At 72.9% G+C, this 230,107-nt stretch carries 197 protein-coding genes, 3 pseudogenes and 1 riboswitch (2 of these 201 cut by a window edge); of the genes and pseudogenes, 87 read left to right on the plus strand and 113 right to left on the minus strand.

What is annotated here, in order from left to right; all coding sequences use genetic code 11:
- A protein-coding gene (locus GBN72_RS10995) for an ArsR/SmtB family transcription factor (protein WP_151771519.1) crosses the window boundary here: on the minus strand, positions 1–432 show its start. 558 nt of this gene lie to the left of the window's left edge; only the first 432 of its 990 coding nucleotides appear in the window; it begins with the start codon at positions 430–432; its stop codon lies off the left edge, out of view.
- Between the two features lie 436 nt (positions 433–868).
- Here GBN72_RS10995 and GBN72_RS11000 point away from each other — a divergent pair, with 436 nt between their 5' ends.
- Together GBN72_RS11000 and GBN72_RS11005 are read left to right on the plus strand one after the other, a co-directional pair.
- The gene (locus tag GBN72_RS11000; RefSeq protein ID WP_151771520.1) at positions 869–1,135 is read left to right on the plus strand and encodes a hypothetical protein; all 267 of its coding nucleotides are present in this window, start codon (positions 869–871) and stop codon (positions 1,133–1,135) included.
- Complete coding sequence (locus tag GBN72_RS11005) at positions 1,132–1,524, plus strand: PIN domain-containing protein (RefSeq protein ID WP_151771521.1); 393 nt, start codon at positions 1,132–1,134, stop codon at positions 1,522–1,524. The genes GBN72_RS11000 and GBN72_RS11005 overlap by 4 nt, the downstream gene beginning before the upstream one ends.
- A 327-nt stretch (positions 1,525–1,851) precedes the next feature.
- Here GBN72_RS11005 and GBN72_RS11010 read toward each other — a convergent pair whose 3' ends face one another.
- On the minus strand, positions 1,852–3,270 hold the full coding sequence (locus GBN72_RS11010) for an ATP-binding protein (protein WP_151771522.1): 1,419 nt from the start codon (positions 3,268–3,270) through the stop codon (positions 1,852–1,854).
- Positions 3,271–3,868: 598 nt separating this feature from the next.
- On the opposite strand from GBN72_RS11010, the gene GBN72_RS11015 reads away from it, so the two are divergent.
- Complete coding sequence (locus GBN72_RS11015) at positions 3,869–4,261, plus strand: hypothetical protein (RefSeq protein WP_151771523.1); 393 nt, start codon at positions 3,869–3,871, stop codon at positions 4,259–4,261.
- 844 nt (positions 4,262–5,105) lie between these two features.
- On the opposite strand, the gene GBN72_RS11020 is transcribed toward GBN72_RS11015, so the two are convergent.
- Positions 5,106–5,905 (minus strand): IS5 family transposase gene (locus tag GBN72_RS11020; protein ID WP_439959764.1). Its coding sequence is split into 2 segments (ribosomal slippage): positions 5,106–5,557 and positions 5,557–5,905, totalling 801 coding nucleotides; the frame shifts between segments, so codons are not numbered across the junction.
- Positions 5,906–6,186: 281 nt separating this feature from the next.
- Between GBN72_RS11020 and GBN72_RS11025 the strand changes: the two are divergent.
- Positions 6,187–7,055, plus strand: a pseudogene (locus GBN72_RS11025) (IS5 family transposase).
- Between the two features lie 201 nt (positions 7,056–7,256).
- Here the strand turns inward: GBN72_RS11025 and GBN72_RS35185 are convergent.
- The 7 genes from GBN72_RS35185 to GBN72_RS11060 all read right to left on the minus strand — a co-directional run bounded on the left by GBN72_RS35185 (position 7,257) and on the right by GBN72_RS11060 (position 18,531).
- Entirely contained in the window at positions 7,257–8,435 is a 1,179-nt protein-coding gene (locus GBN72_RS35185; protein ID WP_246212416.1) for a restriction endonuclease subunit S domain-containing protein, read from the minus strand.
- A complete protein-coding gene (locus GBN72_RS11035) occupies positions 8,416–9,837 on the minus strand; it encodes an N-6 DNA methylase (protein WP_246212417.1) in 1,422 nt (473 codons plus the stop codon). The genes GBN72_RS35185 and GBN72_RS11035 overlap by 20 nt, the downstream gene beginning before the upstream one ends.
- Positions 9,819–10,004, minus strand: a complete 186-nt coding sequence (locus GBN72_RS11040; protein WP_151771524.1) for a hypothetical protein — start codon at positions 10,002–10,004, stop codon at positions 9,819–9,821. The genes GBN72_RS11035 and GBN72_RS11040 overlap by 19 nt, the downstream gene beginning before the upstream one ends.
- 186 nt (positions 10,005–10,190) lie before the next feature.
- Entirely contained in the window at positions 10,191–13,529 is a 3,339-nt protein-coding gene (locus GBN72_RS11045; protein ID WP_151771525.1) for a type I restriction endonuclease subunit R, read from the minus strand.
- The gene (locus GBN72_RS11050) at positions 13,526–14,719 is read right to left on the minus strand and encodes a restriction endonuclease subunit S (protein ID WP_151771526.1); all 1,194 of its coding nucleotides are present in this window, start codon (positions 14,717–14,719) and stop codon (positions 13,526–13,528) included. The genes GBN72_RS11045 and GBN72_RS11050 overlap by 4 nt, the downstream gene beginning before the upstream one ends.
- Positions 14,716–16,347, minus strand: coding sequence for a class I SAM-dependent DNA methyltransferase (locus GBN72_RS11055; RefSeq protein ID WP_151771527.1), 1,632 nt, complete (start codon positions 16,345–16,347; stop codon positions 14,716–14,718). The genes GBN72_RS11050 and GBN72_RS11055 overlap by 4 nt, the downstream gene beginning before the upstream one ends.
- Positions 16,348–16,383: 36 nt before the next feature.
- Positions 16,384–18,531: a DNA methyltransferase family protein gene (locus GBN72_RS11060; RefSeq protein WP_151771528.1), complete on the minus strand. Its 2,148-nt coding sequence runs from the start codon at positions 18,529–18,531 to the stop codon at positions 16,384–16,386.
- Between the two features lie 349 nt (positions 18,532–18,880).
- Here GBN72_RS11060 and GBN72_RS11065 point away from each other — a divergent pair, with 349 nt between their 5' ends.
- Complete coding sequence (locus GBN72_RS11065) at positions 18,881–20,629, plus strand: DUF6119 family protein (protein ID WP_151771529.1); 1,749 nt, start codon at positions 18,881–18,883, stop codon at positions 20,627–20,629.
- Positions 20,630–20,768: 139 nt separating this feature from the next.
- The gene (locus GBN72_RS34600; protein ID WP_174887107.1) at positions 20,769–22,160 is read left to right on the plus strand and encodes a hypothetical protein; all 1,392 of its coding nucleotides are present in this window, start codon (positions 20,769–20,771) and stop codon (positions 22,158–22,160) included.
- Between the two features lie 16 nt (positions 22,161–22,176).
- On the opposite strand, the gene GBN72_RS11085 is transcribed toward GBN72_RS34600, so the two are convergent.
- The 3 genes from GBN72_RS11085 to ychF form a co-directional block, all read right to left on the minus strand.
- Positions 22,177–22,590, minus strand: coding sequence for a DNA-binding protein (locus GBN72_RS11085; RefSeq protein WP_151771532.1), 414 nt, complete (start codon positions 22,588–22,590; stop codon positions 22,177–22,179).
- Complete coding sequence (locus GBN72_RS11090; RefSeq protein WP_151771533.1) at positions 22,572–22,856, minus strand: hypothetical protein; 285 nt, start codon at positions 22,854–22,856, stop codon at positions 22,572–22,574. Before GBN72_RS11090 ends, GBN72_RS11085 begins: the two co-directional genes overlap by 19 nt.
- 278 nt (positions 22,857–23,134) lie before the next feature.
- Complete coding sequence (ychF, locus tag GBN72_RS11095; RefSeq protein WP_151771534.1) at positions 23,135–24,223, minus strand: redox-regulated ATPase YchF; 1,089 nt, start codon at positions 24,221–24,223, stop codon at positions 23,135–23,137.
- Between the two features lie 445 nt (positions 24,224–24,668).
- Between ychF and GBN72_RS11100 the strand changes: the two genes are divergently transcribed.
- A complete protein-coding gene (locus GBN72_RS11100) occupies positions 24,669–25,163 on the plus strand; it encodes a DUF6542 domain-containing protein (protein ID WP_246212418.1) in 495 nt (164 codons plus the stop codon).
- Between the two features lie 78 nt (positions 25,164–25,241).
- Here GBN72_RS11100 and ppgK read toward each other — a convergent pair whose 3' ends face one another.
- Together ppgK and GBN72_RS11110 are read right to left on the minus strand one after the other, a co-directional pair.
- Entirely contained in the window at positions 25,242–25,991 is a 750-nt protein-coding gene (ppgK, locus tag GBN72_RS11105) for a polyphosphate--glucose phosphotransferase (protein WP_151771535.1), read from the minus strand.
- A gap of 151 nt (positions 25,992–26,142) precedes the next feature.
- The gene (locus GBN72_RS11110; protein ID WP_151771536.1) at positions 26,143–27,159 is read right to left on the minus strand and encodes a 4-hydroxy-3-methylbut-2-enyl diphosphate reductase; all 1,017 of its coding nucleotides are present in this window, start codon (positions 27,157–27,159) and stop codon (positions 26,143–26,145) included.
- A gap of 215 nt (positions 27,160–27,374) precedes the next feature.
- Between GBN72_RS11110 and xseA the strand changes: the two genes are divergently transcribed.
- From xseA to GBN72_RS11125, 3 genes are all read left to right on the plus strand, one after another.
- Positions 27,375–28,634: an exodeoxyribonuclease VII large subunit gene (gene xseA / locus GBN72_RS11115; RefSeq protein WP_151771537.1), complete on the plus strand. Its 1,260-nt coding sequence runs from the start codon at positions 27,375–27,377 to the stop codon at positions 28,632–28,634.
- Positions 28,631–28,891, plus strand: coding sequence for an exodeoxyribonuclease VII small subunit (locus GBN72_RS11120; RefSeq protein WP_151771538.1), 261 nt, complete (start codon positions 28,631–28,633; stop codon positions 28,889–28,891). Before xseA ends, GBN72_RS11120 begins: the two co-directional genes overlap by 4 nt.
- A gap of 118 nt (positions 28,892–29,009) precedes the next feature.
- The gene (locus tag GBN72_RS11125; protein ID WP_151771539.1) at positions 29,010–29,606 is read left to right on the plus strand and encodes a malonic semialdehyde reductase; all 597 of its coding nucleotides are present in this window, start codon (positions 29,010–29,012) and stop codon (positions 29,604–29,606) included.
- A gap of 143 nt (positions 29,607–29,749) precedes the next feature.
- Here the strand turns inward: GBN72_RS11125 and GBN72_RS11130 are convergent, their stop codons facing one another.
- Positions 29,750–30,277 carry a DUF4245 domain-containing protein gene (locus tag GBN72_RS11130; protein WP_174887108.1) on the minus strand — a complete coding sequence of 176 codons (528 nt, stop codon included), beginning with the start codon at positions 30,275–30,277 and terminating at the stop codon, positions 29,750–29,752.
- A gap of 128 nt (positions 30,278–30,405) precedes the next feature.
- Here GBN72_RS11130 and glpX point away from each other — a divergent pair, with 128 nt between their 5' ends.
- Positions 30,406–31,440, plus strand: coding sequence for a class II fructose-bisphosphatase (gene glpX / locus GBN72_RS11135; protein ID WP_151771540.1), 1,035 nt, complete (start codon positions 30,406–30,408; stop codon positions 31,438–31,440).
- Between the two features lie 196 nt (positions 31,441–31,636).
- Here the strand turns inward: glpX and GBN72_RS11140 are convergent, their stop codons facing one another.
- Both GBN72_RS11140 and GBN72_RS11145 read right to left on the minus strand, forming a co-directional pair.
- On the minus strand, positions 31,637–32,038 hold the full coding sequence (locus GBN72_RS11140) for a WhiB family transcriptional regulator (RefSeq protein WP_439959746.1): 402 nt from the start codon (positions 32,036–32,038) through the stop codon (positions 31,637–31,639).
- A 108-nt stretch (positions 32,039–32,146) separates the two neighbouring features.
- Positions 32,147–32,917 carry a DUF1707 SHOCT-like domain-containing protein gene (locus GBN72_RS11145; RefSeq protein ID WP_151771541.1) on the minus strand — a complete coding sequence of 257 codons (771 nt, stop codon included), beginning with the start codon at positions 32,915–32,917 and terminating at the stop codon, positions 32,147–32,149.
- 181 nt (positions 32,918–33,098) lie between these two features.
- Between GBN72_RS11145 and GBN72_RS11150 the strand changes: the two genes are divergently transcribed.
- Positions 33,099–34,763 carry a fumarate hydratase gene (locus tag GBN72_RS11150; RefSeq protein ID WP_151771542.1) on the plus strand — a complete coding sequence of 555 codons (1,665 nt, stop codon included), beginning with the start codon at positions 33,099–33,101 and terminating at the stop codon, positions 34,761–34,763.
- A 98-nt stretch (positions 34,764–34,861) separates the two neighbouring features.
- On the opposite strand, the gene GBN72_RS11155 is transcribed toward GBN72_RS11150, so the two are convergent.
- A complete protein-coding gene (locus GBN72_RS11155) occupies positions 34,862–36,385 on the minus strand; it encodes a ricin-type beta-trefoil lectin domain protein (RefSeq protein WP_151771993.1) in 1,524 nt (507 codons plus the stop codon).
- Between the two features lie 234 nt (positions 36,386–36,619).
- Here GBN72_RS11155 and GBN72_RS11160 point away from each other — a divergent pair, with 234 nt between their 5' ends.
- The 3 genes from GBN72_RS11160 (at position 36,620) to GBN72_RS11170 (ending at position 41,169) form a co-directional block, all read left to right on the plus strand.
- The gene (locus tag GBN72_RS11160; protein WP_151771543.1) at positions 36,620–38,053 is read left to right on the plus strand and encodes a class II fumarate hydratase; all 1,434 of its coding nucleotides are present in this window, start codon (positions 36,620–36,622) and stop codon (positions 38,051–38,053) included.
- A gap of 82 nt (positions 38,054–38,135) precedes the next feature.
- A complete protein-coding gene (gene fomD, locus GBN72_RS11165; RefSeq protein WP_151771544.1) occupies positions 38,136–38,828 on the plus strand; it encodes a cytidylyl-2-hydroxypropylphosphonate hydrolase in 693 nt (230 codons plus the stop codon).
- 190 nt (positions 38,829–39,018) lie between these two features.
- Positions 39,019–41,169, plus strand: a complete 2,151-nt coding sequence (locus GBN72_RS11170; protein WP_164540555.1) for an ATP-binding SpoIIE family protein phosphatase — start codon at positions 39,019–39,021, stop codon at positions 41,167–41,169.
- A 133-nt stretch (positions 41,170–41,302) separates the two neighbouring features.
- On the opposite strand, the gene GBN72_RS11175 is transcribed toward GBN72_RS11170, so the two are convergent.
- On the minus strand, positions 41,303–43,549 hold the full coding sequence (locus GBN72_RS11175; RefSeq protein ID WP_151771546.1) for a transglycosylase domain-containing protein: 2,247 nt from the start codon (positions 43,547–43,549) through the stop codon (positions 41,303–41,305).
- A gap of 297 nt (positions 43,550–43,846) precedes the next feature.
- Between GBN72_RS11175 and GBN72_RS11180 the strand changes: the two genes are divergently transcribed.
- Together GBN72_RS11180 and GBN72_RS11185 are read left to right on the plus strand one after the other, a co-directional pair.
- Positions 43,847–44,803: an SPFH domain-containing protein gene (locus GBN72_RS11180; RefSeq protein WP_151771547.1), complete on the plus strand. Its 957-nt coding sequence runs from the start codon at positions 43,847–43,849 to the stop codon at positions 44,801–44,803.
- Complete coding sequence (locus GBN72_RS11185) at positions 44,800–45,084, plus strand: type II toxin-antitoxin system antitoxin (protein WP_246212419.1); 285 nt, start codon at positions 44,800–44,802, stop codon at positions 45,082–45,084. Before GBN72_RS11180 ends, GBN72_RS11185 begins: the two co-directional genes overlap by 4 nt.
- 17 nt (positions 45,085–45,101) lie before the next feature.
- Here the strand turns inward: GBN72_RS11185 and GBN72_RS11190 are convergent, their stop codons facing one another.
- From GBN72_RS11190 to GBN72_RS34605, 3 genes are read right to left on the minus strand one after another with little or no spacing between them, the layout of a single operon-like run.
- Positions 45,102–45,527, minus strand: coding sequence for a hypothetical protein (locus tag GBN72_RS11190; RefSeq protein WP_151771549.1), 426 nt, complete (start codon positions 45,525–45,527; stop codon positions 45,102–45,104).
- A 9-nt stretch (positions 45,528–45,536) separates the two neighbouring features.
- Positions 45,537–45,941, minus strand: a complete 405-nt coding sequence (locus GBN72_RS11195) for a roadblock/LC7 domain-containing protein (protein WP_174887109.1) — start codon at positions 45,939–45,941, stop codon at positions 45,537–45,539.
- 56 nt (positions 45,942–45,997) lie between these two features.
- Entirely contained in the window at positions 45,998–48,115 is a 2,118-nt protein-coding gene (locus GBN72_RS34605) for a hypothetical protein (RefSeq protein WP_174887110.1), read from the minus strand.
- 341 nt (positions 48,116–48,456) lie between these two features.
- Here GBN72_RS34605 and GBN72_RS11205 point away from each other — a divergent pair, with 341 nt between their 5' ends.
- Both GBN72_RS11205 and ahpD read left to right on the plus strand, forming a co-directional pair.
- The gene (locus GBN72_RS11205) at positions 48,457–49,011 is read left to right on the plus strand and encodes a peroxiredoxin (RefSeq protein WP_151771550.1); all 555 of its coding nucleotides are present in this window, start codon (positions 48,457–48,459) and stop codon (positions 49,009–49,011) included.
- A 3-nt stretch (positions 49,012–49,014) separates the two neighbouring features.
- The gene (gene ahpD / locus GBN72_RS11210) at positions 49,015–49,548 is read left to right on the plus strand and encodes an alkylhydroperoxidase, AhpD family (protein WP_151771551.1); all 534 of its coding nucleotides are present in this window, start codon (positions 49,015–49,017) and stop codon (positions 49,546–49,548) included.
- Positions 49,549–49,685: 137 nt separating this feature from the next.
- Here ahpD and GBN72_RS11215 read toward each other — a convergent pair whose 3' ends face one another.
- The 10 genes from GBN72_RS11215 to mscL all read right to left on the minus strand — a co-directional run bounded on the left by GBN72_RS11215 (position 49,686) and on the right by mscL (position 63,398).
- A complete protein-coding gene (locus tag GBN72_RS11215) occupies positions 49,686–50,921 on the minus strand; it encodes an AI-2E family transporter (protein WP_151771552.1) in 1,236 nt (411 codons plus the stop codon).
- Between the two features lie 163 nt (positions 50,922–51,084).
- Positions 51,085–51,774, minus strand: a complete 690-nt coding sequence (locus tag GBN72_RS11220; RefSeq protein WP_439959747.1) for an aggregation-promoting factor C-terminal-like domain-containing protein — start codon at positions 51,772–51,774, stop codon at positions 51,085–51,087.
- Between the two features lie 482 nt (positions 51,775–52,256).
- Positions 52,257–53,582 carry an RNA 5'-3' helicase PhoH2 gene (gene phoH2, locus GBN72_RS11225; protein WP_151771554.1) on the minus strand — a complete coding sequence of 442 codons (1,326 nt, stop codon included), beginning with the start codon at positions 53,580–53,582 and terminating at the stop codon, positions 52,257–52,259.
- Positions 53,583–54,278: 696 nt separating this feature from the next.
- Positions 54,279–55,052 (minus strand): isoprenyl transferase, encoded by a 774-nt coding sequence (locus GBN72_RS11230; protein ID WP_151771555.1) that lies wholly within the window; start codon positions 55,050–55,052, stop codon positions 54,279–54,281.
- 485 nt (positions 55,053–55,537) lie between these two features.
- The gene (locus GBN72_RS11235; RefSeq protein WP_151771556.1) at positions 55,538–56,473 is read right to left on the minus strand and encodes an endonuclease/exonuclease/phosphatase family protein; all 936 of its coding nucleotides are present in this window, start codon (positions 56,471–56,473) and stop codon (positions 55,538–55,540) included.
- 44 nt (positions 56,474–56,517) lie between these two features.
- Positions 56,518–57,078 (minus strand): dihydrofolate reductase family protein, encoded by a 561-nt coding sequence (locus GBN72_RS11240; protein WP_151771557.1) that lies wholly within the window; start codon positions 57,076–57,078, stop codon positions 56,518–56,520.
- A gap of 4 nt (positions 57,079–57,082) precedes the next feature.
- On the minus strand, positions 57,083–58,711 hold the full coding sequence (locus GBN72_RS11245; protein ID WP_151771558.1) for a hypothetical protein: 1,629 nt from the start codon (positions 58,709–58,711) through the stop codon (positions 57,083–57,085).
- A complete protein-coding gene (locus tag GBN72_RS11250) occupies positions 58,708–61,773 on the minus strand; it encodes a DEAD/DEAH box helicase (RefSeq protein ID WP_151771559.1) in 3,066 nt (1,021 codons plus the stop codon). The genes GBN72_RS11245 and GBN72_RS11250 overlap by 4 nt, the downstream gene beginning before the upstream one ends.
- 55 nt (positions 61,774–61,828) lie before the next feature.
- Positions 61,829–62,845: a hypothetical protein gene (locus tag GBN72_RS11255; protein ID WP_151771560.1), complete on the minus strand. Its 1,017-nt coding sequence runs from the start codon at positions 62,843–62,845 to the stop codon at positions 61,829–61,831.
- A 61-nt stretch (positions 62,846–62,906) separates the two neighbouring features.
- Positions 62,907–63,398, minus strand: a complete 492-nt coding sequence (gene mscL / locus GBN72_RS11260; protein ID WP_151771561.1) for a large conductance mechanosensitive channel protein MscL — start codon at positions 63,396–63,398, stop codon at positions 62,907–62,909.
- A gap of 144 nt (positions 63,399–63,542) precedes the next feature.
- Between mscL and GBN72_RS35190 the strand changes: the two genes are divergently transcribed.
- From GBN72_RS35190 to GBN72_RS34070, 6 genes are all read left to right on the plus strand, one after another.
- Positions 63,543–63,788: a GNAT family N-acetyltransferase gene (locus tag GBN72_RS35190; RefSeq protein ID WP_246212420.1), complete on the plus strand. Its 246-nt coding sequence runs from the start codon at positions 63,543–63,545 to the stop codon at positions 63,786–63,788.
- A 3-nt stretch (positions 63,789–63,791) separates the two neighbouring features.
- Entirely contained in the window at positions 63,792–64,115 is a 324-nt protein-coding gene (locus GBN72_RS35195) for a GNAT family N-acetyltransferase (RefSeq protein WP_246212421.1), read from the plus strand.
- Positions 64,116–64,646: 531 nt separating this feature from the next.
- Entirely contained in the window at positions 64,647–66,386 is a 1,740-nt protein-coding gene (locus tag GBN72_RS11270) for an amino acid adenylation domain-containing protein (protein WP_151771562.1), read from the plus strand.
- A gap of 169 nt (positions 66,387–66,555) precedes the next feature.
- Complete coding sequence (locus tag GBN72_RS34065; protein WP_164540557.1) at positions 66,556–66,720, plus strand: hypothetical protein; 165 nt, start codon at positions 66,556–66,558, stop codon at positions 66,718–66,720.
- A gap of 435 nt (positions 66,721–67,155) precedes the next feature.
- The gene (locus GBN72_RS11275; protein WP_151771563.1) at positions 67,156–68,709 is read left to right on the plus strand and encodes an MDR family MFS transporter; all 1,554 of its coding nucleotides are present in this window, start codon (positions 67,156–67,158) and stop codon (positions 68,707–68,709) included.
- A 161-nt stretch (positions 68,710–68,870) separates the two neighbouring features.
- Positions 68,871–69,008 carry a hypothetical protein gene (locus GBN72_RS34070; RefSeq protein ID WP_164540559.1) on the plus strand — a complete coding sequence of 46 codons (138 nt, stop codon included), beginning with the start codon at positions 68,871–68,873 and terminating at the stop codon, positions 69,006–69,008.
- On the opposite strand, the gene GBN72_RS11280 is transcribed toward GBN72_RS34070, so the two are convergent.
- The 12 genes from GBN72_RS11280 to GBN72_RS36025 all read right to left on the minus strand — a co-directional run bounded on the left by GBN72_RS11280 (position 68,988) and on the right by GBN72_RS36025 (position 80,830).
- Positions 68,988–70,631, minus strand: a complete 1,644-nt coding sequence (locus GBN72_RS11280) for a transposase (protein ID WP_246212422.1) — start codon at positions 70,629–70,631, stop codon at positions 68,988–68,990. The genes GBN72_RS34070 and GBN72_RS11280 overlap by 21 nt on opposite strands.
- Before the next feature lie 294 nt (positions 70,632–70,925).
- Complete coding sequence (locus tag GBN72_RS11285) at positions 70,926–71,582, minus strand: OmpA family protein (protein ID WP_151771564.1); 657 nt, start codon at positions 71,580–71,582, stop codon at positions 70,926–70,928.
- Positions 71,583–71,584: 2 nt separating this feature from the next.
- Positions 71,585–72,172, minus strand: a complete 588-nt coding sequence (locus GBN72_RS11290; RefSeq protein ID WP_151771565.1) for a hypothetical protein — start codon at positions 72,170–72,172, stop codon at positions 71,585–71,587.
- Positions 72,173–72,189: 17 nt separating this feature from the next.
- A complete protein-coding gene (locus tag GBN72_RS11295; protein ID WP_281371704.1) occupies positions 72,190–72,744 on the minus strand; it encodes a pilus assembly protein TadG-related protein in 555 nt (184 codons plus the stop codon).
- Between the two features lie 44 nt (positions 72,745–72,788).
- Positions 72,789–72,989, minus strand: coding sequence for a hypothetical protein (locus tag GBN72_RS11300; RefSeq protein ID WP_151771566.1), 201 nt, complete (start codon positions 72,987–72,989; stop codon positions 72,789–72,791).
- 54 nt (positions 72,990–73,043) lie between these two features.
- Positions 73,044–73,952, minus strand: a complete 909-nt coding sequence (locus GBN72_RS11305) for a DUF5936 domain-containing protein (RefSeq protein ID WP_151771567.1) — start codon at positions 73,950–73,952, stop codon at positions 73,044–73,046.
- Positions 73,953–73,955: 3 nt separating this feature from the next.
- Positions 73,956–74,897: a type II secretion system F family protein gene (locus tag GBN72_RS11310; protein WP_151771568.1), complete on the minus strand. Its 942-nt coding sequence runs from the start codon at positions 74,895–74,897 to the stop codon at positions 73,956–73,958.
- Positions 74,894–76,273: a TadA family conjugal transfer-associated ATPase gene (locus GBN72_RS11315; RefSeq protein ID WP_151771569.1), complete on the minus strand. Its 1,380-nt coding sequence runs from the start codon at positions 76,271–76,273 to the stop codon at positions 74,894–74,896. Before GBN72_RS11315 ends, GBN72_RS11310 begins: the two co-directional genes overlap by 4 nt.
- A 15-nt stretch (positions 76,274–76,288) precedes the next feature.
- Positions 76,289–76,624 (minus strand): TadE/TadG family type IV pilus assembly protein, encoded by a 336-nt coding sequence (locus GBN72_RS11320; protein ID WP_439959748.1) that lies wholly within the window; start codon positions 76,622–76,624, stop codon positions 76,289–76,291.
- Between the two features lie 47 nt (positions 76,625–76,671).
- Complete coding sequence (locus GBN72_RS11325) at positions 76,672–78,297, minus strand: CpaE/TadZ family protein (protein WP_151771571.1); 1,626 nt, start codon at positions 78,295–78,297, stop codon at positions 76,672–76,674.
- Positions 78,298–78,307: 10 nt separating this feature from the next.
- Positions 78,308–79,018 (minus strand): Flp pilus assembly protein CpaB, encoded by a 711-nt coding sequence (gene cpaB / locus GBN72_RS11330; protein ID WP_151771996.1) that lies wholly within the window; start codon positions 79,016–79,018, stop codon positions 78,308–78,310.
- Positions 79,019–79,132: 114 nt separating this feature from the next.
- Positions 79,133–80,830, minus strand: a complete 1,698-nt coding sequence (locus GBN72_RS36025) for a collagen-like domain-containing protein (RefSeq protein WP_369695881.1) — start codon at positions 80,828–80,830, stop codon at positions 79,133–79,135.
- 320 nt (positions 80,831–81,150) lie between these two features.
- Here GBN72_RS36025 and GBN72_RS11340 point away from each other — a divergent pair, with 320 nt between their 5' ends.
- The 3 genes from GBN72_RS11340 to GBN72_RS11350 all read left to right on the plus strand — a co-directional run bounded on the left by GBN72_RS11340 (position 81,151) and on the right by GBN72_RS11350 (position 84,117).
- Positions 81,151–82,878, plus strand: a complete 1,728-nt coding sequence (locus tag GBN72_RS11340; RefSeq protein WP_151771572.1) for a chitinase — start codon at positions 81,151–81,153, stop codon at positions 82,876–82,878.
- Positions 82,879–83,132: 254 nt separating this feature from the next.
- Positions 83,133–83,471 carry an SCO4225 family membrane protein gene (locus GBN72_RS11345; protein WP_151771573.1) on the plus strand — a complete coding sequence of 113 codons (339 nt, stop codon included), beginning with the start codon at positions 83,133–83,135 and terminating at the stop codon, positions 83,469–83,471.
- Positions 83,472–83,481: 10 nt separating this feature from the next.
- Complete coding sequence (locus tag GBN72_RS11350) at positions 83,482–84,117, plus strand: class I SAM-dependent methyltransferase (protein ID WP_151771574.1); 636 nt, start codon at positions 83,482–83,484, stop codon at positions 84,115–84,117.
- A gap of 54 nt (positions 84,118–84,171) precedes the next feature.
- Here GBN72_RS11350 and GBN72_RS11355 read toward each other — a convergent pair whose 3' ends face one another.
- The 4 genes from GBN72_RS11355 to GBN72_RS11375 form a co-directional block, all read right to left on the minus strand.
- Positions 84,172–85,461 (minus strand): Nramp family divalent metal transporter, encoded by a 1,290-nt coding sequence (locus tag GBN72_RS11355; protein ID WP_151771575.1) that lies wholly within the window; start codon positions 85,459–85,461, stop codon positions 84,172–84,174.
- A 99-nt stretch (positions 85,462–85,560) separates the two neighbouring features.
- Positions 85,561–86,250: a hypothetical protein gene (locus GBN72_RS11365; RefSeq protein ID WP_164540561.1), complete on the minus strand. Its 690-nt coding sequence runs from the start codon at positions 86,248–86,250 to the stop codon at positions 85,561–85,563.
- Between the two features lie 82 nt (positions 86,251–86,332).
- Positions 86,333–88,543 (minus strand): ATP-binding protein, encoded by a 2,211-nt coding sequence (locus GBN72_RS11370; protein ID WP_151771577.1) that lies wholly within the window; start codon positions 88,541–88,543, stop codon positions 86,333–86,335.
- Between the two features lie 1,220 nt (positions 88,544–89,763).
- Entirely contained in the window at positions 89,764–90,171 is a 408-nt protein-coding gene (locus GBN72_RS11375) for a RidA family protein (RefSeq protein ID WP_151771578.1), read from the minus strand.
- A 100-nt stretch (positions 90,172–90,271) separates the two neighbouring features.
- Between GBN72_RS11375 and GBN72_RS11380 the strand changes: the two genes are divergently transcribed.
- Both GBN72_RS11380 and GBN72_RS11385 read left to right on the plus strand, forming a co-directional pair.
- On the plus strand, positions 90,272–91,546 hold the full coding sequence (locus GBN72_RS11380) for an amino acid deaminase (protein WP_151771579.1): 1,275 nt from the start codon (positions 90,272–90,274) through the stop codon (positions 91,544–91,546).
- Positions 91,547–91,678: 132 nt separating this feature from the next.
- Positions 91,679–93,307: an N-acyl-D-amino-acid deacylase family protein gene (locus GBN72_RS11385; protein WP_151771580.1), complete on the plus strand. Its 1,629-nt coding sequence runs from the start codon at positions 91,679–91,681 to the stop codon at positions 93,305–93,307.
- Positions 93,308–93,326: 19 nt separating this feature from the next.
- Here GBN72_RS11385 and GBN72_RS11390 read toward each other — a convergent pair whose 3' ends face one another.
- Positions 93,327–94,334 carry a hypothetical protein gene (locus tag GBN72_RS11390; protein ID WP_151771581.1) on the minus strand — a complete coding sequence of 336 codons (1,008 nt, stop codon included), beginning with the start codon at positions 94,332–94,334 and terminating at the stop codon, positions 93,327–93,329.
- A gap of 116 nt (positions 94,335–94,450) precedes the next feature.
- Between GBN72_RS11390 and GBN72_RS11395 the strand changes: the two genes are divergently transcribed.
- Positions 94,451–95,662: a pyridoxal phosphate-dependent aminotransferase gene (locus GBN72_RS11395; RefSeq protein ID WP_151771582.1), complete on the plus strand. Its 1,212-nt coding sequence runs from the start codon at positions 94,451–94,453 to the stop codon at positions 95,660–95,662.
- 84 nt (positions 95,663–95,746) lie between these two features.
- A complete protein-coding gene (locus GBN72_RS11400; RefSeq protein ID WP_151771583.1) occupies positions 95,747–96,175 on the plus strand; it encodes an SCO4983 family protein in 429 nt (142 codons plus the stop codon).
- Between the two features lie 123 nt (positions 96,176–96,298).
- Here GBN72_RS11400 and GBN72_RS11405 read toward each other — a convergent pair whose 3' ends face one another.
- Positions 96,299–98,017, minus strand: a complete 1,719-nt coding sequence (locus tag GBN72_RS11405) for a beta-propeller fold lactonase family protein (RefSeq protein WP_174887112.1) — start codon at positions 98,015–98,017, stop codon at positions 96,299–96,301.
- A gap of 217 nt (positions 98,018–98,234) precedes the next feature.
- Here GBN72_RS11405 and GBN72_RS11410 point away from each other — a divergent pair, with 217 nt between their 5' ends.
- Entirely contained in the window at positions 98,235–100,292 is a 2,058-nt protein-coding gene (locus GBN72_RS11410; RefSeq protein ID WP_151771584.1) for a thioredoxin domain-containing protein, read from the plus strand.
- A gap of 365 nt (positions 100,293–100,657) precedes the next feature.
- Here GBN72_RS11410 and GBN72_RS11415 read toward each other — a convergent pair whose 3' ends face one another.
- Both GBN72_RS11415 and trhA read right to left on the minus strand, forming a co-directional pair.
- Positions 100,658–101,416, minus strand: a complete 759-nt coding sequence (locus GBN72_RS11415; protein ID WP_151771585.1) for a Mut7-C RNAse domain-containing protein — start codon at positions 101,414–101,416, stop codon at positions 100,658–100,660.
- A gap of 81 nt (positions 101,417–101,497) precedes the next feature.
- Positions 101,498–102,166, minus strand: a complete 669-nt coding sequence (gene trhA, locus GBN72_RS11420; protein ID WP_174887113.1) for a PAQR family membrane homeostasis protein TrhA — start codon at positions 102,164–102,166, stop codon at positions 101,498–101,500.
- 288 nt (positions 102,167–102,454) lie between these two features.
- Between trhA and GBN72_RS11425 the strand changes: the two genes are divergently transcribed.
- Positions 102,455–104,320, plus strand: a complete 1,866-nt coding sequence (locus GBN72_RS11425; protein WP_174887114.1) for a phosphoenolpyruvate carboxykinase (GTP) — start codon at positions 102,455–102,457, stop codon at positions 104,318–104,320.
- Between the two features lie 180 nt (positions 104,321–104,500).
- Here the strand turns inward: GBN72_RS11425 and GBN72_RS11430 are convergent, their stop codons facing one another.
- From GBN72_RS11430 to mca, 3 genes are all read right to left on the minus strand, one after another.
- Positions 104,501–107,674, minus strand: a complete 3,174-nt coding sequence (locus GBN72_RS11430; RefSeq protein WP_151771587.1) for an AAA family ATPase — start codon at positions 107,672–107,674, stop codon at positions 104,501–104,503.
- A gap of 253 nt (positions 107,675–107,927) precedes the next feature.
- The gene (locus GBN72_RS11435; RefSeq protein ID WP_174887115.1) at positions 107,928–108,161 is read right to left on the minus strand and encodes a hypothetical protein; all 234 of its coding nucleotides are present in this window, start codon (positions 108,159–108,161) and stop codon (positions 107,928–107,930) included.
- Complete coding sequence (gene mca, locus GBN72_RS11440; protein WP_151771589.1) at positions 108,154–109,035, minus strand: mycothiol conjugate amidase Mca; 882 nt, start codon at positions 109,033–109,035, stop codon at positions 108,154–108,156. The genes GBN72_RS11435 and mca overlap by 8 nt, the downstream gene beginning before the upstream one ends.
- 165 nt (positions 109,036–109,200) lie before the next feature.
- Between mca and GBN72_RS11445 the strand changes: the two genes are divergently transcribed.
- Complete coding sequence (locus tag GBN72_RS11445) at positions 109,201–109,626, plus strand: DUF4307 domain-containing protein (protein WP_151771590.1); 426 nt, start codon at positions 109,201–109,203, stop codon at positions 109,624–109,626.
- Between the two features lie 158 nt (positions 109,627–109,784).
- Positions 109,785–110,282 (plus strand): transcription elongation factor GreA, encoded by a 498-nt coding sequence (greA, locus tag GBN72_RS11450; RefSeq protein WP_151771591.1) that lies wholly within the window; start codon positions 109,785–109,787, stop codon positions 110,280–110,282.
- 134 nt (positions 110,283–110,416) lie between these two features.
- Here greA and GBN72_RS11455 read toward each other — a convergent pair whose 3' ends face one another.
- Both GBN72_RS11455 and GBN72_RS11460 read right to left on the minus strand, forming a co-directional pair.
- Positions 110,417–111,298, minus strand: a complete 882-nt coding sequence (locus GBN72_RS11455) for an ABC transporter permease (RefSeq protein ID WP_151771592.1) — start codon at positions 111,296–111,298, stop codon at positions 110,417–110,419.
- On the minus strand, positions 111,295–112,266 hold the full coding sequence (locus tag GBN72_RS11460) for an ATP-binding cassette domain-containing protein (RefSeq protein WP_151771593.1): 972 nt from the start codon (positions 112,264–112,266) through the stop codon (positions 111,295–111,297). Before GBN72_RS11460 ends, GBN72_RS11455 begins: the two co-directional genes overlap by 4 nt.
- A gap of 140 nt (positions 112,267–112,406) precedes the next feature.
- Between GBN72_RS11460 and GBN72_RS11465 the strand changes: the two genes are divergently transcribed.
- The gene (locus tag GBN72_RS11465; protein WP_151771594.1) at positions 112,407–113,561 is read left to right on the plus strand and encodes a cystathionine gamma-synthase; all 1,155 of its coding nucleotides are present in this window, start codon (positions 112,407–112,409) and stop codon (positions 113,559–113,561) included.
- 128 nt (positions 113,562–113,689) lie between these two features.
- On the opposite strand, the gene GBN72_RS11470 is transcribed toward GBN72_RS11465, so the two are convergent.
- Positions 113,690–114,235 (minus strand): MarR family winged helix-turn-helix transcriptional regulator, encoded by a 546-nt coding sequence (locus GBN72_RS11470; protein WP_246212423.1) that lies wholly within the window; start codon positions 114,233–114,235, stop codon positions 113,690–113,692.
- A 209-nt stretch (positions 114,236–114,444) separates the two neighbouring features.
- On the opposite strand from GBN72_RS11470, the gene ilvA reads away from it, so the two are divergent.
- The 5 genes from ilvA to msrA all read left to right on the plus strand — a co-directional run bounded on the left by ilvA (position 114,445) and on the right by msrA (position 120,849).
- On the plus strand, positions 114,445–115,674 hold the full coding sequence (gene ilvA, locus GBN72_RS11475; RefSeq protein WP_151771595.1) for a threonine ammonia-lyase: 1,230 nt from the start codon (positions 114,445–114,447) through the stop codon (positions 115,672–115,674).
- A 141-nt stretch (positions 115,675–115,815) separates the two neighbouring features.
- The gene (locus GBN72_RS11480; RefSeq protein ID WP_151771596.1) at positions 115,816–116,943 is read left to right on the plus strand and encodes a hypothetical protein; all 1,128 of its coding nucleotides are present in this window, start codon (positions 115,816–115,818) and stop codon (positions 116,941–116,943) included.
- Positions 116,944–117,173: 230 nt separating this feature from the next.
- Positions 117,174–118,820, plus strand: coding sequence for a M48 family metallopeptidase (locus GBN72_RS11485; RefSeq protein WP_151771597.1), 1,647 nt, complete (start codon positions 117,174–117,176; stop codon positions 118,818–118,820).
- Complete coding sequence (locus GBN72_RS34075) at positions 118,820–119,977, plus strand: hypothetical protein (RefSeq protein WP_164540564.1); 1,158 nt, start codon at positions 118,820–118,822, stop codon at positions 119,975–119,977. The genes GBN72_RS11485 and GBN72_RS34075 overlap by 1 nt, the downstream gene beginning before the upstream one ends.
- Positions 119,978–120,165: 188 nt before the next feature.
- On the plus strand, positions 120,166–120,849 hold the full coding sequence (msrA, locus tag GBN72_RS11495; RefSeq protein WP_151771598.1) for a peptide-methionine (S)-S-oxide reductase MsrA: 684 nt from the start codon (positions 120,166–120,168) through the stop codon (positions 120,847–120,849).
- A 150-nt stretch (positions 120,850–120,999) separates the two neighbouring features.
- Here msrA and GBN72_RS11500 read toward each other — a convergent pair whose 3' ends face one another.
- Positions 121,000–121,923 carry an NAD(P)-dependent oxidoreductase gene (locus GBN72_RS11500; protein ID WP_151771599.1) on the minus strand — a complete coding sequence of 308 codons (924 nt, stop codon included), beginning with the start codon at positions 121,921–121,923 and terminating at the stop codon, positions 121,000–121,002.
- Positions 121,924–122,203: 280 nt separating this feature from the next.
- Between GBN72_RS11500 and GBN72_RS11505 the strand changes: the two genes are divergently transcribed.
- On the plus strand, positions 122,204–123,613 hold the full coding sequence (locus GBN72_RS11505) for a glycerophosphodiester phosphodiesterase family protein (RefSeq protein WP_246212424.1): 1,410 nt from the start codon (positions 122,204–122,206) through the stop codon (positions 123,611–123,613).
- 83 nt (positions 123,614–123,696) lie between these two features.
- Here GBN72_RS11505 and GBN72_RS11510 read toward each other — a convergent pair whose 3' ends face one another.
- A complete protein-coding gene (locus GBN72_RS11510; RefSeq protein WP_151771601.1) occupies positions 123,697–124,737 on the minus strand; it encodes an NAD(P)-dependent alcohol dehydrogenase in 1,041 nt (346 codons plus the stop codon).
- Positions 124,738–125,043: 306 nt separating this feature from the next.
- Between GBN72_RS11510 and GBN72_RS11515 the strand changes: the two genes are divergently transcribed.
- The 5 genes from GBN72_RS11515 (at position 125,044) to chcC2 (ending at position 130,543) form a co-directional block, all read left to right on the plus strand.
- Positions 125,044–126,426 (plus strand): MFS transporter, encoded by a 1,383-nt coding sequence (locus GBN72_RS11515; protein WP_151771602.1) that lies wholly within the window; start codon positions 125,044–125,046, stop codon positions 126,424–126,426.
- Between the two features lie 50 nt (positions 126,427–126,476).
- The gene (locus GBN72_RS11520; RefSeq protein WP_151771603.1) at positions 126,477–126,770 is read left to right on the plus strand and encodes a YciI family protein; all 294 of its coding nucleotides are present in this window, start codon (positions 126,477–126,479) and stop codon (positions 126,768–126,770) included.
- 150 nt (positions 126,771–126,920) lie between these two features.
- Positions 126,921–127,724: an IclR family transcriptional regulator gene (locus GBN72_RS11525; RefSeq protein ID WP_151771604.1), complete on the plus strand. Its 804-nt coding sequence runs from the start codon at positions 126,921–126,923 to the stop codon at positions 127,722–127,724.
- Positions 127,725–127,973: 249 nt separating this feature from the next.
- Entirely contained in the window at positions 127,974–128,744 is a 771-nt protein-coding gene (locus GBN72_RS11530) for an SDR family NAD(P)-dependent oxidoreductase (RefSeq protein WP_151771605.1), read from the plus strand.
- Between the two features lie 50 nt (positions 128,745–128,794).
- Entirely contained in the window at positions 128,795–130,543 is a 1,749-nt protein-coding gene (chcC2, locus tag GBN72_RS11535) for a 4-oxocyclohex-2-ene-1-carboxylate 5-dehydrogenase (RefSeq protein ID WP_151771606.1), read from the plus strand.
- Between the two features lie 130 nt (positions 130,544–130,673).
- Here the strand turns inward: chcC2 and GBN72_RS11540 are convergent, their stop codons facing one another.
- The 4 genes from GBN72_RS11540 to GBN72_RS11555 form a co-directional block, all read right to left on the minus strand.
- Positions 130,674–131,342: an ABC transporter ATP-binding protein gene (locus GBN72_RS11540; RefSeq protein WP_151771607.1), complete on the minus strand. Its 669-nt coding sequence runs from the start codon at positions 131,340–131,342 to the stop codon at positions 130,674–130,676.
- 41 nt (positions 131,343–131,383) lie between these two features.
- Positions 131,384–132,889 carry an ABC transporter permease gene (locus tag GBN72_RS11545; protein WP_151771608.1) on the minus strand — a complete coding sequence of 502 codons (1,506 nt, stop codon included), beginning with the start codon at positions 132,887–132,889 and terminating at the stop codon, positions 131,384–131,386.
- Positions 132,890–133,030: 141 nt separating this feature from the next.
- Complete coding sequence (locus GBN72_RS11550; RefSeq protein WP_151771609.1) at positions 133,031–134,284, minus strand: L,D-transpeptidase; 1,254 nt, start codon at positions 134,282–134,284, stop codon at positions 133,031–133,033.
- Between the two features lie 237 nt (positions 134,285–134,521).
- Entirely contained in the window at positions 134,522–135,004 is a 483-nt protein-coding gene (locus GBN72_RS11555) for a hypothetical protein (protein WP_151771610.1), read from the minus strand.
- Positions 135,005–135,113: 109 nt separating this feature from the next.
- Between GBN72_RS11555 and GBN72_RS34610 the strand changes: the two genes are divergently transcribed.
- Both GBN72_RS34610 and GBN72_RS11575 read left to right on the plus strand, forming a co-directional pair.
- Positions 135,114–135,551 (plus strand): cell wall protein, encoded by a 438-nt coding sequence (locus GBN72_RS34610; protein ID WP_174887116.1) that lies wholly within the window; start codon positions 135,114–135,116, stop codon positions 135,549–135,551.
- A gap of 121 nt (positions 135,552–135,672) precedes the next feature.
- The gene (locus tag GBN72_RS11575; RefSeq protein ID WP_151771611.1) at positions 135,673–136,485 is read left to right on the plus strand and encodes a hypothetical protein; all 813 of its coding nucleotides are present in this window, start codon (positions 135,673–135,675) and stop codon (positions 136,483–136,485) included.
- Positions 136,486–136,667: 182 nt separating this feature from the next.
- Here GBN72_RS11575 and hutH read toward each other — a convergent pair whose 3' ends face one another.
- The 6 genes from hutH to GBN72_RS11600 form a co-directional block, all read right to left on the minus strand.
- Complete coding sequence (hutH, locus tag GBN72_RS11580) at positions 136,668–138,254, minus strand: histidine ammonia-lyase (protein ID WP_439959749.1); 1,587 nt, start codon at positions 138,252–138,254, stop codon at positions 136,668–136,670.
- Between the two features lie 10 nt (positions 138,255–138,264).
- Entirely contained in the window at positions 138,265–139,506 is a 1,242-nt protein-coding gene (locus GBN72_RS11585) for a GGDEF domain-containing protein (protein ID WP_151771612.1), read from the minus strand.
- Between the two features lie 90 nt (positions 139,507–139,596).
- A complete protein-coding gene (locus tag GBN72_RS11590) occupies positions 139,597–140,238 on the minus strand; it encodes a nucleoside triphosphate pyrophosphatase (RefSeq protein ID WP_151771613.1) in 642 nt (213 codons plus the stop codon).
- Positions 140,235–140,381, minus strand: a complete 147-nt coding sequence (mmpB, locus tag GBN72_RS34080; RefSeq protein ID WP_164540566.1) for a morphogenic membrane protein MmpB — start codon at positions 140,379–140,381, stop codon at positions 140,235–140,237. Before mmpB ends, GBN72_RS11590 begins: the two co-directional genes overlap by 4 nt.
- 274 nt (positions 140,382–140,655) lie before the next feature.
- Positions 140,656–140,865 carry an acyl-CoA carboxylase epsilon subunit gene (locus GBN72_RS11595; protein WP_151771614.1) on the minus strand — a complete coding sequence of 70 codons (210 nt, stop codon included), beginning with the start codon at positions 140,863–140,865 and terminating at the stop codon, positions 140,656–140,658.
- A 14-nt stretch (positions 140,866–140,879) separates the two neighbouring features.
- Positions 140,880–142,484, minus strand: coding sequence for an acyl-CoA carboxylase subunit beta (locus GBN72_RS11600; RefSeq protein ID WP_151771615.1), 1,605 nt, complete (start codon positions 142,482–142,484; stop codon positions 140,880–140,882).
- Between the two features lie 148 nt (positions 142,485–142,632).
- Here GBN72_RS11600 and GBN72_RS11605 point away from each other — a divergent pair, with 148 nt between their 5' ends.
- The 3 genes from GBN72_RS11605 to GBN72_RS11615 all read left to right on the plus strand — a co-directional run bounded on the left by GBN72_RS11605 (position 142,633) and on the right by GBN72_RS11615 (position 145,885).
- Positions 142,633–143,517: a biotin--[acetyl-CoA-carboxylase] ligase gene (locus GBN72_RS11605; RefSeq protein ID WP_151771616.1), complete on the plus strand. Its 885-nt coding sequence runs from the start codon at positions 142,633–142,635 to the stop codon at positions 143,515–143,517.
- 223 nt (positions 143,518–143,740) lie between these two features.
- Complete coding sequence (locus GBN72_RS11610; RefSeq protein WP_151771617.1) at positions 143,741–144,991, plus strand: adenylate/guanylate cyclase domain-containing protein; 1,251 nt, start codon at positions 143,741–143,743, stop codon at positions 144,989–144,991.
- Positions 144,992–145,051: 60 nt separating this feature from the next.
- Positions 145,052–145,885 (plus strand): enoyl-CoA hydratase/isomerase family protein, encoded by an 834-nt coding sequence (locus GBN72_RS11615; protein ID WP_151771618.1) that lies wholly within the window; start codon positions 145,052–145,054, stop codon positions 145,883–145,885.
- Positions 145,886–146,125: 240 nt separating this feature from the next.
- On the opposite strand, the gene GBN72_RS11620 is transcribed toward GBN72_RS11615, so the two are convergent.
- Complete coding sequence (locus GBN72_RS11620; RefSeq protein ID WP_246212425.1) at positions 146,126–146,599, minus strand: hypothetical protein; 474 nt, start codon at positions 146,597–146,599, stop codon at positions 146,126–146,128.
- Between the two features lie 445 nt (positions 146,600–147,044).
- Here GBN72_RS11620 and GBN72_RS11625 point away from each other — a divergent pair, with 445 nt between their 5' ends.
- Positions 147,045–148,817: an acetyl/propionyl/methylcrotonyl-CoA carboxylase subunit alpha gene (locus GBN72_RS11625; RefSeq protein WP_151771619.1), complete on the plus strand. Its 1,773-nt coding sequence runs from the start codon at positions 147,045–147,047 to the stop codon at positions 148,815–148,817.
- 151 nt (positions 148,818–148,968) lie between these two features.
- On the opposite strand, the gene GBN72_RS11630 is transcribed toward GBN72_RS11625, so the two are convergent.
- Positions 148,969–149,931 carry a DeoR/GlpR family DNA-binding transcription regulator gene (locus GBN72_RS11630; protein ID WP_151771620.1) on the minus strand — a complete coding sequence of 321 codons (963 nt, stop codon included), beginning with the start codon at positions 149,929–149,931 and terminating at the stop codon, positions 148,969–148,971.
- A 218-nt stretch (positions 149,932–150,149) separates the two neighbouring features.
- Positions 150,150–151,586 (minus strand): NAD(P)H-quinone dehydrogenase, encoded by a 1,437-nt coding sequence (locus GBN72_RS11635; RefSeq protein ID WP_151771621.1) that lies wholly within the window; start codon positions 151,584–151,586, stop codon positions 150,150–150,152.
- A 160-nt stretch (positions 151,587–151,746) separates the two neighbouring features.
- Between GBN72_RS11635 and GBN72_RS11640 the strand changes: the two genes are divergently transcribed.
- On the plus strand, positions 151,747–152,559 hold the full coding sequence (locus GBN72_RS11640) for a purine-nucleoside phosphorylase (RefSeq protein WP_151771622.1): 813 nt from the start codon (positions 151,747–151,749) through the stop codon (positions 152,557–152,559).
- Positions 152,560–152,751: 192 nt separating this feature from the next.
- The gene (locus tag GBN72_RS11645) at positions 152,752–154,440 is read left to right on the plus strand and encodes a phospho-sugar mutase (protein ID WP_151771623.1); all 1,689 of its coding nucleotides are present in this window, start codon (positions 152,752–152,754) and stop codon (positions 154,438–154,440) included.
- A gap of 382 nt (positions 154,441–154,822) precedes the next feature.
- Here GBN72_RS11645 and GBN72_RS11650 read toward each other — a convergent pair whose 3' ends face one another.
- A complete protein-coding gene (locus GBN72_RS11650) occupies positions 154,823–155,485 on the minus strand; it encodes a PH domain-containing protein (RefSeq protein WP_151771624.1) in 663 nt (220 codons plus the stop codon).
- Positions 155,486–155,615: 130 nt separating this feature from the next.
- Between GBN72_RS11650 and deoC the strand changes: the two genes are divergently transcribed.
- From deoC to GBN72_RS11665, 3 genes are read left to right on the plus strand one after another with little or no spacing between them, the layout of a single operon-like run.
- Entirely contained in the window at positions 155,616–156,581 is a 966-nt protein-coding gene (gene deoC, locus GBN72_RS11655) for a deoxyribose-phosphate aldolase (RefSeq protein ID WP_174887117.1), read from the plus strand.
- Complete coding sequence (locus tag GBN72_RS11660) at positions 156,581–158,017, plus strand: aldehyde dehydrogenase family protein (protein ID WP_151771626.1); 1,437 nt, start codon at positions 156,581–156,583, stop codon at positions 158,015–158,017. The genes deoC and GBN72_RS11660 overlap by 1 nt, the downstream gene beginning before the upstream one ends.
- Positions 158,010–158,906 (plus strand): aldehyde dehydrogenase family protein, encoded by an 897-nt coding sequence (locus GBN72_RS11665; RefSeq protein ID WP_151771627.1) that lies wholly within the window; start codon positions 158,010–158,012, stop codon positions 158,904–158,906. The genes GBN72_RS11660 and GBN72_RS11665 overlap by 8 nt, the downstream gene beginning before the upstream one ends.
- 144 nt (positions 158,907–159,050) lie before the next feature.
- Here the strand turns inward: GBN72_RS11665 and GBN72_RS11670 are convergent, their stop codons facing one another.
- The gene (locus GBN72_RS11670; protein ID WP_151771628.1) at positions 159,051–159,491 is read right to left on the minus strand and encodes a hypothetical protein; all 441 of its coding nucleotides are present in this window, start codon (positions 159,489–159,491) and stop codon (positions 159,051–159,053) included.
- Positions 159,492–159,835: 344 nt separating this feature from the next.
- Here GBN72_RS11670 and GBN72_RS11675 point away from each other — a divergent pair, with 344 nt between their 5' ends.
- The gene (locus tag GBN72_RS11675) at positions 159,836–161,641 is read left to right on the plus strand and encodes a stealth family protein (protein WP_151771629.1); all 1,806 of its coding nucleotides are present in this window, start codon (positions 159,836–159,838) and stop codon (positions 161,639–161,641) included.
- A 66-nt stretch (positions 161,642–161,707) separates the two neighbouring features.
- Here GBN72_RS11675 and GBN72_RS11680 read toward each other — a convergent pair whose 3' ends face one another.
- Positions 161,708–162,676 (minus strand): DUF8832 domain-containing protein, encoded by a 969-nt coding sequence (locus GBN72_RS11680; protein WP_151771630.1) that lies wholly within the window; start codon positions 162,674–162,676, stop codon positions 161,708–161,710.
- Between the two features lie 190 nt (positions 162,677–162,866).
- On the opposite strand from GBN72_RS11680, the gene GBN72_RS11685 reads away from it, so the two are divergent.
- The 3 genes from GBN72_RS11685 (at position 162,867) to GBN72_RS11695 (ending at position 166,319) form a co-directional block, all read left to right on the plus strand.
- Positions 162,867–163,154 (plus strand): heavy-metal-associated domain-containing protein, encoded by a 288-nt coding sequence (locus tag GBN72_RS11685; protein WP_151771631.1) that lies wholly within the window; start codon positions 162,867–162,869, stop codon positions 163,152–163,154.
- A 93-nt stretch (positions 163,155–163,247) separates the two neighbouring features.
- Positions 163,248–165,521 carry a heavy metal translocating P-type ATPase gene (locus GBN72_RS11690; RefSeq protein ID WP_151771632.1) on the plus strand — a complete coding sequence of 758 codons (2,274 nt, stop codon included), beginning with the start codon at positions 163,248–163,250 and terminating at the stop codon, positions 165,519–165,521.
- Positions 165,522–165,674: 153 nt separating this feature from the next.
- Positions 165,675–166,319 carry a uridine kinase family protein gene (locus GBN72_RS11695; protein WP_151771633.1) on the plus strand — a complete coding sequence of 215 codons (645 nt, stop codon included), beginning with the start codon at positions 165,675–165,677 and terminating at the stop codon, positions 166,317–166,319.
- A gap of 187 nt (positions 166,320–166,506) precedes the next feature.
- Here the strand turns inward: GBN72_RS11695 and GBN72_RS11700 are convergent, their stop codons facing one another.
- Positions 166,507–167,283, minus strand: coding sequence for a SigE family RNA polymerase sigma factor (locus GBN72_RS11700; RefSeq protein WP_151771634.1), 777 nt, complete (start codon positions 167,281–167,283; stop codon positions 166,507–166,509).
- Positions 167,284–167,498: 215 nt separating this feature from the next.
- Here GBN72_RS11700 and afsQ1 point away from each other — a divergent pair, with 215 nt between their 5' ends.
- The 5 genes from afsQ1 to GBN72_RS11725 all read left to right on the plus strand — a co-directional run bounded on the left by afsQ1 (position 167,499) and on the right by GBN72_RS11725 (position 171,512).
- On the plus strand, positions 167,499–168,176 hold the full coding sequence (gene afsQ1 / locus GBN72_RS11705) for a two-component system response regulator AfsQ1 (protein WP_151771635.1): 678 nt from the start codon (positions 167,499–167,501) through the stop codon (positions 168,174–168,176).
- Positions 168,173–169,915, plus strand: coding sequence for a sensor histidine kinase (locus GBN72_RS11710; protein WP_439959750.1), 1,743 nt, complete (start codon positions 168,173–168,175; stop codon positions 169,913–169,915). Before afsQ1 ends, GBN72_RS11710 begins: the two co-directional genes overlap by 4 nt.
- Positions 169,912–170,523 carry a hypothetical protein gene (locus tag GBN72_RS11715; RefSeq protein WP_151771636.1) on the plus strand — a complete coding sequence of 204 codons (612 nt, stop codon included), beginning with the start codon at positions 169,912–169,914 and terminating at the stop codon, positions 170,521–170,523. Before GBN72_RS11710 ends, GBN72_RS11715 begins: the two co-directional genes overlap by 4 nt.
- 98 nt (positions 170,524–170,621) lie before the next feature.
- Entirely contained in the window at positions 170,622–171,179 is a 558-nt protein-coding gene (locus tag GBN72_RS11720) for a VanZ family protein (RefSeq protein ID WP_151771637.1), read from the plus strand.
- A gap of 123 nt (positions 171,180–171,302) precedes the next feature.
- Entirely contained in the window at positions 171,303–171,512 is a 210-nt protein-coding gene (locus tag GBN72_RS11725; protein ID WP_151771638.1) for a PspC domain-containing protein, read from the plus strand.
- Between the two features lie 87 nt (positions 171,513–171,599).
- Here the strand turns inward: GBN72_RS11725 and GBN72_RS11730 are convergent, their stop codons facing one another.
- Both GBN72_RS11730 and GBN72_RS11735 read right to left on the minus strand, forming a co-directional pair.
- Entirely contained in the window at positions 171,600–172,028 is a 429-nt protein-coding gene (locus tag GBN72_RS11730) for an ATP-binding protein (RefSeq protein ID WP_151771639.1), read from the minus strand.
- 169 nt (positions 172,029–172,197) lie between these two features.
- Positions 172,198–173,313, minus strand: coding sequence for an adenosine deaminase (locus GBN72_RS11735; RefSeq protein WP_151771640.1), 1,116 nt, complete (start codon positions 173,311–173,313; stop codon positions 172,198–172,200).
- An 86-nt stretch (positions 173,314–173,399) separates the two neighbouring features.
- Between GBN72_RS11735 and GBN72_RS11740 the strand changes: the two genes are divergently transcribed.
- On the plus strand, positions 173,400–174,203 hold the full coding sequence (locus GBN72_RS11740) for an alpha/beta hydrolase family protein (protein ID WP_151771641.1): 804 nt from the start codon (positions 173,400–173,402) through the stop codon (positions 174,201–174,203).
- A 123-nt stretch (positions 174,204–174,326) separates the two neighbouring features.
- Here GBN72_RS11740 and GBN72_RS11745 read toward each other — a convergent pair whose 3' ends face one another.
- Entirely contained in the window at positions 174,327–175,064 is a 738-nt protein-coding gene (locus GBN72_RS11745) for an SAM-dependent methyltransferase (protein ID WP_151771642.1), read from the minus strand.
- Between the two features lie 114 nt (positions 175,065–175,178).
- Complete coding sequence (locus tag GBN72_RS11750) at positions 175,179–176,132, minus strand: LysR family transcriptional regulator (RefSeq protein WP_151771643.1); 954 nt, start codon at positions 176,130–176,132, stop codon at positions 175,179–175,181.
- 63 nt (positions 176,133–176,195) lie between these two features.
- On the opposite strand from GBN72_RS11750, the gene GBN72_RS11755 reads away from it, so the two are divergent.
- Positions 176,196–177,518 carry an MFS transporter gene (locus GBN72_RS11755; RefSeq protein WP_151771644.1) on the plus strand — a complete coding sequence of 441 codons (1,323 nt, stop codon included), beginning with the start codon at positions 176,196–176,198 and terminating at the stop codon, positions 177,516–177,518.
- A gap of 122 nt (positions 177,519–177,640) precedes the next feature.
- The gene (locus tag GBN72_RS11760) at positions 177,641–178,666 is read left to right on the plus strand and encodes a sigma-70 family RNA polymerase sigma factor (protein ID WP_151771645.1); all 1,026 of its coding nucleotides are present in this window, start codon (positions 177,641–177,643) and stop codon (positions 178,664–178,666) included.
- Positions 178,667–178,693: 27 nt separating this feature from the next.
- Here the strand turns inward: GBN72_RS11760 and GBN72_RS35200 are convergent.
- The 8 genes and pseudogenes from GBN72_RS35200 to GBN72_RS11800 all read right to left on the minus strand — a co-directional run.
- Positions 178,694–178,900: pseudogene (locus GBN72_RS35200) on the minus strand (STAS domain-containing protein); the annotation flags it as partial.
- 187 nt (positions 178,901–179,087) lie between these two features.
- Entirely contained in the window at positions 179,088–180,365 is a 1,278-nt protein-coding gene (locus GBN72_RS11770; protein ID WP_151771646.1) for a thymidine phosphorylase, read from the minus strand.
- 88 nt (positions 180,366–180,453) lie between these two features.
- Positions 180,454–180,885 carry a cytidine deaminase gene (locus GBN72_RS11775; RefSeq protein ID WP_151771647.1) on the minus strand — a complete coding sequence of 144 codons (432 nt, stop codon included), beginning with the start codon at positions 180,883–180,885 and terminating at the stop codon, positions 180,454–180,456.
- On the minus strand, positions 180,882–182,162 hold the full coding sequence (locus tag GBN72_RS11780; RefSeq protein WP_151771648.1) for an ABC transporter permease: 1,281 nt from the start codon (positions 182,160–182,162) through the stop codon (positions 180,882–180,884). The genes GBN72_RS11775 and GBN72_RS11780 overlap by 4 nt, the downstream gene beginning before the upstream one ends.
- Positions 182,159–183,310, minus strand: a complete 1,152-nt coding sequence (locus GBN72_RS11785) for an ABC transporter permease (RefSeq protein ID WP_151771649.1) — start codon at positions 183,308–183,310, stop codon at positions 182,159–182,161. The genes GBN72_RS11780 and GBN72_RS11785 overlap by 4 nt, the downstream gene beginning before the upstream one ends.
- Positions 183,307–184,920 carry an ABC transporter ATP-binding protein gene (locus tag GBN72_RS11790; protein ID WP_174887118.1) on the minus strand — a complete coding sequence of 538 codons (1,614 nt, stop codon included), beginning with the start codon at positions 184,918–184,920 and terminating at the stop codon, positions 183,307–183,309. The genes GBN72_RS11785 and GBN72_RS11790 overlap by 4 nt, the downstream gene beginning before the upstream one ends.
- A gap of 353 nt (positions 184,921–185,273) precedes the next feature.
- Positions 185,274–186,338 (minus strand): BMP family lipoprotein, encoded by a 1,065-nt coding sequence (locus GBN72_RS11795; RefSeq protein ID WP_151772004.1) that lies wholly within the window; start codon positions 186,336–186,338, stop codon positions 185,274–185,276.
- Between the two features lie 266 nt (positions 186,339–186,604).
- Positions 186,605–187,861 carry an amidohydrolase gene (locus GBN72_RS11800; protein WP_151772005.1) on the minus strand — a complete coding sequence of 419 codons (1,257 nt, stop codon included), beginning with the start codon at positions 187,859–187,861 and terminating at the stop codon, positions 186,605–186,607.
- A 426-nt stretch (positions 187,862–188,287) separates the two neighbouring features.
- Between GBN72_RS11800 and GBN72_RS11805 the strand changes: the two genes are divergently transcribed.
- A complete protein-coding gene (locus GBN72_RS11805; RefSeq protein ID WP_151771650.1) occupies positions 188,288–189,631 on the plus strand; it encodes an APC family permease in 1,344 nt (447 codons plus the stop codon).
- A gap of 304 nt (positions 189,632–189,935) precedes the next feature.
- Here GBN72_RS11805 and GBN72_RS11810 read toward each other — a convergent pair whose 3' ends face one another.
- From GBN72_RS11810 to GBN72_RS11820, 4 genes and pseudogenes are all read right to left on the minus strand, one after another.
- Positions 189,936–190,958, minus strand: coding sequence for a hypothetical protein (locus GBN72_RS11810; protein WP_164540568.1), 1,023 nt, complete (start codon positions 190,956–190,958; stop codon positions 189,936–189,938).
- Between the two features lie 91 nt (positions 190,959–191,049).
- The gene (locus GBN72_RS35205; protein ID WP_246212461.1) at positions 191,050–191,988 is read right to left on the minus strand and encodes an N-acetylneuraminate synthase family protein; all 939 of its coding nucleotides are present in this window, start codon (positions 191,986–191,988) and stop codon (positions 191,050–191,052) included.
- A gap of 381 nt (positions 191,989–192,369) precedes the next feature.
- Positions 192,370–192,810: pseudogene (locus GBN72_RS35210) on the minus strand (acylneuraminate cytidylyltransferase family protein); the annotation flags it as partial.
- Complete coding sequence (locus GBN72_RS11820; RefSeq protein ID WP_151771652.1) at positions 192,807–194,156, minus strand: DUF6716 putative glycosyltransferase; 1,350 nt, start codon at positions 194,154–194,156, stop codon at positions 192,807–192,809. The gene GBN72_RS11820 and the pseudogene GBN72_RS35210, both read right to left, overlap by 4 nt.
- Positions 194,157–194,354: 198 nt before the next feature.
- Between GBN72_RS11820 and GBN72_RS11825 the strand changes: the two genes are divergently transcribed.
- Together GBN72_RS11825 and GBN72_RS11830 are read left to right on the plus strand one after the other, a co-directional pair.
- A complete protein-coding gene (locus GBN72_RS11825; RefSeq protein ID WP_151771653.1) occupies positions 194,355–195,338 on the plus strand; it encodes a glycosyltransferase family 2 protein in 984 nt (327 codons plus the stop codon).
- The gene (locus tag GBN72_RS11830; protein ID WP_151771654.1) at positions 195,335–196,669 is read left to right on the plus strand and encodes a polysialyltransferase family glycosyltransferase; all 1,335 of its coding nucleotides are present in this window, start codon (positions 195,335–195,337) and stop codon (positions 196,667–196,669) included. Before GBN72_RS11825 ends, GBN72_RS11830 begins: the two co-directional genes overlap by 4 nt.
- Before the next feature lie 390 nt (positions 196,670–197,059).
- On the opposite strand, the gene GBN72_RS11835 is transcribed toward GBN72_RS11830, so the two are convergent.
- A complete protein-coding gene (locus GBN72_RS11835; RefSeq protein ID WP_151771655.1) occupies positions 197,060–198,640 on the minus strand; it encodes an acyl-CoA mutase large subunit family protein in 1,581 nt (526 codons plus the stop codon).
- 248 nt (positions 198,641–198,888) lie between these two features.
- Between GBN72_RS11835 and GBN72_RS11840 the strand changes: the two genes are divergently transcribed.
- Positions 198,889–199,791: a L,D-transpeptidase family protein gene (locus tag GBN72_RS11840; RefSeq protein ID WP_151771656.1), complete on the plus strand. Its 903-nt coding sequence runs from the start codon at positions 198,889–198,891 to the stop codon at positions 199,789–199,791.
- 243 nt (positions 199,792–200,034) lie between these two features.
- Here the strand turns inward: GBN72_RS11840 and GBN72_RS11845 are convergent, their stop codons facing one another.
- From GBN72_RS11845 to GBN72_RS11865, 5 genes are all read right to left on the minus strand, one after another.
- Positions 200,035–200,808, minus strand: coding sequence for a succinate dehydrogenase iron-sulfur subunit (locus GBN72_RS11845; protein ID WP_151771657.1), 774 nt, complete (start codon positions 200,806–200,808; stop codon positions 200,035–200,037).
- The gene (sdhA, locus tag GBN72_RS11850; protein WP_151771658.1) at positions 200,808–202,562 is read right to left on the minus strand and encodes a succinate dehydrogenase flavoprotein subunit; all 1,755 of its coding nucleotides are present in this window, start codon (positions 202,560–202,562) and stop codon (positions 200,808–200,810) included. Before sdhA ends, GBN72_RS11845 begins: the two co-directional genes overlap by 1 nt.
- Positions 202,563–202,580: 18 nt before the next feature.
- Positions 202,581–203,075: a succinate dehydrogenase, hydrophobic membrane anchor protein gene (gene sdhD, locus GBN72_RS11855; RefSeq protein ID WP_151771659.1), complete on the minus strand. Its 495-nt coding sequence runs from the start codon at positions 203,073–203,075 to the stop codon at positions 202,581–202,583.
- An 8-nt stretch (positions 203,076–203,083) separates the two neighbouring features.
- Positions 203,084–203,464, minus strand: coding sequence for a succinate dehydrogenase, cytochrome b556 subunit (gene sdhC / locus GBN72_RS11860; protein WP_151771660.1), 381 nt, complete (start codon positions 203,462–203,464; stop codon positions 203,084–203,086).
- Between the two features lie 137 nt (positions 203,465–203,601).
- Positions 203,602–204,339: a 2-oxo-4-hydroxy-4-carboxy-5-ureidoimidazoline decarboxylase gene (locus tag GBN72_RS11865; protein ID WP_151771661.1), complete on the minus strand. Its 738-nt coding sequence runs from the start codon at positions 204,337–204,339 to the stop codon at positions 203,602–203,604.
- 236 nt (positions 204,340–204,575) lie between these two features.
- Here GBN72_RS11865 and GBN72_RS11870 point away from each other — a divergent pair, with 236 nt between their 5' ends.
- From GBN72_RS11870 to GBN72_RS34085, 4 genes are all read left to right on the plus strand, one after another.
- Positions 204,576–206,153, plus strand: a complete 1,578-nt coding sequence (locus GBN72_RS11870) for a beta-N-acetylhexosaminidase (protein ID WP_151772006.1) — start codon at positions 204,576–204,578, stop codon at positions 206,151–206,153.
- 79 nt (positions 206,154–206,232) lie between these two features.
- Positions 206,233–207,135, plus strand: coding sequence for a DUF4328 domain-containing protein (locus GBN72_RS11875; protein WP_246212426.1), 903 nt, complete (start codon positions 206,233–206,235; stop codon positions 207,133–207,135).
- A 286-nt stretch (positions 207,136–207,421) separates the two neighbouring features.
- Positions 207,422–208,168 carry an RNA polymerase sigma factor gene (locus GBN72_RS11880; RefSeq protein WP_151771662.1) on the plus strand — a complete coding sequence of 249 codons (747 nt, stop codon included), beginning with the start codon at positions 207,422–207,424 and terminating at the stop codon, positions 208,166–208,168.
- On the plus strand, positions 208,168–209,565 hold the full coding sequence (locus GBN72_RS34085; RefSeq protein WP_164540570.1) for a hypothetical protein: 1,398 nt from the start codon (positions 208,168–208,170) through the stop codon (positions 209,563–209,565). Before GBN72_RS11880 ends, GBN72_RS34085 begins: the two co-directional genes overlap by 1 nt.
- Positions 209,566–209,598: 33 nt before the next feature.
- Here GBN72_RS34085 and GBN72_RS34615 read toward each other — a convergent pair whose 3' ends face one another.
- A complete protein-coding gene (locus GBN72_RS34615) occupies positions 209,599–209,970 on the minus strand; it encodes an NUDIX domain-containing protein (RefSeq protein ID WP_151772007.1) in 372 nt (123 codons plus the stop codon).
- Positions 209,971–210,208: 238 nt separating this feature from the next.
- Here GBN72_RS34615 and GBN72_RS35215 point away from each other — a divergent pair, with 238 nt between their 5' ends.
- The 3 genes from GBN72_RS35215 to GBN72_RS11900 all read left to right on the plus strand — a co-directional run bounded on the left by GBN72_RS35215 (position 210,209) and on the right by GBN72_RS11900 (position 211,985).
- Entirely contained in the window at positions 210,209–210,622 is a 414-nt protein-coding gene (locus GBN72_RS35215; protein WP_246212428.1) for a hypothetical protein, read from the plus strand.
- Positions 210,619–211,122, plus strand: a complete 504-nt coding sequence (locus GBN72_RS35220) for a thiol-disulfide oxidoreductase DCC family protein (protein ID WP_246212429.1) — start codon at positions 210,619–210,621, stop codon at positions 211,120–211,122. Before GBN72_RS35215 ends, GBN72_RS35220 begins: the two co-directional genes overlap by 4 nt.
- A gap of 98 nt (positions 211,123–211,220) precedes the next feature.
- Positions 211,221–211,985, plus strand: coding sequence for a TetR family transcriptional regulator (locus GBN72_RS11900; protein WP_439959765.1), 765 nt, complete (start codon positions 211,221–211,223; stop codon positions 211,983–211,985).
- Positions 211,986–212,179: 194 nt separating this feature from the next.
- On the opposite strand, the gene GBN72_RS11910 is transcribed toward GBN72_RS11900, so the two are convergent.
- From GBN72_RS11910 to GBN72_RS11920, 3 genes are all read right to left on the minus strand, one after another.
- A complete protein-coding gene (locus tag GBN72_RS11910; protein WP_246212430.1) occupies positions 212,180–213,733 on the minus strand; it encodes an ABC transporter substrate-binding protein in 1,554 nt (517 codons plus the stop codon).
- A 131-nt stretch (positions 213,734–213,864) separates the two neighbouring features.
- On the minus strand, positions 213,865–215,214 hold the full coding sequence (locus GBN72_RS11915; RefSeq protein ID WP_151772009.1) for a metallophosphoesterase: 1,350 nt from the start codon (positions 215,212–215,214) through the stop codon (positions 213,865–213,867).
- A gap of 122 nt (positions 215,215–215,336) precedes the next feature.
- Entirely contained in the window at positions 215,337–215,579 is a 243-nt protein-coding gene (locus GBN72_RS11920; RefSeq protein ID WP_151771665.1) for an SCO4848 family membrane protein, read from the minus strand.
- A gap of 139 nt (positions 215,580–215,718) precedes the next feature.
- On the opposite strand from GBN72_RS11920, the gene GBN72_RS11925 reads away from it, so the two are divergent.
- The gene (locus tag GBN72_RS11925; RefSeq protein ID WP_246212465.1) at positions 215,719–217,434 is read left to right on the plus strand and encodes a D-alanyl-D-alanine carboxypeptidase family protein; all 1,716 of its coding nucleotides are present in this window, start codon (positions 215,719–215,721) and stop codon (positions 217,432–217,434) included.
- A 107-nt stretch (positions 217,435–217,541) separates the two neighbouring features.
- Here GBN72_RS11925 and GBN72_RS11930 read toward each other — a convergent pair whose 3' ends face one another.
- Genes GBN72_RS11930 through GBN72_RS11945 form a run of 4 tightly spaced genes read right to left on the minus strand, consistent with a single transcriptional unit; the run spans position 217,542 to position 220,534 of the window.
- Positions 217,542–218,441 (minus strand): YihY/virulence factor BrkB family protein, encoded by a 900-nt coding sequence (locus tag GBN72_RS11930; RefSeq protein ID WP_151771667.1) that lies wholly within the window; start codon positions 218,439–218,441, stop codon positions 217,542–217,544.
- Positions 218,429–218,896 carry a GtrA family protein gene (locus GBN72_RS11935; protein ID WP_246212432.1) on the minus strand — a complete coding sequence of 156 codons (468 nt, stop codon included), beginning with the start codon at positions 218,894–218,896 and terminating at the stop codon, positions 218,429–218,431. The genes GBN72_RS11930 and GBN72_RS11935 overlap by 13 nt, the downstream gene beginning before the upstream one ends.
- The gene (locus GBN72_RS11940; protein WP_218042044.1) at positions 218,893–219,966 is read right to left on the minus strand and encodes a decaprenyl-phosphate phosphoribosyltransferase; all 1,074 of its coding nucleotides are present in this window, start codon (positions 219,964–219,966) and stop codon (positions 218,893–218,895) included. The genes GBN72_RS11935 and GBN72_RS11940 overlap by 4 nt, the downstream gene beginning before the upstream one ends.
- Positions 219,959–220,534, minus strand: a complete 576-nt coding sequence (locus tag GBN72_RS11945; RefSeq protein ID WP_151771669.1) for a phosphatase PAP2 family protein — start codon at positions 220,532–220,534, stop codon at positions 219,959–219,961. The genes GBN72_RS11940 and GBN72_RS11945 overlap by 8 nt, the downstream gene beginning before the upstream one ends.
- A gap of 140 nt (positions 220,535–220,674) precedes the next feature.
- Between GBN72_RS11945 and dprE1 the strand changes: the two genes are divergently transcribed.
- Positions 220,675–222,087, plus strand: a complete 1,413-nt coding sequence (gene dprE1 / locus GBN72_RS11950) for a decaprenylphosphoryl-beta-D-ribose oxidase (RefSeq protein WP_151771670.1) — start codon at positions 220,675–220,677, stop codon at positions 222,085–222,087.
- Positions 222,088–222,127: 40 nt separating this feature from the next.
- Positions 222,128–222,889 (plus strand): decaprenylphospho-beta-D-erythro-pentofuranosid-2-ulose 2-reductase, encoded by a 762-nt coding sequence (gene dprE2 / locus GBN72_RS11955; RefSeq protein WP_151771671.1) that lies wholly within the window; start codon positions 222,128–222,130, stop codon positions 222,887–222,889.
- Between the two features lie 165 nt (positions 222,890–223,054).
- On the opposite strand, the gene GBN72_RS11960 is transcribed toward dprE2, so the two are convergent.
- Positions 223,055–223,627, minus strand: coding sequence for a 2'-5' RNA ligase family protein (locus tag GBN72_RS11960; RefSeq protein WP_151771672.1), 573 nt, complete (start codon positions 223,625–223,627; stop codon positions 223,055–223,057).
- A gap of 189 nt (positions 223,628–223,816) precedes the next feature.
- Positions 223,817–224,830, minus strand: a complete 1,014-nt coding sequence (gene trpS / locus GBN72_RS11965) for a tryptophan--tRNA ligase (protein ID WP_151771673.1) — start codon at positions 224,828–224,830, stop codon at positions 223,817–223,819.
- A 180-nt stretch (positions 224,831–225,010) separates the two neighbouring features.
- On the opposite strand from trpS, the gene GBN72_RS11970 reads away from it, so the two are divergent.
- Together GBN72_RS11970 and GBN72_RS11975 are read left to right on the plus strand one after the other, a co-directional pair.
- Positions 225,011–226,306 carry an SDR family oxidoreductase gene (locus GBN72_RS11970; RefSeq protein ID WP_164540572.1) on the plus strand — a complete coding sequence of 432 codons (1,296 nt, stop codon included), beginning with the start codon at positions 225,011–225,013 and terminating at the stop codon, positions 226,304–226,306.
- 69 nt (positions 226,307–226,375) lie between these two features.
- Positions 226,376–226,464, plus strand: a riboswitch (ZMP/ZTP riboswitch).
- A 25-nt stretch (positions 226,465–226,489) separates the two neighbouring features.
- Positions 226,490–227,932, plus strand: coding sequence for a glycine hydroxymethyltransferase (locus tag GBN72_RS11975; RefSeq protein WP_151771675.1), 1,443 nt, complete (start codon positions 226,490–226,492; stop codon positions 227,930–227,932).
- Between the two features lie 143 nt (positions 227,933–228,075).
- Here the strand turns inward: GBN72_RS11975 and GBN72_RS11980 are convergent, their stop codons facing one another.
- The 3 genes from GBN72_RS11980 to GBN72_RS11990 form a co-directional block, all read right to left on the minus strand.
- On the minus strand, positions 228,076–229,260 hold the full coding sequence (locus GBN72_RS11980; RefSeq protein ID WP_151771676.1) for a glutathionylspermidine synthase family protein: 1,185 nt from the start codon (positions 229,258–229,260) through the stop codon (positions 228,076–228,078).
- Positions 229,261–229,268: 8 nt separating this feature from the next.
- Entirely contained in the window at positions 229,269–229,580 is a 312-nt protein-coding gene (locus GBN72_RS11985) for a hypothetical protein (RefSeq protein ID WP_151771677.1), read from the minus strand.
- Between the two features lie 483 nt (positions 229,581–230,063).
- Positions 230,064–230,107 carry the end of a Cys-Gln thioester bond-forming surface protein gene (locus GBN72_RS11990; RefSeq protein WP_151771678.1) on the minus strand. It continues 1,333 nt past the right edge of the window, so 44 of the gene's 1,377 nt are visible here — the last part of the coding sequence; the start codon falls outside the window, past its right edge; it ends in the stop codon at positions 230,064–230,066.

The raw sequence follows: 230,107 nt of genomic DNA on the forward strand, positions 1-230,107 counted from the left end.
CTCCCAGAGCGCCTCGACGTGGCGCACTATCGTGGCGCGGATGCTCGCGGGATCGTCCGCCATCCTCTCGAGCACGGCCCGCGCGACGCCTGCGCTGCGGACCGCGCGCTTGCGCAGGTCGACCGAGATCGGCTCGAGCGGCGCCTGTCGCAGCCGCTCGATCTCATCCGCGGGCGTGAGATCCCACGACGCGGCCGACGTGAACAGGTCGGGCGCGTACCCGGTTTCGCCCACGACGAGGCGCAGCAACTCGAGGGACTCCCGCGGGACATCGCCGCGAACGGCCCGCAGCCATCCCCACTGGAGCGGCTGCTCCTGCGGCCGACTGAGGGTCCGCACCGCGTGGACGATCTCGTGCCCCGGCGACACGCCGAATCGGACGGTGGAGATGTCCTCCGAAGCAAGGCGGAACTCGACATACTTCTGCGGCACGCCGAGCAGGCTACCGCCGGCACGGCCCGACCGGTCGGGCACAGCCCGGCTCCGCACAACGGTTCGCGGCTCGAATCACTGGACTCCCCCGGACACCACGGACGGACCTGGACGTGGCGGCGGTACACCGCGGTGCGGAACACGCCCAGGACCGGCCGACCTCCCACGCCCCGCCCGAAGAGCACCACCGCACACCGACCAGCGGCAGACCGTCACCGGGAACGCCGACGGGGCCGACACACCACCGGACCGACCCCGCCGAGCCGCACATGTGCCAGCTCGGCCGAAGCCGCACCACGACACCCGCCGAACGTTGAAGCGGAACGCCGCACAGAGGGCGGCCACCTGCGGAGACGGCCGGCAAGGGCGCATGAACCAGCAACCGACCAGCAGGCGTCCGACCCCACACGGCGCCACACCGGAGTATGGTGTTCGTATGGCTACCAAGAAGGTGACGATCACCCTCGATGAGTCCTTGGTCGCGGCCTTGGCAAGCGCCGCCGAGGAAGAAGGCATCCCGCTGTCCCGGCTCGTCGCCGGAGCAGCCGAGCGCGAGCTGCGGCTACGCGCCGGACGGGCCGTGGTGCAGGAGTGGCAGGCGCAGAACAGCGCCTTCACCCTCGAAGAGCTCGCCGCCGCCCGCGCCGAAATGGCCGACGCCGACGCCGAGTATCTCAGCACCTCGGGGGCCTCTGCCGCGTGAACATCCCCTACCTGTACGACGCCGGTGCGCTCATCGCCATCGACAACGGTGACCGGCGCATGTGGGCCCGCCATCACCTGGCCTTGGAGGACGGGCGCGACATCCATGTCCCCTCCGTCGTCGTGAGCCAGGCGTGGCGGGACTCCCGGCGCCAGGTCCGGCTCGGCCGATTCCTCGCCGGATGCAACGTCGTGTCCGTGGGACTGGAGACCGCCAAGGCGGCGGGCATTCTCTGCGGCAAGGCGGGCACTGCCGATGTCGTCGACGCCACCGTCGTCGTCATGGCGGCCACCCTCGGCGCCATTGTCTGGACTTCCGACCCGGACGACATCCGCACCCTCATCGACGCCCAGGGCATCAAGCCCGCTCCCGTCATCCGCACCGTCTGACCACCCGTGACACTCCGGCCGACACCCTGCCGGAGGGTCAGCGCCACGTCAACGAACGACCCGGGCACGCCCTGAACCGCCCCACGCCAACCAGCAAAGCACCAGCAACGCCGACGGGGTCGGCCCGAAGTCGGACCGACCCCGCTGACCTGCGAACTTGTTGGCTCGACCGAAGCCGAGCCATCGCCGCCGCTAAACGTTGAAACGGAACGGCGGGCGCCGGGCCGCCGCCTGCGGAGACTTCCCACGGGTCGACAGGGAACCAGCAGCCAACCAGCACGCGGGCCGGACCACGGGGGTTATTCGACATCCTGCACCTGGCCCTCGTCACAACGGCCAGGCCCTCAGAAGATCCTCAGGACCGTAGGCGGCATCGAGTCCCACGCAGTCGATTCCGCTCCGGGACACCGCCACGACCGGGATCGGTACATCGGTGAGCGCGGTCCGGTGACGGTGTAGCGCCGCAAGGTCGTGCTTGTCGAAAGGTGACTGCTCGAGCCACTTGACGGAACCGACGAACCGCAACTCCTTGGCGATGGGGGCCCGGTCCGCACCGACGATGTCGATCTCGACGTCGTTGGTCCGCGTCCAGTAACCCCCGATGGCGGGGGCCGCGGGCAGCCGGTCGTCGGGCAGGATCCTGGCGAGAGCCTCACGCACCAGCGGCTCGATGGCCCGTCCGCGCCAGCTCGTCCAGTTCTCACGGATCCGCGCCATGGTCAGATCACCCCGCCCCCGCTCGATCTCCTCCATGGACGGACCGAGCAGGTGCAGCCAGAAACGCAGGTAGGGATCGGTCACCCGGTAACGGCGGTCCTTGGACGGACGCGTGGACACCGGCAGTTCTCCAGCGACGATCCGCTTCTGGGCGAGCAGCTCCAACGACCGCTGCAGCGGGGTGGCGCCGATCCCGCCGGCCGCGCGGGCGATGTTGGTGAAGGTGCGCTCGCCGCTGCCGACGGCTGCCAGCACCGCACGGGCCTGCGCCTGGGGCGGGAACTCCGCGGCAAGCGAACGCTCGGCGGACACCAGCAGGGGCGAGACCGGATCGGACAGCGCCTCGCCGAGGAAGTCCCACAGCCCCGCGCCGTGCGGCCATTCCGCGCAGATCAGCGGCAGCCCGCCGGTGACCAGCGCCGCGTCGAAGGCCTCGGCGGGTCCCAGCCCCAGCATCCGCCCGACCTCGGCGGGGTTCAGCGGTCCCAGCACCATCTCCCGTCCACGCTGGTGGAAGGGGCGTCCGTAGCTGTTCAGCGCCTCCATCATGGACAGGTCCGAGCCGATCAGGATCAGAAGCACCGGCTTGGCCTCCAGCACACGGTCCCAGGCTCTTTGCAGCATCCCCTCGAACGCTCCGTCGGCATCCATCAAGTACGGCACCTCGTCGATGACCAGCACACTCGTCCGGTCGGCAGGAAGAGCTGCGGCCAGGACGTCGAACGCTGTGTCCCAGCTCTCCGGCCGCGCTGCGGCCACCAGGCCGGCGAGAGGCAGTGTCGACGCCTGCGCATCCCTGGCCAGTCGAGCCAGATCGCTCTCCGTCGAGGCGCCGGTGGCCGCGTAGAACAGGAACGGCGCACCGCTCCGCTCCACGAACCGCTCGACCAGTCGCGACTTGCCCACCCGACGTCGCCCACGCAGCATCACGCACCGCCCGGGACGCTCACCCCCGGCCGCGGCGGCCACCTTTCCCAACTCCCGGTCCAGCGTCGCCAGCTCCTGCAGGCGCCCCACGAAGTCCGCCATGGCATTGACCTCCGACGTTACTGACCTTGATGTTAGTAACGTTGATGTTAGCAATATGAAAGCGGAGTGGCGCGACATCCACTGCCGACACGTTGATCGGCACCACTGGCACTGCTGGCACCGACGATCGTCTTGGTGGGCCGGGCCCCGTCACCCCAACGACACTCGGTTGGGACGTAGGACCGGGCTCGGTCCGCGTGGGGTGCCCGGCACCGCGTCGCGCTGCATCAGCCGGAGCCACTCCACATCCCTTGGCGGCGCTTCGACGGTACGGCCCAGCACCGGCGCCCGGCCTCCCTCGTCGGACGCACGACCTCGACACAGCCTGCACCACCTGGCACCAGGTCCTCGACGACTACCGATGATCGAGCCCGACCGCGCCAACGAACGCGTCAGCGCAGGGCCATGATCGGCCGCATTCGGGCCCCATCGCAGGAAACACCACCACGCACGCTCCACGAGCGCACCCACGCCAGAACGCCGACGAACACCTGCATCTTCGCGAGCGCGCGAAGACGTACGAGCGCCACGGACCCTGATCGGGCGATGTCAGGTGATTACCTGACAGGCGAGGGATGAGTCCGGTAGATCTGTGTTTGTGACTGACTCCACTCCCGAGGACGGCGAACCCACCACCTTCCGCGAGAAGGCGAAGGACTGGGTCGACAAGCACCCCAGGACAATCCACTTCGCCAAAGCCGCAGTGGCGACTGTAGGCATGGCTGTCGTGGTCGGAGTCCTTGCCCCGCGCGGCACGGCAGAAAACGAAGCCGAGTTCTCCGGACACGCCGAGGGCACCACAGGCCCGAAGAGTGTCGACTCGGCGGCCGACTCCGCGGAGGGGACCGAGCAGCGGAAATCGCCCGACAGGCACAATGTCGTCCCGCACAGGAGGCGCCTCAAGGACGGCCGCGAGATCGTCGTGTCGGGTTACGAGCGGGGTGGTTCATCGGAGGACGAGGATGAAGTCCCTGGTAAAGCTGCGGCCTGACGCACCGCATTGCGCGTCGTGGCGGCGGAGGCCCTGCAGTACGCTCGCGCCGACGTTGACCCGCGGATATGCGTGGCTTGACTGGGTGCGAGGGAAGACCTCGCCGACCCTGCAACCGTGGCAGACCCCGAGCTGCTAAGACGCGGCGGCCAACGACGTGCCCCTTCAAGGGTCATACCCCACCCCTGCTCTCGCCGCCCGTACTCCCCGCCACCCGCCTCCGTACGCACGTTCCACGCATGATCAAACTGACGTGGGCCCTGGTGACCGAGCAAATTCGCTGTCCGACCGCCCCCCACGCCAACCAGCGGAAAGCCAGCACCGGGAACGCCGACGGGGCCGGACCGAAACCGGACCGACCCCTCCGACCTGCGTGTCTGCCAACGCGGCCGAGGCAGAGCCACGGCACCCGCTACACGTTGAAGCGGAACTCCATCACAAGGCTTTGACCTGCGGAAATGAGAGCGCATCCCAGCACCATCCCAGCACGGGATGCGCGACAAAGCACAAGAAGACCGAAGATCGCCAACGCTAACCGGAAGCGCCCGCACACGCCTGAAGTCTGCGGAACTTCTACGAGCGCCCGCATCAGGCTCGTGCCACCGCACCGAAACTCGCAGAGCAGCACAGCGCTCGCGCTCACTCGCGGTCTCCATGGACGCCAGCGACCAGTTCCGACGCCTGGCCACCGCTCAGAATGCACGTCCAGATCTCGGGACCGGCGCGAGCATCCACAAGTCCCGTATACCCTCGGTTTGGCGGGGCATAGTCAGAAGCTTCCGCGCTGTCGCAGGTCAGCCTGCACAGCTCAGCGGGTGGAGCAGGCGCCTTCTAACAGGTCATCTCATTTGGCGAGTCTGCGGTAGCAGATGAGGGTGCAGGCGAGGCTGGTGAAGGCGAGAAAGTGCTCGGCCTTGCGTTCGTAGCGGCGGTGGAGTCGGCGGCAGCCGGCGAGCCAGGCCATGGTGCGTTCAATGGTCCAGCGGTGTCGGCCGAGTCGCTGTGAGGTCTCGACGCCCTTGCGGGCGATGCGGTGCTGGATGCCACGCTGTGACAGCCATTGCCGCAGGTGGCGGTAGTCATAACCCTTGTCGGCGTGGAGCTTGCCGGGCCTTCGCCGGCGGGGTCCTCGGCGGGACCGGATCGGCGGTATGCCCTTGACGAGCGGGATCAGGGCCTGGCTGTCGTGGACGTTGGCGCCCGAGATGCCGACGGACAGGGGCAGACCGGTGCGCTCGGTGATCAGATGGATCTTCGAGCCGTACTTGCCCCGGTCGACAGGATTCGGACCTGTCAGGTCCCCCTTTTTAGGGCCCGCATGTTGACCGAGTCGATCGCGCACCGCGACCAGTCCAGCTCGCCGCGGGCACCGAGCTCATCGAGGACCAGGCGGTGCAGCTTGGCCCACACCCGGGCCTTCGTCCACTCGGTGAACCGGCGGTGCGCCGTCGCCCCGGACGGCCCGAACGAAGCCGCCGGCAGCTGCTGCCACGTGCAGCCCGAGGTCGCCACGAACACGATCGCGACCAAGACCTCACGGTCGCCGTGACGACGCCGGCCGCCGCCCTGCGGTCGCGACGGCGCCTCCGGCACCACCCGCTGGAACAACTCCCACAGCTCATCCGGCACCAGCCGCTCAACAATCCCCACCACGGCAGCAGCCTACCCCGCCAAATGAGATGACTTGTAAGAGGTCGTTTTCGCCTGGCCTGCCCGCGTATCCAGCGGTTTTCAGTCCGCCGGGTTGTGGTGCTCGCGGTGCTGGAAATGCGGGTTGTGTCTTGCTGGTCAGGTGGGGTGGCGGATGAGGCGGGCAGTGTCTTGCGCCTGTCTCATCCCAGGATGCCCGGCTTTGGCGGCCGCGTGCTTCCGTTGTCGTCGCTGTGCGCCTGGGCGCACTCGGTCCGCGGCGGTACGTGTGAAAAATGCCGACGCGACGCCCGTATCCGAGTGACCTGTCCGATGCCCGCTGGGAGTTGATCGAGCCAGTGCTTTCGGCCTGGCGCTTCGAGCGCCGCGGCAGGGCCCTGGACTTCGGCCGACCGCCGGAACATGACCTGCGCGACATCATGGATGCGATTTTGTACGTGGACCGCACCGGTGTTCAGTGGCGCTACCTCCCGCACGACTTCCCGCACTGGAACACGGTCTACGGCTACTTTGCCAAGTGGCAGCGGGACGGCGTATTCGCCCAGCTCAACGGTCTGCTCAGGCAACTCCTGCGGGAGAAGGAAGGGCGAAGCAGCGAGCCATCGGCCTGCGTGCTCGACGCCCAGAGCATCAAGACGTCTACCAGCGTCCCCGCCTCGAGTCAGGGCACCGACGCCGGAAAGAAGATCGTGGGACGCAAGCGGAGCATCGTCACCGACACGCTCGGACTCCTGCTCGCGGTGCTGGTCACCGCGGCGAGTGTGCAGGATTCCGTGGCCGGCACCCGTCTCCTGGACCAGGTGGCCGCCGAGCACCCCGGCATCCGCAAGGTCTGGGTCGACGGCGGCTACCGCCAGCACCTCGTCGAACATGCTGCCACTCTCGGCGTCGACATGGAGATCAGCGCACGCGCACCCGGACCAAGGGCTTCACCCCGATCCCGAAGCGGTGGGTGGTCGAGCGCACCTACGGCTGGCTCATGCTTCACCGCCGCCTCGCCCGCGACTACGAAACCCTGCCTGTCCGCTCCGAAGCCATGGTCCACCTCGCCATGACAGACCTCATGGCCCGCCGCCTCACCGGCGAGAACACCATCTCCTGGCGCGACCCGACACCACAGACCAAGCAGCTGATACCGGGATGAAACATCGGGCGAAAACGACCTCTAAGCGCTTGGCCGCAGGTTCGAGTCCTGCCGGGGCGCCCCAAGCATGTCTGGTCAGGGCGCTCTCGGACCACTAGCGGAGAAACGGTGCGCGCGGTACTGCGCCGTTCGTTCAGCGCGTTGGATTCCGTGCTCCAGAGAGGGGCAACGTGGATCATCTCGGCATTCAGCTGGCCGAAGTTAGACGCGCCAGGCCCCCTTCTCCAGCTCGCGCACCACCAGCTCCTCCATCACGTGTCGCTCCCTGGCGGAGGCGTAGGCGAGGTCGTGCAGGGCAGCGGCACGCGTAGCGAAACCCTGCCTGACCACATCTGCCGGCCAGGGGATCTTGTAACGCGAGAAGTCCTTGCGCCTCATCGCACGAGCCTGCTCGCCTTGCGTTACGGACGTCAACTCCCGCCGCTGGTGACGCAATGTGTGCAGCAACCACATTCGGTCGGCCTCGGACTCCGTGTGAAGTGCAAGCGTCCGCCGCCCCGGAACTAGCGGAGTCGTGGTGAGCACGGTCCGCACCTCACCGGGACGGGGCGCGATCAACAGACTGCCAGCCGGACACACAGTCTCCCCTCGCGCCACGGTCCGTGACGTCACTGCCCCCAGGTGCACTTCCCTGCAGTTCAGTACTTGCCGGGGAGACACCCACGGCATGGTCGGCTGCTCACGGTCCGGCGGGAGCTGCGCCACACCCGCCGTGATCTGAGCCACCTCGCCCATCGCGCGCTCGGCAGTGGGACCTTGTCCGCATGCCCTCAGCGTCTCGATATAGTGCGCGTCCGCCAGTTCCGTCGCACGCGTCGCGATCCGGTTGTTCAACACATTCTTGCGCTCGGCAAGGGAGATCAGCGCAAGCAGCCTCTCCCGCACCCGATCCGGAGGCTTCGGCACCGGAAGTCGGTTGAGCGCTTGCAAAGGCAACGTCATATGCTCGGAGTTCGAAGAGGACACCGTGAGATAGCTGCGACTCTGCGATGTTTTCAGCCACCATCGAAGCCACAGGTCCCACTGCTGCACGTGGCCCTCCGGTGTCCAGTGGACAACCGCGAGCGACCTGGCGGCATTCCATCCCCCATGTTCTTCCGTCGCTACCGCCGTCTCCCCCACTCGCCCTACGAGCACGACAAGAAGGTCCCCTGCTCTCAGAGTGCTGCGGGTGTGGCGTTCGGCTACCTCCGGAGGCACGAACGTGAACTCCTGGACGTGCACCTCCCCTTCGATGATCTCCTTTGCACCGATCATCGGGATTCCATCGGGCGCCTTCTGCGGTTGCGTAATGCCGTAAGCGGCGTACTCGACCCCAGGAATATCCCGCAACTCAACGATAGGCCACGGGGCGGTTAGGTCATCCGACTCTGTAGTCATGTCTGCCCTCCAACGCATCGCGGACTCGGCGTCTGGCTGTGGCGCTACGGTCCAAGCACTCATACAGCTCGGCTTTCCGGCTGCGTTCTACGTCTCTTGAATTCTCCTGTACGGCCTCCCGGTGCCGCACGTAGCGTGCGGGAGTCAGATCGAATCCCGCCTCAGCGATTTCCTCGTACCTCGCCGCACGGCACCATGGGACGGATTCAGGGTCCCCCTCGCCCTCACGGCGTCGAAGTCCCTGCCATTCACCGAAGATCTGCAGCAGGCGTTCGGCCGAGTCCTTTGCGAAGTGGCGCCGCTGCCCCTCCTTCACCGCTGGCAGTTTCCCTGCATCCGCGAACAAGACCTGATCGGAGTGCGGCCGCTCCCCTTTGGCCAGCAGCCACAGCGCCGTGCTCGCGCTGGCGTGCGGAAAGAGCCACGTCGGCAAGGCCACGACGCCCACGACAAGACCGTTCTCCAGCAGCCCACGGCGGATCAGTCCGTCGGTGCTGTTGCTGCTGTGCGCCGCGCCGGAAGACAGCAGAACGACGGCCCGTCCTTGTGGCGTGAGATCGGCAAGGATGTGCTGGACCCAGGCGAAGTTCGCGTTACCCGGACGTGGCACCCCCAGGGTCCACCGCCAGTCGTCCTTCAGTTCACCGTGCCCCCAGTCCCGCTGGTTCACAGGAGGGTTGGCGACGATCACGTCGGCCGGTATCGGTGAAGTACCGGCCCTGAGGGTGTCAGCTCCTTCCTTGCCGAGGTCTGCAAGGAATCCGTGCAGGGCGAGGTTAACGGCTGCGGCATAACGTGCCGTCAGGTTGATATCTGCACCGGACAAGCGCACTTCACCCCCCTGTGCCCGAGCCCGGTGTGCGGCGGCGCGCAGCAGTCGCCCGCTACCGCACACCGGGTCCCGAACAATCTCGCCTCCTCGGGGAGCGGCCAGCCCCGCGAAGAGGTACGCCAGGTCGTTTGACGTGAAGTAGTCATCGCCACGCGCATAGCGTGTCGAGTACGTGTCGAGGAGCACGTCAAGGAGCCTCGGGTCCGGATCCAGCTGCCGCACCTCCGCGATCAGCTCACGGAGGGCCGGGTCGATGAGCTCGAAGGGACGGCTCACACCTTCGTCGCGATACGCAGGAAGACTGTGGGCGCGAGCAACGGGCGTACGCGGCCACACTGCGCCGAGCTTGGCCCCCGCTGACTCCGAACCCGGCCCCCACAACCGGTCCACCTCCGCCAGTGATCCATGGCGGGACCAGCAGTGAAGGTAGACCACTTGAAAGGCAAGCCGGTACGTCGTCGCAGCATCGGCCACGCTGCGTAGCTTCTCGACGGCCCGCAGCACTCGCCGGTACTTCAGCCGCCCCTCTTCGTTCGCCCATTCCTCCTGAGTCACGACGACCTCAGCCATGAGACGACCGCCAGCCCGATGAGAACAGCGGCTCCGCAGGCGGCACCGCCGTACTGGATGGCCGTGACGACCTCTCCCGCGCCCACGAAATCGAGGATGCCGGCCACGAGCCCCACCACCACGGACGCCAGGACGACCACCACCAACAGCAGCGCTCGCTGCGACATGCCACAACTCCCTCGGTTCCACCAGCAGTTAGCAGTTCTGCGGCTCGTTCCGCAGACTTGAAAGTAGTGGCCTGACGCACCTCATGTCTCGCAGCACGGGAATTTGCTTTTGCCATAAAGCGGTCGGGCAGACGACCGCCCCGGCAAGCAGACGCTTGCCGGGGCCAGAAGCAAGATGAGCGAGGGCTATGCGTCGGCGGCCGAGCCGTCCTGGGACCACTTGTCGGCAAAGTGTTCCATCTGACGGATCACCAGGTCGATCGCTTCCTTGGACTGCTCCGGCGGGTAGCCGTGGCGGGCCAGGAGGCGCCTGATGGTGGCGCGGAGCCTGGCCCGGACCGGTTCGCGGGCGATCCAGTCCTTCTTGAGGTTCTTGCGGACCTGGACCACGAGGTCCCGGGCGATACCGGAGAGGATCTCGTCGCCCATGAGGTCGCGGGCGCTGCCGAGGTCGGCGACCGCGTCGTAGAAGGCGAGTTCGTCGTTCCCCAGCGGCGGGGTGAACTTCTCACCTCGCCGGGCGTCTTCCGCAACCGTCTTGGCCAGTTCCACCAGCTGGGCGATGATCTCGGCGCTGGTGAGCTGCTGGCGCATGTAGCGGGTCATCAGGTCCTGGAGGCGCTCCGAGAACGCGGTCTGGCGGACGATGTTGTGCCGGGTCTGCTCGCGCATCTTCTGCTCGACGAGGCGGCGCAGGGCTTCGGCGGCCAGGTGTGGGGTTTCGCTGTTCTGCAGGCGGCCGATAAGGGCGTCGTTGAGGTGGGTGAGGTCGGCCTTGTCCAGCCCGGCCTCGGAGAAGAGGTCGGTGACGCCGCCGGTCTCCACGACGGCGGAGGTGAGCTGGGAGAGGTACAGGGCGACGTCGCGGGCGACGGGCAGGCCCTGGGCCTCACGGTCCATGGCGTCGAGCTTCGCCATGTACATACGGACCTCGACGAGGAACTGGATGTCGCGCTTCCAGTACGGCTGGTCGGTGAACCGGGAGGAGACGTCGGCGGAGGAGCCGGCGAGGGCGAAGAAGCGTTCCAGGCGGTAGCCGTGTTCGCGGAAGCGGCGGCTGAGGGTCTGGTTCGGGTCGTCGAGCTGGTCGGGGTTGTTGCCCGGGGTGGCGGGGCTGCGGAGGTACTCGGCCGTGGTATAGGCCGCCTTGACGAAGGCCTTCACGTCGGGGCGGGAGAGGCGTTCGCGCCAGTTCCAGCCGAGGAGCATCTGGTCGAGGATGTCGTATTCGTTGCGGAGTTCGTCGAGGGCGCGGTCGATGTCCTGGCCGAGGGTCCGGTCTTCCTGGTCGTCGGCGGAGTACTCGGCGATGGCCTTCTGGAGGTTCTCGGTGAGGGGGGCGTAGCCGACGAGGAGGCCCTCCTCCTTCTTGCGGAAGCGGCGGTTGACGCGGGCGAGGGCCTGCATCAGGCCGGCGCCGCGCAGCGGCCGGTCCAGGTACATGGTGTGGATGGACGGCGCGTCGAAGCCGGTCAGGAGCATGTTGTTGACGATGAGGAGCTGGAGTTCGTCCTCGGGGTCCTTGGCACGGTTGATTACGGCCTTGCGCTGGGAGTCGCGCAGGGCGTGAACGCGCAGTTCCTTGGAGTCCTTGCGGGAGTCCGAGGAGTAGACGATCTTCATGGCGCCGGTGGTCGGGTCGTCCGTGTGCCAGTCGGGGCGCAGGATCTTCAGGGCGTCGTAGACGCGGACGCAGATCTCGCGGGTGGCGCAGACGAGCATCGCCTTGCCGGGGGCTCCGCCGGGTGCGTCGTCAGCGTCCGCGACGAACGGCAGCATCGCCGCACGGCGCGCTTCCCAGTGTTCGACCAGGTCCTGGGTCAGGTCGCGTATCCGGGCGGGGGCGCCGTACATGGCGTTCATGGTGGCGACGGCCTGCTCAACGCGGGTGCGCTCGGTGTCGTCCAGGCCGTCGGTGATGCGGTCGGCCTCGGTGTCGATGGCGGTGGGGTCGACGTCGCGGTCGAGGACGAGCTGGACGACGCGGCTCTCGTGGTAGACCTTCACGGTCGCGCCGTCGTCGGCGGCCCGTTTGAGGTCGTAGGTGTCGATGTAGTCGCCGAAGACCTCACGGGTGTTGCGGTCGGCCTCGGAGATCGGCGTGCCGGTGAAGGCGAGCAGCGTGGCGTGCGGGAGGGCGTCGCGCAGGTGGCGGGCGTAGCCGTCGAGGTGGTCGTAGTGGCTGCGGTGGGCCTCGTCGACCACGACGACGATGTTGCGCCGCTCGGAGAGGAGCGGGTGGTCGGTCCCGGATTCCTTCTCCTGCTTGGTACGGCCGAACTTCTGCAGGGTGGTGAACAGGATGCCGCCGGTGCGCTTGGCGGCAAGCTCTTCGCGGAGTGCGGCGCGGTTGAGGAACTGGTGAGGCTGCTCGGGGAGGACCTCGCTCTCCTTGAACGTGTCGAAGAGTTGGTCGTCAAGATCGGTGCGGTCGGTGACGACCACCACGGTGGGGTTGTGCAGAGCGGGGTCGCGCATGATGAGGTTGGTGGTCAGCACCATCTCCTCGGACTTGCCCGAGCCCTGGGTGTGCCAGACCACGCCGGCCTTGCCGTCGGTCGCGGCGGCGCGGCGCACGGCGTCGGCGGCGCGGGTGACCGCGAAGTACTGGTGCGGCTTCGCGATCCGCTTCATGCGCTTGGCAGGCACGAAGTTGATGAAGGACCGGACGAGGGCAAGGAAGCGGGGCTGGCTGAACAGGCCGTGCAGGGCGAGGTCCTGGCCGGTCGGGACGTCGGCATCGGCGTCGGCGTGGACAGCGGCGGCGTCCACGGTGTCCACGCGGGCGCCGAACTCGTCGGTGTTCCACGGGGCGAAGTGCTCGTACGGGGTGAAGGGTGTGCCGTACTTCGCGGTGATCCCGTCGGAGAGCAGCACAACCGCGTTGTAGCGGAACGCGGTCGGGAACTCCTCGACATAGTGCCGGATCTGGGTATGCGCGGCGGCGAGGGTGGCGTTCGGATCGCCGGCCCGCTTGAGCTCGATGACGGCCAGCGGGAGGCCGTTGACGTACAGGACGAGATCGAAGCGGCGGTTGCGCTCACCGTTGATCACGGTCACCTGACGGACGGCACGGTACGTGTTCGCGTCCGCGTGCTCCAGGTCGACGACCCGGACGGTCGGGGTGTGCTCGGCGCCGAGCGCGTCGGTGTACGTGACGGAGTGGACGCCGTCGGTCAGGTAGCCGTGCGCGGTCCGGTTCTCCTCGTACGTGTCCTGGGAGGCCGGGGTCGCGGCGGTCGCGAGGGCCTCGTGGACGGCCTCCGGGGGGAGGGCAGGGTTGAGCCTCTCGATGGCGTCACGGAGATCGGAGTAGAGGATCAGGTCGTCCCAGGAACGGCGGTGTCCGGCGCCGGGGGCAAACTCGTTGCCCTCGGCCTTCGGCCAGTCGAGCTCCACGAGCTCTTCGAGGGCGAGGAACTCCCAGTCGATTTCGAGGGGGCGGAAGTTGTCGGAGGTGGGGGTGTCCGGGGTGGGGCCGTCGGGGGTGTCGCTGCTGCCGTTGTCGTTCCCGTGCGTGGTCATACGTGGTCCTCGACAATCTTCTCGGCGTCCTTGACGCGGAGGCGGCCGGACATGAGTTGGGGGAGGAGGGTGTCGCGGAGGGTTGACAGAGTCAAAGACTCTTTCAAGTTTGCCTCAATGAGTCCATGCAAGGGACTCAGTTCCACTTCCAGGGAATGCAAGAGTTCCCTAGGGATGTCAGGAACTGCAACATGCTGAAACGTCTTCATGTTGACGGTCGAGAAGACAGTCCCATGGGCGAGCCCCATCATCCGAGTAGAGGCGAGTCGAATCAGATGGAACAAGACAGCCGGAGGAATTTCGCCTGGAACGAATGCGTAGCACGACTGGTTGAAGGCCGCGGAAATCGTCAAGCGCGCCACCAGGCCGATTGTCCCACGCGCCGTCAGGATTACTGCCCCTGCTGGCATGCGCTTAGCGCGAGAGCTCTGCTCACCGAGCGTCGTGATGCACTCCTCGGTCACCACGAGAGCGCCGGCTACCGAGTTCGCAACATCCTTCACAGAGGCCCATGGGAGGTCGCCACCCCAAAACTCCTCCACTTTACGGTCCGGGGTGCCGCCAAGCACCGGCTCGACAATCTCCACCATGGGGCGCGAGCCCACCGACCGAACAGTACGGTCGAAGACCGCGTCCGCTAGCTGATCCGCTGTGCTCGCGATGCGCTGATTGACCGCGATCTTGTCGTCCAGCGCCCCGAGCACAGCGCCGATTTGCCGCTGGGTGAAAACGTCGGGAACCTCAGGGAGCTTCAATTCGCGAACTTGAGCCACTCGCAGATGCGCAACCGTCGAACCAGAGGCATGACCATGAAGGAGATCTTGGACTACAGGACTCAGCAGGAGGTAGTGAAGAAAGCGTGAGTCCGATCGCACCGTACTGGGTCGCAGCAACATAGTGCGCTGCCCCAGACAGATGTCCATCCCGGCCTCAACACGACCAACCCGTCCGACTGGGGCTTCGCGGGTAAGCACAATATCCCCTTCTCGGGGGATCGCTCGGGAGGTCCAAGTATCGAATGTTTCTTGGTCTACCGGCTTAGCCTCAGAAATTCGAATTCGCCCGTCGATGATATTGGGCGTTCCAATAGCGAATCCTGCCACCGAAGCGCCGGGCTGCGCCTCTGGAGGCGTGCGGTTCTTGCAGTCGACGATGAGCTCGCAGAGATCCTCCAGCAACAGGTGACTCATCGAATTCCTCCCAGCTGCTCGCGTACCGTCTTTGCCAGCTCGTCCGACTTGTCGAAGAGTTCGTACAGCTCCACCGTCAGCCGCGCGATCTTCTCCGCGACCGCCTCGGCGTCCTCTTCCTCCGCCTCAACCGCTCCAACGTATCGTCCGGGCGTCAGCACGTACCCGTGCTCCTGCACCGTCTTCAGGTCCGCGCTCGCGCAGAACCCCGGCACATCCGCGTACGTCTCCCCCGCGTCCTTCGCGCTCGTCGTCCCGCGCCACGCGTGGTAGGTCCCCGCGATCTTCGCGAGGTCGGCCTCCGTCAGGACGCGCTCAGTACGGTCGACCATCTCGCCCATGTTCCGGGCGTCGATGAACAGGATCTCGCCCCGGCGATCCGCAGCAGCGACCTTCTGCCCCTTCACGCCCCCCGGCGACTTGTCCTTCGCCAGGAACCACAGACAAGCCGGAATGGCCGTCGTCCGGAACAGCTGGGCCGGCAGGGCGACCATGCACGCCACCATGTCCCCGTCCACCAGCGCCTGCCGGATCTCGCCCTCGCCGCTCTGCTGGCTGCTCATCGAGCCGTTGGCGAGGACGACGCCCGCTGTTCCCCGCTCCCCTAGCTTGCTGATCATGTGCTGGAGCCAGGCGTAGTTGGCGTTACCCCTCGGCGGGACGCCGTACTTCCACCGCGGGTCCGACTCGTTGCGCGCCCAGTCCTTGATGTTGAAGGGCGGGTTGGCCATGACGTAGTCGGCCTTGAGGTCGGGATGTTTGTCGTCGGCGAAGGTGTCGCCCCAGCGGGCAGCGAGGTTGCCGTCGATGCCGTGGATGGCGAGGTTCATCTTGGCAAGGCGCCAGGTGCGTTCGTTGAGTTCCTGGCCGTAGACGGAGATGTCGGCCTTGTGGCCGCGGCCGCGGTGGGCCTCGATGAACTTGGCGGCCTGGACGAACATGCCGCCCGAGCCGCAGGCCGGGTCGTACACGCGGCCCTCGTATGGCTCCAGGACCTCCACCAACAGGCGGACGACGCTGCTCGGGGTGTAGAACTCACCGCCCCGCTTACCTTCGGCACGGGCGAAGTTCCCGAGGAAGTACTCGTAGACCTCGCCGAGGACGTCCTGGGCGGGCTTGTCGTCGCTGCCGCCGAAGCGGGCGTCGGTGATGAGGTCGACGAGTTCGGCCAGGCGCTTCTTGTCGACGTTGTCCTTGTTGAAGATCTTGGGGAGGACGCCGGTCAGCGACGGGTTGGCCTTCATGATGGCGTCCATCGCCTGGTCGAGGACCTCGCCGACGGTGCCGCTCTTGGCATTGGCGGAGATCGAGGACCAGCGGGCGCTCTCGGGGACCCAGAAGACGTGGTGCCCGGTGTACTCGTCCTGGTCCTCCAGGAACTCCTCCAGGCGGTCTTCGGCAATGCCTTCCTCCGCCAATTCCTTGGCGAGCTGTTCGCGGCGCTCTTCGAAGGCGTCGGAGACGTACTTGAGAAAGATCAGGCCGAGGACGAACTCCTTGTACTGGTTGGCGTCCATGGAGCCGCGCAGCTTGTCGGCGGCCTTCCAGAGGATGGCCTGGATCTCCTTGGGCGTGGAGGCGGTGAACAGCTCCGCCTGGTCGGCGGGCTTCTTCTTCCGGGGAGGCATGGGCGCTCGGGTCTCCTTCAAGAGTCGGACGAGAGATCAGACGAGAGGGGGTTCGGTGAGGGTCAGCGTGCCGTCGACGAGGCCGGCGGCGGTCAGGGAAGTCAGGTCGTCGAGGGCCGCCGCGTGCTGGCGCAGCAGGGCCGTACGGCGGGCGATGTCGGCCAGGAGCGCTTCGTACCGCTCGGCCTCGTCGCCGGGGAGGTCGGGGATGAGGAGGTCCTCTATGCGGCGGGCGGAGCGGACCGCGCCACTCACCCGCCGGTGTTCGGCCGCCGCCGAGCGCAGGAGCGCTGCCAGGACACGGGGCCGTACGGGATGCTCAGCGTCGGCTCGTACGCGCAGGACGCGGGCAGGGAAGGCGACCACGGACAGGCCCTCGTCGTCGACGTACGCGCCGAAGCTCGGGGTGGCGGTGACGACGATGTCGCCGGGTTCGGTGAAGTAGGCGTGCTCGTAGGTGTTGAGCAGTACGGCGCGGTCTATGCGGTGACTGTCGACTGGCGCGCTGCCGGTGATCTCGGCCGCGGTGAGGACGGTGTAGTGGCCCTTGCCTCCGGTGAGGAGGTGTTCAGCGGCGATGCGGTGGCCGGGCAGTCGGCGCAGGCGGCGGTCCTTGAGCAGGCGGGCTACGGTGGTGCGGCGGGCCGGCTGGGCGTCGGGGCGCAGGACGGCGTTGGCGCGGATCGTGGGCGCGTGGTCGAGTGCGCTACGGGTCGCGTCGATCAGCTGCTGGAGGCGGAGTTCGGTCTCGGAGATGCGGGCCGGGCGTTCGACGACGGTGCGGGTGTAGCGGTCGGCGTGCGGGCGGTGCTGCGGGGTGAAAGCGGCACCCGGTGCGCCGGTCAGCGCGGTGGCCCGGACGACGGCGGCGTTGCGCGGTTCGTGGCGGCTGTCCGCCCTCCAGCCGGCGTCGCGGAAGATGTCGATGTCCTCGGCCAGCGCGTCCAGGGTCTGCGGGGTGAGGCCGCGTGAGGAGAGGTCGGCGAGGAGGACCTGGCCGGTGCGCTTGTCTTCGGGGGTGCGGTGCAGGATCCAGATCGCGGTGCGGTGGGCCGGGCGGAAAGGGAGTACGCCTTCGGGGAGGCTAATCGCGGCCTTGAGGAGGTGATGTTCTAGGAAGTCCCGGCGCAGACGGTCCGCTCCCCCGCGGGCGGGCAGGGGCCGGACGAGCGCATCGGCGGGTCCCAGGACGACGGCCGTGCGGTCCTCGGCAAGGAGGTCGGTGAGATCCTGCAGGCGCTGCAGGACGGCGAGCGGGCTGCGGGTCTCGGCCGCCTCATAGGGCAGGCAGCAGGCGATGACGTGCGGGTTTCCCCAGTCTTCCGTGGCCAGTTCCTCGCCGTCGGCAAGATCCATCTCGAATTCCTGGACGCCCTGTGCCATGAGGCGGCGGCGGGCGAGCCGGGCCAGGTCCGGCATCGAGTCCGCGGAGAGGAACAAAGGTGAGTCCTCGGCGTCGGACACGGATTCGCCCAGGGCGACCAGTAGATCGCCGCTCCGGGGATGCAGGACGGCGGCCGTTGCCCCTTCTTCGCGCTCGTTCAGCTGCGCGAGGCCGGTCAGGCGGGCCATCGTGCGGCTCACCAGCGGAATCGGTTCATCGGCGACGAGGTCGTCGCAGCCCAGGCGGCGACGTGCGTCCATGACCCGTTCGAGCGCTTCGGCCGGGGTGTAGGCGGCCTCGGTGAGCTGGTCGGCGAGCACGGCGAGCAGAGGACCCTGCCGTTCGGCGTCCGGCAGATCGCGCAGCTCACGTTGGAGGAAGGTGTCGTCGAAGTCGGTCTCGGCGGCACGCTCCACGATCGTCTGCCAGGGCAGGCCGGAGAGGGGTTCGTCGAGGAGCTGACGCAGGCAGAGCAGCGCGGTCACCGTGTCGACCAGCGTGCGAGCGGGGATCGCGCACCGCCAGGCGGACAGGGTGTGCAGCACAAGCTCCGCCCGGATCTGGCCGGCGTCAGCGTTGCCGCGGCCGGTAGACAGAAGCCATTCGGCGACTTCACGGCCGTCGAAGAGCGGGCTGGCCCCCTCGTAAGCGACGGGCTCGGGAAAATCCGCGTGCCGACGGGCCCAGGTGGTGACGACGGGACGTTGGACCTGGGCCAAGGTCCCGATTCCGGCGTAACTGATCCGCCAGGAAATCTCCTCGGGCAGGATGGGAGCGGTTGCTTCACGTGTGCCAGCCATGCGGTTCCGCTCCCTCGTGACGACTGCCCGGTGCTCTCGGTCGAGAACGTTCTCTCAGGGCACCTCACACGCTACAGCCGGTCGAGCTCTCGGCTTCGCCAGCGGTTGATAACCAGGGTTATCAGGTTCTCGAAACATTTTGACTCCAATCCTCTGGCACCTTCGTCACCATCACACCGGCACCACCCGCCGGGACGCCAACCCCATACGAGTCCGACCGCACCGGCGTCCTCATCGCCGCACCTCTGCTCCCTTGCCGGGCACTCACCCCTGTCCCCTCGACACCACCCGCCCCGTAAGGCCGCTTGTGTTACCGAGCCGCACCGCAACCTCGCCCCAGGAGGCCTCTGTGTCCAGCACCGCGTCGAAGCGCACCCTGTACCGCCTGACCCACGTCAAGGCGACCCCTGAGTCGATGCTCGAAGCCCTCGACGTCGGTGCCCTCGACACCCTGGACGCGGTCGTGCGCGACGTCAGCGATCACATGGGAGTTCCCGCCCTCGCGGTGTCCTTCGCCGTAGCTAAGGAGGAAGCCGCCTGGGGCAAGGACATCCTCCGGCTCACCGACGGGTCGGACCTGCTGCAGAGCGAGCAGCGCACCGGCGCACTGCTCATGCTCGCCGTCGACGGCGCGGTGTACGCGATCGGCTTCGACCAGGGGTACCGGCTTCTCCCCACCCAGCTGAAGGACGCGCGCTTCGGTCTGTCCTTCGGCATCCGCGCCATCAACCCGCGGCAGGTGCGAGACTTCACTGCCAGCGTCCTCGGCCAGGCGCGCATCGACAGTTCTCTCATCCATGCCGGCGCCTCCGTACCGGCACTCGGACTCCGGGACCACGGGCGGATCATCCGCCACCTCGGCGGCTACCTCGACGATGTCGACCTCACCGCAGGGAGCGGCACCAGGAACGGGGCCATGACAGCGGAGGGCGGCATCGGTCTCCGTATCAAACTCGGCACCACCCCCGCCACACTGATCAAGGACATCCGCGCCATCGCCGCGATCTGCGAGCACGTCGTTCCCCACCCCGACCTGGCCTTCGTCGAGCACATCACCGCGGTCAAGGACCCTTCCCTCATCGACGCGCTCGACGCGGAACTGGACGCCACGCTCGGCCGTCCCGCAGACGGCCGGATCATCACCGCCGTCCCCTTCTCCCAGAGCACCGACCTGCCCCGGTCCACCGCCTGCACCATCAAGATCGGGTCCTGCCCGCCCCACCTCCGGGACGAGTTCAGTCTCGACTACGTCCTGGAGCGGGCCCGTGTGATCAAGGCAGGCGCCCGCGTCACGGCGCTCCGGCAGGGCACCGTCGAACTGTTTCGTGACACGCTCTCCGCACGGACCGCGCTCGCCCCGCGCACCGCCTCCCTGGAAGCCCTGTCCAAGGAAACCGCCATGAAGTGGATCGAGGCCACCTTCTCCCTCAGCTCCCGCACGTTCTCTCTGCTCGACGGTGAGTGGTACGAGCTCGGGGCGGGCTACCTGCGCAACGTCAACGAGACCGTGGCTCCCTTGTTCCCCGACGCGCCCTCCGTCGATCTCCCCCGCTGGCCGCTCGTCGAGAAGCTCAACAAGGAGGGTATGCGCGTGATGCGTCCCGTAGACGAAGGCGACTACAACAAGCTGGCCGCCCAGGCCCGTCGCGGCTGGGTCTGCCTGGACAAGAAGAATGTCCACAACCCTTTTCGGGCAAGCAACTCCGTCGAGATCTGCGACCTGTTCACCGAGGACGCCACTCTTGTCCTCGTGAAGCCCGCGCACTCCTCTAGCCCGCTGAGTCACCTGTTCAGCCAGGCGCGCGTCTCCGTTGAGCTCCTCTTCGAGAACGCGGCCGTACGCGCGGAGTTCGCCCGGTCCGTACACGTCAACAGCGATCCGGCCCGCAGCATCCCCGAGGACTTCACCCCGCGCCGCGTCGTCTTCGCGATCCTTCTGAAGGACGGAGCCAAGCTCACGCCGGACTCCCTCTTCCCGTTCTCCGCCATCACCCTGGCCCAGACCGCGAAGGCCCTCGCCGCTCGCGGCGTGACCGTCGAAGTCATCGGCGTCGAAAGCGAGTCGGCCCAGTCCGCCATGCGCGACGAGGCTGCGTAGCCGCCCGGGACTCTCGCCGTAAACACGCCCTCTATATCTCTCATCCGAACGAGGAGTCCTTTCAACAACCCAGAATTCCCGCAAGGGCAGCGGGCATCGTCTCCGGGGTCAGGGCACCCAGGGGACGGCGGGAGGCTACATGGAACAGGACCTCAACAAGCGGCAGCGGGCAGTGCTCGGCTGGGTGGGCCAGGGGTGTCCCGACGGAGTCTGGCCAGACAGCACGTACAAGACCAGCGGACAAGCCCTGCAGAACCGAGGGCTTATCAAAGTCATCAAACGCCGCGGGCTTTGGAGCGCCCACCTCACCGAGAAGGGGCGGCAGCATCTCATCGAACGCGGCATCCGCCCCGTGGAGCAGAGCACCCGACCGCCGGAGCGCCCCGCCCGAAAATCGGCACCGCCGCGCCCCCGAGCCGTGCCGAAGGCCCTTGCGAACTACGCGGACCAGCTACTCGATGAACTGGCCGTTGCTAACGACGGCTGTCTCATCAAGCCCATCGAATCCGGCCCGCACGCGGTGAATTGGGCGTCACGGGTCAACGCCGCCCGCAAGTCCGGCAAGATCCCCCACACGCAGGAAATCCACGGATACCGCACCCACCGCGGCTACGAGATCAAGCTGGTCGACATCCCTGCCTGGCGCCTCGCGGAACTCACCCCGCTCCCTGTGCCGGCCAGACTCACCAAACCCCATGCCGTCGTGGCCGCCCTCCAAAAGCAGCCGCAGCCCATGGGCCTGACCAAACTCCTCCAGGGCCGAGCCCTGCGCATCATCCAGACCCTCATCGCCGCCACCACAGCCCAAGGCCACAAGGCATCGCTCGGAACCGCAGAGGGGGCGCCCCCGCCCCATCGGCGCCGCAAGGCACCACCGCACTTCTCCATCACCGCCCACGGCGAAAGTGTCGGATTCCTCGTCCTCCAAGAACAGGACCGCAGCCAACACGTCCCCACAGACAAGGAACTCGCCGACGCCAAGAAGCACTCATGGATGCGCATCCCCCGCTTCGACTACACCCCCTCCAGCCGCCTACGCTTCATACTCCGCGGCGGCAGCCCGCACCGTGCAAGCGAATGGGCAGATCTCCCCGACCGGCCTCTGGAAGAACAACTCGCCGAGATCGTGCAGGAGGTCGGACTCCGCGGCGAAGCCGCAGAACGCAAACGCCTTGCAGACCAGCAAGCCAGAGAGGTACAGCAAAAGCGCTGGGAAGCCGCCATGCAGGAAGCCCACGCCGCCTACGCCCACGCCTACTGTGTCAAACAACTCGGAAAACAGGCAGACACCTGGTACGAGGCCAGGCGCCTGACTGAATACGTCGCAGCAGTAGGCGTCCATGCCACAACACTTCCGCCCGGGCAGGAGCGGGCCGAGGTCGAGGCGTGGCTCGCGTTCGCGGACGCGCACCTCCAAAACCTCACCGAATCGGCCTCAGCGCCGAAACTGCCCACGCCGCCGAAACCCAGCGGCGACGACCTCAAGCCCTTCCTCGGTCACTGGAGCCCCTACGGACCCCGCTCCTACTGAGCCGGAACAAGGGAAATCACACCGCCACGAGCCGGACCCGCTCGCCGCACAGCTTGGCCATGTCGTCAATATCGGAAGTCAGCATGACCACGGGGCGGTGCTGTCGCAGCGCGGCCTCGGCGACGGCCGCATCGATCGCGTACTTGTGTCCGTGCAACCCGGCATTCATCAGCAACTTCGAGGCAGCCCTCGCCTCCTCGTCACCGACCGGGACGACCCGCAGCCCGGAAAGCACCCAGTTCAGGCGTGACTTGTTCGTACGGGCGTGGACTGCCTCGATGATGGTGAGCGCACTGATCACGACCTCCATGCCACGCGAGCGCGCCTCAGCGATCAGAGCCACCACCTGTTCTTCGTCAGCGAGCAGCTTCGCGAGTCCCTCGCTGTCGAGGACGAGCGTCCCCTCGTGACTCAGCCTGCGGCGGGCCACTCGGCCTCCTCGGCGAACACCTCGTCGAAGACCTGCCGCGCCCGCTGACGAGCCGTCTCGGAGACCGGCCCCTTGCGGCTCTCGTAGTCCGCCAGGTACTCGTCCAGGACCTGCCCGCGCAGCTCACGCTCGACCGCCTCCGCGATGAACGCGGAGAACTCCCGCTTACCCACCCGAGCCCGGATCGCCTCCGCAGTCCCCTCCGGCAGCGACAAGCTCACCCGCGTCGCTGGCCCTTCCCCGATGCTGTACGTCGCCTCAGCCATGCCCCGATTGTGTCAAACGAGTAGGAAAAGCGCCACGTCAGCACTACCTCACAGCTCGGTCAGCGCCCCGCGCACACAAATTCCAGCACGGGCACCCCCATCCCATCCAGCGCGAATCCAGCACGGTAGGGATGAGCAGGGGTGATGACAGGTGACGACAGGTCAGGAAATCCAGCACCTATCCAGCACGGTAAAAATAAAGGGGCCTGACCCTGAAGAGTCAGACCCCATTTGACCTGCATGTTTGCCAGATCGGTGAAGTGGTGGTAAGCCACACGCTACACGTTGAAGCGGAACTCCACCACGTCGCCGTCCTGCATGACGTACTCCTTGCCCTCCATGCGGGCGCGGCCCTTGGCGCGGGCCTCGGCGACGGAGCCGGCCTCGACGAGGTCGCCGAAGGAGATGACCTCGGCCTTGATGAAGCCCTTCTGGAAGTCCGTGTGAATCACGCCGGCCGCCTCGGGCGCGGTGGCGCCCTTCTTGATGGTCCAGGCGCGGGTCTCCTTGGGACCGGCGGTCAGGTAGGTCTGCAGACCGAGGGTGTTGAAGCCGACGTGGGCGAGGGTGGCCAGGCCCGGCTCCTCGGCGCCGACGGACTGGAGGAGCTCCATCGCGTCTTCCTCGTCGAGCTCGGCGAGATCCGCCTCCAGCTTGGCGTTGAGGAAGATCGCCTCGGCCGGGGCGACCAGCGCGCGCTGCTCGGCCTTGAAGGCGTCGTCGGTCAGCTCGTCCTCGTCGACGTTGAAGACGTAGAGGAACGGCTTGGTGGTGAGCAGGTGCAGGTCGTGCAGGAGCTCGTTGCGCTCGGTGCCCTGGACGATGCCCTGGGAGAAGAGGGTGTCGCCGCGCTCCAGGATCTCCTTGGCCTCCTCGACGGCCTTGACCTTCGGGGCGATGTCCTTCTTGATCCGCGACTCCTTCTGGAGGCGCGGCAGGACCTTCTCGATGGTCTGGAGGTCGGCGAGGATCAGCTCGGTGTTGATCGTCTCGATGTCGTCCTTCGGCGAGACCTTGCCGTCGACGTGGACGACGTTCTCGTCCTTGAAGGCGCGGATGACCTGGCAGATCGCGTCGGACTCGCGGATGTTCGCGAGGAACTTGTTGCCCAGGCCCTCACCCTCGCTCGCGCCGCGGACGATGCCGGCGATGTCGACGAAGTCGACCGTCGCCGGGAGGATCCGGGCGGAGCCGAAGATCTCGGCCAGCTTCGCCAGGCGCGGGTCGGGGACACCGACGACGCCCACGTTGGGCTCGATCGTGGCGAACGGGTAGTTGGCCGCCAGCACGTCGTTCTTGGTCAGGGCGTTGAACAGGGTCGACTTGCCGACATTCGGCAGACCGACGATTCCGATCGTGAGCGACACGTTGCGACTTCCCGTTACGTGAGGTGAAGGGGCGGGCGGGCCTGAAGGGGCCGATCCCCCAGTCTACGGCGTGCGCGACGGGGCACCCGTCTCCTGTCGAACATCAGACCAGTGCCGCCCCTGGGCGTGTCATTAGGGCTATTCAGCACATAAACAGACCTAGGTTGTGCGAGTGGAGCATCACAGGACGACGGGAACCTCACGGTCGGCCGCCCGGCCCGGTCCGGCACCGCGGCGCGACACCCGCACCGCGCTGCCCCCGCAGGCCCGCGGCGCCGGCTCCGGGAACGATCGGCGGGCGCCGCGGCCACGCGGGCCGCACGGCGCGCAACCGCTCCCCTCGAACGCTCGCTCGGCGTCCGCCGCCGCCGCGATGCCCGCCGGGGCGGCGATGGGCGCCCGGGCGGGTGCACGCGGCACCGCGGCCGGTCGGGCCGGGCAGGCGATGACCGGGCTGGCGGCGTGGAGCGCGCGGGCGGCGGAGTCGGCACGCGGGTCCCGCGTGCCGTTGATCGCCGCCACGGCGGCCCGCGGCTCGGCGGCCGCGCGGGCGATACGGCGCTTCCCCAACCCCCGGCTCACCGGGCTCGGCTGCGGCCTGTTCTGCGCCGCCGCCATGGTCACCCTCGGGCTGCTGAGCATGCTGCTCGGCGGATCACTCACGGTCTACGGGCTGCTGTTCCTGCCGGTCAGCCTGCTCACGGCGGTCTGGGTGCGGCCCGGCGACCTGCTGACCGCGCCGATCATCGGACCGATCGCGTACGCGCTGGGCCTGCTGTTCATCGCCGACGGCAGCGGGGTCGGCGGACAGGCGATGGGGTACTTCACGGCGCTGGCCACGGGGGCGGGGTGGCTGTACGGCGGCGTACTGATCACCGGCCTCACGGCGACGGGACGGTGGCTCCACCACACGTCCACGCCCTCGCACCGCGAGGGCTGACCCCGCCCCACGGGCCGGGCGGGGGTGCGGGTGCGGACGGCCGCCGCCCGCACCCCCGCCCCCTCCCCGCACCCGCCCTCAGCCGCGTCGCTGCGCGGCGTACATCGCCGCACCCACGATCCCCGCGTTGTTCTGCAGCCCCGCCGGCACGATCTCCGCCCGCACCTTGGTGATCAGCGGCAGGAACTTCTCCGCCTTGCGGCTGACCCCGCCGCCCACCACGAACAGCTCCGGCGAGAACAGCATCTCCACGTGGCGGAGGTACTTCTCCACCCGGCGCGCCCAGTGCTCCCAGGACAGGTCGCCGTCCTCGCGGGCCTTGTGGGACGCACGGGTCTCCGCGTCGTGCCCGTTCAGCTCCAGGTGGCCGAGTTCCGTGTTGGGGACCAGCACCCCGTCCCGGAAGACCGCGCTGCCGATTCCGGTGCCGAAGGTCAGCACGATGACCGTGCCCTTGCGTCCCTGTCCGGCGCCGAAGTTCATCTCGGCTACGCCCGCCGCGTCGGCGTCGTTGACCACGGTGACGGGGATGCCGCCCAGCCGCTCGCCGAGGAGCGCGGCGGCGTCCGTGTCGACCCACTGCTTGTCGACGTTGGCCGCGGTGCGGATGGTGGAGGCGTCGGTGACCACGCCGGGGAAGGTCACCCCGACGGGCCCGTGCCAGTTGAAGTGGTCGACGACCTGCCGGACGCACTCCGCCACGTCGTCAGGGGTCGAGGGCTGCGGAGTCAGCACCTTGTGCCGCTCGGCGGCCAGGTCACCCACCGCAAGGTCCACGGGCGCGCCCTTGATCCCGGAACCGCCGATGTCCACACCGAAGATCTGCATGACACCACGCTACGACGCGCGGCACAGCGTCACCGCTCCAAGGGGATGCGCGACCGGCGCGAAGGGCGTGAAGGGCGCGAAACTCCGCCGGCCCGCGCCGTCGAAACGCCGCGGGCCCGCACCGGGCAGGGTGCGGGCCCGCGGAACGGGGTCAGGCCTGGGCGCCGCCGCCGGTCCGCTCGGCGACCAGCGCGGCCGCCTCCTCGCGGAGGTCACGCCGCAGCTCCTTGGGCAGTGAGAAGGTGATCGACTCCTCGGCCGCCTTCACGATCTCCACGTCCTCGAAACCACGCTGCGACAGCCACTCGAGCACCTGCTCCACCAGCACGTCCGGCACCGAGGCGCCCGAGGTCACGCCGACCGTGGAGACGCCGTCCAGCCAGCCCTCCTCGATCTCGTCGGCGAAGTCGACCAGGTAGGCGGCAGCGGATCCGGCCAGCTTGGCGACCTCGACCAGGCGCTTGGAGTTCGAGGAGTTGCGCGAGCCGACCACGATGACCAGCTCCGCCTGGGCGCCCATCTCCTTGACGGCCAGCTGACGGTTCTGCGTGGCGTAGCAGATGTCGTCGCTGGGCGGCGAGATCAGCTGGGGGAACTTCTCCTTGAGCGCGCCGACCGTCTCCATCGTCTCGTCGACCGAGAGCGTGGTCTGGGAGAGCCAGACCACCTTCGACGGGTCGCGGACCTCCACCTTGGCGACGTCCTCGGGACCGTCGACCAGCTGGATGTGGTCGGGGGCCTCGCCGGAGGTGCCGATGACCTCCTCGTGGCCCTCGTGGCCGATCAGCAGGATGTCGTAGTCCTCGTCGGCGAACCGGACGGCCTCCTTGTGCACCTTGGTGACCAGGGGGCAGGTGGCGTCGATGGTGGCGAGCCGGCCGGCCGCGGCCTCGTCGTGCACGGTCGGGGCGACGCCGTGGGCGGAGAACATCACGATGTTGCCGGGCGGCACCTCGTCCGTCTGCTCGACGAAGATCGCGCCTTTCTTCTCGAGCGTCTGCACCACGTACTTGTTGTGGACGATCTCGTGACGGACGTAGATCGGGGCCCCGTACTGTTCCAGGGCCTTCTCCACGGCGATCACTGCGCGGTCGACACCGGCGCAGTAGCCGCGGGGAGAGGCGAGCAGGACACGGCGGCGGCCAGGAGAGTCGGTCATGAGCCCCATCGTACGGGCCGCCACCTCCCCGCCGGTCGGGTGCAGGGCGGGGTGTGCCCCGGATGTGCCGCCGGGGCAGCCGATCCCGGGCACACCCCCCTGCGCACCCACCGGCAACCACCGGCGCCCACCGGCGCCCACGGGCAGCCGCCGGCAGGCAGCGGCAGGCACCGGCCGTGCGGGGCTGGGCCGTCCTGTCGTAGGGGGCCGTTACGCTCGGGCGCATGGCTGTGAACACGACCCCCGAGGCGCCGCTGCCCGTCGGCCAGGTGTCGCGGTTGATCGGCGGCTGGATCGACCGGCTCGGCGCGGTCTGGGTGGAGGGGCAGATCACCCAGCTGTCACGGCGCCCCGGCGCGGGCGTGGTCTTCATGACGCTGCGCGACCCGTCGCACGACATCTCGGTCAAGGTCACCTGCTACCGGCAGGTCTTCGACGCGGTGGCGGACATCGTCGGCGAGGGCGCCCGGGTGCTCGTGCACGCCAAGCCGGAGTGGTACGCGCCCCGCGGCGAGCTGTCGCTGCGGGCGGCGGAGATCCGGCCCGTGGGCATGGGCGAGCTGCTGGCGCGGCTGGAGCAGCTGAAGAAGAGCCTGGCCGCGGAGGGGCTGTTCGCGGCGGACCGGAAGAAGCCGCTGCCGTTCCTGCCGCAGCTGATCGGGCTGGTCTGCGGCCGGGCCTCGGCGGCCGAGCGCGACGTCCTGGAGAACGCCCGCCGCCGCTGGCCCGCGGTCCGTTTCGAGGTCCGCAACGTCGCCGTCCAGGGCGTGCACGCCGTGCCCCAGGTGGTGCGGGCGGTGCGCGAGCTGGACGCCATGGAGGAGGTCGACGTCATCGTGGTGGCGCGCGGCGGCGGCAGCGTGGAGGACCTGCTGCCGTTCTCCGACGAGGAGCTGGTCCGCACGGTCGCCGGCTGCCGCACGCCGGTGGTGTCCGCGATCGGCCACGAGCCGGACACCCCGCTTCTCGACCACGTCGCCGACCTGCGGGCCTCCACGCCGACCGACGCCGCGAAGAAGGTGGTGCCGGACGTCGGCGAGGAGGCCGAGCGGGTGCGCCAGCTGCGCGACCGGGCGCGGCGGTGCGTGGACACGCTGGTCGCCCGCGAGGAGCGCGGCCTGCAGAACGCGCTGGCCAGGCCGGTGATACAGGACCCGCACCGGATGATCGACGACCGTGCCGAGCAGGTGGGCGCGCTGGCCGACCGCGCCCGGCGCACCCTGGGGCACCTGCTGGACCGGGCGGAGTCCGAGCTGAGCCACACCCACGCCCGCGTGGTGGCCCTCTCCCCCGCGCAGACCCTGCGCCGCGGCTACGCGGTGCTCCAGCGCGCCGACGGGCAGGTCGTCCGCGACCCGGCCGAGACGTCGGCGGGCGAGCCGCTGCGGGCCCGCGTCGCCGGCGGCGAGTTCACGGTCGTACGGGCCGGTCCCGAAGGCCCTGACAGCACCACCCACACCCAAGCACGAGGACGGACGGAATGAGCAGCATGGCCGACGAACAGTCCGCCGGGGCGACCGAGGCCGGCAAGGCGATGCTCGGTTACGAGCAGGCGCGGGACGAGCTGATCGAGGTGGTCCGGCGGCTGGAGGCGGGCGGCACCTCGCTGGAGGAGTCGCTGGCGCTCTGGGAGCGCGGCGAGGAGCTCGCCAAGGTGTGCCGCCGCTGGCTGGAGGGCGCCCGCAAGCGTCTTGACGCGGCGCTGGCCGGTGAGGAGGGCGACGGGAACCCGGAGGACTGAGCGCGGGGCCGCCACTACAGGGGCCCGCACGCCTGCGCGAGGGCGGTTATTTGAAATTTCAACCTCTTCGGTCCTACAGTGGCACCGTTCCCCCACCGGATCCCGAAAAGGCTGACGCATGTCTCTCGCTCTTGACCCCGCCGCCCAGGACCTGCTGTTCCGCGAGGCGCACACCGCCCAGAAGTTCTCCTCCGAGCCGGTGACCGAGGAGCAGCTGAGGGCGATCCACGACCTGGTCAAGTTCGGCCCGACGGCCTTCAACCAGTCGCCGCTGCGGGTGACGCTGGTCCAGTCACCCGAGGCCCGCGAGCGCCTGGTGGCGCTGCTCTCGGACGGCAACAAGGCGAAGACCGCCTCCGCGCCGGTCACGGCGATCCTGTCCGCCGACGCCGAGTTCCACGAGGAGCTCGACGTGCTGCTCCCGGCGATCCCCGGCGCCAAGGACCTGTTCTTCGCCGAGCGCCCGGTCCGCGAGCGCTCCGCTCTCTCCAACGCGCAGCTGCAGGCCGCGTACTTCATCATCGGCGTCCGCGCCGCCGGTCTGGCCGCCGGCCCGATGACCGGCGGTGACATGGAGGGCATCCGCAAGGAGTTCCTCGGCGACGACCACCTGCCGCTGATGGTGGTCAACATCGGCCGGATCGCCGAGGAGGAGGGCGCCCACTACCCGCGCGCCCCGCGCCTGTCCTACGAGCAGGTCTTCACCACCGTCTGAGCGACGGCTCCGACGGCCCCGACGGCAGCGGCGGACCGGGCGGCGATGCCGCGCCGCCTCCCCTCCCCTCCGCTCCCGTGAGGTGAGACGAAAGGCCCCCCGCGCACGACGCGGGGGGGCCCTCTCGCGTTCCGGCCGGCCGCCTACTCGGCGGGCTTCGGCTCGGTCCGCAGCGCCTCGGCCATCGCGGTGAGGTCCTCGATGCCGCCGCTGCCGGTCACCACGGTGGTGACGCCCTCCTCCTGGAGGACCAGACCGTCGTAGCGCTCGCCCTCGTAGCGGACCCAGTCGCGGCCGGCCACGCTCACGGTGCCCTTCTTCGCGGCGCCCTGGGTGGCGTCCTCGACGAACTCGGACGGCTCCTGCGTCGACTGCTCCAGCGCCACGTAGCCGCCGTCCGGGTCGGCGAATCCCAGGTGCCAGCGCGCGTTCTCGGCGCGGTAGCGCACCGACGTCGCCGTCCAGCTCTCCGGCAGGCCCTCCGGGGCCGCCACCGGGTACGGCGCGGCACGGCGCGCCGTCAGGAGCTCGACCCGGTAGTCCACCCGCTTCGGCTCCGGCACGGTGTCGTCGTGCGGGACGAAGAGGTAGATCACGCCCGCCGCGAGGAGAATGAGGCCCAGGGAGAGAACCATGTCCCGGACCGACTGCTTGCCTGTCATACCTGCCACGCCCCTATCGTCGCAGGTACCCGTCGCGCTCATCCGTGGGGTCCTCTGCTCATAATTTCACCCGGGGGTTAGAGTCAAGGGCGAACGACCCTCATCCGGCCGTCGTCGTACAGGGAAGGTGCGCTCCGATGACCGAGCACAATCTGCTGCCGTCCGAACTCGAGGTCCCGTCCGAAGCCCCGGACCGCAACCTGGCCCTGGAACTGGTCCGGGTCACCGAGGCCGCCGCCATGGCGGCGGGCCGCTGGGTGGGCCGCGGTGACAAGAACGGCGCCGACGGCGCCGCGGTGCGCGCCATGCGCACCCTCGTCTCGACCGTCTCGATGAACGGCGTCGTCGTCATCGGCGAGGGCGAGAAGGACGAGGCCCCGATGCTGTTCAACGGTGAGCGGGTGGGCGACGGCACCGGCCCCGAGTGCGACATCGCCGTCGACCCCATCGACGGGACCACGCTCACCGCCAAGGGCATGACCAACGCGATCTCCGTGCTGGCCGCCGCCGACCGGGGCTCGATGTTCGACCCGTCCGCGGTCTTCTACATGGACAAGCTGGTCACCGGCCCGGAGGCGGCCGACTTCGTCGACATCAACGCCCCGGTGTCGGTGAACATCCGCCGGGTCGCCAAGGCCAAGCGGTCCACGCCCGAGGGCGTCACCGTGGTCATCCTGGACCGCCCCCGGCACCAGCAGCTGATCCAGGAGGTCCGGGAGACCGGCGCCCGGATAAAGCTGATCACCGACGGCGACGTGGCCGGCTCCATCCTCGCCCTGCGCGAGGGCACCGGCATCGACCTGCTGCTGGGCATCGGCGGCACGCCGGAGGGCATCATCTCGGCCTGCGCGGTGAAGTGCCTGGGCGGCACCATCCAGGGCAAGCTCTGGCCGAAGGACGACGAGGAACGCGAGCGGGCGATCGCGGCCGGCCACGACCTCGACCGGGTGCTGACCACCGACGACCTGGTCTCCGGCGACAACGTGTTCTTCGTGGCCACCGGCATCACCGACGGCGAACTGCTGCGCGGTGTGCGGTACCGCTCGGAGACGGCGACGACCTCGTCGATCGTGATGCGCTCCAAGTCCGGCACGGTGCGGGAGATCCACTCCGAGCACCGCTTGAGCAAGCTCCGGGCGTACAGCCAGATCGACTTCGACCGGGCCAAGTAGCCCGGCGGGGACCGTTCGACCCAGGCACGGGCACGGGCACGGGCACGCGACGGGCTCGACGGGTACGGCAGCAGACCGAGGGCGCTTCCGGTGCGGCGGAGGCGCCCTTCGGCGTCCCAGGCGTCACAGGCCCCGCAGAACGGCCCCGCGCCCCGCGGCCCCCGTGGCCGCCCGGCCCCCGCGGCGCCGCGGACGGTCAGCCCGCCGCCGCTATACGCCCTCCGGCCGCGGAACGCGCCGCCTTCTGGAGCTCGATCTCCCGGCGCCGGCGGCGGGCCAGCACCAGACGGCGCTCGGCGGCCGTCAGCCCGCCCCAGACGCCGTAGGGCTCCGGCTGCAGCAGGGCGTGCTCCCGGCACTCCACCATCACCGGACAGCGCGCACAGACCCGCTTGGCCGCCTCCTCACGGGACAGCCGGGCGGCCGTGGGCTCCTTGGACGGTGCGAAGAACAGGCCTGCCTCGTCCCTGCGGCAGACCGCGTCGGTGTGCCAGGGAGCCTCCTGGTCGCGGTCCCTCCGGGCGCTCCGAGTGGCCGGGACCGGGGGGACCTGTGCGACCTTGGTGACCTGCAGGGACGAACGCGTGTGCTGCGGCACGGTCTACTCCTGACGAAGGCTTCGCGAGCGAGCGGCGATGCGTCAAGCACTACCCCTCGCGCACGCGCCGTATGCACCGCGTACACGCCTCGCGACGGAGCGCGGCGGTCACAACTCCCTTGACGGGGAACCGAGATGCCCGCCGTCGGAGGGCCCGCCCGAAGGCCCGCCCGAGTGCCCGCCCGAAGGCCCGCTCCCCAGGTGCCGGCTCCCCGCGTACCCGCCCCCGAGGTGCTTGCGCAGGGACCTGTCCACGCGCCGGTGCACCCGGTCCAGGATGTCGGCCACCCTGCTTCCGCGACGCGGCTGCGCCTCGACGCTCCCGAGGACGGCCCAGCCGTCCACATACACCACCGGGGCGTTGGAGTCCTCGGCGTCGGCCGCGTCCACCTCGAAGCTGCCGAGGACGCCGCCGCCGGTGCCGCGCAGGGTGACGTTCTCCGGCACGTACACCTCGACGCTGCCGAAGACCGAGACCGCCTTCACCGTCACCTGCTGGTGCTCGAAGACCGCCTCGCTGAGGTCGATCTCGACGCTGCCGAATATCGCGTACGCGTTGATCCGCCGGCCCGCCCGCCACCGCCCGGTCCGGGAGGCGGCGCTGAATATCGCCGCGACGTTCTCGCCCGCCACGGGAAGCGTCTCCAGGTCCAGCGGCGTGGGGGACGCGGAGGCGGAGTGGGAGCCCCGCCCTGCGGGCAGGTCCCGGACGAACGCCTCGAGCTCGCCGACGGTACGGGCGGCGAGGACGCCCTCGACCCGCTCTCCATGCTCCTCCGGCGTGAGCCGGCCCTCGGCGACGGCCTCGCGCAGCTGGTCCACGACGCGATCCCGCTCGGCGTCGGACGCGCGCAGCTCGGGGTTCTTGTGAAGGTCCACGTACGGAGCGTAGCAGTCGCGATGTATCGCGACCACCCCTCGTGAGGGCGAAATCACCGACGGGCCCCACCGCTCATACGCGCGCCCACCCTGTCAAGCGAGCCTTACCTCACAGCGGCGGCCCTCCGGGCACGTTCTACGCTGGTGGGCGCTGGCTATCTTTCGAGTGAGGAATGGCGAGATGCCTGAGTTCGCGTACACCGATCTGCTCCCCACCGGAGAGGACACCACGCCCTACCGGCTGGTGACCTCCGAGGGCGTGTCGACCTTCGAGGCCGACGGACGCACGTTCCTCAAGGTGGAGCCGGAGGCGCTGCGCAAGCTCGCCGAGGAGGCCGTCCACGACATCCAGCACTACCTGCGGCCCGACCACCTCGCCCAGCTCCGGAAGATCCTCGACGACCCCGAGGCGTCCGCCAACGACAAGTTCGTCGCCCTGGACCTGCTGAAGAACGCGAACATCGCCGCCGCGGGCGTCCTGCCCATGTGCCAGGACACCGGCACGGCGATCGTGATGGGCAAGCGCGGCCAGAACGTGCTCACCGAGGGCGGCGACGAGGAGGCCCTCTCCCGTGGCATCTACGACGCGTACCAGAACCTCAACCTGCGCTACTCGCAGATGGCTCCGCTCACCATGTGGGAGGAGAAGAACACCGGCTCCAACCTGCCCGCCCAGATCGAGCTGTACGCGACCGACGGCGGCGCCTACAAGTTCCTCTTCATGGCCAAGGGCGGCGGTTCCGCCAACAAGTCGTTCCTCTTCCAGGAGACCAAGGCGGTCCTCAACGAGGCCTCCATGATGAAGTTCCTGGAGGAGAAGATCCGCTCGCTGGGCACCGCGGCCTGCCCGCCGTACCACCTGGCGATCGTGGTCGGCGGCACCTCCGCCGAGTTCGCGCTGAAGACCGCGAAGTACGCCTCGGCGCACTACCTGGACGGCATGCCCACCGAGGGATCCGTCCTGGGCCACGGCTTCCGCGACACCGAGCTGGAGGAGAAGGTCTTCGAGCTCACCCGTGAGCTCGGCATCGGCGCCCAGTTCGGCGGCAAGTACTTCTGCCACGACGTCCGCGTCATCCGCCTCCCCCGGCACGGCGCGTCCTGCCCCGTCGCGCTCGCGGTCTCCTGCTCCGCCGACCGCCAGGCCGTCGCGAAGATCACCGCCGAGGGCGTCTTCCTGGAGCAGCTGGAGAAGGACCCGGCGCGCTTCCTCCCGGACACCACCGAGGCGGACCTCATCCAGTCCGGCGACGTCGTCAAGATCGACCTCAACCGGCCGATGGACGAGATCCTCGCCGAGCTGACCAAGCACCCGGTGAAGACCCGCCTCTCGCTCACCGGTCCGCTGGTCGTCGCCCGCGACATCGCGCACGCCAAGATCAAGGAGCGCCTGGACGCCGGTGAGGGCATGCCGCAGTACCTGAAGGACCACCCGGTGTACTACGCCGGTCCCGCGAAGACCCCCGAGGGCTTCGCCTCCGGCTCCTTCGGCCCCACCACGGCCGGCCGGATGGACTCCTACGTCGAACAGTTCCAGGCGGCGGGCGGCTCCAAGGTGATGCTGGCCAAGGGCAACCGCTCGCAGCAGGTCACCGACGCGTGCGGCGCGCACGGCGGCTTCTACCTGGGCTCAATCGGCGGCCCCGCCGCCCGCCTGGCGCAGGACTGCATCAAGAAGGTCGAGGTCCTGGAGTACGAGGAGCTCGGCATGGAGGCGGTCTGGCGGATCGAGGTCGAGGACTTCCCGGCGTTCGTCGTGGTGGACGACAAGGGCAACGACTTCTTCCAGAACCCGGCCCCCGCGCCCACCTTCACCTCCATCCCGGTCCGCGGCCCCGGTCTCTGACCCAGGACACCGGGTGCGGCGTGACCACGGCCGGGCCGTGGTCACGCCGCACCGCCGGATCAGGCGTCCCTCACGCGCACCGCCGGATCAGGCGTCCGTCACGCGAACCGCTGGTTCGCCGCGCCGGTGCAGCTCTGCAGCACCAGGTTGGCGGTGGCCGACGGCAGCGTCACGCACAGCCCGGTGGCCGAGGCGGGCCGCAGGGTGCCGCTCTGCCGGACGAACCGCTGGTTGGCGGCGCCGTGGCAGTCCCACAGGACCAGCCGCGCGCCCGCCGCGACGGTGCCGCCGCGGACGTCGAGGCAGCGGTCGTGGGAGAGCGCGCTGTGGACGGTCCCGCGCGAGCCGTCGTGCCACCAGTCCTGGTTGCGCCCGCCGTGGCAGCCGTAGCCGGTGACCGCGGTGTCGTTGCGGCTGGACACGTTGGCGGCGTCCGCGCAGGTGCCGGTCGCCTCGTTGCGCAGCGGACGGAACATGTCGTCCCAGGCGCCGTCGATCACCTGGACCCCGGCCGTGCCCGCCGGGTCCGCGCAGCTGCCCTCGCGCGCGGTGGAGCCGTAGAACTGCCGGAAGCACTCGGCGAAGGCCGTGTGGCCGCGGTAGTTGGGGTGGAAGGACTGCCGCACCGCGTTCTCGTCCGGCGGGAACGGGTTGGCGGCGACGGTCAGACCGCGCACCCAGGTCTCCTCCATGCAGACCTCGTGGCCGTGGAAGAGCCGCGAGTTGTCCAGGTAGTGCGCGCCGCTGAGCTTGGCGGCCTGCCGGATGCCGCGCTCGAACGACGGCACCGCCGCGTTCCGCGCCCAGGCGAGGTCCTCGTCGGCCAGGGTGCAGCCGCCGGGCAGCTTCCCGGGGAAGTCGGGGTTGTCGCGGATGTCGGGGCCGCCCGGGCTCGGGTAGCCCATCAGCACCATCTTGTAGGCGCCGTCCGCGTAACCCGCGCCGCGCATCACGGTCCTCAGGTCCTCGACGGTCGCGGTGACCTTGGGGACCAGGCCGTCGATGCGGTCCTGCCAGCCGGCCTCCAGCTCGGGCGAGCAGGGCCCCTGGAGGAGGAACCAGTCCAGCGTGCAGTCGGTGACCACCGGGCCGAACCGCAGGTCGTCGTTGGCACCGACGACCACCACGATCATCTTGACCCTGGTGTTGCGCGCCTTCACCGCCAGGCTGTCGCTCTGGACCAGTTCGTCGGCGTACTGCGGGCTTCCGCCGATGCGCAGGTTGACGGTGCTCGCCCCGGAGCAGGAGACGTTGTAGGTGACGTCGGCGGGGATGCCGGTGCGGTGGATCGCCGCGTCACGGGAACGGTGGCACCAGTTGTCGGGGCCGTCGGTGGGCGACTCGTAGTTGCCCACGCCCTCGCCGGAGATCTCGCTGTCCCCCAGCGAGACCAGCGAGGTCTTGCGCTGGTCGAGCGGCCGCTCCGCGGAGTCGCCGTAGAGCGTGACGGCCTCGGCCGCGCGGACGGCCTCCAGCGGGGCCGGCAGCGGCGTGGACGCGGCCGCCGCCAGCTGCCCGGCCCCCGTGTCCGGCGCGGCGAGGGCGCCGGGGGCGGCGAGCCCCAGCAGCGCGGTGGCCGTCGCCCCGACGACCGCCCCCGTCCGCCTGATGCCCGGTCCGATACCCCACCTGGTGCGCGGTCTGCCGCCGCGCCCGGTCCTGGGTCCTGTACGTCGCACGTCGCCTCCTGAATGGTCCGATGTCCCGATCGGATGTCCCCCTGGGTGTGTACTGGCGGGTAGGCGGGGTTGGGAAGAGGACGAACCGGTCAACCGGTTGGAGGGGATGCGTGCGGCGGACCGGCCGGCGCTCCGGCCGGGCGGAACCCGATGAGGCGGACGAGGAAAGGGACGACGATGACGAGCGGGACGGAACGGGAAGCCGCGGTGGACGGGACCGGGGAGGGCGGGCCCTGGCGGGTCGAGCACGACTCGATGGGCGAGGTGCGGGTCCCCGTCACGGCGCGGTGGCGGGCGCAGACCCAGCGCGCGGTGGAGAACTTCCCCCTGTCCGGGCAGCGCCTGGAGCGCGCCCACATCGAGGCGCTGGCCCGCATCAAGGGCGCCGCCGCCAAGGTCAACGCCGAACTGGGCGTGCTGGACGGCCGGATCGCGGAGGCGGTCCGCGCGGCCGCGGCCGAGGTCGCCGAAGGACGGTGGGACGACCACTTCCCGGTCGACGTCTTCCAGACGGGCTCCGGCACCTCGTCCAACATGAACATGAACGAGGTGCTCGCCACCCTGGCGAGCGAGCGGCTCGGCCGGGACGTCCATCCCAACGACCATGTGAACGCCTCCCAGTCCTCGAACGACGTCTTCCCGTCGTCCCTGCACATCGCGGCCACGGCGGCGGTCACCCGGGACCTGATCCCGGCGCTGGAGCACCTGGCGGCGGCGCTGGAGCGCAAGGCCCAGGAGTTCGCCGACGCGGTGAAGGCGGGCCGGACCCACCTGATGGACGCCACCCCCGTGACCCTCGGGCAGGAGTTCGGCGGCTACGCGGCGCAGATCCGGTACGGCGTGGAGCGGCTGGAGGCCTCGCTGCCGCGGCTCGCTGAACTCCCGCTGGGCGGCACGGCGGTGGGCACCGGCATCAACACCCCGCCCGGATTCTCCACGGCGGTGATCGCCGAGGTGGCGCGGGACACCGGGCTGCCCCTCACCGAGGCGCGGGACCACTTCGAGGCGCAGAGCGCCCGGGACGGCGTGGTGGAGACCAGCGGGCAGCTGCGGACCGTCGCGGTCGGCCTGACCAAGATCTGCAACGACCTGCGCTGGATGTCCTCCGGGCCCCGCACCGGCCTGGCCGAGATCAGCCTGCCCGACCTGCAGCCCGGCTCGTCGATCATGCCGGGCAAGGTCAACCCGGTGGTGCCGGAGGCGGTGCTGATGGTGGCGGCGCAGGTGATCGGCAACGACGCCACGGTGGCCTGGGCGGGCGCGGCAGGCAACTTCGAGCTGAACGTGATGCTGCCGGTGATCGCCAAGAACGTGCTGGAGTCGGTGCGGCTGCTCGCCAACGCCTCCCGGCTGCTGGCCGACCGCACGGTGGACGGGATCGTCGCGCACCGCGAGAGGGCCCTGGAGTACGCCGAGTCCTCCCCGTCGGTGGTCACCCCGCTGAACCGCTACATCGGGTACGAGGAGGCCGCCAAGGTGGCGAAGCGGGCGCTGGCCGAACGCCGCACCATCCGCCAGGTGGTGCTGGAGTGCGGCTACGTGGAGCGCGGGGACCTGACCCTGGAGCAGCTGGACGAGGCGCTGGACGTCCTGCGGATGACCCGCCCCTGACCCGGCCCGGTGCCGAACCGCCGCGGCGCGCGCGTGATGCGCGCCGCAGCGGTGCGCCCGGACCGGCGCCTAGGATCACGGCATGACAGCAGACTGCGGAGCGCAACGGCGGGGCGGAAGCGGGGCGACGGAGCACTGGGCCCCCGGCAGTCACATCCTGTGGCGGTACCGGGAGAACGCCGGAGCCGGCTTCCACATCTGCCGCCCCGTCACCGTGGTCCGCGACGACGCCGACCTGCTGGCGGTGTGGCTGGCCCCCGGCACCGAGTGCGTGCGGCCGGTGCTCGCGGACGGCACGCCGATCCATCAGGAACCGCTGGAGTCCCGCTACACCAAGCCCCGCGCGGCGCGCCGGGACAGGTGGTTCGGGACCGGGGTGCTGAAGCTGGCGCAGCCCGGGCGGCCGTGGTCGGTGTGGCTGTTCTGGGAATCGGGCTGGCGGTTCAAGAACTGGTACGTCAACCTGGAGGAGCCGCTGGCCCGCTGGGCGGGCGGTGTGGACTCCGAGGACCACTTCCTGGACGTGGTGGTGTACCCGGACCGCGGCTGGGACTGGCGCGACGAGGACGAGTTCGCCGAGGCGCAGCGGGTCGGGCTGATGGACGCGGGGACCGCCGCCGGGGTCCGGGAGGCGGGACGGCAGGCGGTGGAGGTCGTCCGGGCCTGGGGCACGCCGTTCTCCGACGGCTGGGAGCACTGGCGGCCCGACCCGGCCTGGAAGGTGCCGTCCCTGCCGGATGACTGGGACCGCACGCCCGCGCACCTCTCCTCGTGAGACCCTTGATGCGCCCTGGGAGCAGAACCGTAGGATCGTCCTCCGGAACGCGCCCGGCGGTCAACGGCGGCTGGTCGAAGCGGGATTGACGACAAGTCGGGCCGGTGCGCGAGGACAGGGAGAGCGGTTCGCGAGGGCAGCGCCGGCGAGGCCGGCGAGCACGGGATTGGCCTTTGGCGGCCCCGGACGGATGGATTCGACACGCGTGACGGAGCACCCCACACCCGACACCCCGGCCTCCGTGCGCCCCGGCGCCGACCCAGGCGCGCCCGGGGGAGGGCCCGCCGCAGGCCCGGCCCGGTCCGCCGCGCCGCGTGACCGGGCGCCCGGACCCGACGGCACCCGGTCCGAGCACAGCCAGCCCGACGGCGGCCCCGGCCCCTCCGACGCCCCGCGTCCGCGTCCCGCCCCGGACTCCATCCCGGCGCAGCCCAAGCCGCCCCGCCGACGGGCCGCCCGGAAGGCCTCCGGACAGAAGGGCAACGGCGGGAAGGGAAACGGCCAAAACGGCCGTTCCGCCCCGGCCGTGAAGACCGCGGCCTCGGCGAAGGCGGCGCCGAACGCGGCGCCGGCGGCCGGCGCGCCCGGCGGCAAGGACCGCCGCAGCGGGCGGGCGACCGGGCCGGGGGCCGGCCCGGTGCCGATGCGCCGGGACGGCGAGCGGCTGCGGTTCATCGGCGCCGCCACACGGCGCATCGCGCGCGGCATGGACCTCGACGAGATCGTGATGGGCCTGTGCCGGGCGACCGTGCCGGCCTTCGCCGACGCCATCCTGGTCCATCTCCGGGAGCCGCTCCCGGTCGGTGACGAGCGCCCCGTCGGCCCGGTGATGCTGCGGCTGCGGCGCACCGACCGCATCCCGCCGGACCGGGTGTCCGGCGCCCCCGACCCGCTGCCCGCGCTGCCCGCGCTCACCACCGGCGAGGCTCCGCCCGCGGAGGTGCGCCCGGGGGGCCCGCTGGACGAGGTGCTGCGCGGTGTCCGCCCGGTCTTCGCGGACACCCCGTCGGCCCGCGACGCCCTCCGCGACCTCCTCGGCGAGGGCTCCGGGGCGTCGGTGGCCACCGGCCAGCACGCGATCCTGGCGCCGCTGCGCGGCCGCCGCCGGGTGATCGGCACGGCGGTGTTCCTGCGCGGCCCGGACCGGATCCCGTTCGAGGGCGACGACCTGCTGGTCGCCGCCCAGCTGGCCACGCACAGCGCGCTGGGCATCGACAAGGCGGTGCTCTACGGCCGCGAGGCGTACATCGCCGACGAGCTCCAGCGCACCATGCTGCCGGAGACGCTGCCCCGTCCGACGGGCGTGCGGCTGGCCTCGCGGTACCTTCCCGCGGCCCAGACGGCCCGGGTCGGCGGCGACTGGTACGACGCCATCCCGCTGCCCGGCAGCCGGGTCGCCCTGGTGGTCGGCGACGTGATGGGCCACTCGATGACCTCCGCCGCCATCATGGGCCAGCTGCGGACGACGGCGCAGACCCTGGCCGGTCTGGATCTGCCGCCGCAGGAGGTGCTGCACCACCTGGACGAGCAGGCGCAGCGGCTGGGCACCGACCGGATGGCGACCTGCCTGTACGCGGTCTACGACCCGGTCGCGCACCGGATAACCGTCGCCAACGCCGGCCATCCGCCGCCGGTGCTCCTGCACCTGGGCGGCCGCGCCGAGGTGCTGGAGGTGCCGCCGGGCGCGCCGATCGGCGTGGGCGGGGTCGACTTCGAGGCCGTCGAGCTGGAGGCGCCGGCGGGGGCGACGCTGCTGCTGTACACCGACGGCCTGGTGGAGTCGCGGCTGCGTGACGTGTGGACCGGGATAGAGCAGCTGAGGGACAAGCTGGAGGCCACCGCGCGGCTCACCGGCTCGGACCACGCCCCGCCGCTGGAGGCGCTCTGCGACGAGGTGCTGGACATGCTGGGCCCGGGCGACCGGGACGACGACATCGCGCTGCTCGCGGCGCGGTTCGACGGCATCGCGCCGAGCGACGTGGCGTCCTGGGAGCTGTACCCGGAGACCGCGGCGCCCGGCCGGGCACGGCGGCTGGCGCGCGCGGCGCTGGACGACTGGGGTCTGGAGGCGCTGACGGACTCGGTGGAGCTGCTGGTCAGCGAGGTCGTCACCAACGCCGTGCGGTACTCGACCCGGCCGATCACGCTGCGGCTGCTGCGCACCGATGTGCTGCGCTGCGAGGTGGTGGACGACGTCCCGCAGCTGCCGCGGCTGCGGCAGGCCCGGGCCACCGACGAGGGCGGCCGGGGCCTGTACCTGGTCAACCGGCTGGCCCGCCGGTGGGGCGCCACGCGTCTGTCGACCGGCAAGGCCGTCTGGTTCGAGCTCAACCACCCTTGACGGGAAAGGGGGCCGGTCCGCCGTGAGGCGGACCGGCCCCCTGCCGTGCCGAGGCCGTGGGGCCGAGGCCCTCCTGTCCCGAGGCCCCCGTGCCGTCCCGCGGCACCGGTGGGCCGCCTCGGAACCCCGGGGGCTACCTCAGGAAGCCGATGCCGTCCTCGGCGGCGGCCGGGTCCTCGTCGTCGCCCGGCGGGCCGCCGGGCCGGGGGTCGGTCGGCGTCTCCTCGGCGGACGGGCGGCCCGGCTGCGACGGGGTCACCGTCTCGGTCGGGGTCTCGGTGGGCGTCTCGGTCGGGGTCTCCGTCGGCGTCCCGCTGGGCGTCGACGACGGCGTCTCGCTCGGGCTCGGCGAGGGCGTCCCGGTGGGCGCCGGCGTCACGGCGGCGCCCTGGTCGGTCTCCAGGTCGAACCGGGCGGAGCCGTCGGTCACGCCGAAGGTGTAGTCGGCCCAGATCTGCGCCGGGTAGCCGCCGCCGTTGATCCGGCCCTTGCCAGGGATGAGCCCGGTGGCGCCGCTGAGCGACGTGTGCTCGTTGTTCTTCGGGTTCTCGCCGAACAGACCGACCGCGGTCACCAGGTCCGGGGTGTAGCCGACGAACCAGGCCGACTGGTTGTCGTCGGAGGTACCCGTCTTGCCCGCCACCTGCTGGCCGGCCCGGGTCGGGTTCTCCCGCACCGAGTAGCGGGCGGTGCCGTCGTCGACCACGCCGGTCAGCACCGAGGTGACGGTGTCGGCGGTGTTCCGGCCGATGGCCTGCTCGCCCACCGGGTCGGGCATCTCGATCTCGGTGCCGTCCTTCTCGGCCTTCTTCACCAGGGCCGGGGTGACCTGCACGCCGTGGTTGGCCAGCGTGGAGTAGGCCCCCGCCATCTCCAGCGGGCTGGAGGTCATGGACCCCAGCGTGAAGGCGGGCAGCGGATCGAGGTCGCCGGTGTCCATGCCGGTCCGCTCGGCGGTCTCCAGCACGTCGCGCATCCCGACGTCCACGCCCATCTGCGCGAACACCGAGTTGACCGACTTGTTCATGGCCGTCTGGACGGGGATGTCGCCGTAGTCGACGCCGTCCTCGTTGGGCGGGGCGAACGGGATGTCGCTGCCGACCACCGGCCGCTCGCTGGTGCCGTCGTAGAGGGTGCCGGCGGTGATCGGCCGCCCGTCCTGGGTGGTCGCGCCCTCCTCCAGGGCCGCGGCGAAGATCAGCGGCTTGAAGGTCGAGGCGGGCTGGAAGTCGGAGCGGGTCGCGTTGCTGAAGTAGTGCTTCAGGTAGTCCTGGCCGCCGTAGAGCGCCACGATCCGCCCGGTCTCCGGGTCCACCGAGACCGCGCCGGCCTGCACCGCGCCGTCGACCTTCCGCTTCTCGGGGTCCAGCTTGCTGGTGAGCTGCTCCTTGACGGAGGCCTCCAGCGCCTTCTGCTTCTTCTTGTCGATGTTGAGGGTGAGGTCCCAGCCCTGGCCCTCGACCTTGGCCTCGGCCTCGGCCGCCGAGATGCCCTCGACGTCCATCAGCTGTCGCTGCAGTTCCTTGTTGGCCTGCTGCACCAGGTAGCCGGCCTGGCCCTCGAGGCCGGCCGCCGGACGCGGCTCCTTCGGCACCGGGAACTTCAGGCCCGAGCGCTCGGAGGCGTCCAGCCACTTCATCTCGACCATGTTGTCGAGGGCGTAGTTCCAGCGTTCCTCGGCGAGCCGCTTGCCGGTCTTCGAGGCGATCGCCCAGTCGTACTGGTTGGGCGCCTGCAGCAGGGCGGCCAGGTAGGCGCCCTGCGCGACGGTGAGTTCCTTGGCGTCGACGCGGTAGTAGGCCTGGGCGGCGGCCTGGATCCCGTAGGCGCCGCGGCCGTAGTAGCTGGTGTTCATGTACCCGGCGAGGATCTCGTCCTTGGACATCTGCCGGTCGACCTTCAGCGCGATGACGACCTCACGCATCTTGCGGGAGACCGTCTGCTCCTGCGTGAGGTAGTAGTTCTTCACGTACTGCTGGGTGATCGTCGAACCGCCCTGCTTGCCCTGGCCCCGCAGGGTGTTGAGCAGGCCGCGGGCGGTGCCCTTGATGTCGACGCCGGGGTCCTTGTAGAAGGTCTTGTTCTCGGCGGCGACGAAGGCGTGCTGGACGCCCTCGGGCACCTCGGAGAGGTCGACGATGTCCCGGTTGACCTCGCCGCGCCGGGCGAGGACGCTGCCGTCGCTGTAGCGGTAGACGTTGCTCTGGCTCTGGGCCAGCGCGTTGCCCTCGTCCGGCACGTCCACGACGAGGTACAGGGCTATGAAGGATCCGATGCCGAGCAGGCAGACACCGAGGAACGTGCCGAGGAGTTTCCGCCAGGTGAAGAACCCGCGTATGCCCCGTCGGCGGCGCGCACGTCGTAGGTCAGCTCGCCCCATGATCCTCTTTCGCCCCGCTTCGTCTCGTTGGTCGCCCTGCGCCCCGGAGGTCTCCCGAAGCATGGCCAGTCCCGAAAGTTAACACCGCACCCTGTGACAAAGGGGTGCCGATCCGGTCTTTTACGGACGTGACAATCAGCACCCGAAACTTTCCGCCCTTACCGCACCAGACGTGTCACCGGCCGGAACGGTTGCCCGGGCCGGTCGGCGGGAGAGGTTTGCCACACCGGTAAATGTGATATCACTTAGATAGAAAGAAGCTAGAGCAGTCAGAGCCGCACAGAAACGGGGGCCTCCATGTCCACGCCTGCCACTCCTCACGCGACCCCTCCGCCGGCCCCCGCGGCCGACGTCCCCGCGATGCCCCGGCCGAGCGTCCGGGAGGTCCCGGCCAACTCCCTCGGCGGTGGGCTGGCCCTGCTGCTCGGGCTGCTCGGCGTGCTGCTCGCCGCCGGTCTCGGCTACCTGGGCGTCGAGCACACCACCGGTGGGACCACGGCCGCGCTCGTCGTGGTGGCGGTGCTGCTGGCGCTGCTCTCGCTGGCCGCGATGGCCGGACTGAACATGGTCGCGCCCGGTGAGGCGCGGGTCGTCCAGCTCTTCGGCCGCTACCGCGGCACGATCCGCGAGGACGGCCTGCGCTGGGTGAACCCGCTCACCACCCGCTCCCGCATCTCCACCCGGGTCCGCAACCACGAGACCGCCGTCCTCAAGGTCAACGACGCCTACGGCAACCCGATCGAGCTGGCCGCGGTGGTCGTCTGGCGGGTCGAGGACACCGCGCAGGCCACGTTCGAGGTCGACGACTTCCTGGAGTTCGTCTCCACCCAGACCGAGGCCGCCGTCCGGCACATCGCGATCGAGTACCCCTACGACGCGCACGGTGACGACGAGCTGTCGCTGCGCGGCAACGCCGAGGAGATCACCGAGAAGCTGGGCCTGGAACTGCACGCCCGGGTCGAGGCGGCCGGCGTCCAGATCATCGAGTCCCGCTTCACGCACCTCGCCTACGCCCCGGAGATCGCCTCCGCGATGCTCCAGCGGCAGCAGGCCGGCGCGGTGGTCGCCGCCCGGCGGCAGATCGTCGACGGGGCGGTCGGCATGGTCGAGTCGGCGCTCGCCCGGATCGCCGAGCAGGACATCGTGGAGCTGGACGAGGAGCGGAAGGCGGCCATGGTCTCCAACCTGATGGTCGTCCTCTGCGGTCACGGCTCGGTGCAGCCGGTCCTCAACACCGGGACCCTGTACCAGTGAGCGACGAGGAGAACCGACCGCCGGCGCCGCCCGGGGAGCCCGCCGGAGAACCCTCCGGGGAGCGGGCCCCCGCGCGGCGCCGGCGGTCGGCGGAGCGCAAGCAGGTCCTGCTGCGGCTGGACCCGCTGGTGCACGACGCGCTGGCGCGGTGGGCGGGAGAGGAGCTGCGCTCCACCAACGCGCAGATCGAGTTCCTGCTGCGCCGCGCGCTGACGGAGGCCGGCCGGCTGCCGAAGGGCACGGGGCCGATGCCGAGGCGGGGGCGGCCCCGCGGGGAGTGACCCCGGCCGGCCGGTGGCTACAGACCGTGCGCGCGGACGACCCGGCGGGTCTGGGCGAAGAGCATGCCGACGTTGACGGCCTTGCGGCAGACGACCACCGCGACCACGTCCTGTTGCTCGGTCATCCTCACGAACAGGTGGGTGAGGTTGTCGCTGTTGACGAGGATCTCCTGGAAGAAGTGGTCGTCGCTCAGGACGCCGCGGCGCTCCTTGAAGAGGTCCTCGATCATCACCACGGTGCGCCCCTGGAAGAGGTCCAGGGTGGCTCCGGCCAGCAGGTCCAGGACCTCCGGCGGGTGGGAGTCGACGGTCTCGTAGGCCAGCAGCATGCCGGTCGCCATGTCGACGACGCCCGCCGCCACGCAGTCGGGCGCCTCGTTGCGCAGGGTCTTGACCAGGCCCGTCACCTGGTCCGAGAAACCCGCCATCGGTCTGGTGGTCATCTTCTTCGGTCACATCCTCGCGCTGGGGGAACGGCTCGTACGGGTGGTGCCGGTCAGGATCGACTCGATCCGGTCGACGGCGGGCAGTACCGCCGCGTTCAGGCGCTCGACGTCGACGCCCTCGTCGCCGAGCACGACCATCAGGGCCGTGTCGCCGACCGCGTAGAAGGCGGCGCAGCCGTGACTGCCGTAGGTCACCGTCCTGCGGAGCACGCCGCGGGCGGTGGCGTCGCTGGTGCGGCGGGCGAGACCGAGGCCCGCGGCGGCGAGGGCGGCGAGGCCTTCCGGCTCGATCGACTCGGCGGTGTCCGCCGCGATCAGCAGTCCGTCGGCGGCGGCCACCACCGTGTCGGTGATGCCGGTCACCCTCCGGCGCAGGTCCTGCATCTCCCTGGCCAACGCCTCGTGGTCCATGGCCCCACTCCCCTGTCCGCCGTCGCCGGTACTCGTCGGTGCTCGTCGTCGTCTCGTCATCGCCGGGATTCGTCCGCCAGCCGGAAGAACCCCTTCCAGGCCGTCCCGCGGCGACCCGGCCCCAGGACCTCGGTGATCCCGCTGGCCCCGGGTTCCCGCCGCGGCAGCCGTTCGGGCGGGGCCGCCCGCGCCCGCACCGCCGACGGCTCGGTGACCGCCGCCAACGCCACCACCGCCTCCCACCCCGCCCGGCCACGGCCCTCCCCCCGCACCGCCCCGCCCCCACCGGGCTGCGCCCCGACGCCACCGGCCCCGGTGGACGGCACCCGGGCGGCGTCCACCCCGTCGGGCCCACTCGCCCCGCCGGACATCACCCGCGCCGCCCCGGCGCTCCCCGCTCCCCCGGCCGCCACAGGCACCCCCACCGCCGCCCCGGCACCGCCGGGGCCGGTGGGGTCGGTGGGGTCGGTGGGGTCGCTCGGGCCACGGGGATCGATGGAATCGTTCGGGACACGGCAATCGGCCGGGTCGGTGGGGGCGCCGGGATAACTCGGGTCACCGGGATCAATGGAATCGTTCGGGTCACCGGAATCGGTGGGGTCGCCGGGATCGATGGAATCGGTCCGGTCACGGGGATCGCCCGGGTCACGGGGATCGCTCGGGTCACCGGGGTCGCTCGGGTCACCAGGATCGGTGGGGGCGCCGGGTGGCGCGGACGTCGACCGCGTCGCGTCGGCGCCGTCCGGTCCGTCGGCGTGGGTCGATCCGTCGGCGCGGTTCGGGGCGGGGCCCTGGTGCCGGTCCGCTGCCGGGGCCGCGGCACCGCCACCCGCGGAGGGCCGCTCGGCGGACGGGGCGAGGTCCGCAGCGGGGACGCCGGCGGCACCGAACCCCCCGTCCCCGCCACCCCCGGCGGCCTCCGCCCCGACAACATGGGTCGGCCCGTCGGCACGGGTCGGATCAGGGCCCTGGTGCCGGTCCGCTGCCGGGGCCGCGGCACTGCCACCCGCGGAGGGCCGCTCGGCGGACGGGGCGAGGTCCGCAGCGGGGACGTCGGCGGCACCGCACCCCCCGCCCGCGCCGCCACCCCCGGCGGCCTCCGCCCCGACGACATGGGTCGGCCCGTCGGCGCGGGTCGGATCAGGGCCCTGATGCCGGCCCGCTGCCGGGGCCGCGGCACCGCCACCCGCGGAGGGCCGCTCGGCGGACGGGGCGCGGTCCGCAGCGCGGGCGCCGACGGCACCGAACCCCCCGCCCGCGCCCCCGCCACCCCCGGCGGCCTCCGCCGCGAGGCCCTCGGAGGAAGCCGCCCCGCCACCGGCCGGGTGCTCCTCGCCGGCGACGGCCGGGCCCCGCGCGAGGGCCCGGGCCACCGCGGGCGCACGGGGCGTGACCCCGTCGCGCGGGAGCGGGCCGACGCGGATCGGGGACGGGGCGGCCGGGCAGTGGAGGTGACCCTCCGCGAGGCAGCGGGCGACCTCGACGGTCACCACGTACACGCCCCGGCCCAGCCGGAAGGCGAGGTCACGCGCCGTGCTGCGGCCGTCGGCGCGGGCCAGCACCTCACGGCGGAGCGGGGTGAGAAGCCCGTTGCGCAGGGCCGCTTCGGCCCCGGCCGTCACCGCCGGGGTCTCGTGCTCGGGGCGGACCGGGAAGGCCATGCCGTCCAGAGCGGTCAGCTTGCGCACCGCCTCCTGGAGCAGCCGCCCACTCGTCTCCCCGACTCCCACCGGAGCCACCGGCTCCGTCGCGCCCGCCCCTCGGGCGTGCCGCTCGCACTCCTCCACCCGCCCCGCCACCACCGCGAACGCCGCGTCCTGCAGCGCCAGCATGCAGACCACCCGCAGCTGGGCCGCCCCCACGCATCCGTCCGCGACGAGCTGGTCCTCCGGCCACCGCCGCCCGCCGGAGTCCCGCACCAACTCCGCCCAGCGTTCGCCGGTGACCCGGCCGGACCTCAGCAGCAGCGCCTCCGGGCCGGGAGCGCCGGGGCTCTCCACCCCGACGACCAGTCCGCCCCGCAGGTGGAAACTGCCGCCGGGCCTGCCCGCGACCCGCAGCTCCCCGGTGAACTCCTCGCGTCCGCACTCCGCGAGCGCCCCGGACAGCCGCCCGTAGCCGGCCCGGTCGAGCGACCGCCGCGCGCCCCCGTCCGGACGCCCCTCCAGAAGCACGCCCGGAAGCCCGCCCGGAACGCCCGACATCACACCCCCGATCCGAACCACCGCCGTCGCACATCTGCCTGACACGTCGCCCTGAGGGGGCAATGTCTAGCAGCGGCTCGGCGCCTGTCGGCCGCATGCGAGCGAACCTGTCGCCAGGTGACGGGACCTGATCACTCACGCCACGCAACCCCCGCCATGGGTCGCGCATTTGACCGATCGAGGACCGATAACTTCACCCCTGTCCCACCTCGCCCGTCTGCCACAAAACCCGCGAGTTGGCGTATTTCAGGAAAGGACCCCGTCTGTGCCACGATCACGAGGAACGTCCACCCCCCTGCAAGGGAGAGCCCGTGCTCACTGTCGGTGACAAGTTCCCGGAATTCGAACTCACCGCCTGCGTCTCGCTGGAGAAGGGCGGGGAGTTCCGGCGGATCGACCACAAGACCTACGAGGGTCAGTGGAAGGTCGTCTTCTCCTACCCGAAGGACTTCACCTTCGTGTGCCCGACCGAGATCGCCGCCTTCGCCCGGCTGAACGACGAGTTCGCCGACCGCGACGCCGTGGTCCTCGGCTTCTCCGGCGACTCGGAGTTCGTCCACCACGCCTGGCGCAAGGACCACCCGGACCTGCGCGAACTGCCGTTCCCGCTGCTGGCCGACGCGCGGCACGAGCTGATGCGGGCGCTCGGCATCGAGGACGAGGACGGTTACGCCCAGCGGGCGGTCTTCGTCGTCGACCCCAACAACGACATCCAGTTCACCATGGTGACCGCCGGCTCGGTCGGCCGGAACCCGCAGGAGGTGCTGCGGGTCCTGGATGCCCTCCAGACCGACGAGCTGTGCCCGTGCAACTGGAACAAGGGCGAGGCCACCCTGGACGCGGCGTCGCTGCTGGCGGGTGGGTGACCGATGGCGCTCGCCGAACTGAAGTCGGCCATACCGGACTACGCCAAGGACCTGCGGCTCAACCTGGGCACCGTGATCGGCAACTCGCTGCTGCCCACCCAGGCCCTGTGGGGGACGGTGCTGGCCTGCGCCATCGCCTCCCGCTCGCCTCTCGTGCTGCGTGAACTGGAGCCGGAGGCCCGGGAGAACCTGAAGCCGGAGGCGTACCGGGCGGCGAAGACGGCAGCGGCCATCATGGCCATGAACAACGTCTTCTACCGCACCCGCCACCTGCTGTCCGACCCGGAGTACAGCTCGCTGCGCGCCGGGCTGCGGATGAACGTCCTCGGCGATCCCGGCGTGGACCGCGCGGACTTCGAGCTGTGGGCGTTCGCGGTCTCCGCGGTGAACGCCTGCGGTGCCTGCCTGGACGCGCACGAGCACAAACTGCGGGAGGCGGGCGTCTCCCGCGACGTGGTCCAGGAGGCCACCAAGATCGCCGCCGTCCTCCAGGCGGTGGCCGTCACCCTCGACGCCGAGGCCGCGCTGTCCTCATGAGGCACTGCCGAGGCCCCGCCGAGGGCACTCCTGCGGGCCCGCCGAGGCCGACCGAGGTCCGCTGAGCCCGTCGGGGACGGGACGCCGAAGGGGCGGGCACCGTACGGTGCCCGCCCCTCACGCGACCCGGCGCCCGGTCACACGGCCGTCGCCCCGGAGGGCGGGACGCTCGACCGGTGGGCGTGCCGGTGCAGGTAGGAGACGACGGTGTTGAGGACGGCGACCAGCGGCACGGCCACCACCGCGCCGCCGATGCCCGCGATCATCCCGCCGGCGGAGACGGAGAGCACCACCGCCAGCGGATGCACCCGCACCGCCCGCCCGAGGATGAACGGCTGGAGGATGTGGCCCTCGATCTGCTGCACCGCGAGGACCACCACCAGCGTCATCACGGCGACGAAGACGCCCTGGGTGACCAGCGCGACCAGCACCGCCAGCGCGCCGGAGACGAAGGCGCCGACCAGCGGGATGAAGGCGAACAGGAAGATGACGACAGCCAGCGGCACCGCCATCGGCACGTCCAGGAAGTAGATGCCGAGCCCGATGAAGACGGCGTCGATCAGTGCCACCACCACCGTGCCGCGCACATAGGCGGTGAGCGTCCGCCAGGCCATCGGTCCCGCGCCCGCGACGCCCTGCCGGGCCGCCACCGGGACCAGCTTGAGCGTCCACCGCCAGATCTTCTTGCCGTCGTGGAGCAGGAAGAGCGTGCAGAAGATCATCAGCAGCAGCATGGTGAGCGCCTCGACGACCACCGTGACGCCTTCGAGGCCGGCCGAGGTCAGGGACTCGGTGTTGGAGCCGACCGCCTCGCGCAGGTTCTCGGCGATGCCGTTGATCTGGCTCTCCGTCACGTGGAACGGGGAGTTGAGCAGCCACAGCCGCAGGTCGTCGATGCCGCCCTGGACCTGTCGCGACAGGTTGTCGGCGTTCTCCATGATCTGCCACGTCACGAACCAGCCCAGCAGGCCCAGCACCGCGAAGCCGAGCACGGCGGTGAACGCGGTGGCGGCGCCGCGGGGGAGCCCTCTGCGGATCAGGCGGGCGGAGAGCGGCTGGAGCAGCGCGGTGACCAGGAGGGCGCCGGCGAAGGACAGCACGATGAGCCGGACCGAGCTGATGACGCGCATCAGCACCCAGACCGTGCCGGCCAGGACCAGCAGGCGCCAGGCGGCCTCGGCGGCCACCCGAAGCCCCCACGGCACCACCTGGGCCGGGTCGGGGCGTACCACCACCTGCTGCACGATGAGCGGCTCCTGGTCGGACTCGCTCCCCTCGTCATGGCGCGCCTCGGCACGCCGCTCCTCCCACCGTTTGCCCGCGGCGTTGAGCCCGGCGCCGAGCCGGCCCGCCCAGTCAGGAAGTCGCGCCATGGTCGTCCTCTGCCCCCGTCTCTCCCCGTCACTCCGGGCGTGTCAGTTGGTCCGCACGACCGTACATGGCGGCAGCCCCTCACCGTAGGACGGTGAGGGGCTGCCGCACGAACGCGGGGTGGCGCGGGGGCGACGCCCCCGTGCCGTCACGGCTCCGGTCCGGTCAGTACCAGTGGTTGGCCTGCCAGAAGTCCCAGGCGCCGCAGGGGCTGCCGTAGCGGCCCTCCATGTAGTTCAGGCCCCACTTGATCTGGGTGGCCGGGTTGGTCTGCCAGTCGGCGCCGGCCGTCGACATCTTGGAGGCCGGAAGCGCCTGGAACAGGCCGTAGGCGCCGGAGGACGGGTTGACCGCCTTGTAGTTCCAGCCCGACTCGTGGTCGACGATGTTGCTGAAGCACTGCCACTGGTCGGCGGCGACCATCGAACGGGCCATCGCCTGGATCTGCGCGACCGAGTAGGAGGACTGGGCGGCGAAGCTGCTCGCGTCGGCGAGGGCCGCGTCGTCGCGGGCGGCCCGGTCGGCCTTCTCCTGCTCGGCCTCGCGCTCCGCGGCTTGCTTCTTGGCGATCGCCTTCTTGGCGGCCTCCTTGCGCGCCTCCGCCTCGGCACCCTTGCGGGCCTCGTAGTCGGCGGCGATCAGCTGTGCGTCGGCCTGGGCCTCCAGGTGCGCGACCTGGACGTCGGCCTGCTGGCCGGCCGGGATGTCCGCGAGGAGCAGCGTGGCGCCCTCGCCGGCTGCCTGCGTGTCGTTGGGCTGGGCGGTGCTGCCCGTCGCGACGCCGACCACACTTCCGACAGCGGTGACCGCCGTGGCCGAAGCCACCGCGAATCCCCGGACCGAGATCCGGCTCACACGATTTCCTTCCAGCATCGCCCGCATCGGTGACCCTGGCGGACGCGTTCGTGCCCTTGGCGCTGGCCTCCCAACAACGGGGTCACGGAGGCGCGGACCCGGTGGGCAACTCCCTGCGCGGGAGAGCCACGTACAGCTCGGGCGGCATACGGCTGCGCTATGCAGTTGGCCTTGATGCTCATGGGGGCGGTGCCGCTGGGGGCACCGGTGAGCCGTATGCGGGGCCTGACAGAAGGGAGACTCTGCCGTAACCGGACACCGCAAGGCAATTCCCTGTGCCGTGTGAAAGCTCACATGGCCCACACACAGGGGAATTTCACCGATCCGGAGGACGCGCGAACGCCGCCCGGCTAGGCTCCCGTGCCTTTGCCGGACGGCGTCCACATTCCTTGCGAGACGGTCGACTTCACTGGAAAGAGATGCTCATCAGGTCGCACGCGACAGGCGTCACACATCACCTGAAATCCATCTTTTCCGGACCATCACATCGCGCTCTCCTCCAGCATCTCCGTGACCAGCGCGGCGATCTGGGACCGCTCGGAACGGTTGAGGGTGACGTGGGCGAAGAGCGGATGCCCCTTCAGCCGCTCCACCACCGCGACCACTCCGTCGTACCGGCCCACCCGGAGGTTGTCCCGCTGGGCCACGTCGTGGGTGAGCACCACACGGGAGTTGGCGCCGATCCGGGAGAGCACCGTCAGGAGCACGTTCCGCTCCAGCGACTGCGCCTCGTCGACGATCACGAACGCGTCGTGCAGCGAACGGCCGCGGATGTGGGTGAGCGGCAGGACCTCCAGCATTCCGCGCGAGGTGACCTCCTCGATCACCTCCCGGCCGGTCACCGCGGAGAGCGTGTCGAAGACCGCCTGCGCCCAGGGGTTCATCTTCTCGCTCTCGGAGCCCGGCAGGTAGCCGAGATCCTGGCCGCCGACCGCGTAGAGCGGGCGGAACACCATGATCTTCTTGTGCTGACGCCGCTCCAGCACCGCCTCGAGGCCCGCGCAGAGCGCCAGCGCGGACTTGCCGGTGCCGGCCCGGCCGCCCATCGAGACGATGCCGATCTCCGGGTCGAGCAGCAGGTCCAGGGCGACCCGCTGTTCCGCGCTGCGGCCCTTCACCCCGAACACCTCGCGGTCCCCGCGCACCAGCCGCACGTCGCCCTCGGCGGTGACCCGGCCCAGCGCCTTGCCCCGTTCCGAGCTGATCCGCAGTCCGGTGTGGACGGGAAGGTCGACCGCCTCGGGGACGTGCACCCGCCCTTCCTCGAAGAGCAGGTCCACCTGCTCCGCCGAAAGGGTGAGTTCGGACATTCCGGTCCACCCGGAGGAGTCCGTGATGGCAAGCTCGGCCCGGTACTCCTCGGCGAGGAGACCGACCGACGACGCCTTGATCCTGAGCGGGAGGTCCTTCGAGACGACCGTGACGTCGAATCCCTCGGCCTGGAGGTTCCGGGCCACCGCGAGGATCCGGGAGTCGTTGTCGCCCAGCCGGTAGCCCGAGGGCAGCACACTGGGGTCCGAGTGGTTGAGCTCGACCCTGAGGGTGCCGCCCAGGTCTCCGATCGGAATGGGCGCGTCCAGCCGCCCGTGCCGCACCCGCTGGTCGTCGAGCAGGCGGAGCGCCTGCCGCGCGAAGTAGCCCAGCTCGGGATGGTGCCGCTTGGCCTCCAGTTCCGTCACCACCACGACGGGCAGCACCACTTCGTGCTCGTCGAAACGGTGGACGGCGTTGGGATCGGCCAGCAGGACGCTGGTGTCGAGAACGTAGGTGCGCCGGTCGGGCTTGTGGCGCTGTGCGCTGGTCACCACGGAAGGACGTACCCCCTCGGGGAAGGTCGGGGAGCGACGACGGTGTCTGATGACGACGGGGCCTGGACCGGTCTCGGCGCCGATGCGCGGGCCGAGAACCGGCCCCCCGCTGCTTCCGCGGCCGCGGAAGCGGCACGGTCGGGCTGGTGCAATGGGCCTCCCGGACGGACGGCCCCTGCGCCGCCCGCTGAGGTGTGACACCCGTGGTTCGGGCGTCGACCTGCAGGGGTTATGCCCGCCCACGGCCCTCACCATGCCGTCGTCACGCCTCGTCGTGCGACACCTCTCCCACGCCGCGCACCCCTGTGTGAACACCCGGACATGGCAAGGGAGTTGGGCGATCGGCTCGCTCCGTGGCCCGACTGCGCCCGGCGTGCGCCGGTCGGCGCCGTCCGTTTCGCGCCACGTCGGCCGCGCCTGCGAACGGCCCGGGCAGGGCCCCTGCCGGTATCCCACGGGACGGTCGGGGGGCGGCGACCGAGGTCCAGCCGGCACGGCGGCCGGGGCGGCCCGGAGGGCACTGCGCCCAGGGCGGCGGCGCGTCGGGCGCGGTGACGCTGCGGCCGGGGCGGCGCTGCGGCCGTCGGCGCTGCGGGCCGTCGGCGCTGCGGGCCTCGGCGGGGGCGTCGGCGTTGCGGACCGGGCGGCCCGTCGGCGCGGTGACCGACGTGGCAGCCGGGGTGCCGGGCCGGGGTGTCAGCCGCCGAAACGCCGGTGGCGGGCGGCGTAGTCGCGCAGCGCGCGGAGGAAGTCGACCTTGCGGAAGGCCGGCCAGAAGACCTCGCAGAAGTAGTACTCGGAGTGCGCGGTCTGCCAGAGCATGAACCCGGACAGCCGCTGCTCGCCGCTGGTGCGGATCACCAGGTCCGGGTCGGGCTGGTCGCCGGTGTAGAGGTGGCGGCCGATCAGCTCGACGTCGATGGTCTCGGCGGCCTCGTCCAGGGTCGCGCCGCGCGTGGAGGCCTCCTGGAGGACCGACCGCACCGCGTCGACGATCTCCTGCCGCCCGCCGTAGCCGATGGCGACGTTGACGAGTATCCCCTCGTTGCCCGCGGTGGCCTCCTCGGCCTCCTTGAGTGTGCGCCGCATGCCGTCGGGCAGCACGTCCGTGGTGCCGACGTGGTGGATGCGCCAGCGCCCGTCCGCGGCCAGGGAGGTCACCACACCCTCGATGATGCCGAGCAGCGGGACGAGCTCCTCCTGCGGACGGTCGAAGTTGTCCGTGGAGAGCAGCCAGAGGGTGACGACCTCGACGTCCGTCTCGGCGCACCAGCCGAGGAACTCCTCGATCTTCTCCGCGCCGGCCTGGTGGCCCTCGACGGTGGTGCCGCCGGCCGCCTTCGCCCAGCGCCGGTTGCCGTCCATGATCACGCCGATGTGCTTGGGCACCTGGTCGTGGTCGAGGTGGCCCTCGACGCGGCGTGCGTAGACCCTGACAAGCAGACGGCGAAGGTTGTCGCGCAGCTTCACGTGAATGTCGGCCCCTCCGTGCGGATCCCCCGGGAAGCGTACCCCTGCCCCGCCACGCCCCTGCCCGCCCCCCGGGAGGACGGGGCCCCCTGCCGGGGCAAAGAAAACGGGCCGGTCCGTGGGGGGGAGACGGACCGGCCCGAGGGGGGGAGTTCCACCATAACCCTTCGTAAGGGATGGCGCGTACATTGGCGCCGAACAACTACGCTCCGGAGTCGGTCAGCGACGCGACGTCCAGGACGAATGGGGTCACTTCGCCCTCTCGGCTCGCGTCGGGATGATCGATTCCCCTCCCATGAGGCTGACATCACATTCCATTCCAAGGCATTCCCACCCCGAAGCCGCTGTTTCACAGACCGTTGCGGCGCCGGTGTCCCCGGCGCGCCGCTTCGCCCTTCCGGGCGACCACCGGCGCGCCCGGATGACACCTCCGGCCCGCGTCCGCGCCTGCGGCGGCAGCGGCGGCCCCGGCTCCCACGGCGTGGTCAGAGGCGGACCCGGGCCAGCAGGGGGAGGTGGTCGCTGGGGGTGGGGGGCAGGGGCGTGACGTCGATCGCACGGGGGCCGCGGGCGAGGGCCTGGTCGATGCGGGCGAGGGGGAGGGAGGCGGGCCAGGTGAAGGCCAGGCCGTGGACGGGGGCGGGGAGGCGGGAGGTGAGCGGCGAGAGGCCGCGGTCGTCGAGGGTGGAGTTGAGGTCGCCGAGGAGGAGGACCCGCGGCAGGGTCTCGGCGTCGATCTCGGCGGCGAGCAGGCGGGCGCTCTCGTCGCGGCGGGCGGAGGTGAGGCCCGCGGTCGGGGTGATGCGGACCGACGGGAGGTGGGCCACGTGGACGGCGATCTCCCCGTGGCGGGGCAGGCGCACGGTCGCCCTCAGGGCCCGCTGCCAGGAGGGGTCGACCCCGGCAGGGCGGATGTCGAGCGGGCGCACGTCGGTGAGGGGGTGGCGGGAGAAGAGGGCGACGGTGCCGTGGGAGGCGTGGTGCGGGTAGTCGGCCGTGAGCGCGGACCGCAGGACCGGGAGGGTGGCGGAGGTGACTTCCTGGAGGGCGATCAGGTCGGGGCCGGGACGGGCGAGGGCCCGGGCGGTGGCGGCCGGGTCGGGGTTCTCGTCGCTCACGTTGTGCTGGACGACGGTGAGGTCCGCGCCGTGGTCGTCCCGCGGCAGCAGGTGGGGACCGAAGAGCCAGGCCCAGGTGAGGGCCGGCAGCAGCACCGCGCACACCGCCACGGGCGTGCGGCGGCGCAGCAGGACGAACAGCAGCAACGGCGGCACGACCAGCCCCGGCCACGGCAGGAAGGTCTCCAGGAGGCTCCCGAGGCGGGGGCCGGTGTTGGGCACCAGCGAGTGGCCCGCCAGCAGGGCGGACACCAGCAGGGCGAGCAGGACGGGAGCGTGCCTTCGTATCCGGTTCCGGGCCATGTGGGAGCAGGACGCGGACGGGGCCGGTCCGGTTCCGCCCGTGTTCAGGCCCTGCGGTGGTGGAGCAGGACGACGCCGTTGGTGAAGACCCGGGTGTCGGCGAGGGTGAGGCCGACGCGTGCGTCCAGTTCGGGGAAGAGCCGGTGGCCCCGGCCGAGGATCACCGGGTGGACGTAGAGGTGGAACTCGTCGATCAGCCCGTGGCGGAGGAACGACGCGGCGAGCGAGGCCCCGCCGACGAAGAGCGGGCCGCCGGACCGCTCCTTGAGGGCGCGGACCTCCTCGGGCACCACGTCACGGACGAGGGTGGCGTTCCGGCCGACGCGGTCGAGGGTGCGGGAGTAGACGACCTTGGGGGTGTCCCGCCAGACGGCGGCGAACTCGCGCATCGGCTCCGGGCTGTCGGGGTCCTGGTCGGCCGTGGGCCAGAAGCCGTCCATCATCACGTAGTTGCGGCGGCCGCAGAGGAAGGCGCCGGCCGGGGCGAGGAACCCGTTGATCTGCCGGTGCACCTCCTCGTCGACCAGGTGCCAGGAGATGTCGCCGTCCGGAGCCGCCATGTATCCGTCCAGCGAGACGGACATGTTCAGGATCACGTTCCGCATGGCCTCACCGACGCCTCTCGTTCGCCGCCAGCAGTTCGGCGGTCGCGGCCGCGGGGTCGGCGGCCGGTTCGCCGGCGGGCCACCAGGTCCCGCCCTGTCGCCGGTATCCGTACCACCGGCCGTCCCGGCCCAGTCGCAGCTGCGGTCCGCGTTCCCCGAAAGTGAACCGGTTCTCCTCGACGGTGATCACCGGCTCCTCGTCGGGGGACCACGCCTCGGCCAGCGCGGTCCGGGCCCGCGCCGTCCGGTGCGGCCCCGGCGTCCAGGGGTGCTCCAGCACCTCCAGTCCGGCCGCGCCACCCGTGCGCCAGGCCTCGGCCAGCAGGTCGGCGTCCAGGTCGAGGCCGCGCTCCGCGGCCCGGTCGGCCACCGCCTGCCGCAGCCGGTCCCGTGCCCGCGGGTCCGGATGGGTGGCCGCGAGCCGCACGGTGTCCTGCCAGGTGTCGGGCGGGGGCGGCGGTTCGTCGCCGCCGGCCCCGTGCAGGTGGGCCAGCAGTTCCCGCGCCCGCACCGCGGCGTCGGCGACCAGCCGGTCCAGCGGGTCGGCCTCGATCCCGGTGGCCGGCGGCTCCTCCGCACCGGCCGGCGGTCCGGGCAGCGGAGGCAGCTCCGGCAGCGGCACCCGGTCACGGGCGTACGCGGCCCGGTTGCTCCGCGGCGCCCTGCCGTCCGGCTCCGGGGGGTCCGCGGCACAGGGGTCCTGGTCGAACGCCTCCGCGTCGGGGGCCTCCTCATCGGGAGCCTCCTGGTCGTAGGCCTGCTGGTCGTGCGCCGCTCGGTGGTGCGCCGCTCGGCCCAAGGCGTCCGTGCCGACGCGGTGAGCGGCGACGGGGTGCGCGGGCACAGGTTCCTCGCCGGTGCGCGCCCCGGCTTCCCGCTCACCGCCGGCGCCGTCGCCGGCGGGGGGCCGGTCGTCGTCCGGTGCGCCGTGTGGGCCCGCCGGCCGGCGGCGGGCCGGTGCGCCGTGGGCGCCGGGCTCGTCGTCCCGGTCGCCGGCGGCACCGTCGTCGGCCTCGGCGACGGCCTCCGTCATCGCCCGCAGGAGCAGTTCGGACTTGAGGTCGTCCCGCACCTCCTCACGGGTCCGTCCGCGCAGCAGGGGCAGCAGCCAGGGGTCCCGGTCGAGCAGCCAGGCCGTCTGGACGGCCAGCCCCACCGCGTGCGCGCACGGATGCTCGGGCGCGCCGCAGCCGCAGTCGGCGTCGAGGTCGCCGTGCCGTGGGAGCAGGGGCAGTCCCGTCTCCTCGGCGGCCTCGGCCAGCTCCACGGGCAGGACACCCTCCAGCAGGGCCTCCGTCGGCTCCGGCCGGTCGGCCACGGCTTCGCAGACGCGGTCCCAGTCCGCATCGTCCAGGACCCGCACGGTGAGCTCCGTGACGTGGGCGGCGTCCCCCGTGAAGCTCTCGGCGCGAATCCTCCCGGGGGCGACGGTGACGGGCCCGAGGCGGCCCGAGCGGGCGAAGGCGCGGCCACGCCGGAGCGGCTCGGCCTCCGGCCAGACCTCCTCCACGGCCGCCGCCCAGGCCCGCCCCCAGGCGGTCCGGCCGCGGACGGGGCCGCCTCGGCGGGTGGGGAAACCGGCGAGGGTCCGGGCCCGCGGCGACCCGGCCGGTGGTACCGCGGCGTCGTTCATCGGCTGCTCCTCAGCGCTACCAGATCGGCCAGTTCGTCGTCGGACAGCCGGGCGAGCGCCTGCTCGCCCGAGCCGAGGACGGCGTCGGCCAGTTCCTTCTTCGCCTCCAGGAGGGCGGCGATGCGGTCCTCGACGGTGCCCTCGACGATCATCCGGTGCACCTGCACCGGCCGGGTCTGCCCGATGCGGTGGGCGCGGTCGGTGGCCTGCGCCTCGACGGCCGGGTTCCACCAGCGGTCGTAGTGGACGACGTGGTCGGCGCGGGTCAGGTTGAGGCCGGTGCCGGCCGCCTTGAGCGAGAGCAGGAAGACGGGCGCCTCGCCGTCCTGGAACCGCCGCACCAGCCGCTCCCGTTCGGCGACCGGGGTACCGCCGTGGAGCAGCAGGGCGGGGATCCCGCGTGCGGCGAGGTGGCGTTCCAGGAGGCGGGCCATGGTGACGTACTGGGTGAAGACCAGGGCGGCGCCGTCCTCGGCCAGGATGGTGCCGAGCAGTTCGTCGAGCAGCTCCAGCTTGCCCGACCGGCCCGCGAGCGGGGCCTGGGCGGGGTCCTCCTTGAGGAACTGCGCGGGGTGGTTGCAGATCTGCTTGAGCGAGGTGAGCAGCCGGAGCACCATTCCGGCCCGGGCGAACGCCCCGTCGCCGCCCTCCTGCGCACCCGCGGCGCGGATCCGCGCCATGGCCCGCTCGACCTGGGCGCGGTAGAGCGCGGCCTGTTCGGCGGTGAGGGGGACGGGGCGGTCGGTCTCCGTCTTGGGCGGCAGCTCGGGGGCGATGCCGGGGTCGCTCTTGCGCCGCCGCAGCAGGAACGGGCTCACCAGTGCCGACAGTTGCTCGGCGGCGGACCACTCCCCGGCGCCCGCCGCGGCGGCGCCGCCGGTGCGTTCGGCGTCGATGCGGGCGATCCAGCGGCGTCGGAACCGGGTGTGGCCGCCCAGGAGTCCGGGGGTGGTCCATTCGAGGATCGACCAGAGCTCGGAGAGGTTGTTCTCCACCGGGGTGCCGGTGAGGGCGATCCGGACGGCGTCCCGGCCGATGCGGCGCAGCGCCTTGGCGGTGGAGGAGTAGGCGTTCTTGACGTGCTGGGCCTCGTCGGCGACGACCAGGTCCCAGTGGACGGCGGCGAGCTGGGGGGCGTCCAGGCGCATGGTGCCGTAGGTCGTGAGGACGAAGCCGTCCTTGACGCCCTCGAGGTCACGGCCGGGACCGTGGTGGCGGCGGACCGGGGTGCCGGGGGCGAAACGCTTCACCTCACGCTCCCAGTTGCCGAGGAGGGAGGCCGGGCAGACCACCAGGGTGGGACCGCCGGTGGTCTCGCCGCGCTCGTGCCGCAGCAGGTGGAGGGCGATCAGCTGCACGGTCTTGCCCAGGCCCATGTCGTCGGCGAGGCAGCCGCCGAGGCCGAGCGAGGTGAGGCGGTGCAGCCAGGTCAGGCCGCGCAGCTGGTAGTCGCGCAGGGTGGCGGTGAGCGCGACCGGCGGCCCGGTGACGTCGGTGTCGTCGCCGCGCCCGGGTTCGGTGAGGCGGCGGGCGATCTCGACCAGCCTGTCGTCGGGCAGCACGGGCACCTCGGCTCCCTGGACCTCGGTCCCGCCGGTCAGCGCGGCGGCCAGCGCCTCCACGGCGGTGAGCGGTCTCAGCCCGCCCTTCTCCCGGACGGTGCGGGCGGGGGCGTCGCCGATCAGCACCCACCGGCCGCGCAGCCGGACGGCCGAGCCGCCCGCCTCCACCACGGCGGTGACCTCGGCGGCCTCCTCCTCGGTGAGCGGGTCGTCGTCCAGGCACAGCTGCCAGGTCAGCTGGACGGAACCGCCGCCCGGGCCGCCGCCCGGGCCGCCGAAGAAGGCGTGCAGGTCGTCGGCGCCCTCGGGTCCGGGGCCGACGACGGCGCGGGCGGTGAGGGCGCCGGCCTCCGCACCCGGCGGCCGGACGACCTCGACCCCTTGCGCGGCCAGGCGGCCACCGGCCGTCCCCAGCAGGTCGCGCAGCTCGCGCGGGGTGAGGTCGAGCGCCCTGGGCACCGGCAGCAGGCGGGCCAGGGGCGGCCACACGTCCGCGGCGCGGCGCAGGGCGCGCACCATGTCGGCCTGGGCGGCCGGGCCGAGCGCGTGGTCGGCGCCCGCGAACAGGGCGTCGGCGTCCATGGTGAGGGTGGGATCGGCGAGGCTGTGGGCGCGCGGGATCAGGCGGGTGGCGGGAGCGCCGCCCGCCGGGGGGCCGCCCGCGGGGGTGCCGCCCGCGGAAGCGCGGCGCGTCGAGGTGCCGCCCGCCGGGGCGCCGCCCGTGGGTGTGCCGCCCGCGGGGGTGCGGCGCGTCGAGGCGCGGTCGCCCGGTCTGCGGGGGTGGGGGGCTGCGGCCGGGTCGACGATCTCGATGTGCAGCGAGACCCGTACCCCCGAGTCCACCCCGGCGGAGATCTCGTCCGCCCAGGCCCTCAGCTGGGGCACGTACTGCGGCTCGGCGGCGGCGAAGGCGGCCCGGCCGGTGGCGGTCTCGGCGGCGGGGGTGCGCGGCAGCGTGTCGGCGACCGCGTCCAGGAAGGCGCGGACCAGGGCGTCGACGTCGGAGTCGGGCGCGGCGACCGCCTCCGGAGGGGCGGCGCGCACCAGCTCGCGGAGGCGCTCCACGTCCTCCGCGTCGAACGGCCCGGCCCGCCATGTGTCGTACCCGCCCGGCGAGACGCCCGGCAACGCGCGCTCGCGTGCCAGCAGTTGGAGGCCGAGCGCCAGGACACCGCCCCAGAAGGCGGTGGCGGGGTGCGGGCCTTCGTCCGGGGCGGGGCCGCGCCCCGGGGCTCCGTGCTCGCGGCGCGCGAGGGCCAGCACGGGGATCGCCTCGTCCACCGTGAGCCGCACGACCGGCACGCTGCGCAGCACCGGGCGGCCGCCGCCGTCCGGCACCACCAGCCGGGCCCATCCCCGCTCCCCGGCCGGCAGCCGGGGCGGCGGCGTACCGTCCGGGCGGCGGAACGCCACGCGCCCGGTACGCGCCGGGTCGCCCGGCTCGAAGACCGCGGCGCACCGCACCAGCTCGGCCGTCTGGCCCCGCGTCAACCTCACCATGCGCACAGTCTCCCTCAGGGTGAACGGCGCGCCCGGCGCGTCGGCGACGACGGGCCTATTGGATGCTCCACCGGTGGGGGTGGGCCGGGTCGGCGGCGCAGGAGAAGACGTTGAGCTGTCCCCAGCGGCCGACCACCACCTCGGTCGGGGAGGCGTGGGGGTGCGCGGGCAGCCCGTCGTCCTCCACCGGACGCCAGCTGACGGTGCCGTCCCATTCGCGGCTGTCCACGGTCAGCAGCAGCTCCATCGGCGTGCCGCACGTCCGGCAGTCCATCGGGTACGGATCGGTGAGGTGCCAGGAGGCGTAACCGCCGGCGCGCCAGCCCGGGGGGATGGAGAGGTCGTACTGGTACCCGGGCACCTCGGGGATGTCGTCGCCGTAGTCGCCGTCCGGGCCGAGGTCCGCCCACGGCTTCACGACGGTCCGGCTCTCGGCCTCCTCCTCCAGCTCCTCCTCCCACGCGCCGATGCGTTCCTCCAGCTCCTCGGGGAGGCATCCGGCGAAGGGGTAGGTGACGACCTGTTCGGGGTGCAGGACACACGGCTCGGGCACGTAGCCCGGCCATCCGACCACCTCGGGCTCCGGCTGGGTGTCCGCCGCCTCCGCCTCGGCCACCGCGTCGGAACGGCGCCAGCGGACGTGGACGCTCATCCCGTGGCCCGTGTCGCCGTGGGCGTCGAAGGGGCAGGCGAAGAGCTGGAGCAGATCGGCCCCGTCCGGCCCCGGGCGCAGGTCCGGGACGTCACGGCGGTACAGCTGGGCCAGCGCGATCATCGGCACGGGGTGGTCGTCCGGCAGGTCGAGCAGGCGGCCCCTGTCCTGCCGCGCCCCGCGGTCCCGCCGCGCGGCGCGGACGTCCGCGGTCCGGTACCCGGTGCCGCGGTCGTGCGGCTCCGTGCACACCGGCCACGCCTCGTCCGCGGGCCGGAGCAGCGGCCCGCCCACCGAGCTGTCCGTCACGGCCGGCGTGCCGGGGCGGGGGTGCAGCCGGGTGGTGGTGCCGCGGTGCCGCGCCAGCTCGGGGAAGAGGGCCTCGACGTCGAGCGGTCGGGGCGGGGTCGTTCTGGTCATGGGCACGACTGTAATGACCGGGCCGGGCGAGGCGGGCCGCTTTCCCGCCCGGCGGTGCCGGTCAGCGGGGGGAGACCACGTTCCCGCCGGCCGCGGTGCCGCCCTGCCGCTGGTGGACCAGGGCGTCGCGGATCTCCTGGAGGACCTCCAGTTCGGTGACGGTCACCGGCTCGGACGCCAGCGCGTGCTGCTCCTCCTTGGCCTTGCGGCGGGCCGCCTGGCGGGCCAGGACGCGGGACATCGGCAGGACCATCAGGAAGTAGACGACCGCCGCCGTGATCAGGAAGGTCAGGGTGGCGCTGAGCACCAGCCCCCACATGATCTCGACGCCCTGCCCCTTCTTGGTGCAGTCACCCTTGAGGCAGGTGCTGTACTGCGCCAGGTCCATCGTGCCGAAGGCTCCGACGAGGGGGTTGATCACGCCCTCGACGATCTTGTTGACGATGTTGGTGAACGCCGCGCCGATCACGACCGCGACGGCCATGTCGATCACGTTGCCCCGCATCAGGAAGGCCTTGAAGCCCTCCAGCACACTGACCTTCTCCTCGCTCACCCGAGGCCCCTTCCGTACCGAATCCACCGACGGGATGCCGTCGTCGGGAAAACACAACGATGCAGAACCCTAGGGGGCCCGTGTCACCGCGAGGACCGCACCCGGCGTCTCCCCGCCCCTCGCCCGTCCTGGCACGATGCGCCCATGCCGTTCCTCGTCGATCACGCGCTCTCCCCCGGGCCGCTCCAGCCTGGAGGGCAGCCCTCCCTGGCCGCCGCCGGAGCGGTTCCGAGGCCTTGGCGCGAGGAGGACGCCCCCGCCCTGGAGCAGGTGTTCCGCGACCCGGCGATCCAGCGGTGGAACCTACGGCGCGCCGATTCCGTCGACGAGGCCCGTGCATGGATCACCGACCGGCGCCGGCGCTGGACGGACGGCAGCGCGGTGCACTGAGCAGTGGCCGACACCCACGACGACACCCTGCTCGGACGCGTGTCGCCACAGCGCTTCCAGAGACTGACGGGGCAGGCGGAAATCTCCTGTTGGACGGCCCCCGCCGCTCGCGGACGCGGCATCTGCCCAGCGGCCGTCGACGCCGCCACCGCGTGGACCTTCGGCGAAATCGGCCTGGTGCGGGTGGAGTTGCTGCACTTCACCGCCAACCCGGCCTCCTGCAGGGTGGCCGGGAAGGCGGGCTACGCCGTCGAGGGCACGCGCCACCGTGCGATGCGGCACCTCGACGGGTGGCACGACACGCGCCTGCACGCCCGGGTGCGGTGAGGTCCCCTCCTGGAGTGGTGTGTGAGGCCCCCACCCGGGGGCGGTGAGTCCCTCCCGGGGATGGGGAGGCCCTTCCCGGGGGTGGTGAGGCCCCTTCCGGGGGCAGTGGGAGTCGCGTCGGGCCGGGGCGCCGGCGGGGCGTCGCCGTCGTGCGGCGTCGTCCGCCGCACACGCCCCGTGCGGCGCACCCGGCCACGACGGTGCTGCCCTTGTTGCCCGCGCGGCGCGGTTCATGCGCCGAACCGGAGGGGAATTTCTCACATCCCGGGTGCCGCCCCTTCCGGCCAGCGTGACGGGCGGCCCTGCCGCGACCCGACACCACTCAACACTGTTCAACACCGCTCAACATCACCCGGCACCGTCAACAAACAAGCCGTCCTTCACTCGTTCGAAGGACGCTTGGAACTCACGCATTTCCGCGCTCGTTTCCGGGACAAGCGTCGAACTCCTGTGTACGGCAGGGTGCCGGGCAGGGGCTCTGCGATAGGCGCGGGGTCGCGAGGCCCCGCCTGCGTGGAGGGAGTACCGACCGTGACGGACCTCAGCGACCATCCCCTCGCCCACAGAGCGGTACTGACCGTTCCGGGCGCCGAGACCCTCTTCCGGGACGTACGCCGGACCAGCTCCCAGTGGCTGGAGGGCAGGTTCGGCGGCACCGTGCCGCTGACCCCGGGCCGGCACCGCCTCGACAAGGCCACGGTGCTCACCAACCACACGGCCGGCCTCCCCGGCGGCACCGGCCGTGCGATACGCCTGCAACTGCGGGAGGAGAGGGCGGAGGCCGTCTGGCGCACCACGATCACCGCGCTGGCCTCACGGGACATGGCCGCGGTGTCGGTGGGCCTGGAGGTCTTCCGCGACAACGACACGGTGTTCCCCGACACGGGCGCCCACCCCGCGCCCGGGCGGCCCGCGCTGGTCCGGGACCTGGTGTCAGCGCTGCGCCCGGAGGACGGATCGGCCCGGCTGACGCTGGACGCACAGTCCGTGGAGGCGGGAGGCGTCGAGACGCTGATGGACGTGCTCTGCGACCCGGAGCGCCGATTGCCGGTGGTGGTGGCGGCGCAGCCTGCCCGGCCCTCCGCCGACGGGCTCTGGTCGGAGCGGCTGGACCGCATCCTCCAACAGGCCGCCGGGGCCGCGTCCTTGTACCTGCTGGCGGACCTGGAGGCGGTGGACGCGTTCCGTGAGGCGATAGGCGAGCACCACGGCATCGCTCCCGGGGCCGTGCGCGCCTACCTGCGGGACGTCGACCCGGGCTGGGGCAAGGACGCCTCACGGCACCGGTTCGTGACCGCGGCCCGGATGTGCGACGCCGAGGACCGGACCTGGTTCGGCATGGTCCGGGCCGTCCAGCGGCTGTCCACGGAGGCTCCGCTCCCCCGGCCGCTGCGGACGGTGCTCTTCCCGGACGAGTCCACGCGGCGGCGCGGCACCGACGGGAAGGGGACCGCCGCGCCGGACGTGCCGGACGCGCCGGCCCTCCTGCTGCCGCCCCGCGCCGACGAGGCGTCCACACTGCGCCGGGAGAACGAGCGCCTGCGGGCGGACCTCGACCGGGCGCGTGAGGAACTGCGGCAGGCCCGGCTGGACGCGGACCTGTCGGCGCGCAGCACGGCGGCGCTGGAGGAGCAGCGGGACCTGGCCGTCGCCCGGGCCGAGGAGGACATGGAGACGGCCCTGCGTGCGATGGACGGCGAGGAGGCCGCCAAGGCGGAGGTGTACGTCCTGCGCGAGCGCCTGTGCGAGGAGGGGCGTTACGAGGAGACGGTCGTCAAGGAGGCGGCGGGCGCCCCGGAATCGTTCCGGACGGTGTGGGAGCGCCTGGACAGCCTGGACAGCGTGCTGGTGACGGCGGACGCCCAGCGCGCGCTCGAACTCGACGACGCGCAGCGCGGCCACATCTGGGCGGCCAAGGCGTGGAAGGGCCTGCGGGCGCTGAACGCCTACGCCCGGGCGGCGAAGGACGGGTTCAAGGGCGGCTTCTACCAGTACTGCTCCTCCCAGCAGTCGGGCGGCGAGTGGCCGCGCAAGCAGGTCGCGCTGGTGGAGTCGGAGACGACGATGAACCGGTGGGGCGAGGAGCGGATCTTCCCGGTTCCGGAGACGGTCGACGCGTCGGGCATGGCGGAGATGCAGTCCCACCTGAAGATCGACAGCAAGGGGAGCACCTCACCGCGGGTGTACTTCCTGGACGACACCAAGGGCATCACCGGCCGGGTGATTGTGGGCTACATAGGCGCGCACCTGACCAACACCAGGACGAACTGACAACTGTCGCGGGCGGCCGGGACCCGAGGGGGCGAAGGTTCCTCGCCGCGCCTGATCGCCCGGAACGAGGGCAGACGGGAAGGCACGGGCGGCGGCCCCGGCCGAGGGACGCGGGGCCGCCGCCCGCCCCGAGACGACGGATACAACCGAACAACAAGGAGTCAGCCCCATGCTCGCCATAGCCGGTGCCGTGCTGTTCGTCCTCGCCTTCCTGATCAACGTCACCGAACTCGACACCAACGCCGTGTTCAGCTCCGGCAACCTCACCCTCCTGGGTCTCGCCGCCGTCGCCCTGCACCTTGCCGGTCTGGGCGGCCGCCGCACCCGCCACTGACCGGCCCGCGCCGCCGGCCCGGGCCCGCCGACCCTGGCCCGACGATCCGGGCCCGACGATCCGGGCCCGACGATCCGGGCCCGACGATCCGGGCCCGACGATCGGTGACCGCCGATCCGGGCCCGCCGGCCCGGGCTGCTGCTGACCTCCGCCCGCCCGGCACCGGGCCGGCGCCGATGGGCCGACGCCCTGCTGCGCTTCGGGGGAATCTGAGAAACTTCTCCCCGGACGACCGAAACCTGCCGCCGGTGCGCGCCGTGCCCGACATGACGGCCCGCACCGCGCCGACCGGAACCCCGCGCTTCCTCCGCCCGTTCTGCACGTGACCCCTGTCACCTGGGGACGGGCGGAGGAATGCCCCTGCCTCGGCACGGGTTGCACCCGCCGGGTAACGGCCCACGGTCGCCCAGTAACCAGCAGCAGCCCGGAGGTTTCATGGACACCGCGTCCGCCCGCCCGAACACGCCCTCACCCTCTCCCGAGGTGAACGGGGAGCACGCCCCGCCCGGCGCGTCCGCTCCGCCCGGCCTTCCCGCGGACGGCAAGCTGTCCCGCAACCACTTCACGGTGATCGCCCTGCTGCTCGTCGCGGCGTTCGTGGTGATCCTCAACGAGACCACCATGGGCGTGGCGCTCCCGCCGATCATGGAGCACTTCGGTGTGTCGGCCGGCGTCGGCCAGTGGCTCACCACCGTGTTCATGCTGGTGATGGCCGTCGTCATCCCCATGACCGGCTTCCTGCTGCAGCGCCTCGGCACCCGCGGCTCGTTCCTCATAGCCATGGGGCTCTTCACGGCGGGCACCGCCCTGGCCGCGCTGGCCCCGACGTTCGGCGTCCTGGTGCTGGCCCGCGCCGTCCAGGCCAGCGGCACGGCCGTGATGATGCCCCTGCTGATGACGACCGTCATGAACCTGGTCCCGCCGTCCCGGCGCGGACGCTTCATGGGCAACGTCTCCCTGGTGATCGCCGCCGCCCCCGCGCTCGGCCCCACCATGTCGGGCGCGCTGGTCGAGCCGCTCGGCTGGCGTGGCGTCTTCGGCGTGATGCTGCCGATCGCGATCGCCGCGCTGGTGCTGGGCGCCCTGATGGTCAAGGACGTCTCCGAGCGGAGCAAGCAGAAGCTGGACGTGCCGTCCCTGCCGCTGAGCGCGCTCGGCTTCGGCGGCCTGGTGTACGGCCTGTCGGCGATGGGCGAGGGCGGCGGCGCCGCGGTGCACCCGGCGATCCCGGTGACCGCGGGCCTGGCGGTCCTGTTCCTGTTCGTCCTGCGCCAGCTCAAGCTCCAGCGCACCGACGACGCCCTGATGGACATGCGGGTCTTCCGCGCGCCCGGCTTCTCCAAGTCGCTGGCCGCGATGTCCGTCGCCGCCCTCGGCATGTTCGGCGCGCTGATCCTCCTCCCGCTGGTGCTCCAGCAGGCGATGAAGCTCGACCCGCTATCCACCGGCCTGATCGTGCTCCCCGGCGCCATCCTGATGGGCCTGCTCGGTCCCATGGTGGGCGGCTGGTACGACCGCTTCGGCCCGCGCCCGCTGGTCATTCCGGGTTCGGTCATGACGGTGGTGGCCATGCTGGGCCTGTCGACCGTGAAGCCGGACAGCTCGTGGATGCTGGTCCTCGTCTCCCACGTCGTGCTGTGCCTCGGCCTCTCGATGATGTTCACCCCCCTGTTCACCACCGCCCTGGCCGGACTGACCCCGCAGCTGTACTCCCACGGCTCCGCGGCGCTGAACACGGTCCAGCAGGTCGCCGGCGCGGCGGGCACGGCCCTGTTCGTCGCCCTCTTCTCCGCCCGCTCCGAGTCCCTCGCCCACGAGGGCCTCCCCAAGGCGGAAGCGCTCACCAGCGGCGCGCAGCTGTCGTTCTGGGTCGGCGCGGCGATCCTGGTCACCGCCCTCCTCATCGGCCTCACCCTCCGCCGGCCCACCCCGGCCGCGGGGGACGGACACGTCGACGTGAAGAAGGCGGCCCAGCCGGCAGCCCACTGACCCACCCGACCACTGCGCCCCCGCCCCGGGCCGCGCCCCGGTGCTGCTGCCGCCGCCCGCCTCCCCGCCCTTCCCGGCGGGGCAGGCGGGCGGCGTTCTGTCGTGCGGGGGTTGTCCACAGCCCCCGGCGGAAGGCGGGGCGTCGTCCGTAGCCTTCACCGGTGGACATCGAGCGCACAGAGCGGGAACAGGTCGCCACGCTGCGGGAGCTGCTGGCCGCCGGGGTGACGCGCGCCGCCGTCAACCACCGGCGCAAGCGGCACTGGCAGGAACCGTTCTTAAAGACTGAGCGGGAGTGAGCCCTGGGTCCAGGTCCAGGTCTTCTCGTGCTCAGCCGCGTGTCCCGAACGGTGTTGGGCACGCTGGTCGCCCGCTTTCGCTCTCGTGTCCGGCGTGGCGGATCTGGTCCGTTGTCCGGGGATCGAGGGGCGGGTTTCCTCACGCCTCCGGTCGCCCGGTCCGGCCTGGACGGCTCGATGTCCCGCACGATCGCTCCGGTCGTGTGGGGGCGTTGCCGTCCGACGCCGGACCGGGCGCCCGAGGGCGCGTCGTCCGATGGCGATGGCCGCGGCATCGTGCCGGGTCACCGCACGGGCAGGTGTGGTGAGGGGTGTCTTCCAGTGCTGGGCGCCCCATTGGCTGGTGTAGGCGGGGTCGACGGCGACGACGGTCAGGCCGTGTTCGGCGGCCATGTTCACGATCCGCGCCTTCAGCCTGCCGGTGGGGATGCCGGAGATGGTCTGCCGGAACCTTGTGCGGCGTCCGTGTTTCTCCCGGGTGGTGCTGTCGGCGAAGTCGAGGTCCTCGATCGCCACCGCCCCCACCCCCGTGGCCACCGCCCAGTGCATCAGCCGGGTCAGCGCGTGCCGCAACTGGGCGTCGCGGTGTGAGGCGGCGCCGGTGAGGTCGTAGGCGAAACGCCGGGGCTCGCCGGCCGGGTTGCCGTGGGCGTCGAGGCGGTAGGCGGCGAGGTGGTCGGCGTTCATGTCCACACCGATCACCCCGTCCGCGCACGCCGTCTCGAGGGGGACGGTGTGGAGTGAGGGGCGTTTCCAGGAGGCGGTGAGGTACCAGCGGTCCCGGAGGGGGTCGTGGCGGATGTCGTAGGCGACGGCACGGTGGCCGGTGACGCGGTCGGCCCACTCCTCACCCCGGTGCCGGAACAAGATGCGGCCGGTGAGCGCGTACCGGCCGTGCGGGGCGTTGGCCAGGTGTTCCAGCGGTGTGGGCAGTTTGATGCTGACCTGGCCGTCGGGAGTGACGCGGATCGTCTCGTTCCCGTACCGCTTGCCCGACTCCCCGTCCGCCGACAGGAACAGCCTGGCGGCCTCCCACCGCGCCCGCCACCGCGTCTCCGACAAGCCCGCCTCGTCCAGGTGGTGCCGGGTGTTCGCCAGGCGTTTCCCGCCCCGCACCACACGGACGCGGCCCGCGTCCCGGTCAGCCTTGACCTGCGCGTGCCGGGCCTCCAGCACCCGGAGGCGCTGTGCCTTGTGCCGCCACTCGAACGCCGACCGGTACCCGCCCGGCTCCCGCTTCGATCCCCGGGAGCCGACCGGCTTCGCCAGACGCTCCCGGATCGCGCGGACGGCGGACTCGAGCCCGTGGAGGTGGGCGCCCTGGGCGCGGCGGGCCAGCGCGTACTGGTCGTGCGTGCCCTTGGTGATCGCCCCCGCCCACCGCGACGAACACTCGCTTGTGAGCGCCTGCTTCCGCACCGCCCACGACACACTGCTCCGCTCGAACCCGGCAGACGCGTACAGACGCAGATCACGCGAGGCGAGCGAGCCCAGGTGGGCGCCGACCTGCCGCAGCACTTCCACATCGGTCGCGGTGAGGTCCTTCAGCCGGGTCCGGACCGCACACCCGGACGCCTCGCGCACCACGAACGACGCCCGGATCGGACGGAACGGTTTCGCCACCGGAACAGCAGCCGGCACGCCACCGCACCCGCCACTGCTCTCGACCGCCCCTACCGTTCTCATACAACGACAACGACACACGCTCCCACGGCGTTACGCTCACCCAAACAGGTTCAACTGCCAACGGTTCTGAACCCCCACCCAGCTCCGCACCCGGCCGGACACCATCCTCGCCCGCCTGGCCGAAGCCCTGTCCCACGCCCAGTACTCCGGCGTGGGCCGGGTGCGGGTGGGGTAGGTGTGCCGCTTCCTGGTCGCCAGGGCATTGAATTACGGGCACACCTACCGGTCAGGTCAGGCCGAGGGGGCGGAGGCGGAGATGTCGGGGGCGGGGGCCTTCTGGAAGGTGACTTCCACTCGGCGGTTCTTGCGGCGGCCCTCTTCCGTGGAGTTGTCGGCGATGGGGTAGTCCTCGCTGTAGCCGCGGACCTCGTAGGAGACGTCGGGGCCCAGGTGGGCGGCCAGCTCGCGCTGGACCTGGTCGGCGCGGTCCTTGGAGAGCTTCTCGCCGTGGGTGTAGCTGCCGAGGTCGTCGGTGAAGCCGAAGACGCGGACGGTGGTGGCCTGCTGGCCCGCGATCTCCTCGGCGATCGCGGCGATGCGGGACTTGGCCTCCGGGTTCAGGCGGGAGCTGTTCTTGGGGAACAGCACCTCCGCCTGGAGGGCCAGGGTGACGGACTCGGGGGTGTCCTCACGGCGTTCCTCGCCGCCGAGGTCCTCCACGACGGACTTGATGTCCAGCACCTTCGCGGGCGCGAGCTGCGCCCCCGGCTCCAGCCGCAGCCCCCCGGCCCCGCCGTCCACCTCCGGCGGCGCGGCCGAGCTCACGGACCCGGGGGGTTCACTGGGGCCCCCTTCGTCGGCGAGGGCGGGGGTCGCGGTCAGGGTGAGGGTGACGATCGCGGCGAGCGCGGTGAGAGCGACGGGCGTGGAGCGGGGGGTGGGTGGCATGTTTACTCCCCTGCCGAAAGCTGGACCGTCGCGGGGGGCATGGAGCCCACCTGGAACTTGACCTCGGTCGCGTCCTCCGCCGGCGCGGGGAACTGGGCGTACCAGTCGGTGGTCTTGCCCGCGTCCACGCCGGCTCCGGTAAAGCGTGTGCAGAGACACTTGCCCGCGGTGTCGCGCAGAACCAGATACTTCTTCTTGTTCTTTTCGTCCACCAAGCTAGCGCCGGCCAGCGATGCACCATTCGCGCTGAGCTCGTTCTCATCACTCTTCCACTCGGCGGCGGACCAGAATTCACCTCCATTGTTCGTAACAGTCCCGCTAACCGTCACAAAGCCACCGTCTTCCCTGACCGCAGCCGTGACTGCAAGGGAGATGTCACCGTTCTTGACCTCCGCAAGGCTGGATTGTGGTGAGGACTCCTCGCTCTGCTTGCCATCTGTGCCGCTGTCCCGGGCTGCCTCCGCCGACGAGGGCTTGGCAGCGGCCCCTTCGGGAGCGTCGTCACTGCATCCGCCAGCCCCGAACAGCACGACCGCCAGAATTGCCGCTGCGCACGCGGCCCGCCAACTACTACTGCGTTGGACATTCATCCGCACGCCTCCCTTTCCTATTCGGCCAGGTTCACCGAGAACAGCACGGACGCGTCCGGAAGGTCGTCCGGTTTAAAGTTCTCTGGGTCGATGTCCACGATCTCCCCATCACAATTCAACTCCAGGGGCTCGGCGGGGTCCGTCCCGCCGTCGATCTCACACCTCGGCTGCAGGACGGCAACGGCGTCAGCCTTGGCGTGCATGGCTTCTGTGCCAGGAATGACGGTGTCACCGACGGAATCGTTCCGTCGGACTTGCACACGGAACCCGGGATAGCCGCTCACCTCCGTCAACTGAGGTCCGGCTACTACGCTTGCGTTGTTCGCTGCCGCAAGCTGCTGTGCCGCCCCGCCAAAAGGCCCTGGCACCGTCGGGTCCGTCACCCACTCCTGCCATGCCTCACCGCCTTCAATAGCCAGAGAGAGTCGCTGCATGATCTGGTCCCGGGCCTCCGAGGCAGCCGCCAGTGCGGCGGCGTCCGCCGCCGTCTGGGTTTGATTCCTGGCCGAGGCTGCCTGGGCGAATGCAAAGAACGCCAGCCCGGCAAACAGCAGGATGGCGGTCAGCCAGATGTAGAGGGGGAGGTTTGCCCCGCGATCGCTCCCGTGGCTAGGCGCTAGCCTCCGACGACGTCGGTGACTGCCTTCCGAATCGCGCCGGAGATGGTTCCGTCCAGCCCCAGTTGGTCGATCAGCACGAAGACCCCCGCCACGATGATCAGCAGCCCCGCGTACTCGATGAAGCTCGCGCCCCGGTCCCGGTCCGGGCCTCGTAGGCGCGTGAAGGTGGTCCTGGTCCAGGTGCGGAGTCGGGTCATGGTGGGCCTCCCGGTGGGTGGGTGGGGTGGGGGTACCTGAGGGCGGGGGCGTGGTCATTCGCCCCCCAGGATGGAACCGATGCCCGTGGCGGTGCCGAGGAACATGCCCGTGGCGATGAGGATCAGCGTCGCCGGGAGCATGAACAGCAGCGTCGCCAGCGTGGCCTTGGGGATGGTCTTCGCCGCGCGGCGGCGGGCGTTCTGGGCGTCGGTGCGGCGCATGTCGGTGGCGATCTGGATGAGCGTCTCCGCGATGGGGGACCCCAGCTCCTCCCCCTGCTGGAGGGCGGAGACGAACTGGGCGACCTGTTCGCTGTCGTTGCGGCGCCGCAGCTCGTCGAAGGCCTGGCGGCGGGGGACGCCCATGTCCATCTGGCGGAGGGTGATGCGCAGCTCGTCGGCCCACGGCCCCTCGTACCGTTCCGCCACGCGGTCGAGGGCCTGGCGGAAGGCGAGGCCGGCCGAGACGACCACGGCGAGGACGTCCAGGAAGTCCGGCAGCGTGCGGTCGATGACCTCGCGGCGCTCACGGACCGCCTGCCAGATCTGCGCGTCGGCGGCGAGGAGGCCGAAGGCGAGGGAGACCAGGGCCATCGGCCAGGACGCGTTGGTGGTGAAGACGAGGAACATGAACGCGCCGAAGAGGCCGTAGACCGCGCGCCGCGCCGCGTACCGCTGGAGGGTGAGGCCGCCGGGGTTGCCGGCCATGTCGATGCGGCGGCGCTTGGCGTCGGCGCGGCGCGGGCCCATGAGGCGCAGGACGGTGGGGGCGAAGCGCATGCCGAGGCGGTCGACGGCGGAGTCGCGGCGGCCGACGCGGGTGGAGCCCACCTCCAGGGCGAGGGCGAGGTCGTCGGGGAGGGCCGCGTCGGCGCGCAGCAGGCGGATGCCCAGGAGGAGTCCGGCCGCGGCGAGGGCCGTCAGGAGGGCGAGGCCGAGGGGGAGCAGCGTCGATGTCGACATGGGTCACACCTCGATCTTTCCGAGGCGGCGGATGGCGAGGAAGCCGAGCACGTACAGGCCCAGCGAGAGCAGGACCAGGGCCTGGCCCACCGGGGAGCCGGTCACGCGGGCCAGCGCGCCCTCGTTGGAGGTGTCGATGAGGAGGAGGGAGCCGATGCCGAGCAGCGGCACCGTCAGCGCGGTGGCGTTGACCTCGGAGAGCATGGTGCGGACCTCGCGGCGGGTCTCCTTGCGCTCCTCCAGGGTCTTGGTGAGGTTGCGGAGGGAGGAGACGACGGAGCCGCCGGCCTTGTTGGAGAGGACCAGGGTGGTGACCAGGACGATCAGTTCGCGGGAGGGGAGGCGTTCGGCGAGTTCGCCGAGGGCGTCGTCCATGGAACGGCCGAGGGTCAGCTGGTCGGCGACGCGCGCCAGCTCCGAGCCCGCGGGGTCGTCGAGTTCCTCCGCCGCCATGGCGAGGGCGGTGCGCAGGGCGAGGCCGGCGGCGGTGGCGTTGGCGATGAGGCGGGCCACGTCGGGGAGTTGGTTGATGAACGCCTCGATGCGGCGCTGCCGCTGCCAGTTGAGGTAGACCCCGGCGGACCACAGCGCGACGAACGCGGCGATGGGGCCGAAGAAGGGGGCGAGGACGGCGGAGGCGACGATCCACAGGGCGACGGCGGCGCCGCCGGCGTACGCGGCGAACTCGCCGACGGTGACGTCCAGTCCGGTGGCCGCCAGCCGTAGCTGGACCGCGCGCCCGAACCGGGTGCGGCGCAGGCGGCGGTCGACGGAGGTGAAGCGGCGGGGGCGGCCGCCGACCAGGCCGACGGCGCCCTGCTCGGCCTCCAGGCGGTCGACGAGGGCCTGGCGCTGGGCGCGCCCGGAGGCGTGGACGTGGATGCCGGCCACGGCGAGGAGGGCGGCGAGCAGGGTGGCGCCGAGGGCCAGGAGCGACCAGTTCATGACAGCGCCTCCCGGGTGTTGCGGGCGTCGAGCGCGTCGGTGACGCCGAAGGCGGGCGGGACGGCCTCGTCGGCGAGGAACAGCTTGTCGGCGGCCTCGCGGGGCAGGGGAAGGTGCTGGTAGTGCCCGTGGACGACGCGGTCGGGGCCCATCGGCCGCGGGACGAACCGGGAGACGGTGGCGATGCGGTAGGCCTGGCGGCCGCGGGAGACGAGGAGGGCGATCTCCGTGATGCGGCGGGCGCCGTCGGCGTGGCGGGCGAGCTGGACGACGACGTCGACGGCGGAGTTGATCTGGTCGGTGAGGGCCTCGAAGGGGATGCCGACCTCGGACATGGAGCCGAGGGTCTGGAGCCGCATCAGGGCGTCCTCGGCGGTGTTGGCGTGGACGGTGGCGAGGGAGCCGTCGTGGCCGGTGGACATGGCCTGGAGCATGTCGAGGGTCTCGCCGCCGCGGACCTCGCCGACGATGATCCGGTCGGGGCGCATGCGCAGGGAGTTGCGGACCAGGTCGCGGATGGTGACCTGGCCCTTGCCTTCGATGTTGGCGGGGCGGGACTCCAGGCGGATCACGTGGTTCTGCTGGAGCTGGAGTTCGGCGGAGTCCTCGATGGTGACGATGCGCTCGTGGGAGGGGACCAGGCCGGAGAGGGCGTTGAGGAGGGTCGTCTTCCCGGTGCCGGTGCCGCCGCTGACGATGATGTTGAAGCGGGCGCGGACGAACGCGGCGAGCAGGAGCAGCATCTGCTCGTCGAGGGAGCCGAGGCCGATCAGTTCGGGGAGCGTGTAGGCGCGCGGGAAGCGGCGGATGGTGAGGGTGGGGCCGGTGAGGGCGAGCGGCGGGATGATCACGTTGACGCGCTCACCGGTGGGCAGGCGGGCGTCGACCATGGGGTTGGACTCGTCCACGCGGCGGTTGACGGTGGAGACGATGCGCTCGATGGTCTGCATCAGCTGTTCGGCCGAGGCGAAGCGCAGCGGCAGGTGTTCGACGCGGCCGGAGCGCTCGACGAAGATCGAGTCGGGGCCGTTGACCATGATCTCGGTGATCGACGGGTCGGCGAGGAGCGGTTCGAGGACGCCGAGGCCGAGGGCTTCGTCGACGACGCGGCGGATCAGGCGGGCGCGTTCGGTGGAGGAGAGGACGGGGCCCTCGCGGCTGATGATGTGGCCCAGGACGCGCTCCAGGCGCGTGCGGCGCTCGGTGGCGCCGAGGGCGGACATCTCGGCGAGGTCGATCTCCTCGAGCAGTTTGGCCCGGTAGACGGCGACGAGGTGGTTCTCCTCGCGGTGGCCGGCCGCGCCGTCCTGGCCGGGGAGGCCGGACGGGGCGCCGTCGGGGCCGTTGGCCGCGGCGAGGCGGGATCGCAGGCTCATGGGTGATCTCCTTCCTCAGCCGTCGGCGGACAGGCGGTCGGTGGGCATGGTGGCCTCGCGGACGATGTCCCAGCCGTCGCCGAGGAGCGGGATGACGGACGGGACGTGGACGGTGACGCGGGCGGTGGTGGTCTCGGGTCCGGTGGGGGCGCTGACGGCGGGGTCGAGCCAGGAGCTGACGGCGGCGGTGCCGGCGGCGGCTCCGTCGCCGTGCTGGGAGGCGGCGCGGGCGGCGGCCCGGGCGGCGGTGCCGGCCTGGTTGGCGCCGTAGCCGACGAGGCCGAGCTGGAGGGCGGCCATGGCGATCAGGAGGAGGACGGGGAGGTAGCCGGCCAGTTCCAGGGACGACACGCCGCGGTCGCCGCGGAGGCGTCCGGGCCGTGTCCGGGGCGTGGGCCTCACCCCAGGTCACCCCCCTCCAGTGCCGCGCCGGCCGTGCCGTTCACCGACCACCCGGCGTCGACGCCGGGGAAGAACAGCGGGACCTCCGCGCGGACGGTGGCGCGCATGAGGCCGCCGTCCACGGCGCAGCTGATCTCGGCTCCGCTCCAGGCGTCGGGGAGGTGCCGGGTGCCCGCGGCGGAGCAGGCGCCGCCCACGTCGCCGTGGACGGCGTGGGCGGCGGTGGCGGCGCGGGCGGCCTCGTCGGCGGCGTTGCCGGCCAGGGAGAAGGTGTAGCCCCACAGCACGGCCTGCCAGAGCAGGCCCGTCACCACCAGGACGATGGGGAAGATCCCGGCGAACTCGAGCGTCACCGAGCCCCGGTCGCCCGCGCCGCGGCGCAGGGCCAGCCCGCCGCCGGGCTTGCGGCGCCGTCCGCGGCCCGCCGCCTCGTCGTCGGGGGCGGGGGCGACCAGTCCGAGTTCTCCCGCCAGCGTCCACAGGGCACGCTTGACGGTGGACTTGGCGTCGAGGTCCTGGAGCCGGCCGGCGTCCACCACGGCGGAGAGTTCCTTGTACGCGGCGGGCACGTGGGTGGCGGCGGTGCGGGTGCCGGTGATCCGCTGGACGAGCTGGGGCTGGATCTCCGAGCCGCGGGCGTGCCGGTTGACGACGGTGAGGGTGTCCTCGGCCTTGCGGATCTGGAGCCGGTCCCAGAGGCGGACCATCCGCTTGGCGGCGCGCACCGCGATGACGTCGGGGGTGACGACCAGCAGCGCGTGGTCGGCGGCCTCCACGGCGGCGGCGGTGGCGGCGTCCATCCTGGCCCCGCAGTCGAGGACGACCACGTCGTAGCGGGAGCGCAGGACGGAGAGGACCTGGCGGGCGGTGCGGTCGGCGACCTCCTCGCCGCGTTCGCCCTCGGCGGGGGCGAGGAGCAGCGCGATGCCGGACTCGTGGGTGTAGACGGCGTCCTGGAGGACCCGCGGGTTGATGTCGTGGATGCCGGCCAGGTCGGCGACGGACCGCCGGTACTGGACGTCGAGATAGGAGGCGATGTCGCCGGCCTGGAGGTCGAGGTCGACGAGGGCCACGGTGCGGCCGGAGGCGCGGGCGGCGAGGGCGAGGTGGACGGCGGTGACGGTGGCGCCGACGCCGCCCTTGGCGCCGGTGACGGTGACCACGGTGCCGCCCGCGCCGCGGCCGTACGGGTCGGCGCCGGAGCCGGCGGAGAGGTGGCGGCGCATCCCGGCCGCCCAGGCCGCGGCGGCGTGCACGCGCTCGGCCAGGCCCTCGGGGCTCAGCGGCAGGGTGACGACGCCGCGGGCGCCGGAGTCCATGGCGGCGGTGAGGGTGGTGGAGGACGAGTCGGCGGTGATCAGCACGACGCCGACCGCCGGGTGGCGCAGCACGATCTCCCGGATCAGCTCCAGCGCGGGCACCGGGCCGATCCGTTCGTGGACCAGGACGACCTCGGGCAGCTCGTCCACCGACTCGGCGGCGCCCGCGCCGAGGGCGTCGAGCAGGGTGGCGGAGTCGTGCACGGGCGGCGCGGCCACCGCCTCGGGCAGCTGGCCGAGGAGGGCGGCGAGGGCGCGGGCGGAGTCGATGTCTCCCACGGCGGGGAGGATGCGGACGGTCATCGGCGGCCCCTCAGCTCTTGTCCTGCTCGAGGGTGTACGTCCGGTCGGCGGGCGGCACGGTGCCGTCGTCGCCGCCGGCCACCAGGGCGAGGCGCACGTGCTCGGCGAACGACTCGGCGTAGGCGACACGTTGGGCGTCCTCGGTGGAGAGCGCGAACGTGATCGGCACGGCCTCGGTGGCGGTGCGGCGGTTGGCGCCGCTGCCGTCGGGCTGGAGGGCGGTCAGCTTGCCGACGTCGATGACGCGTGCGTTCTGCACGATCAGCCGGGACTGGTCCTGGCCGCGTTCCTCGCCCTCGAAGGTGGCGAAGATGTTGACCCGCGCGCCCGCGGTGATCTTGCCGGCGACGCCGGTGGAGGCGTCGATCATGATGGCGATCTCCTGTTGTCCGCGCTGGAGTTCGGGGCGGTCGACCACCATGTCGGACTGGAGCAGGGAGCCCTTGCGGAGCTGGGTGACGGCGATCTTCCCGCGGATCTCGGAGAGGTCGGTGACAGCGGTGCCGGACAGCCAGCGCTCGGGCATGCTGATCTTCTCGAACTGGCCCGGGTCGAGCTCCTGGTACGGCGCGACGTCCGCCTTCAGCCGGTAGGCGGTCACCTCGGGGCCGACCTTGGAGTTCACGTCCCGGACCACCGCGAGCACTCCGGCGAACGCCACGAGGGCGGCTATCGCCGAGAGGACCAGCAGCAGAACGCCGCGGCGCTGGCGGGAGTTCACGGTCTGTCTCACCTCGGGGTTCGTGTTTCGGGGGTGCGGTGGAGCGGGTCGTGCGGGACGGGACGGTTCGTGCGGTGGCGCGGGCGGCGGTGCGGGCGGTGCGGCGGCCCCCGGTCAGGGCGGGGGTGGCGGTACCGGGCCGGGGGCGGGCGGCTCGGGGTGCGGGGCGGGTGGGTACCGGCGGGGGTCCGGGGCGCGTTCGTGGCCTCCTTCGCCGGGTCCCGCGGCCGGGTGGTGCGCGGTCCCCCCGTCGCCCGTCGCCGTCGCGTCCTCCGCGCCCGGAGCGGTACCGGGGCGGCCGGGAGGGCGGTGGCCGGGCAGCGGCGCGGACCCGGCGGCCCGCGCTCCGGCACCGGCAGTACCGGCACCGGCACCCCCCTGCCCCGGCAGCGGCACGGAGCCCGGGGCGGCGGGGGCGTGACGCGGGGCGGACCCGTACCCGTCCGGTGCGGGACCGGCCCCCGGACCCGACGGCCCTGCCCCCGGGCGCACGGCACCACCCTGGCCGGGCAACGGCACTGAGCCCGGGGCGCCCGGCGCGCCGCGCCAGGCCGGCCCGAAGGCGTCCTGCGGGGCCCCGGGGCCGTGGTGCGGTGCGGGACCGGCGTGCCCCCGGCCGGCACGCCACTGCTCGGGAACGGAAGCCGACGCCGAGGCGGAGGCGGAGGCGGAGGCAGACGCGGCGGCAGCGGCAGCGGCAGCATCGGACGCCGCGCCGGCCGTCCCGTGGGCCGCCCCCACGCCCGGCCCGGGAACGCCGTGCGCGGGCCGCGGCGCGGGTATCGGCCGCAGCCCCCGGGGCCCGGTGGGGTGGGAGTCCGGGCTGCCGCCGGGCCCTATGGCGCCGACGGGGCCGGCCGGCCGGCTGAGCCCCGCGGGACCCTGCGGACCGGCGGGACGCGCGGCTCGGGCGGGACGCGCGGCACGGGCGGTCACGGCGACCGTGGCGGTGCCGGAGGCGGTGTGCGTGACGTCCGGGAACTCGGGGGGCGGCGCCAGCGGCGAGGCGCAGAACGCGCAGCGGTCACCGATGAGTTCGAGCCCGCACCACCGGCAGACGTCGCGCCGCACGGAGGAGACGAGCTGGTAGAGCACGGACACGTCCGGCAGCCCCGCCGCGAACTCGACCAGCTTGGGCGTCCCCCACCAGGACGCCGACTCCGCGGGTACGGGGACGGTGGAGAAGTGCTGGACCCGCCAGGTGGGCGCGAGCGTGGCGCCGACCCAGTCCGGCGGCGTGGTCCCGCCGAAGCCGGGACCGGTGGCGGCGACCATGCGGGTGCCGAACTCCGGGCCGGGAAGGCGGCCTTCGCCACCGAGCCGGACCAGCGCCGGCCGCGGCGTGGCGAGCACCGCGAACTGGGCGCCCGGCATCCAGGACTTGGCGTGCGCGGTGAGCGTGACGGGCACATGGTCCAGCTTGGCCACGGAGTTGAGGAGGGCGCCCGCGTAGATGTAGTGGGCGAGCAGCCGCGCCGCCGAGGCGAGCACCCCGGGCCCGAAGTCGCAGACGCTCAGCTGCCGTAACTGCTGCACGAGGAGGGCGACTCCGAGCGGCGGGAGGTCGGCCGCAAGGATGGCGATCCGGTCCGTCTCCAGCAGGGAGCGCGCCGTGTGCAGCCGCCGCACGACGGCCGGGTCGGTGACGGCCGGGTGCACGGCGACGACGTAACCGTGCTGTTCGACGAGCGCGTTGAGCTCGTAGACGGTGTCCTCGACGGTGGCCCGTGGCTGGAGGGCGGCGGGCGGGGTGTGCCGGTCGGCGGAGGGAAGCACCAGGCCGGAACCGGACACGCTGATGGCAGTCGGCACCGCTCCACCCTCCCCGTCGGCCCCGGTCTTCACGTGCGCAGCGCTTTCACCAGCACGATATCCCCGGGTCACGGCATCCGACACCTGATTGGTCGAGATCGTCTCAACCGCGACCTGTCCGATGATCACGCCGTTTCCGCATATGCGCCAACTCACCTTCAGCACACATCAGTTGCTGTGACCGCCACACTCTTGACACCGGCATTGGTCTGGACCAAGTTGGTCTAGACCGGCTTGAACTCGCCGTTGCGAGCGGTCCGGCCACCCCCGGTCGCACCTCTCGCCGCGCCCCGCCACCCCCTCACCCGCAGGGAGCCCCCATGCAGTTCTCGCGTACCACCCTCTCTCCTCCCCCGGCCAGACCCCGGATACTCGCCACCGCCCTGACCGCCGCGCTCGCGCTCGGCGCGACCGCGCTGGGCGTCGCCCCCGCCTCCGCCGCCGACGTGAACAACGTGCGCAACGGCGGCTTCGAGTCCGGCCTCACGAACTGGACCTGTTCGGCGGCCAGCGGCGCGGCCGTCACCTCCCCGGTGCACGGGGGATCCCGTGCCCTCAAGGCCACCCCGGCCGGCCAGGACAACGCCCGGTGCAGCCAGGTCGTCGCCGTGCGGCCCAACTCGACCTACACGCTGAGCAGCTGGGTCCAGGGCGGTTACGCCTACCTCGGCGTGACGGGCACCGGCACCACGGACACCTCCACCTGGACCCCGGACTCCGGGTCCTGGAAGGAACTGCGCACCACCTTCACCACGGGCGCCAACACCACGTCGGTGACCGTCTACACCCACGGCTGGTACGGCCAGGCGGCCTACTACGTCGACGACCTCTCGGTCTTCGGCCCCGACGGCGGCGGCGGTGACGGCGGCGGGCCCGAGGAGCCGGCCCTGCCCGCGGCCCCGGCCGGGCTGACGGTGTCCGGGACGACCTCGTCCTCCGTCTCCCTCACCTGGAACACCGTCCAGGGCGCCACCGGCTACACCGTCTACCGGGGCGGCACCCCGGTGGCGACCACCACCGGCACCTCGGCCACGGTCACCGGTCTGGCGGCCTCCACCGCGTACTCGTTCCAGGTCACCGCCTCCAACGCGGCCGGCGAGTCGGCGAAGTCCGCCACGGTCGGCGCGACCACCGGGCCCACGGACGGCGGAGGCGGCACCGGGCTGCCCAAGCACGCGGTCACCGGGTACTGGCAGAACTTCAACAACGGCGCGACCGTGCAGACCCTGGCCCAGGTGCAGAACCAGTACGACATCATCGCCGTCGCCTTCGCCGACGCCACGGCCACGCCGGGCACCGTCGACTTCACCCTGGACTCGGCCGGCCTGAACGGTTACACCGAGGCCCAGTTCAAGGCCGACGTCCGCGCCAAGCAGGCGGCCGGCAAGAAGGTCATCATCTCCGTCGGCGGCGAGCTCGGCGCGGTCCGGGTGGCCGACTCGGCCTCCGCGGCCAACTTCGCCAACTCGGTGTACGCGCTGATGCAGGAGTACGGCTTCGACGGCGTCGACATCGACCTGGAGAACGGCCTCAACGCCACCTACATGACGCAGGCGCTGCGCTCGCTGTCCGCGAAGGCCGGGCCGGACCTGATCATCACCATGGCCCCGCAGACCATCGACATGCAGTCGACGTCGGGCTCGTACTTCCAGACGGCGCTGAACATCAAGGACATCCTGACCGTCGTCAACATGCAGTACTACAACAGCGGTTCGATGCTGGGCTGCGACGGCAAGGTCTACTCGCAGGGCTCGGTCGACTTCCTCACCGCCCTCGCCTGCATCCAGCTCCAGGGCGGGCTCGCACCCTCCCAGGTCGGCCTCGGCGTCCCCGCCTCCACCCGCGGAGCGGGCAGCGGCTACGTCTCGCCGACCATCGTCAACAACGCCCTGGACTGCCTGACCAAGCTCACCAACTGCGGTTCCTTCAAGCCCTCCAAGGCCTACCCGGACCTGCGGGGCGCGATGACCTGGTCGACCAACTGGGACGCCACCGCCGGCAACGCCTGGTCCAACGCCGTCGGCCCGCACGTCCACGCCCTGGGCTGACGCCCACCCCTCCGCCCCGCCTCCCCACCTCCCCCGCCTCGGAGGCGGGCCCCGCCCCCGCAGAGCCTGACGCCTGCGGGGGCGGGCGCGTTCACCCGTCCTCACCCCGCGCGGGTACCCGCGCCCTCACCCCGCGCGCGTACCCGCGAGGCGGTTGAGTACCGCTACTCATGCATCGCGCACGGCCGGACCCGATGCTGAGGAAGAGCCCGCACCCGGCCGGGGACGGGAACAGGGAGAACCGAGGAGCAGTCATGACCGTCGGACACATACTGCGGACGCTGGGCCGGATGACCTTCGGCAACCTCGCGTCGCGCATCTACCTCGGCGTGGTCGTCGGATGCGTGCTGGCGCTGGAGGTGGCGGTCCACGGGTTCGGCAACGGTGACTACGGCTTCGGCCTGGTGTATCCGATGCTGCTGACCTGCCCCGCCTTCTTCCTCGTCGTCCCGCTGGTCCCGTGGGCCGACGCCGCGTGGGCCCCCTACCTGACGATCGCGCTCGCCGCGCTGCTCCAGGCCCTCGCCATCGGCGCCCTGGTGCGGCTCGTCCGCCGCCTGTCGTCCTCGGGACCGGGACGGGCCGTCGGCTAGCCTGCGCAGCATGACCGACGACCCCCGTTTCACCGCCTCCTTCTGGGACGACCGCTACTCCTCGGCCGAGCGTCTGTGGAGCGGCAACCCCAACCCCGCACTGGTCGAGGAGGTCTCCGGCCTGACGCCCGGCCGCGCGCTGGAGGCCGGCTGCGGGGAGGGCGCGGACTCGATCTGGCTGGCCCGGCAGGGCTGGACGGTCACCGGCACGGACGTCTCGCAGGTCGCCCTGGAGCGGGCCGCGGCGCACACTCCGCCGGAGCTGGCCGGGCGGCTCGCCTGGCGGTGGACCGACGTGCTGGACCAGATGCCGGAGACGGGCGCGTACGGCCTGGTGTTCACGGCCTTCCTGCACCTGCCCTCCGCCGTCCGGCGCCAGGTCTTCGCCGGCCTGGCCGGGGCCGTCGCCCCCGGCGGCAGCCTGGTGGTGGTCGCGCACCACCCCCGCGACCTGGAGGAGGGGGCCGTCCCGCGACCGCCGGAGCCGGACCTCTTCTGCACGGCCGACGAACTGGCCGAGGACCTCGTCCCGGTCGGCGGCTGGCACGTCCGTACCCGGGACGCCCGGCCGCGGACGGTGACCCACGAGGGCCGCGAGGTCACCGTCCACGACATGGTGCTGCGCGCGGAGCGCGCGCCCGCCTGACCGGCCGGAGACCTGACCGGCCGGAGACCGCACCGGCCGGGAAGGCCGCACCGGTCAGAAGAAGTCGGCCCAGGGCTGGTCCCAGACCTGCTTGACGCACAGCACCAGGAAGAGCAGTCCGGCCACGGCGAGCATGGCGTTGCTCCAGATGCCGTTGCGCCATTCGGCGGGCGTGCGGGCGGAGTTGAGCAGCCAGATCAGGGTCAGCGCGAGGAACGGCATGAAGGCCGCGCCGAGGACGCCGTAGATGATGACCAGGCGGAACGGCTGCCCCTGGAAGAGCAGCACGATCGGCGGAAAGGTCAGCCACAGCAGGTAGCCGCGGAACGCCCACGACTTCTCGCGGCGGCCCTCGGCGACCTCCTCACCCGTGGCGGCCCGCTTGGTCCGGTAGCGGGCGACGAAGTCGGCGAACATCAGGCTCACACCGTGCCAGACGCCGATCAGGGAGGTGAAGGACGTGGCGAAGAAGCCGATCAGGAAGAACTTGGCGGTGGCCGCGCCGTACTGCTCCTCCAGGATGTCGCCGAGCTGGACGAGGCCCTTGTCGCCGGAGGCGATCGCGATGCCCGAGGAGTGCAGCAGCTCGGCGCCGACGATGAGCATGGCGACGACGAAGACGCCCGTCGTCACGTAGGCGACCCGGTTGTCGAGCCGCATGATCTTCATCCAGCCGGGGCCCGTCCAGCCCTTGGCGTTGACCCAGTAGCCGTAGGCGGCGAGCGTGATGGTGCCGCCGACGCCGCCGATCAGGCCCAGGGTGTTGAGAACGGAGTCCTGGCCCTCCGGCAGGACGGGCAGCAGCCCGGCGAGAAGACCACCCAGATTGGGTACCACGCGGATCGCCAGGTAGACGGTGACCAGGAACATGACGCCCACCAGGACGGTCATGACCTTCTCGAACACCGCGTACCGGTTGAACCAGACGAAGACCAGTCCGACCAGACCGGTGGAGACCGCCCACCACTCCAGGTCCATCACGCCGGGGAACAGCGCCTGGAGCGGCAGACCGCTGGACGACATCGCGGCGGCTCCGTAGACGAAGCCCCAGACGACGGCGTAGACGACGAAGAAGACGGTGGTCCAGCTGCCGATGGAGGCCCAGCCGTCGAAGAGGGTGCGGCCGGTCGCCAGGTGCCAGCGGCCCGCCGCCTCGGCCAGGGTGATCTTGACGACGCACCCGATGACGGCGGCCCAGAGCAGGGTGTAGCCGAAGTTGGTGCCGGCGACCAGCGTGGCCACCAGGTCGCCGGCCCCGACGCCTGTCGCCGCGACGACGATGCCGGGGCCGATGTGTTTCCAACTCGACTTACGGGGCGCGGTGTTGTTCGCGGTGTCAGCCATGGTGATCTCACCTAGCGGACAGCGCGGCCCCCGGCAAGGGGTCCGGCACGGCGGTCTTCGAAACCCCTGCCCGCGGCCGCAACGCCCCGGCCGGCCCGGCTACTTGTCGCGTTCCCCCGCCGCGCTCCCGGCCGCGTCCTCCGCCGTCTCCCCGTCCGCGTCCTCGGCCGTCTGCTCGGCCGCTTCCTCGGTGGCGTCCTCGGCCGGGCTTTCGGCGACGTCCTCGGCCGCGTCCTCGAAGTACGCGTCGAGGACGGCGTCCAGCTCGGTGTCCCAACGGGTCACGTCAGCACGGGACTTGGCGTCGATCTCGATCCAGTACCACCGCCGGTCCGGGGTGTGCACGACCACGGTGAACCGCTTGCCGAGGTTCGAGGTCTGCGTCTCCACGGCGCCGACCTCGTCCCAGCGGAAGTCGCACTCCTGGTCGTCCAGGCTCAGGCGGATGCCCGTGTGGTCGGCGACGATCCGCGCGCGGAAGTCCTTCGCGTCGAAGACCGGGCCGTCCGGCACGGGCACCGGACCGCCGTCGGCCCCCGCCTCGGCGGCCTCGGCCTCGTCGGCGTCCTCGGCGGCAGCGGCGGGGTCCGCGAGGTCCGCCTTCGCGGCGTCCTCCGTCCCCGGCGCCGCGTCCTCCACGACGGCCTCGTCCTCCGGCACCGCGTCGCGCACGGCGTCCTCGGGCTCACCGTCGGCCGCCACCGGGACGGTGAGCCCTGGGATCAGGGCCGGGTCGACGGCGGCGGGCGGGGTCAGGGGCTTGGTGTTCGAACCGATGCTCTGCTCCACAGCCCGCAGTATGGTCCACGACACCACCCCGCGGAAAACCCCGTCCCCGCATCGTTACCGAGCAATGGCCGGTACCGGCCCCTCACGTACCGACATCCACGGCGAATCGGATGGCCCACTCCAGCGCCTCCTCCGGCGGCGCCCCGGCGCCTTCGGACCGGGCCAGGGCGCACCCCTCCTCCCCCAGCACCTCCCGCAGGTCCGCCTCGCACCGCTCGGTGCCGAGGGGATCCAGCCGGTAGGAGACGATCTGGGTCTCCTCGCGTGGCCAGCACGCCTCCGAGGCGCCGAACAGGCGGGCGGCGTCGCGGTGGCGGCCGAGCAGCCAGGCACAGTGCGCCAGGGCGTCGTGGCCGAGGGCGAGGGCGCGCGGATCGGCGAACACCCGCTGCGGGACCAGGACCGCCCGGGCGCGCGCCAGTGCGCCGTCGGGCCCGGTCAGCCGCCGTTCGGTGATGCGGACCAGGGACATCACCCAGTCGAGGTAGGGCCGGTGCCAGGTCTCCCCCAGCGCCACGGCGACGCGCATGCCGCGCTCCACGCAGAGGGCGGACTCCTCCAGCCGGCCCACCGCCCACAGCGTGCTGCCGAGGATGCTCAGCAGCTGCTGCTCGCCGTACGCCTCGCCGGCCGCCTCGAAGTGCTCGAGCGACGCCCTCAGGTGGGCCAGGGCGGCGTCCGGCCGGCCACTCGTCTCGGCGGCCAGCCCGCGCACCAGGTCGGCCCAGCCGGCCGCGCCCCGGTCCCCGTCGGCGAGGGCGCGCGCTATGGCCTCGTCGGCCATCCTCCCGGCCGTGTCCAGGTCGGCGGGGAAGACGCTGAGGAAGGCGCAGGCCGCCATGGCGCGGGTCCGCGCGGCGTGGACCACCGGGTCGTCGTCCGCGGGCGCGGTGGCCGCCAGGGCGCGGCGCAGCCGGTCGGTGCCCTCGCCGGCGGTCCCGGTGGCCGTCCAGTACCACTGGAGGCCGCGGGCGATGTCGAGGGCGGCGTGCGTCTGCGCGGGCCCGGCTCCCTCGCGCAGCCCGTACTCCATGGCGTGGCGGATGTTGGGCAGGTCGTGGCGGAGCCGCTCCAGCAGTTCGGCCTGCCCGGGGCCGGCCCACCGGTCGTGGACGTCGAGGACCCGGTCCCGGAACCACATCAGGTGCCGGGTGCGGGCGTCCTCGAGCCCTCCGCCGCGCGCCAGTTGGTCGCGGCCGTACTCGCGGACCGTCTCCAGCATGGTGTAGCGGCGGCCGGCGCCGTCGCCGGGCTCGGTGAGCAGCAGGGAGTGGTCGATCAGCCCGTCGACGGCGTCCAGCAGTTCCTCGGGGCCGGTCCTTCCGCCGGTCGCACGGCCTTCCTTCCCGGCGTCCTCCTTCCCGGCGTCCTCCTTCCCAGGGCCTTCCTTCCCAGGGCCCTCCGCCCCCGGATGCGCCGTCCCCCGATGCGCCGCTCCCGGATGCGCCGTCCCCGCGTCCGCCGAGGCCTGACCCGGCGCCTCCGGGCCGGCCGTCCCGGGGGCGTCCTCCCGGACGGCGTGCGCGGCGTCCAGCGAGATGGAGCCGGCGAACACCGACAGCCGGGCCCAGAGTCGCTGCTGGGCGGGGGTGCACAGCTGGTGGCTCCAGTCCAGCATGGCGCGCAGCGACCGGTGCCGTTCGGGGGCCACCGGGTCGCCCTTGCTGAGCAGTGGCAGGCGTTCGTCGAGCCGGTCGAGGAGTTGGCCCGGGGAGAGGGCGCGCAGCCGCCGGGCGGCGAACTCGATGGCCAGCGGCAGCCCGTCGAGCCTGCGGATGACGGCGCGGGCGTGCGCGAGGTCGTCCCGCGACCAGGACGCCTCGGAGAGCAGGGCGGCACGGTCGGTGAGCAGCGCCAGCGAGGCGTCCTCGGGGAGCGGCGGCACCACGTAGAGCCGTTCGGCGCCCGGGCCGAGCGGCAGCCGGCTGGTGGTGAGCAGCCGTACGCCGGTGGTGCGGTCGAGCAGCAGGTGGGACAGCTGGGCGCAGGCGGCGGCCAGGTGCTCGCAGTTGTCGAGCACCAGGAGGACCTCGCGGTGGTGCAGGGCGCCGATCAGGTGGTCCGTGGGCGTGAGGTGCGGCGGCACGGGGGCGAGGCCGAGTCCCTCGACGACCGCGTACGGCAGGACGTCGGGGCTGGTGACCTCGGCGAGCTCCACCCAGCAGGCGCCGTCCCGCATCAGCAGCCCGGCGGTGCGGGCGGCACGCTGGGCGAGGCGGGTCTTGCCGACGCCACCGACGCCGGTGAGGGTGAGCAGGCGGTGCTCGGCGAGCAGCCGGCTGACGTCCTCCACCTCACGGGCGCGGCCGACGAAGCGGGTGGGCGGGTCCGGTACCCCGCGAGGTGCCCGGGCACCGCCCTCGGCACTCCCCGCCGCGGGACCGTACGCCGTCCGGGGCGGTCCGTGGGAGGTCCCGGCGCCCGGCCCGGCGTCCGCCCCGCCCCGCGTCCCGGGCGACGGCCGGCCGCCGCTTCCGGCCGGGCGCCCCGGGGCCGCGCCCCACCCGGCTCCGCCGCTCCACCCGGGCGAAGGCCCCACGCCCTGCCCGTGGAGGGACCGGGAGCCCTCCACGGACGGCGGGGCCACCGGCGCCCCCGGGCCGCGTGACGTCCCGGCCCCGTGCCCGCCGCCCCCGGGCCGTGGCCCGGGTTCCGGCCCGAGTTCCGGCCCGGGCGACACCCAGGTGTCCGCCCCGTGCGGTGGCGCGGCGGCACCGTTCCCGGCCGACGGCACGGCGGCACGCGCACCGTGCCCCGTCCCGCGGGGCGGCACGCCAGAAGTTCCGCGGGGCGGCGAGCCGAGGACCCCGGGAGGCGGCGCGGCAAGGGGCCCGGGAGGCGGCGCGGGGTCCGGACCGGACGCCGGTGCGGGCGCCGGCCCCGCGGCCGGCCCCCCGGGCGGCCCGGGCGGCCCGGGCGGCCAGGACGGCGGCGCGGGCGGCGACGGGTGCGCCGGCCCGGCGGCCGGTTCCGGCGGCAGTCCCGCCGCCCGACGCCAGCGGCGGTACCACTCCGCCGCGTTGTTCGCCCCGCAGGCCTCCAGATAGGCGGCGACCACCGGCCAGGCCGGCAGCCGGTGCCCGGAGGCCGCGGCGGAGAGGCTCGACGCCGAGTAGGGCACCCGGGAGGCGAGTTCGCGGTACGGCACGTTGCCGGTGCGCCGCCGGAGCGTACGGAGGTCGGCCGCGAAATCGGCCACCTCCCCCTGTCCGGGCTCGATCGGCTTCTCCCGGCGTCCCATGACGTGTGCGACCCCCCGGCCACTCGGCGATGCTGGCTTTGATCTCACGTTGACCGGAGATTGTCCAGTGAGGGGACGAGGGCGCGTGGTCAACGTGACGAGGCGACAGGATGGGCCCCGGCCGCGCTCGCCGGTGTCGGGGGACGCCGAGTGCCGGTCCTCCTTCGCGCGGACGCCCGGGGGAACATGGGGGCCATCATGGAGGCGTCCTTGCGAAGGAGCCGTCTCCGCCGGGCCGCGTCGGCGCGGCCCGGCGGAGACCGGACCGCCCGTCAGTCCAGGACGGCGAGCGCGTCGATCTCGATCAGCAGGCCCGGCGGGAGCCCCACGTAGACGGTGGTGCGGCAGGCCGGGGGCTGGGTGAGGTGCTCGGCGAAGTAGGCGTTCCAGATCTCGTTCAGCTCCGCGAAGTGGTCCACGTCGGTGAGGTAGACGCGGAGCATCATCACGTCGTCCCAGTGCGCGCCGCCCTCGTCCAGCACGGCCTTGACGTTGGCGAGGGTCTGCAGGGTCTGCTCGCGCAGCGTCGGCCCGGCCGGCGTGGCCGGCCTGCCCTCCTCGGCGGGCAGGAAGCCGACCTGTCCGGCCACCTGGAGGATGTTCCCCTTGCGCAGCCCGTGCGAGAAGGCCGCGGGCGGGGTGGTGTGGGTGCTGGGGGTCAGTGCGGTCTTCTGCGTCATGGGTGAACACTCCGGTTGGTCGTGGACGGCGGCCGTGCCGGGGAACAGCGCGGCATGGGAGAGTGAAGCAGCCCGGATCACGCAGCGCACAGGAGGCCGAATGTCCGCGGATGCCGTCAACCGTCTCGCCGGGGAGCGGATCGACCACCGGTTCAAGGGTCTGCCGACGGACGCGGACGGCCTGACCGTGGGCGAACTGGCCGCCCAGCGGCGGAGCCTGTTCACCGGCGGCTTCACCACCCCGGTGCTGACCCTCTCCGCGGAGCGGCTGCGGCACAACCTGCGGCTGATGGAGACGTACACCGAGCGTCACGGCCTGGCGTTCGCCCCGCACGGCAAGACGACCATGGCCCCGCGCCTGTTCCAGGACCAGCTGGACCACGGCGCCTGGGGCATCACCCTGGCCGTGCCGCACCAGGTGCGGGTGGCGCGGGCCTTCGGGGTGCGGCGGATCTTCCTGGCCAACGAACTGGTCGACCCGGCCGCCCTGCGCTGGATCGCGTCCGAGCTGAACGCCGACCCGGCCTTCCGGATCATCTGCTACGCCGACTCGGTGCGCGGTGTGGAGCTGATGGGCGCAGCCCTGGGCGAGGCCGGCCGGCGGCCCGTGGACGTGGTGGTGGAGCTGGCCGCCGGGGACGGCGCCCGGACCGGCGCGCGCACCGAGGCCGACTGCGTGGCCGTCGCCGAGGCGGTGGCCGCGGCGCCGTCGCTGCGGCTGGCGGGCGTGGCGGGATACGAGGGCGAGGTCCCGGACGCCACGCCGGAGCGGGTCCGCGCCTGGCTGGTCCGGCTGGTGGAGCTGGCCGCCAAGCTGGACGGCGCGGGTCTGTTCAACGGCACCGGCCTGGAGGAGATCGTGGTCAGCGCCGGCGGCAGCGCCTGGTTCGACACGGTCGCCGAGGTCTTCGCGGACCTGCCCCCGCTCAGCCTGCCCGCGCTGAAGCTGCTGCGCTCGGGCGCCTACGTCTCGCACGACGACGGCCACTACCGGTCGGTCACGCCGTTCACCCGGATCCCCGAGGAGGGCGCGCTGGAGCCCGCGTTCCGGCTGTGGGCCCAGGTGGTCTCCCGCCCCGCCGCCGGGCAGGCCTTCGTGAACGCCGGGAAGCGTGACGCCGCCTACGACCTGGGGATGCCCGAGGCGCAGGTGGTGCGCCGGGGCGAGGGGGAGCGTCCGGCGGACGGGATCACCGTCACCAAGCTCTCCGACCAGCACGCCTGGCTGGAGACCGCCCCGGGAGCGGACCTGGAGGTCGGCGACTGGGTGGGCATGGGGCTCTCGCACCCGTGCACCGTCTTCGACAAATGGCAGCTGATCCCTCTGGTCGAGCCGGACGGCACGGTGGTGGACTACATCCGCACCTTCTTCTGACCGGCCTTTCGCTTCTGACCGACCGTTCGCCTTCTGACCGATTCGCCTTCTGACCGACCGTTCGCCGCCGATCCACCGCCGGTTCCCCGCCGGCACCGGCGGCGCAGCGCCATGGGGACACCGGGAGCCGTCATGCATCTCGCCGATCTGGTCGTACGGGACGCCGAGGTGGTGGACGGCTCCGGCGGGCCGTCCTACCGGGCCGACGTGGCGGTCAAGGACGGCAGGATCGTCCAGGTCGTCCGCGAGGCCGCCGCGGCCGGATGCCAGCGCCCCGTGGGCACCCGCGTTCTGGACGCCGAGGGGCTCGCCCTGGCGCCGGGGTTCGTGGACATGCACTCCCACAGCGACCTGGCGCTGCTGACCGACCCGGACCACTCCGCCAAGCTGGCGCAGGGGGTCACCCTGGAGGTCCTGGGCCAGGACGGTCTCTCCTACGCGCCGGTCGACGACCGCACCCTCGCCGAGGTGCGTCAGGCCGTCGCCGGGTGGAACGGGCCGGGTGACGACGTGGACTTCACCTGGCGCTCGGTCGGCGAGTACCTGGACCGTCTGGACCAGGGCGTCGGCGGCGAGGGCATGGCCGTCAACGCCGCCTACCTGGTGCCGCAGGGCACGGTCCGGATGCTGGCGATGGGCTGGGAGAACCGCCCGCCGACCGCCGTGGAACTGGACCGGATGCGGGAGCTGGTCGCGGCCGGGCTGCGGGAGGGCGCGGTGGGCATGTCGTCCGGGCTGACGTACCCGCCGGGCATGTACGCGGACCGCGCGGAACTGACCGAGCTGTGCCGCGTGGTGGCGGAGTCGGGCGGCTACTACTGCCCGCACCACCGCTCCTACGGCGCCGGCGCGCTGGACGCCTACCGCGAGGTGATCGGCATCGCCCAGGACGCGGGCTGCGCCCTGCACCTGGCCCACGCCACCCTCAACTTCGCCGAGAACCGCGGCCGTTCGGGCGAACTCCTGGCGCTGCTGGACGAGGCGCTGGACGGTGGCTGCGACCTGTCCCTGGACACCTATCCGTACACGCCGGGCGCCACCACCCTGGCCGCGCTGCTGCCCGGCTGGGCGAGCGAGGGCGGCCCCGAGGCGATCCTGGAGCGGCTGCGGGACGACACCACGGCGGAGCGCATCCGGCACGACCTGGAGGTGACCGGCTCGGACGGCTGCCACGGGGTGCCGGTGGAGTGGTCCACGGTGGAGATCTCGGGCGTGGTCGACGCCTCGCTCGGCGGCGCGGTGGGCCGCACGGTCGCCGAACTGGCGGACGCGTCGGGAAGCTCCCCCTGGGAGACGGCCCGCGGCCTGCTGCTGGCCGACCGGCTCGGCGCGACGATCCTCCAGCACGTCGGCCACGAGGAGAACGTCCGCGCGCTGATGAGGCACCGGACGCACACCGGGGGCTCCGACGGGATCCTGCGCGGCGCCAAGCCGCATCCCCGGGCGTACGGCACGTTCCCCCGCTACCTCGGCACGTACGTGCGGGAGCTGGGAGTGCTGACGCTGGAGGAGTGCGTCGCCCACCTCACCGGGCGGCCGGCCGCCCGGCTGGGCCTCACCGACCGCGGTCTGGTCCGCGAGGGCCACCGGGCCGATCTGGTGCTGTTCGATCCGGCCACCGTCGCCGCGGGCGCGACGTTCGCCCTGCCCCGGACGCCGCCCGTCGGCATCCCCTACGTCCTGGTGAACGGCCGCTTCGCCGTCGAGGACGGCCACCGCACCGGCGTCCTGGCGGGACGGACGGTGCGGTCGCGCCGCTGACGGGCCGGTGGCCGACGGGTCAGTGGGGGCGCCGGGTGCCGTTGCCCCAGCCGTTGCCGCGTCCGCCGTTGCCGTCGTCGTCGCTGTCGCTGTCGTCACCTTCGTCACCGTCGTCACCGGTGTCGTCGTCGCCGGAGGGCCACCCGGGTGAGACGGAGGGAGAGGCGTCCGGCCGCGCGCTCCTGCTGGGCGACGGGGCCGGGGACGGCTCGCGGGTGGGTGAGGGCGCGGGCGCGCTCGTCCCCCCGGCCGGCCGGTCGGCCGGTTCCGCCGTCCCCGGATCCGGCACGCCCACGGACGGCACCGCCCCGGGGTCGGAGAGGTCCCCCACCGAGATCCCCGGCCCGGCGGGGGCACGGCGCCCTCCGCCCTCGGCCGGTTCGTCCGACCCGCCGATCAGCGCCGCCCCGAGCACGGTCAGCGCCCCGACCCCGACCACGCCCACACCGGCCGCCATCAGCGTCTGACGGCTCCGGGTCCAGCGCCCGCGCGCACCGCGCCGGGCCGCGGCCCGGGCGGCCTCCCGCGCCGCCGCCCGGCCGGCCGGGACGGGAGCGGCCCCGGCGGCCGCGGCGGTGCCGTCCCAGGCCGGAGCGGCGTACCCGGGGAAGGCCTCGTGAGGGGAGGCGTCACCGTGGACGTCGTCGGCAGGGACGCCGTCGGCAGGGACGTCATTACCGTGGCCGCCGTCGGCGTGGAAGGAGCCTTCCTGGGACGGACCGCCCGGGTAGGGACTCCCCTGGAGGGACGGGGCCGCGTACGGCTGCGGCTGACCCGCGTACGGTGCCGTTCCGCCGTAGGGAGCGGCCCGGTCGGCGTACGGCGCCCCGTACGGGTACGGCGGCGTCCCGGGCGCACCGGCCTCCGCCCCGGCGGGGCCGTCCGTCACCACCGGCAGTTCGCGCGTGGCCTCCTCGCCCCCCGCGCCGGGCCGTGCGGTGGAGGGGGCGGCCACCCCTGTCGGAGGGTGGGCCGGCGGCTCCGGTGCGCCGTGCGCGCCCGGCCCGTGTGCGGGGGTGGTGGACATGGGTGCGAATTGTAAAGACCGGCGTGGCGCAGGCCACACCCGGAGCCCCCGACGGGGCCACCCGACGTGGCGGAGAACACGAGGCGGCCCGGGACGTATCGCCGTAAGCTCACGTCATGCAGGTGATCCAGTCGTCGAAGCTCGCCAACGTCTGTTACGAGATCCGGGGCCCGGTGCTCGAGGAGGCGACCCGGCTGGAGGCGGCCGGTCACCGCATCCTCAAGCTCAACACCGGCAATCCGGCGGCGTTCGGGTTCGAGTGCCCGCCGGAGATCCTCGAGGACATACTCCGCAACGTCGGCACCGCGCACGGCTACGGCGACGCCAAGGGCCTGCTGGCCGCGCGGCGCGCGGTGGTGATGCACAACCAGACCCTGGGCATCGAGACCGACGTCGAGCACGTCTTCATCGGCAACGGCGTCTCCGAGCTGATCGTGATGGCCATGCAGGGCCTGCTGGACAACGGCGACGAGGTCCTGGTCCCCGCCCCGGACTACCCGCTGTGGACGGCGGCGGTCTCCCTCGCCGGCGGCACCCCGGTCCACTACGTCTGCGACGAGCAGTCCGACTGGATGCCCGACCTCGCCGACGTCGAGTCGAGGATCACCGACCGCACCAAGGCGATCGTGATCATCAACCCGAACAACCCGACCGGCGCCGTCTACAGCGACGACCTGCTGCGCGGCCTCACCGACATCGCCCGCCGGCACAACCTGCTGGTCTGCTCGGACGAGATCTACGACAAGATCCTCTACGAGGACGCCACCCACACCCCCACCGCCGCGATCGCCCCCGACCTGCTGACCCTCACCTTCAACGGCATGTCCAAGGCGTACCGGGTGGCGGGCTACCGGGTGGGCTGGATGGCGATCTCCGGCCCCAGGGCGCACGCCGACTCCTACATCGAGGGCCTCAACGTCCTCGCCAACATGCGCCTGTGCGCCAACATGCCGGGCCAGCACGGTGTGGTCGCCGCGCTCGCCGGCCGGCAGTCGATCACGGACCTCGTCCTGCCCGGCGGCCGCCTGCGCGAGCAGCGCGACGTCGCGCACGAACTGCTGACCCAGATCCCCGGCGTCACCTGCGTCAAGCCCAAGGGCGCCCTGTACCTCTTCCCGCGCCTGGACCCGAAGGTCTACCCGATCAAGGACGACCGGCGGATGGTCCTCGACCTGCTCCGCAGCGAGAAGATCATGGTCGTCCACGGCACCGGCTTCAACTGGCCCGACACCGACCACTTCCGCATCGTCACGCTGCCCTCGGTCACCGACCTGCGGGACGCCGTCGGACGCATCGGCCGGTTCCTGGAGGGCTACCGTCAGGTCTAGACGGCCACACTTCAACGACAACGGATAACTTTAGACTCATTCCAATGTAAGATGACTTCCTGCCAGAGCACAGGAGGCCATCCCATGTACGAACCGATCCGCGGCAAGTCGGTCCACAGCATGGCCGGCACCGGCTCGGACGTGCCCCGCCGGTCCCGTGAGGCGGAGCTCGAGTTCCAGCTGGCCGGCCACCTGGCGGCGCTGCTCGCGGTGACCGACGAGCTCCGCTCCCAGGCGCCCTGCGAGGGGCTCGACGAGGCCGCCGAACAGCTCGCCCAGCAGGTGACCCGGCTCCGCGGCGGCGCGGTCCCGGCCCGAGCGGCCGTCCAGGAGCAGGTGGCGGGCGACGATCGGGGCCCCCGCGTCACCGCGCTGCACCGCCGGGCGTACGACCTGGCGGGCCGCGCGCTGGTGGTCGCCGCGTCGCGGGCCGACACCCGCGCGGCCATCCTCGCCGCCGAGCGCATGGAGGCCCACACCGAGGCCGCCGAGCGCCCCCTGAGCCACTGCTGAGGCTCCCCCGACGGCCCCGGTCCGCGCCTTGCCACGAAGCGGCGCGGACCGGGCGCCACGACCTGTGGAAACGCCGGGGCCCGGCGACGCGTCGCGCGTCGCCGGGCCCGGGCGTTCCGCGGCTCAGCGCCGCACGTACACCGTGGCCGAGGCCTCGGCCCCCTCGTGCAGGCCGTCACCCGGCCAGCCGACCGCGTAGGTCACGTTTCCCCGGGCGCGCGGCGTGTGCGTGACCGTGAAGGTCCCGTCGGCCGCGACCGTCACGGGGGCCAGACGCACGGTGCCGTCCCGGTCGGTGGCGGTCACGGTCAGCACGGCGGGCGGGCCGAGCGGCGCGCCCCGGACCTCGAGCGTGCCGGTGATCTTCACCCCGCCCCGCCGGGTCGCCTCCTGCGGCGCGGTGAGCGCCAGCGCCGTGGCCGCCTTGACCACCGGCACGGTGATCAGCGCGTCCTCGGCCGGGCGGTGCAGGCTGTCGCCCGCGTAGCGGAACCGGTAGGCGGCCTCGCCCACCAGGCCCGGCACGTCACGCACGGTGAACGTCCCGTCCTCGCCGACCGTGACGGGCTCCAGGGTGTGCACGCCGTCCGCGTCCTCGCGCACCACCTCGACCCGCGGCGTGGTGGCCGGGGCGGGGCCGTCCAGCTCCAGCCGGCCGCGCAGCGTCAGCTGCTCGCCGGCGACCGCGGGGTCCGGCTCGTAGGCCGTGCCCTCCGCGAACCGGGAGGCGGACAGGCCGTCCGGGGCGGGCAGCACGTGCAGCCGGTAGGCGGTGCCCGCCGCGTCGGCGGTCACCACGAACAGGGTGCGGCCGTCCGGCGAGAACTCGACGCCGCGCGGCACCACCCGGTCGCCGGTGGCCGCGCCCTCGAAGACCGTCTCCACCGGCGGGCGGGTGTCCGCCGGGTCGGCGGGCTCCAGGGTGAGGTCTGGGGTGTCGCCGGAGGCCGCGGCGCCGCGCGCGAGCCACTTGCCGTCGCCGCTGAAAGTCACGGCCGTGGGCTCGGCGCCCTCGGGCAGCGGCGTGTAGGGGTTCTCCCGGACGGCGAGGCCGGGCGTACCGAGCAACACGGTGCCCCGGCCCGCGTCGGCGAACGCGAGGGTGGAGCCGTCCGGCGAGAAGGCGGCGTCGCGGAAGTCGAGGCCGCCCTGACCGGTGCCGTCGCTCCCGAGCCAGGTCTCCCCGAGGAACTCCAGCAGGCCGCTCTCCGGGTCGTCGTGCCCGGCCCGGTAGAGGCCGATGTTGGGGTCGTCGTCCGGTGAACTGCGCTCCGGGGCGGTCAGCAGCATGCCGCCGGGGCCGGCCTCCAGGTGGTTGGCGGAGCTGGTGTACATGATGATCTGCGGGGCCGTCCCGTCGGCCTCGGTGGCGTGGATGGTGCCCATCGCCGCCGCGCACTCCTGCGGCGAGGCACCCTCCTGGCTCGTGAAGAACAGCAGCCCGCCGGTGTGGACCATGTCGCGGCCGCAGTCGTCCACCGGCGCCGGGGTCGACCCCAGCGGTGCGAGGTCCGCGTCGTAGCTCTGGATCGAGTCGCGCTGCCCGACGTGGATCCGGGACCCGTCCGGCTCCACCGCGATGCCGGAGACCCGGCCCTCGGTCTGCCGCTGCGCCCGCAGGACGCCGTCGAAGTCGTAGCCCAGGATGGTGCCCCCGTCGCCGGCGGCGTTCTCGTCGACGATCCAGACCCGCTGGTTGGCCGGGTCCACGGTGAACCGCGAGAAGGACGAGACCGGCAGTTCGACCACGGTGCCGCCGGGCGGCTCCTCCGCCCCCGCCGCCGGTCCCGCCGTGGCCGTGAGACCGGCTCCCGCCATGGCGGCGGCCAGCAGAACCGTCACCGCTCTGCCGCCTGTTCGTGCTCCGTACCTACGCAACTGCGCCCCCCACGGGTGGTGTTGGAGTGCGACACCACACGGTGCCGCTCACATGCAACACATGAAAGCGCCGTCAACAGGTTGCCCGCAAGGCGTTTTCGTAACAACCGTGATCCAGGATCCGACTCCCGCTCGAGCCTTGTACCGCCCGTGGGCGCGCGTCGTACGACAGGATGTAGGCATGGCGAACCGACTTGCGCAGGCCACGTCCCCGTATCTTCTCCAGCACGCCGACAACCCCGTCGACTGGTGGGAATGGGAGCCCGCCGCCTTCGACGAGGCACGGCGGCGTGACGTGCCGGTGCTGCTGAGCGTCGGGTACTCCAGCTGCCACTGGTGTCATGTGATGGCGCACGAGTCCTTCGAGGACAGCGCCACCGCCGCCTACCTCAACGAGCACTTCGTCTCCGTCAAGGTGGACCGCGAGGAACGGCCGGACGTGGACGCCGTGTACATGGAGGCGGTGCAGGCCGCGACCGGCCAGGGCGGCTGGCCGATGACGGTCTTCCTCACACCGGACCGGGAACCCTTCTACTTCGGGACCTACTTCCCACCAGCCCCGCGCCACGGCATGCCAGGGTTCCTCCAGGTGCTCCAGGGCGTCCACGCGGCCTGGGCGGAGCGGCGGGAGGAGGTGACCGAGGTGGCCGGGAAGATCGTGCGGGACCTGGCCGAGCGGGAACTGCCGTACGCCGACGCCGGTGACGTCGCGCCGGGTGAGGCGGAGATGGCGTCGGCGCTGCTGGGCCTCACCCGCGAGTACGACCCGGCCCGCGGCGGGTTCGGCGGCGCGCCGAAGTTCCCGCCGTCCATGGTCCTGGAGTTCCTGCTCCGCCATCACACCCGCACCGGCTCCGAGGGCGCGCTGCAGATGGCCGCCGACACGTGCGAGCGGATGGCGCGGGGCGGTCTGTACGACCAGCTCGGCGGCGGCTTCGCCCGGTACTCGGTGGACCGGGACTGGGTGGTGCCGCACTTCGAGAAGATGCTGTACGACAACGCCCTGCTGTGCCGCGTCTACGCCCACCTGTGGCGGTCCACCGGCTCGGAGCTGGCCCGCCGGGTCGCGCTGGAGACGGCCGGCTTCATGGTGCGTGAACTACGCACCGCCGAGGGCGGGTTCGCCTCCGCGCTGGACGCGGACAGCGACGACGGCAGTGGCCGGCACGTCGAGGGCGCGTACTACGTGTGGACGCCCGCGCAGCTGGCCGAGGTGCTCGGCGAGAAGGACGCCGAACTGGCCGCCCGCCACTTCGGGGTGACCGCCGAGGGCACCTTCGAGGAGGGCGCCTCGGTGCTGCAGCTCCCGCAGCGCTCCGACGAGGAGGGCGGCGTCTTCGACGCCGAGCGGATCGAGGGCATCCGGCGGCGCCTGTACGAGGCGCGCGAGGAACGGCCCGCGCCGGGGCGGGACGACAAGGTGGTCGCGGCGTGGAACGGGCTGGCGATCGCCGCGCTCGCCGAGACCGGCGCGTACTTCGACCGGCCGGACCTGGTGGAGGCGGCGGTGGCCGCGGCCGACCTGCTGGTGCGGGTCCACATGGACGAGCACGCGGGGCTCGCCCGGACCAGCCGGGACGGCCGGGCCGGCGCCAACGCGGGCGTGCTGGAGGACTACGGCGACGTCGCGGAGGGCCTGATCACACTGGCCGGGGTCACCGGGGAGGGCGTCTGGCTGGAGTTCGCCGGGCTGCTCCTCGGCCACGTCCGGGAGCGGTTCACCGACCCCGCGAGCGGCGCGCTGTACGACACGGCGGCGGACGCGGAGCGGTTGTTCCGGCGGCCGCAGGACCCCACGGACAACGCGGCGCCCTCGGGGTGGACGGCGGCGGCGGGGGCGCTCCTGTCGTACGCGGCGCACACCGGGTCCGAGGCGCACCGCACGGCGGCGGAGCGGGCGCTGGGGGTCGTGAAGCTGCTGGCCCACCGTGTGCCGCGGTTCGTCGGGTGGGGGCTCGCGGTCGCCGAGGCGCGCATCGACGGGCCGCGCGAGGTGGCGGTGGTCGGTCCCCGCGGCTCGGACGCGACGCGCGTCCTGCACCGGACCGCGCTGCTCGGCGCGGCGCCGGGGGCGGTCGTCGCGGTCGGCCCCGAGGGGAGTGAGGAGTTCCCGCTGCTCGCCGACCGGCCCCTCGTCGGCGGGGCCCCGGCAGCGTACGTCTGCCGCGCCTTCACCTGCGACGCCCCCACGACGTCCCCGGCCCACCTGGCCACCACGCTCCACGCCCGCACCTCCTGACACCCCGCCCGGCCCGCACCGCCCCCGCGGGCGGCCGGGCCGCCGAGGCGCGGGAGGGGCACTCCCCCGGACCCGCGTCCGGGGGCCGCGCCCCGCACGCACGCGAAGCCGAGAGCCCGGGCGCCCCACGGCCGCCCGCCCGGCCCCCACCACCGCGGAACGCCCGCCCGGGCCACCGTGGAACGCCCGCCCGGGCCACGGGTGCGCCACACCCGCACTGCGGCCGCCCGCCCGGCCCGCACCCACCGGAACGCACGCCCGCACCACCGCGGAACGCTCGCCCGCACCACCAGGACGCACGCCAGGGCCACCGCGGAACGCTCGCCCGCACCGCGGCGGGCGACGCGCCCGCGCCGCGGAGGGCGTCAGCCCGTGCCCGGGCCGTACTCGGCGACCGCCCGGTCGACGATGGCGACCAACTGCTCGTGGTGGGCGCCCTTCCAGTACACGCGCCCGCACTCACCGCACTCGGCGAACACCTCGTACGTCCGCGTCGTCCCCGCCTCCAGCCGGTCCGCGACGTCCGCCTTCGTCGCCCCCCGCAGCTCCCCGTTGCACGCCGTGCACCGCGTCCACGGCCGCAGCCGCGGGGCGAACCGCCGCAGCACCTCCCGCAGCTGCTCGTCGGGCCGGGTGCTGTACACGTACGCCCCCGCCCAGATCTCGCGCCGCCGCAGCAGTCCCCGGTCCCGGCTGAGCAGGACCCGCCGCTCGGCGGCCGACCGGGCGGACAGCGCCGGGTCCCCGATGTCGAGCGACTCGTACGCGACGTCGACCCCCAGCAGCCGCAGCCGCCGCGCCAGCGTCCCCAGGTGCACGTCCAGCAGGAACCGCAGCGGCACCTGCGGCGCCCCCGGCGTGACCTGCGGCGGCCGGACCGGCCGGACCTCGACGGACTCCCCGGCCGTCGGGGTGTGGGAGACCGGCACCGTCCGGCCGTCGACCACCAGCTCGCCCACCTCGGTGAGCGGCACCCCCAGCGACTCCACGACGTGGCCCAGCGTCGACACCCCGTCGACCGCCGCCGTCGCCTCTCCCCCGCGGACGAAGAGCCGCAGTTGCGGCGCGACCCTCACATGGATTCCCGTCGCACCCGAACCCGTAGCACTCGCGCTGCCGACCATGCGGCCAGAATGACACGTGCGCCCGGGCGGGCCGGAAGCATTTTCCGGCCCGCCCGGGCGCACCCGCCGAGTTCCTGGGCGTCAGGCGTGCTGGTAGGCCACCAGCGAGATGCCCACGTAGTGGACGATGAAGGCCGCCAGCGTGAACGAGTGGAAGACCTCGTGGAACCCGAAGTACCGCGGCGACGGGTTCGGCTTCTTCACGCCGTAGATCACGCCGCCCACGCTGTAGAGCACCCCGCCGACGACCACGCACACCAGCACCGCGACGCCGCCCGCCCGCATGAACTCGGGCAGGAAGAAGACCGCCGCCCAGCCCATCGCGATGTAGCAGGGCGTGTAGAGCCAGCGCGGCGCGCCGACCCAGAAGACGCGGAACAGGATGCCGGCCACCGCGGCGGCCCAGACGCCCCACAGCAGCCACTGCCCCTTGGCGTCCGGCAGCAGCAGGATCGTCAGCGGCGTGTACGTGCCGGCGATGATCAGGAAGATGTTGGCGTGGTCCAGTCGGCGTAGTACGCCGTCCATTCGGGGGGACCAGTTGCCCCGGTGGTAGAGAGCACTCACGCCGAAGAGAAGGCATGCCGTGAGGGTGTAGATCCCACAGGCGATACGTCCCCGGGTGGAGTCGGCGAGAGCGGTGAGGACGAGTCCGGCGATCAAAGCTGCCGGGAACATCCCCAGGTGCAGCCATCCGCGCAGCCGGGGCTTGATCTGCTCCGGGAGAGAGGGTGCGGTCATGTCAATCATCGTACCTACGGAACCGTAAGTTACAGGTGAGTGCCAGGAGCGCGTGAACGCCCGCGACCAGGCAATTGTGCTCTCCCCCGAGACCAAACGCATCAATCAGTGAGCTTGCTCACTCCGCTCAGGTGTGCGCCCCCCTGGACAGATGGGCGCTACTCCTCGAAGATCATATGAGTGAGGTCCGCTCCGAATGAGCACCCGTCATCGTCCGGGGCGGTACGAACGCACCACAAGGGCACCACCCATGTCCCGGACAACAGCAGCCGCAGCAACCCTGATGAGGAGCATTTCGTGGCGCGCGACATCGAGGCTCCGCCGACCGTCACCACCGACGCGACGGAAGAACCCCCCACCCAGCACCCCGAACTGATCTCGTGGGTCGACGAGATCGCCGAACTGACGCAGCCCGACAGGGTGGTCTGGTGCGACGGCTCGGAGGCCGAGTACGACCGGCTGTGCGAGGAGCTCGTCCGCAAGGGCACCTTCAAGAAGCTGGACCCGGTCAAGCGCCCGAACTCGTACTACGCCGCCTCCGACCCCACCGACGTCGCCCGGGTGGAGGACCGCACCTTCATCTGCGCGGAGCGCGAGGAGGACGCCGGCCCCACCAACCACTGGAAGGCCCCCGCCGAGATGCGGGAGACGTTCCAGGGCAAGGACGGCCGGGGCGGCATCTTCCGCGGCTCGATGCGCGGCCGGACGATGTACGTCGTCCCGTTCTGCATGGGCCCGCTGGGCTCCGACCTCTCCGCCATCGGCGTGGAGATCACCGACTCGGCCTACGTCGCCGTCTCGATGCGCACCATGACCCGGATGGGCCGGCCCGTCCTCGACGAGCTGGGCGACGACGGCTTCTTCGTGAAGGCCGTCCACACCCTGGGCGCCCCGCTGGAGCCGGGCGAGCAGGACGTGCCGTGGCCGTGCAACACCACGAAGTACATCTCGCACTTCCCCGAGAGCCGGGAGATCTGGTCCTACGGCTCGGGCTACGGCGGCAACGCGCTGCTCGGCAAGAAGTGCTACGCCCTGCGCATCGCCTCCGTGATGGCGCGCGACGAGGGCTGGCTCGCCGAGCACATGCTGATCCTCAAGCTCACGCCGCCGCGCGGTGAGTCGAAGTACGTGGCCGCCGCGTTCCCGAGCGCCTGCGGCAAGACCAACCTGGCCATGCTGGAGCCGACGGTCCGCGGCTGGACGGTGGAGACCATCGGCGACGACATCGCCTGGATGCGCTTCGGCGAGGACGGCCGCCTGTACGCCATCAACCCGGAGGCCGGGTTCTTCGGCGTCGCCCCCGGCACCGGCGAGCACACCAACGCCAACGCCATGAAGACCCTCTGGGGCAACGCGGTCTTCACCAACGTCGCGCTCACCGACGACGGCGACGTGTGGTGGGAGGGCATGACCGAGGAGGCCCCCGCCCACCTCACGGACTGGAAGGGCAACGACTGGACCCCGGAGTCCGGCACGCCCGCCGCCCACCCCAACGCCCGGTTCACCGTCCCGGCCGCCCAGTGCCCGATCATCGCGCCCGAGTGGGAGGACCCCAGGGGCGTGCCGATCTCGGCCATCCTGTTCGGCGGCCGGCGCGCCAGCGCGGTGCCGCTGGTGACGGAGTCCTTCGACTGGAACCACGGCGTCTTCCTGGGCGCCAACGTCGCCAGCGAGAAGACGGCCGCCGCCGAGGGCAAGGTCGGCGAGCTGCGGCGCGACCCGTTCGCCATGCTGCCGTTCTGCGGCTACAACATGGGCGACTACATGGCCCACTGGATCGAGGTCGGCAAGGCCGCCGGCAAGGACGGCCAGGCCGGGCTGCCGAAGATCTACTACGTCAACTGGTTCCGCAAGGACGAGTCCGGCCGCTTCGTGTGGCCCGGGTTCGGCGAGAACAGCCGGGTCCTGAAGTGGATCGTCGACCGGCTCGACGGCAAGGCGGAGGGCGTGCGGACGCCGATCGGCATCCTCCCCGCCAGGTCCTCCTTCGACACGGAGGGCCTGGACATGCCCGAGGCCGACCTCGACCTGCTGCTCAGCGTCGACAAGGACGTCTGGAAGCAGGAGGCGGCGCTGGTCCCGGACCACCTGAACACCTTCGGCGACCACACGCCGAAGGAGCTGTGGGACCAGTACGAGGCCCTGGTCGACCGGCTCGGCTGACACCCTCCCCACGCCCCGCGGCCGGCCACCCCGACGTATGCCCTGACCTGCGACGTCGCCCTGGCCGGCCGCGGCCGCTCCCGCACTCCTCCCGCACCCCTCCCGCGCCGCCCGGCGCGGCGGCCGGAGCGGCGGGGCGGCGGGGTCAGCCGGAGCGGCGGGACGGCCGGGGCGGCGGGGTCAGCCGCCCAGGATCTCGCGCGCCGCGCGCGTCGGCGTGAGCCCCAGCCGCCAGGCGGGCCACCCCTCCCCGGCCGGCAGCCCCCGGCGCAGGAAGAGCTCCCAGGTGGCCGCGCAGTCCACCAGCCGGGGGTCCTTCACCACCGGCACCAGCGCGGCCAGCTCCGCCTGCGCCGTCTCCGTGCCCCCCGCTGCCGCGTACGGCAGCAGCGTGCACCGCAGGAAGCGTCCCCACGCCTCCGCCCGCGCGTCCCCGCAGGACTCCGCCAGCCCCACCGCCTCGTCGCACAGCGCGAGCCCCCGCTCCTCCCGGGAGTTGCCCGCGTCGATCACCGCGAGTTCCAGGCAGGTCCACGCCTCGCCGTGCACGACCCCCGCCCGCCGGAAGTCGACCCGCGCGTCCACCAGCAGCTGCCGGGCGAACCCGGAGTTGCGCAGTGAGCCGGCCCGCGCGGCCCGCTGGTCGCGGGTCACCCGCGCCAGGTGGTGCCGCGCCCAGCCCAGGCCGTACACGTCCCTCATGCGGGAGAACAGCGCCCGCGAGCGCTCCAGCTCACGCCCCGCCTCGTCGAGGTCGCCGGTCTCCTCCAGAGCCTGCCCCAGGTAGTGCAGCGTCCACGCCTCGCCGCGCAGGTCCTCGATCTCCCGGTGCAGGGCGACCGCCTTGCGCAGCCCCTCGACCGCGCCCGCCGCCTCGCCGTCCGCCAGCCGGGCCCGCTCCAGCTGCGTGCGGGTCCACGCCTGGCCGCGGGTGTCCCGGGTGCGCCGGTACAGGTCGAGCGCGGCCCGCAGCTCCTGTCGTCCGCGTTCCACGTCGCCGGTGCGCAGCGCCAGCTGGCCGAACTGGTAGCGGGCCCACGCCTCGCCGTGCACCGCCTCCGCGGCCCGGTGCAGCGCCAGCGACTGCCCCAGCAGCTGCCGCGCCTCGGCGAGGTTGCCCCGGTCCCGTTCGACGGCGCCCAGCGCGTGCAGGGTCCAGGCCCGGTCGGCGGCCAGTTCCGGCGCGGTCTGCAGCTGGACCGCCTCACGCAGCTTGGCGGCGGCCTCCGGCAGGTTGCCCTGGTGGTGCAGGGTGATGCCCAGCGACCCCATGGCGCGCGCCGCGTCGGCCTCCTGCGCGGAGGCCCGGTAGTCGTCGACCAGTGAGGAGAGCGTGGACTTCGCCTTGTCGAGGTCGCCGATCTGCCGCGCGGCGATGCCGGTGCGCCAGGTCACCGAGCGGAGCATCAGCCCCTCGTCGACGGACCTGGCCAGCTCGTTGATCTCCCCCAGCCGGTACATGTCGCCGCGCAGCAGGCAGTAGTCGCACAGGGCGCCCAGTAGCGCGTGCACGGCCGAGCGGTCCACGCCGTCGGCGTGCCGCAGCGCGGCGGTGATGAAGGCGGACTCGTCGTCCAGCCAGCGCAGCGCCTCCTTGGGGGAGGAGAAGCCCTGCGGGGCGGCGCCGGCCGGGGAGGACAGTCCGGTGCGGGTGGAGACGTTGCCGTCGAGCATCCGCAGCACCGAGTCGGCGAGCCGGGCGTAGGTGCTGATCAGGCGTTCCTGCGCGGCGGTGCGCTCGGCCGGGGTCTCCTCCTCCTGGAGGCGCTCCTGGGCGAAGGCGCGGACCACGTCGTGCAGCCGGCAGCGGGTGCCGCGGACGGGTTCGACCAGGCCCGCGCGGGCCAGGGCGGCGAGGTGGCGCCAGGCGTCCTGCTCGTCGGTGGCCAGCAGCGAGGCGGCGGCCGCCGCGCCGAGCGAGGCACGGCCGGCCAGGGCGAGGCGGCGCAGCAGGCGGCGGGCCTGCTCGGACTGGTCGGTGTAGCGCAGCCACAGGGCGCGCTGCACGGGGGTGACCGGCCCGTAGGCGTCCAGGTCCTCCGCGAGCCGGGCGGGGGTCCGGGCGCCGAGGGCGGTGCCGGCGACGCGCAGCGCCAGCGGGAGGCCGCCGCACAGCCGGTGGACGCGGTCGGCGGACCCGTCGTCGCGGGGACGGTCGGTGCCGGGCGGGGTGTAGGCGGCCAGGGCCTCGCGGGCGTCGTCCTCGGGCAGCGGCTGGACGGCCAGCTGGTGGGTGCGGGCGGGCAGGTCGCGCGGCAGGACCAGCGGGGTGCGGGAGGTGACCAGCAGCAGGCTCTCGGAGCGCTCCGGGAGCAGGGCGCGGACCTGGTCGGGGTCGGAGGCGTCGTCCAGCAGCATGATCACCGGCAGTCCGGCCAGGTGGCGGCGGTACAGCTCGGTGAGGCGGGTGAGCTGCTGCTCGGGAGTGGAACCCTCGCGGAACAGCAGCTGTTCGCGTGGCGCGCCGAGCCGGTTCAGGAGGTGGAGCAGGGCCTGCCGGGTGGGCAGCGGGGGGTCGGACGGGGAGTCGCCCCGCAGGTCGACCAGACAGGCGCCGCGGTACTCGTCCCGCAGGTCGTGGGCGGCGCGGGCGGCGAGCGCGGTGCGGCCGGAGCCGGGGACGCCGTGCAGCACCACCACCGTGGGGCGGCTGTCGGCGTCCGCGCGGGCGGCGCGCGCCCAGCGGCGGATGGCGGTCAGTTCCTCCCGGCGGCCCGCGAAGGGGGCGTCGGCCGGCGGTAACTGGTCGAACGAGCGCTCCAGTGTGACGCGGCGGCGGGCGGCGGCGCTCTTGTCGTTGCCGCGCAGCCGGGGCGGTGCGGACGGCGAGCGCTGCGGTGCTGCGAGGCGGCGCTGCTGCTCCAGCCAGGGGCGGATGCCGCGCAGTTCCAGGGCGGTGAGCCACTGCAGCCGCAGGGCCTCGGGGCCGCCGGGCTGCAGCACCGCCCCGGCGTGGTGGTGGGCGGCGGGCAGGTGCGAGGCGGTGACTCTGACGACGGCGGTCGCGGTGGCCGTCAGCCCGACGGACAGGCCCGCGCCGAGGGCGACGGCGCCGCCGGTGCCGAGGGCGAGGTCGGCGACGGTCGCGGTGGCGGCGGCCACGCCGGCCACCAGGAGGGTGGTGGGGCCGCCCTCACGGGCGAAGCGCCGGGCGAAGGTCGGGTGGGCCGGTGCGGCGGCCTCCAGGGCGCGGAGGTAGGCGTCGTACTCCGGCTGGGCGGCGCGGGCCATGGTGTCCAGGGCGGCACGGGCGCGGGTGAGCAGGGCGGTGGGGTCGGCGCCGGTGCGGCGGGCCTCCTCCGTGACCGTGCGGTCGAGCAACTCTGCGGCGTCCTGGCGGTGCGGGTCGCGCATGTCCGGTCCCCCTCCGGTGGCGATGCCGTGCGCCTGCGGCGGGCCCCCAACGGGGGTTTTGCCCCCGTGCGCCCCCCGAAGCCGCCCAGTGTTCCTCCCCCACCCTCACGGGTGCCGAAACCGCCCCCCGCCCCGCGACCCCACCTTCTCGCCACGGGCGCGGCCAGCGGCCGGGGCCGGGAGCACGCGCGCGGCACGGCTCGCCGCCCACGCCCCGGCGGGGACGAGGGCGGCGGCCCCGCGCCGCGGCGGGCTACTCCTTGGAGGAGGACGCGGACGGCGCCGAGGACGTGGCCTCGCCCTCGTCCTCGAGCCCCACCCGCTTCGCCCGCTCCATGTGCTTGTTCATGGACTTCATCAGCCCCCACACCGCCAGCGCCATGACGGCGAAGACGATGAACCCCAGCACGCCCGGGGTGACCTTGTCCTTGTCGAATTCCTCCGCGGCCAGAACCAGGAGGCTTGCGCTTGCGCTCATGTCAGCCATTGTCCCGGATGCCCGCGAAGAGGTCCGACTCGGGGATGGAGGTCGTCACCAACGACTTCGCCAGCTCGTACTCCTCGGTGGGCCAGATCTCCCGCTGGAGGTCCAGCGGGATCCGGAACCAGCCCCCGTCGGGGTCGATCTGCGTGGCGTGCGCGATCAGCGCCCGGTCCCGCGTCTCGTAGAAGTCCCCGCACGGCACGAACGTGGTGAGCGTGCGCTCGACCCGCTCGATCTCGTCCCACCGCTTGAGCCAGTCGCCGTAGGGGGACTCCAGCCCGCGCTCCTCCATCGCCTCATGCAGCGCCACCGTGCGCGGCCGGTTGAAGCCCTGGTTGTAGTAGAGCTTCTGCGGCTGGAAGGCCGGCCCGTACTCGGACTCGGGGTACTTCTCCAGGTCGGTCGCGCCCTCGAAGGCCACCATCGTGATCTTGTGGGTCATGATGTGGTCGGGGTGCGGGTAGCCGCCGTTCTCGTCGTACGTGGTGATCACCTGCGGCCGGAAGGACCGGATCTGCCGCACCAGCTCACCGGCCGCCTTGTCGACGTCCTCCAGCGCGAAGCAGCCGTCGGGAAGCGGGGGCAGCGGGTCGCCCTCGGGAAGGCCGGAGTCGACGAAGCCGAGCCATGCCTGCTTCACGCCGAGGATCTCCCGCGCCGCGTCCATCTCCTTGCGACGGACCTCGTGGATGTTCTCCTCGATGTACTTGTCGCCCTGGAGCTTCGGGTTCAGGATCGAACCGCGCTCACCGCCGGTGCAGGTCACCACGAGGACGTCCACGCCCTCGGACACGTACTTGGCCATGGTGGCGGCGCCCTTGCTCGACTCGTCGTCGGGGTGGGCGTGGACTGCCATCAGTCGCAGCTGCTCGGTCAAGGCTCAATCCTCAGAGATCGGTCGGCGCCCGGGCGGCGCACACGCGTGGGCGAGCGGTCCCCGGTGAGGGTGGGGCCCATCCGCGCCTTCTATAGTGACGGAATCGGGGGACGATTGATTCCGGGGTCCGGACCCGACCTCCGCCCCCGCCCGGAAGGACCGATCATGAGCACGGCGAACACGCAGCCCACCGGGCAGCAGCCGCCCGCCGGCCGTTACGGCCGTGCCGCGGACGCGGCCGGGGACCGCGGCTCCGACCGCACCCTGAAGGCCGTGGGCGCGGTGCTGGGCGTCCTGCTGGTCGCCGTCGTCGCCTGGTTCGGTTTCCACCACGTGGGCGGCAGCGAGATCAGCGGTCAGCTGATCACCTTCAGGACCGCCGAGGACTCGGTCCGGGTGGAACTCGAGGTCTTCAAGGACGACGGCGTCACCGGCTACTGCACGGTCCGCTCCCAGGCCGAGAGCGGCGCCGAGGTCGGCCGCGCCGACTTCCGCTTCGACGAGGACTCCACCCGCGTGCTCAAGACGGTCACCCTGCGCACCACCAGCCGCGGCACCACCGCCGAGCTGCTGGGCTGCCACACCGGCTGACGGCGTCCGCCCGGCCGGCGGCGGCCCGTCGGCGGGCGGGCATTTCTTCTCCCACTTTCGCGGCGCGATTGTTAGGCTCGTGGTTTCGCCCACCCATGAGGGACCATTCTTCTGGGTAGGGCGTTGCTTTGTATTCCCAGTACGGACGAGGAGCACCTGTGACCCAGACCAGCGAGAACGTCACCTGGCTCACCCAGGAGGCGTACAACAAGCTCAAGGACGAGCTTGCGTACCTTACTGGTCCTGCGCGCACCGAAATCGCCGCCAAGATCGCGGCCGCGCGCGAAGAGGGCGATCTGCGGGAGAACGGCGGCTACCACGCCGCCAAGGAGGAGCAGGGCAAGCAGGAGCTCCGGGTGCGGCAACTCCAGCAGCTGCTGGAGTCGGCGCAGGTCGGCGAGGCGCCGGCCGCCGACGGCGAGGTCGCTCCGGGCATGCTCGTCACGGTCGCCTTCGACGGCGACGAGGACGACACCCTCACGTTCCTGCTCGCCTCCCGGGAGTACGCCAGCGAGGAGATCGAGACGTACTCCCCGCAGTCCCCGCTCGGCAAGGGCGTGATCGGCCACACGGTCGGTGAGGACGCGGAGTACGAGCTGCCGAACGGCAAGAAGGCCTCCGTGCGCATTCTGAAGGCCGAGCCGTACAAGGGCTGAGCCGCCGGACGCGCAGGACGCGCAATCCAACGACGGGACCCCCGGGCGTCGGCCCGGGGGTCCCGGTGCGTCCTGCCGCGGCGCCGCGGTACGACGCACCGCGTCCGGCGCCCGCGACCGGCGTCCCGCGTCCCTCACACGGTGGCGGACCGGTACTTGCGCACCGACAGGGTCCGGAAGATCACGATGATCGCCACCGAGTAGGCCAGCGACGCCCACACCGGGTGCTGCATCGGCCAGGCGTCCGAGGTGGACTGTCCCGGGTTGGCCCACAGGACCCGGCAGGCCTGCACGATCGCGCTGAACGGGTTCCACTCGGCGATGTGCCGCAGCCAGGGCGTCATGTTGGACGGGTCGACGAACGCGTTGGAGATGAACGTCACCGGGAAGAGCCAGATCAGCCCGCCGTTGGTGGCCGCCTCCGGGCTGCGCACCGACAGGCCGATCAGCGCGCCGATCCAGGTGAAGGCGTAGCCGCAGAGCATCAGCAGTCCGAACCCGGCGGCCACCCGGAACGCGTCGGTGTCGCCGTTCGTCCCGACCCGCCAGCCCAGCAGCAGGGCGACGGAGGCCAGGATGAGCACGGTCAGCGCCGTCTGCACGAGGTCGGCCAGCGTCCGCCCGGTGAGCACCGCGCCGCGGGCCATCGGCAGGGCGCGGAAGCGGTCGATGAGCCCCTTGTGCATGTCCTCCGCGATGCCCGCGCCGGCGCCCGCGGTGGCGAAGGTGACGGTCTGGGCGAAGATGCCGGCCATCAGGAAGTTCCGGTAGTCCGCGGCGCTGGTCGACCCGCCGACCATCAGGGACCCGCCGAACACGTAGGTGAACAGCACGACGAACATGACCGGCTGGATGAGCCCGAAGAGGACGATCTCGGGGATCCTGGTCATCCGGATCAGGTTGCGCCGCGCCACGATCAGCGAGTCGCGCCAGGACTGCCGCACCCCGCTCCCGCGGCCCGCGACGGGGCGGCGCCCCCCTCCCCCTCCGGTCCCCGCCTCCGCGACGGCGCTCATGCGGTCCCCTCCTCCTCGGCAGCCGCCGCCTCGGCCATGTGACCGGTCAGCGAGAGGAACACGTCGTCCAGGGTGGGGCGGCGCAATCCCACGTCGTCCAGTTCGACACCGCGGGCGTCGAGCTCGCGGATCACCTCGGCCAGCAGCTTGGGACCGCCGCTCACCGGGACGGTCAGCCTGCGGGTGTGCTCCTCCGTGGCGAGCTCGCCGACCCCGACCCGGGTGAGCACGGCGGCCGCCTCCGGCATCAGCTCCCGGACCCGGACGATGACCTCCACCCGTTCACCGCCGGTGCGGGCCTTCAGCTCGTCGGAGGTGCCGCGGGCGATCACCCGGCCGTGGTCGACGACCGCGATGTCGTGGGCGAGGTGGTCCGCCTCCTCCAGGTACTGGGTGGTCAGCAGCAGCGTCGTACCGCCGGAGACCAGGTCCTTGATCACGTCCCAGAGCTGGAGCCGGTTGCGGGGGTCGAGGCCGGTGGTCGGCTCGTCCATGAACATCACCGGCGGCCGCACCACCAGCGCGGCGGCCAGGTCGAGGCGGCGGCGCATGCCCCCGGAGTAGTTCTTGGTGATGCGGTCCGCCGCGTCGGTGAGGTGGAACTGCTCCAGCAGCTCGGTGGCCCGGGCCTTCGCGTCGCGACGGCCCATCTGGTAGAGCCGGCCCACCATCACCAGGTTCTCCCGCCCGGTGAGGTACTCGTCCACGGCGGCGAACTGGCCCGACAGCCCGATGCTGTGCCGTACGGCGTCGGGGTCCTTCAGCACGTCGATCCCGGCGACAACGGCGTTGCCGGCGTCCGGCCGCAGCAGCGTCGTCAGGCATCGCACAGCGGTGGTCTTCCCCGCGCCGTTGGGACCGAGCAGCCCCAGCACGGTCCCCTCGGGAACGTCCAGATCGACGCCGTCCAGCGCCCGCACGTCCCCGAAGGTCTTCACCAGCCCCTCGGCCCGAATGGCCCCCGGCATGTCGCCTCCGGCCCACCTCGACAACGATCCGGTTCCGAGCCTAGGTTTCCCCGGCCGATCCCGCCCGTCGGGGCGGCACGGGACGGTACGGGCGTCACCGCGGCGTGGTGTCCTGCGAAGACCCGTTACGCTCGGTTCGCATGAGTGACAAGCACTTCAGCGAGCACTTCGAGACGCTGGCGATCCACGCGGGCAACACCGCCGATCCCCTGACCGGTGCCGTGGTCCCGCCCATCTACCAGGTCTCCACGTACAAGCAGGACGGCGTCGGCGGTCTGCGCGGCGGCTACGAGTACAGCCGCAGCGCCAACCCCACGCGCACCGCCCTGGAGGAGAACCTCGCCGCCCTGGAGGGCGGCCGCCGGGGTCTCGCCTTCGCCTCCGGCCTCGCCGCCGAGGACTGCCTGCTGCGCACCCTGCTCGCGCCGGGCGACCACGTGGTCATCCCCAACGACGCCTACGGCGGCACGTTCCGTCTCTTCGCCAAGGTCGTCTCCCGCTGGGGCGTGGAGTGGTCCGTCGCGGACAGCGGCGACCCGGACGCCCTGCGCGCAGCGATGACCCCTAAGACCAAGGCGGTCTGGGTGGAGACCCCCTCCAACCCGCTCCTCGGCATCACCGACATCGCCGCCGCCGCGCAGATCGCGCACGACGGCGGGGCCCGCCTGGTCGTCGACAACACCTTCGCCACGCCGTACCTCCAGCAGCCGCTGGCGCTCGGCGCGGACGTGGTGGTGCACTCGCTCACCAAGTACATGGGCGGCCACTCCGACGTGGTCGGCGGCGCCCTGATCACCGCGGACCAGGCGCTCGGCGAGGAGCTCGCCTACCACCAGAACGCCATGGGCGCGGTGGCCGGCCCGTTCGACTCCTGGCTGGTGCTGCGCGGCACCAAGACGCTGGCGGTGCGGATGGACCGTCACTCGGAGAACGCCGCGAAGGTCGTCGACATGCTCAGCCGTCACCCCAAGGTGACGAAGGTGCTCTACCCGGGTCTGCCGGAGCACCCCGGGCACGAGGTCGCCGCCAAGCAGATGAGGGCGTTCGGCGGCATGGTGTCGTTCCAGGTGGCGGGCGGCGAGGAGGCGGCGGTGGCGGTCTGCGACCGTGCCAAGGTCTTCACGCTGGGCGAGTCGCTGGGCGGCGTCGAGTCCCTGATCGAGCACCCGGGCCGCATGACCCACGCCTCCGCGGCGGGTTCCGCGCTGGAGGTCCCGGCGGACCTGGTGCGCCTCTCCGTGGGCATCGAGAACGCCGACGACCTCGTCGAGGACCTGCGCCAGGCCCTCGGCTAGTCACCTCGTGGGGCCGGCCTCACCGCGGGCCGGCCCTCCGGGCGTCGCGCCGGGCGGCACTCCGGGCGGTGCGCCGGTGGTGCGCCGGGCGGCGCGCCCGCCCGGGCGTCCCTCCCCCGGCCGGGCCGTCAGGAGTCCGACGGCACGTCGGAGGACTCGGCGGAGGAACGGCCGCCCGACTGCATCATCCGGTCGGAGAACGCGTCGTTCATCCGCGTCAGCAGCGCGCAGAACACGTGGCGTTCCTCCTCCGTCCAGTCGTCGGTCAGCTCCGCCATCAGCTGGCGGCGCGACTCCCGGACCTCCTCCAGCCGGCCCCGGCCGCGGGCCGACAGATCGAGCACCACCGCACGGCCGTCCTCGGGGTGCGAGGTCCGCCGGACCAGCCCGGCCTCGACCAGCGGGGCGACCTGGCGGGTCACCGTGGAGGAGTCGATGCCCATCCCGGCGGCCAGCGCCTTGACGCCCATCGGGCCTTCCTGTTCGAGCCGGTTGAGAAGCAGGTACGCCGCACGGTCCATGGAGTCGCGCAGCCGTCCGACGGCACCGAGCCGGGTCTGCTCGGCACGGCGCGCGAACAGTGCCATCTGGTACTGGAGCGCTTCGAGAAGACCGTCGTCGTCGGGGGTCGTCACGTCCATCGACTCCGTCGAGAGGTCGGGTGCAGTGGGCATGGCCGGAAGCTCACTTCGATCTGGGCCGGTGATGGGGGACAGGCTACGCGGACTGGCACCGGCACGTAACGACCCTGTGGAAAACCCGTGTGCACATGTGCTCCCAGCCGCGCGGGGTCCCTGGGGGCACGGGGCACGGGCACGGGGGGGCGGCCCGCCGGTTTTCCACAGGACGGGTGGCGAAAGGCTCCGCCTGCGAGACTGAGCACATGAACCACCGCACGACCGCGGCTCTGCAGCCCGTCACGCTCGACGACGTGCGCGGCGCCCAGAAAATGCTGTCCGGCATCGCGCGGGTCACCGGCATGGAGGGCAGCAGGTACCTGTCCCGGCTGGTGGGCGCCCCGGTGCACCTGAAATGCGAGAACCTCCAGCGCACCGGTTCGTTCAAGCTGCGGGGCGCCTACATCCGCATCGCCGGCCTGCTGCCGGAGGAGCGGGCGGCCGGTGTGGTCGCCGCCAGCGCGGGCAACCACGCGCAGGGCGTCGCGCTGGCCGCCTCGCTGCTCGGCGTGAGGGCGACGGTCTTCATGCCGAAGGGCGCGCCCCTGCCGAAGATCAGCGCCACCCGGGAGTACGGCGCGGAGGTCATACTCCACGGCCAGGTGGTCGACGAGACCATGGCCGCGGCGACGGCGTACGCCGAGGAGACCGGCGCCGTCTTCATCCACCCCTTCGACCACCCCGACGTGATCATCGGGCAGGGCACGGTCGGCCTGGAGATCCTGGAGCAGTGCCCCGAGGTGCGGACGATCGTGGTCGGCATGGGCGGAGGAGGACTCGCCGCCGGGGTGGCGGTGGCGGTGAAGTCGCTCCGGCCGGACGTGCGGATCGTCGGCGTCCAGGCGGAGGGCGCGGCCGCCTATCCGCCCTCCCTGGCGGCGGGCCACCCGGTGGCGGTGCCCCGGCCGGTGACGATGGCCGACGGCATCAAGGTGGGCAAGCCCGGCCAGGTGCCGTTCGCGCTGGTCAGCGACCTGGTCGACGAGGTGCGTACGGTCGGCGAGGACCAGCTGTCGGCCGCGCTCCTGCACTGCCTGGAGCGGGCCAAGCTGGTGGTCGAGCCGGCCGGGGCCAGCCCGGTGGCGGCCCTCCTCGCCGACCCCGGCGCGTTCCGCGGGCCGGTGGTCGCGGTGCTCTCCGGCGGCAACGTGGACCCGGTCCTCCTCCAGGGCGTCCTGCGGCACGGCATGTCGGTGCAGGGCCGCTACTTCGCCGTCCGGGTGCGCCTGAACGACCGCCCGGGCTCCCTGGCGACGCTGCTGTCCGTCCTCTCCGAGATGGACGTCAACGTCCTGGACGTCAGTCACCGCCGTACCGCTCCCCACCTGGGCCCCGCGGAGGCCGAGGTGGAGGTCCACCTCGAGACCAAGGGCCCCGAACACTGCGCCGAGGTGAACCGCGCCCTGCGCGCGGCGGGCTACACGACAGCGGACTGACCGGACACCGGCCCGAACCGGACACCGGCCGGACCAGGGCCTCCAGAACCAGGCCCTCAGAACCAGGTCCTCGCCCGGGGCGGGAGGCCAAGATCGCCCCCACGTTGGCCTCACCCCCACCCCGTCTGGTTCGCTGGTGGCATGGAATTCATCTGGGTGCTCTTCGCCGTCGCCTTCCTCGGCTTCGTCGTGGCGTCGATCTACCGCCGCAGGAACGCCGCCGGCGGCATCGCGCTGGCCCGCCCCGGCGACCCCGACGCGGCGGACCCGGCGGCGTACGGCTTCCTCCGCCAGGAGAACCTGGACGTCCGGCTGCCCGGCCCGGACCAGGACCTGGTGGACGTGCTGGACCTGGTGCAGCGCACCGAGGAGCACCGGGCGGCCTCCCAGCTGCTGGCCGGCACCGAGACGGAGGGCGAGCGGCGCTGGCAGCGGGTGCAGGCCTTCGCCGGCGCGGCCTCCCTGGAGCTGGCCCGCAAGCCGGCCGGCGACCCCACCCGGACCCCGGGCGGCCAGTGGCTGCGCGTCTGGCGGACCGAGCAGCCCAAGGACCCGGGCGGCGCGGCCGTGCACGCGGAGTTCCTGGTCCAGCAGGCGTGGCGCACCGCGACCCCCGGCAGCGACGAGTTCCGGATCATCATGGAGGAGGCGAAGGAGGCCTGCGGCCGGGCCGCCCTCCTCGCCCCCGGCGACCCGGTCCCGTACATCACGGAGCTGTCGGTGGCGCGCGGTCTGGGCTACTCCCGCGAGGAGTTCGAGCAGCTCTGGCTGAAGCTGCTGGACCGCGCCCCGCACCACATGGGCGCCCACCTCGCCGCGCTGCACTACTGGTGCGAGAAGTGGTACGGCTCCCGTGAGCTCGCCTACTCCTTCGCCGAGGCGGCCGCCGCCCGTGCGCCCCAGGGCTCCCTGCTCTCCGCGCTCCCGCTGTTCGCGGTCTTCGAGCACCTCCAGGACCTCACCCTGGTGGCCAACCTCTACGAGAGCGAGGTCGTCACCAAGGCGATGCACGGCGCGCTGTACGCCGCCGGCCAGGCCCGCGCCGAGGACGCGGTGCTGCCGCACGTGCGCCACCTGCTGATCTGGTTCCTGGTCAACTCCTCCCGCTGGTCGGAGGCGATGGGCCAGCTGATCCACGTGGACGGGCACGTGGGCGCGCTGCCGTGGACGCTGAGCCAGGACCCGGCGGCCGAGTACGCCGTCTACCGTGCCCTCGCCGTGGCCGGCTTCGAGGCCAACGGCGGCAGCCCGGCGTCACTGCTGCGCTGACCAGGCGTTACCCCAGGGCCTCCGCCCTCGGTCATCCGGAGTCCGCCGCCCCGAACACCTTTGCGGTTCGGGGCGGCGGTGCGTCATAATCCGCTTCCCCCACAAACGGCCCCGGGCCGCGCCTTGTCATGCCCTTTTCCTTCTCCGCTTTCCTTCTCCGCCCCGTCGTTCCCGTCGCTCCGCCCTGTCGCCCCCCGTTGCCCTCTTTCCGTGATGTGTAGGGAAGCTCCATGAGTTCCACGCTGCGGGCCGTACGTGCCCTGATCCTGCTCGCGGGATTCCAGCTGCTCAGTCTTGTCCTGCTCGGTGTCCTGGCGGCCGTCGACTGGGCCGCCGTCCACGCCCCGAGCAGCGTCACCAGCAAGGTCTGGCTGGTCTCCGTCGTGCTCGCCGTCCCCGTGATCCGGGGCATGTTCATGCTCCGGCTGCCGAAGCTCGAGGAGCCCCCGGGCGTCCCGCTCACCGAGGAGGCCGAGCCCCGCCTGTGGGCCGTGGTCCGCGAACTGGCCGAGGCCGCCGGGACGCGCGCGCCCGACACCATCATCCTCACCGCCGACGTCAACGCGTCCGTGATGGAGCACCCCCGCCTCGGCGGCCTGCTTCCCGGCCGCCGCAGCCTCAGCATCGGCCTGCCGCTGCTCACCGGCCTGAGCGAGGCCCAGTTCCGCTCCGTCCTCGCCCACGAGTACGGCCACTACGTCGGCGGCGACACCCGCCTCGGCCCGGTCGTCGCCCGTGGCCGCCGGCAGATCCAGCGCACCATCGCCCACTTCCACGAGAAGGCCGACAAGAAGGTCGCCCAGGAGCGCGCCGAGCAGGAGAAGAAGTCCGCCCGCCGGGTCGCCAAGGGCAAGAAGGCCAAGGAGATCGACACCACCGGCGCCGGCGCCACCTACCGGGCCATGGCGAAGATCTACACCTGGTACGGCAAGTTCTTCCTGCGCGCCTCGCTGTCGACCGGCCGAGGCCAGGAGCTCGCCGCCGACCGCAACGCCGCGCGCCTGGCCGGCCGGGACGCCACCGCCTCCGCCCTGCGCGAGATCCCGGTCCTCGCCAACGCCTACGACTTCTACCTGGAGTGCTACGCCACCCTGGGTCTCGACGCCCGCACCATGCCGCCGCAGGGCGCCTTCTTCGGCGGGTTCGGCGACATGCTGAGCGCCCGCGAACTCCAGCTCGCCGAGATGCGGGCCGAGCTCCCCGAGCCGGAGCGCTCCCCCTACGACTCGCACCCGCCGATCGCCGAACGCGTCCGAGCCGTCGAGTCCCTGCCGGACGACGGCCGCGCCGACGACGGCCGCGGCGCCGCCCTGGACATCCTCGGCGACGCGCGCGGCGCGGCCGCCGCGCTGGAGCCGGCCGTCCTGGCCGACGAACTCCTCGGCTTCCGCCGCGCCGCGGACTGGTCCGACGTCCTCGACTCCGGCATGGCCGCGCGCCTCTCGGAGCTGGACACCCCGCTGCACCGGGCCCTGGCCTTCTACACCAAGGAGGCCCCGACCCTGCCCGCCCTGCTCCAGGTGATCGACGAGGGCCACCTCTGGCAGCTCGCCCGCCGCCTCCCCCTCTCCGACGAGGCGTCCGCCGCGCAGGGCCGCGCCTTCCGCGAGTTCGTCCGCTCGCCGCTGGAAGGCATCCTGCGCACCTGGGTGATCTCCGAACTGAGCAACCAGGGGCTGCTGAGCTGGGAGTTCTCCTGGTCCGAGTCGGCCACTGTGATCCTCCCCGGTGACCCGGAGACCGCGGCCGACGCCCTCGACGCGGCCGTCACCGCCGCGCTCGCCGACCTCCCCGACACCGCCCCGCTGCGCGCCCTCCTCCCGCCGGCGCCTGCCGGGAACGGCACGGGCACCGGCACCGACATCGAAAGCGTGTGATGACCGTACTGCTCTGGATCCTCGGGATCCTCGCCCTTCCCGTGGTCGGCTTCGGCCTGTGGCTCGGCGGCGTCTTCGTCAAGGAATTCATCAAGCACGACCCCTCCGCCGCCGACGAGAACGAAGGTGCGGAGGCGGCCGCGAAGCTCGGGCTGCTCCCCGCCAGTCGCCTCGACCTGGACCGGCCCGGCGCCGCGGACCCCGCCGCCGAGGCCGTCCTGCAGTCCGTCCGCGGCGGTGACTGGGAGGCCGGCGCCCGGTTCCTGGCCGAGGCCGGCCGGGACTGGGAGGAGCGCGGCCGCCGGGTGAGCATCCTCGGCCACGAAGCCGCCAAGGAGGACGCCTGGCTGCTGGCCTGGCGCGCCGCCCGCCCCGGGGACGCGGACGCCGCGCTGGTCAACGCCGACTCGATGATCTACCTGGCCTGGGACATCCGGGGCAGCATGCAGGCCAAGAACACCACCCGCGAGCAGTTCGACGGCTTCCACCGGGTGCTCGCGCAGGCCCGCGAGGCGTGCGCCGGGGCCCAGGCGCTGGGCGGCGACGATCCCAACCCGTACGTGGTGGAGATGCCGCTGGCGATGGGTCTCGGCTACTCCCACAAGGACTTCAACGAGCTGTGGGACCAGGCCGTCCGGCGCGCCCCGCACCACCTCGGCGCCCACCAGTCCGCGCTCCAGTACTGGTGCGCCAAGTGGCGCGGCTCGCACGAACTGGCCCTCTCCTTCGCCCGGGAGGCCGCGGCCAAGGGCGCCCCGGGCCAGCTGCTGACGCTGGTCCTGCTGGAGGCCCACTTCGAGTTCGAGTTCGCCCACGACGACCTCGACGAGGACGAGTACTACAAGCGCCCCGAGCTGATGAAGGCGGTCGACGCGGCGCTCCTGGACCTCGCCGCCGCCGCTGCCGAGGCCGGCGACCCGAAGGCCCGGCGTCTGCTGCCGATGCGGCACATGCTCGCGTACATGCTGTACTGGCAGGACCGGTACGAGGCCGCGATCGAGCAGTTCAAGCTGATCGACGGCCACATCGGCACCTCCCCGTGGACCTACCTGGCCGGCAAGCCGCGCTTCGCCGAGCGGTACACCGCCATCCGGGACTTCGCGGCCGGACGCGTCCTGGAGGCGGCGGAGACGGGGACCGGGACCGGGACCGCCTGACCCGGCTGGTGCCGCAGCGCGGCCCCGCCCTCCCGGCGTGTACCAGGGGGCGGGGCCGTCCGCCGTCGCCCCGCTTCCGCGGCCGGGCGGGAGGAGGAATCCGCGGCCCGCCCCGTGCGTTGTAGAAGCGAACACCACGGCGGGCCGCCCGCCCGCCCACCCCACCCCACCCGACCCGGGAGGACCCCATGCTCTTCGGCCGCACGACGCCCGTGATGGTCACCGCCGACCAGGCCCTGCCCGGCCGCGCCGCGCCGGTCCTCACGCCCCAGGCCGCCGGGGCCCACACCGTCCTCGGCACCCCGCTGCTGGACCACCCCGAGGGCATGGCGACGGCCGACTTCGCCCTGGGCTGTTTCTGGGGCGCCGAGCGCAAGTTCTGGCAGCTCCCGGGGGTGTGGACCACCCTCGTCGGCTACCAGGGCGGCTTCACCGAGAACCCCACCTACGAGGAGGTCTGCTCGGGCCTCACCGGTCACACGGAGACCGTCCGCGTCGTGTACGACCCCGACGTCCTCTCCTACGAGGACCTCCTGAAGACCTTCTGGGAGGCCCACGACCCCACCCAGGGACACCGCCAGGGCAACGACGTCGGCACCCAGTACCGCTCCGCGGTCTTCACCCACACCCCGGCGCAGGCCCAGGCCGCCGAGGCGTCCCGCGCCGCCTATCAGCGGGTCCTCGCCGACGCCGGCTACGGCGCGATCACCACGGAGATCGAACCGGCCGCCGGCCACCCCTTCCACCCGGCCGAGCTGTACCACCAGCAGTACCTCTCCGACGCCAAGAACCCCAACGGCTACTGCGGCATCGGCGGCACGGGCCTGTCCTGCCCGGTGGGCGTCGCCCCCGCGCCGGACACGGCGGGCTGACACCGCGGCCCCCTCCTCCGCCGCACCCGGCCGAGCGGCGCCGGAGGAAGGGCGGCGCCGGAGGAGGGACCACCGGAGGAGGGGCGGCACCGGAGGCGCAGGAAGGCGGTTCCGGTCACCAGGCGGCGGACCGGACCGGACCGGCTGGGGTCAGTAGCCCCGTCCCACCGGCACCGCCAGCGCCGGAATCCCGCCCTCGGCGACCGCCCGCCAGGAGGCCGTGAGGTCGGCGACCACGTCCTCGTCCATGGTGGGGCCGGAGGTGTGGGAGGTCAGGACGGTGCGGGGCAGGCGCCAGGCCAGGTGACCGGGGGCCGCCGGTTCGTCGGGGAGGACGTCGAGCACGGCGGAGCGGACGTGGCCCGCGTGCAGCGCGGCCTCCAGCGCCGCGAGGTCGGCGGTGGCTCCGCGGCCGATGTTGACGAAGGTCGCGCCGCGCAGGGCGCCCAGGCGGCGGGGGCCGAAGAAGTCGCGGGTCGCGGGGGTCAGGGGGAGGACGTCGATCACCCAGCGGGCCTCGGGGAGCAGCGCGTCGGCCTCGTCCGCCGTCGCGCGGCCCGCCTCCACGACACGGATGCCCGCGCCGCGCAGGTACCGGGCCACGCGGGAGCCGATCTGTCCGGCCCCGTAGACGAGGGCCAGCTGACCGGCCGCCAGTTCGGTGTCGCGGCGCGCCCACTGCGCTCGGTCGTGGGCGGCGAGGAAGTCGGGGACGCGCTGGCACTCCGACAGGACCCAGCCCAGCACGTACTGGGCCATCCGCTCGCCCATCCGCCCGACCGTGCGGGTGAGCAGCACCTCGGCGGGCCAGTCGCCGTCCCGCAGCAGTGCGTCCACTCCGGCCCTGACGCTGTGGAACCAGACCAGGCGCTCCCCCGGGGTGAAGGAGGGGCGGCGTCCGCCGACCCGGATCACGGGGGTTCCGGGGGCGGGGGCGGGGGCGGAGGCCGGCAGGACCGGGCGTCCGAGAGCCGCCGCGAGCGCCTGCCGCAGGCCGTCCGAGAGTTCGTCGTCGGCCACCACGACCGCCGCGTCCAGATCCTCCGCCGCCGGTACGTCCGTCGGTTCCCTCATCCGTGCCTCCCAGGTGTTCCCACGTTGCCACCACGCCGGGCCGGAGCCCTGCCGCGTGCCCGGGCCGGAGCCCTGCCGCGTGCCCGGCCGGGCCCGGATCCCGGGACCGGCCCGGCCCGGATCCCGGGACCGGCCGCGCCCTGAATCGCGGCGTCCGCCCGCCACTCGACCGCCGGACGCCCGTCACTTCGAGGTACCGGCGCGTTACCTGCCGCTCCCTACCGTCGTGAGCATGACCAGGGAAACGCGTAGCCGACCCCTCACAGCCACGACCGTACTGGTGATCAGCGCAGCGCTCACCGCGGGGGCGACCGCGCCCTCGGCCACCGGTGCCGAGCGGGTGTCGCCCACCCGGCTCCACGCGGTCTCCGCCGGCCCCGGCGGCACCGTGGTCCGGCAGTCCTTCGACGGCACCGCCCTGCCGGCCGGCTGGAAGCCGGTCAGCGGCACCTGGAAGGTGGAGAACGGCCGCCTCGTCGGCACCGGCGGCTCCCGCGCCCGGATCACCTTCGGCGCGCCCCTCACCGACTTCCGCTTCGAGGCCACCGCCCGGTTCGAGAAGGTGGCCGAGCCCACCCGCTGGTTCGCCCTCGGGCTCGACGTCCCGGCGAGCGGGGCCACCCCGTGGTGGATAGCCACCCTGCGCTCCGGCTCCACCGCCTCCAACGGCGTGGAGTTCGCGCAGCGCACGCCGGCCGACACCTGGAACGTCACCGACACCGCCGCCGCCGTGGGCGCGGCCGGCACCGGCAAGGACGTGCGGGTGCGGGTGGACGTCCACGGCAGCAGGGCGGACTGGTACCTCGACGGGCGGAAGGTGCTGGGCACCGGCGCGCTGCGCCGCTCCGCGGACGGCCGGCAGGCGCTGCTGGTGGACGGCGCGACCGTGTCGTTCGACGACGTCAGGGTCACCGCCCTCGCCCCGGCCAACCCGTACCTGCGGGCCGCCACCGGTGAGGCACTGGTGGTGGCGCACCGCGGTGCGTCGGCCGCGGCGCCGGAGAACACGCTGGCGGCGCAGGAGCTGGCGCGCCGGGCGGGCGCGGACCTCATCGAGACGGACGGGCAGATCAGCAAGGACGGCGTCCCGTACGTCATGCACGACAGCACGGTGGACCGCACCACCGACGGGACAGGCGACCTCACCACGCTGACCTCCGCGCAGCTGGACGCGCTGGACGCCGGGTCCTGGTTCTCCCCCGGGTACGCCGGTGAGCGCGTGCCCACCCTGCGGGCGCAGGGCGCCGACCTCAAGGCGCGGGGCGGCAGGCTGCTGCTGGAGATCAAGCGGGCGGCGTCCAAGGACCAGGTGGCCCGGATGCTCGATGCGCTCCGCGCGGCGGGGGTCCTGACCCCGGACCGGGTCTTCGTGCAGAGCTTCAGCAAGCAGCACCTGATCTGGGCGCGCGAGCTGGCGCCCGGCCTGCCGCGCGGCTACCTGACGTCCACGCTGGACGCCGACCCGGTGGGGGTCGTCCAGGAACTGGGCCTCACCGCCTACAACCCGAGCGCCACGGCGCTGGCCACCCGGCCGTCCGTGGTCGCCGACCTGCACCGGGCGGGGGTGGCGACCATGGTGTGGACGGTGGACCAGCCGGCGCAGTGGAAGACGCTGGAGTCGCTGGGCGTGGACGCGATCATCACCAACCGCCCGGCGGAGCTGGCGGCCTGGCAGGCGTCGCAGGGCTGACGCGGCCCGCGGAGAGGGCGGGGCCCCGGCGTGTCGACACGCCGGGGCCCCGGCCGGTGCGCCCGGCCATGCCGGACGGACCGTCAGATGGTGGCCGTGTCGATGACGAAGCGGTAGCGGACGTCGGAGGCGACGACCCGCTCGTAGGCCTCGTTGACGCGGTCGGCGGAGATCAGCTCGATCTCCGCGCCCAGGCCGTGCTCGGCGCAGAAGTCCAGCATCTCCTGGGTCTCCGCGATGCCGCCGATCATGGAGCCGGCCAGGTTCTTCCCGCCGCCGATCAGGGAGAAGAGCCCGATCGAGACGGGGTGCTCGGGGGCGCCCACGTTGACCAGGGTGCCGCCGGCCTTCAGCAGGCCGAGGTAGGCGTTGAAGTCGACATTGGCGGAGACCGTGGAGACGATCAGGTCGAAGGAGCCGGCCAGCTCCTCGAAGGTGCGGGGGTCGGCCGTCGCGAAGTAGTGGTCGGCGCCCAGCTTGAGGCCGTCCTCCTTCTTGCGCAGCGACTGCGACAGCACCGTCACCTCGGCGCCCATGGCGTGGGCGATCTTGACGGCCATGTGGCCGAGGCCGCCCAGGCCGACGACGGCGACCTTCTTGCCGGGGCCCGCGCCCCACTTCTTCAGCGGGGAGTACGTGGTGATGCCGGCGCAGAGCAGCGGGGCGGCGACGTCCAGGGAGAGGCCGTCGGGGATGCGCACGGTGTAGTTCTCGTCGACGACGATGTGCGTGGAGTAGCCGCCCTGGGTGATCTCGCCGTCTCGGCCCACGGCACCGTAGGTGCCGACGTTGCCCTTGAGGCAGTACTGCTCCCGGCCGGCCAGGCACTGCTCGCACTCGCGGCAGGAGTCGACCATGCAGCCGACGCCGACACGGTCGCCGGCCTTGAACCTGGTCACTCCGGCGCCGACCTCGGTGACGACACCGGCTATCTCGTGGCCGGGGGTCAGCGGGAAGTGGGTCCGGCCCCACTCCTCGCGGACGGTGTGGATGTCGGAGTGGCAGATACCGGCGTACTTGATGTCGATCAGGACGTCGTGCTCACCGACCTCCCGGCGCTCGACGGTGGTGCGCTCCAGGGGAGCCTTGGCGGCGGGGGCGGCGTAGGCGGCGACAGAAGTCATGCCGGGTGGTTCTCCGGTTTTCTCTGGTGTTCGGGTGTTCGGGTGTGCGTTCCGGGCGCGGGACGCGCCCCGCACGACCGGTGCACTGTGCAACGTCCTCGGTGAGGCGTTATATGCCCGTCTGCCCGGCGCGCGCGGTCACCAACGCGTCCTGGGGCTTCCGCAGGGCCCTGGGCCGCCCGAATGCTTTCCATTGGGCGGAAAGGTCGTATCGCGGCGCGTGTGACCGAGGACACCCTCGTGCGACCACACGTGGGAACCGTTCTGCAGGTCTCTCTCTCCGCGAGCCGTGTTTCGGAGGCATCCATGACCACACCCACCTCGCTGTCCCGTGCGGCGCACCCGCCGGGCACCCGGTCCACCGGCCGTGCCGGAGGAAACCGGGGCGGCGCCGGTACCAGCGGCGGCCGCAAGGCCGCGCTGGCCGCGTTCCTGGGCAGCATGCTCGAGTACTACGACTTCTTCATCTACGGGTCGGCCGCCGCCCTGGTGTTCCCCGAGCTGTTCTTCCCCTCGGAGAACGCGGCCGTGGGCGTCGTCTCGGCCCTCGCCACCTTCGGCGTCGGCTACGTCGCGCGGCCGGTCGGCGGGGTCGTGCTCGGGCACTTCGGCGACAAGGTCGGCCGGAAGAAGATCATGATCGTCACGCTGCTCATGATGGGCGCCTCCAGTCTCGCCGTCGGGTTGCTGCCGACGTACGAGCAGGTGGGCATCGTGGCGCCGGTCCTGCTCGTGCTCGCCCGCCTCGGCCAGGGGCTCTCCGCCGGTGGTGAGGCGGCGGGGGCCAGCACCCTGACGCTGGAGCACTCCCCCGAGGGGCGCAGGGGCTTCTTCACCAGTTTCGCGATGTCCGGCACGATGGCCGGGATCGTGCTGGCCAACTTCGTGTTCATCCCGGTGGCGGCCCTCCCGGAGGACCAGCTGATGTCATGGGGCTGGCGGGTGCCGTTCTGGTTCAGCATCGTCATGATCGTGCTCGCCTACGTCGTCCGCAGGCGGCTGGACGAGACCCCCGTCTTCGAGGCGGAGGCGGCCGAGGACGACCTCGCGCCCCTCCCCCTGGCGGTCCTCTTCCGCACCCAGTGGGCCGATGTGCTCAAGGTCCTGTTCGCCTCGCTCTTCGCGGTGTTCCAGACCGTGTTCATGGTGTTCGGCCTGGCGTACGCCACCTCGGAGGAGGTCGGGCTGGAGCGGGAGACCATGCTGTGGGTGTCCGTGGTCGCCAACGCGGTGGCGGTGGTGGTGGTGCCCGCGGTGGCCGCGCTCTCCGACCGGGTCGGGCGACGGCCCGTGTGGATCACGGCGGCCGTCAGCTGCTCGGTCCTGGTCTGCGGGTACTTCTGGGCGATCTCGACGGGCGACGTCCTGTTGGTGTTCGTGTTCGCGGTGCTGCTCAACGGCATCGCCTACTCGGGCATGAACGGCCTGTGGCCCGCGTACTTCTCCGAACTCTTCGCCGCCCGCGTCCGCTACTCCGGTTTCGCGACCGGCAGTCAGTTCGGCTTCCTCCTGGCGGGGTTCGCACCGGCCATCGGCTTCGCGCTCATGGGGGACGGCGTCGACGCCTGGGTCCCGGTCGCGGTCTTCGCCGCCGTGTGCGGCGCGGTGTCCGCGCTCGCCGTCCTGGTGGCGCGCGAGACCCACAAGGTCCCCCTGGCCGAGCTCGGGAAGCCGGCTCCGCGCCGCTGAACGAGCCCGCCGGCGCGGCCCCGCTCCCACCCCGTACGAAAGGAACCGGCATGCCGGTCTTCGCGGTCACCTACACCTACACCGACGACACCGCAGGACGTGACGAGCACCGCCCCGCCCACAAGGAGTACCTGGGCGGGCTCGGCGATCAGGGGATCAACCTCTGCTCCGGGCCGTTCGGTGCCGACGAGCCGCCCGGCGCCCTGCTGCTGATCCGCGCCGCGTCCCGTGAGGAGGCGCTCGCGCACACCGAGGACGATCCGTTCCGGCTGCGCGGGCTGGTCGCCGACGTCACCGCGCGGGAGTGGACACCCATGCTCGGGCGCCTCGCCGAGCAGATCTGACCCGGCCCGCGCCCGCCTGCCCGGTCACCGCGAACGCCGTGTTCGCGGTGACCGGGCAGGCCCGCGCCCCGCGGCCCCGCGTCGGTCGGGGCGGGCGCGCTCAGGTACACACGGGGGGAACTCCGAAGCCGGAACGGAAGGTGATCGTCCATGGCCAGGTCGAACTCGGGCGAGTCGGTCCTCACGCGCGCGATGCGGATCCTGCGGCTGTTCACGCCCGGCTCCCCCACGCTCACCGTCTCGGAGATCTCCCGCAACGCCGGCCTCCCGGTGGCCACGGCCCACCGGATGGTCAACGAACTCGTCGCGCTCGGAGCGCTCGAGCGGACCGAGGGACGACGCGTGCGCATGGGGTACCAGCTGTGGGAGCTGGCCTCCCGCTCGTCGCGCGCCCTCGGGCTGCGGGAGGCGGCGATGCCCTTCATGGAGGACCTCCAGGCGGTGGTGAAGCACCACACCCAGATCGGGGTGCTGGAGGGCGACGACGTGCTCTACCTCGAACGTCTCTCCGCGCGCGGCGCCGTCCGCAACATCACCAGGATCGCCGGCCGGCTCCCCGTCCACGCGACCTCCGCGGGTCTGGTGCTGCTCGCGCACAGCCCGGCCGAGTTCCAGGAGGAGGTGCTGTCGCGGCCGCTGGAGCGGTACACCGACCGGACGGTCCCCGATCCCGCCCGGCTCCGCTCACTGCTGGCACAGGTGCGCCGTGAGGGCTTCGTCGTCGCGGCACGGATGATCAGCGAGGCGGGCACCGGCGTCGCCGCCCCGGTCCGGGACGCCGACGGGAAGGTGGTGGCGGCGCTGTCGGTCGTGATCCCCGCCTCGGACCCCAACCCCCGCACGCTGGTCCCCGCGCTGCTGGCGGCGAGCCGCGGCATCACGCGTTCCATGGGCGCACGCGACCCGGGCGCCGACGTGCTCCGCGGCCACGGCCCGAAGCCACGTTCCCATTGAGCGGAAGGCGCGTTGTGGGCCGCCTCGGCCGCGCTGCACGCTGAGCGCACCGCCGGCCCAGGGACGGTTCGGCGGGCCCACCACCTCTCCTGACGAGTGCTCTCCCCGCCCGCACCGCGCGAGGAGGCCGCCACCCACGGCGTCGAGCGTCACCGACGTCGTCGACCGGGACCGGCTCGGCGGACACCACCGGCCGCGGCACCCCGGCACCCGTCCGGTCGTGGGACCAGCGAACGAAGGAACACACGCATGAACGCTGATGGGCAGCGCACGGGACGGGTTGCCGGAAAGGTCGCGATCGTCACCGGAGGCAGCGGTGACCTGGGCGCCGCCGTCGTCCGTATGCTCCACACGCACGGCGCCACGGTCGCCAGTTTCGACCGGTCGGCGCCCGCCGAGGACCGGGGCACCGACGCCGTGGCCGACTGGACCCTGGACATCACCGACGCCGCCCAGGTCGAGAACGCGGTGCGGCAGGTGACCGAGCGGTTCGGCGCACCCGACGTCCTGGTCAACGCGGCCGGGATCCTGGGACGTCCGGCCCCGTCGCACGAGTCGACCGAGGACGAGTTCGACGCGGTCTTCGGCGTCAACGTCAAGGGCACCTGGCTGGCGACCAAGTACGTCGTGCCGTCCATGATCGAGCGCGGCGGCGGCAGCATCGTGAACTTCTCCTCGATCCACGGCCTCACGGGCGGCGGCAACGTGCCGCTCTACCACGCCTCCAAGGGCGCGGTCCGGCTGCTGACCAAGGCGGACGCCGTCGTCTACGGCCCGTACGGGATCCGCGTCAACTCCGTCCACCCCGGCTCCATGGCCACCAGGATGAGCCGCTCCTCCGCGGAGCGCAGCCCGCTGGGCGCCGAGGAGTACTACCGGCAGCTGGTCTCGGGGAACCCGATCGCCCGCCAGGGCGAACCGGAGGAGATCGCCTACGCGGTGCTCTACCTGGCCTCCGACGAGTCGTCGTTCACCACGGGCACCGAGCTCGTGGTCGACGGCGGCTACACCGCCCACTGAGCTCCGCACCCGAGTCGAGCAAGCCCGTACCCGAGAGAAGGTGGACTGATATGAGCAAGCAGACCTACGAGTGCGACGTGCTCGTCATCGGCTCCGGCGCCGCCGGGGTCTCGGCCGCGCTGAAGGCGAAGCAGCAGGGCCTGGACGTGCTGGTCGTCGACAAGGAGCCGTACCTGGGCGGCACCACCGCCGTCTCCGGCGGCTGGCTGTGGGTTCCCGGCAACCGGCAGGGCGTCGCCGAGGGCGACACCCGGGAGGAGGCCGAGACCTACATCAGGACGCTGGCGGGCGACTCCTACGACCCCGAGGCGGTCGGGTCCTTCCTCGACCTGGTGCCCGAGGCACTGGACTTCTTCGAGAACGAGGCCGGCGTCGAGTTCCACTACCCGGAGACGGCGCCGGACTACCAGATGGACACCCCGGGCGCGCGGAGGTCGGGCCGGGCCCTGACGGTGAGCAGGGCCGGTGGCCGGATGCTCGGGAAGAACCGGCTGCGGGTCCAGCCCTACCTGTACACGTACACCGTGTTCGGCTACATGCCGGAGATCGGACCGGACATCGCCACGTTCATCAAGGCGAACCGCTCCCTCAAGGCGTTCCTCCACGTCCAGCGGCGGGTGATAAGGACCTGGGTGGAGCGGCTGCTCTTCCGCCGGGCGTTCACCCGCACCAACGGCAACGCGCTGATGACCCGCATGCTGGCGAGCGCCGGCGACATGGGCATCCCCCTGTGGACCGACGCCAGGGTCACCGAGATCCTCAAAGGCGACGACGGTGTGGTGAACGGCGCCGTGCTCACCGGCGCGCGTCCGGGTGCCGTGCGCGCCAGGTACGGCGTGGTCGTCGCGGCCGGCGGCTTCTCCGGCAACGCCATGCTGCGCACCCGGACCTTCCGGCACGACCCGCGGGGCGACGACCACTTCACGCCCACCATCGGCCACCAGGGCGACAGCTACTTCCTGGCCGAGCGGCACGGCGGTGTGCTCGACACCCGGCCGCACCAGCCGGCGTCCTGGGGCCCGGTCACGGTCTGGAAGAACCTGCGCGGGCAGGACCGCGTCTTCCCGCACCTGCGCGCGTTCGGCCTGCCCGGCCTGATCGCGGTCAACCGCAAGGGCGAGCGGTTCGCCAACGAGTCGTTCTCCTACCACGACTTCGGCGTGGAGATGATCAAGGAGAACGCGGAAGAGCGCGACACCTTCGGGTGGATCATCGCCGACCGGAAGGCCATGCGCACCTACGGCATCGGCTACGCCAAGCCCTGGCCGCTGCCCACCTGGTACTACAAGAAGGTCGGCTACCTCGTCGAGGGCTCCTCGGTGCAGGACCTGGCCGACAGGATCGACGTGCCGGCCACCGCCCTGGAGCGCACCCTGGCCGAGTTCAACGCCGACGCGGCCGAGGGACGCGACGGGAGGTTCCAGCGTGGTTCGAACTGGTTCCACCACTTCAAGGGCGACATGGAGCACAAGCCCAACCCGAACCTCGCCCCCATCGACAAGGCGCCCTACTACGCCGTGAAGATCCAGATGGGCGACCTGGGCACCTACGCCGGGCTGACGGTGAACGGCCGCTCGGAGGTCGTCACGGCGGAGGGCGAGGCGGTGCCCGGCCTCTACGCCGTCGGCACCGCGGCCGTCAGCGTCTTCGGGGGCGGCTACCCGGGATACGGGGCCAACATCGGCCCGGCCATGGTCTTCGGCTACCAGGTCGGCAGGGACATCGCCCGGCACGCCGCGGAGCGCGCCGGCCGCCGGGCCGTCCCCGCGTCCGCACGGGCCGCCGGGCGGGCGGGGTGACCGGCCACCGGGCCGGCCACCGGGCCGGCGACTGAGGCGGCGACCGGGCCGTACCGCGACGTCACGCACCCCGCGGCAGGCCGCGGTCCCGCCGGGATCCCGGCGGGGCCGCGGCCGGTCGGCTCCGGCGTCAGGACGGCACGAGGGCACCCTTGCGGAGGGTGACCAGCCGCGGGGCCTGCCGGGCCAGGTGGGAGTCGTGGGTGACCATGACGAAGGTCAGCCCGTGCTCCTTGCAGCGGGTCTCCAGCACGTCCATGATCTCGTCCCGCGTGGACTCGTCCAGGTTGCCCGTGGGCTCGTCCGCGAGCAGCACCTTCGGCTCCTTGACCAGCGCCCGCGCGATCGCCACCCGCTGCTGCTGGCCGCCGGACAGTTCACCCGGGACGTGTCCCCGCCGCTCCCCGAGTCCCACCGAGGCGAGGGCCTCGGCGGCCCGTTCGCGCCGCTCCCTGGGCTTCACGCCCAGCGGGACCAGGGCGGTCTCGACGTTCTCCTGCGCGGTGAGGGTCGGGATGAGGTTGAAGCTCTGGAAGACGAAGCCGATCTTCTCGCTGCGGACCTTCGTCAGGCGGGCCTCGGAGAGCTGGGCGAGGTCCACGCCGTCGAGCAGCACGCTGCCGGAGGTGGGCCGGTCAAGGCCGCCGAGCATCTGGAGGAGGGTCGACTTGCCGCCGCCCGTCGGGCCCTGGATGACCAGGCGGTCGCCGTCGGCGATGGTGAGGTCGACCCCGGCCAGCGCGTCGACGACGCCCTTGCCCCGGGTGTAGCGGCGGGTGACGCCGGTGAGTTCGTACATGGTGTCGTTGCTCCTGCGGAGAGGGGAGGGAGGGCGGCCGGTCAGGCGACCCGGGCGAGGGCGTCGGCGGGGCGCAGCCGCGAGGCGCGCCACCCTCCGAAGGCCCCGGCGATCAGGCCGCCCGCGACGGCGAGGCCGACCGCCAGCGCGATCACGGAGAGGCTCACCGGGGCGGTGAGGGCCACGTCGAGCGTCGTGGAGGCCGCCTGGCGCGCCCCGCCGCCCATGCCGCCGCCACCCGGGCCGCCCATGCCGCCACCCATGCCGCCGCCGGGACCGCCGCCCATGGCCGCGCCCGCGCCACCGCCGCCGCCCAGCTGCGCGGAGAGCGACGGGCCGAACGCGGTGATCGCCCACGCGCCGGCGAGCCCGAGCGCGATGCCCAGCGCGCCGCCCAGCAGACCGGTCACCACGGCCTCGCCGACCACCTGTCCGGTGACCCGGCGCGAACGCCAGCCCAGCGCCTTGAGGGTGCCGAACTCGCGGACCCGGCGGGAGACCGCGGACGAGGTCAGCAGGCCGGCGACCAGGAACGCCGCCGCCAGGACCACCACGGACAGCCAGCGGCCGACCGTGACGGCCAGGCCGGAGGCGGTGGACAGGGACCCGGAGACGGTGTCGGCGAGGTCCTCGGACGTGGTCACGGTGGCGTCCGGAACCGCCTCGAGCACCGCCGACTTCACGGCGTCGAGCTGCTGCGCGTCGTCCGCCTGGACGTAGACGGTGGTGATCTTGTCCTTGGCGTCGGCGAGGGTCTGGGCCTGGGCGAGCGGCAGGTAGACGTCGGCGGTGGCGTCACCGCTGGCCGCCGTGGCCAGGCCCACGATCTCGAAGTCGGTCCCGCCGGCCGAGACCGTGTCGCCGGTCTTCAGCTCCTGCTCCTTGGCGTAGGCGCTGTCCACCACGGCCACCTTCGCCGAGGTCTCGGACTCCTCGAAGCCGCGCCCGTCGGTGATCTCGGAGGAGGTCAGCGGGCCCAGGGCGGGCCGGGTGACGTCCGTGCCGTAGACGGAGAAGCTGTCGATGGAGAAGTCGGCGCCGCCGCCGCGCACCTCGCCGCCGGCGCCGCCGCCCGGACGGCCGCCGCCCTCGCCCTGCTGGAACTGGCCGGGCGTGAACTCGCCGTCCACCTTGACCACGTTGAGGCTGAGGCCGCCGACCGCGGCGGCCACGCCGTCCGCCTTGCCCACCGTGGTGACGGTGGCGGAGTCGAGGGTCTGGAAGCCCTGCACCATCACGCGGTCGCTGCTCTGCTTCTCGCCCTCCTCGCCCTCCTCCCCGTCCTCGCCCTGCTGGGCGTCGAACTGGAAGCGCGGCCGGCGTTCGCCCTCCTCGCCCTCGGCGGGCGGCTCCGGGGCCTTGGTGACGGTCATGTCCGTGCCGAGGCCGTAGAGCGACTCCAGTACCTGGGCCTGGGCCTTGCCCATGCCCGAGGAGACGGCGTTGACGACGATGACGAGGGCGATGCCGAGCGCCAGACCCGAGGCGACGACCAGCGCCGCCTTTCTCCGGCGGCGCAGTTCGCGGCGCAAGTAGGTGAAGAACATGCGCGGCACGCTAGGTCGGCGCGCTGGCAATCCTCGGTGCGTTGTGTGAGAGAAACCGGAGAGGCGCCCGGGGACGTGTGGTCACACGTCCCCGGGCGCCTCGTCCACCGCTCACCGGCGGTGCGGTACGGCCGCCGGCGGTCAGACCGCCGAGCCGGCCACCCACTGGTCCCAGGCCATGTTCCAGCCGTTGAAGCCGTTGTCCGGGGCGACCGTCTTGTCGCCGGTGTTCTGCACGACGACGACGTCGCCGATCATCGAGTTGTCGAAGAACCAGGCACCGGGCACGTTCGGGTCGTTCGCGCCCTTGACGTCCTCCAGGCCCACGCAGCCGTGGCTGGTGTTGACGTTGCCGAAGACGCCCTTGCCCCAGTAGTTGCCGTGGATGAAGGTGCCGGAGGTGGTCAGGCGCATGGCGTGCGGCACGTCCTTGATGTCGTACTCGCCCTTGCCGTCGTCGTCCGTGAAGCCGACCGTCGCGCCGTTCATCCGGGTCTCCTTGAACTTCTCGGAGATCACCATCTGGCCCTCGTACGTCTTGTTCTCGGGGGCGCCGGCGGAGATGGGGATGGTGCGAACGGTCTCGCCGTTGCGCGTGACCGTCATCTGCTTGGTCTTGGCGTCGACGACGGAGACCTGGTTGCGGCCGATGTGGAAGGTGACGGTCTTCTGCTGCACGCCGTAGACGCCGGGCGAGCCCTCGACGCCGTCCAGCGCGAGCTTCATGGTGACCGTCGACCCCTCCTTCCAGTAGTCCTGGGGCCGGCAGTCCATGCGGACCGTGCTGAACCAGTGGCAGACGACCTCCTGGCCGCTGCTGACGGAGACGTCGATGCCCTCCTGCACGGCCTTCTTGTCGGCGATCTCCTTGTCGAACTTGATCGACACGGGCATGCCGACACCGACGGTGGAGCCGTCCTCCGGGGTGAAGTTGCCTATGAAGCTGTTGGTCGGCGAGACCGTGGTGAAGGTGGCGTTCTCGTGGGAGGCGCGGCCCTCGGAGTCCTCGGCCGTCACCGAGACCTTGTAGGTCGTGGCCCGCTCGAGCTGGGCCGCCGGCTTCCAGCTGGTTTTGTCGGCCGACATCTCGCCCTCGACCTGCTCACCGTCCTTGGTCTCCACCTCGACCTCGGTGAGCGTGCCCTTCTTGACCGCCACGTGGCCCGCGTTGTTGATCGACGCGTTGTCCGTGCCGTCCTTGGGTGTGATGGAGATCTCGGCGACCGAGGTCTTCTCGGCGGCCGCCTCGTCGACCTCGGCCTGGGCGTCCGGGCCCTTCGGCTTCTCGTCGCCGCTGCACCCCGACAGCACCATCACGCCGCCCAGCAGCGCGGACGCCACCGCCAGCCCCCTGCGCCGCCGCCGCTCACCGACCGTCTTCACACGCTTCTCCATCGTCACTGGTCACCCGACCCCTTGGGACGCCCTGCATCACGACCCGGCAGAAACTCCCCGCCAGCATTGTTCAACGCCCGGACGGGTCGCTCCGGTTCCATCTCGCGGTGAATTGTGCAATCCGCCACGCCGCGAACCACCCGGGAGGTCCCTCGCTCGAGCGAAGCCGAGAGCCCGGAGCGGTCCGCGGCGGACCGGAAGACATCGTTCCGCAGTCGTCGCCTTCCCCGCCAGGGGTCAGCCGATGCCGATGCGGGCCGGCGGGCCGCCGACTCCGCCGCCGGCGCCGTCGCCGATCCCGTCGAAGCGCTCGCCGAAGTCCTCGTCGAAGTCCTCGTCGAGGCCGTCGTCCAGGCGGTCGCCGAAATCGTCCGCGAAGGCGTCGGCACATGCCGCGTCGTCGTGCTCCGCATCATCGCCGCAGGGGTCCTCGCGAAGCGAATCGAGAGGGCGCCCGACGTGCTCCGCGCTCCACGAGGTCTGGGTCAGTTCGATTCCGGGCAACTCGCTGACCAGGTCGAACGGATCCACGAGGTAGGCCAGGGCCTCCGCCGTGTCATGCGTCACCACGGCCTCGATCCGGCCCCGTTCGCCGTCGGGGAGCGTGCCGTCCTCGGCGATCCGGGTCCGGGCGAGGACCTCGAGCGCCTCGGGGTCGTCGACCTCCACGATCAGCTGGACGTCGATCCGGACGAATCGTCTGTTCTTGGGTGAATTCATGACTGGGAGAGTACGGCGGTGGGCGTCCTCGGGTTTCCCGCGACCCGCGCCTTTCACTAGCATCGGTCCACACGGTCAATTCGCCAGCGCCACAAGGGGATCGATATCCGTGTCCACCACGCGCCGCTCACTGCTGACCGCCGCCGCCGCGGGCGCCCTCCTGGGGGCCTTGTCCTTCGTCCCGTCCGCGAACGCGACGGTGACCTCGGAACGCCCGGGGCCTCGGCCTGTCCACGTCCACGCCGTGCCCGTCTCCGTCGCCGCGCCGGGCGGTCACACCGCGGCCACGGCGGGCTCGCCGGAGTCCTCCGGGATGCGGACGATGTCCGGCCCCGCGGACACCACCTCACCCGGTCCCGCGACCGACTCCGGCACCGAAACCGACTCCGGCACCGGCACCGGCACCGGCACCACGGCCGGCGACACCGAGCTGGCCGACACCGGCGCCTTCGACACGACGCCGTACATCCTGGGCGGGACGGCCTTCCTCGGCATGGGGGCCGCGTTCCTGGTGTACTCGGTGCGGCGCGAGCGGATGGGGCTGTAGACGGCCGGGAACCGCCCGCGCGCCCGGGGCTCACCGACGTCCGGGTCCGAGCCCCTCACGGCCGCCGCCGGGGCCGGGGCGCCCTTGACCGTGGTGCGGCGGTACGCCCATAGTCCGGCGCATGATCACATCTTCGCGGGCGCGGCTGGGCGCCCTCACCCTCACCGGCGTGCTCTCCCTGGCCCTGGTCACGGGCTGCAGCGGCGGATCCGACGGGAAGCCGGACGCCGGCAGGACTCCCGGTGCCGCGTCCTCCGCCGCGGGCGACGGCTCCGCCCCGGGCAAGGCCCTTTCCGCGGAGGAGCTCGCCGAGCTGATCGTCGGTGCGGGTGACGTGGACGGCTTCGAGGTCGCCGAGCCCGGCGAGGACGACATCTTCGGCGGCGCCTGGGAGGACGTGAGGATCGAGGGCGGCGACGGCTGCGACCCGCTGGCCCGTGCGCTGAGCGGCTCCCCCGTCGGCGAGGCGGAAACGCACCTCTCCCGTCAGGTCACGCAGCAGAGGCCCACGGCGTCGGGCGAGGACGACGACCTGTCCCTGCACGACGCGATACGGCTGGACGTCACCACGGTCACGCTGGCCGCCTACGAGGGGGACGGTGCGGAGCGCGCCGTGCGGAGCGTGTCGGAGGCGGTGACGTCCTGCTCGGAGGGGTTCACGGTGACGCTGCCGGGTGTGGAACCGTCCGCCTACGACAGGATCGCGTCCGAGAAGGGGGCCCCCGCGGAGGGCGCGGACGAGACGGTCGCCTACGGGCTGACGGGCGAGCCGTTCGAGGAGGGGGGTCCCGCGACGACCGTGCACGGTCAGGTGGCGCGGCACGGGAACACGGTGGTGACGTACCTGACGGTGAACCTCGGGAACATGGCGGAGGGGAAGCCGTACGAGGTGTCGGCGCCCGTGGTCGCCGCGCAGGCGAAGAAGCTGGCCTGAGGCTCCGCCCCGGGCGGGGCCCTGGCCTGAGGCTCCGCCCCGGGCCGGGCGAGGCCCTCCACCGCCGCCCTCCTGCCCCGTGAGGCATCCGCCGCCGCGGCGACCGTGCGGCTCGCCCGGAGACCCGTGGGCCGCCGGGCGGGCCGCACGCGGCGGGCCCCGGGCCGGGGCGGGCGGTGGTGCTACCGCAGGGGGCCCGTGACGGACTGCGCCGCGTGGAGGGCGCCGCCCTCGCGGACGAAGGCCTCGGCCGCCGCGAGGTCGGGGGCGAGGTAGCGGTCCGGGCCGGGACCGGCGACGTCCGCGGCACGGGCGGCCCGGACGACCGCCCAGGTCGCCGGCGCGGGGGCCAGGCCCGTCGCGCCGCGGCGCAGCTCGAGGGCGCGGGACGCGGCGACCAGCTCCACGGCGACGACCCGCCCGAGGTCGTCCACGACCTGCCGCAGCTTCCGCGCCGCCGACCACCCCATGGAGACGTGGTCCTCCTGCATCGCGGAGGAGGGGATGGAGTCGACCGAGGCCGGGACCGCGAGCCGCTTCAGCTCGCTCACCAGCGCCGCCTGCGTGTACTGGGCGATCATCAGCCCGGAGTCGACCCCGGGGTCGTCGGCGAGGAACGCCGGCAGCCCGTGCGAGCGGGTCCTGTCCAGCAGCCGGTCCGTGCGCCGCTCGGCGATCGAGGCGAGGTCCGCCGCGGCGATCGCGAGGAAGTCGAGGACGTAGGCGACCGGCGCGCCGTGGAAGTTGCCGTTGGACTCGACCCGGCCGTCCGGCAGCACCACCGGGTTGTCCACCGCGGCCGCGAGCTCCCGCTCCGCCACCAGCTCGGCGTGGGTCAGCGTGTCCCGTCCGGCGCCCGCCACCTGCGGCGCGCACCGCACCGAGTAGGCGTCCTGCACCCGCGGCTCGTCGCCCTGGTGCTGCCCGGTCATCTCGGAGCCGCGCAGCACGGCCAGCATGTTGGCGGCGGAGTCGGCCTGGCCCGGATGCGGCCGGATGGCGTGCAGCTCGGGAGCCAGCACCCGGTCGGTGCCCAGCAGCGCCTCCAGGGTCATGGCGGCGGTGACGTCCGCGGAGGCGTACAGCAGGCGCAGGTCGGCCAGGGCCATCAGCAGCATGCCGAGCATCCCGTCGGTGCCGTTGAGCAGCGCCAGACCCTCCTTCTCCCTGAGCTCGACGGGCTGGAGCCCGTGCGCCGCCAGCAGCTCGCGGACGGGGCGGAGTTCGCCGTCGGGGCCCTCGGCCTCGCCTTCGCCCATCAGGGCGAGCGCGCAGTGCGACAGCGGGGCCAGGTCGCCGGAGCAGCCCAGCGAGCCGTACTCGTGCACCACCGGGGTGATGCCGGCGTTCAGCAGGTCGGCCATGGCCTGGGCGACCTGCGGGCGGACGCCGGTGCGGCCGGAGCAGACCGTCTTCAGCCGCAGGAACATCAGCGCGCGGACCACCTCGCGCTCGACCCGCGGGCCCATCCCGGCGGCGTGCGAGCGGACGATGTTGCGCTGGAGCCGGGTCCGCAGGTCCGGGCCGATGTGCCGGGTCGCCAGCGCGCCGAAGCCGGTGCTCACGCCGTAGACCGGGTCCGGCTTGGCGGCGAGGGCGTCGACGACCTCACGGGTCGCGGTGAGTTCACGCACCGCCTCCTCGGACAGCTCGACCCGCGCGCCGTGCCGCGCCACGGCCAGCACCTGCTCCGGCGTGAGGCCGGAGGTCGCGACCACCACGGTTTCCCTCGACCCAGAGGGTTCCATCGACCCAGAGTGCATATCCATATTCAGGAGCCTAGGGCTTGAATTCGTCGCTGTCATCGGTGGGTTGGGCCACACCGGGGGCGGGGCCGCCGAGCGGCGGCGGCACCTCCCGCCCCCGCAGCGCCCGTCGCTCGCCGCCGCCCTCCGGCGGAGGGGCCTCGGCCAGGCGCAGGACCGGGTCCTGGGGCCCTTCCACGCCGGCCACCACCGGCCCGGTGGCCCGGCCCGCCTTGGCGCGGTACTGGGCGGCGTCGGCCAGCCGGAACAGCCGCCGGGCCGAGGTCACCGGGCCGACCGGTTCCTCCGTGGTGGCGATCCCGCAGGCGACGCCCTCGCCCAGCTCCAGTTCCAGGGCCCGCCGGCAGAGCTCCTCGGCGGCGCCGACCACCTCCGCGGTGGAGGGCCCCACCGCGATCAGGCAGAACTCGTCCCCGCCGAGCCGCGCGGCCAGCGTGTCCGGCAGCATCGCCCCGCAGAGCGAGAGCACCGAGCCGAAGCGTTCCAGGAGGCGGTCGCCGACGGCGTGGCCGTGGGTGTCGTTGACCTGTTTGAGCCCGTTGAGGTCGCAGACCACCAGGCTGACCACGGCGCCGTCGGTCCGGTGGCGTTCGATGGCCTCGTCCAGCCGGGCGTCGACGGCGCGGCGGTTGGCGAGGCCGGTCAGGGCGTCGGTGAAGGCGAGGCGTTCGGCCTCCTCCAGCCGCTCGATCTGGGCCAGCCCGGCCGCGACGACGGCCGCGAGCACGGTGGCGAAGTCGGCGTCGGAGCGGTCGAAGACGGGGGCACCCAGAGGCCTGGCCACGTACAGCTCGCCCCAGGCGCGTCCGTGCAGCACGATCGGCGCGATCACGCAGCATCCGCGGCCGCGGCGGCGCAGCGCGGCGACGCGCTGGTGGCAGTACCCGGCCCGGTCCCGGGCGGCCCCGCCGGCCGGGCCACCGGCCCCGACGCCGTCCACGCTCTCCACCCAGGCGTCCGGCTCGCCGCCGTTGGCCCAGCGCTCGTGGAGGAACTCGGTGATCTCCGGGAACTGGTTCACCGGGTACGACTCGGCCTCCGGGAACTCCTCCTCGCCCGGGGCCCGCTCGCCCACGTTGACCAGGACCCGGAGCCGGCCCATCTCCCGCTCCCACACCGACAGCGCGGCGAAGGTGCCGCCGAGCGCGTGACCGGCGCCCAGGGCGGCGGCCCGCCAGGACTCCCGGGGCGTCCTGGCGGCGGCCATCCCCTGGGCCAGCGTGACTACCGCGCGCAGGCGGCTCTCCTCTGCCATGCGTTCAGGCTAGGGATGTTTCGCCCGAAACGTGACGTCGGAGGGCCGGCGGCGGTCACCGAGCGTGACACGCCCCCGGTCGGAGCGGGTTCACACCCAGAGTTCCGTCACGCTGACGTCCAGCTTGCCGAGCAGTCGCCGCAGCAGCGGGAGGCTGAGCCCGATGACGTTGCCGTGGTCGCCCTCGATGCCCTCGACGAACGGCGCGGAGCGGCCGTCCAGGGTGAACGCGCCGGCCACGTGCAGCGGCTCGCCGGTGGCGACGTAGGCGGCGATCTCCTCGTCCGTGGGGTCACCGAAGCGGACCACGGTGGAGGCCGTCCCGGAGGCGTACCGCCCGGTGGTGGTGTCGTACACGCAGTGGCCGGTCTGGAGGACGCCCGCACGGCCCCGCATCGCCCTCCAGCGGGCCGTCGCCTCGGCGGCGTCGGCCGGCTTGCCCAGCGGCTCGCCGTCGAGGTCCAGCACGGAGTCGCAGCCGACGACCAGCGCCCCGGACGCGTCGGGGCGGGCGGCGACCACCGAGGCCTTGGCCTCGGCCAGCGCGAGGGCCAGCTCGGCGGGGGTGGGGGCGGTCACCGCCTCCTCGTCCACCCCGCTGACGATCACCTCGGGGGCGAACCCGGCCTGCCGGAGCAGTCCGAGCCGGGCGGGGGACTGGGACGCCAGGACGAGCCGGCGTGCGGGCCGGCCGGCCTGGCCGGCGGGCTGGTCGTTGAGCTGATCGGTCATAGGGGCAGCGTATCCACGCCGAGGACCGCCATCGCGACGATCATGGCGAGAGCCATCAGCACGCCGAGCCGCCGGAGCATCACCTGCGTCCTGCGCAGGTCCTCGGGCGGCCCGGCCTCGGGATCGGGGTCGGACCAGAGCACGCCTCCGAGGATGCGCGCACCGTCCGTCCGGCCGCCTGAGTACGGGTACTCAGGCCGCCCCGCCCCTGGTGTCACCCCGCTCACACGGGCCGGCGGATCACACGGACCGCCGGCCCGCCCACCCGTCGGATCGCCCGAACGCGGCGCCCGGGAGGCGCCGCCGTCCCACCGGAACCGGCCCGCCGCACGGACCGGCGCGCCACACCGGCCAGGCCCCGCACCGCGGGAACCGCGGGGTCACCCGCCGCGGCACCCCCCGCGCGGGGCCGGCGGGTCACACCGGCCAGTACGTGCGGCCCCACGCGCCCGGCCCCGGCTGCGGCAGCCGGCGCGCGGCCAGCGCGGCGGGGTCGGACCAGGCGTCCCGGACCCCTCCGGACTCCGCCGGCGCCGCGGCGGCGGCCGCGGCGCGGGCTCGGACCACCGCCAGTGCGGCGGCCAGCTCCTCGGGGGTGGGATTGCCGCGCACGACCTTGATCGTCATAGCCACGATCCTTCCTAGAGCGGGATGTTGCCGTGCTTCTTCGGCGGAAGTGATTCCCGCTTGGTGCGCAGATGACGCAGTCCCCGGACGATCTGCGACCGGGTCCGGGACGGCGCGACCACCGCGTCCACGTAGCCGTTCTCCGCGGCGATGTACGGGTTGAGCAGCGTGTCCTCGTACTCCTGGATCAGCCGCGCCCGCACCGCCTCCAGATCCTCGCCATTGGCCTCCGCCTCCGCCAGGGTGCGCCGGTGCAGGATGTTGACCGCGCCCTGCGCGCCCATCACCGCGATCTGCGCGGTCGGCCACGCCAGGTTGAGGTCGGCGCCCAGGTGCTTGGAACCCATCACGTCGTACGCGCCGCCGAACGCCTTCCGGGTGATCACGGTGATCAGCGGGACGGTCGCCTCCGCGTAGGCGTAGATCAGCTTGGCGCCGCGGCGGATGATGCCGTCGTGCTCCTGCCCGACGCCCGGCAGGAAGCCGGGGACGTCGACGAAGGTCAGCACCGGCACGTTGAAGGCGTCACACGTCCGGACGAACCGCGCCGCCTTCTCGCTCGCCTTGATGTCCAGGCAGCCCGCGAACTGCATCGGCTGGTTCGCGACCACGCCCACCGGCCGGCCCTCGACCCGGCCGAAGCCGGTGATGATGTTGGGCGCGAACAGCGGCTGCGTCTCGAAGAACTCCCCGTCGTCCAGGACGTGTTCGAGCACGGTGTGCATGTCGTACGGCTGGTTGGCGCTGTCCGGGACCAGCCGGTCCAGCTCCAGGTCCTCCTCGGTGACCGTGAGGTCCGCCTCCTCCGGGAAGGCGGGCGGCTCGCTCAGGTTGTTGGAGGGCAGGTACGACAGCAGCTGCTTGATGTACTCGACGGCGTCCTTCTCGTCGCCGGCCATGTGATGGGCCACGCCCGACAGCGAGTTGTGGGTGTGCGCGCCGCCCAGCTCCTCGAACCCGACGTCCTCGCCGGTGACCGTCTTGATGACGTCCGGGCCGGTGATGAACATGTGCGAGGTCTGGTCGACCATCACGGTGAAGTCGGTGATCGCGGGCGAGTACACCGCGCCGCCCGCACAGGGACCGACGACCAGGCTGATCTGCGGGATCACCCCGGACGCGTGGGTGTTGCGGCGGAAGATCTCGCCGTAGGCGCCCAGCGAGGCCACGCCCTCCTGGATACGGGCGCCGCCGGAGTCGTTGATGCCGACGACCGGGCAGCCGGTCTTCAGCGCGAAGTCCATCACCTTGGCGATCTTCTGCCCGTAGACCTCGCCCAGGGCGCCGCCGAAGACGGTGAAGTCCTGCGAGAACACCGCCACCGGACGGCCGTCGACCGTGCCGTAGCCGGTCACGACGCCGTCGCCGTAGGGACGGTTGCGCTCCAGGCCGAAGTTGGTGGAACGGTGCCGGGCGAACTCGTCCAGCTCCACGAACGAGTCCTCGTCCAGGAGGAGTTCGATCCGCTCACGGGCGGTCAGCTTGCCCTTGGCGTGCTGCTTCTCCACCGCGGGGCCCGAACCGGCGTGCGTCGCCTGGTGGATGCGGTCCTGGAGATCCGCCAGCTTGCCCGCGGTGGTGTGAATGTCGCCTTGCTGCAGCTCTTCCGGCTCGGCCATCGGGGGTGCGGCTCCCTGCTGGTGGTGGTGTGTACGTCGTAGTCGGCGTGGGGCGGCTTGGACTGCGGGAGGATGGTTACTCAGCCGTAGCGTAATGGCGGACCGCCTGTCCGGCAGTGCGGCGTATCCCACACCTACGCTGGGTTGCATGACGCCGCGTGATCGCTCCGAACCCCCCTCCTCCCCCGGCTCCGGGCCCGGCCGCTGGTCGGACCTGGACCGCCCCCCGCTGAACGCCGCCGCGCTGCGGCGGGCACTGGTGCGGGAGGAGTCGCTGTGGACCGCCCTCGACGTCGTCCCGGCCACCGGCTCCACCAACTCCGACCTGGTGGAGGCGGCGCGGGCGGGCCGCGCCGAGGAGGGCACGGTGCTGGTCGCCGAGGAGCAGTCCGCGGCGCGGGGGCGGCTGGACCGCGCGTGGTCGGCGCCCGCCCGGTCGGGGCTCTTCTTCTCCGTCCTGCTGGCACCGAACGACGTGCCGGTGCCGCGGTGGGGGTGGCTGCCGCTGCTCACCGGGGTCGCGGTGGCGACCGGGCTGGCCCGGACCGCCGGTCTGGACACGGCGCTCAAGTGGCCCAACGACCTGCTGGTCACGGTCGGCGGGGAGGAGCGCAAGGCGGGCGGAATCCTCGCCGAACGGGCCGGCACGGAGGGCGTGGTGGTCGGCGTCGGCCTCAACGTCACGCTGCGGGCGGACGAACTGCCGGTGCCCACGGCGGGGTCGCTGGCCCTCGCCGGCGCCGCGGTCACCGACCGGGACCCGCTGCTGCGCGGCGTCCTCCGCTCGCTGGAGCAGTGGTACACCCGGTGGCGGGTGGTCGGCGGCGACCCCGAGATGAGCGGCCTGCTCGAGACATACGCCGCGGGGTGCGCCACCCTGGGCCGCCGGGTCCGGGCGATGCTCCCCGGCGGCGACGACCTGGTGGGCGAGGCCACCGCCCTCGACGCCGACGGCCGCCTCGTCATCACCGCCCCCGACGGGACCCGCCACCCCGTCTCGGCCGGCGACATCGTCCACCTCCGCCCGGCGTAGGGGCGCGTCCGCGGCGACGGTGAACCGACCGGGGCGGCGGAGCGTGCAAGAGGGCGACGGAGCGCGCGCCGGGGGCGAGGGGCGGCGCCGAGGCGAAGCCGCAGGGTGGCGAGCCGGGGGCGCACCACCCCGGCGGCACGATCCGGGAGTGAGCTGCGGCACACCTGCCGTAGAGTTGAGGCCGGTCGAAACCTGACCTCGGCAGATCGGAAGGGCAACAGGCGTGACCGTCGACGACACGGGCTCCGGCACCGGCGGACATCCCGGGCCGGACGGCGACCCCCGGCCGGCGCCCGGCCCCTCCGCCGACCCCCGCCGCGCGGACGCGGCCGGCGACGACGCGGCCGAGGGCGAGCCGTCCGAGGGCGGCCCCCGCGCCGCCGACCGGGGTGAGGAACCCTCCGCCGCCGACCGCACCGCCGCCCAGAACACCACCGGCACCTCCGACGACGACCCGCTCGCCCTGCGCCTCGAGGCCCTGATCCTCGGTGCGGAGCGCCGCTACAGCCCCTTCCAGGCCGCCCGCAGCGCCGGCGTCTCCATGGAGCTCGCCTCCCGCTTCTGGCGCGCCATGGGCTTCGCCGACATCGGCCAGGCCAAGGCCCTCACCGAGGCCGACGTGCTCGCCCTGCGCCGCCTCGCCGGTCTCGTCGAGGCGGGCCTGCTCAGCGAGCCGATGGCGGTGCAGGTCGCCCGCTCCACCGGTCAGACCACCGCCCGTCTGGCGGAATGGCAGATCGATTCCTTCCTGGAGGGCCTCACCGAGCCGCCCGAGCCGGGCATGACCCGCACCGAGGTGACCTACCCCCTCATCGAGCTGCTCCTGCCCGAGCTCCAGGAGTTCCTGGTCTACGTCTGGCGCCGCCAGCTCGCCGCCGCGACGGGCCGTGTCATCCAGACGGCGGACGACGAGGAGATGGTCGACCGCCGCCTGTGCGTCGCCTTCGCCGACCTGGTCGGCTTCACCCGGCTGACCCGCCGCCTGGAGGAGGAGGAGCTGGGCGAGCTCGTCGAGGCGTTCGAGACCACCGCCGCCGACCTGGTCGCCGCGCACGGCGGCCGGCTGGTGAAGACCCTGGGCGACGAGGTCCTCTACGTGGCGGACGACCCCGGGGTCGCCGCGGACATCGCGCTGCGCCTGATCGAGACCCTCGCCCACGACGAGACGATGCCGGAGCTGCGCGTCGGCATGGCGTTCGGCACCGTCACCACCCGGATGGGCGATGTCTTCGGCACGACGGTGAACCTGGCCTCCCGGCTCACCTCCATAGCCCCCCGGGACGCGGTCCTGGTCGACAGCGAGTTCGCCCAGGAGCTGCGGCGCACCCAGGACGCCCCCTCTGCCGAGGAGCAGGTGAAGGAGGACGAGGAGCAGAGGTACCGGTTCGCCCTCCAGCCGATGTGGCAGCGGCCGGTGCGTGGTCTCGGCGTGGTCGAGCCGTGGCTGCTCACCCGGCGGGGCTCCCCGCGCTGACGCCCTGAGATGATCCCCGGCGACAACAGTGACGTCGTCGAAACCGGGAGGCTGTCCACCATGACCGAGCACCAGGCCCTGACGGAACACGAGGCCGGCGCGGACGGCGAGCGGTACGGGGAGTTCGTGCGGGTGGTGCGGCACGGGCACGTCGCCGAACTCGTCCTGGACCGCCCGCGGGCGATGAACGCGGTCTCCACGGAGATGGCCCGCTCCCTCACCGCGGCCTGCGACGCGCTGGCGGCGGACGGCGACGCGCGGGTCGTCGTCCTGACCTCCAGCCACGAGCGGGCGTTCTGCGTGGGTGCGGACCTCAAGGAGCGCAACGGCTTCGGTGACGCGGAGCTGCGGCGGCAGCGCCCCGTCAACCGGGCCGCGTACACGGGTGTGCTGGAGCTGCCGATGCCGACGATCGCCTCGGTGCACGGCTTCGCGCTGGGCGGCGGCTTCGAGATCGCGCTCTCCTGCGACCTGATCGTCGCCGACGGCACGGCGGTGGTGGGGCTGCCGGAGGTCTCCGTGGGCGTCATCCCGGGCGGCGGCGGCACGCAGCTGCTGCCGCGGCGGGTGGGCGCCGCGCGGGCCGCGGAGCTGATCTTCACCGCACGGCGGGTGGAGGCGCGGGAGGCCCGCGAACTGGGCCTGGTCGACCTGCTGGTGGCAGAGGGCGAGGACCGCGCAGAGTCGCTGGCGCTCGCCTCGCGCATCGCCGCGAACTCCCCCGTCGGGCTGCGCGCCGCCAAGCGGGCGATGCGGCTCGGGTGGGGCAAGGACCTCCCCGCCGGGCTCGACATCGAGGACAACGCCTGGCGCACGGTGGCCTTCTCCGGCGACCGCGCCGAGGGCGTCGCCGCCTTCAACGAGAAGCGCCGCCCGGACTGGCCGGGCGAGTGACCCCGGCGTGGCCCGCGCCGCGGCGCGGGCCACGCCCGTCCGGGCCCGGCCCACGGACGAGATCACGCCGCAGGAGCCACGCGGCCCCCGCGACACCGGCCGGAAGGAGCGGGCGACCGTGAACGGGGCGGGCGCGAACGCGGCACTCAGCACCGCGAGAACAGGCTCCCTCGGGTTCCCCGGGCGCCGTGCCCCGCACGACGACCGCCGGAGAAGCGCTCCGGAGGAGCCGGAGGTCCGCTATCCCGCCGCGACCGGGGCGGTCCCGCTCGACGGCGACGGCGGAGCCTCCGCGCCGGCGCCGTCACCGGGACCCGGGTCCTCCCGCCGGCGCCCCGGCGACGACAGGAACAGCAGGATCAGCGCCAGCACCGCCGCCAGCACCGCGAACGCCTTGAACCCGACCAGCGCGAACGCCGCCGCGCCCAGCACGCCGTGCACCACGGCGACCGTCACCAGCAGCCCCGTGCCGAGGCGCCCGAGCGCGCGGCCGCGGATCGCGGAGACCAGGACCACCGCGCCGCACGCCACGAAGAACAGGGCGAACAGCACCGCCCCGATCCGCGACGAGCGGGCCACCATGTCCGGGTCGAGTCCGGCGAGCGACATCCGCTGCCCCTCGACCACCATGGCGAGGAACCAGTTGAGCCACGCCACCCCGGCCGCCTCGGCGAACATCGCCGCCGCCAGGACGACGGCAACCGTCCTGCGCACCACCGGCCCCACCCACTTCCGCTGTTTCCGCCGTGCCCCGTCGGGCGCGGGAGCACCCGCCCGGGGACCCTCCCGAGAGCCTGCCACTCCCCCGACCGGGCCATTACCCGGGGTATCTCCCAGGGTGGCGCGAACGTTACTCACGGGTATACGTAGCGGCAAGAGTTCTGACGGCCGCAAAGATTCGGCGAGGTGTTCGTAGGGAGTCCACAAAGAAACACGGCCCGCGGCGGCGCGGCTTTACAGAGACCTGGGCCACATCCCCGGGCTAGGGTTTCCCGGGGGAGTCCCGCACCACCCGATGCGACAAGGGATTTCACGGCTCGGCACCCGCCGCCAGGCCCTGGTTTCACGCTCCGTGTGGGCAAGCTCACCACTGTGGACGGGTCGTAGTGACGTGTCGGCAGTCCCTAAACTCGGCTTGTTTCAAGGAGGGAGCCTCATCGTGCGCAAGGTGCTCATCGCCAACCGTGGCGAAATCGCAGTCCGCGTCGCCCGGGCATGCCGGGATGCCGGTATCGCGAGCGTGGCCGTGTATGCAGACCCCGACCGGGACGCTCTGCACGTGCGTGCCGCGGACGAAGCGTTCGCCCTCGGCGGTGACACCCCGGCGACCAGCTACCTGGACATCGCCAAGGTGCTGCAGGCCGCCGCGGACTCGGGCGCCGACGCGATCCACCCCGGTTACGGGTTCCTGTCGGAGAACGCGGAGTTCGCCCAGGCGGTGATCGACGCCGGGCTGAACTGGATCGGCCCGCCGCCGCAGGCCATCCGCGATCTCGGCGACAAGGTGGCCGCCCGTCACATCGCGCAGCGCGCGGGCGCCCCGCTGGTGGCCGGCACCCCGGACCCGGTGTCCGGGGCCGACGAGGTGGTGGCGTTCGCCAAGGAGCACGGCCTGCCCATCGCCATCAAGGCGGCGTTCGGCGGCGGCGGCCGCGGCCTGAAGGTCGCCCGCTCCCTGGAGGAGGTGCCGGAGCTCTACGACTCCGCGGTCCGTGAGGCCGTCGCGGCCTTCGGCCGGGGCGAGTGCTTCGTGGAGCGCTACCTGGACAAGCCGCGTCACGTCGAGACCCAGTGCCTCGCCGACAAGCACGGCAACGTGGTCGTGGTCTCCACCCGTGACTGCTCCCTGCAGCGCCGCCACCAGAAGCTGGTCGAGGAGGCGCCGGCGCCGTTCCTCTCCGAGGCGCAGGTCGAGGAGTTGTACGCCGCGTCCAAGGCCATCCTCAAGGAGGCCGGTTACGTCGGCGCGGGCACCGTGGAGTTCCTGGTCGGGGCGGACGGCACGATCTCCTTCCTGGAGGTCAACACCCGCCTCCAGGTGGAGCACCCGGTGACCGAGGAGGTCGCGGGCATCGACCTGGTGCGCGAGATGTTCCGCATCGCCGACGGCGAGGAGCTCGGCTACGGCGACCCGGAACTGCGCGGCCACTCCTTCGAGTTCCGCATCAACGGCGAGGACCCGGGCCGGGGCTTCCTGCCCGCCCCGGGCACCGTCACCGTCTTCGAGGGGCCGTCCGGTCCCGGCGTCCGCCTGGACGCCGGCGTGGAGTCGGGCAGCGTCATCGGCCCGGCCTGGGACTCCCTGCTGGCCAAGCTGATCGTCACCGGCCGCACCCGCAAGGAGGCCCTGCAGCGGGCCGCGCGCGCCCTGGACGAGTTCAAGGTCGAGGGCATGGCCACGGCCATCCCGTTCCACCGCGCGGTGGTCCGGGACCCGGCGTTCGCCCCGGAACTCACCGGCTCCGCCGACCCGTTCACCATCTACACCCGGTGGATCGAGTCCGAGTTCGTCAACGAGATCCCGCCGTTCGCCGCCCCGGCCGACACCGAGAGCGACGACGACGGCGACCGCGAGACGGTCGTGGTCGAGGTCGGCGGCAAGCGCCTTGAGGTCTCGCTGCCCTCCTCGCTCGGCATGTCCCTGGCCCGCACGGGCCTGGCCGCCGGCGCCAAGCCCAAGCGGCGCGCCGCGAAGAAGTCCGGCCCGGCCGCCTCCGGCGACACCCTCGCCTCGCCCATGCAGGGCACGATCGTCAAGATCGCGGTCGAGGAGGGCCAGGAGGTCAAGGAGGGCGACCTGATCGTCGTCCTGGAGGCCATGAAGATGGAACAGCCCCTCAACGCCCACCGCTCGGGCACGGTCAAGGGCCTGTCCGCGGAGGTCGGCGCCTCCATCAGCTCCGGCGCCGCCATCTGCGAGATCAAGGACTGACCCGTACCGCCCGGAGGGCGCGGGAGGCCACCGGCCTCCCGCGCCCTCCGGCGTTTCCGGTCACCAGCGACGCGGGCGCGGACGCGGCCCTGGCCACCCACACCACCAGGCCACCGGGAACCGCCGGGTCACCGGCCCCCCACCGCCCGCCCTACCTCCGCCGCAGGTCCGCCACGCGGCTCCGGTCCGGCTGGCCGGGGTCGCCCAGGACGGAAGCGGCGCGGAGCTGGGGGCCGCCCGGGGCGTGGCCGCGACGCGGGCCCGGGAGGGGGACGTCACGGCGACGGCCTCCACCGCCCTGCGGTTCCGCCCGGTCGGCCCGCTCGGACCCCGGCGCTCCGGCCACGGCGATCTGGACGCCCTGGTCGGCCAGCGCCTGCAGCTCCGTACCGGCGCGGTCGTCGTGGCCCGGAGGCTCGTCCGTCACCAGGCGCGTGATCAGCTCCGTGGGGACCGTCTGGAACATCGTGTCGGTGCCCAGCTTGGAGTGGTCCGCCAGGACCACCACCTCGGAGGCGGCCTGCACCAACGCGCGGTCGACGGACGCGGAGAGCATGTTGGAGGTGGACAGGCCCCGCTCGGCGGTCAGCCCACTGCCCGACAGGAAGGCCTTGGAGACCCGCAGCCCCTGGAGGGACTGCTCCGCCCCGCTGCCCACCAGCGCGTAGTTGGAGCCGCGCAGGGTGCCGCCGGTCATCACCACCTCCACCCGGTTGGCATGGGCCAGCGCCTGTGCCACCAGCAGCGAGTTGGTGACCACGGTCAGCCCCGGCACCCTCGCCAGCCGACGGGCCAGTTCCTGGGTGGTGGTGCCCGCCCCGACCACGATGGCCTCGCCCTCCTCGACGAAACCCGCGGCGAGATCGGCGATGGCGGTCTTCTCGGCGGTCGCGAGATGGGACTTCTGCGGGAAGCCGGACTCACGCGTGAACCCGCCCGGCAGCACCGCACCACCGTGCCGGCGGTCGAGGAGCCCTTCTGCCTCCAGCGCGCGCACATCCCGTCGCACGGTCACTTCGGAGGTCTGGACGACGCGGGCGAGCTCCCGGAGCGACACCGCTCCGTTGGCGCGCACCATTTCGAGGATCAATTGACGACGTTCTGCAGCGAACACGAAACTGACAGTAACCCCAACGACCGCCTGGTTTCAGCAGTTTGCGGCGAATTGCAGAAGATGTACGTGATCAGGCGCTCGGGATGGTATAAGGCGCAGCTCGGGTGACTATGCCACACGCATGGGCGGCGACGGTCCGTGATCACGGAAGTCGTCACCCGCACAAACGACAAGCGCCGGCCCCGAGTTGGGACCGGCGCTCGCAGAACGCGGGGGTGTCAGGCCTTGCGCGTGTGGAGCTGGCGCGCCACCTCGGCGATCGAACCGGACAGCGAGGGGTAGACGGTGAACGCGTTTGCGATCTGCTCCACCGTCAGGTTGTTGTCCACCGCGATGGAGATCGGGTGGATCAGCTCCGAGGCGCGCGGCGCGACCACCACGCCGCCGACCACGATGCCGGTGCCGGGGCGCGCGAAGATCTTCACGAAGCCGTCGCGGATGCCCTGCATCTTGGCGCGCGGGTTGCGCAGCAGCGGCAGCTTGACCACCCGGGCGTCGATCTTGCCGGCGTCCACGTCGGCCTGGGTGTAGCCGACGGTGGCGATCTCCGGGTCGGTGAAGACGTTGGAGGAGACGGCCTTGAGGTTGAGCGGGGCCACCGCGTCGCCCAGGAAGTGGTACATCGCGATGCGGCCCTGCATGGCCGCCACCGAGGCGAGCGCGAACACGCCGGTGACGTCGCCGGCCGCGTAGACGCCGGGGGCCGTGGTCCGGGAGACCTTGTCGGTCCAGATGTGGCCCGAGTCCTTCAGCCGGACGCCGGCCTCCTCCAGCCCCATCTCGTGGGTGTTGGGGATCGCTCCGACCGCCATCAGGCAGTGCGTACCGCTGATCACCCGGCCGTCCGACAGGGTGACCTCCACCCGGTCGCCCACCCGCTTGGCGGACGCGGCGCGCGAGCGGGACATCACGTTCATGCCGCGCCGGCGGAACACGTCCTCCAGCACCGCGGCGGCGTCCGGGTCCTCGCCCGGCAGCACGCGGTCGCGGCTGGAGACCAGCGTGACGCGGGAGCCCAGCGCCTGGTACGCGCCCGCGAACTCGGCACCGGTGACGCCGGAACCGACCACGATGAGCTCCTCGGGGAGCTCGTCGAGGTCGTACACCTGGGTCCAGTTCAGGATGCGCTCGCCGTCGGGCCGCGCGTCGGGCACCTCGCGGGGGTGACCGCCGGTGGCGATCAGCACGGCGTCCGCGGTGAGCGTCTCCTCGCTGCCGTCCACCGCCCGCACGACCACCTTGCGGGAGCCGTCCGCGGCCTGCAGTCCCTCCAGCCGCCCCCGGCCCCGCAGCACCCGGGCGCCCGCCCGGGTCACCGAGGCGGTGATGTCGTGGGACTGCGCCAGCGCGAGGCGCTTCACACGGCGGTTGACCTTGCCCAGGTCCACGCCGACCACCCGCGCGGGGGCGTCGATGTGCGGGGTGTCGTCGGCGACGATGATCCCCAGCTCCTCGTACGACGAGTCGAAGGTGGTCATCACCTCGGCCGTCGCGATGAGCGTCTTCGACGGCACGCAGTCGGTCAGCACCGACGCGCCGCCCAGACCGTCCGCGTCGACGACGGTCACCTCCGCGCCGAGCTGCGCCGCTACCAGGGCCGCCTCGTATCCGCCGGGCCCGCCACCAATGATCACGATCCGAGTCACGTGCCCCATTGTCCCGCACCTTTCAAGGTCACACCGCCCGGGGTCCACCGACCGCCGTCTCACCGCCGCTCGCGTACCCCGTGCGGGCTCGGAAACGACACGGCAACGATCCCGTTGTGCGCCCGTTCTGATCTACGCGCGTAGGGAACGAAGGGATAAGGTCTGCCGCGTGAACGCTTCTCTTCTTCGGGACGACCCCTACGCCGCCGCGGTCGCAGCCGCCGACCGCATCCGGCAGCTCACGGGCACCGAGACGCACGACGTGGCCCTGGTGCTGGGTTCCGGCTGGGCACCCGCCGTCGACGCCCTGGGCACTCCGGAGGCCGACCTGGAGGTCACCGAGCTCCCCGGCTTCCCGCCCCCGGCGGTCGAGGGCCACGGCGGGCGCGTCCGGTCCTACCGGCTCGGCGACCGCCGGGTCCTGGTCTTCCTCGGCCGCACCCACTTCTACGAGGGCCGCGGCGTCGCCTCCGTGGTCCACGGCGTACGCACCGCCGTCGCCGCGGGCTGCCGCACGGTGGTCCTCACCAACGGCTGCGGCGGCCTGCGCGAGGGCATGCGCCCCGGCCAGCCGGTGCTGATCTCCGACCACATCAACCTGACGGCCACGTCGCCGATCGTCGGCGCCAACTTCGTGGACCTCACCGACCTGTACTCCTCGCGCCTGCGCGAGCTGTGCCGGGAGGTCGACCCCGGCCTGGAGGACGGCGTCTACGCGCAGTTCCCCGGCCCGCACTACGAGACGCCCGCCGAGATCCGGATGGCCCGCGTCATCGGCGCGGACCTGGTGGGCATGTCCACCGCCCTGGAGGCCATCGCGGCGCGTGAGGCGGGCGCCGAGGTGCTGGGCGTCTCGCTGGTCACCAACCTGGCGGCCGGCATGACGGGCGAGCCCCTCAACCACGAGGAGGTCCTCCAGGCCGGCCGCGACAGCGCCGCCCGGATGGGCGAACTCCTCGCCGGGCTGCTGCCGCGCCTGTGACACGGCCGCCGCTCTGACGCGACGCGCGGGGGCGCCCGGGACGACGGCGGCGACGGGCCCCGGGCGCGCGGCCACGGCGGTGCGGCCGCGCCCCGGCGGGGCCGCCGCTCCCGTGCGGCCCCGAAGGACGTCGCCGCGGACCGGGTAAGGGGAAGCCCGGGAACGAAACACCGAACCGGAGGTTGACCGACCGTGCAGGACACCACCCTGACCGCCCGGGCCCGGGCCTGGCTCGCCGAGGACCCGGACCCGGACACCCGGGCGGAACTGAGCGCCCTGATCGAGGCGGGCGACGAGGCCGCGCTGGCCGAGCGCTTCTCCGGCACCCTCCAGTTCGGCACCGCCGGCCTGCGCGGCGAGCTGGGCGCCGGCCCGATGCGGATGAACCGCGCGGTGGTGATCCGCGCCGCCGCGGGGCTGGCCGCGTACCTGCGGTCCCGCGGCCAGGGCGACGGGCTGGTGGTGATCGGGTACGACGCCCGGTACAGGTCGGCCGACTTCGCCCGCGACACGGCCGCCGTGATGACCGGCGCCGGTCTGCGCGCGGCGCTGCTGCCCCGGCCGCTGCCGACGCCGGTGCTGGCGTTCGCCGTCCGCCACCTGGGCGCGGTGGCCGGCGTGGAGGTGACCGCCAGCCACAACCCGCCGCGCGACAACGGCTACAAGGTCTACCTGGGCGACGGCTCGCAGATCGTGCCGCCGGCCGACGCGGGGATCGCCGCCGAGATCGCGGCGGTGCGATCGCTGGCGGACGTCCCCCGGCCGGAGTCCGGCTGGGAGGTCCTGGACGAGTCCGTCCTGGACGCCTACCTGGCCCGCACCGACGCGGTCCTCACGCCGGGCTCGCCGCGCACCGCGCGGACGGTGTACACGGCCCTGCACGGCGTCGGCACGGAGGTGGTGCTGGCGGCGTTCGCCCGCGCCGGGTTCCCCGAGCCGGTGCTGGTCGCCGAGCAGGCGGAGCCGGACCCGGCGTTCCCGACGGTGGCGTTCCCCAACCCGGAGGAGCCGGGCGCGATGGACCTCGCCTTCGCGACGGCGCGGAAGGCGGAGCCGGATCTGGTGATCGCCAACGACCCGGACGCCGACCGGTGCGCGGTCGCGGTGCGGGACCCCGCCCGCGGCGGCTCCGGCGGCGGCTCCGGTGACGGAGGCGACGAGGGCGACGGCGGCGCATGGCGCATGCTGCGCGGCGACGAGGTCGGCGCGCTGCTCGCCGCGCACCTGGCCGAGCGGGGCGTCACCGGCACCTTCGCCGAGTCGATCGTCTCCTCCTCGCTCCTCGGGCGGATCGCCGGGAAGGCGGGGGTCGGCTACGAGCAGACCCTCACCGGCTTCAAGTGGATCGCCCGGGTCGAGGGCCTGCGGTACGGCTACGAGGAGGCGCTCGGCTACTGCGTCGACCCGGACGGCGTGCGCGACAAGGACGGCGTGACGGCGGCGCTGCTGGTCACCGAGCTGGCCTCGGTGCTCAAGGAGCGCGGGCGCACGCTGGTCGACCTCCTCGACGACCTGGCGGTCACCCACGGGCTGCACGCCACGGACCAGCTCTCCGTCCGGGTCCAGGACCTCGGCGTCATCGCCGGCGCCATGGCCCGGCTGCGGAAGTCCCCGCCGGCCTCGCTGGCGGGCCTCCCCGTGCTCCTGGTCGAGGACCTCTCCGAGGGCTCCGAGGCCCTGCCGCCCACCGACGGCCTCCGCTACACCCTGGACGGCGCGCGGGTGATCGTCCGCCCCAGCGGCACGGAGCCCAAGCTCAAGTGCTACCTGGAGGTCGTCGTCCCGGTCGCCTCCCGCGACTCCCTCCCCGCCGCCCGGCAGGCGGCCGCGGAACGCCTGGCGGCCCTGAAGCGCGACTTCGCCGAGGCCGCGGGGCTGTAGACACGGGCGGCGCTGCGGCCGGGCGTGACGGGCCGGACGGACGGGTCGGCGCCCTTCGCAGGACGCGGCCCGCCCGACCGCGGCACCGCCCTCCCGGGCACCGCGACGCGGGCCGGCGTCAGCCTGCCCGCGCCCCCCGTCCGCCGGCCCGCCGTTCCCGCTCAGCGCCTCCGTCGTGGTTTCACGACAGGAAGGCGCCTGCTCGTTCGGCCCACGGTTCATGGCGCACCCTCCCCGATACGTGCGCGCACTGTACCGGGGCCAGGGGCGCCGTCGGCGGCCCTCGGCCGGCCCTCATGTGTCGGACGTTCAGACGATCAGGCCGGGCGGGCGATCAGGCGATCAGGCGATCAGGCGATCAGGCGATCAGGCGATCAGGCGATCAGGCGATCAGCTGGACGATGCCCAGGACGACGAGCCCCGCGAGGACCGGGGCGAAGATCTCGTACGCCCACCGCACGGTGACGTCGCCCGGCGTCGCCGCCGCCCGCCGCTCCTGGAGCTCCCGCAGGTCGTCGACGACCCGGTCCGTGTCCCCGCGCCCGGGCGCCGCCGCGATGCCCGCCGCGACCCCGTCCGTGGACATCGCCACCGGCGAGACCGCGTCCTGCCGCGCCTTCACCCGCTGCGCCTTCTTCCGCGCCCGCAGGGACACCGGCAGCGCCCACAGCTGGTACCGCTTCCCCGCGGTGTCCAGCACCTCGTGGGAGTAACCGGAACGGAACGTCGCCACCGCTCCCCAAGGCAGCGTGACCGTCCGGAACGGGTTGCGCACCCGCAACCGGTCGTCGTCGACGAAGACGGCCGGGCGGAAGGTGAAGGCGACCACCAGCGGCGCCACGATCAGCACGACGGCCAGCGCCGACCAGGCCGTCCGCGCCGCGCCGTTGACGATCGCGTCCAGTGCCAGCGCGCCGAAGACCAGGCTCAGCAGGATGCCGCCCGCGATGGCCGAGTTCGACCGGTGGACCCGTACGGGGCCCGCCTCACGGCCCGGCTCACGGCCCGGCTCCGGGGACGACTGGTGGTCGGAGGGGGTGCTCATGGCCCCGATTGTGCCCGACGCCCCCGCGGAGGGCCGCCCCCGGTGGCCGACCGGCGTCGGAAACGGAATCGGGTCGAGACATTCCCCCCTCCCGTTCAGCTACACGCGTAGATATGCTCATGTGGTGACCATGTCGACGACACCCCACGTACCGGCCGCGCACGCGCTGACCGACGTCACCGGTTCCGACGCCTCGCTGCGCCGCTTCCTCCACGGCCTGCCCGGCGTCGACGCGGTGGGCCTGGAGGCCCGCGCCGCCGCGCTCGGCACCCGCTCGATCAAGACCACCTCCAAGGCGTACGCCCTCGACCTGGCGATCTCGATGGTGGACCTGACCACCCTGGAGGGCGCCGACACCCCCGGCAAGGTCCGCGCGCTGGGCGCCAAGGCGGTCCACCCGGACCCGACCGACCGCACCACGCCCGCCACCGCCGCGGTCTGCGTGTACCCGGACATGGTGGCCGTCGCCAAGGAGGCCGTCGCCGGCTCCGGCGTGAAGGTCGCCTCCGTGGCCACCGCGTTCCCGGCCGGCCGCGCCTCGATGGCGGTCAAGATCGCCGACGTCCGGGAGGCCGTCGCCGCGGGCGCCGACGAGGTCGACATGGTCATCGACCGCGGCGCCTTCCTCTCCGGGCGCTACCTGAAGGTCTTCGAGGAGATCACCGCGGTCAAGGACGCCTGCGGCGACTCCGCCCGCCTCAAGGTGATCTTCGAGACCGGCGAGCTCTCCACCTACGACAACATCCGCCGGGCGAGCTACCTGGCGATGCTGGCGGGCGCGGACTTCATCAAGACCTCCACCGGCAAGGTGGCCGTCAACGCCACCCCGGCGAACACCCTGCTCATGCTCCAGGCCGTGCGTGACTTCCGCGACCGCACCGGCGTGCAGATCGGCGTGAAGCCGGCCGGCGGCATCCGTACCGCCAAGGACGCGGTCAAGTTCCTGGTGCTGGTCGGCGAGACCGCCGGCACCGACTGGCTGGACCCGCACTGGTTCCGGTTCGGCGCCTCCTCCCTCCTCAACGACCTGCTGATGCAGCGGCAGAAGCTGGCCACCGGCCGCTACTCCGGCCCCGACTACGTGACGGTGGACTGATCCCCATGACCTTCGAGTACGCACCGGCGCCCGAGTCCCGTTCGGTGGTGGACATCGCCCCCGCCTACGGGCTGTTCATCGACGGCGAGTTCACCGAGGCCGCCGACGGCCGCGTCTTCAAGACGGTCTCCCCCTCGACCGAGGAGGTCCTCTCCGAGGTCGCCCGGGCCGGCGAGGCCGACGTGGAACGCGCGGTCGCCGCCGCCCGCCGCGCCTTCGAGGGCTGGTCCGCGCTGCCGGGCAGCGAGCGCGCCAAGTACCTGTTCCGCATCGCGCGGATCATCCAGGAGCGCTCGCGTGAGCTGGCCGTCCTGGAGACCCTGGACAACGGCAAGCCGATCAAGGAGACCCGCGACACCGACCTCCCGCTGGTCGCCGCGCACTTCTTCTACCACGCGGGCTGGGCCGACAAGCTGGAGCACGCCGGCTACGGTCACGCGCCCCGGCCGCTGGGCGTGGCCGCGCAGGTCATCCCGTGGAACTTCCCGCTGCTGATGCTGGCGTGGAAGATCGCCCCCGCGCTCGCCACCGGCAACACGGTGGTCCTCAAGCCCGCCGAGACGACCCCCCTGTCCGCGCTCTTCTTCGCGGACGTCTGCCGCCAGGCCGGGCTGCCCAGGGGCGTCGTCAACATCCTGCCCGGCTACGGCGACACCGGCGCCGCGCTGGTCGCCCACCCCGGCGTGGACAAGGTCGCCTTCACCGGCTCGACCGGCGTCGGCAAGGAGATCGCCCGCACGGTGGCCGGCACCCGCAAGAAGCTCACCCTGGAGCTCGGCGGCAAGGGCGCCAACATCGTCTTCGACGACGCGCCCGTCGACCAGGCGGTCGAGGGCATCGTCAGCGGCATCTTCTTCAACCAGGGCCAGGTCTGCTGCGCGGGCAGCCGCCTGCTGGTGCAGGAGTCGGTGCACGACGAGGTGCTGGACGCCCTCAAGCGGCGCATCGCCACCCTCCGCCTCGGCGACCCGCTGGACAAGAACACCGACATCGGCGCGATCAACTCCGCCGAGCAGCTGGCCCGGATCACCGCGCTGACCGACCAGGGCGAGGCGGAGGGCGCCGAGCGCTGGACCGCCCCGTGCGAACTGCCCTCCTCCGGCTACTGGTTCGCGCCCACCGTCTTCAGCGGCGTCACCCAGGCGCACACCGTCGCCCGCGACGAGATCTTCGGCCCGGTCCTCTCGGTGCTCACCTTCCGCACGCCGGACGAGGCCGTCGCCAAGGCCAACAACACCGCCTACGGCCTCTCCGCGGGCATCTGGACCGACAAGGGCTCCCGCATCCTCGCGATGGCGAACAAGCTGCGCGCGGGCGTCGTCTGGTCCAACACGTTCAACAAGTTCGACCCCACCTCGCCGTTCGGCGGTTACAAGGAGTCGGGTTACGGCCGCGAGGGCGGTCGCCACGGGCTGGAGGCCTACCTCGATGTCTGAGCGTCTCAGCGTTTTCAAGACCTACAAGCTGTACGTGGGAGGCAAGTTCCCGCGTTCCGAGAGCGGCCGGGTGTACGAGGTGACGGGCTCCAAGGACCAGGACTGGCTTGCCAACGCCCCGCTGTCGTCCCGCAAGGACGCCCGTGACGCGGTGGTCGCCGCGCGCAAGGCGTTCGGCGGCTGGTCGGGCGCCACGGCCTACAACCGGGGCCAGGTCCTCTACCGCGTCGCGGAGATGCTGGAGGGCCGCCGCAGCCAGTTCACCCGTGAGGTCGCCGACGCCGAGGGCCTGTCCAAGGCCAAGGCCGCGGCGCTGGTCGACCTGACCGTCGACCGCTGGGTCTGGTACGCGGGCTGGACCGACAAGATCGCCCAGGTCCTCGGCGGCGCCAACCCGGTCGCGGGGCCCTTCTTCAACCTCTCCACCCCGGAGCCGACCGGTGTGGTGGCCGTGCTGGCCCCGCAGGAGTCCTCGCTGCTCGGCCTGGTCTCCGTGCTCGCCCCGGTCGTCGCCACCGGCAACACGGCGGTCGTCGTGGCGAGCGAGAGGTCCCCGCTGCCCGCGCTGTCGCTGGGCGAGGTGCTGGCCACCTCCGACGTCCCGGGCGGCGTGGTCAACGTCCTCTCCGGCCGCACGGCGGAGATCGCGCCGACGCTGGCCTCGCACATGGACGTCAACGCGGTCGACCTCACCGGAGCGGGCGCCGGCACGGCTCTCGCGACGGAGCTGGAGGTAGCCGCCGCGGACAACCTCAAGCGGGTGCTGCGTCCGCGCACCGGCGAGGACTTCGCGGCGACGCCGGGCACGGAGCGCCTGACGGCGTTCCTGGAGACCAAGACCGTCTGGCACACCACCGGTTCCCTGGGCGCCTCCGGCTCGTCCTACTGACCGGTCGCCCGACCGCGGCACGCCCCCCGCAGGAGGGGAGGGGGCACCGCCGCGGGGCCGGGTGCGGGCACCGCCTCCCCGCACGATCCGCACCCGGCGCCGCCTCCCGCCCCGGCCGCCCCCGGTCCTCGCCGACCGGGCCGCTCAGGCCGCCGGGGCGGGGGCGAGGCCGCCCAGCAGCCCCGTGACCTGCCCCACCGCGGGGAGCGCGTTCACCGTCTCCGCCTGGGTCAGCGGGTCGGTGAGCGTCTGCGTCGTCACCGGCTCGAAGTCGGAGACCTGCGTCCCCACCCCGTTGTTGGTCGGATCCACCCCGGTCCCGGCCAGCGGGTTCGGCTTCAACGCCCCCACCGGCCCCGTGGCGTACCCGACCGTGTTCTTCAGCGCCTCCGCACCGGTCTTCAGGTCGATCACGCTCAACGCCACCTTCGGCTCCACCGCGTCCTGCCCCGGCGCGGGCGCGGCGGAGGCGGCCGCCGCCCCGCCGCCGAGCGCCAGCCCCGCCCCCGCGAGGACCACGGCGGCCCGGCCGGCGTGCGCGCTCTTGCTCTGCCTCTGCTGCTTCGGTGCGGAGTGACGCCCCATGGTGCTGCCGCCTGTTCTGTCTGCTCGGTGACCGGAGAGTCACGAAGCGTAGTGGAGTGCCGGGGCGCGGCCAAAGCGACCACCGCACGTTCGAGCCCCGTTCGACGCGAACTCCGGAACCCGGATCCCCCATGGCCGGAAGCCGGGAAAACCCCGGTCACGGAAACCTCGGAATCCCCGGAATCCTCGGAATCCCCGGGGAGATCATTGCCGGGCACCGCACCCGGGTGTGACCAGAACAGTCACGGATGACCCGTCACCGACATTCCCTTACGTCACACCGGCAAGTAATCTTCCGTTTATCCACTCCCTCCTTTCACATTTGCCAGAAACGGGTCACCGCCATGCCGTCCGTCCTGTCGAGTGCCACCGAACGTCTCGTCCCCGGTCGCGTCCGGGCGCGAAAGGAGCAGGAGCGTCTTGAGGCGGCCGCCGCCGAGGAGGCCCGGCGCGAGGCCGAGGCGCGGCAGGCGAAGCAGGACCGGATCGCGGCGCGGCGCGCGGCGATGCTCGCCGCGGACCCCGCGGTCACGGAGCTGACCGTGCAGGGCCGCGGGTACTACGGCCGCACCGTCACCTCCTTCACGGCCGAGGACGCCCGCGCCCGGCAGCTGCACCTGGTCACCGACGCCCTCACGCACGCCGGCGTCGCCTACTTCCTGGTGCCGGGCCGGTCCGCGGGACGGCACGTGGTCGGCGTGTGCCTGGACGACCGGAAGGCGTTCCTGGCGGCCGTGCGGGAGCTGTACGGGACGGCTCCGCTGTACGCCTGCCGGCCCGGCAAGGAGGCGTGGCCCGAGGACGCCGTCCTGTACGCGGACGGGGCCCTGCCCACCGCGCTCAAGCGTGCCCGCGTGATCCGCTTCACCGAGCTGGAGATCGGCCCCGCCGGGCAGGTCCTGTCCGGGTTCACGGAGGGCTGCGACGTGGAGTTCTGGCAGGACGGCAAGGCCCTGCTGGCCGCGCGCGACGCGGTCGGGGAGAACCCCGAGGCGGCCCGGCGGGCGGCCGAGCGGCTTTCCTCTCTGCGCACCCAGCTCCCCGAGAGCGCGCTCGCCGGCACCTGGGTCGCGCCCCGGCCCAACGCGGTCTCGGACACGGTCACCGCCGAGGCCCGGATACCCGCGACGCGACGCGTGCGGGAGCGTTCCCACCCGACCTTCCGGGATTTCTTCCGGCCCGCCGTGGAGTCCGTCGATTTCGACATCGACGTCGTCTACACGTGGGTGGACGGCTCCGACCCGCGCCTGGCTGCCCAGCGCGAGGCCTACCGCGACGGCTCGCCGTCCCCGCGCCGCATCCACGCCCGGGAGACCGGCGCCTCCCGTTACACCAGCCACGACGAGCTGAAGTACTCGCTGCGCTCGCTGGAGATGTACGCGCCGTTCGTGCGGAACGTCTACATCGTCACGGACGGGCAGACCCCGTCCTGGCTCGACACCTCGGCGGCCGGCGTGAAGGTCGTCGACCACAAGGAGATCTTCTCCGACGCCAGTGTGCTGCCGGTGTTCAACTCCCATGCCATCGGCACCCAGCTGCACCACATCGACGGTCTCTCCGAGCGCTATCTCTACTTCAACGACGACGTCTTCCTCGGCCGTCCCGTCACCGCGGAGCACTTCTTCCACGGCAACGGCGTGGCGAAGCTTCCCTTCTCCCCGTTCCAGTACGGCCTCGGCTCGCCGCTGGCGGACGAGCCCGCGCCGAACTCCGCCGGCAAGAACGTCCGGCGTCTGCTGCTCGAACAGCACGGCCGGTTCGCCGTCAACAAGTTCATGCACACACCGCACCCGCAGATCCGCGGCGTGATGCGGGAGATCGAGGAACTCTTCGCCGAGGACGTGGAGCGCACACGGGGCTCCCGGTTCCGGGACGTCACCGACATCGCCATGGGCGCCAGCCTGCACCACCACCACGCCTACCTGACCGGTCGCGCCGTGCCCGGCGCGTACAAGCTGCGCTACGTCGACGTCGCACGCGAGGACGCCTCCGCACGGCTCACGGAGCTGCTGGAGACCCGGGGCTTCGACTTCTTCTGCCTCAACGACGTCAGCACGCCGCCGGAGCTGCAGGAGACCGTCGCCGCGAGCCTGCACGGCTTCCTGGAGACCTACTTCCCGTTCCCCGGCCGCTTCGAGCGGCAGAGCTGATCCGGGCAGGGTTCGCGCCACACGCCGCCGCCACCCGGGCGGCGGGCCACGTCACGGCGGGCCGCGTCAGTGCTGGTGGGCATCCCTCTCGCGCTCGCCGTCGGCCGGCCGGGGCGCGGCGGCCGCGCCGTCGGCGCGGACGGTGAAGGCCGCCGTGCGGACGACGCCGTCGTGCCGGAAGTCCAGGAAGAGGCGGTAGGCGCCCGCGGTGGGCGCGGTGGTGGTGAAGGAGATGCCGGGGCCCGGCTCGGTGACGCCGTCCCCGGGTCCGCCGTCGGGGTGGACGTGGAGGTAGGCGAGGTCACCCGCGCGCAGGGCGACGAGGTGGCCGTAGGCGCCGAGATAGGGCTCCAGGTCGGTGACCGGGCGGCCCTTCCGGGCGACGGACAGGGTGAGTTCCGAGGGCCTGCCGGGGGTGAGGCCGCCGTCGAGGGTGACGGTGTACCCGTCGACGGTGGCGGTGGTGGCGGGCTCCGGCAGTCCGGGTGCCCGGTAGGCGCCGGAGACCGCGAGGTCGGCGCCCAGGGTGAGGCCCGCGGCGCCCTCCACGGCCGGGGTGAAATCCGCGAAGACCCGGTAGGAACCGGCCGTGGGCACCGTGACGGGCGTGCTCCAGGTGCCGTCGGCGGCCCGGGTGGGGTGCAGGTGCCGGTAGGTGACCAGGTCGCGTGAGGCGAGGACGAGGTGCAGTTCCTTGCCGTGCTCCCGGCGGTAGGACGTCAGCAGCCGCCCCTCCTCGTCACGGACGGCGAAGCGGAGTTCGGCCCTCTCCCCCGCGGTGACGCGCGGGGTCCGCAGCTCCAGGGTGTACCCGGCCTGCGAGATCTGGAGCCCCGCCGGCACCACGTCCGCGCGGCCGTCACCGGCCGCCCCGCCCGCTCCGGGCCGGGCGGACGGCTGCCGGTCGTGCGGGGCGTGGGCAGCCGGCTGCCGGTCGGGGGTGACCGGGTCGACGACCGCGCCGACACCGTAGGCGGCGGCGAAGGTGGCCGCGACGGCGGCGGCGAAAGCAGTGATCTTCACGCCGGTGTTCATGGGCGGACCCTTTCCTCGGCAGTTCGGCGGCGACACCGCCATCGGTGACCAACGCCGCCGAATATATACCCCCCTGGGGTATGCGCAAGCGCCTCGGAAGGACTTGCCGACGATACCCCCACGGGGTATACAAGGAGACGCCAAGGGTACCCCCTGGGGGTACATCACCGTGTGCTCTCCTGGAGGAACCATGTCCTGCTGCGCCCCCGACGGCAGCTGCTCCACCGGCACCGGCACCGGCACGGCCACCGGCTCCGCCGCGGGCGTCACCACCGTCTACGACGTCGCCGGGATGACCTGCGGGCACTGCGAGGCCACGCTCACCACGGAGATCGGCGCGGCGGACGGCGTCCTCGGGGTCGAGGTCGACCTGGAGGCCGGCCAGGTCGCCGTCACCACCTCCGGCGCACCCGACGACGCGCTGCCGGCGAGGGTGGTCGACGACGCCGGCTACCGGCTCACCGGCCGGGCGGCCTGAGAACACCACCCGTGCCGCCGCGCGCCGGGCCCCGGCCGTGGGCCCGGCGCGCGCACCCCATTCCTTTCCCACACCCCAGCCCGAGGAGCGGTGATGGCCACCACGGTCCCCGACACAGCCGAGGTCGAACTCGCGATCGGAGGCATGACCTGCGCCTCGTGCGCGGCCCGGATCGAGAAGAAGCTGAACCGGATGGAAGGGGTCACCGCCACCGTCAACTACGCCACCGAGAAGGCGAAGGTCACCTTCCGCCAGGACCTCGCCGTCACGGACCTGATCGCCACGGTCGAGGCCACCGGTTACACGGCCCGCGCACCGAGGCCGGAGCCCGCCCCCGGCGCCGCCTCGGGGGACGACGGCGGGACGGACCGGGCGGGAGGGGCCACGGAGGACGAACTGCGCCCGCTGCGGCAGCGGTTGGTCACGGCCGTGGCGCTCGCCGTCCCGGTGGTGGCCATGGCGATGCTCCCGGCGCTGCAGTTCACGTACTGGCAGTGGCTGTCCCTCACCCTGGCCGCCCCGGTCGTCACCTACGCCGCCTGGCCCTTCCACCGGGCCGCCTTCACCAACGCGCGGCACGGCGCGGCGACGATGGACACGCTGATCTCGGTCGGCACCACGGCGGCGTTCCTGTGGTCGCTGTGGGCGCTGTTCCTCGGCACCGCCGGCACCCCCGGCATGACCCACCCCTTCGAGCTGACCATCGCCCGGTCGGACGGCGCGGGCAACATCTACCTCGAGGCCGCCGCCGGCGTGACCGCCTTCATCCTGGCGGGCCGGTACTTCGAGGCCCGCTCCAAGCGGAAGGCCGGGGCCGCGCTGCGGGCCCTGCTCGAACTGGGGGCCAAGGACGTGACCGTCCTGCGCGACGGCCGGGAGGAGCGGATCCCGGTGGCCGGGCTGCGGGCCGGGGACCGCTTCCTGGTCCGGCCGGGCGAGAAGATCGCCACCGACGGCCGCGTCGTGGAGGGCTCCTCGGCCGTCGACGCCTCGATGCTCACCGGCGAGTCCGCACCCCTCGAGGTCGGCGTCGGGGACGCCGTCACGGGGGCGACGGTCAACGCGGGAGGCCGGCTGGTCGTGGAGGCCACGCGGGTGGGCGCGGACACGCAACTCGCCCGCATGGCCAGGCTGGTCGAGGACGCGCAGAACGGCAAGGCCGCCGCGCAGCGGCTCGCCGACCGGATCTCCGGCGTCTTCGTCCCCGTCGTCATCGCCCTGGCCGTGGGCACCCTCGGCTTCTGGCTGGGCAACGGCGCGGAGCTGACGGCCGCGTTCACCGCCGCCGTCGCCGTGCTGATCATCGCCTGCCCGTGCGCGCTGGGCCTGGCCACCCCGACCGCGCTGATGGTCGGCACCGGGCGCGGCGCCCAGCTCGGCATCCTCATCAAGGGCCCCGAGGTGCTGGAGTCCACCCGCAAGGCCGACACCGTCGTCCTGGACAAGACCGGCACCGTCACCACCGGACGGATGACGCTGCTCGCCGTGCACACCGCCGAGGGCGGCGACGAGCGCGAGGTGCTGCGGCTGGCGGGCGCCCTGGAGCACGCCTCCGAGCACCCGGTCGCCCGGGCGGTCGCCGCGGGCGCCGCCGAGCGGGTGGGCGCCCTGCCGGTCCCGGAGGACTTCGCCAACGTGCCCGGCCTCGGTGTCCAAGGCGTGGTCGAGGGCCACGCCGTCCTCGTCGGCCGGACGGCGCTGCTCGCCGAGTGGGCCATGGAACTGCCGGCCGGCCTGGCGCGCGCCATGGCCGAAGCCGAGAAGGCGGGCCGCACCGCGATCGCGGTCGCCTGGGACGGCGGGGCGCGCGCGGTCCTCGAGGTCGCCGACGCCGTCAGGGGCACCAGCCCCGAGGCGATCACCCGCCTGCGGGCCCTGGGCCTGACGCCGATCCTGCTCACCGGGGACAACCGGGCCGTCGCCGAGGCGGTGGCCGCCGAGGTGGGCATCGACGAGGTGATCGCCGGGGTCATGCCCGAGGACAAGGTCGAGGTCGTCAAGCGCCTGCAGGGTGAGGGCCGTTCGGTGGCGATGGTCGGCGACGGCGTCAACGACGCCGCCGCGCTCGCCCAGGCCGACCTGGGGCTGGCGATGGGCACCGGCACGGACGCCGCCATCGAGGCCGGCGACCTCACCCTGGTCGGCGGCGACCTGCGGGCCGCCGCCGACGCCATCCGCCTGGCCCGCCGGACCCTCGGCACCATCCGGTCCAACCTCTTCTGGGCCTTCGCCTACAACGTCGCCGCCCTGCCCCTCGCGGCGGCCGGGCTGCTCAACCCGATGATCGCCGGTGCCGCCATGGCGTTCTCCTCGGTCTTCGTCGTCGGCAACAGCCTGCGGCTGCGCGGCTTCAGGCCCGGCGGCTGACACCTCACCCGTGCGTCACGGCGGCGGGGCGGACCGGCCGGTCCGCCCCGCCGCCGTTCCCGGTCGCCGCCGGCCGCTACCCGGTGTGATGTCCGCGCCAAGTCGGGTCACCCCCTCGTTCGATGGGCGTTCGATGCCGCAGACTGGTATCTCGTGACCACCCAGTTCTCCTCGCAGGCCCGTGTCGTTCTCCTCTGCGGCCCCTCCGGGTCAGGAAAGTCGCTGCTCGCCGCGGGCACCGGGCTGCCGGTGCTGCGTCTCGACGACTTCTACAAGGAGGCCGACGACCCGTCGCTGCCCCTGGTGGCGGGCAGCGAGGACATCGACTGGGACCATCCGCTGTCCTGGGACGCCGACACGGCGGTCGCCGCCATCGCGTCGCTGTGCCGGACGGGCCGCACGGAGGTGCCGGTGTACGACATCTCGCTGAGCGCCCGGACCGGGCGGACCGAGCTGGACCTCGGGGGCGCCCCGGTGTTCGTCGCCGAGGGAATCTTCGCGGCGGAGATCGTCTCGCGATGCCGGGAGCTGGGGCTGCTGGGCGACGCGCTGTGTCTGGCCCGGGGCCCGGTGACCACGTTCCGCCGCCGGTTCCTGCGGGACCTGCGGGAGAGCCGCAAGTCGGTGCCGTTCCTGCTGCGGCGGGGCTGGCGGCTGATGCGCTCCGAGCGGACCATCGTGGCGCGGCAGACCTCGCTGGGTGCGTACGCCTGCGACCGGCCAGAGGCCGAGGCCCGGATCGCGGCCGTGACGGCCGCCGCCTCCCGCACCGGGGAGACGCCCGCGACCACGGCGTGACACGACCGGGAGACGACAGAAGGCGGGACCGGAAAGCCCCCGCTTCCGGTCCCGCCCTTCCCCCGTGTCCCCCCGTTTTCCCCCGTGTCCCCCCGCGGTCCCCCGGCCCGGCCGGCTCCCCCGAACCGTCCGGACCCGCTCCCCCGTGCTCCCCCCGGGGCTCTGCTCCCCCGTGAGCCCCCGGCCTTCAGGCGACCAGTTCGCCGAAGGCTTCCTCCTCGTCACGGCCCAGTCCGAGGACCTGGTCCTCCCGCAGCCGCCGCAGCGACCGCCAGATGCTGGACTTGACCGTGCCGACACTGATGTCGAGGATGTCCGCGATCTCCGGATCGGTGCGGCCCTCGTAGTAGCGCAGCACCAGCATGGTGCGCTGCGGCTCGGGAAGCCGGGCGAGCGCCTGCCACAGGACGGTGCGCAGCTCGGTGCCGCGCATCGAGTCCAGGTCGCCGACGGTCTCCGGCAGTTCCTCGGTCGGGTACTCGTTGAGCTTGCGGCGGCGCCAGGCACTGATGTGCAGGTTGGTCATGGTGCGCCGCAGGTAGCCGCCCACCGCCGCCTTGTCGCTGATCCGGTCCCACGCCCGGTAGGTGGAGAACAGCGCGCTCTGCAGCAGGTCCTCCGCCTCGAAGCGGTCACCGGTCAGGTGGTAGGCGGTGGCGTACAGCGAGGCCCGCCGCTCCCGCACGTAGGCGGTGAACTCGGCCTCCGAGAGCCCGCCTTCGGCGCGTCCGGCCGCCTGGTCCCCCCGGACCGGACCGGACGCCGCCCGCTGGGCGGGCACCGAAGGCTTCCCCGGCACGGACGCGGGGGCGGACGCCGGCTGGGCCGGAACGCCGTGCCGGCTGCCGCCGGCCCCTCGTACGCAGCCCCGCGCCCCCACGACGCCGGACCGCTCCCCCCGGATCACCACGTCGTGCAGACGCGTGGCCACTGCGCCAGTGCCATTGCTGAGCAGAGTGCTCATCCCGCGCCTCCCGTCATGTTCCTGTCCGTGAGGAAAATGTTGCCGGGGACACTTCATGACGGTGTCCGCCGACTGTCACAGACCTGTCACAGGCCCCACCCACTGTGCGCGCCGCCGGGCGAGCACGCGTCGGGAACACGGCCGGGGGGCCGTGCCGAACATCCGGTGCGGTGACCGGAATTCCCTCCCCGGGGACCATGGGCCAGAATGAGCGCGTGCCTTCCCTGTTGCTGATCGAGGACGACGACGCCATCCGTACGGCCCTGGAGCTCTCCCTGACCCGCCAGGGGCACCGCGTGGCGACCGCTGCGAGCGGTGAGGACGGTCTGCAGTTGCTGCGCGAGCAGCGACCGGATCTGATCGTGCTGGACGTCATGCTGCCCGGTATCGACGGTTTCGAGGTCTGCCGGCGGATCCGCCGCACCGACCAGTTGCCGATCATCCTGCTGACCGCGCGCAGCGACGACATCGACGTGGTGGTCGGGCTGGAGTCCGGCGCCGACGACTACGTGGTCAAGCCCGTACAGGGCAGGGTGCTCGACGCCCGGATCCGCGCGGTGCTGCGCCGCGGGGAGCGGGAGTCCAGCGACTCGGCGTCGTTCGGCTCGCTGGTCATCGACCGTTCCGCGATGACCGTGACCAAGAACGGCGAGGAACTCCAGCTCACGCCGACCGAACTGCGGCTGCTGCTCGAGCTGAGCCGCCGCCCCGGCCAGGCGCTGTCCCGCCAGCAGTTGCTGCGGCTGGTGTGGGAGCACGACTACCTGGGCGACTCCCGTCTGGTGGACGCGTGCGTGCAGCGGCTGCGCGCCAAGGTGGAGGACGTGCCGTCCTCCCCGACGCTGATCCGCACGGTGCGCGGCGTCGGCTACCGCCTGGACCAGCCGCAGTGACCGCTGCGCAGTCGCCCGGCACCGGCCCTTCCGCGCCGGGTCCGTCCGCCGAGGGGGGCGGCGCCACCGGTACCAGGACGTCGCGGGCCCGCTCCCTGCGCCTCACCAGCCTGCGGCTGCGGCTGGTCCTCGTCTTCGGCCTGGTCGCGCTGACCGCTGCCGTGACGGCCTCCGGGATCGCCTACTGGCTCAACCGCGAGGCGGTGCTGACCCGCGCCCAGGACGCGGTGCTGCGCGACTTCGAGCAGGAGATGCAGAGCCGGGCGGGCGTGCTGCCGGGCGAGCCCACCCAGGACGACCTGCAGCGGGCCGCCGACCTGATGTCCGACAGCAGTCAGCACTTCAGCGTGCTGCTGATATCCGCCGCGCCCGACGGCCGGGTGATCACCGCCGGGCCGGACATGCTGGACACGTTCACGCTGGACGACGTGCCGCGTTCGCTGCGCGAGGCGGTGAACCGCGAGCAGAAGCTGACCGCCGCCAACTCCGCTCCGTACCACCTGTACTGGCAGCGGACGGTGGACGAGGGCGGCACTCCCTACCTGGTGGCCGGGGCCAAGGTGGCCGGCGGGCCGACCGGTTACATGCTGAAGTCGCTGGAGCCGGAGGCCAAGGACCTCAACTCGCTGGCCTGGTCGCTGGGGATCGCCACCGCGCTGGCGCTGGTGGGCTCGGCGCTGCTGGCGCAGGCGGCCGCCACCACCGTGCTGCGTCCGGTGCACCGGCTGGGCATCGCCGCCCGCCGTCTCGGTGAGGGCAAGCTGGACACCCGGCTCCAGGTCTCCGGCACCGACGAACTGGCCGAACTGTCACGGACGTTCAACCGGACCGCCGCCGCGCTGGAGCAGCGGGTGGCGGAGATGAGCTCCCGCGACGAGGCGTCCCGCCGGTTCGTGGCCGACATGTCGCACGAGCTGCGCACGCCGCTGACCGCGATCACCGCGGTGACGGAGGTGCTGGAGGAGGAGCTCGACGCGGAGACCGGCGGCATCGACCCGATGATCGAGCCGGCCGTGCGGCTGGTGGTCAGCGAGACGCGGCGGCTGGGCGACCTGGTGGAGAACCTGATGGAGGTCACCCGCTTCGACGCGGGCACCGCCCGTCTGGTCCTCGACGACGTCGACATCGCCGACCAGATCACCGCCTGCGTGGACGCCCGGGCCTGGCTGGACGCGGTGGAGCTCGACGCCGAGCGCGGGGTGACGGCGCGGCTCGACCCGCGTCGGCTGGACGTGATACTCGCCAACCTGATCGGCAACGCCCTCAAGCACGGCGGGTCGCCGGTGCGGGTCGCGGTCCGGGTGGAGGACGCGCCGGACGCGGTGCTCGCGCCGCACGAGTCGGGCGAGCGGGCGGAGCGCGTCGCCGACGCGGACGCGGACGCCGAGGGCGAGGCGGCCGAGGAGGCCGCCGCGGCGGCCCGCAAGGTGCTGGTCGTCCAGGTGCGCGACCACGGTCCGGGCATCCCCGAGGAGGTGCTGCCGCACGTCTTCGACCGGTTCTACAAGGCGAGCGCCTCCCGGCCGCGCTCCGAGGGCTCGGGGCTGGGCCTGTCCATCGCGCTGGAGAACGCGCACATCCACGGCGGCGACATCACGGCCGCCAACTCCCCCGACGGGGGGGCGGTGTTCACCTTGCGCCTGCCGCTGGACGCGTCCTCGGTGACGGAGGAGGCCGGGGCGGAGCGGCCGACGGGCGGGAAGCAGGGCGCGAAGCAGAGGCAGAGGAGCGGGCGTTGAGGCGAAGAGGCGCGACGGCGCTGCTGCTGGCGGCGGTACTGGCCCCGGCGCTCGCCGGGTGCGGGATCCGGGCGACGGAGGTGCCGACGTACTTCGGCCCGGCCCCGTCCCGGATGCCCTGCGCCGTCACGGCGTCCTCGCCCAGCCCTTCGGACGACTCCGAGGTGCCGGTGCGCGTCTACCTGCTCTGCGCGGGACAGCTGACGCTGGTGGAGCGCACGGTACGGCTGCCGGAGGGCACCGACGGGTCGGTGCGGCGGACGCTGGTGGCGCAGGGCCTGCTCGACGAGCTGACCCGTCACCCCTCGCCGGGCGAGCAGCAGAACGGCTACCGCACCAAGGTGCCGTCGGGCACCGGCGTGAAGAGGCCGCGGTCGGGCGACCCTGCGGACGCCTTCCGGCTGACCGACCCGCCGCAGCGGCTGCCGGCCGGGGCGCTGGCGCAGATCGTGTGCACCTTCGCCGAGTCCGCCGCCACCCAGGGCTCCGGCGAGGTCACCCTGGGCGGTCCCGACGGGCCGTTGACGCGCTACGAGTGTCCGCAGCCGCTGCGAAACCACCCGATCACCACACCCGTCCCCTCGGCCACACCCGCGACGGCGGGGTGACGGGCGCCCCGGCGCGCGGACCCGCGCACGCGCCCCCTGAGCGGCCGGTGGCGGGCGGGCCCGGAACCGCGCGGCGGGAAGGCGGCGTCTAGAGCCACGTGCAGCGTCAACGCTCGCGCGACGGCAACGTCGCCTCCGGTCTCCGCACGGCAGGTGTCCTCCTCCTCGCCGCACACCTCGCCGTCGTCGGCTGGCTGACGCTCAGACCCCTGGACGTTCCGTGGATGACGCCGACCAACATCCGGCCGATGGCGGGCATACGCGCCGACCTGGCCCTCGGCTGGGGTCCCGCCGTGCGCCGCATCGTGAAGGACCTGGCGCTGCTGGCGCCGCTGGGCGTGCTGCTCCCCATGGCGGGCGGCCGGCTCTCGGTGCCGCCGCTCCTCTCGCTGGCCCGCACCCTGGTGGCCGGGGCGATGATCTCCCTCGGCATCGAACTGCTGCAGACCGGTGTGCCCGGGCAGGTCGTCGACGTCGACTCGCTGATCCTCAACACCGCCGGGCTGACGCTGGTCCACCTCGCGGTGGTCCCGGCCGGCCGTGCCGCGCTGCGGCGGCGCCTCGTCCGCCGCGCGTACCGGGCACCCGCGGGTCCCGACCAGGAGGCGGCTCAGGGTCGGCCCCCGACGTTTCCCAGGGTCCCGATCGCCCCGTAGAGCGATGCCTTGCACCTTTTGCGGCCGTAGCGTTGATGTCGTAGGGGCGGCCACCGGGTCGCCCCGACGGAGACGCCTCGCCGGCGCCTCCGACGACTCTGACGACTCCACGGAGGAGCAGCCATGAGCAGCCTCGTTCGCCCCACCCACGGCCGGATGATCGGCGGAGTCTGCGCCGCCCTGGCCCGGCGCTTCGGCGTCTCCGCCACCACCATGCGCGTGATCTTCCTGGTCTCCTGCCTGCTGCCGGGCCCCCAGGTGCTGCTGTACATAGCGCTGTGGATCCTGCTGCCCGGCGAGAAGCGGGCCGCGGGCCGGGCGGCGGCGGCCTGAGGCGGAAGCGCGACGGGGCGCGGTCACTCCCGGAACCGAGGAGTGACCGCGCCCCCGCCGGGGAAGCCCGGCCGTGCGCGGGTCCGGTCAGCCGAGCGGCAGGCCGTTGAGGTTGCTGCCGGAGCCCATGTTCATCTCGCCGAGGCCGAGGCCGCCGAGCAGCGCCGGCACCTCACCGACCGGGGAGCCCTTCTCCTTGCCCTCGTTGGCCTGGGCACGGGCGTCGCGGTCCTGCGCGGCGAGCCGTTCGGCGCTGCCCATCGCCACGTCCATGCCCGCGCCGCCGAGCTCGTCGCCGAGCCCGCCGAGCTGCGATCCGGCCCCCTGGAGCCCGTCCGTCAGGGGGCCCTGCAGGGCCTCCCCGACGCCGTCCGCCGGCAGCGCGCCGGTCAGGCCGCTCAGCGCGGGGCCGGCGTCCGGGACGGCCGGGGCCGCCGCGGCGGCACCCGCGCCGACCGCCGCGAGGGCGGCGCCGAAGGCGACGACGCCGAGGGTCTTGGCAGCAGACTGCTTCATAGTGAATGCGTCCTTGAATGCGATGACGGGGGACTGAGCGGTCCACGACCGTAAACACGGCACGCCGAGAGACGCAAACACCGGAATGCGGTGAGTTCGCGAGGAGGGGGCCGGTCGGATTTCCCGACCGACCCCCTCTCCCGTCACGTCGCCGCAGCTCAGCGGCGGCTCACCGGAACAGCCACTCCGCCTTCAGCGTGGCGTACCCGGGCTTGATCACGTCATCGATCATCGCCACCCTTTCATCGAAAGGAATGAATGCTGATTTCATCGCATTGACGGTGAACCACTGCATCTCGTCGAGCGTATAACCGAAGGTCTCGACAAGATGCTCGAATTCGCGGCTCATGGTGGTGCCGGACATCAGGCGGTTGTCGGTGTTCACGGTGACCCGGAAGTGCAGCTTGCGCAGCAGTCCGATCGGATGGTCCGCGTACGAGCCGACGGCGCCGGTCTGCAGGTTGGAGGTCGGGCAGAGCTCCAGCGGGATCCGCTTGTCCCGGACGTAGGCGGCGAGCCGGCCGAGTTCCACCGTGCCGTCGTCGGCGACCTCGATGTCGTCGATGATCCGCACGCCGTGGCCGAGCCGGTCGGCCCCGCACCACTGGAGGGCCTGCCAGATCGACGGCAGCCCGAAGGCCTCGCCGGCGTGGATGGTGAAGTGGTTGTTCTCCCGCTTCAGGAACTCGAACGCGTCCAGGTGACGGGTGGGCGGGTAGCCCGCCTCGGCGCCCGCGATGTCGAAGCCGACCACGCCGGAGTCCCGGTAGCGGTTGGCGAGTTCGGCGATCTCCAGGGAGCGGGCGGCGTGCCGCATCGCGGTGAGCAGGGCGCCGACGCGGATACGGTGACCGTCCTCCCTCGCGCGGCGTTCACCCTCGCGGAAGCCGTCGTTGACGGCCTCGACGACCTGTTCCAGGGACAGCCCGCCCTCCAGGTGCTGCTCGGGGGCGTACCGCACCTCGGCGTAGACGACGCCGTCCGCCGCGAGGTCCTCGGCGCACTCGGCGGCCACCCGGCGCAGCGCCTCCTCGGTCTGCATCACGCCGACGGTGTGGGCGAACGTCTCCAGGTACCGCTCCAGGGAGCCGGAGTCGGCGGCCTCGCGGAACCAGGAGCCGAGCTTGTCGGCGTCGCCGTGCGGAAGGGCCTGGTACCCGTTCTCCCGGGCGAGTTCGACGACCGTGCCGGGGCGCAGGCCGCCGTCGAGGTGGTCGTGCAGCACGACCTTCGGGGCCCGGCGGATCTGGTCCGCGGTCGGGGCGTGGATGGTCTGGCTATTCATCGACGAACCATAGCGCCAAATCCCCTACGCGCGTAGATCCCGCGCGGAAGGGTGGCGGAGGCGTGGTGTTCTGCCAGTGTTGGCCCATGGCACACCAAGGGATCCCGGACCGCCCGGCAACCCGCCCGGCCCGGCTCGGCAGGCCGTTCGCCGCGCATCCCCTGCGGCGTCCGGACGACGGGCGCGAGGCCACCGGGGTGGTGCTGCTGCTGCCCCGTGGCGAGGAGGAGTCCGACCGGCCGCCCTCCCCCGCGGCCTCGTACGCCGCGCTGCGCACGCTCGGCCGCCGGCTCGCCCGCGCCGGGGAGCGGCGGGGGCTGGCCGCGCACCTGGTGCACTACGGACGGCGCGGCTGGAACGGCGCGCGGGCGGCGCTCGCGGAGGACGCCACGCGGGCCGTCGAGGAGGCGGTGCGGCGTTACGGCGACGTGCCGGTGTGCCTGGTCGGGGTCGGGATGGGCGGCCGCGCGGCGCTGCGGGCGGCGGGGCACCCGGCGGTGGTCTCGGCGGTCGCGCTGGCGCCGTGGCTGCCGGCCGACGGGGGGCCCGGGGCGGCGGCGGGGCCGGAGCCGGTGAAGCAGCTGGCGTCCCGCCATGTGCTGATCGTGCACGGCACGGACGACGCGCGGGCCGCACCCGACCTCTCGTTCCGGCTGGCGGAGCGGATCAAGAAGACCAACCGGGAGGTGTGCCGGTTCGAGGTCCACACGGACGGGCACGCGCTGCGCGCCTACCGGTGGGAGGTGCACACGCTCGTCGCGGACTTCGCGCTGGGCACGATGTACGGGGCGCCGATGCCGCGGGCGGTGCGGGACGCGCTGGCGGCGCCGCCGCCGCTGGGGCTGCGGATGCCGCTGGCCTCCGGCTTCGGCCGGCTGCGGGACCGGTGACGGCGCCCGGCTCCGGGGGCCGGTCCGCTCCCGCCCGCGACCCGGGGACCGGGTGACGCCCGGCCGGGGGCGGGCCGGCGGGTGCCGGCGGCTTCCTCCCGGACCCGGTCCCGCGTGCGCCGGTCAGGCGGGGGCGGGACGCAGGAGGAGGGTGGCGAAGCCGAAGGCGGGGCGGTAGGCGCGGAGCCATTCGGAGCGGTGGGTGGTGGCCGTGGCGAGGGCCTGGGCGCTGTCCGGGTCGTCGGGGTGGTCGAGGGCCCAGGAGGCGAGCGAGCCCGTCCAGGCCCACTCGTACGCGTCGAGTTCCCGCCGGGTGCTGATGTGCCCCTGCACGGGGACCCAGCCGTCCGCGACGACCCGGTCGACCAGGGCGGGGAGGTCGGTGAGGTCCCCCAGCAGCTCCACGGCCCGGGCCGACGGCTCGCCCTCCCAGAAGCCGTCGCCGACCAGGACCCGTCCTCCGGGGGCGAGATGCTCCCGGGCCGCGGCCAGGGCGGGCAGCAGTCCCCCGAAGGCGTGCGCGGCTCCCACGCAGAGCACCACGTCGTAGGCGCGGGGCGGGCTGAAGTCCGCGGCGTCCATGTGGTGCAGCACCAGGTGGTCCGCGACGCCGAGCCGCCCCGCCGCCGTCCGTGCCTCGGCCAGCGCCGCCCCGGAGACGTCGACGCCCTCGGCCCAGACACCCGGGCGGCCGGTCAGGGCCCGCAGCAGCCACTGGCCGCCGCCGCAGCCGAGGTCGAGCAGCCACTCGTCGCCGCGCGGGAGGGCGTGGTCCAGCAGCCGGTCCACCGAGTCGTCGTCGAGCGGTGCGGCGACGGGGTGGCCGGCATGGGCGATGCGGGAGATCTCTTCACGGTTCATCACGGCGGAGCGTGTCAGGCGCCCGGAGGCCACGCACCCGGTTTTCGCCGGGCCCGGCCACCGCCCGGTTTCCGCCAAGCCACCGCCCGCGGCGGCGCGGGGCCCGGCCACCGCTCAGTGCGGGAGGAGGCGGCCCCGCCGGGAGAGCAGGAACTTCTTGAAGGCGGCCACCGGCGGGGTGTCGGGGTGGCCGCCGAGCCAGGCCACGCCGATCTCGCGGACCGCCCGGGGCGCGGTGACGGTCAGTTCGGCGACCCCGGGCCGGGGGAAGGCGGGGGGCGGCAGCAGGGCGACACCGAGGCCCGCCGCGACCAGACCGCGCAGGGTCTCCGCCTCCTCGCCCTCGAAGGCGACCCGCGGGCGGAACCCGGCCTGGGCGCACAGGTCGTCGGTGATCCGCCGCAGCCCGTATCCGGCCTCCAGGGTCACGAAGGTCTCCTCCGCGGCCTCCGAGAGCCGGATCCGCCGACGCGAGGCCAGCCGGTGGTCGGCGGGGACCACCAGCCGGAGCTTCTGCTCGTCGAGGCGGCGGGCCACCAGGTCGGGGGCGTCCGGCACCGGCGAGGTGAGGCAGAGGTCGAGTTCACCGCGGCGCAGGCCCTCCAGCATCGCCTCGCCGTAGTTCTGCACCAGGCTGAACCGGATCCGGGGGTGGTCGGCGCGGAACGCCTGGATGAGTCCCGGCACCGTCTCCGCGCCCATGGTGTGCAGGAATCCGAAGGCCACCTTGCCGACCGCCGGGTCGGCGTCCGCCCGGACCTCCTCGGCGGCCCGTTCCAGGTCGGCGAGGGCCCGTTCCACCGAGGCCAGGAAGGTCCGCCCGGCGGGGGTGAGCGAGACCGTGCGGCCGCGCCGGGCGAACAGGTCGACCCCGAGGTCGTCCTCCAGCCGGGCGACGGCGCGGGAGAGAGTCGACTGCGGCACCCGCATCTCCTGGGCGGCCCGGGTGACGTGCTCGGTCCGGGCCACCCCGGCGAAGTAGGCGAGCCGCGGGACGAGGTTCGTGACGGTGTCTTCCACGTCACCGGTCTGTGACAGCCACTCCTGTGACCTCTGCTGATGCACCACGGGAACGATTATGGCCAATCCATGCATTGGACGGATGAGCATGGCCGTTCGTACGGTCGAACCATGCCTGCCGCCAGTACCGAGGCGTCCACCCGCGTGGGCGCCGGATCCGACACCACCGTCCCCTCCCCGTCGTCCGCCCCCTCCCCCACGGCCACCGCGCCCGCCGCGCCCGCCGCGGCCCCGGACACCCGGGTCGACCTGGGCACCCCCGCCTACCGCCGGATGAGCCTGGCGCTCTTCCTCGCCGGTGTGGCCACCTTCGCCCTCCTCTACTCCACGCAGGCCCTCCTGCCGCTGATCTCCGCGAGCTACGGCGCCTCGGTCAGCGACGTGTCGTGGACGGTGGCGGCCGCCACCGGCGGGCTGGCGCTGTTCGTCATCCCGATGAGCGCGCTCTCCGAGCGGTTCGGGCGGCGCGCCACGATGACCGGCGCGGTCGCCGTGGCGGTCGGCATCGGGCTGGTGGTGCCGTTCGCGCCCTCGCTGGGCGTGCTGGTGGCGCTGCGCGCGGTCCAGGGCGCGGCGCTGGCGGGTCTGCCCGCGTCGGCGACCGCCTACCTGGCGGAGGAGGTACGGCCGCGGGCGCTGATCACCGCGATCGGGCTGTACGTGGCCGGCAACAGCGTCGGCGGGATGAGCGGCCGGGTCCTCACCGGCTGGGTCGCGCAGGAGTGGGGCTGGCGCGTGGCGCTGGCGGTGCTGGGCGTGCTGGCGGTGGCCTGCGCGGTGGCGTTCCGGATGCTGCTGCCGGAGCCGAAGCACTTCACCCGCGGCTCGCTGCGGCCCGGCGTGGTGGCCCGCACGGTGCGCGACCACCTGGGCAACCCGCTGCTGCGGCGCCTGTACGCGATCGGCCTGCTGTTCATGACGGTGTTCGGCGGCGTGTACACGGTCATCGGCTACCGGCTGACGCAGGAGCCGTTCTCCCTCCCGCAGGGCGTGGTCGGCTCGATCTTCCTGGTCTACCTGGTGGGCACGGTGTCCGCCTCGGCCTCCGGGCGGCTGGTCGGACGCTTCGGCCGCCGGGGCACCCTGTACCTGTCCGGCGCGCTCACGGCGGCGGGCCTGCTGGTCTCGCTGTCGGACCGGCTGCCCGCGGTGCTGCTGGGTCTGGTCCTGGTCACCGGCGGTTTCTTCGCCGGGCACTCGGCGGCGTCCTCCGCGGTCAGCGGGACGGCGCTGCACGGGCGGGCCCAGGCGGCGGCGCTGTACCAGTCGGCGTACTACATCGGGTCCAGCGTCGGCAGCACCGTCGGCGCGGTGGCCTTCCACGCGGCGGGCTGGGGCGGCACGGTGGCCGTGGGGCTGCTGGCCGTGGCCGGCGTCGCGGGGATCACGCTGCTGGGCACCCTGGCGGCGCGCCGGCCGGCTGTGGCCGCCTGACCCCGCTTTCCCGGCGCCACCGCGCCCACCTGCGACTTCCCCCTGTCCGCAGGACGTTGTCAGTGGGCTGCGGTAGCTTCCGAAGTGCTGGACGGAAGAGGCGTACCGAGGGGCGGGTTGCCATGACCGACGTATCCACCACGACCGGGGCGGTCGCGTCCGAGGCGGCCATGGAGGGCTACCGCAAGGAGCTCACCGGCTACTGCTACCGCATGCTCGGCTCGTCCTTCGAGGCCGAGGACGCGGTCCAGGACACGATGATCCGGGCCTGGCGCAGCCGCGAGAAGTTCGAGGGCCGGTCCAGTCTCCGTTCCTGGCTGTACCGGATCGCCACCAACGTCTGTCTGGACATGCTGTCGGCCGGCAACAAGCGGGCCCGGCCGGTGGACCTGACCGCCGCCACCCCGCTCGCCCAGGCCGCGCTCTCGCCGCGCCCCGACCACACCTGGCTGGAGCCGGCGCCGGACGCCCGGGTGCTGCCGGACGCCTCCGACCCCGCCGAGCGGGCCGTCGCCAAGGAGTCGGTGCGGCTGGCGTTCATGGCGGCGCTTCAGGAGCTGCCGCCCAAGCAGCGGGCGGTGCTGATCCTGCGGGAGGTGCTGGCCTGGAAGGCCAGTGAGGTGGCGGAGCTGCTGGGCACCACCGTCGCCTCGGTGAACAGCGCCCTCCAGCGGGCCCGGGCCACCCTCGCGGAGCGGGCCCAGGAGCGTCCCGGCGACGTCTCGGACCCGCTCGACGAGGAGCAGCGGAAGCTGCTGGAGCGCTACGTCGCCGCCTTCGAGGGGTACGACATGGCCGCGCTGACGGCGCTGCTCCACGAGGACGCGATCATGACCATGCCGCCGTTCGACCTGTGGCTGCGGGGCGCTTCGGACATGACCGGCTTCATGACCACGGTCGGCGCGAGCTGCGCCGATTCCCGGCTGCTGCCGGTGGAGGTCAACGGCCTGCCCGGGTACGCGCACTACAAGCCGGACCCGGAGCGGGGCGGGTTCAGCCCGTGGGCGGTGCAGGTGCTGGAGGTGTCAGAGGGGCGGATCGCCGCGATGCACTGCTTCCTCGACACCGCCCGGTTCTTCCCGCTGTTCGGTCTCGCCGGGCATCTCGACGCCGACGGCCAGCCCGACGAGGTCGAGAAGGGCGAGTAGCCCCGGGTCGGGGCCGCGCAGCAGGACGCGGCCCCCGCCGCGCCGGGCGGTGAGCGCGAGCCGGGCGATCAGGTCGACGGCGCCGAGCGACGGCCGCCGCACCGCGCGGACGTCGCAGATCACCACGGCCGCGCCGTGGGCCAGCCCTTCCCGCGCGATGTCACAGAGCCGGGCGACGCCGTCCTTGCCGACGGGCTCGCCCGGTACGCGCACGACGACCTCCGGGTCCCTCATGCACGGGTAGACCTCGCAACGGCGCGGGATTCATCGGCGCGGCCCGGCCGGTCGGGAAGCCGGCCGTGTCCGGGGCGCCTCCGGGCCCGTTCACGGGCGGTTTTCCTCCCGTCGGGAGCCGGTCCCCGCACGCGGAACCGGACCGGTGGGAGTCCCACCGGTCCGGTCCGCCGCGCGCATGCCCGGCTCAGCCGATGCGCTCCAGCACCACCGGCGGCGCGGTGAAGTCCGTGCCCGCGGCGGCGATGTCGTAGGTGCCCTCCAGGGACTCCAGGGCGTACGCGAACCGCTCCGGGGTGTCGGTGTGCAGGGTCATCAGCGGGGCGCCCGCGGTGACCGTGTCGCCCGGCTTGGCGTGCAGCTCGACGCCGGCGGCCGCCTGCACGGGGTCCTCCTTGCGGGCGCGGCCCGCGCCCAGGCGCCAGGCGGCGACGCCGACGCCGTACGCGTCGAGGCGGGTCAGCACACCGGAGGCCGGGGCGGTGATCACGTGCTGCTCGCGGGAGGTGGGCAGCGGGGCGTCCGGGTCGCCGCCCTGCGCCCGGATCATGCGGCGCCAGGCGTCCATCGCGGAGCCGTCGGCCAGGGCCCCGGCCGGGTCGGCGTCCGGCAGTCCGGCCGCCGTGAGCATCTCCCGGGCCAGCGCGAGGGTCAGCTCGACGACGTCGGAGGGGCCGCCGCCTGCCAGCACCTCGACGGACTCGCGGACCTCGAGCGCGTTGCCGGCGGTGAGGCCGAGCGGGGTCGACATGTCGGTGAGGAGCGCGACGGTGTTCACGCCGTGGTCGCGGCCCAGGCCCACCATGGTGGTGGCGAGTTCCCGGGCGTCGTCCAGGGTCTTCATGAAGGCGCCGGAGCCGACCTTGACGTCCAGGACCAGGGCGCCGGTGCCCTCGGCGATCTTCTTGGACATGATCGAGGAGGCGATCAGCGGGATCGACTCCACGGTGCCGGTGACGTCGCGCAGCGCGTAGAGCTTGCGGTCGGCGGGGGCGAGGCCCGCGCCGGCGGCGCAGATCACGGCGCCGACGTCGTCGAGGATCGCGAGCATCTCCTCGTTGGAGAGCGCGGCACGCCAGCCGGGGACGGCCTCCAGCTTGTCGAGGGTGCCGCCGGTGTGGCCGAGGCCGCGGCCGGAGAGCTGCGGGACGGCGGCGCCGCAGGCGGCGACCAGGGGCGCGAGGGGAAGGGTGATCTTGTCCCCGACGCCGCCGGTCGAGTGCTTGTCGGCGGTGGGGCGGGAGAGGGAGGAGAAGTCCATCCGCTCGCCGGACGCGATCATCGCGGCGGTCCAGCGGGCGATCTCGCGGCGGTTCATGCCGTTGAGGAGGATCGCCATGTTGAGGGCGGCCATCTGGTAGTCGGCGACCTCGCCACGGGTGTAGGCGTCGACGACCCAGTCGATCTGCCGGTCGGTCAGTTCCGTGCGGTCGCGCTTGGCGCGGATGACGGTGATGGCGTCCATGACGCCCCCTTCTTCTCGCTTCGTTGCGGTGGTTCTGCGTTGCGGCAGCCGGGCGCCGCCCCGGCCCCCCTCCCGCAGGGTGGCGGGCTCAGGCGCCGGGGCCCTGGGTGAGGTGGCCGGGGCCGAAGGCCTGCGGGAGCATCGCGGAGAGGGGGAGGATCCCCTCGGGGGTCTCCAGGAGGAGGTCCGGGCCGCCGAACTCGTAGAGCAGCTGCCGGCAGCGCCCGCAGGGCACCAGCACGGCGCCCTTCCCGTCCACGCACGTGAAGTGGGTGAGCCACCCTCCGCCGGTGCGCTGCAGCTCCGACACCAGGCCGCACTCGGCGCACAGCCCCAGCCCGTAGGACGCGTTCTCCACGTTGCACCCGGAGACGACGCGCCCGTCGTCCACCCGGGCGGCGACGCCGACGGGGTAGCCCGAGTAGGGGGCGTACGCGCGGGTCATCGCCGCGTACGCCACCTCCCGCAGGGCGTCCCAGTCGAAGCCGCCCGGGTCGGCGCCGGTGGTCGGCGCCGTCATCCGCCCTGGCCCTTGCGGTACGGCAGGCCGTCCGCCTTCGGCATCCGCAGGTGCTGCGCGGAGAGCGAGAGCACCAGCAGGGTGACCAGGTACGGGCTGGCGGCGACCAGCTGCGAGGGCACCTCGGCGGTGTTGGCGTACCAGAGGTACATCACCGCGGCGATCACGGCGGTGATCAGCGCGGGCAGGTACCGCTTGCGCCACACCAGGTAGACCATGCCCACGGCCAGCAGCAGGGCCACCAGCAGGAGCAGCGCGTGGACGTTGGTGGTGCCGCCGCGCAGGTTGAGGCTGTCGGTGTAGCCGAACAGGCCCGCGCCGAGGGCCAGGCCGCCCGGCATCCAGTTGCCGAAGATCATCGCCGCGAGGCCGATGTAGCCGCGGTTGGCGGTCTGGCCGTCGAGGTAGACGTTGGACGCCACGATCGACAGGAAGGCGCCGCCCAGACCGGCGAAGCCGCCGGAGATGATCACCGCGATGTACTTGTACTTGTAGACGTTGACGCCCAGCGACTCCGCGGCGACCGGGTTCTCGCCGCAGGAGCGCAGCCGCAGGCCGAAGGCGGTGCGCCACAGGACGAACCAGGTCAGCGGGATCAGCGCGAGGGCGACGACGGTCAGCGGCGACAGGTTGGTGATCATGCCGCCGAGCAGGCCGGCGACGTCGGAGACCACGAACCAGTGCTTCTGGTTGAGCGTGGTCAGCCATTCGGAGAGGCCCGGCACGTCGAAGGTGCCCAGCGACTCGATCGGCGGGGACTGCTTGGAGGAGCCCTGCTCGACGCCCTCGAAGGCGTACTTGGACAGGTAGCGGGCCATGCCCAGCGCCAGGATGTTCAGCGCCACACCGGAGACGATGTGGTTGACCTTGAAGGTGACGGTGGCGATGGCGTGCAGGAGGCCGCCGAGGCAGCCGCCGATGATGCCGAAGACCACACCGGTCCACGGTCCCCACTGGTAGCCGGCCCAGGCCCCGAACCAGGTGCCGAGGATCATCATGCCCTCGAGGCCGATGTTGACCACGCCGGCCCGCTCGGCCCACAGGCCGCCGAGGCCGGCCAGGCCGATCGGCACGGCCAGGCGCAGCGCGGTGGACATCTGGCCGGTCGAGGTGATGCCGTTGGCGCCGGTGATCATGCGGACCACGGAGACCAGCACGATGGCGCCGGCGATCAGCAGCAGCACCACGGGCAGCGACATCCGGCGGCGGCCGGGCTTGGCGGCCTTGGCGGGCCGGTTCTCGGCCGGCCGGTTCTTGGCGACGGTCGCGGTACTCATCGGGCCGCCACCTCCTTCTCGGTCTTGTCACCCTTGTCGGACGTGCCGGCGGCGGCCGCCGCGGCTGCGGCGAGCTCCTCGCCGACGCGCTTCTGCTGGCGGCGCAGCCCCCAGACGCGGACCACCTCGTAGGAGATGACGACGGCGAACACGATCACGCCCTGCATGATCATCGCGATCTCCTTCTCGTACGGCTCCGGCTGGGCGTAGTCCAGCGCCTGGGAAGCCTTGTCGAGGAAGGCCCACAGCAGCGCCGCGAGCGCGATGCCGCCGGGGTGGTTGCGGCCCAGCAGGGCGATGCCGATCGCGGTGAAGCCGAGCGTGGCGGGGAAGCTCAGGTCGTAGGTGTGCGCGTCGCCGAGCAGCAGGGGCAGGCCGGAGAGGCCGGCCACGCCGCCGGAGATCAGCATGGCGGTGAGCGTCATCCGCTTGGCGTCGGCGCCGGACGCCTTCGCCGCCTCCGGGGACTGGCCCGAGGCGCGCAGGTCGAAGCCGAACCGGGTGCGGTTGAGGACCAGCCAGTACAGGACGCCGAGGACCACGGCGAGGAAGACCAGGCCGTAGACCTCGCCGACGTCGGGGCCGAGGTCGATGCCCGGGATCCAGCCGGAGGTGTGCATCTCGCCGGTGGTCCGGTTGTTGCCGACCTGCACGCCCCAGGTGTCCGCCTGGGTGAGGTAGAGGATCAGCGCGGTGGCGATCGAGTTGAGCATGATCGTCGCGACGACCTCGCTGACGCCGCGGGTCACCTTCAGCACGCCCGCGATGCCCGCCCAGAAGGCGCCGGTGAGCACGGCGACCAGCAGCAGCAGCGGGATCTGGAGGAACGCCGGGAGGGCGATGTTGGCGCCGACCACGGCCGTCATCATGGCGGCGAGGCGGTACTGACCGTCGACGCCGATGTTGAACAGGTTCATCCGGAAGCCGAGGGCGACCGCGAGGGCGGCGATGTAGTACAGCGACGCCTGGTTGACGATCAGCACCTGGACGTCGGAGAACGCGAGCTGCTCGCCCATGATCACGTACGGCTCGATGGGGCTGCGCCCGGAGACGAGCAGCACCACCGAGGTCAGCAGGATCGCCGCGACCAGGGCCATGACCGGCCCCGCCGCGGCGAGGAGCAGCCGCTCCTTGTCGAACTTCTTCATCGTGCCTCGTCCTCCGGGGCGGCGGGGGCGGTGGAGGCGGCCGAGGGCGCCTCCGTGTGCTCGAGGTGGCCCGCGGCGGCTCCGGTCATCGCGGAGCCCAGTTCCTCCGAGGTGATGGAGGACGGGTCGGCGTCGGCGACCAGGCGGCCGTTGTAGATCACCCGCAGGGTGTCGGACAGGCCGATCAGCTCGTCCAGGTCGGCGGAGATCAGCAGCACCGCCAGGCCCTCGCGGCGGGCCTCGCGGATGACGTCCCAGATCGCGGCCTGCGCGCCGACGTCCACACCGCGGGTGGGGTGGGCGGCGATCAGGAAGCGCGGGGCGTGGCTCATCTCGCGGCCGACGATCAGCTTCTGCTGGTTTCCGCCGGAGAGCGAGCCGGCCGTGACGTCGATGCCGGGGGTGCGGACGTCGTACTCGGCGACGATGCGCCGGGTGTCGGCCTGCGCGCCCTTGGGGTCGAGCCAGAACCCCTTGGCGTTGGGCGCCTCGGTGACGTGGCCGAGGATGCGGTTCTCCCACAGCGGGGAGTCCAGCAGCAGGGCGTGCCGGTGGCGGTCCTCGGGGATGTAGCCGATGCCTGCCTCACGGCGGCGGCGGGTGGCCCAGGAGGTGATCTCCTCGCCCTCCAGGTGGATGGCGCCTGAGTCCGCCGGACGCAGGCCGATCAGGGCGTCGATCAGCTCGGTCTGGCCGTTGCCCTCGACGCCGGCGAGGCCGAGGACCTCGCCCGCGTGGATGGTGAAGGTGATGTCGTCGAGGACGGCACGGCCGCCCTCGGCCTCCAGCCGCAGGCTGTCGACGGTGAGGACCGGGCGGTCCGTCACCGTGGACTCGGCGGTCTCCGGGGTGGGGAGCTGGCTGCCGACCATCATCTCCGCGAGCTTGCGGGCGGTGGTCTGCTTCGGGTCGGCGGTGCCGACCGTGGTGCCGCGGCGGATCACCGTGATGTCGTCGGCGACCGAGAGGACCTCGCCCAGCTTGTGGGAGATGAAGATGACCGACAGGCCCTCGGAGGTGAGTTCGCGCAGGTTGTCGAAGAGCGCGTCGACCTCCTGCGGGACCAGGACGGCGGTCGGCTCGTCCAGGATGAGGATGCGGGCGCCGCGGTAGAGGACCTTGAGGATCTCCACGCGCTGCCGGTCGGCGACACCCAGGTCCTCGACCAGCGCGTCGGGGCGGACGCCCAGGCCGTACCGCTCGGAGATCTCCAGGATCCTGCGCCGGGCCGCGCCGCCGATGCCGTGCAGCTTCTCGCTGCCCAGCACCACGTTCTCCAGCACGGTGAGGTTGTCCGCCAGCATGAAGTGCTGGTGGACCATGCCGATGCCCCGGGCTATGGCGTCGGCGGGCGAGGAGAAACTCACCCGCGTGCCGCCGACCGTGATGGTGCCCTCGTCCGGCTTCTGCATGCCGTAGAGGATCTTCATCAGCGTCGACTTGCCGGCGCCGTTCTCGCCGACGAGGGCGTGGACGGTGCCCTCGTGGACGCGGAGCCGGATGTCGTGGTTGGCGACGACGCCGGGGAACCGCTTGGTGATGCCCGCCAGCTCGACCGCGGTGGCCCGCTCGGTCTGCGGAGGGCTGCTGGACGCGTCGATGGCGCACACTCCTTGGAGAAAACCTGGGGGAGAAGGGCGCCTGCCGCGAGCCGCGTCCGGCGCCCCTGCCGTTCCGGGTGGTACCACGGGCCGGGACGGAAGCCGAGGCTGCCCGCTGTCCGTTCCGCGGCCGTAACGCTGCCATTACAGCGCTCTTTTGGCCATGCCTTCCGGTCCCGCTCTGTCCGGAAGGCGTACCGCGAATCGTTCGCGCGCAAGGGTAACGCGCGTAGAACCGTCGGTGAACCGATCCTCGCGTGCGTTCGCGCACGTGGCCGGGGTGGCCGGGGAGGACCGGGTGGTCCCACAGCGCTGCGCCCCTCACCCGGGGGCGAGGGGCGCAGCGCACGGGAGCCCGTGCGTCAGGAGGTCGCGACGGTGACCTTGCCGTCGATGATGTCCTGCTTGGCCTTGTCGACGGCCTCGACGACCTCGGCCATCTCCTTGTACTTCGGGTTGGAGTCGGCGAAGCCGACGCCCTCCGACTTGAGGTCGCCACGGATGGCGCCGCTCAGCGGCTTGCCCTCGTACACGGACTTGGCGAGCTCGTACACCGCGCCGCCGACGTTCTTGGTGGCGGAGCCGAGGATGTAGTCCTTGTACTCCTTCAGCGCGTCCTGCTGGTACTGGTCGGAGTCGACGCCGATGGCCCAGACCTTGTTCTTGGCGGCCTCGGAGATGACGCCCTGACCGGACAGGCCCGCGGCGTGGTACAGCACGTCGGCGCCGGCCTCGATCTGGCCGTTGGCGGCCTCACGGCCCTTGTCCGGGCTGGAGAAGCCACCCTCCTGCGGGGTGGAGGTCAGGATCTTGTCGATGACCTTGATCTTCGGGTCGACCGACTTGGCGCCCTGCTCGAAGCCGGCGCCGAACTTGTGGATCAGCGGGATGTCGACGCCGCCGATGAAGCCGACCGTGCCGGTCTTGGAGGCCTTGGCCGCGGCAACGCCGGCCAGGTAGGAGGCCTGCTCCTCGCTGAAGACCATGGAGGCGACGTTCTTGGCGTCGACCGACTCGTCGTCGATGATGCCGAAGGTGGTGTCGGGGTACTTGGCGGCGACCTCCTTGATCGCCGGCGCGTAGATGAAGCCCACGCCGATGACCGGGTTGTAGCCCTGCTTCGCCAGGTTCTCGATGCGCTGGACCTTGTCGGCCTCGGCCTCGCCGTCGGCCGGCTCGAAGGTCTGGCCGCCGATCTTGAAGTCCTCGTCCGCCTTCAGGAAGCCGGCGTGCGCGGCGTCGTTGAAGGACTGGTCGCCCTCGCCGCCGATGTCGTAGGCCAGGCCGATGCCCTTGCCGGAGTACTTGCCGGACTCCTTGTCGCCGCCCGTGCTGGCGGACTTGCTGCTCTCGCCGCAGCCGGCGGCGGCCAGCGCCACCACCGCGACGGTCACCGCCGCGCGGGTGATCCTGTTCCTACGAGAAATGAGACGCACTGCAAGCACCCCTTCGAACTCACGGCACCGTCTCCGGCCCGCTCCGCCTTGCCGGCCCGCTCCCATGGCGAAACCGCTGCGACAGTAACGCGCGTAGAAACCTGAGGGAACTTCGCTGCCCCGGCTGTTATCGAACCGTGCCGACTCGGGGCCAAACCGGTCACCCCAGGGTTACGGACCAGTAACAGGACGGGCCGTTTCCGGAGGTAACGGACAGACCTCCGGCGCCGGGGGCGCCGGAGGACGGCACCGCGCGCTCAGCGCGCGGCGTCGAGCAGGGCGGCCGCGGTGAAGAGTTCGACGCCGACCGTGACGGCGTACTCGTCGACGTCGAAGTCGCCCTGGTGGAGGTCGCGGACCAGGCGGTCTCCGGGGGTGCGGACACCGAGGCGGGCCATCGCGCCGGGGACCTCCTCCAGGTACCAGGAGAAGTCCTCGCCGCCGAGGCTTTGCTCGGTCCCCTCCACCGCCTCCGCGCCGCGGCGGGCCGTCATCGCGTCCCACAGCAGGTCGGTGACGGTGGGGTCGTTGACCACCGGCGGGACACCCCGCACGTAGGTGATCTCCGACTTGGCGCGGTGCAGGGTGGCGACCTCGTCGACCGCGGCGTGCACCAGGTCGGCCGCCTCCCGCCAGGCGGCCAGGTCCAGGCAGCGGACCGTGCCGGAGAGCTCGGCGCGCTGCGGGATGACGTTGGGCGCGTGCCCGGACTCGATGCGGCCCCAGGTGACCGAGAGGCCGCTGCGGGCGTCGACCCGGCGGGCCACCACGGCCGGCACGTCCACCGCGATCCGCGCGGCGGCGGTCACCAGGTCGGTGGTCAGGTGCGGGCGGGCGGTGTGGCCGCCGGGGCCGTCCAGGGCGATCTCCAGCCGGTCGCAGGCCGAGGTGATCGGGCCGGTGCGCAGGCCGATCCGCCCCGCCTCCACCTTCGGGTCGCAGTGCACCGCGATGATCCGGCCGACGCCCTCCAGCGCGCCGTCGGCGATCGCGCCGAGCGCCCCGCCGGGCATGACCTCCTCGGCGGGCTGGAAGATCAGCCGCACCGGGCGGGGCAGCCGCCCCTGGCGGTGCAGCTCGGCGAGGACCAGGCCCGCGCCGAGCACGACGGTGGTGTGCACGTCGTGGCCGCAGGCGTGGGCGCGGTCGGGGACGGTGGACCGGTAGGCGCAGTCGGTCTTCATGTCCGGGATGGGCAGCGCGTCGATGTCCGCGCGCAGCGCCAGCATGCCGCGCAGCCCCGCCTCGACGGGCGCCGACGTCCCCTCGTAGGCCGCCGTGTCCCCCTCGACGCCCACGTCACAGATGAGTCCGGTCCCGCTCGCGAGCACCCGCGGCTTCAGGCCGGCCCGCTCCAGGCGCGTCTTGATCGCCTTGGTGGTGCGGAACTCCTGGTTGCCGAGCTCCGGGTGCATGTGGAGGTCGCGGCGGAACGCGATCAGCTCGGCACGCAGCTCCTCGGGGAGCGTGCCCGGCAGGGCGGCGCCGGGCAGCGCCGCCTGGGCGGCGGCCACGGCGGCCTCCGCCGCACGGGCGTCCTCGGCGGCCGCGACGGCGGCGCCCGCGACGGCTGTGGCGGCCTCCTCGGCGGTGTCCGCCGGGTCGGCCTCGGACTCTCTGGACTTCAACTGGTTCACCCTCTGCAGGGTAGGGCTGGGGGGTGGTTCTCCGCCCGGCGATCGGCGAAAAATCAGCCCGCCGGGGGACGAAAATACGGCCGCCCGACGGTTGTGGGACACCTCGCGTGGGTAGACTCCGCGGTTTTCGGGCGCGTGCCCGGCGACCGTACGGAGCCACCGCGAACCGGGCGTTCCGGCACGGTGGGCCCTGCACCACGGTTACCACGCATGGCCGAAATCACGCCGCCGCCGTCCGCCCATCGGGACGCACCGGGGCGCCCGCCAGGCGTGCGCGGGGCGGTTCGGGGGACACGCACGGGCATGTCGACCGCTTCGCCTCCCCAGCCCCCCGCGTCCACGGACACCCCGCTGAAGCGGGCCCTGACCACCCCGTTGCTCTACTTCTTCATCCTCGGCGACACCCTCGGCGCGGGCGTCTACGTGCTGGTCGGCGAGATCGCCGCGGACGCGGGCGGCGCCGTGTGGGCGCCGCTGCTGCTGGCGCTCGGCCTGGCCCTGCTGACCGCGGCCTCCTACGCGGAACTGGCCACCAAGTACCCGCGCGCCGGGGGCGCCTCGCACTACGCCACCCGGGCGTACGGGCCGTTCGCCGGGTTCGTCACCGGGTTCTGCATGCTGGCCGCGGGGATCGTCTCGGTGGGCGCGCTGGCGCGCGGCTTCGGCGGCGACTACCTCGCCGAGTTCGTGACGCTGCCGGTGGCGCTGGTCGCCGTGGTGTTCCTGCTGGTGCTGGCGCTGGTGAACGCCCGGGGCATCCAGGAGTCCACCCGGGCCAACGTGGTCGCCACGGTGATCGAGGTGGGCGGGCTGCTGCTGGTCGTGGGGCTCGGCGCGTGGCTGCTGCTGCGGGGCGACGGCGACCTGTCCCGGCTCGGCCGGCTGGGGACCCCCGAGCAGGGGGCCGCGGCGGCGCTGCTGAGCGGCGCGGTGCTGGCGTTCTACTCGTTCGTCGGCTTCGAGACGTCGGTGAACGTGGCGGAGGAGACCCGCGACCCGCGCAGGTCCTACCCGCGGGCGCTGTTCGGCGCGCTGGCCACGGCGGGGGTGGTGTACCTGCTGGTCGGCGTCGTCGCGTCGGCGTCGGTGCCGACGGAGCGGCTGGCGGGGTCCAGCGGGCCGCTGCTGGAGGTCGTGCGGGCGGCGGGGGGCGTGCCGGGGTGGCTCTTCGGCGCGATCGCGCTGGTGGCGGTGGCCAACGGGGCGCTGCTCACCGGGATCATGTCGTCCCGCCTCGCCTACGGGATGGCGCGGGACGGCCTGCTGCCGCCGGTGCTGGCGCGGGTGCTGCCGGTGCGGCGGACGCCGTGGGCGGCCATCGCGGCGACGACGGTGCTGTCGATGCTCCTCGCGGTGACCGGCAGCGTGGCGACGCTGGCCTCCACGCTGGTGCTGCTGCTCCTGGTCGTCTTCCTCGTGGTCAACACGGCGGTGCTGGTGCTGCGGCGGAACGACCCCCGCGGGGAGTCGGCGGTGGGCCACTTCCGGGCGCCGGCGGCGGTGCCGGTGCTGGGCGCCGCCTCCTGCGTGGTGCTCGCCACGCAGGTCGAGGGCGAGGTGTGGGCGCGGGGCGGGGTGGTCCTCACGGCCGGCGCGGTGCTCGCGGCGTTCGCGGCACTCCGCAACCGCCGACGCGCCACCGCCTGACCCCGCCCGCGCGGTGTGCCCCGCACAGGGCGCGTGACGGCACGGCCCCCGGCACCGGCGGCTTCCGCCCGCCCGGAGACAGCGGGCCGGCGCAACGCGCCCCGCAAGGGGCGCGGGAACTGCGCGAACCCCGGCCGCGAACCCACCGCACCCGGCGACCCACGGCGTCGGCGCCGGCGGTTTCCGACAGCCCGGACACAGCCGGCCCGCACGACACGCCCCGCAAGGGGCGCGGGGAACTGCGCGAACCCCGGCCGCGGACGGGGCGTCCGTGGCGCGGGGCGGAGCCCCGGTGTCGGCAAGGTCAGGCGGCTGCCGCGGTGGTGGTGATGGCGGTGAGGAAGCGCTGGGCGCCGGGCGCGGTGCGGGGGGTCAGCCACGTGGGGTCTATGGGGCAGGACGTGACGCGGGCCCCCGTCCCCGCCAGCGTCGGCGGCAGGGTGTGCAGCACGGTGGAGGGGAAGCTCAGGACGGTGCGGGCGATGGGCCCGCGGCGGGCGATCAGCTCCAGCGGAAGGTCGGGCCGCACCACCCCGAGCCCCGTCTCCACCGCCAGCCGGTGGAGTTTCTCCGCGCTCTCCCGCCGGTGCGCGAAGTACCGCCGCACCCCGTGCTCCTGGGCCAGCCGCCCCACCGCCGCCAGATAGGCGTCCGCGTCCACCACCCCCGTCTCCACCAGCGACGTGCCCACCAGGTCGGCCCCCTCGGTGACCGTCGGCGGCCCGAAGGAGGCGCGGGTCCACGCGAAGTCGTTCACGGTGACCACGGCCTCCTCGGGCACCTCCGCCAGCGGCATGGCGGTGAAGATCTCCACCCTCCGCCGCTCCCCCGGCGTCAGCCGCCGCCGCGCGAACCGCGAGACCGGCGCGAGCGCGAGGTCCCGGGGCGAGGGCCGCGCCCCCCGCCGGTGCCACCGCACCAGCGGCTCACGGCGGACCACCTGCGCGGTGAACTCCATCGTGGCGGTGCCGTCGTCGACGACCACCAGGTCCCGGGCGGGGGTGATGGTCAGCAGCAGCTGCACGTACCGGGAGAACGGGTCCCCCACCACGATCCGCTCGGCCCGCCGCAGCACGCCGGCCAGCCCGCCCACGGTCCTGAAGGGGGCCGACGCGCCGCCCCGGGCCTCCTCCCAGCGGATCTCGTGCCCTTCCCGCCGGGCCAGCTCCGACATCCGCCGGAGCTGGCCCCGGCTCATCGGGTCGGTCGGCGACAGCACGACGAAGGTGATCCTCGGCTCCTCGGCCTGCGCCGCCCATTCCAGGGCGTTGAGCAGCTGAACGGGGCTCTCGACGAAGGCGAGCGTGCGCGGGCTCATGGTGCTCATGGGCGTTCCGCCGTCCTGTCGCTGGAGGTGGGGGTGGGGTGTCGGTGGTGACGGTGGTGAGGCAGGGGAGGCAGGTGCCGAAGGCCCGTGGTCAGACCGCGGCCGGGTGCTGCGTGCCCGCCTCGGCGACCACGCCGGGGACCCGGCGCAGCTTCTTCATCGGGCCGAGCTCCGACTCGTAGACCTTCTTGACGCCGTCCCCCAGGGACGCCTCGATGGTGCGGATGTCGCGGACCAGGCGGACCAGGCCCTGCGGCTCGACCGAGGCGGCCTGGTCGGAGCCCCACATGGCGCGGTCCAGGGTGATGTGGCGCTCGACGAAGACGGCGCCGAGGGCGACCGCGGCGAGGGTGGTCTGCAGGCCGGTCTCGTGGCCGGAGTAGCCGATCGGCACGTTGGGGTACTCCTGCTGCAGGGTGTTGATCACCCGCAGGTTGAGCTCCTCGGCCTTGGCCGGGTAGGTCGACGTGGCGTGGCAGAGCACGATGTTCTCGGAGCCGAGGACCTCGACCGCGTGGCGGATCTGCTGCGGCGTCGACATGCCGGTGGAGAGGATGACGGAGCGGCCGGTGGCGCGCAGGGCGCGCAGCAGCTCGTCGTCGGTGAGGGAGGCGGAGGCCACCTTGTGGGCGGGGAGGTCGAACTTCTCCAGGAAGGCGACGGCCTCGGTGTCCCAGGGGGAGGCGAACCAGTGGATGCCGCGCTCCTCGCAGTGCTCGTCGATGGCGCGGTACTCGTCCTCGCCGAACTCGACGCGGTGGCGGTAGTCGATGTACGTCATCCGGCCCCAGGGGGTGTCCCGCTCGATGTCCCACTGGTCGCGGGGGGTGCAGATCTCCGGGGTGCGCTTCTGGAACTTGACGGCGTCGCAGCCGGCCTCGACGGCGGCGTCGATGAGCTTGATGGCGTTGTCGAGGTCGCCGTTGTGGTTGATGCCGATCTCACCGGTGACGTAGACCGGCCGGCCGGGGCCGACGAGACGCGAACCGAACGCGCGCAGACGGGAGTTGGTGCTTGTGATCGTGGACATGAGGGGGGTCTTCCTTACGTGATCGGTACGTCGTTCTCGGTCGGTACGGGGGTCGCGGACGGCCTCGCCGCGCCCGCCGGCCTCGGCGGCCGGGTCGAGCAGGGGCGCCAGGGCCCGGGCGCGGGCGAGGTCGTGCGGGTCGTCGATCTCCAGCACGCGGGCCGGGTCCGTGCGGACCAGGTCGGTGCGGCCGAAGAAGCGGTGCCGGCGGGCGCGGAATCCCGCCGCGTCCATGGCGTAGGCGGCGCCGGTCTCCAGGAGGTCCTGGGGACGGTCCTGGCGGCGCGGCCGGGAGGACTTGTCGTGGTTCACGCCGTGGCCCCCGTCCCCCGCGGCGCCCTCGCGCCAGACGAAGCCGTGGAACGGGGCGACGGTGACCGCGGTGTCGGCGCCGTCCTCGGCGACCGCGGCGGCGACGCCGTCGACGTCCGCGGAGGTGAGGAACGGGCTGGTGCACTGGACGAGGAGGACGACGTCGACCGGTGAGCCGGTCAGCGCCTCGTGGGCGTCCAGGGCGTGCAGGACGGCGGACTCGGAGGTGGCGGTGTCCCCGGCGATGGCGGCGGGGCGCAGGACCGCCTCCGCCCCCGCGGACCGGGCCGCGGCGGCGATCGCCGGGTCGTCGGTGGAGACCGCCACGTCGGTGACCAGGCGGGCGGCCAGGCAGGCACGGACCGCGCGGACGACCAGCGGGACGCCGGCCACCGGCGTGAGGTTCTTGCCGGGAACCCCCTTGGAGCCGCCCCGGGCGGGGATCACCGCGAGGACGCGGCGGTCCCCGGCGGCCGGCACGGCAGCCGGCGCGGGCGCGGTGGCCGTCACAGTTCCCCCAGGCGTCGGATCAGCGGGGCCACTCGCTGCACCCCGTGCCGGTAGGCGCCGCGGGCGGTCTCCCGGACCGCCCGGCGCAGCGGGCCGGGGGCGCGGTCGCCGGCGGGCGCGCCGGGCAGCGGGGCGCCGTCGGGCGCCAGGTGGTGGCGGGCGAGGACGCCGGGCAGGTAGCCGCCCGCCGTGCGGAGCGTGTAGTACGGGTCGAGCGGCGGCAGGCCGGGCGACTCCAGCAGCACGGCCAGGCGGTCGCGGGCCGCGTCGAAGGCGTGCGCGTACCCGCCGTCGGCGGCCACGCCCTGCCGGGCCAGCCACTGCTCGTCGGGGACCGGCAGGCGTCCGGCGTCCAGGTCGTCGAAGGACGCGAGGACGCCCGAGCCGGTGAAGTGGTGGTTGCCGAGCGCCTCGCGCACCCCGAGGTCGGTGAGGACCGCGGTGGGGATGCGGCGGTGCAGGGACTCCAGGGCTGCGGTGGAGGAGACCGTGACCAGCAGGTCGGTGCGGTCCAGCACCTCGCCCATGTGGCCGTACACCAGGCGGAGGTTGGCCGGCGGTTCCAGGCCCCGCACCAGCTTCTGGTAGGGCAGTTCCTCGATGTGGGTGGTCTGCTCCCCGGGCCGCGAGCGGAGCTTGAGGAGCACCTCCCGCTCGGGGTGCCGGCGGGCGTGGCGCACCAGACGCTCCAGCAGGTACGTCCGGTCCTTGCGGGACTCCGGCACGGAGGGCTGCGCGGCGAACACCACGGTGTACGGCCGGTCCTCGCCGCCGCCCCGGTACGGCTCGCCGCCCAGGAAGGGCAGCGCCACCTCGGTGACCGGTCCGGCGTCCGCGCCCACGCCCTCGTAGACGGCGCGGAAACGGTCGGCGTCCTGGCGGGAGTTGGCCAGCACCAGGTCGGCCCCGTGGCGCAGCAGCAGGCCGTCCGTGAGCTTCTCGTAGACAATCCCGACGTAACCGGTGACCACCACCGGCCGCCGCCCGCCGCTCCGGGCCCCCCACGCGTGGCGCAGGCCGTGCAGCATCGCCTGCACGCCGCCGCCCACCAGGGCGAGCAGCACGACGTCGAACGGCTCGTCGGCGGCCTCGCGGAGGAACTCGACGGCGCTCACCTCGCGCAGTGAGTCCGACCCGGCGCCGACCTCGGCGAGCTGGCGGGGCGTGGGGGTGGCGCGGCCGCGCAGGAGGCGGCCCTCGACGCGGACCTCCCGGCCGGCGGGCGCCAGCCGCCGTGCGGTGAGCGCACCCCATTTCCACCGGGTGTCGGAGTCCGCGACGACGGCGACCCTCAGGGCCGCGGGCGCCGGGCCCCTCGTTTCTGATTCCGTGGTACTTGCTGGCACACCCGGAACGCTAGGAAGCCATTCCGAGGGGCGGCCCAACCGCACTCCAACAAAGGGTGAACAGAAGGCCGCCGAGAAACCAATCGGCCGGTGGGAGGCGTTCGGGAAAACGCGGTTCACATGTTTTCCGGTCCCTGTTCACCCGCAGTCCACCGAGGGATAAGAATCCGTGCCGGGCGAGCGCCTAGCGTCGAACGCGTGGTCAAGCTCTCCGTGATCGTCCCCTTCTACAACGTGCGGCAGTACGCGCCCGACACCCTGAGGAGCCTTGAGGCCAACGCACGACCCGACGTCGAGTTCCTTCTGGTCGACGACTGCTCGACCGACGACACCACCGCCCTGCTCGAGAGGGCGGAGCGCGGACTGCCGGGCGCGCGGCTGCTGCGGCACGAGCGCAACCGGGGCATCGCCGCCGCCCGCAACACCGGCCTCACGGCCGCGCGGGGGCGCTACGTGACCTTCCTGGACGGGGACGACTGGCTCGCCCCCGGCCACTACGGGCGGCTGATCGCGGCCATGGACGACCTGGGGTGCGACTTCGTCCGCACCGACCACGTCCGCTCCACCGGCCGCGAGCGGGTGGTCCAGCGGGTGCCGCACGGGCGGCGCAACGCCGTGATGAGCCCGCGCGAGGCGATCCTGCCGGCGGAACGCTCGACCTCCGTCGACTACCCGTTCGTCTGGGCCGACGTCTACCACCGCCGTCTCGACGACGACCGGGGCCTGCTCCGCTTCACCGAGGGCCTGCACACCTGCGAGGACCGGCTGTGGACCTGGCGGCTGCACCGGGAGGCCGAGTCGTTCGCCGTGGTGAACCTGTACGGCGTCTTCTACCGCCGGGGAGTGGCCTCGTCGCTCACCCGGATCGGTGACGAAAGGCAATTGGATTTCCTGCGCGCATTCGACCTGGTAATGGCGGAGACCGCCGAGGACCGGGACGGCGAAGAACTCCTGCCGAAGGTGGTGCGCACCTATTGCGCGATGATGTGCCACCACCTGTCCGCGGACGCGGAAGGCAGATATCAGCCGTCGGTCGGCCGGAAACTCCGCACGCTGACCGCCGCCGCGCTGCGCCGGATGCCGCAGGAGGTGCTGGAGCGGACCCTGGACACGATGGACGTGGAACGCGCCACCCGGCTGCGCCGCCTGCGCCGCCGCCCGGCTGTGGGAGCCGCCGCGTGACCACGCAGATCCTCCTCGCCTCGACCCTGTACGGCGCCGCCACCCTGGCCGCCGCCCTGGACGCCGGCTGCTTCGGCGCCGCCGACCGCCGCATCCTGCTGGTCTCCAACAATGCCGCCGTCCCCGAGACCACCCCCGCGCCGGACGTGGCACCCGGCTTCGCGGCGCTGCGCGACCGCTTCGACGAGGTGCTCTCCTGGAACGCGACCATCTCCCCGTTCCACCCCTCGGGCTGGGTCCCCCGCCCCGAGGACGCCGTCCTGTGGGAGCGTCACCTGCGGCTGGCGTGGGGACTGGGCGACGACGACGTCGAGCTGGCCGTGGAGTCGATCCAGGCGCAGCCCGCGCTGGGCGTCACGCAGATCTTCACCGGCGCCCCGGTGACCGTCTACGCGGACGGCCTGATGAGCTACGGGCCCACGCGGATCAAGCTCGACCCGCTGGTCGGCACCCGGGTCACCCGGCTGCTCCACCTGGACCTGGTGCCGGGCCTGCGCCCGCTGCTGCTCACCGAGTTCCAGGTCCCCGCCGAGCTGGTGCCCACGGACGCCTTCCGCAAGGTCCTCGACGAGCTGGCCGACCACGAGGAGCTCCCCGGCCTTCCGCGGGGGGCGGCGCTGCTGCTCGGCCAGTACCTGTCCGCGCTGGACATCCTCACCCCCGACGAGGAGGAGGCGCTGCACCTGCGGATGGTGCGCGGGGCGGTGGCACTCGGCCACCGGTCGCTGGTGTTCAAGCCGCACCCCACGGCCCCGGCGGCCTGGCACCGGGCGGTGCAGGACGAGGCCGAACGCCTGGGCGCGGAGCTGACCGTGCTGGACCTGCCGGTCCTGGCCGAGGTGCTGTTCCGCCGGATCCGCCCCGCCCTGGTCGTCGGATGCTTCTCCACGGCGCTGCTCACCGCCTCCGCCCTGCACGGCCTGCCGGTGGCGCGGACCGGCACCACCCTGCTGCTGGACCGGCTGACGCCGTACCAGAACAGCAACCGGATCCCGGTGACGGTGGTCGACGCGCTGCTGCCCGACCTGGGCGACGCCGACGCGGTGCGCGAGCAGCGGCCCGGGACGACGGCCGAGGAGCTGGGGGAGCTGGTGACCGCGGTGGGTTACGCGATGCAGGCGAAGATCCACCCTTCGCTGCGTCCGGTCGCCGCGCGGTTCCTCGGGGCGCATCAGGACGAGCGGTGGCTGCGGTACTTCAAGCGCCGCCGGCTGGCCTCGCTGGGCCTGCCCGGCGGGCTGCCGTCCGGTCTGTCGTTCCTCCCCGACAACCGGCTGGCCCGCCGCATGGTCCGCCGCGCCCGCCAGGTCCGCCGCGCGGTCCGCCGCTGACCCGCCCCGCCCGGGCCACAGGACGCCGGGCGCGGGCGCGGGGCGGTCTTCCGCCCGTCCCCTCCCGCGACAGCGCGCCACGGGCCGCAGCGCCCGACGCGCACCCGCCGGCGGGCGAGCGACGACCCGCCCGCACGCCCGGCACCAGCCGCACCCGGCGGCCACAGCCGGGCACCCGGACGGCGGTCTCGGCGGACGGTAGCCGCCGGGGGCGGGCCCGAATCGCGCGCGGAACGCGCCGGACAGCGCGTGTGCGCCCCGCGGGTCGCGCAGGGTCGCGGAGGCCGCGGCAGTGGGCCCGGCGGCGCCGGCGCCCGGCTGTCGCGGCCGGGCGTCGGCGTCCGCCCCGCCGCGGAACGGCGGGGACGGACCGACGGCGCGGCGGGGCGGTCAGAAGGCGTCGGAGGGCACGTACGTGCCCCACACCTCGCGCAGGGCGTCGCAGACCTCGCCGACGGTGGCACGGGCGCGCAGCGCGTCCTTCATCGGGTACAGGACGTTGTCCTCGCCGTGGGCGGCCTTCTTCAGTGCCTCCAGCGCCGTGTCCACCGCCGCTTGGTCCCGCTCGGCACGCAGCCGGGCCAGCCGCTCCGCCTGCTGGGCCTCGATCGCCGGGTCGACCCGCAGCGGCTCGTAGGGCTCCTCCTCGTCGAGCTGGAAGCGGTTGACGCCCACCACGACGCGTTCACCGGCGTCGGTCTCCTGGGAGATCCGGTAGGCGCTGCGCTCGATCTCCGCCTTCTGGAAGCCGCGCTCGATGGCGGAGACCGCGCCGCCCATCTCCTCGACCTTGTCCATCAGTCCGACGATCAGCTCCTCCAGGTCGTCGGTCATCCGCTCCACGACGTAGGAGCCGGCGAACGGGTCGACGGTGGCCGTCACGTCGGTCTCGTAGGCGAGGACCTGCTGGGTGCGCAGCGCCAGGCGGGCCGACTTGTCGGTGGGCAGGGCGATGGCCTCGTCGAAGGAGTTGGTGTGCAGCGACTGCGTGCCGCCGAGCACCGCGGCGAGGCCCTGGACCGCGACGCGGACCAGGTTGACCTCGGGCTGCTGGGCGGTGAGCTGGACGCCCGCGGTCTGGGTGTGGAAGCGGAGCATCATCGACTTGGGGTTCTTCGCGCCGAACTCCTCGCGCATGACGCGGGCCCAGATGCGGCGGGCGGCACGGAACTTGGCGACCTCTTCGAGGATCGTGGTGCGGGCCACGAAGAAGAACGACAGCCGGGGCGCGAAGTCGTCCACGTCCATGCCGGCGGCGACCGCGGTGCGGACGTACTCGATGCCGTCGGCGAGGGTGAAGGCGATCTCCTGCGCGGGCGAGGCGCCGGCCTCGGCCATGTGGTAGCCGGAGATCGAGATGGTGTTCCACTTCGGGATCTCGGCCTTGCAGTACTTGAAGATGTCCGCGATCAGCCGCAGCGACGGCTTGGGCGGGAAGATGTAGGTCCCGCGGGCGATGTACTCCTTCAGCACGTCGTTCTGGATGGTGCCGGTGAGCTTGTCGGCACCGACGCCCTGCTCCTCGGCGACCAGTTGGTAGAGCAGGAGCAGCAGGGAGGCGGGCGCGTTGATGGTCATCGACGTGGACACCTTGTCCAGCGGGATGCCGTCGAAGAGGACCCGCATGTCGTCGACGGAGTCGATCGCGACGCCGACCTTGCCGACCTCGCCGTGGGCGATCGGGGCGTCGGAGTCGTGGCCCATCTGGGTGGGCAGGTCGAAGGCGACCGAGAGGCCCATCGTGCCGTTGGCGATGAGCTGCTTGTACCGCTGGTTGGACTCGACGGCGGTACCGAAGCCCGCGTACTGCCGCATGGTCCAGGGGCGGCCCGTGTACATCGACGGGTAGACGCCGCGGGTGAAGGGGTACGAGCCCGGCTCACCGACCTTGCCGGCCGGTTCCCAGCCCTCCAGGGCACCCGGTCCGTAGACCGGCTCGATGGGCAGTCCGGACTCCGACTCGCGCGCCATGGAATGTGCCTCCGCGTCCTTGCTGGTTCACGCCGTTGGGGTCACTCACCGAGACCGGGGAGACCTGCCACGGACTGTAGCGGCGGGCCCGCTGTGGGTGGAGGGTCACGCGCTGGGACCTTGCTCACAACACGCGGCGCACGACACGCGAGGGTGAGCCGTGGTTCAGCCACCGGCCGGTGCGGGGAGCATGACGGCAACAGGCGCATCAGGCCGGGTGCGGCACACGGACGACGGGGGTCGCCGCGATGGGAAGACGGAAGACGACGTGGTGGGCGGCGGCCTCGCTGGTGGTGGTGGCGGCCGCCGTCGCGGGGTGCACGGTTCAGCCGGGCAGCGAGCCCTCCTGGACCGGGGCCACCGACGACGAGCGCAACGCCGGGCGGGCCGCCCCCTCGCCCGCCGCGCCGGCGCCGGAGAAGCCGGACCCGGGCCCCTCGCCGTCCGGGAGTCCGTCCGGTGGTCCGTCGGGGAGTCCCTCCGCCCGCCGTGCCACGCCGTCGCCCTCCCCCACACCGGCGAAGGTGCTGTGGGAGCCGGGCGACAAGGGCCGTGACGTCCGGGAACTCCAGGCCCGGCTGCGGCAGATCGCCTGGCTGTACGAGGGGCCCACCGGGGTGTACGACCGGGCCACCGAGGAGGCGGTCAAGGGCTTCCAGGGGAAGCGGGGACTGCCGCGCACCGGGCGGATGGATACGGCCGGATGGCAGCGGCTGCTGGACATGACCCGGGAACCGGGCCGGTGGGAGCTGTACCTGATGGGCGGTCAGAAGCCGGGGCCGCCCGACCCGCGCTGCCTGGAGGGGCGGGTGCTGTGCGTCGACAAGACGACGCGCACCCTGCGCTGGATGGTGGACGGCAGGACGGTCTCCCACATGGCGGTGCGCTTCGGCTCGGTGGCCACCCCCACCCGCGAGGGCGAGTTCACCGTCTACTGGAAGTCCCGGCACCACGTCTCGACGCTCTACGACTCGCCGATGCCGTACGCCATGTTCTTCAGCGGCGGTCAGGCGGTCCACTACTCGCCGGACTTCGCCACCCGGGGCTACGCGGGCGCCTCCCACGGCTGCGTCAACGTGCGGGACGAGAAGGCGATCGCCGGGCTGTTCGCGTCGGTGCGGGAGGGCGACAAGGTCGTCGTCCACCGGTAGCCGGGGCCGTCGGGGAGGGGTGCGCGGGCGGGGCAGGGGGAACGTGTCCCGCCCGCGCGGGGTGCGGGGCCAGGTGTACGGGGGGGAACCCTGGCTCCGCGGCAGCCGATGACCAGTCGGCCCACTTCACTCAGCGCCGTGTGCCCCGAAAATGTCACCGGATGCCTCCGGGACACGGGGCGAGGGCCCCGCAGCGTGCTGCGGGGCCCTCGGCCTGTGCGTTCCGCCGGGTGGCGGCGGGGGTCAGATGCGACGCGTGATCAGCGCGCGCTTGACCTCCTGGATCGCCTTGGTGATCTCGATGCCACGGGGGCAGGCGTCCGTGCAGTTGAAGGTGGTGCGGCAGCGCCACACGCCGTCACGGTCGTTGAGGATCTCCAGGCGCTGCTCGCCCGCCTCGTCACGGCTGTCGAAGATGAAGCGGTGGGCGTTCACGATGGCGGCCGGACCGAAGTACTGGCCGTCGTTCCAGAACACCGGGCAGGACGACGTGCACGCGGCGCACAGGATGCACTTGGTGGTGTCGTCGAACCGCTCGCGGTCCTCGGCGGACTGCAGACGCTCACGCGTCGGCTCGTTGGTGTCCTTCGTGATCAGGAAGGGCATCACGTCGCGGTAGGCCTGGAAGAACGGCTCCATGTCGACGACGAGGTCCTTGAGCACGGTCAGGCCCTTTATGGCCTCGACGGTGATCGGCTTCTCGGGGTTGATGTCCTTGATCAGCGTCTTGCACGCCAGGCGGTTCTTGCCGTTGATCCGCATGGCGTCGGAGCCGCAGATGCCGTGCGCGCAGGAGCGGCGGAAGGTGAGCGTGCCGTCCAGGTCCCACTTGATCTTGTGGAGACCGTCGAGCACACGCTCCTTCGGGTCCATCTCCAGCGTGAAGTCCTGCCACTCCGCCTCGGCGGACACCTCGGGGTTGAAGCGCCGGACGCGGAAGGTGACCGTGATGTACGGGGAGTCGGCGAAACCGGGCTCGGCGCCGCCGTCGGTCTTCTCCAGGGTCGGGGTTGCCATCAGTACTTACGCTCCATCGGCTGGTAGCGGGTCTGGACGACCGGCTTGTAGTCGAGACGGATGCTCGCGGAGCCGTCCTCGGCCACCTCTCGGTACGCCATGGTGTGGCGCATGAAGTTGACGTCGTCGCGGTTCGGGTAGTCCTCGCGGTAGTGGCCGCCGCGGGACTCCTTGCGGGCCAGCGCGGAGACGGCCATGACCTCGGCCAGCTCGAGCAGGTTGCCCAGCTCGATGGCCTCGAGCAGGTCGGTGTTGAACCGCTTGCCCTTGTCCTGGATCGAGACGTTCCTGTACCGCTCGCGCAGCTCGCGGATCTTCTCCACGGCCGCCTGGATCGTCTTCTCGGTGCGGAACACCATGACGTTGGCGTCCATGGTGTCCTGCAGCTCGCGGCGGATGTCCGCCACGCGCTCCTCGCCCGTGGCGGAGCGCAGGCGCTCGACCTCCGAGACCACGAACTCCGCCGGGTTCTCCGGCAGCGGGGCGTAGTCGGCGGAGTGGGCGTACGCGGCGGCCGCGATGCCGGAGCGCTTGCCGAAGACGTTGATGTCCAGCAGCGAGTTGGTGCCCAGGCGGTTGGCGCCGTGCACCGACACGCAGGCGACCTCGCCGGCGGCGTACAGGCCCGGCACCACCGTGGTGTTGTCGGCGAGGACCTCGCCCTCCACGTTGGTGGGGATGCCGCCCATGGCGTAGTGCGCGGTGGGCTGGATCGGGATCGGGTCCGTGTAGGGCTCGATGCCGAGGTAGGTGCGCGCGAACTCGGTGATGTCCGGCAGCTTGGCGTCCAGCTGCTCCGGCGGCAGGTGGGTGAGGTCCAGGTAGACGTGGTCGCCCTCGGGACCGCAGCCGCGGCCCTCGCGGATCTCCGTGTAGATGGAGCGGGAGACGACGTCGCGGGAGGCGAGGTCCTTCATCACCGGCGCGTACTTCTCCATGAAGCGCTCGCCGTGCTTGTTGCGGAGGATGCCGCCCTCACCGCGGGCGCCCTCGGTGAGCAGGATGCCCATGCGCCAGATGCCGGTCGGGTGGAACTGGAAGAACTCCATGTCCTCCAGCGGGATGCCCCGGCGGTAGACGGCCGCCTGGCCGTCACCGGTGAGGGTGTGCGCGTTGGAGGTCACGCGGAAGAACTTGCCGGTGCCGCCGGAGGCGTAGATGACCGACTTCGCGTGGAAGACGTGGATCTCACCGGTGGCCAGCTCGTAGGCGACGACGCCGGCCGAGACCTGCTTGCCGTCGACCTCGGTGAGCAGCTGGTCGAGGACGTAGAACTCGTTGAAGAACTCCACGCCCTCCTTGACGCAGTTCTGGTACAGCGTCTGGAGGATCATGTGGCCGGTGCGGTCCGCGGCGTAGCAGGACCGGCGGACCGGGGCCTCGCCGTGGTTGCGGGAGTGACCGCCGAAGCGTCGCTGGTCGATGCGGCCCTCGGGCGTCCGGTTGAACGGCAGGCCCATCTTCTCCAGGTCGAGGACCGAGTCGATGGCCTCCTTCGCCAGGATCTCCGCGGCGTCCTGGTCGACCAGGTAGTCACCGCCCTTGACCGTGTCGAAGGTGTGCCACTCCCAGTTGTCCTCCTCCACGTTGGCCAGCGCGGCGGCCATGCCGCCCTGCGCGGCGCCCGTGTGGGAGCGGGTCGGGTAGAGCTTCGTCAGCACGGCGGTGCGGCTGCGCTTCGTCGCCTCGATGGCGGCGCGCATGCCGGCGCCGCCGGCGCCGACGATGACGGTGTCGTACTTGTGGATCTTCATGAAGTCTGCAGCCCCGGTCTAGCGGATGTTCGGGTCGAAGGTGAAGATCACCAGCGTGCCCAGCAGGATGGTGAACACCGTGGCGGTGTAGAGGAGGCCCTTGAGCCACACCCGGGTGTTCGCGCGCTCCGCGTAGTCGTTGATGATCGTGCGCAGGCCGATGGTGCCGTGGAGCATGGCGAGCCACAGCATCAGCAGGTCCCAGACCTGCCAGAACGGCGAGGCCCAGCGGCCGGCCACGAAGGCGAAGCCGATCTTCTGCACGCCGCCGTCCAGCACCAGCTGCACCACGAGGTGGCCGATGACCAGGACGACGAGCACGACGCCGGACAGGCGCATGAAGAGCCACGCGTACAGCTCGAAGTTGCCCCGGGTGGACCGCGGGGTCTTCTTGGTGCGCTGGCGCGGGGGCTCGATGACGGGAGCCGGGTTGTCGACGGAGTAGAGGGAGTCCCCCTCGACCGGGCCGATGCCCGAGGCGGCGGTGTCGGTCTTGACGGTGTTGTTCGACATGCTTCGCGTCAGCTCCCGAAGACTTCAGCAGCGGCGTGACCGAGGACGGGGTACAGCGCGCCGATCATGAGCACGACCCACACGCCGACGACGGCCCAGAGCATCTGCTTCTGGTAGCGCGTGCCCTTCGACCAGAAGTCGACGGCGATGACACGCAGGCCGTTCAGCGCGTGGAAGAGGATGGCGGCGACGAGGCCGTACTCCAGCAGCGCGACAAGGGGCGTCTTGTACGTGGCCACGACCTCGTCGTAGGCCTCGGGGGAGACACGCACGAGAGCGGTGTCCAGCACGTGGACGAACAGGAAGAAGAAGATCAGCACGCCGGTGACTCGGTGAGCCACCCACGACCACATTCCTTCCCGTCCGCGGTAAAGCGTTCCAGCCGGCACGGAAGAACCCTCCGGGAGCGGGGATTGGGGCCTCGCCGGCTTTGTCTGTCGGTCGGGCCCGGCCGGGTACGGTCCACCGGCCCCGGCCATCGTAGCGACGTGGTGTCGGAACCTTTAGCGCAGCCCTGCCGATGTGATCAAACCGGTAGCCCCAGCGGGGGTGCGAATGGGGGGAATTCAGCACATCCGGCATCAAAATCCCCGGCACGATCGGAACGAATCAGTCGGGTGAGTCGTTCCCGCGCCAGTTGCCGCAGCTCCTCCGCGGCGAGCACACGCTCGTCCTCCGGCGCCAGGGCCAGCCGGTCGCGGACCGTGGCGAGGAGGTGGTTGAGGGCGTCCTCCGGATCCACCCCCTCCAGCGAGAGCACGAAGCCGTGCCCGAACTTCTGTTCGTAGGCCACCCAGGCGGCGCGCACCGCGGTACGGGCGGCGCGGGGCATGGACCGCACCACCCGCAGCTGCTGCTCGGACCACAGTCCGCTCCCGGCGCCGGGCGCGGGAGGCGTGGCCGTCGGGTCGTCGGCGGCCAGGAAGGCCAGGGCGAGGTCATCCGTCCGGAGCAGCCGGCACTCCTCGCGTACGGCGTGGAGCAGTTCGTCGGGCGAGAGGTCGTAGGCCGCCTCGTCGGAGGCGGCGAGCAGGGAGGCGAGGTCCGGGTACGGGCGGTGGGCCGCCATCCGGAGGGCCCAGCGGGGGTTGCGCAGACAGCGGGCCAGGAGGTGCCGGGCGGCGGTCTCGGTCTTCCCGTTGAACCGCTCCAGGCCCTCGGGGGCGACATGGCCCTGTTCCGGGATGCGTGTCGAAGGCAGCGGAGGTCCTCGGCGGGTTCCGGGGCGCCACGAGGGGCGCCGCGTGGGGTACGGCAGGAACATGCGCGGACGATGCGTGAGGTGTGGACACACGGTAGCGGCGTGGCCACGGAGACGGTAGCCGAACGAAGGTCTTTCACCCGCCGGGGAGAAGGACCGGACGCGGGGTGGACGCCGCGCGTCGACGGGCGGGCGGGACGAATCGCTCTTACGTTGGCAAGGTGAGCCAGCACAGTCGTCATACCGCAAACAGCCCGAAGCACGGCAGGTCCGGCCGTTCCACCGATGGGGTGCGGCGGATGCGGCAGGCCCGCTGGGCCGCGGCGGCGGTCGTCGCCGCCGGCTCGGCCGTCCTGGCGTACAACCTCTGGCCGGACGACGGAAGTGGCGGATCGTCCGGCAGCCGCACCCCCGCCGGCACCCGCGCCGCCCCCACCTCGCCCCAGCCCGCCTCCACACCTCCGCGGACGATCCCGGCCGTCCGCGAGTACACCCCGGAGTCCGGCCCCGGCTGGAAGCCGGCGGACGGCGCCCGCGTGGTGGTCAACGACGACGCCCTCGCCGACGAGGGCCGTCTGGTCGCCGGGGAGCTGGGCCTGACCTACGCCGGGGAGAAGGGCGCGAAGGACGTGCGGGACGGCGACCTGCGCCTGGAGACCGGCGGGGACCAGGGCGCGAACCCGGAGTCGTACCGGCTGACCGTCCGCGACGGCCGCGCGGTGATCAGCGGGCCTTCCGAGGCCGGCGTCTTCTACGGCACCCGCACCCTGAAGCAGACGGTGGCCCAGGGCGGCACCGCTCCGGAGGGCGTGATCCAGGACGAGCCGGCCAAGGCCAAGCGCGGCCTGATGCTCGACATCGCCCGGAAGTTCTACTCGGCCGACTGGATCGAGACCCGGATCCGTGAGATCGCCGACCTCAAGTACAACGAGTTCGGCCTGCACTTCTCCGACGACCAGGGCTTCCGCGTCGAGTCGGCCGAACACCCCGAGATCGTCTCCGACCCGCACCTCACCAAGGCGGAGGTCCGGCGGATCGTCGACCTCGCCCGCAGCCTGCACGTGCGGATCGTCCCGGAGATCGACTCCCCCGGGCACCTGGGCGCGGTGCTGAGGTCCCATCCGGACCTCCAGCTGTACAACGCGAACGGCCGGCCCACCGCGGGCGCGATCGACATCTCCAAGCCGGCCGCCGGGCAGCTCGTCGACGAGCTGATCGAGGAGTACTCCGAGGTCTTCCCCGGCAGCGAATGGCACCTGGGCTCCGACGAGTACCTGGCGCTGATGGTCAGCGACCCGGAGGCGTCCTACCCGGGTCTGGCGGCCGCGGCCCGCGAGAAGTACGGCCCGGACGGCACCGTCGAGGACCTCACCACCGGATGGCTCAACGACCGGGCCGCCACCGTGAAGAGGCTGGACCGCACCCCGCGCGCCTGGAACGACGGCTTCTTCGACGGGGGCGCGGTGGAGCCCTCGGAGGACATCCAGGTCGCCTACTGGACCGGCAAGGAGATCGGCGCCAGGGAGCCCGCCGAGTTCCTGGAGGCCGGGCGTGAGCTGATCAACTACAACGACGAGTACCTCTACTACGTGCTCGGCGAGCCGCAGACCTTCGTCTACCCGACCGGGCAGCGGATCTACGAGGAGTGGACCCCGCTGGTGGTGCGCGGTTCCACGCCGGTGCCCGAGCGGTACGACGCCCAGATCCTCGGCGGATCGCTGGCCGTCTGGGGCGACCGGCCCGACGCCCAGACCCAGGAACAGGTCGCGGCCGGGCTGCGGATGCCGCTGCGGGCCACGACGCAGAAGCTCTGGGACCCACGCGAACCGGCGCTGAGCTGGACGGACTTCCAGCAGCTCGCGGAGCGGCTCGGCTGAACGGCCTCCCGGGCGGAGCGGCTTCCCCCGGGTTCGTTCTCCCTGGACGACGGACGATCGTCGGACGTATGTTCGGCCCTTGGGTGCGGGCGGGTGGCGCGGTACGCGGCCCGCCCGCACCGTGCTGTGCCGAACCCGCCGTACCGACATCCTCACCGGGAGACCCACCGTGCTCTGCCTCAACTGCCGCCACCACGAGGCGCGTCCGCAGGGGGTGCACTGCGATTCCTGCGCCGCCGGGCTGCGCCCCGCCGCCACGGCCGGCGGCCCCGGGGCCTGGCTGCGCCCGCCGCTGACCCTGGCCCGCTGGACGGCCGGGCTGCTGGGGCTGGTGGTCGTGAGCGACCTGGTCGCGCTGTGGGCGGACTTCGGGCTGTACGACCTGGTCCGCGAGCGCACGGCCGCCGGGGACGACATGATCGACGTCTACACCACGCGCGACGCGCACCTGCTCGTCGCGGGGGCGGCCCTGCTGCAGACCGTCGCCCTGGTCGCCTGCGCCGCCGTGTTCCTCGTCTGGTTCCACCGGGTCCGGGTCAACGCCGAGGTCTTCTCCCCGGAGGGCCACGAGATGCGGCGGGGCTGGACGGTGTGGGGCTGGTTCGTCCCGGTGGTGAACCTCTGGTTCCCGCGCCGGATCGCCGGCGACGTCTGGCGGGCGTCGGTCAGGCCCGGGCACGGCGAGGCGCTGCTCAACCTCTGGTGGGCGATGTGGCTTGGCTCCTGGGCCCTGGGCCGCCTCGCGAGCACCTCGTACGACGGCGCCTTCGATCCCGACGCCACCGATGTGACCACCGCCGCCCAGGCCGCCGGCCTGGCGATGGGCGCGGACGCCTTCGACGCCGTGGCCGCCGTCGTCGCGGCGTGGTTCGTGCTGCGGCTCTCCACGCTCCAGCACCGCGAGGCCGTCGAACGGGCGGCCGCCGCGCCGGCGCCCGCCGCGCATCCGGCTCCGCATACGGTGACGCCCCACCATGCCTGAGGGCCGCCCGGCAGGTGCCGGTCGCCGCGGGGAAACGGGCGGCGGCCGGGGCCGCCACCCCCCACAGGAGAGGCCCCGGCCGTCGCAGCCGACGGGCCGTCTCCGGCCCGCAATCGTTTCAGCGTCGGCGCCCGCGGTTTTGTCACACCAACCACACAAAAATCTCCGCGACCTCCACGGGCTCATGGACGTGGACTCGTCGGCGCCGTAACGTGCCTGTCGCGACGGAGACGAATCCGGGCCGCGGGCGCGGCGCCGGTCTGGGCGCGAGAAAGGCACGCGTGGGGTGGGGGACGACGCGGAGCTGACCGCCGCGGTGCACGCGGCACAGGACGGGAACGAGACCGCGTTCCGGACTGTGTACCGCACGGTGCATCCACGGCTGTTCGGTTATGTACGCACACTGGTGGGCGATCCGGATGCCGAGGACGTCACCTCGGAGGCGTGGCTGCAGATCGCCCGCGACCTCCACCGGTTCAGCGGGGACGCGGACCGGTTCCGGGGGTGGGCGGCGCGCATCGCGCGCAACCGGGCGCTCGACCACATACGGATGCGGGGCCGCCGTCCGGCGACCGCGGGCGACGAGACGGAGCTCGCCGACCGGCCGGCCACCGCGGACACGGCGGCGGAGGCGATCGACGCCCTCGCCACCGACCGGGCGTTCGCGCTGATCTCCCGTCTGCCGGCCGACCAGGCCGAGGCCGTGGTGCTGCGCGTGGTCATGGGTCTGGACGCCAGGTCGGCCGCCGCGACACTCGGCAAACGGCCGGGCGCGGTGCGGCAGGCCGCCCACCGCGGGCTGAAGCGGCTCGCCGAACTGCTGGCCGAGCCGGGGCCGGAGCCGGAGCCGCGGTCGGGCCGCGACGCCGGGACGGGACCGGAGCCGGACCCGGTGGGGGTCGCCTCGGCGGAGGCCGTCGCCGAACGCACCGGCCTGCTCGGGCTGGTGCCGACGCCCAGGTGGCCGCGCCAGCGGCTGGTGGCGTCCGCCGGAGTGACGTACGCGCCGACGCGGACGCAGAAGGACATGTGATGCCCGACGAGCACGACAGGTGGCTGGACCGCGCGACGGCCGAACGTCTGCTGCGCGGTGAGCGCCTGGGCGCGCGGGACCCGGCGCCGGCCCGGGACCTCGCGCGGATGCTGGAGCGGCTCTCGGCGGAGCCGGCGGACGACGCGTCCACGGAGGGCGCATCCACCGGCAGCGCGTTCACGGACGGTGCGTCCACCGGCAGCGCGTTCACGGAGGGTGCGTTCACAGACGGTGCCTCCACCGAGGGCGCGTTCACAGACGGTGCGTCCACGGACGGGATGTCCGCGGGCGGTCCGTGCACGGGCAGTTCGTTCACGGGCGGCGTGTCCGAGGGCAACGCGTTCGCGGGCGGCACGCTCGCAGGAGGCGCATCAGCGGGCGGCACACTCGCGGGCGGCCCGTTCACGGGCGGGGTGACCGTCGGTGGTGTGCTCGCGGGTGAGGACGCCGCGGTGGCCGCCTTCCGCGCGGCGCGTGCGGCGTCCGCGGCGGACGTGCCGGGCGCGGCGCGGCCGGTGCGCGGCCGGGCCGGACGCGGGAGCGCCCGGCACCGGTACGTGCTGGCCGCGGTGCTGGTGGCCGGTGTGGTCGGAGGCGGCGCGGCGATCGGCGGCGGGCTGCACGGCCTCGGCTCCCCGGACCGGGCGCCGGCCGGCTCGGCCGCCACGGCGCTGCCGCTGCCGGACGGAACGTCCACGCCGGTGCCGCTGGGCTCGGATGCCCCTTCCCACGCCCTGCCGGACGGCCTCGGCCCGGACGACGGCGCGACGCTGCGTCCGTCGCCCGGGAAGGGTGCGTCGGGCGGGGACACGGCCGGACCGGACCGCCAGGGCTCCGGCTCCTCCGGCACGGAGGACGCGGACCGGCGGGAGCGGAACCGCGACGGAGCGGCCTCGGGCGGCGAACCCTTCTCCGGAGCGCACGGCGAGGACCACGGGCGCGACGCGCGGGATTCGCTGAGGAGCGCCTGCCGCGACTTCCTCGCCGGGAGGCCGCTGACGGCGGAGCAACGGCGGAAGCTGGAGGCGGCGGCCGGGGACGCCGGGGTGTCCGCGTACTGCGCCCGCCTCACGGACGACGACGACCCGCCGAGCGGCGGCCGGCTGAAGAACGACGAGGAGCGGGACGGGGACGACGGGGGCAAGGGCACCGGCAACGGCAAGGACCGGGGCAGGGACAAGGACAAGGACAAGGACAAGGGGGGCGACCGGGGGAACGGCAGGGGCGACGGCCGGCGGACGTCCGCCGGTTCCGGCTCCGGCGGCCCCGCCCGCACGGCCGCGCACGCCCCCGGCTCCCGGGACGGCTCCCGCTCCGCCGAAGCATCCCGCACGGCCTCCGGCGGCCACGGCGACGGCGGCACCGCCCGCCGCGGTCACTCCTCCTCCCGCCGCTGACCCCCGGCAGGCCCCGGTGCCGGGCCGCACCCGTCAGGGACCGGTCGTGCCCTCGATCAGTTCGTGGTGGGCCGGCTGGAGCCCCTCCGGCAGGTCCTGCGGGTCGCACCACCTCGCCTCGAGGATCTCGAAGTCGTCGATGACCAGTTCCCCGCCGACCAGTTCCGCCTCGTAGGCGACCTCCAGCCGCAGCCGGAATCCGCTGCGCAGCCGGACCAGACGGCCCGGCCGGACGTCGAGGCCCGTCTCCTCCTTGACCTCGCGGACCACCGTCTGCCCGAACTCCTCGCCCCGCTTGGCGAACCCGGTCGGCAGCCCCCACGGCAGGTCGGGGTTCCACAGCCGGTGCCGGAGCAGCAGCACCCGCCCTCGGTCGTCCCGGACCACGCCCGTCACGCCCACCATGTAGGTCGCGTTGGCCAGCCAGAGGATCCGCCACTGCCACGAGCCGCGGATCCGCCTCCAGACGGTGGCGATGAGCCGCTTGGGAGTCGTCACTCCCCCAGCGTAGGCGCGCGCACGGCGCCGCGACCCCCCGCGTCCGGCCTCGCGTCGGCGGGCGCCTCCAGCTTGAACATGTTCAAAAAGAGGTCTACCTTCATCCCCGTCAGCGTTTTTGAACGCGTTCAAGGAAGGTGGGGGCATGGACCTCACGGTGATCACGTACGTCGTCTACCTGGTCGTCAGCATCGGGCTCACGGTCTGGGTGGCGCGCACCCTCAGCAGCAACGGGCGGATCTTCCTCGCCGACGTGATGAAGGGCGACGAGAAGCTGGCCGGGGCCGTCAACCACCTGCTGGTGGTGGGCTTCTACCTGGTGAACTTCGGCTTCGTGGCCCTCTACCTCAACCGGGACGAGACCGTCGGCAGCGCCCGCGGCGTCTTCGAGGCGCTCTCCACCAAGCTCGGTGTGGTGCTCCTGGTCCTCGGCGTGCTGCACCTGGGCAACGTCTGGGTGCTCAGCAGGATCCGCCGGCGTGGCCGGATGGAGCAGGAGCAGGTGCCGCCGGTGGACCCGCAGGCCTGGGCCCCGCCCGTCGCGCCGGCCGGGGCGTGAACGCGTCCCGACGGGTGCCGGTCACCGGGCTGACGGTGCTCCACGACGCCGACTGCCCGCTCTGCCGGCACCTGAGCGACTGGCTGCGGCGGCAGCCCCGCCTGGTCCGGCTGGACCTGGTGCCGGCCGCCTCCGAGGAGGCCCGGCGCCGCTTCCCCGGCGTCGACCACGCGGCGACCCTGGACGAGATCACGGTGGTCGGGGACGCCGGCCAGGTCTACACGGGCCCGGCCGCCTGGATCGTCTGCCTGTGGGCGCTGCGCGAGTACCGCCCGCTCGCCCACCGGCTGAGCACTCCGGCCGGTGCCCGGGTGGCGCGTGCCGCGGTGCTCGCGGCCTCCAAGTGGCGGGCCCACCTGAGGAGCGGGACGGCGGCGCAGGTGCCGGGCCGCTGGGGCGGCGGGGTGTACCGGCGGGAGGACGGCTGGGTCTACCACCCCGACCTCGGATGGGCCCTCGACGCCCCCGGCTGCCCCGACGGGGCGTGCCCCGCGGGCTGAGGGCACTGGTTAGGCTCGGGGGCGTGCCCGAACCGAAGGAACCCCGAGCCCCCAGGCCCAAGAGCGAGCAGACCCGCACGCTGATCCTGGAGACGGCGATGCGCCTCTTCCAAGAGCGGGGCTACGACCGCACCACCATGCGGGCCGTCGCCCAGGAGGCCGGGGTCTCGGTGGGCAACGCCTACTACTACTTCTCCGGCAAGGAACACCTGATCCAGGGCTTCTACGACCGGATCGGCGCCGAGCACCGGGTGGCGGTCCGGTCGGTCCTGGACCGGGAGACCGACCTTCAGGCCCGGCTGGCCGGCGTGCTCAGGGCCTGGCTGGACGTGGCCGAGCCGTACCACGAGTTCGCCGCGCAGTTCTTCAAGAACGCCGCCGACCCGGACTCCCCGCTGAGCCCCTTCTCCCCCGACTCCAGGGCCCCCCGCGAGGAGTCCATCGGGATCTTCCGCGAGGTGCTGGCCGGTTCCAAGGCCAAGGTGCCGGCCGAGCTGAAGGACACCCTGCCGGAGCTGATGTGGCTCTCCCTGATGGGGCTGGTCGTGTACTGGGTCTTCGACCGCACCCCGGGCCGTGAGCGCAGTTACCGCCTCGCCGAACGGGGCGCCCGGCTGACCACCCTCGGTGTCTCCCTGGCCCGCTTCCGGGTGCTGCGGCCCCTGGTCCGCGAGGTCCACGAGCTGTTCACGGACTTCCTGCCTGGCATGGCCGACGCGAAGACCGGCACCGCGGCCGCCACGGAGGAGCCCGGGGAGCCCGGGGAGCCCGGCGAGTCCGGCGAGCCCGGTAGGGCCGGGGGTCCCGGGAAGTCCGGCGAGCCCGGCCCGCGGACGCCCGGCCGATCCGACCGATCCGGCTGAGCGGCCCGGCGGCGGGCGGCGCGGCCCGGGGCGGGCGGCGCGGCCCGGGGCGGGCGGCGCGGCCCGGGGCGGGCGGCGCGGCCCGGGGCGGGCGGCGCGGCGCGGCGCGGGCGGCGCGGCCCGGGGCGGGCGGCGCGGCGCGGCGCGGCGTCGGGTACGGGCAGGCGGCGCGCCCCGGGGGCGCGCCCGTGCGGCTAGAGCCAGCCCAGGCGCCAGAGGCGGAAGACCCCGGTGCCGTCGTTGAGGAACTGGCCGCCGCGGACGTCCTTGCTGGTGACCGTGTACTCCTTGCGCTGCCAGAGCGGGATCACCGGGACCTTCTCGGCGGTCAGGTTCTGCAGCTCCTCGAAGGTCCGCACCGCCCGCGTCCGGTCGCCGAAGGACTGGCTCTGCCGGATCAGTTCGTCGATCCGCTTGTCGCTGAAGCCGTTCTTCATGCCGTTGCCGCTGCCGATCAGCGCCGCGGAGAAGTTGTCCGGGTCCGGGTAGTCCGCGATCCAGCCGAGCGTGTAGGCGTCGAACTCGCCCTTGACGTAGTCCTTCTGGAAGGCGGACCACTCGCGGCCCTCCAGCTTGACCAGGAAGACGCCGTCCTCCTCCAGCTGTTCCTTGAGCTCGTAGGCCTCCTTCTCCCGCGCGCCGACCCTGGGGAAGCCGAGGGAGATCGGGACCGGCGTCTGGACCCCGGCCCGCCGCAGCAGCTCGCGGGCCTGGCCCGGGTCACGCTCCGGGAAGGCGTCGAAGAAGGACGTGTTGTGGCCGGTGAAGCCCGCCGGGATCAGCGAGTAGAGCGGCTCGACGGTGCCCTCCAGCACCTTGGCGGCGATCTTCTCGCGGTCGATCATCCAGGCCAGCGCCTTGCGCACCGAGGGGTCGGCGAGCGGGGCGCCGGTACGGACGTTGAGGACCAGGTTGTTGGTGGAGGACCCGTCGCTCTCGGAGACCCGGTGGTCCGGGTCGGCGGGCGACATCCCGGCGAGCGTCTCGGGCGGCAGCTCCCGGGAGGCGACGTCGATGGAGCGGGCCTTCCACGCCTCGTCCAGCGCCGCCGCGTCGGTGAAGTACCGCAGGGTGACGGGCGTGGCCTTGTCGTCCACGGCCCCCCGGTAGTCCGGGTTGGGCTCGAGGACGGTCTCCTTGCCCTCCTTGTACGAGACCAGCCGGTACCGGCCGGTGCCGTCCACGCCGGTGCCTCCGCGCAGCTCCTCCGCCGGGTACACCTCGCTGTCCACGATCGCTCCGGCGCCGGTGGCGAGCTTGAACGGGAAGGTGGCGTCCGGGCTGGAGAGCTTGAACGTGACCTCCTTGCCGTCCGCCTTGACCGAGTCCAGGGTGGAGAAGAGCGAGGCGGGCCCCACCTCGGAGTTGATCTTCAGCACCCGCTCGAAAGAGAACTTCACGTCCTCGGCGGTCATTTCGCGGCCGCTGGGGAACCTCAGCCCGTCGCGCAGCCGGCAGACGTAGACCTTCGCGTCGTCCCCACTGAAGCCGCACTCCTCGGCGGCGTCCGGCACCGGCTCGGTGCTGCCCGGCTGATAGGTCGTCAACGTCTGGAAGACGTTGGAGAACACCCCCCAGGATCCGGCGTCGTAGGCGCCGGCCGGGTCCAGCGAGGTCACCACGTCGCTGGTGCCGACCACGATGGGCTTGGCGTCCGCCTCGGCGTCGGGCATCAACTGCCACGCACCGACGCCGACGACGACGAGGACAAGCAAGGTCGCGAGAATTCGCACCCGAACCGAGCGCACAGGTCCCTCCCCAGGGCCCGACACAGCAAAATTTCGCCGATATTCGTCAGACCTTCACATCGGCGGCCACACTGAACCACAGGTGTGACGCGTGGGGAAGGAGTTCGCCAGAACCCGAAATTTCGGGGCTGTCAGGCCCGCAGGGACGCCAGTTCCACCACGGTGATGTCCGAGGGAGCCCCGACCCTGGTGGGAGGCCCCCAGGCGCCGGCGCCACGGCTGACGAACAGCTGGGTGTCGCCGTACTTCTCCAGCCCGGCCACCGTGGGGTTGGCCAGCCCGGCGAGGTAGGGGCCCGGCCAGAGCTGACCGCCGTGGGTGTGGCCGGAGAGCTGGAGGTCGACGCCGTGCCGCACGGCCTCGTCGATGGTGACGGGCTGGTGGGACAGGAGCACGACCGCGCGGGAGGTGTCGCGGTCGCCCAGCGCCCGTGCGAAGTCGGGGCCCTGGCCGTGGTCCTCGCCCGCGATGTCGTTGACGCCGGCCAGGTCGAAGTGGGCAAGCTCGGTGCGGACGTTCTCCAGCGGGAGCAGGCCCAGGTCGCGGACCTCGTCCACCCACTCCTCGGCGCCGGAGAAGTACTCGTGGTTGCCGGTGACGAAGTACGCGCCGTGCCGGGCGCGCAGTCCGGCGAGCGGGGCGGCGGCCGGGCCCAGGTCGCGGACGGAGCCGTCGACCAGGTCGCCGACGACGGCGATCAGGTCCGGCTGGGTCGAGTTGACGGTGTCCACCACACGCTGCGCGAAGGAGCGTCCCAGCACCGGGCTGAGGTGGACGTCGCTGACCACGGCTATCCGGAACCCGTGCGCGGCGCGCGGCAGCCGGGCCAGCGGGACGGTGACCCGCTTGACGGTCGGGCCGTTCAGCACGCCGTAGGTGCCGGCGCCGACGGTGCCGAGACCGGCCACCGCGGCCGCCGCGCCGACGGAACGGGCGACGAACAGGCGGCGGGACAGGCCTTCCGGGAGCGTGGTGGCCTTCTCCTCCGGCTTCGCGCCGGCCTTCTCCGCGGAGCCCTCCGGGGAGTTGGCGTCGGCGTTCCCCGCGGGCTTCTCCTCGTCCGGCCGCACGGCCACCGAACCGGCCGGGTCGCCGGCGTCGGAGCGGGTGCCGTCGGCCGTGGCCGCAACCGCGGTGCGGCCCGGGACCGAGGCGGCGGAGGAGGCGGCGGGTGCGTGCGCGGCGTCGGCCGCCCCGAGCCCGGCCTCCGCCGCGTGGCGGGCGTCCCGGCGGGCCAGGGCGCGGCGCAGCAGCGGACGCAGCGGCTCGGTGACGATCAGGGCCATCGGGACGTAGATCATCACCGCCATCCAGAGGAAGCCGGGCCAGGCGACGACACGGCGCAGCGAGAACGGCAGGGTCTCCCCGCGGCTGGTCATGGCGCCGAACAGCAGCACCACGCCCAGCAGGAAGACCGCGGTGCCCAGCCGCCGGGCCAGGCTCTTCGGGACGGTGGTGTCCCGCACCAGACGCCGCCACATGTACCAGTGCAGGGCCGCGAGCGCGGCCACCGCGAGCAGTGCGACAAGTACGAATAGGAAGCCCACGTCCGGTAAGTCCCCTGTCCCTGTGTGTGGTTGGGCGCCGACGGCGGCGCCGACGACTATGAGTTGCGCCGCAATGCGCGAACTCCGCGCAACCCGATGACCCCCACGACCGTCCCCAGTACGAAGGAGACCACCGCGAGCAGCAGGTGGACCCAGAAGTACCCGGTCGGGTCCCCCGCGTCGTCGAACGCGAGACCGCTGCCGTCCTTGTAGAGGTTTTTGACGAAAGTGACCCAGATGACCCAGCTCCACACCCCGAAGGCGAGAAGGAACCAGGAGACGGGTCGGCTGAGCTTCATACGGCCAGTATCGCCGCCGGACCGCGCGGCCGGTGGCCGGGGTGGCGGTCCGGCGGCCGAGTGCGACGCGAATCACGGCGGGGGGCGGGAGGAACACGGGGGTACGCCCGCACCGTCCTTGGCATGTACGTTCTCGTCCGTGCCCGCTCAGAAGAAGACCGCCAAGCGACCCGTCCTGATCGCTTCCGCCGCACTGTTCTCGTTGGCCCTCGGCCTGGTCGTGCCGCTCTCCGCGGGCGACGCGCAGGCGCAGCCCGCGCGTCCGGGCCCGAAGTCGCCCGGCAGCCGCCTCTCGGGCTCCACGTCGGCCGGGTCGACCTCCGCCGGCGGGGCCACGTCCTCCCCGTCGACGTCCACGGGCGACCGTTCGTCCGCCGACGACGCGTCCCCGGCCGCCTCGGGGGTGGCGAAGGACGCTCCGCCCGCGGGGTCCCGGTCCACGGTGGGCGGCGCGCGGCTGGCCGCTCCCGGGACCCAGGTCGCACCGAACGCGGGCGCGCCCGCGCTGCCGGACGACCTCTCGGCCAAGTCGTGGATCGTCGCCGACGCCGAGAGCGGCGAGGTGCTCGCCGCGCACAACGCGCACCAGGAGCTGGCTCCGGCGAGCACCCTGAAGATGCTCTTCGCCGACACCCTGCTGGGGCACTGGCCCGCCACCGACACGCACAAGGTGACGGACGAGGAGCTCTCCAAGGTCGGCTCCGGCTCCAGCATGGTGGGCGTCAAGCCGAACGAGACGTACACGGTCCGCGACCTGTGGCTCGGCGTCTTCCTGCAGTCGGGCAACGACGCGGTCCACGTGCTGTCCTCGATGAACGGCGGCCTCGACAGGACGGTCGCCGACATGAACGCCCACGCCGCGGAGCTCCAGGCGCTGGACACGCACGTGGTCAGCCCGGACGGTTACGACGCGAAGGGGCAGGTCTCCTCCGCCTACGACCTCACGCTGATAGCCCGTTCGGGGCTGCAGAAGAAGGACTTCCGCGAGTACGCGTCGACGGTCCGGGCGCAGTTCCCGGGCGAGACCAAGAAGGGCAAGGACGGGAAGAAGACCCGCGGGAACTTCGAGATCCAGAACACCAACCGGCTGCTCACCGGCAACGGGATCGACCAGTACCGCGGCATCGCGGGGGTCAAGAACGGCAACACCACCAACGCCGGGGCGACCTTCACGGGCGTGGCGGAGCGGGACGGCAAGGTGCTGCTGGTCACCGTCATGAACCCGCAGAAGAAGGAGCTCAACCGGGTCTACAAGGAGACGGCGGAGCTGCTGGACTGGGGCTTCGCGGCGGCCGGCAAGGTGACGCCGGTGGGTGAACTGGTGCCGCCCGCGTCCGCGGCGTCCGCCGCGCCGTCGGCCGCGCCGTCGGCGTCGTCGGCGGCGATGTCCCCGGCGGGCGGCCGGGCGGAGAACGTGGCGGCGTCCGAGGAGGCGAAGGAGACGGGACCGGTGTGGATCCCGTTCGCCATCGTCGGGGGCGTGCTGGTGCTCCTCGCGGGCGGGGCCTTCCTCGTCCACCGCCGCTGGCCCCTCCCGGGCACGGCGGCGCGGAGCGGTTCCCGCTCCGGCGCGAAGGGCGCGGCGGAGGGCGCGGACGCCGGTGCCGCCGACGCCGGCGTGACGGAGGCGAAGGCCGGGGACTCCTCCGGCACCGAGGCCGCCGCGTCCGACGGCGCCACCGCGAAGCCCGCGGGTGCCGAGGCCGACGCGAAGCCCGCCGACGCGGAAGGGGCGACGTCCGAGGAGGCCGGGGACCCGGCGGGTGACAAGCCTGCCGAGGCCGCCGAGGCCGCGATGCCCCAGCAGGCCTCCGGGCCCCGCGCGGCGGAGAAGGGCGAGGGCCAGCCGGCCTGAGGCGGCGGCCCCGGCCGCCCCCGCGCGGCCGGCGCGGCCCGGTCACCGGCCGCGCGGGGTGCGGCCCGTGGCCCACGCGAGCGGTGGCGCGGCGCCGGGGCCGGAGGTCACGCCGGGGCCGGGGCGGACGGCAGGGCGGCGGCCGGGGAGGCGGGAGCGGAGGACTTGCCCGTCGCCGTCCAGGCGGCGCTGTAGAGCAGCAGCTTGCAGGTGAAGTTGATCCACAGCAGCAAGGCGATCGGCACGCCGAAGGCGCCGTACATGCTCTTCGCGGCGACTCCCTGGATGTAGCCGCTGAGCAGCAGCTTCAGCAGCTCGAAACCGGCCGCGCCGATCAGCGCCGCCTCGACCAGGCGGCGCTTGGAGGGGTGGGCCCCGGGGACCGTCCGCAGCACGTAGAGCAGCAGCAGGAAGTCGGCGAGGACGGCGACGGTGAAGGCCGCGATCCCCAGCAGGACGCCGCCGGCCCCGCCCTCGTCCAGCCCCATCTCCCGTGCCAGCCGCCCCACCATGCCGCTGGCGACCGTGGAGATCACCAGCGTGATCAGCACCGCGCCGCCCAGCCCGAACAGCACGCCCAGGTCCTTGGCCTTGGTGAGGAGGATGTTCTCGTCCGGGTCCGGCATCTCCCAGACGGCGCGCAGGCAGCCCCGCAGGGAGTCGACCCAGCTCAGCCCGGTGAACAGCAGCAGCGCGCCGGCGATCAGCCCGACCGCGCCCGCGTTGGCGACCAGTTTCTCGATGTCCAGCTGGTCGGAGATCCCCGGCACCTGCTCGGCCAGCTTGTGCTGGAGCGTCCGCTGCTGGGTGGTGGAGAGGGTGCCCGCGGCGGCCGCCGCCGCGACCGTGAGCAGCGGGAAGAGCGCGAGGAAGCTGGTGAAGGTCATCGCCGCGGCGAGCCTGGTCCACTTCACCCGGTCCAGCCGCTCGAAGGCGCGCCAGGCGTGCGTCTCCATCAGCCGGGCCGCCCAGGGGCCGACGACGGGAAGGTTCTTCAGCCAGTCCATCCCACGACCCCGTTCCCGTTCCCGACTCTGTTGCCAAAGACGAGAGTTCGGGTACCCCAGAACCGGACCGCCGTGCCCAGCAGCATGCCCACTCCCGCGCCGGCGACCAGATCCGCGCGCCGCGAGGTGAGGCCGAGGCAGTAGTGGCTGACGGCGAGACAGGCCAGCTGCGCGGCGGCTCCGGCGGCGTTGACGGCGGTGAAGACGACTGCCTGCCGCAACCGCTCCCCGGGCCCCGGCGGCGCCGCGGAGGCGGCCCGGCGGTAGGCGCCCAGCGCGTTGCCGGCGTAGGCGACCGCGCAGGCGGCGAGGAAGGCCAGCGCCTTGGCCGGCAGCGGCGGCAGCCCGGCGGGGCCGAGCAGCGCGGTGAACACGGCCAGGTCCACCAGGTAGGCCAGAAGTCCGGCGGCCGCGAATCCGGCGAGTTCCCGGCGGGTGACCGGGGCGGCGGTCACCAGCCGGTCACCGCCAGCCCGTAGAGCACCGCCCACACCAGGCCGACGGCGGCCAGCGGACGGTCCCGCAGCACGACGTCCTCCGGTTCCCCCGCGGTGCCCCGGTCGGCGAAGACGGCGTAGCGCAGGACGCCCAGGATGAAGGCGATCATGGAGAGCTGCCGCCAGGGCAGCAGCCCGGTCTGCGGGACGCCGCCGGTCTCCAGGGCCCACAGGCAGTAGCCGAGGACCGCGCCGCCCGCCGCCAGCTGCCAGACGAACCGCAGGTAGCCGGGCGTGTACTCGGTGAGCAGGGCCCGGGTGGCCCCGCGCTCGCCGGCCATCTCGACGGCCTCGGAGTAGCGCTTGGCGGAGACCATGAAGAGCGCGCCGAAGCCGGTGGTGATCAGGAACCAGCGGGAGAGCGGGATGTCCATGGCGATGCCGCCGGCCATGGCCCGCATCAGGAAGCCGGCGGCGACCACCGCCAGGTCGACCACCAGCACACGCTTGAGCCGCAGGCAGTACGCGAACTGCATCACCACGTAGGCCGCCAGCACCGCCGCGGTCAGCGGCGGACACAGCAGCACGGCCGTGAGCGGGGCCCCCACGGCGAGCGCGCACCCGGCCGCGTAGGCGACCGGCACCGGCACCTGTCCCGCGGCGACCGGCCGGTGGCGTTTGACCGGGTGGGCGCGGTCGGCGTCGACGTCGCGGGCGTCGTTGACCAGGTAGACGGCGGCCGAGCAGGCCGTGAAGAGGACCAGGACCAGCGGCAGCCGGGTCAGCGCGGCCGGGGTGAGGAGCTGGCCCGCGGCCGCCGGGGCGGCCACCACCAGGACGTTCTTCACCCACTGCCGGGGGCGGGCGGTGCGGACCAGCCCGGCGAGCAGCGCGCGGGGCCCGGGGCGGCGGGGCGGCGCGGTGGTCGGACCGCCGGGGCGGCGCGGCCCGACCACCAGGCGGTCCGACTCGTGGCGGTCCGACTCATGGCGGTCCAACTCGTGGCGGTCCGACTCGTGGCGGTCCGACTCGTGCGGGCGGGGCCGTGAGCCCGGGAGCGGGCCCGTGGCGGCGACGCGCTCAGCCATGGCGCCTCCCCCTCGGTCCCCGCGGGCTCCGCAGCCCCAGCCCGGCGGCGGCCGCACCGAGCAGGGCGCCCGCGACCACGTCGGAGGGGTAGTGCACGCCCGCCACCACCCGGGACAGGCACATCGCGGCGGCGGCCGGGACGGCCAGCGTCCCCGCGGCCGGCAGCAGCGCCGCCGCGGCCACCGCCGCCGCCGCGCTGGAGGCGGCGTGCGCGCTGGGGAAGGAGTGCGGGCCGAGGACGGCCACCCGCGCCTCGACGGCGGTGGGGCGCGGGCGGCGCACCAGGTGCTTGACGCCCACGCCGGTCAGGTGGGCCGCGGCGGTGAGCGCGGTCCCGCGCAGCCAGGCGGAGCGCCGGGGCCGGTCCACGGCCGCCGCGGCGAGACCCGCGGCCAGCCAGAGCGCGCCGTGCTCCCCGGCGCGGGAGAGGGCACGGGCCGCGGCCGCGGCGCGGGGGTCGTCGCCGCGCGCGTGCAGGGCGGCCAGCAGCCGGGCGTCGAGCCGCCGGACCGCGCGGACCGTGCGCGAGGCGGGCGGAGGAGGAGCGGGGAGGGGGACACCGTGCATACGGCCCACTGTTCACCGGGGCGCGTCCCGAACCCGGGCAATATGCCGTGAAGCCCTATCAATCACCCGTTCCGGCGAGAAACGCGCCATACCCGGAGTGATCTCCGCATGACGGACGCCCCGCCGCTAGCGTCGCGCCCATGCCGCCCACTCAGCCCCCGTCCCCGGCCCACCCGCCGCCGGCCCCCTCGTCACCGGCCGGGGCGCTCGCCGTCCCGGTCACCGGCTGGGGCCGCACCGCGCCCACCGTCGCCCGTGTGGTCCGCCCCCGCAGCTACGACGAGGCCGTCGCCGCCGTCCGGGACTGCGGGGCCCGCGGCGGCATCCCCCGGGGACTGGGCCGGGCCTACGGCGACGCGGCGCAGAACGCGGGCGGCGCCGTGCTCGACATGACCGGGCTGGACCGGATCCACGCGGTGGACGCCGCCGGGGGCGTGGTGCTGTGCGACGCGGGCGTCTCGCTGCACCGGCTGATGCGGGTGCTGCTGCCGCTCGGCTGGTTCGTGCCGGTCACCCCCGGCACCCGGTACGTCACCGTCGGCGGGGCGATCGGCGCCGACATCCACGGCAAGAACCACCACGTCTGCGGCTCCTTCTCCCGCCATGTGCTGTCGATGGAGCTGCTCACCGCCGACGGCACGATCCGCGCCGTGTCCCCCGGCGACCCGCTCTTCGACGCGACGTGCGGCGGCATGGGCCTCACCGGGGTGGTGCTCACCGCCTCGCTGCGGCTCCAGCCGGTGGAGACGTCCTGGATGACGGTGGACACCGAGCGCGCCCGCGACCTCGACGACCTGATGGCCAGGCTCACCGCCACGGACCACCGCCACCGCTACTCGGTGGCCTGGATCGACCTGCTGGCGCGCGGCGCCGCAACCGGCCGCGCGGTCCTCACCCAGGGCGACCACGCCCCGCCGGACGCCCTCCCCCGCTCCCGGCGCGCCCGCCGCGACCCGCTGGAGTTCCGCCCCTCCCGGCTGCCCGCCGCGCCGTCCTTCCTCCCCGACGGCCTGCTGGGCCGCACCACGGTGGGCGTCTTCAACGAGCTCTGGTACCGCAGGGCGCCCCGGCGCCGCACCGGCGAACCGCAGCGCCTGCACACGTTCTTCCACCCGCTGGACGGCGTGCCGCACTGGAACCGGGTCTACGGCCGGGGCGGCTTCGTGCAGTACCAGTTCGTCGTCGGGTACGGCGCGGAGGAGTCGCTGCGGCGGATCGTGCGCCGGGTCTCCGAGCGGCGCTGCCCGTCCTTCCTCGCGGTGCTCAAACGGTTCGGCGACGGCGACCCGGGCTGGCTGTCGTTCCCCACGGCGGGCTGGACGCTCGCCCTGGACGTCCCGGCCGGGCTGCCCGGCCTCGGCGGCCTCCTCGACGAGCTGGACGAGGAGGTCGCCGCCGCCGGCGGGCGGGTCTACCTCGCCAAGGACTCCCGGCTGCGGCCCGAGCTGCTGCCCGCCATGTACCCGCGGCTGGACGAGTTCCGCGCGCTGCGCGCCGAGCTCGACCCGCGCGGGGTGTTCACCTCCGACCTGTCCCGCCGCCTCGGCCTCTGACCCACACCCCCCACAGCCCTCACCACCCTTAGGAGCTCTCGTGAAGGACGCGTTCGGCGCACCCCAGTCGGTGCTGGTGCTCGGCGGCGCCTCGGAGATCGGGCTGGCGGTCGCCCGCCGCATGCTCGTCCGCCGCGCCCGCACGGTGTGGCTGGCGGGCCGCCCCTCACCCGCCCTGGACGCCGCCGCAGCCTCGCTGCGCGTCCTGCGGCCCGGGGCCGACGTGCGGACCGTGGAGTTCGACGCGCTGGACACCGGCTCGCACGAGGAGGTCCTGGGGAAGGTCTTCGCGGAGGGTGACATCGACCTGGTGCTGCTGGCCTTCGGCGTCCTCGGCGACCAGGCCCGCGACGAGCGGGAACCGGCCGGGGCGGTGCGGGTCGCGCAGACCAACTACACCGGCGCCGTCTCGGCCGGGCTGGTGGCGGCCGCCGCGCTGCGCGGGCAGGGCCACGGCTCGCTGGTGGTGCTCTCCTCGGTGGCCGCCGAGCGCGCCCGGCGCGGCAACTTCATCTACGGCTCCAGCAAGGCCGGCCTGGACGCCTTCGCGCAGGGCCTGGGCGACGCGCTGCACGGCACGGGCGTGCACGTGATGGTGGTGCGGCCCGGCTTCGTCCGGACCCGGATGACGGCCGGACTGCCCGAGGCGCCGCTGGCGACCACGCCGGGCGCGGTCGCGGCGGCCGTGGAGTCCGGGCTGCGCCGCCGGGCGGCCACGGTGTGGGTGCCGGGGACGCTGCGGCCCGCGATGGCGGTGCTGCGCCGCCTGCCGAGGCCGCTCATGCGGCGTCTCCCGCTGTGACCCCGCGCCGCTGCGCCGGTGCGCCGCTGGGACCCGGTGCCGTTGGGCCGCTGGGCCCCTGAGCCGCTGTGCCGCCGCACCACGGAGCCGCCAGGGCTCCCGCGCCGGGCCGGCGGAGGCGCCGCCACGGGGCCGCCCCGCCGCCGCGCGCGGGGCGCGCCGGCGCTACTGGAGCGTCGGGTGTCTCTCCGCCGCGGTCTGGGGCGGCACCAGCGCGCCGCCGAACGGGAAGTCGCGCAGCCTGCGCCACACCCCGTCGGCGCCCTGCTCGTACAGCGCGAAACCGGTGCAGGGCCACTCCGCCGCGTAACCGGCCAGCTCCTCGAAGGCGCGGTCCATCGCCTCCTCGGCGATGCCGTGCGCGACGGTCACGTGCGGGTGGTACGGGAACTGCAGCTCCCGCGCCACCGGCCCGGCCTCGTCGCGGACCCGGGCCTGGAGTTCGGCGCACTCCTGCGCGCCGGACACCACCCGCACGTACACCACGGGCGACAGCGGACGGAACGTCCCGGTACCCGCCAGCCGCATCGGGAAGGGCCGCGCCGCCGCGGCCACCTCGGCGAGGTGCGCCTCGATCTTGGGCAGCGCGGAGGCGTCCACCTCGGTCGGCGGCAGCAGGGTGACGTGCGTGGGAATGCCGAACGCCGCGGCGTCGCCGAAGCCCGCGCGCCGCTGCTGGAGCAGGCTGCCGTGCGGCTCCGGGACCGAGATCGACACGCCGATCGTTACGGTCCCCACGTCGTCTCCTGTCGTGTCGTCTTCCGTCACGCCCGTGCTGTGCCGGACGGGTGGTGCCACCCGCCATCGACTGTACGGCGGCGCACCGCCCAACCGGGAGGATCGCGCCCGTATCACCGGTGGCGCGCGGGGCGCTCGGGCGGGCGGAGTATGCTGCCCCGCCGCCCGGGCGCGCCGGGCCTCTTCCGGTCAGTGCTTGGCCGGAACCAGGCCCATCCGCCGGTAGGTCGCCGCCAGCGTCTCCGCCGCGACGGCGCGCGCCTTCTCCGCGCCCTTGGCGAGGATCTGGTCCAGCGTCTCCGGGTCGTCCAGATATTCCAGCGTCCGATCGCGGAAAGGCGTCACGAAGTCGACCATGACCTCGGCCAGGTCGGTCTTCAGGGCGCCGTACATCTTGCCCTCGTACTCCGCCTCCAGCGCCGGGACGTCCTTGCCGGTGAGGGTGGAGAGGATGGTGAGCAGGTTGGAGACGCCCGGCTTGTTCTCCCGGTCGAAGCGGATCACGGTCTCCGTGTCGGTGACCGCGCTCTTCACCTTCTTCGCGGTGATCTTCGGGTCGTCCATGAGGTTGATCAGGCCCTTGGGGTTCGCCGTCGACTTGCTCATCTTGGCGGACGGCTCCTGAAGGTCGTAGATCTTCGCCGTCTCCTTGAGGATGTACGCGCTGGGGACGGTGAAGGTCTGGCCGTACTGGGCGTTGAACCGCTCGGCCAGGTCGCGGGTCAGCTCCAGGTGCTGGCGCTGGTCCTCGCCCACCGGGACCTGGTCGGCCTGGTAGAGCAGGATGTCCGCGACCATCAGCATCGGGTACGTGAACAGGCCGACCGTGGTGCGGTCGCTGCCCTGCTTGGCGGACTTGTCCTTGAACTGCGTCATCCGGGAGGCCTCGCCGAAGCCGGTGATGCAGTTCATCACCCAGCCGAGCTGGGCGTGCTCGGGGACGTGGCTCTGCACGAAGAGGGTGCAGTGCTCCGGGTCCAGTCCGGCCGCGAGCAGCTGGGCGACGGAGAGCCGGGTGTTGCGGCGCAGCGTCTCCGGGTCCTGCGGCACGGTGATGGCGTGCAGGTCGACGACCATGTAGAAGGCGTCGTGGGACTTCTGCATGTCCACCCACTGGCGGACGGCGCCGAGGTAGTTGCCGAGGTGGAACGAGCCGGAGGTCGGCTGGATACCGGAGAGCACGCGAGGACGATCAGAGGCCATGCCTCTCATTCTCTCAGGTCTCCCCCGCCCCCTGGGAACGGGTGCGCGAGCCCGCGGCGGGCGGCGTCACGGAGCCGGCCGCCTCCGCCGGCCGGCGCTCCGGGCTTCCGTCCCTCCGCGCCTTCTGCGCCTTCTGCGCCTTCTGCGCCCCTTGCGCCCTCCGGACATACGAGTGACGTGGTGAGCGCGTCACCCGGTGGCCCGGCCGGTGTCCGGTCATGGTGTCAGTGGACCCGGCGGCTTTCCGCCCGCCGGGTCGTCCCGCGCGACGCACCGCGCCGACACTGCAGGGGCTCGCGCTCCGGCGAGGAGTTCGTCATCTCACCGAAGGCCATCGCACTGTCGGGCGGGACCGGCTTCCTGGGCTGTCACCTGCTGCCCCGCCTGCTGTCCCAGGGCCACTCCGTGATCGCACTGGTCCGGGGCACACCGCAGCAGGCCACGCAGCGTCTGGAGCGCGCGCTGGAGTTCGCCGGCGCCCGGCAGGCGGCCGCGAGCCTGGGCACGGACCGGCTCCGCGTGCTGCGGGCGGACCTGGAGCAGCCCGGACTGGGCCTCGGGGCCCAGGAGCTGCGGCGGCTGGCCGGCGAGACGGACGAGGTGTGGCACTGCGCCGCCGCCACCGACCTGCGGGCTTCCCTGCGGAGCGTCAGCGGGGCCAACGTCGACGGCACGCGCCACATGCTGGAGCTGGCCGCCGCACCCGGCCGGGAGCGGCGGTTCGTGCACGTCAGCACCGCCTTCGTCGCCGGTGACCGCCGCGACGGCGTGGTGCGCGAGGACGACCTCGACGACTCCCACGGCTTCGTCACCCCCTACGAGGAGTCCAAGTACCGGGCCGAGCGCCTGGTCCGCTCGTGGGCACGGGACGGCCGCCGTGCGCTGGTGCTGCGCCCCAGCACGCTGCTGACCGACCGGCCTCCGTCGCCGCGCGGCCCCCGGGCGCCGCATTCCGCGCTGCGGTGGGCCTTGAGCCGGCTGGCCGCCCTGGGACCGCGGCACGCCGCCGAGCGGTTCGCCGCGGCCCCCGACGCACAGGGACGTGTCCGTCTCCGTCTGCCGGGCCGCACGGACGGGCTGATCAACATCGCCCCGGTCGAGTACGCGGCCGACGCCGCCGTGCGGCTGGCCGGCGAGGACAGCGGCCCGGGAACGGTGACGCGGCACGTGGTGCATCCCGTGGACACGCCGCTGACGAAGTGGATCGACGCCATCGCCGCACAGGCGCCGTGGGCACGCGTGGAGATCGCCGAGGAGTGGTCGCCCGTCAACGACCTGGAGCGGCATCTGGTCGGGCTGAACCCGGGCGGACTCCGCTACGGCTACCACCGCCGCAGCTACGAGCGCACCGCGCTGGACCTCCTGGAGGCCCGCGACGGCGTCCCGGCACAGCCCCCGCTCGACGCCGCCTACCTCCGCGCCGCCCTCGGTTACCCGGCGCGCCGGCCACGGGTGGCGGGTGACCGGGACCGGTGACGGCGCCGCGCACGAAGGCGTCCGCAGGGCGGTCCGTCCGGCGGGGGGCGGGGGCGGGCCGGTAGGGTGAGGGAGGGCCGTGACTGGCGCGCTGGGATGGGACGGACCATCGGGGAGCGGCCCGGAGAGAACACGTGCCGTGCGCCTGGGCCACACCGTGACCGCACTCTGCCGGAGGCCGCCATGTCCGACCTTTCCCCCGAGTCCGCCGCGTACCGCGCCGCACTGGACGTCGTCCGCGCCGTGGAGCCCCGCGTCGCCGACGCGATCGGCCAGGAACTCACCGACCAGCGCGAGATGCTGAAGCTGATCGCCTCGGAGAACTACGCCTCCCCCGCGACGCTGCTCGCGATGGGCAACTGGTTCAGCGACAAGTACGCCGAGGGCACCGTCGGCCGCCGCTTCTACGCCGGCTGCCGCAACGTCGACACCGTCGAGTCCCTCGCCGCCGAGCACGCGCGCGAGCTCTTCGGCGCCCGCCACGCCTACGTCCAGCCGCACTCCGGCATCGACGCCAACCTGGTCGCCTTCTGGTCGGTGCTCGCCGACCGCGTGGAGGTGCCGGCCCTCGCCAAGGCCGGCGTCCGCCAGGTCAACGAGCTCTCCGACGCCGACTGGGCCGAGCTGCGCACCGCCTTCGGCAACCAGCGGATGCTGGGCATGTCGCTGGACGCCGGCGGCCACCTCACGCACGGCTTCCGCCCCAACATCTCGGGCAAGATGTTCGACCAGCGGTCCTACGGCACCGACCCGGCGACCGGCCTGGTCGACTACGAGGCGCTGCGCGAGACCGCCCGCGAGTTCAAGCCGCTGATCATCGTGGCCGGCTACTCCGCGTACCCGCGCCTGGTGAACTTCCGGATCATGCGGGAGATCGCCGACGAGGTCGGCGCGACCCTGATGGTCGACATGGCGCACTTCGCGGGCCTGGTGGCCGGCAAGGTGCTCACCGGCGACTTCGACCCGGTGCCGCACGCGCAGATCGTCACCACCACCACCCACAAGTCGCTGCGCGGCCCGCGCGGCGGCATGGTGCTGTGCGACGACTCGCTGAAGGACCAGGTCGACCGCGGCTGCCCGATGGTGCTCGGCGGCCCGCTGCCGCACGTGATGGCCGCCAAGGCGGTCGCCCTCGCCGAGGCGCGCCAGCCCTCCTTCCAGGACTACGCGCAGCGCATCGTGGACAACGCGAAGGCGCTGGCCGAGGGGCTGATGCGGCGCGGCGCCACGCTGGTCACCGGTGGCACCGACAACCACCTCAACCTGATCGACGTGGCCTCCTCCTACGGCCTCACCGGCCGCCAGGCGGAGCAGGCGCTGCTGGACTCCGGCATCGTCACCAACCGCAACGCCATCCCCGCCGACCCGAACGGCGCCTGGTACACCTCCGGCATCCGGATCGGCACCCCGGCCCTGACCACCCGCGGTCTGGGCACGGCGGAGATGGACGAGATCGCCGCCCTGATCGACCGCGTGCTGACCGAGGCCGTCCCCGGCACCACGGCCAAGGGCGCGCCGTCGAAGGCGCAGCACGTCCTCGACGCGAAGGTCTCCGACGAGGTGTCGCGCCGCGCCACCGAGCTGGTCTCGGGCTTCCCGCTGTACCCGACGATCGACCTGGGCTGAGGCCCGTGCCCGCCCGGGCGGGGGAGGCCGCGGCCTCCCCCGCCCGGGCGGCGCCGCGTGTGCCGCGTGGGTGCCGTGGGTGCCGCGTGGGTGCCGTGGGTGCCGCGTGGGTGCCGTGGGTGCCGCGTGGGTGCGCCGCGGCTCTAGAGGATGACGTGCGGCAGGAACCGCGCGTAGGTGTCCGTCACCAGGCCCGCGCTCTCGCGGATGCCGAGGCCCGCGGCCTCGCCCTTGACGACCCAGGCGCCCAGCACCACCCGGTTCCCGTCGAACGACGGCAGCGGCGCCAGCTCCTGGTAGCAGCACGCGTCCTCACGCGCCGGCACGACGGACCCGGCCTCGTGCAGGGTGACTCCCGCCCCCTCGCGCCCGAGCAGCGGTTTGGCCACGTACCCGGTGGTGGAGGCCATCTCGCGCGGGCCGTCCACGTAGGCCGGCAGCAGGTTGGGGTGGCCGGGGTGGAGCTCCCACAGGATCGCCAGCAGCGCCTTGTTGCTGAGCAGCATCTTCCACATCGGCTCGATCCACAGGGTGGATCCCGTGCCGCCGCCCAGGTCGAGGGTCTGCATCACCTGGGACCCGAACCGGTCGGTGGTCAGCCACTCCCACGGGTAGAGCTTGAAGCAACTGCGGATGAAGCGGAGCTTCTTGTCCACGAAGCGCCGGCTCAGCCGGTCCCAGCCGATGTCCTCCATGGAGATCCACTCGGTGCTCAGCCCGGCCTGCTCGGCGGTCTCCATGAGGTAGGCGACGGTCATCAGGTCCTCGCCCAGCTCGTCGGCCGCGGTGTGGGCGAAGTAGAGCGGGGAGCCGGGCGGCAGCAGGTGCGCCTGCTCGCGCCAGGCGTCCACCAGCCGCTCGTGCAGGGAGTTCCACTGGTCGGCGCCGGGGAACCGCTCCTCCATCCAGAACCACTGCGGGCTGGCCGCCTCCACCAGGGAGGTCGGGGTGTCGGCGTTGTACTCCAGCATCTTGGCCGGGCCCGTGCCGTCGTAGCGCAGGTCGAACCGGCCGTAGAGGGAGGGGACCTCCGCACGGCGGCGCCAGGACTCGGCGATGGCCTCGGCCACCCGCCGGTCGGTGACACCGAGGTCGGCGAAACGGTTCTCCTTGACGATGAACCCGGCCGCCTCCAGGCACATCGCGTGCAGCTCCTCGACGACCTCCTCCAGCGCCTCGACCTCGGGGAGGGAGAAGGCGTAGTACGCGCTCTCGTCCCAGTAGGGGCGCAGGACGCCGTCCGGATGGCGGGTGAGGGGGTAGATCAGGCCCTGCGCCTCGACGGTGCGCTGCCAGTCGGGGCGGGGCTCGGTGGTGCGGCGTTCCACGGCGTCGGTCAGCCTCCGCCGCTGCCGCTGCAGCCGAAGCCGTTGCGGTCGACGGCCTCCTCACGGCTGAAGGTGCCGTCGTCGGCCCAGCCGTCGTCGACCTCGGCGTCGTAGTACCAGCCGGCGTTCGTCGTCGTCCCGTACGAGGAGCAGTTGGAGTCGGCCACGACGCGGTAGCCGTTGGCGTACTCGTAACTGTCCATGTCGACGCAGCGCTGGTCCGGTTCGGAGCTGCAGGACGTCAGCGTGGCGGCCACGACGCCCATTCCGCCCAGCACGACGGTGCTGGAGCGCAGCCGTCGGCGCTGCTTCTGTGCCATGGTCTTTCCCCCCGGTTCGGTGCGAGCGGTGCCTGACGCCAAGACACCCGGAGGCCGCCGTTCGGTTCCCTCCGCACAGGTGTGCGGCGTCAGCTACGCCCGGCAGCCTAGGGACACCGGCGCAAGAGAGCAATGTCGGCCACATGACAAGACCCCACGGGCGCCGTCCCTCACCTGGAGGGGGCGCCTCGCGGGGCCCGTCGGACGGTGGTGTCAGGGTCACCGCCCACGCTGTCCCTACCCGTCGGGGCGGGGACGAATACCTGTTCAGACGGACCGGTCCCGCCGGGCGGCCGAGCTGCCGCCGGACTCCGCGGTTCCGGGGGCGGGCCCGGTCCGCCCCCGGCGGACGCCGGCCCCGCGCACGGGAAAGGGGCGGTTCCCTGTCACAGGGAACCGCCCCTTCGCGCCGCCGGGGTGAATGCCCGATGGTCAGGACGCGCGCTCACCCCGGCGGCGCCGGGTCACCACAGGACCGGAGGGTCAGGAGGTCTTGCGCTTGCGCAGGACCAGCATGGTGACGCCGC

The sequence above is a fragment of the Streptomyces abyssomicinicus genome (assembly GCF_008974245.1).
Taxonomy (GTDB): Bacteria; Actinomycetota; Actinomycetes; order Streptomycetales; family Streptomycetaceae; genus Streptomyces; species Streptomyces abyssomicinicus.

Coding starts and splice junctions, on each gene's coding strand:
- GBN72_RS11000 (WP_151771520.1), top strand. CDS start 869: ATGGCTACCAAGAAGGTGACGATCACCCTCGATGAGTCCTTGGTCGCG.
- GBN72_RS11010 (WP_151771522.1), bottom strand. CDS start 3,270: ATGGCGGACTTCGTGGGGCGCCTGCAGGAGCTGGCGACGCTGGACCGG.
- GBN72_RS35185 (WP_246212416.1), bottom strand. CDS start 8,435: ATGACTACAGAGTCGGATGACCTAACCGCCCCGTGGCCTATCGTTGAG.
- GBN72_RS11035 (WP_246212417.1), bottom strand. CDS start 9,837: ATGGCTGAGGTCGTCGTGACTCAGGAGGAATGGGCGAACGAAGAGGGG.
- GBN72_RS11040 (WP_151771524.1), bottom strand. CDS start 10,004: ATGTCGCAGCGAGCGCTGCTGTTGGTGGTGGTCGTCCTGGCGTCCGTG.
- GBN72_RS11045 (WP_151771525.1), bottom strand. CDS start 13,529: ATGACCACGCACGGGAACGACAACGGCAGCAGCGACACCCCCGACGGC.
- GBN72_RS11050 (WP_151771526.1), bottom strand. CDS start 14,719: ATGAGTCACCTGTTGCTGGAGGATCTCTGCGAGCTCATCGTCGACTGC.
- GBN72_RS11055 (WP_151771527.1), bottom strand. CDS start 16,347: ATGCCTCCCCGGAAGAAGAAGCCCGCCGACCAGGCGGAGCTGTTCACC.
- GBN72_RS11060 (WP_151771528.1), bottom strand. CDS start 18,531: ATGGCTGGCACACGTGAAGCAACCGCTCCCATCCTGCCCGAGGAGATT.
- GBN72_RS34600 (WP_174887107.1), top strand. CDS start 20,769: ATGGAACAGGACCTCAACAAGCGGCAGCGGGCAGTGCTCGGCTGGGTG.
- GBN72_RS11090 (WP_151771533.1), bottom strand. CDS start 22,856: ATGGCTGAGGCGACGTACAGCATCGGGGAAGGGCCAGCGACGCGGGTG.
- GBN72_RS11100 (WP_246212418.1), top strand. CDS start 24,669: ATGACCGGGCTGGCGGCGTGGAGCGCGCGGGCGGCGGAGTCGGCACGC.
- ppgK (WP_151771535.1), bottom strand. CDS start 25,991: ATGCAGATCTTCGGTGTGGACATCGGCGGTTCCGGGATCAAGGGCGCG.
- GBN72_RS11110 (WP_151771536.1), bottom strand. CDS start 27,159: ATGGGGCTCATGACCGACTCTCCTGGCCGCCGCCGTGTCCTGCTCGCC.
- xseA (WP_151771537.1), top strand. CDS start 27,375: ATGGCTGTGAACACGACCCCCGAGGCGCCGCTGCCCGTCGGCCAGGTG.
- GBN72_RS11120 (WP_151771538.1), top strand. CDS start 28,631: ATGAGCAGCATGGCCGACGAACAGTCCGCCGGGGCGACCGAGGCCGGC.
- GBN72_RS11125 (WP_151771539.1), top strand. CDS start 29,010: ATGTCTCTCGCTCTTGACCCCGCCGCCCAGGACCTGCTGTTCCGCGAG.
- glpX (WP_151771540.1), top strand. CDS start 30,406: ATGACCGAGCACAATCTGCTGCCGTCCGAACTCGAGGTCCCGTCCGAA.
- GBN72_RS11150 (WP_151771542.1), top strand. CDS start 33,099: ATGCCTGAGTTCGCGTACACCGATCTGCTCCCCACCGGAGAGGACACC.
- GBN72_RS11160 (WP_151771543.1), top strand. CDS start 36,620: ATGACGAGCGGGACGGAACGGGAAGCCGCGGTGGACGGGACCGGGGAG.
- fomD (WP_151771544.1), top strand. CDS start 38,136: ATGACAGCAGACTGCGGAGCGCAACGGCGGGGCGGAAGCGGGGCGACG.
- GBN72_RS11170 (WP_164540555.1), top strand. CDS start 39,019: ATGGATTCGACACGCGTGACGGAGCACCCCACACCCGACACCCCGGCC.
- GBN72_RS11175 (WP_151771546.1), bottom strand. CDS start 43,549: ATGGGGCGAGCTGACCTACGACGTGCGCGCCGCCGACGGGGCATACGC.
- GBN72_RS11180 (WP_151771547.1), top strand. CDS start 43,847: ATGTCCACGCCTGCCACTCCTCACGCGACCCCTCCGCCGGCCCCCGCG.
- GBN72_RS11190 (WP_151771549.1), bottom strand. CDS start 45,527: ATGACCACCAGACCGATGGCGGGTTTCTCGGACCAGGTGACGGGCCTG.
- GBN72_RS11195 (WP_174887109.1), bottom strand. CDS start 45,941: ATGGACCACGAGGCGTTGGCCAGGGAGATGCAGGACCTGCGCCGGAGG.
- ahpD (WP_151771551.1), top strand. CDS start 49,015: ATGGCGCTCGCCGAACTGAAGTCGGCCATACCGGACTACGCCAAGGAC.
- GBN72_RS11215 (WP_151771552.1), bottom strand. CDS start 50,921: ATGGCGCGACTTCCTGACTGGGCGGGCCGGCTCGGCGCCGGGCTCAAC.
- GBN72_RS11235 (WP_151771556.1), bottom strand. CDS start 56,473: ATGGCCCGGAACCGGATACGAAGGCACGCTCCCGTCCTGCTCGCCCTG.
- GBN72_RS11240 (WP_151771557.1), bottom strand. CDS start 57,078: ATGCGGAACGTGATCCTGAACATGTCCGTCTCGCTGGACGGATACATG.
- GBN72_RS11245 (WP_151771558.1), bottom strand. CDS start 58,711: ATGAACGACGCCGCGGTACCACCGGCCGGGTCGCCGCGGGCCCGGACC.
- GBN72_RS11250 (WP_151771559.1), bottom strand. CDS start 61,773: ATGGTGAGGTTGACGCGGGGCCAGACGGCCGAGCTGGTGCGGTGCGCC.
- GBN72_RS11255 (WP_151771560.1), bottom strand. CDS start 62,845: ATGACCAGAACGACCCCGCCCCGACCGCTCGACGTCGAGGCCCTCTTC.
- GBN72_RS35190 (WP_246212420.1), top strand. CDS start 63,543: ATGCCGTTCCTCGTCGATCACGCGCTCTCCCCCGGGCCGCTCCAGCCT.
- GBN72_RS34065 (WP_164540557.1), top strand. CDS start 66,556: ATGCTCGCCATAGCCGGTGCCGTGCTGTTCGTCCTCGCCTTCCTGATC.
- GBN72_RS11275 (WP_151771563.1), top strand. CDS start 67,156: ATGGACACCGCGTCCGCCCGCCCGAACACGCCCTCACCCTCTCCCGAG.
- GBN72_RS11285 (WP_151771564.1), bottom strand. CDS start 71,582: ATGCCACCCACCCCCCGCTCCACGCCCGTCGCTCTCACCGCGCTCGCC.
- GBN72_RS11290 (WP_151771565.1), bottom strand. CDS start 72,172: ATGAATGTCCAACGCAGTAGTAGTTGGCGGGCCGCGTGCGCAGCGGCA.
- GBN72_RS11300 (WP_151771566.1), bottom strand. CDS start 72,989: ATGACCCGACTCCGCACCTGGACCAGGACCACCTTCACGCGCCTACGA.
- GBN72_RS11305 (WP_151771567.1), bottom strand. CDS start 73,952: ATGTCGACATCGACGCTGCTCCCCCTCGGCCTCGCCCTCCTGACGGCC.
- GBN72_RS11310 (WP_151771568.1), bottom strand. CDS start 74,897: ATGAACTGGTCGCTCCTGGCCCTCGGCGCCACCCTGCTCGCCGCCCTC.
- GBN72_RS11315 (WP_151771569.1), bottom strand. CDS start 76,273: ATGAGCCTGCGATCCCGCCTCGCCGCGGCCAACGGCCCCGACGGCGCC.
- GBN72_RS11325 (WP_151771571.1), bottom strand. CDS start 78,297: ATGACCGTCCGCATCCTCCCCGCCGTGGGAGACATCGACTCCGCCCGC.
- GBN72_RS11340 (WP_151771572.1), top strand. CDS start 81,151: ATGCAGTTCTCGCGTACCACCCTCTCTCCTCCCCCGGCCAGACCCCGG.
- GBN72_RS11345 (WP_151771573.1), top strand. CDS start 83,133: ATGACCGTCGGACACATACTGCGGACGCTGGGCCGGATGACCTTCGGC.
- GBN72_RS11350 (WP_151771574.1), top strand. CDS start 83,482: ATGACCGACGACCCCCGTTTCACCGCCTCCTTCTGGGACGACCGCTAC.
- GBN72_RS11355 (WP_151771575.1), bottom strand. CDS start 85,461: ATGGCTGACACCGCGAACAACACCGCGCCCCGTAAGTCGAGTTGGAAA.
- GBN72_RS11375 (WP_151771578.1), bottom strand. CDS start 90,171: ATGACGCAGAAGACCGCACTGACCCCCAGCACCCACACCACCCCGCCC.
- GBN72_RS11380 (WP_151771579.1), top strand. CDS start 90,272: ATGTCCGCGGATGCCGTCAACCGTCTCGCCGGGGAGCGGATCGACCAC.
- GBN72_RS11385 (WP_151771580.1), top strand. CDS start 91,679: ATGCATCTCGCCGATCTGGTCGTACGGGACGCCGAGGTGGTGGACGGC.
- GBN72_RS11390 (WP_151771581.1), bottom strand. CDS start 94,334: ATGTCCACCACCCCCGCACACGGGCCGGGCGCGCACGGCGCACCGGAG.
- GBN72_RS11395 (WP_151771582.1), top strand. CDS start 94,451: ATGCAGGTGATCCAGTCGTCGAAGCTCGCCAACGTCTGTTACGAGATC.
- GBN72_RS11400 (WP_151771583.1), top strand. CDS start 95,747: ATGTACGAACCGATCCGCGGCAAGTCGGTCCACAGCATGGCCGGCACC.
- GBN72_RS11410 (WP_151771584.1), top strand. CDS start 98,235: ATGGCGAACCGACTTGCGCAGGCCACGTCCCCGTATCTTCTCCAGCAC.
- GBN72_RS11415 (WP_151771585.1), bottom strand. CDS start 101,416: ATGGTCGGCAGCGCGAGTGCTACGGGTTCGGGTGCGACGGGAATCCAT.
- trhA (WP_174887113.1), bottom strand. CDS start 102,166: ATGATTGACATGACCGCACCCTCTCTCCCGGAGCAGATCAAGCCCCGG.
- GBN72_RS11430 (WP_151771587.1), bottom strand. CDS start 107,674: ATGCGCGACCCGCACCGCCAGGACGCCGCAGAGTTGCTCGACCGCACG.
- GBN72_RS11435 (WP_174887115.1), bottom strand. CDS start 108,161: ATGGCTGACATGAGCGCAAGCGCAAGCCTCCTGGTTCTGGCCGCGGAG.
- GBN72_RS11445 (WP_151771590.1), top strand. CDS start 109,201: ATGAGCACGGCGAACACGCAGCCCACCGGGCAGCAGCCGCCCGCCGGC.
- GBN72_RS11455 (WP_151771592.1), bottom strand. CDS start 111,298: ATGAGCGCCGTCGCGGAGGCGGGGACCGGAGGGGGAGGGGGGCGCCGC.
- GBN72_RS11460 (WP_151771593.1), bottom strand. CDS start 112,266: ATGCCGGGGGCCATTCGGGCCGAGGGGCTGGTGAAGACCTTCGGGGAC.
- GBN72_RS11465 (WP_151771594.1), top strand. CDS start 112,407: ATGAGTGACAAGCACTTCAGCGAGCACTTCGAGACGCTGGCGATCCAC.
- GBN72_RS11470 (WP_246212423.1), bottom strand. CDS start 114,235: ATGCCCACTGCACCCGACCTCTCGACGGAGTCGATGGACGTGACGACC.
- ilvA (WP_151771595.1), top strand. CDS start 114,445: ATGAACCACCGCACGACCGCGGCTCTGCAGCCCGTCACGCTCGACGAC.
- GBN72_RS11480 (WP_151771596.1), top strand. CDS start 115,816: ATGGAATTCATCTGGGTGCTCTTCGCCGTCGCCTTCCTCGGCTTCGTC.
- GBN72_RS11485 (WP_151771597.1), top strand. CDS start 117,174: ATGAGTTCCACGCTGCGGGCCGTACGTGCCCTGATCCTGCTCGCGGGA.
- GBN72_RS34075 (WP_164540564.1), top strand. CDS start 118,820: ATGACCGTACTGCTCTGGATCCTCGGGATCCTCGCCCTTCCCGTGGTC.
- msrA (WP_151771598.1), top strand. CDS start 120,166: ATGCTCTTCGGCCGCACGACGCCCGTGATGGTCACCGCCGACCAGGCC.
- GBN72_RS11500 (WP_151771599.1), bottom strand. CDS start 121,923: ATGAGGGAACCGACGGACGTACCGGCGGCGGAGGATCTGGACGCGGCG.
- GBN72_RS11510 (WP_151771601.1), bottom strand. CDS start 124,737: ATGACTTCTGTCGCCGCCTACGCCGCCCCCGCCGCCAAGGCTCCCCTG.
- GBN72_RS11515 (WP_151771602.1), top strand. CDS start 125,044: ATGACCACACCCACCTCGCTGTCCCGTGCGGCGCACCCGCCGGGCACC.
- GBN72_RS11520 (WP_151771603.1), top strand. CDS start 126,477: ATGCCGGTCTTCGCGGTCACCTACACCTACACCGACGACACCGCAGGA.
- GBN72_RS11525 (WP_151771604.1), top strand. CDS start 126,921: ATGGCCAGGTCGAACTCGGGCGAGTCGGTCCTCACGCGCGCGATGCGG.
- GBN72_RS11530 (WP_151771605.1), top strand. CDS start 127,974: ATGAACGCTGATGGGCAGCGCACGGGACGGGTTGCCGGAAAGGTCGCG.
- chcC2 (WP_151771606.1), top strand. CDS start 128,795: ATGAGCAAGCAGACCTACGAGTGCGACGTGCTCGTCATCGGCTCCGGC.
- GBN72_RS11540 (WP_151771607.1), bottom strand. CDS start 131,342: ATGTACGAACTCACCGGCGTCACCCGCCGCTACACCCGGGGCAAGGGC.
- GBN72_RS11545 (WP_151771608.1), bottom strand. CDS start 132,889: ATGTTCTTCACCTACTTGCGCCGCGAACTGCGCCGCCGGAGAAAGGCG.
- GBN72_RS11550 (WP_151771609.1), bottom strand. CDS start 134,284: ATGGAGAAGCGTGTGAAGACGGTCGGTGAGCGGCGGCGGCGCAGGGGG.
- GBN72_RS11555 (WP_151771610.1), bottom strand. CDS start 135,004: ATGAATTCACCCAAGAACAGACGATTCGTCCGGATCGACGTCCAGCTG.
- GBN72_RS11575 (WP_151771611.1), top strand. CDS start 135,673: ATGATCACATCTTCGCGGGCGCGGCTGGGCGCCCTCACCCTCACCGGC.
- hutH (WP_439959749.1), bottom strand. CDS start 138,254: ATGGATATGCACTCTGGGTCGATGGAACCCTCTGGGTCGAGGGAAACC.
- GBN72_RS11585 (WP_151771612.1), bottom strand. CDS start 139,506: ATGGCAGAGGAGAGCCGCCTGCGCGCGGTAGTCACGCTGGCCCAGGGG.
- GBN72_RS11590 (WP_151771613.1), bottom strand. CDS start 140,238: ATGACCGATCAGCTCAACGACCAGCCCGCCGGCCAGGCCGGCCGGCCC.
- GBN72_RS11595 (WP_151771614.1), bottom strand. CDS start 140,865: ATGACGATCAAGGTCGTGCGCGGCAATCCCACCCCCGAGGAGCTGGCC.
- GBN72_RS11600 (WP_151771615.1), bottom strand. CDS start 142,484: ATGGCCGAGCCGGAAGAGCTGCAGCAAGGCGACATTCACACCACCGCG.
- GBN72_RS11605 (WP_151771616.1), top strand. CDS start 142,633: ATGACGCCGCGTGATCGCTCCGAACCCCCCTCCTCCCCCGGCTCCGGG.
- GBN72_RS11615 (WP_151771618.1), top strand. CDS start 145,052: ATGACCGAGCACCAGGCCCTGACGGAACACGAGGCCGGCGCGGACGGC.
- GBN72_RS11635 (WP_151771621.1), bottom strand. CDS start 151,586: ATGGGGCACGTGACTCGGATCGTGATCATTGGTGGCGGGCCCGGCGGA.
- GBN72_RS11650 (WP_151771624.1), bottom strand. CDS start 155,485: ATGAGCACCCCCTCCGACCACCAGTCGTCCCCGGAGCCGGGCCGTGAG.
- deoC (WP_174887117.1), top strand. CDS start 155,616: ATGTCGACGACACCCCACGTACCGGCCGCGCACGCGCTGACCGACGTC.
- GBN72_RS11665 (WP_151771627.1), top strand. CDS start 158,010: ATGTCTGAGCGTCTCAGCGTTTTCAAGACCTACAAGCTGTACGTGGGA.
- GBN72_RS11670 (WP_151771628.1), bottom strand. CDS start 159,491: ATGGGGCGTCACTCCGCACCGAAGCAGCAGAGGCAGAGCAAGAGCGCG.
- GBN72_RS11675 (WP_151771629.1), top strand. CDS start 159,836: ATGCCGTCCGTCCTGTCGAGTGCCACCGAACGTCTCGTCCCCGGTCGC.
- GBN72_RS11680 (WP_151771630.1), bottom strand. CDS start 162,676: ATGAACACCGGCGTGAAGATCACTGCTTTCGCCGCCGCCGTCGCGGCC.
- GBN72_RS11685 (WP_151771631.1), top strand. CDS start 162,867: ATGTCCTGCTGCGCCCCCGACGGCAGCTGCTCCACCGGCACCGGCACC.
- GBN72_RS11690 (WP_151771632.1), top strand. CDS start 163,248: ATGGCCACCACGGTCCCCGACACAGCCGAGGTCGAACTCGCGATCGGA.
- GBN72_RS11700 (WP_151771634.1), bottom strand. CDS start 167,283: ATGAGCACTCTGCTCAGCAATGGCACTGGCGCAGTGGCCACGCGTCTG.
- GBN72_RS11725 (WP_151771638.1), top strand. CDS start 171,303: ATGAGCAGCCTCGTTCGCCCCACCCACGGCCGGATGATCGGCGGAGTC.
- GBN72_RS11730 (WP_151771639.1), bottom strand. CDS start 172,028: ATGAAGCAGTCTGCTGCCAAGACCCTCGGCGTCGTCGCCTTCGGCGCC.
- GBN72_RS11735 (WP_151771640.1), bottom strand. CDS start 173,313: ATGAATAGCCAGACCATCCACGCCCCGACCGCGGACCAGATCCGCCGG.
- GBN72_RS11740 (WP_151771641.1), top strand. CDS start 173,400: ATGGCACACCAAGGGATCCCGGACCGCCCGGCAACCCGCCCGGCCCGG.
- GBN72_RS11745 (WP_151771642.1), bottom strand. CDS start 175,064: ATGAACCGTGAAGAGATCTCCCGCATCGCCCATGCCGGCCACCCCGTC.
- GBN72_RS11755 (WP_151771644.1), top strand. CDS start 176,196: ATGCCTGCCGCCAGTACCGAGGCGTCCACCCGCGTGGGCGCCGGATCC.
- GBN72_RS11760 (WP_151771645.1), top strand. CDS start 177,641: ATGACCGACGTATCCACCACGACCGGGGCGGTCGCGTCCGAGGCGGCC.
- GBN72_RS11770 (WP_151771646.1), bottom strand. CDS start 180,365: ATGGACGCCATCACCGTCATCCGCGCCAAGCGCGACCGCACGGAACTG.
- GBN72_RS11775 (WP_151771647.1), bottom strand. CDS start 180,885: ATGACGGCGCCGACCACCGGCGCCGACCCGGGCGGCTTCGACTGGGAC.
- GBN72_RS11780 (WP_151771648.1), bottom strand. CDS start 182,162: ATGAGTACCGCGACCGTCGCCAAGAACCGGCCGGCCGAGAACCGGCCC.
- GBN72_RS11785 (WP_151771649.1), bottom strand. CDS start 183,310: ATGAAGAAGTTCGACAAGGAGCGGCTGCTCCTCGCCGCGGCGGGGCCG.
- GBN72_RS11805 (WP_151771650.1), top strand. CDS start 188,288: ATGTCGACCGCTTCGCCTCCCCAGCCCCCCGCGTCCACGGACACCCCG.
- GBN72_RS11810 (WP_164540568.1), bottom strand. CDS start 190,958: ATGAGCACCATGAGCCCGCGCACGCTCGCCTTCGTCGAGAGCCCCGTT.
- GBN72_RS35205 (WP_246212461.1), bottom strand. CDS start 191,988: ATGTCCACGATCACAAGCACCAACTCCCGTCTGCGCGCGTTCGGTTCG.
- GBN72_RS11835 (WP_151771655.1), bottom strand. CDS start 198,640: ATGGCGCGCGAGTCGGAGTCCGGACTGCCCATCGAGCCGGTCTACGGA.
- GBN72_RS11840 (WP_151771656.1), top strand. CDS start 198,889: ATGGGAAGACGGAAGACGACGTGGTGGGCGGCGGCCTCGCTGGTGGTG.
- GBN72_RS11845 (WP_151771657.1), bottom strand. CDS start 200,808: ATGGCAACCCCGACCCTGGAGAAGACCGACGGCGGCGCCGAGCCCGGT.
- sdhA (WP_151771658.1), bottom strand. CDS start 202,562: ATGAAGATCCACAAGTACGACACCGTCATCGTCGGCGCCGGCGGCGCC.
- sdhD (WP_151771659.1), bottom strand. CDS start 203,075: ATGTCGAACAACACCGTCAAGACCGACACCGCCGCCTCGGGCATCGGC.
- GBN72_RS11865 (WP_151771661.1), bottom strand. CDS start 204,339: ATGTTCCTGCCGTACCCCACGCGGCGCCCCTCGTGGCGCCCCGGAACC.
- GBN72_RS11870 (WP_151772006.1), top strand. CDS start 204,576: ATGCGGCAGGCCCGCTGGGCCGCGGCGGCGGTCGTCGCCGCCGGCTCG.
- GBN72_RS34085 (WP_164540570.1), top strand. CDS start 208,168: ATGCCCGACGAGCACGACAGGTGGCTGGACCGCGCGACGGCCGAACGT.
- GBN72_RS34615 (WP_151772007.1), bottom strand. CDS start 209,970: ATGGTGGGCGTGACGGGCGTGGTCCGGGACGACCGAGGGCGGGTGCTG.
- GBN72_RS35215 (WP_246212428.1), top strand. CDS start 210,209: ATGGACCTCACGGTGATCACGTACGTCGTCTACCTGGTCGTCAGCATC.
- GBN72_RS11900 (WP_439959765.1), top strand. CDS start 211,221: ATGCGCCTCTTCCAAGAGCGGGGCTACGACCGCACCACCATGCGGGCC.
- GBN72_RS11915 (WP_151772009.1), bottom strand. CDS start 215,214: ATGTGGCGGCGTCTGGTGCGGGACACCACCGTCCCGAAGAGCCTGGCC.
- GBN72_RS11920 (WP_151771665.1), bottom strand. CDS start 215,579: ATGAAGCTCAGCCGACCCGTCTCCTGGTTCCTTCTCGCCTTCGGGGTG.
- GBN72_RS11930 (WP_151771667.1), bottom strand. CDS start 218,441: ATGGACTGGCTGAAGAACCTTCCCGTCGTCGGCCCCTGGGCGGCCCGG.
- GBN72_RS11940 (WP_218042044.1), bottom strand. CDS start 219,966: ATGGCTGAGCGCGTCGCCGCCACGGGCCCGCTCCCGGGCTCACGGCCC.
- GBN72_RS11945 (WP_151771669.1), bottom strand. CDS start 220,534: ATGCACGGTGTCCCCCTCCCCGCTCCTCCTCCGCCCGCCTCGCGCACG.
- dprE1 (WP_151771670.1), top strand. CDS start 220,675: ATGCCGCCCACTCAGCCCCCGTCCCCGGCCCACCCGCCGCCGGCCCCC.
- trpS (WP_151771673.1), bottom strand. CDS start 224,830: ATGGCCTCTGATCGTCCTCGCGTGCTCTCCGGTATCCAGCCGACCTCC.
- GBN72_RS11975 (WP_151771675.1), top strand. CDS start 226,490: ATGTCCGACCTTTCCCCCGAGTCCGCCGCGTACCGCGCCGCACTGGAC.
- GBN72_RS11985 (WP_151771677.1), bottom strand. CDS start 229,580: ATGGCACAGAAGCAGCGCCGACGGCTGCGCTCCAGCACCGTCGTGCTG.